We start from the raw sequence: 230,686 nt of genomic DNA, 5'->3' as shown, positions 1-230,686 counted from the left end.
CGGATAGCGCAACGCGCCATCCGTCCTGCCGGCCGCCTTCTGCGCAAATGAACGTGAGCAACAAACTGTACGAACGGGCGCGCCAAGCGCGCAACGGAAGTGTCTCGCGCTGCACAGCCTCTCCGCACATGCTTGAATAGCGTACTCGCCGTCGCTACGTTTGCGCATGTCCGATCCCACACCACCACGTCCCAGCCTCGCGACCCTGTTACGTCAACCGGATCGGTCGGCCACACACACCGATGCTGCGGCCACGTCCGAGCCCGGCACCGTAGCGGATGTACCCGCGCATGGCGCATCAACGCTCCAGACCGAACCCGATACGGCCGACACCACACCGGACATGCTGGAGGCAATCACCGATGCGGCGACGCACACGCTAGAGACAGCTCCCAACGCCGCGCCGAGCTTCTTGAGACGCCCGGTGTTGCGCTCCAGACCCTGGCAATGGATCGCCCTAGTCGGGTTGAGCGCCCTCTTGGCGATGCAGACTCTGATCGCCGACCGCCAACAACTGAGTGCGGACGCGCACTGGCGGCCATGGGTCACCGGAATCTGCAAAGTGCTGCACTGCAGCGTGCCGGCGTGGCGCGAGCCGCGCGCATTCACCATGCTCAGCCGCGAGGTACGGCCGCTGCCTGGCAGCGACGGCATCCTGCTGGTACACGCCACGTTTCGCAACGATGCACGCTGGGCGCAAGCCTGGCCGCTGCTTCAGCTATCGCTGGCCGACGCCGATGGACGCACCATCGGCAGCCGCGTGTTGCGCCCGATGGACTACCTGGGCAGCACCCGTCCAGACAACGACACACTAGAGCCTGGACAAAGCGCACAAATCGCCTTCCAGGTCCGCGAACCAACGGCGGAAACAGCAGCATTCAGCTTCGATTTCTACTAAAACCGCACTGATACCGCCTGTCGCCATGACAGCGACGCGGGCCACGCGCTAGACTCATCTCTCCGCGCCACTCAGACTCCCGGCGCGGTCGTCTTACCGGGATCCATCGAACTTGAACGCCGCCACCACACGTCTTGACTCCAGTCGCGGCGCACCGAAGCCACCGCTACGCGAACACGTGGCGCAATCCGTGCGCCGCTACCTGCGCGACCTCGACGGTTGCGACGCCGACGACGTATACGAGATCGTGCTGCGCGAGATGGAGATTCCGTTGTTCGTGGAAGTGCTCAACTACTGCGAAGGCAACCAGAGCCGCGCTGCGGCGCTGCTGGGCATTCATCGCGCCACGCTGCGGAAGAAACTGAAGGAATACGGGCTGGCCTGAAGAATACGGCGCACGCAACATGCGCGCCGAAGGCACGCCCTCCTCGCCCGATGCGATGCCCGCCGTGGCGCCCAAACACCACACCAATTCCAGGGGCAATCGCTTTTTGCCACAGCGCTTTCAGGGAACGTCTTGGCAATTCACCAGGCCGATGCACTCTCGATCACAGGCATATCGATGGGGTGTAAAGTCGATTCGTAGAGTGATACTTTCGCGATTGCATGACGGCTTGGATCGGCGCAAGCCAGCCGCATCGCCTGACCGGTCACTATGACCGACGCACCATCCATCGATTGGACAACGCACGCTCAGCGCCTGCGCTGTGTACTTGACAATGAAATGCACACAAATGAACAAGACCATGTTGCTTTGCCTACTGGCTCTTGCACTTCCTGCATTCGCGAAACATGCCAAAACTGCAGATGACTACATCTATCTTTCCACCGGAGATTTCGCCAAGGCCAAGCCGCTTCTAGCGCGCAGCGACATCAAAGGCGCTCAGGTTATTTATCCCTGGCGCATGCTGGAAAAGTCGAAGGGCGTCTACGATTTTACGGCGATCGAACATGACCTGGCCTATCTGCAATCGGTGCACAAACCGCTCTTCGTGCAATTGCAGGACCGCTTTTTCTCGGCCGACGCGCGCCGCATCCCCGAGTATCTGTTGAAAGATCCCATCTACGGCGGAGGTCTGGCGAAACAAGGCGATAGCACCAGCGGCGAAGGCTGGGTGTCCATGCAATGGAATTCCCATGTGCGTGAACGCTATCAGGCGCTGCTCAAGGCACTGGCCGAACGCTTCGACGGCCGCATCCGTGGCATCAACTTGCCCGAATCGGCGATTGATCTGGACAAGCCCAAAGACTCCGCTGGAGGTTTCAGCTGCGACGGCTACTTTCAAGCCACCCTGGAAAACGCTGCATATGCGCGGGCGGTTTTCAAGCACAGCGCTGTCGTCCAATACATCAACTTCTGGCCCTGCGAATGGAACAACGACCATCGCTACATGCAGCGCGCCTTCGATTTCGCTGTAGCACATCACATCGGCATCGGCGGACCAGACGTGCTGCCCAACAAGAATGCCCAGATGCATAACGCCTATCCGTTCTTCCACGCATACAAGGGACGGCTGGATTTGGTCGCGATGGCCGTTCAGGAACCCGATCTCGACTATCGCGATCCGCGTACCGGTCAAGTCGTGGGCAAGGTTGAGCAGTCCACTTTCGCGACGGACTACCTCGGAGCGCACATCATCTTTTGGTCGCTGTCCTCACCATGGCTTCAATCCCATTGATCCGTGTCAGCGCCGGACTCGACATCAACGACCCGTCGCTGACTTCAGCCGCGGATGGAGGGGGTTTCATGGCCGTGAGAGACTTGATGAATCCTGAGCAATGCAGACCCGATGGCGGTGACACCGAGGCAGGATCCACTGCGCCGAGCGCAACCGGTCCTGGCAGCGACCAATGATCGCGTAGATCCACGCCATCGCGCGGCGCCAAGGTCCATGCCGGCGACGGCGCAGCCTACAATATCGCTCCCTCGCTTCGATGTGTGCCTTGCCCTCATGTCTTCCGATTTCCTGCCCGTGCGCCGGGCGCTGCTGTCCGTTTCCGACAAGACCGGCCTGATCGACCTGGCCCGTGCACTGGCCGCGCGCAAGGTGGAACTGCTGTCCACCGGCGGCACCGCCAAGGCGCTGCGCGAGGCCGGGCTGACAGTGCAGGACGTCTCCGAACTGACCGGCTTCCCGGAAATGATGGACGGACGGGTCAAGACCCTGCACCCACGGGTACACGGCGGCCTGCTGGGCCGCGCCGGCACCGACGATGCGGTGATGGCCGAACATGGCATCGCGCCGATCGACCTGCTGGTGCTGAATCTGTATCCATTCGAGCAAGTCACCGCCGATGCGGCCTGCACCCTCGACGTAGCGGTGGAAAACATCGACATCGGCGGCCCGGCAATGCTGCGCTCGGCGGCAAAGAATTTCGCCCGCGTGGCGGTGGCCACCGATCCGGCGCAATACGCCGACCTGCTGGCCGAGCTGGATGCCAACGCCGGCGCGCTGTCGGCGGCCAAGCGCTTCGCCCTGGCGGTAGCCGCGTTCAACCGCGTGGCCCAGTACGACGCGGCGATCAGCAATTATCTGTCGGCGGTGGTCGAACACACCGAGGCCGGCGTGTGCCGCAGCGCGTTTCCCGCGCAGAGCAACAGCAGCTTCGTCAAGGTAATGGACCTGCGCTACGGGGAGAACCCGCACCAGCAAGCCGCGTTCTATCGCGACCTGTCCCCGGCCCCTGGCTCGCTGGCGACGTTCGAGCAACTGCAAGGCAAGGAGCTGAGCTACAACAACATCGCCGACAGCGACGCGGCCTGGGAGTGCGTGCGCCAGTTCGACGCGCCGGCCTGCGTTATCGTCAAGCACGCCAACCCCTGCGGCGTGGCGGTGGGCACGGGCTGCGGCGACACCTACGAACTGGCCTATGCGACCGATCCGACCAGCGCCTTCGGCGGCATCCTTGCCTTCAATCGCACGCTGGATGCGGCCACCGCCAAGCTCATCCTGGATCGCCAATTCGTCGAGGTGCTGATCGCCCCGGACTACGAAGACGCCGCGCTGCAATACGCCAAGAAGAAGGCCAACGTGCGCGTGCTGCGCATCCCGCTGGCACCGGCCTGCCATGGCTTCATCGACACCAAGCGCATCGGCTCGGGCCTGCTGATGCAGACCGCCGACGACCACGTGGTGACCCGCGACGCGCTCAAGGTGGTCACCCGACTGGCGCCGAGCGAGGCGCAGTTCGCCGACCTGCTGTTCGCGTGGCAGGTCGCCAAGTACGTCAAGTCCAACGCCATCGTCTACGCCAGGGATCACCGCACCATCGGCGTGGGCGCCGGGCAGATGAGTCGGGTGTACTCGGCGCGCATCGCCAGCATCAAGGCCACCGACGCAGGCCTGACCGTGGAAGGCGCGGTGATGGCCTCCGACGCGTTCTTCCCGTTTCGCGATGGCATCGACGCCGCCGCCGCGGCCGGCATCAAGGCGGTGATCCAGCCTGGCGGTTCGATGCGCGACGCCGAGGTCATCGCCGCGGCCGACGAACACGGCATCGCCATGGTGTTCACCGGCGTGCGGCATTTCCGGCATTGAGTCGTGCTGATCCTGACACGGTCGCTGCGGCGGAATTTCGCAACGTCCGCCCGTTGATCGCGCATGGAAGCTGTTTCGTTTGTCCGGTCAGAGCCATTGCAGGAACTGACCATGACAACAAATCGCACGCTGCGTTGTACTGACCATCGTGGCAACCGCACTGAAACGACCGAGCAGATCCACAGACGCAAAATCTGGCTCGGTTTTATCAAATGGCGGCTCTGTTTGGCCTTCCTCCTGATTCGTATGGATAACTCGACCCCATGAAACTCCTCGTAATCGGTGCCGGCGGCCGCGAACATGCCTTGGCCTGGAAACTGGCCCAATCCTCCCGTGTCAGCGAGGTGCTGGTGGCACCCGGTAACGCCGGCACCGCCAGCGAAGCCAAATGCCGCAACGTGGCGGTCAAGGTCACCGACCTCGACGGGCTGCTGACGCTGGCGCAGACCGAAGGCGTGGCGCTGACCGTGGTCGGCCCGGAAGTACCGCTGGTGCTGGGCGTGGTGGACCGCTTCCGCGCCGCCGGCCTGCGCATCTTCGGCCCCACCGCCGCGGCCGCACAGTTGGAAGGTAGCAAAGCCTACGCCAAGGATTTCCTCCACCGCCACGGCATTCCGACCGCGTTCTACGCCGTGCACACCGAAGTGGATGCCGCGCTAGCCTACGTGTACGAGAAAGGTGCGCCGATCGTCATCAAGGCCGATGGCCTGGCCGCCGGCAAGGGCGTGATCGTGGCCATGACCCTGGCCGAAGCCGAGGCCGCCGTGCGCGACATGCTCTCCGGCAACGCCTTCGGCGAGGCCGGCGCGCGCGTGGTGATCGAGGAATTCCTCGACGGCGAGGAGGCCAGCTTCATCTCCATGGTCGACGGCGTCAGCGCGCTGCCGATGGCCACCAGCCAGGACCACAAGCGCGTCGGCGACGGCGACACCGGCCCCAACACCGGCGGCATGGGCGCCTACTCGCCAGCCCCGGTGGTCACCGCCGAAGTGCATGCGCGGGTGATGCGCGAGGTGGTGGAACCGACCGTGCGCGGCATGCAGGCCGACGGCGTGCCATTCACCGGCTTCCTCTACGCAGGGCTGATGATCGACACCAGTGGCGCGCCGAAGGTGATCGAATTCAACGTGCGCTTCGGCGACCCGGAAACGCAACCGGTGATGCTGCGCCTGCAATCGGACCTGGTCGATCTGGTCGAGGCAGCGCTGGATGGGCGTCTGCATGCGACCCAAGCGCAGTGGGACCCGCGCCCATCGCTGGGGGTGGTGCTGGCCGCGGCACCGTATCCGGACACGCCCGTCACCGGCGAGCCGATCACCGGCCTGGAGGCGGTGCCCGCCGATGCCAAAGTGTTCCATGCTGGCACCGCGCTGGATGCGCAGGGGCGCGTGGTCAGCGCCGGCGGCCGCGTGCTGTGCGTCGCCGCGCTGGGCGATAGCGTGGCCGATGCGCAGCGCCGCGCCTATGCCGGCGTGGCCCGGATCCACTGGGCCAGCGCTTTCCACCGCCACGACATCGGCTGGCGCGCCATCGCGCGCGAACGCGGCGCCTAGCGGCCGTGTAGGCAGCTCAGAAATTTGACCGCGAACTCATGCCCGTCTTCCCGCTGTTCACTGCCGTGTAGGCAGCTCAGAAAAATGCGCTGGAGCAGCGGCTGAGAGCAATCGAGTTCACTGCCGTGTAGGCAGCTCAAAAAATCAGGCGCTGGATCGCCACGCCAATGCCTCCCATTCACTGCCGCACCCGGTGACGGTGATCGCGTCGCGCCAACCACGGGTGCGCTATCTTGTTGCGGTGCACACAGCCTCGCTCGAATCCCACCTCAGCCGCCTCTGGGCACATGAAAAGGCCAGCTACGGCCTGCGCGTGTTCATCGCGCTGGCCGCGGCGATGGGTCTGTGCTGGCATCGCCAGCAGTTGGATGCGCTGCCGGCGATTTTCCTCGGCACCATCGCCAGCGCCATCGCCGAAACCGACGACAACTGGCTGGGGCGGATCAAGTCGGTGCTGCTGTCGCTACTGTGCTTCGCCGCGGCCGCCGCCGGCGTGGTGGTGCTATTCCCGTATCCGCTGGCGTTCGCTGCCGGTCTGGCGCTGTCCACCTTCGCCCTGACCCTACTCGGCGCGCTCGGCGAGCGCTATGCGTCCATCGCCCAGGGCACGGTGGCGCTGGCGATTTACGCGATGATCGGCATCGAGCATGGCAACCCGAGCGGCCATCTCGGTGCCAGCGCCTGGCATGGCGTGGCGCTGTTGCTGCTCGGCGCCAGCTGGTACAGCGTGCTGTCAGTGCTATGGACGGTGCTGTTCGCCAACCGCCCGGTGCGCGAACGGCTATCGCGGCTGTTCGTCGAACTCGGCCGCTACCTGGAGCTCAAAGCCGCGCTGTTCGAGCCGATCCGGCAAAGCGACCTGCATGCGCGGCGGCTCGCACTGGCCGAACAGAACGCGCAAGTGGTGGCGGCGTTGAACGCAGCCAAGACCGCGATCATGAGCCGCTTCGGCCGTTCCGGCCGGCCCGGCGTGCAGTCCGGCCTGTACTTCCGCCTGTACTACATGGCGCAGGACTTCCACGAGCGCGCCAGCTCCTCGCACTATCCATACGAGGCGCTGACCGACGCCTTCTTCCACAGCGACGTACTGTACCGCTGCCAGCGCCTGCTGGCGTTGCAGGGCAAGGCCTGTGCGGCGCTGGGCGAGGCGATCCGACTAAGCAAGCCGTTCGACTACGGCGAACAGACCCAGCAGGCCACCACCGATCTGCGCCAATCGCTGGATTTTCTGCATGCCCACGCCGATCCACAGCAGGCGCGCCTGCTCGGCTCGCTGGAGTTACTGGTGACCAATCTGCAAAGCATCGAGCGGCGCCTAGCCGAGGCCGCGCGATTGGACGCCAACAGCGACACCCTGGATACTCGCCTGCGCGACGCTTCGCCGCATACCCTGCGCGAGATGTTGGTACGCATCGGCCAACAACTCACCCCCGGCTCGGTGCTATTCCGACACGGGTTGCGCATGGCAATCGCGCTGACAATCGGCTACGCGATCATCCAGGCCATGCATACCCGCAATGGCTACTGGGTGCTGCTGACCACCGCTTTCGTCTGCCGGCCCAACTACGGCGCCACCCGACTGCGCCTGGCCGAGCGCATCGCTGGCACACTGATCGGGCTGGGCGCGGCCTGGGCGCTGATGCAACTTTTTCCCAGCACCGAAGTACAGTTGCTGTTCGCCCTGGTGGCCACGCTACTGTTCTTCGTCACCCGCACCGACCGCTACATGCTCGCCACCGCGGCGATCACGGTGATGGCGCTGTTCTGCTTCAACCTGATCGGCGACGGCTTCGTGCTGATCTGGCCGCGCCTGCTCGATACGCTGATCGGCTGCGCAATCGCCGCCGCCGCCGCGTTCCTGATCCTGCCGGACTGGCAGGGCCGCCGCCTCAATCAGGTGATGGCGACGGTGCTGACCAGTTGCGCACGCTACCTGGCGCAGGTGCTGGAGCAATATCGCAGCGGCATGCGCGACGACCTGCCGTACCGCATCGCCCGGCGCGACATGCACAACGCCGACGCGGCCCTGTCGGTGGCGTTATCCAACATGCTGCGCGAACCAGGCCGCTACCGCCGTAACCTGGACGCGGGTTTCCGCTTCCTGGCACTGTCCAACACCCTGCTCGGTTATCTGTCGGCGCTGGGCGCGCACCGCGCCGCACTGGCAGGCGAAGCCGATCCGGACATCGACCGTGCCGGCGCCTACCTACAGGAGACACTGGGTGGGTTGGCCGACGCGCTGAGTCAGCGACGTGACCTGCCCATGGCCGACACCACGGCCGAGATCGCGCTGGCCGATGCGCTGGAACGCGAGGATGGCATCGACGACAGCAAGCGCCGACTGGTGCGCAACCAACTCGCACTGACCCTGCGCTTATTGCCCAAACTACGCGAAGCGGCGCGGGCGGTTACTGATATGGCGACGTCGGCATCAGCATCCGCGCTTACCGTGCCAAACGCAGGCTGACATGCGTTGCCAGCTCGATCAACCTCGCCAGGGGATTGCTTCGCCGCACGCGACAAGCTCGTCCTGCACGAACTGATGCTCCCCAGCAACCTTGATCCGCATCGAAGCTGCTAGGCTGCCCGCGTCCGCAAAGGAGTCTGCATGTCTGCTCACAACCAGTTCGCCCTGCTGCGGCAACGCCGCTTTCTGCCGTTCTTCGTGGTCCAGGCGCTCGGCGCGTTCAACGACAACGTGTACCGACAAGCGATCATCGGCCTGCTGTTTTATCTCGGTGTCACCCCGCAACAGCGCACGCTGTACACCAACTTGGCGCCCGCGCTGTTCATCCTGCCGTTCTTCCTGTTTTCCTCGCTCGCCGGGCAGATCGCCGAGAGGCTTGAGAAATCGCGTCTGGTCGTCATCACCACCACGATGGAGATCGCGATCATGTCGCTGGCGGCGGTCGGCTTCCTGACCGAGCACATGACGCTGCTGCTGCTGGCGCTATTCTGCAGCGGCCTGCAAGCCACGCTGTTCGGTCCGGTGAAGTATTCGATCCTGCCATCGGTGCTCAAACCGGAGGAACTGACCGGCGGCAACGGCCTGGTCGAGATGGGCACGTCGCTGGCGATTCTGTGCGGCATGATCGTGGGCGGGTTGATCTTCCAGATCGCCGGCAACCACGGTCCAGTCGCCGCCGCCACCGCGGTGATCGCACTGGCGCTCACCGGTAACTTGGTCGCACGCCGCATGCCCAAGGTCGATGCCGGCGCACCGCAACTGAAAATCCATTGGAACCCACTGCCGCAGTCGCTGGCGATCATGCGCCTGACCCGTAGACAACTGGCGGTGCGCAACGCCGTGCTGGGCGTGTCGTGGTTCTGGTTCCTCGGCACCGTGCTCACCGCGCAGTTGCCAACCTATGCCGAGGTCAACCTCGGTGGCACGCAGGAACTTTACATCTTCGCGCTGGCGCTGTTCTCGATCGGCACCTGCACCGGCGCACTGCTGTGCGAAAAACTGTCCGGACACACCGTGGAAATCGGCCTGGTGCCGCTGGGCGCGTTTGGTATCAGTGGCTTCATGCTCGACTTGTACTTCGCCCGGCCTGGCGCAGCGTTGCACACCGGCCTGGAGATCGGCGGGTTCGTCCACCAATCTGGAAGCTGGCGGCTCATGCTCGATCTGATCGGCATCGGTCTGTGCAGTGGCCTGTTCGTGGTGCCGCTGTTTGCGCTGATCCAGAGCCGCACGCCGAAGGCGGAAATATCGCGGGTCATCGCCGGACTCAATATCCAGAACGCGCTGTTCATTGTCCTCGCCGCAACGATCGGCATCGCATTACAGTTGCCGCACCTGAGCTTGTTCGGCCTGCGCGTCCCGATGCCTGAGCTGAACATCCCGCAGGTCTTCCTGGCGCTGGCCATCGCCAATGCGCTGGTCGCGCTGTGGATCTTCAGCATCGTCCCAGAATTCCTGATGCGCTTCCTCAGCTGGGTGATGGTGCAGGCGCTGTACCGGCTGCGCGTGCACGGTATCGAGCGACACGTACCCGACGAGGGCGCGGCGCTGATCGTATGCAACCACGTCAGCTACATGGACGCGCTGGTGCTGGCCGCCTCACTCCCACGACCGGTGCGCTTCGTCATGTACTACCGCATCTTCAATCTGCCCGTGATGCGTTGGATTTTTCGCACCGCCAAGGCGATTCCGATCGCTGGCGCGCGCGAGGATCCGATGCTGCTGGAGCGTGCTTTCGACGCTATCGATGCGGCACTGGCCGAGGGCGAGCTGGTGTGCATCTTCCCCGAGGGCACGCTGACCAAGGACGGGCAAATCGGCGCGTTCAAGTCCGGGGTGGAGAAAATCCTCGCCCGCCGCGCGGTGCCGGTCGTGCCGATGGCCCTGCGCAACATGTGGAGCAGCATGTGGAGCAGGCGCGATTCGCGGCTGGGGCGCATGCGTGTACCGCGACGCTTCCGCGCTCCGATCGAGGTGATCGCCGACACACCGATTGCCGGCACCCAGGCCAGCGCCGAGGTGCTGGAAGCACAGGTGCGACGACTGCGCGGCGAAGCCGCATAAACGCCGTCAAACCAGAATAGATGGCTTCGGGTCGATGCGTACAGGCAAGCACGCTGGATGCAACTCCGCTCTGTCCGCATAAGCACCATGGCGTCCATGCATCAAGGATCGAGAACAGTGAGCCGAGCACGGCCGCCGCCCGTGCATAACAGGCCTGGACTTTTAATTTTGCTCGCGCCCCATGCATGCAACCGGGGCGCATCGGCTCAGCCGACCCAGCCGGCGATCACCAACATTGCCAGCAGCAGCAACCACAACAGCAAGACCCGCCACATCTGGCTCATCGCATCGCGCAATTCGGGCAGCGGTCGCAACGCAGGTACCAGCATGCCCGCGTCGCTGTAGTCGTGCGCCTCGGCATCGAGTTCGCCTCGCACGCTGGCGCAAGCCACTGGCCCGATGAAACTGCTGTCCAGACGCCAACGGCCACCACCGAGCGCACGCCAGACGCCGAACACCGCCTCGAAATTGCCGACCAACGCCAACGAAAATGTCATCAGATGGGCCACCGGCCATTCCAGCGCCCCCAGCAGCAGGCGCGCACCGGCAGCGGTGGCAGGCGGTAGCCGCGCCGCATACGGGCCGGCCACCGACAGCGCGAGCAGACGGTAACCCAGCGCACCGAATGGCCCGAGCAGCAAAAACCAAAACAGCACCGCGAACCAACGCCGCAGCGCCGCGACCGCCACCGTCTGCACCAGGCCCGCCGGGTCCTCGCGCAGCGGCCCACCATCGGCCCGCAATTGCGCCACCGCCAAGCGTCGCGTCGCTGCGTCGTCGGCCTCGATCACCGCTTCCACATCGCGGTCCAGGTCACGCGGCCCCCAACTGAAGACCAACACTGCGATCCCGAACAACAAAGCGAACAAGCCAAGATACGGCACCGCCAACAGCCACTGCACCAAGCCCACCAGCAGCAAAACCGGCAGCAACGCCAGCAGCATGCCATCGCGGCCGCGCCACACACTGCCATCGCCGGCATGCGCGTCTAACCATGACAGCCAGTCGCCGAAGGCGTCGAAGCGACGCAAGGACGCCACCATGCCAGGCGCGACATGGCTCAGCACCAGCGTAACGATCACAGCGACGAGGGTCGTAAACATGCAGGTCCTCCGGGACCGTTCTGAAACGGATGCGCTTGACCGGCAGAGCCGCGGCTAGCCGCGCCGGTGCCAGTCCTCGATCAACGCACGCGCAATGGAGATGCGCGGCGGCAGGCGGAGTCCATGGCCATCGTCGGCGCTGTCGCCCTGTGCCGTTGCACGCTCCAGGGCAGCGCCGATGTCCTCGCGGTCGAACCAGCGCGCGTCTTCCAGTTCACCATCCACCTGCGGCACATCCGGCATCGCCAGCGCGGTGAAACCGAGCATCAGCGCGCCAGGAAAGGGCCATGGCTGCGCGGCATAATAACGGCAACTGCCCGGCTGCACCCGCACCCGGGTTTCCTCGGCCACTTCGCGGACCACGGTCTGTTCCAGCGACTCGCCTGGTTCGACGAAACCGGCGATCAGCGAGTAGCGTCGCGCCGGCCAACTGGCCTGGCGCCCGAGCAGCAGGCGCTGGCCATCGCTGACCGCGACGATCACCGCCGGGTCCACGCGTGGGTAATGTTCGATGCCGCACTGGGTGCACTGGCCGAGAAAACCACCGCGCAGAAACTTGATCACGCCACCGCACACGCCGCAGAAGCGGGTCCGCGATTGCCAATGAAGCATGGCGCGGGCATAGGCGAACACGCCAGCGACAGCCACTGGCCACTCGGCAGCGGCACGGCGCAAGTCCAGGCGCTGCGCCGGTGCGAGATCGTGCGGCAGCACATCGGCGATCAGCGCGAACCACGCCTGCCCATCGTCCAGGCCGAGAAACACCGCACGCTCCAGCGCATCGCCCAACATCGCGCTGGCATAGACGCACAGACACCCTTGGACGTCGGCATATGCATGGCCATCGGCATCCAAGACCAACACCCGCGCCTGTTCCCAGGCACGACGCAGCGCGGCCGGATCGTTGCGTAGAGCATCGGCACGGTCGAGCGTGCTTGTGGCGAAAGCGAAAGAAACGGGCATCGGCATCGGTTCGGGCATGCGCCGCAGGGTGCAGGCAAACCGGGCGTACCGCAAGCCGCAGCGTGTCTATACGCTGAAACTGCTACCGCACCCGCAGGTGGTCTTGGCGTTGGGATTGCGGATCACGAACTGCGCACCGTGTAAACCTTCGCTGTAGTCAACTTCGGCACCCATCAGGTACTGCAGGCTGAGTGGATCGACCAGCAGGGTGACCGCGTCGGTCTGCACCGCCAGATCGTCCTCGGCACGGTTTTCGTCGAACTCGAAGCCGTACTGGAAGCCGGAGCAGCCCCCCCCCTGGATGTACACGCGCAACGCCAGCGCGTCGTTGCCTTCCTCGCGGATCAACTCGCGGACCTTGGCCGCGGCGGCCGAGGTGAAGTTCAGCGGCCGCTCCAGCGACTGGTAGTCGGGCGTCGGCGCAGCGCCGGGAAGGGAGACGAGGGTACTCATGCAAGCAGCATGGGGACGGACGGGCGCCGAATCAAGCCTGGTCCACCGTCAGCGCAGGCGGCGGCGACTCGCGGTCGCCCAAGGCGATGGCGTTGGGCACCTGCGGCGGCGCCAGCGCGGCGATGCTGCCGGCATGGATCAAACGCCCGGTGAGTTGCGCGCCGGCGTTCATCTCCACCACTTGGTAATGCACATTCCCCTGCACCCGCGCCTTCGGCGCCAGTTCCACCCGCTCGGTGGCGTGTACGTCGCCGATCAGTTGGCCATTGATGACCACCACCGGGGCACGCACCTCGCCTTCGATGGTGCCGTGTTCGGACAGGGTCAGCATCGCCGGCACGCCCTCCTCGGCCATCACCTTGCCGAGAATGCGCCCTTCCACGTAGAGCCCACCGCTGAATACCAAGTCGCCACGGATCACCACCTGGGCGCCGATCAGGGTGTCCACCACGGTCTGACCGCTGCGGCCGCTCTTGTTTCCGAACATCGCTCTACTCCCCTTTGCCGTTGCTGTTGCCGGCCAATGCCCAATCGAAGGTCTGGTTGACCGGTGCCCCACCACCGCTCAACCAGACGCGCACCCGCTGCGGGGTGAATCCCTTGGGCAGTATTACGCTGCCATCCAACTGTTGGAAATATCGGAACGAATAGTCCTGTCCCGGCATGCCTGTCTTCTGATGCAATTCGTCCCAGCCCACGCTGGCGAGCTTGCCACCGCGCACCCCTTCCACGGTCAGGCGCATCTGTCCCTGGCTGATCGCGCCACGGTTGAGATTTTGGGTCAGCACCACGTTGTAGCGCCAGGTGCCGCCAACCTCGGCCGAGAACTCCACCGAGTGCACGCTCAAGCCCTTGCGCTGACTGGTGGCACCGACCAAACGCTCGTAGAACGCGACATCCGCGCGCAAGCTGGCGATCTCCTCCTCGCGCTCGGCAAGCGAACTCTGCACTTCATTGTTGGCGGCGCGGCTGATCTGGTCGGAACGGGCCAGGGTGGCCTGATGCTGATGCAGCGCCTGGATCTGCTGCTGTTGTGCCAGCAGTTTGTGTTCGGCTTCACGCAATTGCGCGCTGACCGCGCCCAGCCGCGGCGCTGCCTGACGGCTGGCGAACCACCAGGTCAGACCCATCGACAGCAGCCATAGCACAGCGAACAACAGCCAGACTGCACGGCCACGACGTAGCGCGACGCCATTGGGCACGATCTGGAAACGGGGAACGGGTCGGTTCATGCATGCAACGGCGCCACCGGAGCGGCGCCGACGTCGATTCTGGGTAGTCGGCCTGCTTGGTTTTTCAAATTGTAATCCAGACCCATGATCGACGGCGGATTGCCGCCGGTATCGCCCACGCCAGCTGACCATCGCCACGGGCGTGGCCGCTAGAATTGACCGAACCGCCGAGTCTGCAGACACGCCAGTCCTGGTCCGGGCTCGGCAGCACCAGCGCACTGGCGTTGGCCGAGTTCCTCGCCGACAATCCAGCGGCCCTACTTGGATTCGGCCTGGGACCGCGCCCCATGACCCTGATACCCGCGTCGGGATCCTCCTGAGCGCCACCCTCTATCGCCGCTACTGGCCGCAAGCATGTCAGGCACACTGCGGACGTGGCGCTTGCTATAACGTCACATGCACCGCTTCATCAGGCGCCAGCAGGCAACGTCATCGCTGAGCCAGCTGAGACCGTTTCCCTGCCATTGCTCACTTCAACGCATAATGGGGCGCGCACCAGGAACAAGACGCGATGGCGACCAGAGACACCACTCCATTTCCAGATCACGAGCAACCGCGCACGCACGATGTCCGTGCCGAGACCCCGCCGCCCCACTATTGGCAGCGCTGGGCCGCCGATACCGTGGCCGAACCGCCCACGGCGGACCTAGCGCCTGGACCGCTCGCCAGCGACGGCACTGCCGACAGCCTGAGCGGAACGGCAGCCAGCACGCCCGAAGCCGACGCCGTCGGGGCTGATGCCGCACATGACACCTCGCCACAGCGACAAGACAACGCCTACCGCATCCTGATCGTCGAGGACGACCGCTCGCAGGCTCTATTTGCGCAGAGCGTCCTCCACGGTGCAGGCATGGACGCAAAGGTGCAGTTGCAGGCAGAAGAGGTGCAGCAGACGATCGCCGAGTACCAACCAGATCTGATCCTGATGGACCTGCACATGCCCGGACTCGACGGCATGCGTCTGACCACGCTGATCCGTCAACAACCGCAACATCAGCTACTGCCGATTGTGTTCTTGTCCGGCGATGCAAATCCGGAATTACCGTATGAAGTACTCGACAGTGGGGCCGACGATTTCCTAACCAAACCGATCCGGCCGCGACATCTGATCGCCGCCGTGTCCAACCGTATCCGCCGCGCGCGTCAGCAAGCCCAGCAAACCCAACAGAGTCAGCAGGGCAGCGCCGAACAGATACCGTTGAACAATCCCGAGACCGGCTTGCCGACCAGCGCGTACCTGCTGCATTTGCTTGAAACAGCGTTACACGCACGCCGCCCCGGCAGCCTGTTTTTCATCGAGATCGCCAGCGCGCTTGGCTTGCGCGAGCGCTACGGCTACGCCGCGTTCGAACGTCTGGTCACCCAAGCCGGACAACGCCTGGCCGGGGCCAACGCACCGCTGCCACTGGCGCGGCTTAACGACAACAGCTTCCTGCTGCTGACCGAGGACAGCGACGCCGACGCACAACTGCAGCGCGCACAGGCGCTGCGCGACACCCTGACAGGCCACGGCTTCCCGTTGCGCGATGACGAAACGTTGCATCTGCGCTGCGCGGTCGGATATGCCGATCTGATGCAGGGCTTCGAGGACGCCGGCGCCACACTCGAAGCGGTGGAGCGCACTGCACTGCAGGCACGCCTGCATCCGCAAAGCGTGGTCGCATACGTCCCCCCCCGCACGGAAGAGGACCTGGCCCGCATCGCGATGCTGGAAGGCCAGCTAGAACCCGCCTACCAGCCGATCGTCGCCGTCGCCGGCGGCGACATCGCGCAATACCAGGTGCTGCTGCGCGTGCGCCAACGCGACGGCACCCTGATCTCCGCCGGCAAACTATTGCCGGCGGCCGAAGCCGGTGGACTCATCGCCGATCTCGACCAGCAGGTGTTGGACCACGCACTTGGCCTACTGCAGCTTTACCAGAACGCCACGCCGCCGCTGCGCCTATTCGTCTCGCAGTCGAGCCGCACCCTGGCCCGCAGCGCCTTCACCGACTGGCTGATCGACGCCATCGCGCAACGTGGCGTCACCGGCACCTCGCTGGTGATCGACCTGCGTCTGGACGATGCACTGATTCACACTGCGACACTGCAGCAGTTCTGCGCACGCCTGATGCCGCTGGGCGTGCAGTTCTGTATCAGCCAGTTCGAACCCGGCGCCGAAGCCGAAGCACTGATCGCACAGTTGCCACTGGGGTATCTGCGACTATCCGCGCGCTTCGCCAATGCTCACGGCAACCCTCAATTGCGCGACCAACTACGCACCGCGATCGACTTGGCGCACCGCGCCGGTCTGCTCATCATCGGCCAACAAATCGAGCAGGCACAGGCGGCCGCGGCCATGTGGATGGGCGGGGTCGACTTCATCCAGGGCAATCTGGTGCAATCGGCAGGCGACCAATTGAACTTCGACTTCCAAAACGCGGTGCTGTAGCCCATGTCCGCACAAAAACGCCAGCCCCTACCATGGCTGGCTGTGCTGGGCACAGGCAGCGCCATCGGTAGTGCGATCCTAGCGCTGCCACCGATGGCGCTGCCGGCACCATGGCCTTGGCTGGCGCCAGCGTGCATGATCGCCGCGGCCATACTGGCCGCGACCGCCGGCTGGCGCGCACAGCAACAAATCCGCGAGCTCGACGCGGCCCTGACCCGCGCCGACCTAGCCGAATCCGAACGTAACGCGCTACAGCGCGATGTACACCTGCGCGAACGACTGGAGCGCGAGCTGGTCCAGGCCAAGCAGGCGGCCGAGGCCGCCGTGCTCGCCAAGGGCGAGTTCCTGGCTACGATGAGCCACGAAATCCGCACGCCACTCAACGGCATCATCCCGATGCTGGAACTGATCGCACACAGTCCACTCGACCTGGACCAGCGCGAGATGCTGCGTGCAGCCAACACCTCCTCGCTGCAATTGCTGCGTATCGTCGACGACATCCTCGACTACTCCAAGCTTGAAGCGAACCGGCTGGAGTTGGAGACCACCGCCTTCAATCTGCGCGAACTGCTCGACGACGTATTGCAACTGATGCAGCGCGCCGCGGAGGCCAAGGGCCTGCGCATGGCACTGCAACTGGACCGGGCAGTGCGCTTGCCGGTACGCGGCGATCCGGTGCGACTACGCCAGGTGCTGAGCAATCTACTGGGCAACGCGATCAAATTCACCGCACGCGGGGGCATCGACCTGCATGTGCGTCGTCTCGGCGAGAGTCCGGCGCAACACGTGCTGCGCTTCGAAGTGCGCGATACCGGTATCGGCATCAGCGCCGAGCGCCAGGAACGGCTATTCCAAGCCTTCACCCAAGCCGACGCATCCACGACCCGCCTTTACGGCGGCACCGGCTTGGGCCTGGCGATCTGCAAGCGCATCGTCGAGCTGATGGGCGGACGCATCGGCCTGGAATCCAAGCTCGATCATGGCGCTATCTTCTGGTTCGAGATTCCACTGCTCAAGGTGATCGGCGACCTATCGCAGGGCAACGGTCAGATGCCGTGCCTGCATGCCCTGCTGGTCAGCGCGGACCCGCGCTTGTACCAACGACTGAATCGGCTGCTGCCGAACTGGGGAGTACAGGTCAGCAAGGTCGATTGCACCCAGGAAGCGCTGGAGCGGCTACGCAATGGCAACAGCGCACGTTCGACCTACGACCTGGTGATCGGCGATCTTGACGGCATGCGCCACAGCGCCCGCGCGCTGCAGCGCGCGGTAGCGCGGCTGCCGGCGCCGCAGACCACACGCCTGATCTGGCTTTACGGCGACATGGAGATCCCCGAGGAAATCCGCGCGCACGGCGCACTGCTGTCGCGGCAGGCGGCCGACCTGGATCTGCGCAGCATGCTCGCCCTGGACCCACCTGCGACGGCCGTGAACGCGGGGATGCCGAAAGAATACACCGCCGTCGATACACTGCCTGCCACGGACACCAAAACGGAGATCGAAAGCGAGCGTGCCAAGGGCCGCGGTACACCGGACAACACGCCTCGCACGGACGCCATGACCAGCAAATCGAACCTACAGACCACGCCCAGCCAATACCGTCTGCTGCTGGTTGAAGACAACCCCGTCAATATGATGGTGGCGCAACGGTTGCTCGAGGCCCTGGGGTATCGTGCCGACACTGTCGAAAACGGGGCAGCGGCGTTGACACAATTGGCTCAACAGGCTTACGACCTGGTGTTGATGGATTGCCAGATGCCGGTACTGGATGGTTACGCCGCCACCCGCCAATGGCGTCAGTCCGAAGCCAATGCGACGCAGGCGCGTCTGCCGATCGTGGCGATGACCGCCAATGCCATGGCCGGCGACCGCCAGCGCTGCTTGGATGCCGGCATGGACGATTACCTATCCAAGCCAATCGACCAAACTCGGCTAAAAGCCTGCCTGCAACGCTGGCTGCCGACCCGTCCTTCCATGAGCGCGCAGGCGCACGTACCTGCAACAATGGTCCCTGGCATGGGCGCAACCATGGCCGATTCGAGTGCTGTTCACAACGCCAGCAGCAGCACGCAGCTGCCTCCCACGAAACAGCCGACCGCCACCATCGCGGCCACGCCGACGCCAGCATCGGCAGCTACGGAGAGCACCAAGCCCCTGGCATTGGCGCAGCAAGTGCTGGAGATCGAGGTGCTGGACGAACTACGCGACGTCGTTGGCAACGCCAACACTGCGCAGATCGTCGACACCTTTCTGGGCGATGCGCCACAGTTGATCCAGCGCATGGAACAAGCCGTCGCAACCACCCAGGACGCACTGCTGCGCGATGCCGCACATACCCTGAAATCATCGGCCGCCAACGTCGGTGCCCAGGCCCTGTCGGCGGCAGCCCGACGCATCGAAGCCGGCGTGCGGGCCGGGACGCTGGAGCATCCCACCGTCGAGGTCAGCCAGGTCATCGCCGAGTTCGCACAAGCGCGATTGGCCTTGAAGGGCTACCTCACCACTTTGCGCAACGCTTAAGCCATCGCACTCTGACATCGTGGGTGCTTCGTCGCAGCGGGGTAGGCGGACCGTTGTGCAACAGATCAACGCCTCTGGGCCATGCCGATCCACCACAGATCAGGGATGTGACGAAAAAAGAAGCGCAGCGTGCTTCCTCGGAACATCGGCCGCCGCACAGGCGCAAGGCCGCGCCATGTGGCGGTCAGCGACGCGACTCAGTCCTCGAGCTTGGTCAGCAGGTAGTTCGGCTCGCCGATGCGTGCGATCAGATCCAACTGGGTTTCCAGCCAGTCGATGTGCTCTTCCTCAGACTCAAGGATGTCGGCGAGCAACTGACGGCTGACATAGTCCTGGATCGACTCGGCGTAGGCGATGCCCTCGCGCAAGGTGGCGGTGCCGTCCTGCTCCAGAGCCAGATCGCATTCGAGAATTTCCTTCGGGTTTTCGCCGATGCGCAACTTACCCAACGCCTGGAAATTGGGCAGCCCCTCAAGGAACAGGATACGGTCCGCTAACTTGTCGGCGTGCTTCATCTCGTCGATGGATTCCTTGTACTCGTGCTCGGCCAGTTCCTTCAGGCCCCAGTTCTTCAGCATCTTGGCATGCAAAAAATACTGATTGATTGCGGTCAGTTCGTTGTAGAGGACCTTGTTGAGGAACTCGATGACCTTGCTGTCACCCTTCATCGCATCGCTCGCGGAAGATGGAAAGTGCAGACTCTAGCGAATCGAGCGCCACCGTGAGGGAACGCGAATCGTGATCATCCAGCCACATGACGGCGCAGGACTCAGGCAGCGCGGGCTAGACCGACCAGCACCGGGAGCGGCAGTTCACGCGTGAGCGAACGTTCCAGCAGGTCGGCGGCCATCTCCAGACAGGAGCCGCAGGTGGCACCGCAGCCCGTGCGCATGGTCAATTCGGACACGTTGCAACAGCCAGCCTCGGCGGCTTCGCGGATCTGGCGATCGGTGACCCCGTTGCAGATGCAGACGTACACGGCAAGATTGGCTGTGGACGGCGCGGACTACGCCCGGGATCATTCAACCTGAAGTGAGAATGGTTGTCAATTCCACCCGTTAATCGTGATTCACCCGTGCCGCCCATGGCCCGCCACGCTTGCGCGGCCGCTTACGCGGGCGCTCGTGACCAGCGGTGTTACCCGGTAACCAGGCCTCCTGCGCCAGCGCCGGCATGGCGCGGATGCCACTGCCGGCGATGTTCTGGGCCAAGGGCGCCAGATGCCGCAATGCACGCGCGTACACACCACGTTTGAAAAGCACCACATGCTCGACCGGATACCAGAAATCGACCCAGCGCCAGTGGTCGAACTCCGGTGTCTCGGTCAACTCCAGATTCAGCTGGCTCTCGTCGCATTGCATGCGTAGCAGGAACCAGACCTGTTTCTGGCCGATACAGACCTGGCGCTCATTGCGGCGAATGGCCCGGCTGGGCAAACGATAGCGCAGCCAACCGGGCGTGGCGCCGAGCACTTCCACATGCTCGGGCAACAACCCGGTTTCTTCGCGCAACTCGCGGTACATGGCCTCGACCGGGGTTTCGTCGGTGTTCATGCCACCTTGCGGGAACTGCCAGCCGTCCCGGCGCACCCGGCGTGCCCAGAACACCTGACCATCCGGCCGCATCAGCACGATGCCTACGTTCGGTCGATAGCCGTCCGGATCGATCACGATGCGGACTCCTGAAAAATCTACTGGCTCCGACTCTGCCATGGTGGCGGTCAAGCCACAAGCGGGGCAGAAATCCGTTGACAGTCTCCCCATTCTCTATAAGAATTGACGGTTCACCGAGGCTATGTAGCTCAGCCGGTTAGAGCACAGCACTCATAATGCTGGGGTCGGTGGTTCGAGTCCACCCATAGCCACCATGGTATCCACGCTGAAGGCGTGCAATAATTTTGCTTCGCATTGCCCCGTCGCCAAGCGGTAAGGCACCTGACTCTGACTCAGGCATTCGGTGGTTCGAATCCATCCGGGGCAGCCAAATAAAAAAGAAAGCCGATCGAGAGATCGGCTTTTTATTTGACCAGCGTTTAGTTTGCGACGGGCCCGTTGCGCCTGAGCTCCACACCGCGCACAAGATGCGAGCCCAACACCTTCCACCACGCAGCACCCTTGAACTCCAGGGGACTTTTCAGCACACATTGATACACAGTCGGCGCCTCGCCTCGAACCAGCATGAACGAACCACACGCGGCACTGCGTCAAACGCGCACAACCCAAAACCGCTGCGATCACGCGCATCCATACCCCGCAATCGTCATCGCTCAGCAAAGCGCAGAGCAAAGCCCCAACACGACAAAAGCCCGGCCGGAGCCGGGCTTTTGTACACCCCAGTGGAATCCGCAGGATTCCACGCCAGGGGCGATGGTATCAGCGCTTGGAGAACTGGGTGGCGCGACGCGCCTTGTGCAGACCGACCTTCTTACGCTCGACCTCGCGGGCGTCGCGGGTCATAAAGCCAGCCTTGCGCAACTCGGACTTCAGCGTTTCATCGTACTCGACCAGCGCACGGGCAATCCCCAGGCGGATCGCACCGGCTTGGCCGGTGGTGCCGCCACCAGAGGCGGTGACAACAATGTCGAAGCTCTCGGTGTTCTTGGTCAACTCCAATGGCTGACGCACGATCATGCGCGCAGTCTCGCGGCCGAAGAACTCGTCCAGCGGACGACCGTTGACAGAGATATTGCCAGTGCCCTTGCGCAGGAACACGCGAGCGGTGGAGGACTTGCGGCGGCCAGTGCCGTAGTTTTGCGTGATAGCCATGATTTAGATATCCAGAACCTGCGGCTGCTGAGCGGCGTGCGGATGTTGCGCACCGGAATAAACCTTGAGCTTGCGGTACATCGCGCGGCCCAGCGGCCCCTTGGGCAACATGCCCTTGACCGCGATCTCGATCACACGCTCCGGATGGCGCTCCAACGCCTGCTCCAGGCTCTCGGTCTTCAAATTGCCGATGTAGCCGGTGAAGCGGTGATACTTCTTGTCCTTTAGCTTGTTACCGGTGACGACGATCTTCTCGGCGTTGATCACCACCAGGTAATCGCCAGTATCGACGTGCGGGGTGTAGACCGGCTTGTGCTTGCCGCGCAGACGGCGAGCCAGCTCGGTGGAAAGCCGACCCAGCGTTTTGCCGGCGGCGTCGACGAGATACCAGTCGCGCTGGACGGTCTCGGACTTAGCAGTTAAGGTGCTCATTGAAAGACTCGGTTGGTCGGGCGGATTCCTGCGGCGAGCTGCCGGAACTTTGCCACGCGTTGTGATATTGCAAAAATACAAGAGGCGGAATTCTACGCGCGACTTGGGTTGCGTGCAAGTTCTTCCCAGCGCTAGCGGCCGAATGACCCGTCATGCTTGGCAGTGCGCCAGCCCGAAGGCGAGAATCGACTCTTCCACTGCTTCAGGGCCTCCCGCATGACGGACAGCCGCCAGCATTCTCCACTCGATCGCATCCTGGTCGAGGCCCAGCGCGCGCTGGAGACCGTGTTCGGTGATCCGCCAGCGCAACGGCCCTACCCCGGGGCCAGCGCCGACGTGGTGCTGGCCCCGGACGAGCGCCGGCACGCGGCCGGGCTGATGCGTATCAACCATGTCGGCGAAGTCTGCGCACAGGGGCTTTACTTCGGTCAAGCCGCGGTCGCCCGCGACCCGGCCACGCGTGCGCAGCTGCTGGAGGCGGCACAGGAAGAGACCGATCATCTAGCCTGGTGCGCGAAGCGGCTACGCGAACTGGACAGCCGCCCGAGCCTGTTCAATCCGCTCTGGTATGCAGGCAGCTACGCGATCGGCACGCTGGCCGGACTGCGTGGCGATGGCTGGAACCTGGGCTTCGTCGTGGAGACCGAACGCCAGGTCGAGGCGCATCTGGACGAACACCTACAGACGCTGCCACCAGCCGACCTGCGCAGCCGCGACATTCTGACAGTGATGAAAGTGGACGAGGCACGCCATGCCGAGCATGCCGAGCACGCCGGCGCGCGCCACCTGCCCGTACCGATCCCCACCATGATGGCCGCCGCGTCGCGGCTGATGAAGGCGGTCGCCTATCGACTGTGACCATGACCGCCAGCGGCGGCAAGCAGTAGCGCCAGCTGGTATTGCCAGCAGATTCGGGTTAAAGTGAACAAATGCTGACCGATTTCGCGCAAATGCACGACATGCTCCCGATGGGCAATCCGCTGCGTCGCTTGTCATCTGCCGCATTTTCCGTGTCTAGCGCCTTCGGCGTGGGCTCCACCCGCCGACCACCATGCCCGCAGCCACGCTCCACTCGCACTCACTGCTGATCCGCCGGCTCTCCCGCCTGCTGTTCGCCAGCCTGTTCGCGCTTTGCAGTGGCGTGCTGCTCTATCAGTTGCTCGGCGACTATGCCCACGCCAGCGCGATCCTGCGCGACCACTCGGTGGCCACTGTCCCGGTCATCGCCGATGGCGCCTTCGGCATGCAGGCCCGGCCGTTGGTGCGCTATCGCTTTCATTATTTATTCCAGAGCAGGGGACGGCTGCACAACGGCGCGTTCGAAGCCAGCGGCGCTGAAGCGGCACCGTTGCTGCTGGACGGCGCCACCGTGGAGATCGCCTATGCCAACGCCGATCCATCGCAGTTCGGGCGGCTCGACCAGCTGCAGCACGCCGGCAATCTGGGCGGCATGCTCACCCGCGTCATCATCGCGCTGTCGATCACCGCGCTGCTGGCGGTGGTCGCGCACCGCTTGCTGATCGGCCGCCTACTCGCCCGGTGGCAACGGATGCCCATCGCTTGAAACCGGCACTCGGCAAAGCACCCACTTCAGGCCGATTACGCTAGTCGCCCCGCGCCCACCGGATGCAAGCCCAACGCACCGCCGCCAGGGCACTGTCGCCGAATGCCCCACGCAGCCGCGGCCACGCCTCGCCTGCCACAGAGCCCGACCCCAGTAGATCGCGCAGCAATCCCCAGACCGGAGCCGCCAAGCGCCCCGGCCTCACGGCACCCGGCCAGCAGCAAAGCGAAACCGCCGCCATCCTTCGCGCAGAGGGCTGCGCCGATGCCCCACACACCCTGGCAAGCGGCAGGAAAAATTGGCGCGCCGTCTCTGATCGTAGACAAATACAGGGGCGACAGCACGCTTTCGCGGCACCTCGGAGCCCTGTCGGCAACCCGCAGCGCGCAAATGCGCTCTTGCATAACCCCGATACCGAGACTTATTCGACCAAATTGCGGCCGTGGAACAACTCCTCGATCTCGCGCTTGAGCAGCGCTTCGATACGCATGCGCTCCTTGAAAGATAGATTCTTGGCTTTCTCCTCGAACAGGTACTGATCCAAGTCGAAGTCCTTCAGGTGCATCTTGGTATGGAACATGTTTTCCTGATACACGTTGACGTCGAACATTTCGTAGCGCGACTTGATGTTCTTCGCCAGAAAATTCTGGATCGAATTGATCTTGTGATCAATGTAGTGCTTCTTGCCCTTCACGTCGCGGGTGAAGCCGCGCACACGGTAATCCATGATCACGATGTCCGATTCCAGACTCTCGATCAGATAGTTGAGCGCCTTCAACGGCGAAATCACCCCGCAGGTCGCGACATCGATGTCAGCACGGAACGTGGCGATACCGTGCTGTGAATAGGTTTCGGGGTAGGTATGGACAGTGATGTGGCTCTTGTCCATATGCGCAACCACGGCATCGGAAATGATTTCCTTGCCCGCCGCCTTCTTGTCGATGACCGGCTCCTCGGAAATCAGCATCGTCACCGACGCGCCCTGCGGATCGTAATCCTGGCGTGCAATATTGAGAATGTTGGCGCCGATGATCTCGGCCACATCGGTAAGAATCTGGGTCAGACGATCGGCGTCGTACTGCTCGTCGATATATTCGATATAACGCTGACGCTCATCTTCAGAAATCGCATAACAGACGTCGTATATGTTGAAGCTCAACGCCTTAGTGAGGTTGTTGAAACCTTGTAACCTCAGGCGAGGCAACGGCTTGACCACGGTGTGGGTCCTTTAAATTTCACGGGGGATGCACAAGATTATGGGCTAAATGCACGCAATGCGAAATGTGTCGTACGCCCATGTTTGCCGGCGCGAACGCGTCCCGTTAAGCTTCACGAATCACGCCGTAGCTGAAACCCACATGAGTCCCGGAAACGCCACCATTGCAACACCAGTGCGTATCGCTCCAAGTCCTCTGACGTTGGACAACGCCACCATTGATCGCTTTTTAGCCCATAGCCACCGTCGCCGTTATCCGGCGCGGACCGACGTGTTCAGACCTGGCGACCCCGCCGGCACCCTGTACTACGTGGTCAGCGGCTCGGTTAGCATTATCGCCGAGGAAGATGACGACCGCGAACTGGTCCTTGGCTATTTCGGCAACGGCGAGTTCGTCGGCGAGATGGGCCTGTTCATCGAGTCGGACCAGCGCGAGGTGATCCTGCGCACGCGCACCCCATGCGAACTCGCCGAGATCAGCTACGAACGCTTACACCAGTTGTTCCTGGGTTCGCTGTCTGCCGATGCGCCGCGGGTGTTGTACGCAATCGGCGTACAGCTGTCCAAGCGTCTGCTCGACACCTCGCGCAAAGCCAGCCGCCTCGCGTTCCTGGATGTGAGCGACCGCATAGTGCGTACCCTGCACGATCTAGCCCAGGAGCCGGAGGCGATGAGCCACCCGCAAGGCATGCAGTTGCGGGTGTCACGGCAGGAGTTGGCGCGACTAGTCGGCTGCTCGCGCGAGATGGCCGGCCGGGTGCTGAAGAAGCTGCAGGTCGACGGCACGCTGCACGCCCGCGGCAAGACCGTGGTGCTGTACGGCGCGCGCTGATCGGCATGCCTCGTTCGCTGGACGCACCCAGACTCCCGCCGAAATACGACTGAACGAGACGTTCTACTAGCTTCGTTACGACCGGACTGCTGGCTGGCGCAGTTGCTTGAGAACACAATGTGCCTGGCCTTCGACCTGTTCTTTTGCCAGGTGCTGCTCGGCCTGGGGCTGGCCGCGGGCCACCATCAGGTCCCGCTTGGACAGTGCCGAAGTCGTCACCAACGGCGTCTCCGGGCTGTCACATCTGGCCCTAGGCCCATGTCGACAAACATCTGTTGCTACGCCAGGGATGGCCTGCGGCATCGCGACACCCAACCCACGGATCGCGTTAACTGGCACGTTGATCCGAGATCCGAGCCTTCAAGTACACCTGTGCCTGCCATGGCGGTGTCGATCATGTTGCGCGCGAGAACGCGCGCATTCACGGCGCGAAGTTCCTCATGCCCCGCGCGAGGCTTCAGCGCCAACATGCCGTGCTGGACGGCGACGGCAGTGAACCGGCGGATGCCCACTCCCTGCTCGCGCAAAACGTCCAGACCCCGGCCCAAGATCGATGTGGTCAACGCTGCGGAGAAACGCAATTCCGCCTGGGCATACTGGCAATTCGAAGGCAGCTTCGGTACCTACGACATCGACCACGGGCAGTGGATCGGGCCGATCCACCAAGCCCTGGTGGCGAGCGACAGCGCCTATTCCGCACGCGACCGTTGAGCAACACCGTCAAACGCTGGGCTGCCGTCTCGCGGCAATCACGCGCTAACCGCGTCGCCGGCGCGATCGCGGCATCCCCAGTTCAAAATCGGCGTGCCGGACGGCAAGGTGCGCCGAAACACCGCCACCGCCGAGGTCTTGGGATTGACCACCACCGGCGCGACGGCCGCTTGCAGCAGCGGCAAGTCGGCGATGCTGTCCGAATAGGCCTTGGCGATAGCGCCATAGCCGAGCTCGCGCAGCATGCGCAGCTTTTCCTGATTGTGGCAATGGCGGGTCGCGACGACCGCGCCCAGCCGCGGAGCGATCAGGCTGCCGATCACCGGCACATCCTGGTGCGCGACGAAGCCAAGAATCGCCCGCGCCAATTCCGGCGGCGCACCGGTGGCGACGACCACCCGGTCGCCGGCGGCACGGTGCCGGGCGAATACCTCCAGCGCTTGCGGCAGCAGTCGCTGCCGAATCTGCACCTGATGACGCAGGACGTACTGATCGATGATGACGTTGAACTCCCGCACGCGACGCAGGCCGAAACTGGCGATCCACACATAGCCGGAAATGCCAGTGCGGCGGGTCGGCAGCATCGCCACCAGCGGCCCCAACAAGAGCGTCGCCAACAAGGCGGCGATCAGGCGCAACGGACTGCGCCGGATCAACCAAGCGAACAGGTGACTGCCGGAGTCGCCGTCGTACAGCGTGTGATCGAAGTCGAACACCACCACCGGCGCGTCGGCGTGCGGGACTGGATACGGCGCACTCATGCAGAGAAGAACAACTGGCGCAGCGCTTCTCCAGGCTCCTCCGCACGCATGAATGCCTCCCCGACCAGGAAGGCATGCACGCCGGCAGCGCGCATCGTCGCCACGTCTGCTGCGCCAAGAATGCCACTCTCGGTGACCAACAGGCGATCGCGCGGCACCGCGTCCTTCATCGACAAGGTGGTCTGCAGCGACACTTCGAAGGTACGCAGATTGCGATTGTTGATGCCGATCAGTGGCGCTGGTACTTGCAGGGCGCGCTCCAGTTCGTCGATGTCATGCACTTCCACCAGCACATCCATCCCCAACTGTAATGCCAGCGACGACAGCTCGGCCAATTGCAGGTCGTCCAGCGCAGCGACGATCAGCAAAATACAATCGGCGCCGAGCGCGCGCGCCTCGTATACCTGGTATGGGTCGATGGTGAAATCCTTGCGCAGCACAGGCAGCGTGCACGCCTCGCGCGCCTGCTGCAGGTAGCGATCGTGACCCTGGAAGAAATCCTCGTCGGTCAGCACCGACAGGCAGGCAGCACCGCCGAATTGGTAGCTGACCGCGATATCGGCCGGATGGAAGTCGGGCCGGATCACGCCCTTGGATGGGCTGGCCTTCTTGACCTCGGCGATCACCGCTGGGTCGCCGTTGGCGATGGCGGCCTGTAGGGCGCGCGCGAACCCGCGCGTGGACGGCATGGCCTCCGCGCGCGCGGCCAGCTCGGCCAACGGTACGCGTGCGCTGCGTTCGACGATCTCTTCGGTCTTGCGCGCGAGGATGGTGCGGAGAATGTCGCTCATGCGTTGGGATCCTGTGGAGAGGAAGGATTATCGGCGATGCGGGACGTAAGCGGCAGTCAAGCCAGGACTCGCGGCTCGCAAGAGCGTAGAAGATCTCATGCCTACCGCAAGTGCGTGCGGCACGATTCCGGTACTGCAGCGAACGCAACTGCATGGGCGAAGAGGGCTCTCAGTGGGCCTCGGACCCCTGGTTCCTGGCCTGGACCAATTCCCGCGTGCACACCACATACGCCTCAAGCTTGGCACGTGCCCGGCCATCGGCAATGGCGGCACGAGCCAGGGCGATACCGGCGGCGATGTCGGCGGCCACACCGGCCACATACAACGCCGCACCGGCGTTGAAGGCGACGATGTCCAACGCCGGGCCGGGCACGTTGTCGAGCACGCCACGCAACATCGCCATCGATTCGGCGGCATCGGCCACCTTGAGGTTGCGGCTGGCCGACATGGCGATGCCGAAATCCTCCGGATGCAGTTCGTATTCGCGCACTTGACCATCGCGCAACTCGCCGACCAAAGTGCCGGCTCCCAGCGACAGTTCGTCCATGCCGTCGCGGCCCCACACCACCAACGCACGCTCGGCCCCCAGCTCGTGCAACACACGCGCCTGGATGCCGACCAGATCCGGATGAAACACCCCCATCAGGATGTTCGGCGCACCGGCCGGATTGGTCAGCGGTCCGAGGATGTTGAAGATGGTACGCACGCCCATCTCGCGGCGCACCGGCGCCACCACCTTCATCGCCGGATGATGCACCGGCGCATACATGAAACCGATGCCGGTGGCGTGCAGCGCCTGCGCCACCTGCTCCGGTTGCAGCTCGATCGCCGCGCCCAGCGCTTCCAGCGCATCGGCACTCCCGGACTTGGAAGAGACGCTGCGATTGCCGTGCTTGGCCACTTTGGCCCCGGCCGCGGCGGCGACGAACATCGCACAGGTGGAGATGTTGAAGGTATGCGAACCGTCGCCGCCGGTGCCGACAATGTCCACCATATGGCGGCGGTCGGCGACGTCTACTGTGCGCGAGAACTCGCGCATCACTTGCGCCGCACCGGCAATCTCGCCGACCGTCTCCTTCTTCACCCGCAGCCCGGTGAGGATGGCCGAGGTCATCGCCGCCGATACCTCGCCGCGCATGATCTGCCGCATCAGCCCGACCATCTCGTCATGGAAGATTTCGCGGTGCTCGATGGTGCGCTGCAGGGCTTGCTGTGGCGTGATGGTCATGGAGGAAAGATCTGTTGCTGTCCGAAGAGGGAGAAAAGCTGTCACTGGGGTCAGCCCGGGCGAGCGGGCCGCTCCAGGCGCAACCGACCTTGCGCGAGCACCTCGAAGTAATCGGCCGGTCCACCGGCGCGCAGCAGGGTGCCGACCGCGGCCGGATCGTAGAGCCCGTCCTGCAATGCGCTGCGCGCGATGTGCACGCCGACCACCTCGCCGAGTACCAGCCAGGTCTGGATCGGTTCACCGCGCGCGGTCTGCAGCGGCAGCAACTGGCTGAGCCGGCATTCGAAGCTCACCGGACTGGCGGCGACCCGCGGCGCGCCGACCAGCCGCGAGGGCGCGACGGCCAGCCCAGCCAGAGCGAACTCGTCAACCTCCGGCGCGACCGCCGCGGAACTGGCGTTCATCGCCTCGGCCAGTACGCGCGTGACCAGGTTCCAGGTGAATTCGCCGCTGGCCTCGATGTTGCGGACACTGTCCTTCCAGCCGATGCTGGCGAAACCGACAATCGGCGGGACGTAGTTGAAGGCGTTGAAAAAACTGTAAGGCGCCAGGTTGGCAACGCCGTCGGCACCACGCGAACCGATCCAACCGATTGGCCGTGGCCCGACGATGGCATTGAACGGATCGTGCGGCAGTCCATGACCATGAGCCGGTTCGTAGAAGTGGAAGGTCTCAGTACGATCGTGCATCGATAGGCATCCGGCGGTGACGGGAAGGAACGTGGTGCCGGCACGGCGACTCAACGTTCCAGGAAATTCTTCAACAAGGCGTGACCATGCTCGGTGAGGATGGACTCGGGATGGAACTGCACGCCCTCCACCGGGAACTGGCGATGCCGCAGGCCCATGATTTCTTCCATGCTGCCATCGGCGTGTTCGGTCCAGGCGGTGATTTCCAGGCACTGCGGCAGCGTGGTCTTTTCCACCACCAGCGAGTGGTAGCGGGTGGCCTCGTAGCCATCGGGCAAACCGGCGAACACGCCCAGGCCCTGGTGGCGGATGCGCGAGGTCTTGCCGTGCATGATGGTGCCGGCGCGCACCACCTGCCCGCCGTAGACCTGACCGATGCTCTGGTGACCCAGGCACACACCCAGGATCGGCGTGCGCTGGCCGAGCCGTTCGATCAATTGCAGCGACACCCCCGCCTCATTCGGCGTGCATGGACCGGGCGAGATGACGATGCGCTCGGGCGCCAGGCGCTCGATCTCGTCCACGCTGAGCGCATCGTTGCGCACCACCTTGACCTCGGCACCGAGCGCCTGCAGGTACTGCACGAGGTTGTAGGTGAAGCTGTCGTAGTTGTCGAGCATCAACAGCATCAGCTGGCCTTCTTTGTCTTAAGTAAATTCACGAATGCACTGCATGTAATCAGAAAATAGCGCGCGTCGGCTTGCGTGATGTTTGATTCACCTATCAAGGAATGCCGAATGCCGTCAGCTTCGCTCGTGTATCCGTAGAGCTGCGAAAATGCGCCGCTCAAAGCAGCATGCAGCGCTCCAGATCGCTCCAAATGTTTGAGTGCTTTACCAAGCGTTGCATTAGGTTCCCCAGAGACGATCCGAGCCGCGGCTTCGACAGCCGAAATGGATTCCTTGATCGAATTCCGATAGTCCGGGTTGTTTCGATCCGTCATCAACTGAAGGGCGGAAGCGATGTGTTCTTGAGACTCGGAAAATGAATCTGACAGCGCCTTGTTGACTTCATCGAGTTCGGGAGGATCAACGATTGGGACAAAGATGCCATTGAGGAGACGATATCCGGAGCACTCGGTTTCAAGCACGTAATTCAGTCCCTTGATGAACCAGGATGGATCTTTTATCAACCCAGCTTTGCTACTCAGGCCAACCATGAACTCGACGAAATCATAGACTTCATTCCATTCGCAACCAAAGAAATGCCCCTTCACTTCATCCAAATCAGTCAGATACCAACCATGAGGCATGTCACTTTCACTCGGGCGCGAGTCGATTGGCTTCTTGAAATGGAATTGCCAAATGAGTCTCGAAACACGTTTTTGGCTGTCATAGCCGTTTGTATCAAAGAAGTTCGTATAGAGAACATTCCAAAGCCCATTCCGAAGGACATCGTCCATCTTTCCGACCTGGGCCACGCTTCTCGACTCCTTAAAACCCAGTCGCTCACTGAATGTCCTGTCCATCAGAGACCCTTCGCCGCCTCGGCCACCGCGCGGAACAGCGCGCGGCCCTTGCTCATCGTCTCGTCCCATTCCGCTTGCGGATCGGAGTCGTAGACGATGCCGGCGCCGGCCTGCACGTGCAGGCGGCCATGCTTGATCACCGCCGTGCGGATGGCGATGGCGGTGTCGGCATCGCCATGCCAGCCGAGGTAGCCGATGCTGCCGGCGTAGACGTTGCGCTTGATCGGCTCCAGCTCGCGGATGACCTCCAGCGCACGGATCTTCGGCGCGCCGCTGACGGTGCCGGCGGGGAAGGTCGCGCGTAACACGTCGGCGTAGCTGAGTCCTGGCAACAGCGTGCCGGTGACTTCGCTGACGATGTGCATGACGTGACTGTAGCGCTCGATCACGAAGCGCTCGCCGACCGCCACGCTACCGGCCTGCGAGACGCGGCCAGCGTCGTTGCGGCCCAGGTCGATCAGCATCAGGTGCTCGGCGCGCTCCTTGGGATCGGCGAGCAGCTCCGCTTCCAGTGCGAGGTCTTCTTCCACGGTCTTGCCGCGCCGACGCGTGCCGGCGATCGGGCGCACGGTGACCTGCCCGGCTTCCAGGCGCACCAGAATTTCCGGCGAGGAACCCACCACCTGGGTGTCGCCGACATCGATGAAATACATGTAAGGCGACGGGTTCAACGCGCGCAATGCGCGGTACACGTCCAACGGACGCGTGTTGAACGGCACGCTCAGGCGCTGGCTCAGCACCACCTGGAAGATGTCGCCGGCACGGATGTAGTCCTTGGATTTTTCCACCGCGGCGATGAAGCCTTCGCGGGTAAAGCCGGAGACGAAATCGCGCTCGTCGAGGACGTCGCGCGCCAGCGGCGCGGGATAACCGGCGCCGGGCTGGCGCAGCGTGGCGGTAAGCGCGTCGAGCCGCGCCTGCGCCATCTCCCAAGCGTCGGCAACGGACGGATCGACGTGTACGATCAGGTACAGGCGGCCCTTGAGGTTGTCGAAGACCGCGACCTCTTCGGACAGCATGAGCAGGATATCCGGCGTGTCCAATTCGTCGTGGGCATCGCCGCCAGCCAGACGCGGTTCGATATAGCCGATGCACTCGAAACCGAACCACCCCACCAGGCCGCCGGTGAAACCCGGCACGCCCTCGATCCTGGGCACCGTGTGCTGCACGCGCAGTGCCTCGACCTCGGCGAGCGGATCGGCGACCTCGCGCCGCTCGACCAGATTGCCGTGGTCGCGCACCTCCAGCGTGTGGCCACGAAAGGTGTACACGCGGCGCACCGGCAGGCCGATGATCGAATAACGGCCAAAGCGCTCGCCACCCTCGACCGATTCGAACAGATAGGTATGCGGGGCGTCGGCGAGCTTGAGATAGACCGACAACGGCGTGTCCAGATCGGACAACACTTCGCGAACGACAGGGATACGGGTGTGGCCTTCAGCGGCGTAGTGCTGGAACTGCTCGCGGGTGATCAAAACGGCTTTCCTTCCGGGGCGCGGTGACGGGACGGACGACGGCTGCAGGCCACCATCGCCACGCACGGCGAGCCGAAGTGAAGGAACGCGGGGTCGTCAAGCTGGACATGGCAGTTACTTTACCGCAACTGCGGCGAGTGGCAACGGTTGCAGACGGCACGGTCGATTGTGCGACGGCGGGCACGTGGCAATGGCTGTTTAGAGTGGCCAACAAAACGTCGCGAGTCGCTGTCGGGGGGGCGCGGACAGCGCGCAGGAACCGCCGTGTACAAAGGGGGTACATGCGGATTCCGAGCACTGCCCACGCCCGCCCGGCGGCGACATAGTCGTTTTGTTAGCCACTCTTAGGCGCAGCGGCTCAGGCGGATCATGGCCGACGGAACCGCGTCTGCGGTACGGGCGCGGACATCGGCGCGGCGCGCAACGACCACCGCGCCACCTGAAAATCAAAGACCAATGCGCTGCTGCCATGCGCCGCCTGCGCGGACCATGCCGCGTGCTTCGCCGACACGGCATAAGGCGGATTGGGAATCGATAGGACAGCACGCCGCACGCTGTCATACCTGCGTCACCGATGATCCGGAACATGGAAGGCCATAGCAGGGACGACGGATGGAGGCAGGATCAGCCTCCAAATATTTCTAGAGGAACCGCACCGGCAACCGTGCGGTTCCTGCTTTTTGCACGTCGCTGCTTTTCATGCGCAGCAGGTCAGCAGCGCTCACCCGGCCGCGAACCTGCTCAGTGCCTCGCCCTGCAAGCGATACACGGTCCATTCGTCCTGCGCCTGCGCGCCGGCTGCTTCATAGAAGTCGATCGCCGGGCGGTTCCAATCCAGCACCGACCACTCGAAACGACCGCAGCCTTCGGCCACCGCCTGCCGCGCCAGATGCCGCAACAACGCCCTGCCGGCACCGAAACCGCGATGCGCGGGATCCACGTACAGGTCTTCCAGATACAGGCCGTTGCGCCCGAGCCAGGTGGAATAATTGTAGAAATACACCGCGTAACCGGCCGGCTGCGCATCGACTTCGCAGATCAACGCATACGCACGCGAGTGCGGACCGAACAGACTGGCGCGCAGGCTGGCTTCGTCGGTTTGCACCGCGTCCTCGGCGCGCTCGTAGCGGGCCAAGTCGCGGATCATGCGCAAAATCAACGCGGCATCTGCGGCCAGCGCCGGGCGGATCTGCACAAGCGCCATCTCAGCGCGCCGCCACCGCCGCGCGCATCCGCGCGATGACCTCGGCGTAGTCCGGCGCGTTGAAGATGGCCGAGCCTGCAACGAACGTGTCGGCGCCGGCGGCCGCAACCGCGGCGATATTCTCCGGCTTGACCCCACCATCGATCTCCAGCCGGATCGGCTTGCCACTGGCGTCGATGCAGGTGCGGATCGCGCGCAGCTTGTCCAGCGCCGAGGGAATGAACGTCTGCCCGCCGAAACCCGGGTTGACCGACATCACCAACACCAGATCCAGATCGTCCAGCACCCAGTCGAGGATCTCCAATGGGGTCGCGGGGTTGAGCGCCAGCCCGACTTGGCAGCCATGCGACTTGATCAGTTGGATACTGCGGTGGACGTGGCGGCTGGCCTCTGGATGAAAGCTGATGAGACTGGCACCGGCCTCGGCGAAATCGGGAATCAGCCGATCCACCGGCTCGACCATCAAATGCACGTCGATCGCTGCGGTCACCCCGTGCTTGCGCAGCGCCTTGCACACCATCGGACCAATGGTCAGATTCGGCACGTAATGGTTATCCATGACATCGAAATGGATCCAGTCGGCGCCGGCACGCAGCACCGCATCCACTTCCTCGCCAAGACGGGCGAAATCGGCGGACAGGATGGATGGGGCAATGATGCAATCGGACATGGCAGGATCTCAGCGTTTGCGCAGTAGGCGAATCCGGTCGTAAGCCGTGTTGAGCTGGCTGGCCTTTTTCTCGGCGCTGGCGCGCAACTCTGGACTGGCGTTGGCAACCTTGTCGGGATGGTATTGGGACATCAGGCGGCGATAAGCAAGTTCGATTTCCGCGTCGGTCGCATCGCGTGTGAGGCCCAGTTCGCGATACGGATCTTCGCGCTGAGACAGTTTGAACCAGTCCGCGTCGAAAGCATGTCCGATCAGCAAGCCAATAAATGCGCCAAGCACGGGCGTGGGCCGCAGCAGCAAGGCCCCGGCAATGGCGCCGAGCAGTTTTCCGTACCAGGGCTTGGACAAAGGGCGGGCTCGGTGGACAGGACGGTATATTTTACGGCACAGCGGGTCTTTCCAGCCTTACACTACGCGGCCCGCCGTCCGCCGCGGGCCCGCCGGGTCCCGAGACGGTGGCCATTGCGAAGTCCGTAGGAGCGTCTGTGTCCACCACGCTGTTGCAATCCGATCTGCCTGGCCTGCCGTTGCGTCACCGCGGCAAAGTCCGCGACGTGTTCGATCTGCCGCGCGACCGCCTGCCTGCCAACGCCCCGACCGGCGACTACCTGCTGATGGTCGCCACCGACCGCTTGTCCGCCTTCGACGTGGTGCTGCCCGACCCGATTCCCGGCAAGGGCGAGATGCTATGCCAGGTCTCCAACTTCTGGTTCAAGAAGACCGAGCACCTGATGCCCAACCACCTCACCGGCATTGATGTCGCCGCAGTACTGCCCGAGGGCGTGGACACCGCGCTGTACGCCAAACGCGCGGTGGTGACCCGCAAGCTCAAGCCGGTGCCGGTGGAAGCCATCGCCCGCGGCTATCTGATCGGCAGCGGCTGGAAGGACTACCAGCGCACCGGCAAGGTCAGCGGGATCGAACTGCCCGATGGCCTGCGCCAGGCCGAGAAACTGGCCGAACCGATCTTCACCCCCTCGACCAAGGCCGCCGTCGGCGATCACGACGAAAACATCGATTTCGACGCGATGGTCAAGACCGTGGGCGCCGAACTGGCCGAGCGCGTGCGCGACGCCACCTTGCGCATCTACCGCTTCGCCGCCGACTTCGCCGCCGAGCGCGGCATCTTGCTGGCGGACACCAAGTTCGAATTCGGCACCGACCTCGATGGCCGCCTGTACATCATGGACGAGATGCTGACCCCGGATTCCTCACGTTACTGGCCGGCCGACGAATACGAAATTGGTACCAGCCCGCCCAGCTACGACAAGCAGTTCGTGCGCGACTATCTGGAAACGTTGGACTGGGGCAAGACCGTGCCCGGCCCGCGCCTGCCGCAGGACGTGATCGAGCGTACCCGAAGCAAATACGCCGAGGCACTGCAGCGGCTGGCGGGCATTTCGGTCGATTGAACGGCGTCGCCCTACGCCGGCGCGTGGACGACGTCGCGCATGCGGACGCGGCAGCGCTACGCATACTCCACCGCATGAGCGGATCGGCCCGGAACCGGCGATGATCTCGCCAAGGCTTGCACTTCTTCGTTCCTGACCATGGCAACCACCGGATCGGCACTAGCTCCAACACGCTTCTCCGGGCAACGCGCGGATCTGCGACACGTCGCGAACGGCCACACCTTCCCATCGGTCGCAGGCGCCCACGCCACAGCGCACTGTCTGCGCATCACGGCGTCGATGACGCTATGCTGATCCGGTTACTCGGAGGAAAGATGGAGACCACCGTCTACGCGCGCCCGATCGACCGATATTTCGCCCACTATTCCGACGCTCACCGCAATGCCGCCAACCAGCGTATCCACGTGATCGCAGTGCCGGGCATTCTATGGGCGGTCGTGGCGCTGCTGTGGTGCATACCGGTCGGCGCTAGCTGGTTCCAAAGCGGAGTGTGGGCGGCACTGAGCATGTTCGTCGCTTGGATGTACTACAACCGGCTGTCACGACCGCTGGGCTACGGCATGCTCGCCGTCTTCTTTTTTTACGGCTGCCTGTGCCGGCTGCTGGAAGCGCATCTGGGGCTGCAAGGATTGCGCTGGATGGCGCTGGCGGTGCTCATGCTGGCCTCGATCGCGCAATGCATCGGGCACACATTGGAAGGCCGCCGGCCCAATTTCTGCACCGATGCGATGGCGCTGCTGATCGGCCCAGCCTGGGTGCTGGCCAAGCTGTACCGACACATGCACTGGCGCTACTGACGCACGACAGCTCCGGGCGTCACGCCGAGCATGGCTGCATCCGGGGCGAACGCGCGCGGCGCGTAGCCGAAATCGCGCCGCGCCGGCGCCAAATCGAAGACCAGATCCTCGCGCATGCGCTGCAAGGCCGCGCGATTCATGCCACGCAAGCGACCGCACGCATGCGCCAACGCCAACAGCAGCGCGAAGACGGCATGCGGCAACAACAGCAACCGTGCCGGCGGCTGCAACACGGCCAGCACGCGATGCACCATGTCGCGATAACGGAGTGTCTCGCCGCCGCCCAGCGCATAGCTTTGGCCATGTGTGACCGCAAACGACAGTACCGCCAGCGCCGCCTCGGCCAGATCCTGCACATGCACCGGCTGCCGCAGGCCACAGGCGCTGCGCGACAGCACGAACCAACCGCTGCGCCGCGCCAGCGCCGCAATCGCGCTCAAGGTCCGGTCGCGACCAGCGCCGTAGACCAAAGTCGGTCGTAACACCGTCACGGCGGCGCCGCGCGCCGCGGCCAGCGCAAACAGTGTCGCTTCGGCCTCGCGCAAACGGCGGGCGACATCGCGTTCGGTGTCATCCAGCGAATCGCGCTTGACCTCCAGGCTGGTGGAGCCAAACGCAACCACACGCGGCACATGCACCGGCACGCGTTGATACCAATCCGCGAACGCATCCAGCGGCCCACAACTGAAGACGACATCCACTGGCAACGGCGGCATCGACAGCGTCCCCAGCTCGCCCAAGTGCCAATGCAGGCCGGGCCGTGCAGGCTGGATGGTCCGCGAGTAGGCATGCACCTGCCAGCCGGCGGCGAGCAACCCATGCAACAGCGGTTCGCCGATTTGACCACTACCGCCGAACACCAGTGCGATACGCGGCGAGGTGGGAGGATGTTGCATGGGGACGGCGGAGGCTGGCGCATCGGTCATCGCCACAGCATAACCAGCGCACGCCACTACGCCCAATTTCCTGCGGCACAACGCTCGCAGACGCATCGCGCGCTGCGAGTCGGAGCGCCGATGCGCGTGCATGCGAGCCACTCCAACCTCGGTCAGCGCCACAACCTGCCTGTTACACTCGGTCCTCTGCACGCGAATCGCGCATTCCCTGCATGATGCCCATCCTCATCATCCTGTTGGCCCTGCCGTTCCTGATAGCGGCCAGCGTGGTCGCCTTGCGCCATCGAACACGCGCTGTGCTGGCCTGGGTCGCGGCGATCGCGCCACTGGCCGGGCTGGTGCTGTTGGGCACGTTGACCACGACTGTCCTGCAAGGCGACATCGTCCGCAGCGATCACGCCTGGCTGCCGCAGATCGGGCTGCAGTTTTCGCTGCGCCTGGATGGCCTGGCCTGGATGTTCGCCGGGCTGGTGCTGGCCATCGGCACACTGGTGGTGATGTATGCGCACTACTACCTGAGCGCGCGCGAGAACGCGGCGCGCTTCTATGCCTCCCTGCTGTTATTCATGGGCGCGATGCTGGGCATGGTGCTGGCCGGCAATCTGCTGCTGCTGATGGTGTTTTGGGAACTGACCAGCATCAGTTCGTTCCTGTTGATCGGCTTCTGGTCGCATCGGAAGGACGCGCGCGACGGCGCGTGGATGGCCCTGGTGATCACCGGCGGCGGTGGCCTGGCCTTGCTCGGCGGCGTGCTGCTGCTCGGTCGCATCGTCGGCAGTTATCAGCTTGACGCCGTACTCGCCGCCGGCGAGACGATCCGCGCCAGCGCACTTTATCCGTGGGCACTGGGGTTGATCCTGCTCGGCATCTTCAGCAAGAGCGCGCAGTTCCCGTTGCATTTCTGGCTGCCTCAGGCGATGGCGGCGCCAACGCCGGTGTCGGCATATCTGCATTCGGCGACGATGGTCAAGGCAGGCGTCTTCCTGCTGGCGCGGCTGCATCCGGCGCTGGCCGGCAGCCCATTGTTCTTCTACACGGTCAGCGGCATCGGCGCGATCACCCTGCTCACCGGCGCCTGGCTGGCGATCTTCCAGCACGATCTGAAAGGCCTGCTGGCGTATTCGACCATCTCGCACTTGGGCTTGATCACCATGCTGTTCGGGTTGTCCACACCGATGGCGGTGGTCGCTGGCGTCTTCCACATGCTCAATCACGCCGTATTCAAAGCCTCGTTGTTCATGGCCGCTGGCATCATCGACCACGAAACACACACACGCGACATGCGCCGGCTCGGCGCGATGCGCCGCTGGATGCCGATCACCAGCACGCTAGCGATCATCGCCGCAATGGCAATGGCCGGTATCCCGCTGCTCAACGGTTTTCTGTCCAAGGAAATGTTCTTCGCCGAGGCGCTGGACACCAACGGACCGGCAGCGATGCGCGTGTTCATCGCCAGCGCGGCCCTGCTGGCCGGGGTGTTCGGCGTGGCCTACAGCTTGCGCTTCGTCTACGAGACGTTCTTCGGCGAAGGGCCGCGTGACCTGCGGACGATGCCGCACGAGCCGCCGCGTTGGATGAAGATTCCAGTGGCGATCCTGGTGTTGGTCTGCGTAGCGGTCGGCACCGTGCCGGCGCTGACAGTGGCGCCGGTGTTGCGCAGCGCCGCCAGCGCGATCCTCGGCGACGCCCTACCCGACTACAGCCTGGCGCTGTGGCACGGCTGGAACGCGCCGCTGGCGATGAGCCTCGCAGGCGTGATCGGCGGGGTGACGCTGTACTTCGGCCTGCGCCGACTGACGGCGTTATACACCGAGGTGCGCCGCTCGCTGGGCAAACGCCTGTTCCACTGGCATATGCAGACATTGTCAACCTTGGCCGCGCGCGCCACCCGGCTACTCGTCAATGGCCGCCTGCAGCGTAGCCTGCGCTGTTTGCTGTTGGCCGCCGTGATGGTCGCGGCGGCGCCGTTCGTCGCGACGCCGCCACCATGGCCGTCGTGGACAGCACCGCAGCCGATGCCGCCGCTGGGCTGGGCGCTGTGGTGGTTGATCGTCGGCAGCGCATTGGCCACGCTGCGCCTGTATCGCCAGCGCCTGCTGGCCGTGGTGGTGGTCGGTGGCAGCGGATTGGGCGTGAGCCTGGTCTTCGTGTTCCTATCGGCACCGGATCTGGCACTGACCCAATTGCTGGTGGAAATGGTCACCCTGGTGTTGATGCTGCTGGGGCTTCACTACTTGCCCAATGTGTCGCCGCCGGAACCACGGCGCTGGCCGCAGTTGCGCGATGCGACACTGGCGATCGCCGCCGGTGTCGGCATGGCCCTGCTGGCGTATGCGGTGATGACCCGCCCGACGTCGAGCATGGCCGGCGAACTGCTGCAACGCGCGCTGCCGCAGGCGTATGGACGCAATGTGGTCAACGTGATCCTGGTGGACTTCCGTGGCTTGGATACCTTCGGCGAAATCAGCGTGTTCGCGATCGCCGCGCTGGTGGTGCATGCGCTGTTGCGAGGTGTGCGGATGGCGCCCGAAACGATCATGCCCGGCCCACCGATCACGCTACCGGTGCCGGCCGATCTGACCCAATTGCTGTTCCCGCTCACCCTCACCGTGTCGATCTTTTTGTTTCTGCGCGGACACAACGCACCCGGTGGTGGCTTTATCGCCGGGCTGGTGCTGGCGGTACCGCTGCTGATGCAGTACGTGATCCAGGGCGCCGCTTCGGTGGAATCGCGCTTCGGCTTGGACTACATCCGCTGCATCGCGCTGGGCCTGTTGCTGGCAGCACTCAGCGGCATGGGCGCGCTGTTGTTCGGCGCGCCATTGCTGACCAGCGGCCACCTCGACTTGCCGCTGCCACTGATCGGCGAGGTGTCGTTGACCAGCGCGCTGGGTTTCGACACCGGTGTGTTTCTGGCGGTGTTCGGCAGCACCATGCTGATCCTGTCGATGTTGGGCACGATCATGCCATCGCGCATGCGCGAGGCACATCGCGGGCGCATCGACCCGACACGACGCTCGGCCATCACCGGGGAAATGCACTGATGGAGCTGGCCTTGGCGAGCGCGATCGGCGTGCTGACGGCGGTGGGAGTGTATCTGCTGCTGCGCGCGCGCAGCTTCGATGTCATCCTGGGCATGAACGTACTGTCCTACGCCACCAACCTGCTGATCTTCGCTGGCGGACGGCTGACGCGAGGCAGGCCGCCGGTGCTGCGCGACGGCATCGCGCCGACCCTGGCCGAACATGCCGATCCGCTGCCGCAGGCGCTGGTGTTGACCGCGATCGTGATCGCCTTCGCGATGACGGCGCTGAGCATCGTGCTGGCGCTGCGCAACCGTGGCGACAACCACAGCGATCATGTCGATGCGCGCGCGGATCAGGACGAGGAGAATGCGCCATGAGCCATGTGCTGATCCTGCCGATTCTGATTCCATTGCTCGGTGCCGGGTTGTCGTTGTTCCTGGAGCGGCGTCGCGCTGGCCGCAGGTTGCAACGCCTGCTGGCGTGGGCCGCGCTGGTGGCGCTGGCCGCAGCGGTGACCACGCTGTGCGCGCAGGTCGGCGACGGTCAGGTCCACGCCTATCTGCTGGGCGACTGGCCGGCGCGGCTGGGCATCGTGCTGATGGCCGACCGCCTGTCGGCGTGGATGCTGGCGACCACCACCTTGCTCGCCGCCGCTTGCCTGCTGCACGCCTGCGCGGGTTGGGATCGACGTGCGCCGCATTTCCATGCGCTGTTCCAGTTCCAGTTGGTCGGCCTCAACGGCGCATTCCTGACCGGCGATATCTTCAATCTGTTCGTGTTCTTCGAGGTGATGTTGATCGCCTCCTACGGCCTGCTGCTCAGTGGCGGTCGTGGCCTGCGCCTGCGCGCTGGGTTCCATTACGTGGTGTTCAACGTCACGTCCTCCACCGTGTTCCTGATCGCGCTGGGGTTGCTGTACGCACTGCTCGGCTCGCTGAACATGGCCGAGTTATCGCAGCGCATGTCGCAGGCACCGGCGCAGAACGTGGCGTTGATCAAAGCCGCAATCGGCCTGTTGTTGCTGGTGTTCTGCGCCAAGGCCGCATTGCTACCGTTGTATCTGTGGTTGCCGGAAACCTATGCGCGGGCGCCGGCAGCCGTCGCGGCGCTGTGCGTGATCATGACCAAGGTTGGCCTGTATGCGATGTTGCGGGTCAGTACGCTGATGCTCGGCAGCCAGGCGCCGATGCTGCATGGTTACGGCGGCGACTGGCTGCTGTGGCTGGGCCTGGCCACGCTGCTGCTGGGTGCGCTCGGCGTGCTGGCGGCGGTGCGCCTGCGGGTGTTGATCGGCTACCTGGTGATCGTGTCGGCGGCGACGCTGTTTGTCGCCTTCGCGTTGCAGCGACCCGGCATGCTCAGCGCGGGCCTGTACTACCTGGCGCACAGTAGCTTCGTGGCCGCGGCACTGTTCATGATCGCCGAGCTGATCCGGCGGCGTGGCGGCCATGCAGGCGACCGCAAGAGCCGCATCGCCACGCTGCCGGAGAAAACGCTGTCAGGGCTGCTATTCCTGATCGCGGCGATCTCGGTGGCCGGGCTGCCGCCACTGTCCGGTTTCCTGGCCAAGGTCGCACTGCTCGGCGCCACGCCAGCGGCGCTCACTGCCCCGGTATGGACCACGGTGTTGCTTAGCAGCCTGATGGTCATCACGGGCCTGAGCCGCAGCGGTGTGCGACTGTTCTGGCACGTGCCCAGCCACCAGAACACGGTCGATCACGGCACTGCGCAGTTGCCAGCGCTCATCCCCGTCCCGCGCATGGCGCTGGGGCGGCGGCTGGAAATCGCCGCCACCTTGCTGCTACTCGGCTACGGCATGACCATGACGTTGGCAGCCGAACCGCTGCTGCGCTACACCGACGCCATCGCCGCGCAGGTGTTGCGTCCATCCGCTTACGTCACCCAGTTGCGCGCCACGGCACCAGTTCTGCGGGAGCCCTGAGATGGTCCGTTCCTCCTGGTCGCGCAGGCTGTTCCCGTCCTGGCCGCTGAGTCTCACCGTCACCACGTTTTGGCTACTGATGAGCGACAGCGTCAGCCCCAGTCAACTCTTGCTCGGCGGCGGACTCGGCGTGGCGGTGCCGCTGTTCGCCGCGCGCCTGGACCGCGAGTTCGCTCGCATCGGCACGCTGCGTCCGGTGCCGAAGATGCTGTGCGTGGCGGCCTGGGACATCGTGCGTTCCAACGTGATGGTCGCGCTGCAAGTGCTAGGACCACAGACACGGATCCGCCCCGGCTTCGTCTGGGTGCCACTGGATATCGCCAACATCCACGGCATCGCCGCACTGACCAGCATGATTACCCTGACCCCGGGCACGGTTTCGGCGGCGTTGTCGGACGACCGCAAATACCTGCTGGTGCATGTGCTGCACCTGGACAATGCCGAGCGTCTGATCCGACAAATCAAGACCCGCTACGAGGCGCCATTGATGGAGATCTTCCCATGACCCACGACATGTTCATCGACACCACCATCGTCGTGTGCATGCACATGGTGGCCCTGGCAATGCTGCTGGCGCTGTGGCGGCTGCTGCGCGGCCCGACCCTGCCCGACCGTATCCTGGCACTGGATATGCTATCGATCACCGCGATCGCCGAAGTGATGCTATTGGGCATGTACCTGGATTCGCCGGTGTATTTCGAAGCAGCGTTGATCATTGCCATGCTCGGCTTCGGCAGTACCGTGGTGCTGAGCAAATACGTACTGCGTCGGGACATCGTCGAATGAACGCCTTGCTGCACATCGCGCTGGCGTTGCTGCTGATCGTCGGCTGCTTTTTCATCCTGATCGGTGCGCTGGGGCTGGTGAGACTGTCGGACTTCTTCAAGCGCCTACACGCGTCGACCACGGCCAGCACACTGGGCGTGGGCTGCATCCTGCTGGCCTCGGTGGGCTATCACCTGTTCCTGGGGCAAGACCCGCAGCCACGCGAGTTGTTGATCACCGCGTTCTTGTTCATCACCGCACCGATCAGCGCGCACATGATGGCCAAGGCTGCGCTGTCGCTGATGCTGGCAGAACGCCCAGCGACGCCCGGCAGTGGCGACGCCGATCAGAAACGGCTGCCGATGTCGACCCGAACGAAACAACAGCCACCGTTGCCCTAGCCTGCTGCTGACGATTGCACCCGACCCGATGCCGCCTTGACGCCGATCCGCACCGCGGCTTGAACAAGCCGGCGCGTTACCAGCAACCCCAGGCACCAGGCGATATCCGCCACCGGCTTTGCACCAGCGTACCGCAACACGATGGCAGGCAATCGATCATGCGCGAAGTGCAGACATCGGCACGGATGAAGCAATTGTCGCCATACGTCCGTCCGAATCGGTGTAAAACGGGGCCCGAATGCCGCGTCGCTGCTGGCAGGTTTTTTTCGTCGGCACGACTGCGACACAACGTCATTGCGCCATCCAGCCAGGTCACCCCCATCACCACAGGAGCTGCACATGCCCCACCCCGATCCGACGCCGCCGCAACGCCCCTGGCTGGCGCTGGCTGGCATCGCCACGATCGCCGTTGCACTCGCCGCCGCCTTCGCCTGGAGCGCAGGCTGGCTCGGCGGACCGCAACGGCTAACCGCCCAGCACATGACCGATGCCCTCGAAGCCGGTGGTCCACCGCATCCCGGCTTCCGCCGCGCACACAACAAGGGGGTCTGCGTCAGCGGCCACTTCGAGAGCAATGGCCAAGGTCAGGCCTTGTCCGAAGCGAGGGTGTTCGCCCAAGCCTCGGTACCGGTACTGGGCCGCCTGTCGATTGGCGGCAGCGACCCGCACGGGGCCGATGGCCAAGCGCGAGTGCGCAGCATGGCCCTGCAGTTGCGCAGCGACGACGGCCAGGAATGGCGCATGGCGATGAACAACTTTCCGTTCTTCGTGGTCGCCACGCCGGAAGGCTTCATGGCGCAGATCCAGGCGTCACAGCCCGACCCGGCAACCGGCAAACCGGATCCCGCGAAGATGGCCGCGTTCCTGCAACGCTATCCGGAAGCGCACATGTTCCAAGCATGGGCCATGAGCGCACCATGGTCGAACAGTTGGGCCAATACCGAGTACAACAGCGTCAACGCCTTCCGCTTCACCGCGGCCGATGGCAGCAGCCGCTACGTGCGCTGGTCGATGCGCCCGCATACTCCGTTCGTGCCCTTGTCGGCGGCGCAGCGCGCGCTGGTCGATGCGAATTTTCTCGGCGAGGATCTGCAGACGCGGCTGGCGCACGGCCCGCTGCGCTGGGACTTGGTGATAACCGTGGCCGCACCCGGCGATCCAATCGAAGATCCGTCGCGCTCCTGGCCACCGACGCGGCAGAATGTGGTTGCCGGCACGCTGGTGCTCGACCATGCCGAACCGCAAGCCACCGGCCCATGCCGCGATCTCAACTACGACCCACTGATCCTGCCGCACGGCATCGCTGGCTCCGGCGACCCGATTCTGGCTGCGCGATCGGCGGTCTACGCACAGTCGTTCAACCGCCGCGAGCGCGAGATCGCTCGCGGCCAGGCACCGGATGCCATCGGCCAAAAAGGAACTGCACAATGAACCCTAGCAACCGATCCGGACACTTCAACCTTACCGCGCGCGTGCTGCACTGGCTGATGGCGGCGATGATTCTGACCATGCTGTTCGTCGGCGTCGGCATGGTTGCCTCGGTGTCGCAGCGACCCTGGCTGCTCGACCTGCACCGCCCGCTGGGCATCGCCATCGGGCTGCTGGCGCTGGTACGCCTGAGCAACCGTCTGCGGCACCGCCCACCGCCGCTACCAGCCGACCTGCCGCGCTGGCAAAAGATCGCCGCACATGCCTCGCACGGCTTGCTGTATGCGCTGATGCTGGCGATGCCGCTGTTGGGCTGGGCGATGCTCTCGGCTGGCGGCTATCCGATCGTGCTATGGGCGGGCGTACACCTGCCAGCGATCGTCTCGCACAACCCGGCGCTGTACGCGGGGCTGCGTTGCGCGCATGGCTGGCTGGGTTATCTACTGTTCGCCACGGTGTTGGGCCATCTGTGCGCGGCGCTGTTCCATGCCTGGATACGCCGGGACGACGTGTTCGCAAGCATGGCACGCGGCACAACAGCGGCTAGGCCAACGGCAACACCCGAGCGGACATAGTCGCACAACGCACGGTAACGCCTACGATGACGCAAGCTGGCGATTGTCGTTCACGCTCCGCTCGGTCACAGCCGAGGCGACTCGATTGCGACCGCTACGCTTGCCACAGTAAAGCGCTGCGTCGGCGCAGCGCAGCAGTTCCTCGCCGGTACTGCCATGCTCCGGATAAGCCGCCACGCCGATCGACACCGTGATCGAGGGCAGCATTTGCCCATGATGCTGTACCTGCATCTGCTCGACCGCCGCGCGAATCTGTTCGGCGCGTCGTTGCGCAACGTCTGCGGCGGCCCCCGGGAGAATCACCGTGAACTCCTCGCCACCGTAACGGCAGGCGATATCTTCCGGTCGCACCAGCCCCCCCAGCAACTGGCCGAAGGCAGCCAACAACGCGTCGCCGCCAGCATGACCAAAGCGGTCGTTGAGCGCCTTGAAATGGTCCAAATCCAACATCATCAGTGCCAACGGCAGATCCCGACGCGCACAGCGCGATAGTTCGCGCAGCAGCGACTCCTCCAGATAGCGCCGGTTATACAGCCCGGTCAGCGGATCACGAATCGACTGCGTGCGCAGGCGATGGCGCAAATGCAGATTATGCAGCGCCATCGCCAGTTGCTCGGCCACCACCTCGACCAGGTTCAGCCGCTCCAGCACGGCAAGGTTGGGGCTGGACAGATGGATCATCCCCAGCCGTTCGCCCTGTACGATCATCGGCACACAAGCGCCGTAAAGCGCTTGCGCGGGGTCGCAGATGACATCGGAGGTTTGTGCACACAGCGACGTTGCGCCGGGCTGCATCACCTGGGTAGCGCGTCGGCATAGACTCTCGCAACGTTCCAGCGACAGCGATGGCGCACATGCCGCGTCCATGCCCCAATGGGCGACACACACCACCTGCTCGCCAGCAGCATCGGTGCAGTACACGCTGCACCCGGCCGCACCGAGCAGGCGCTCGAGCGCCTGCCGTGCGACCTCGACCGCTTCATCTTGCTGCACGCAACTCTGTAGCCCGCGACTGCAGCGGTTGAGCGTGCGCAGATCCTGTTCGGTGCGCTGCATTTGCTGCACAGTGCCCACGAGCAGCGCGTTGGCATGATGACCCAGACGCTCGGCCTGAGTCCGACGACCGATTTCGCGGCGCAGCAGCATATACAAGCAGAGCGTGAGCACGCACACGCCGGGGATGCCACCAAAGGCCAAGAGACGTAGCATGCCGGCGCTATCAGCAGTGGCAAGCATGCGTGTCGCGAGCAGGTCGCGCTCGCTGTGCAGCATTGCATCCGTATTGCGGCGCGTGGCCTGCGACAGCGTGCCGGCCTGGCGAACGCGCGCCATCTCCGGCCGCATCGTCGCGTCATTGACCTGAAGGCGCGCAATCGCATGCTCACTGATTTGCATGCGTTCGCGGATCTGGGCCTGAACCAAACGCAGTCGCGACAATTGCGCGGGATTGTCCTGCAGCCGAGTGGAGAGTTGTTGCAGACGCGACGGCAGGGACTGCTCGCAACGGTGGAAATCGACCAGATCCTCGTTGTCATCCAGCAGCAGGAAACCGCGCAACGCGGCGTCGCAATCGCTGAGGTTGAATTGCAGGACATTGATCCCGGCAACGACCTGGTTGCTGCGCTCCACCGAAGCGGCATCGGCGAGAAAGCGCTGACTCCCCAACAACAGCGCGGCACTGATCCCGATCAACAACAGCAACGCCAGCGGCACGCCATAGCGATTGATCGTCGCGCAGGACATGACGTCGACGCGCGGAGAGAGAGAAGGCCCGTCGTCCTCCGGACCAAGACCAAAATGCGGGATCATGCGCAAACCGCCAGATGAGTTCCAAGAGCAAACCCAGATCGAATCATATCGCCTCCTTGTGAAGCGCCAGCCGCGCCGCTTCGATACAGTTGCCGACGCCAATTGCCGATCGCCTCGAACAAACAATTGCCCCCGGTGGCACACAAGAAACCGGGCGTGGCTGTCATGTCGCGGGCCATGGCACCTTCGCCGGCAAGGCGCAGAACCCGACGCTCGCGGTGGTTGTGTGAATCTGCCTCGCTAGGACCAAGCGTCCAGTGCCAATTTTGGATCGCGCGCGCGGCCCCGCGATACACCTGACGGATCGCACCGACCCACCACTCGCGCCACAGCAAGCCCGGCAAGCCCGGACTGACAAAGGGAGTGACCATGGCCACACGCACCAGCAACTGCTGACGCTGAATGCGCAGAGCCATTTCCAGTCCGCTGAACTCGGACGTTTCGATGTCAATGACCGGCAGATCAGGCGACCGCGCATGCAGCACACGACACGCGACCTCGCCGTCGGCCACTCTGGCGGCGACGTCGATATCCGCCTCCAGGTCCAGTCGTAGGGTTCCCAATGCGCCACGCACCATTGCCTGGTCCTCCGCTAACACCGAATCGAACACGGACCGCCGGTCCCTGTGTGGGCATTGTAGGGCCGTAACGACTTCAGCGCTCAGCCAAGCGCAGCATTCCGATCAACGGCCACGCTGCTGTGAACCGGAGCTGAAATGCGCCCTGGGCATTGGCCTGGTCGGCGCCCCGTCTCCCGGCGCTGCGCGCCGCACGGCTGCCGATCACCACCTCCCTGGGCACGCTCCAGCGACCCGGCGCGGGGTCCAAGATCGTGCTCGCGGCCTGGCCCAATAGGCGATACGTCATCTTTTGGTCATGAAAACACGGTAGAGCAGCCCCCCTCCCAGGGAGTAGCCTGCGCAGCCATTTGTTTCAATTTCCGTTACCGCCATGTCGTCGCGCCTGTGCCTGTTGCTTGTCCTCTGCGCCAGCGTGTGCCTGGGCGCCTGCTCCTCCACCTCGCTGAGCGACCGTCTGGTCGCACCGGGTGGCGTATCGCCGCTGATGGACGAGGAACGCATCCAAAGCCTGCTGGCGACCCTCCCCAATCGCAGCGGACACGTGGTGGTGCCGGGCGGCATCCCGATCTTCTGGCGCGCGATCGACCCAGGCGATTACCGCATGCGCTACCGCTACGAACACGCCAGTCGCAACGCCAACGGCCACGAACACGCCGACTTCGCGATGGACGTGGCGACACCGGTGCCCGGGACACACTTAGCGCCGCGCGGCACCGTGGTGCTGTTGCACGGCTGGATGATGGACGGCGACTCGCTGCTGCCATGGTCGCTAGACTTGGCTCAAGCTGGCTACCGCAGCATCAGCATCGACCTGCGCAACCACGGCCGTTCCGGCGGCGGGCCGGCCGGCTACGGCACCCGGGAATCCGATGACGTGGTCGCGGTGATCCACGCCCTGCGCGCGCGCGGCGAAGTGCAGGGGCCTGTCTACCTGTTCGGGGTGTCCTACGGCGCGGCCACCGCATTGTTCGCCGCGCAAAAGCTCGGCAAGGCGGTCGAGGGTGTGGTGGCGCTGGAGTCCTTCGCCAACGCAGGCCGCGGTATCCGCGACATGATCCCGCACATGCTCGCCAGTCACCCGCGCGGCTGGATGGCCAGCGCCGCGATGGATCTGGCGCGGTGGCGCTATGGCGATCAAAACCTGGACGCGGTGATCGCCAGCGCCAATCAACGTCTGGCGCTGAATCTGGACCAAGTCGACGTCACCGCCGCAGCACGCATCGCGACCGCCTGCGTGCTGCTGCTGCATGGCAGTGCCGACCAACATATCCCGGTTGCGCACGGCCGATTGCTGGCACTGGACGCGCCGCGTGCGCACTACCTGGAGATGCCCGGCGAGAATCACCTGAGCCTGCCGATGCGGCTGGATCTGCTGGCGCCCACGATAGAAGACTGGTTCGCCGAATTACCAGCGCCACGCCACGACGGCGACTGTCCGCAGCCGCTGCCACCACGCGTGGATGCAACCCAGGAGTTCACCGTCACCCCGACCGTGAACACCAACCGAAGTTGAGTGCCGAATCGCCTCCCGCGATCATCCATATCGACCCTCTATGCCGCTCCGCGGCGCCGCCCGATCCCCGAGCGCCACACGCTCTCGCCAGCGAACAGCAGCAGCCCGATCCAGATCGCAGCAAAGCCCAGCGCCCGGTCAGCATCGAAGGGCTCACCGAAAAACCAAACACCCAGCAGCAACTGCAAACTTGGCGAGATGTACTGAAGCAATCCGATCAGCGACAACGGAATGCGCCGCACCCCATAGGCGAAACCGATCAGCGGCGCCGCCGTGACCGCACCGCCGCATATCAACAACACGTCGTCGCGCCAGCCCCAGGCGCCCAAAAACCCGCCGCCGTGACCGGCCTCGCCCCAGAGCACGAAGCCCAGGGCCGGCAGGAACAGATACACGCTTTCCACGCCCAATCCAGCCACCGCATCCACGTGCGCCAGCTTGCGCAGCAGGCTGTACAGTCCGAACGAGCAGGCCAGACCCAGCGCGACCCAAGGCGGCGTGCCTGCATCGACAGTGAGCCAAGCCACACCGAGCGCAGCACAGGCCACCGCCAACCATTGCAGCCGACGCAGGCGTTCATGCAACACCAATACCCCGAGCAACACGTTGACCAGCGGACTGATGAAATAACCAAGGCTGCTCTCGATCACATGCCCTGCATTGATCGCCCAAATGTACAGGCCCCAGTTGAAGGCGATCGCCAAGCTGCTGAACGCAAGCGTGACCAGCGCACGCGGTTGCGCGGCGATGCGCCGCCACCACTGCAGGCGTGCGCTGTACAGCAGCCAGGCCACCACCAACATGGCGCTCCACACAACGCGGTGGGCGATGATATGCGCAGACGGCACCGCCTTGAGCAAATGCCAATACAGCGGCGCCACGCCCCACAGCGCGAAGGTCGCAGCAGTCATCCATAAACCGCGCCGCAAGTCGTGCTCGGCAACGCTCATCGCCATGTCCTCGCCACCGAGATCACCGCCGCACCGGCCAGAACTTGCACAACAGACCAACAGCCGCGGAAAGCCGCGCGCGCGCAGGAGCAACCGAAGCGAACAGAGATGACATACGCAAACGACATGAACGAAGAAGATGGCCTCGAATTCTAGGGCTTGTGACGACGCACGTTGAAGCCAGATGCGTTGGTCATCCGCCGTGCCTAGCGCGATACTGCTGGTGCCGTCCTTGCCATGGCCAAGTCAACCCGCGCGACGCATGCAGCGTGGCACTGACGGCCAGCCCGACGGTACGCCATATTGGCGCGCGCCAAACTTACGTGACTGGCCTTGTCTCAACGCACTCCAGATAACTTCGCAGTCAAATATTCGAAGTACATCGCCCATTCCAGGCCAGTGACACAAAAGCGCCGGACAAGGCTGGCGACGATGCCAGACCGACGCCTTCCCCAAGCCCTCGCCGGGCCTGACGACCCAACGGCTTCTTGTTAATAATCTATTCAGCATCATGGGCGTATCTCAGCCCTATATCCTTCATTTCGGAACTACCATGGCCAGCATCGATACTTCACTGCCGTCGGTAGGTAGCGCACCAAACCCATTCGCCACCGCTACAACGAACCCGTTCGGTAACACGGTCCAGGCAAGCAATGACACTGCGGCCGTGCAGCAAGCCGTCTCGCTGTCATCGGATGCGTCGGTGATCCTCAGCCTCGGCACTTCTTCGCCTGCCGAACAGGGCCTCACCTACACTGCGGCCGGTCTGTTCAATACCATCGTCAGTGCTGGTTCGGCCGACGGCACCTCGCCCGACCTGAACCAAAATCAGGCAAACCAGTCTTACTCCCAGGGCATTCTGGATGGCATCGGGAACCCTCCGTCGACACCCGGCATCTATAACGCATCAGGCGTGTTCACTGGCCAGAACACGTTGACCCCGGCATTGTCGTCCGCGCTTAAAGAAAATCCCAACCTGACGGGTACCGTCGTCGGCGATCTGCTCAACCAGGGCATCGTGGGTGGCCTGATTTCCACCACTGCCTGAGCCGGCCGGCGCAGCGCTTCGGCGAGGGCCCTCCTTCGGTCCTCGCTGGGGGTCGACTACTGCTTGGCCAAGCAGCAGGGAGCAGGGAGGCGAGCGAACGAAGATGGCCAGAGGCGATGGCTTTCTAGCCTAGTGGGACGGATCCACCGCACTCGTCCGAATCATAGGCCAATGGCACTCCATGCCATTCCGAGGCATCTATCTCGCTGCCGCCCTCTCCAACTGACGCATCGTTGGCTGCCTGTGCGGCACCTCCCATGAACAGAGCGGCGGACAGCAGCAACATGCGCATCGGGTTCACGATCACGACCTGACGACGAGTGGGCAGCACAGTGTAGAACGTGACGGCGCCGGCAGACAGAGCGCGGTGAGATCATTACCTGCGCAGCGCGCATGGCGCCACTCAACCTGCCAGACGATCCAACCAACACCCCAGCCCCTGCGCATTGAGTTCGATGTCCATGTGCAGCACGCGCTCCACTCCGGCATCGTCCAGCGAGCAACCGTGCATGCGTGCACGCTCCAGGTACAACGCGGTCAATGCGGCAACCAGACAACGATGACGATCAGGACGGCCGTCGCAGCCACGGGCAATCGCGACCATCGCATCGAGTTGCTCGAACAGCTCCGCCGCCAGCGGCGCCGCGCCTTCCACAGGGCCGTAGTGCGTCAGATACAGGGTCTGCGGCACGTGATCGAGGATGCGCTGGATCGAGGCGCGCATTGCTTCCGGCTCAAACTGTACCGGCGAGGACGTCGGAATCGCGAACGCACCGCGCGCGCTGTCCAATTCACGGTAGGACAGCCCGAAGGTATCGCCAGTGAACCAGCTGCGGCTACGCGCATCCCACACACACAGATGATGGCGGGCATGGCCGGGCGTATCGATACACAACAATTCGCGCGCGCCCAACCGCAACCGATGACCATCCTCGGCAACGACCACGCGCTCGACCGGCACCGGCACGATGCTGCCATAACTGCGCGCCATCTCCTCCTCGCCGTACACCGCCGTGGCGCCCGCGATCAGCCGCGCCGGATCGATCATGTGCGACGCGCCGCGCGGATGCACCAACAGGCGCGCATTCGGCAGTCGCTGCAGCAGCGCACCGGCGCCACCGGCATGATCCAGATGGACATGCGTGAGGATCAGCCAGTCCACCTCGTCCGGCGCCAGGCCAGCGCACTCCAGCGCGTGCAGCAACACCGGCACGGCATGACTGGTACCGCAATCGACGAAAGCTCCGCGCCCCTCCTCCACCATCAGATAGGCAGCATCGAACTGCGCGCGCTGGAAACCGGTATCGACGAGATGAATGCTGGGATCGCGTGGCATGGCGTAAGACAGTGGCTGTGCGAAAGGCCCATTCTAGGCCGCATGGATGGCATTGACAGCCCAAGCCGACGCAGCAGAAACACCCGTTTTAAGGCGAGGCTTCAACCCCGATCCGACTTCCGCATCGGGGCCGACTCCGCTGCCAGACAGACGTTGCGATCAGCCCGCTTCACGCAAACGCTGCAACGCATGCATGGCCGTTTCGGCGGGTGCCACCAGGACGACCGGGATCGCCTGCAGCGCATCGACCTGCGTGACCTGCTTGAGTGCGGCGATGGTCTGCCCAGCATCGCGCGGCGAAGCGAAGCCTGTACTCTGCAACAACAACGTACCCTCGCCATCGAGCAATTTGAAATAGAACTGGCCGTCGCCTTCGCGGTACTGCTTGAAACTCGGTAGCACCTGTTTAGTGGCCGTCGCGTTCGATACGGCGTCGCGCTGCGATAAATCGCGCAATCCCACCGCATGCCGCAATTCGACCAGGAACGGCGTGGCGTAACGCACGCGCAAGCGCTGCGCGTTGTCGCGCAAGGTCGCTTCGATCGCCTCCGGACGCGCCATCAACGCGTCATAGCGCTCGCGCATCGGCGCGATCTCGACATCGATGCGCTCGAACAGCTGCTGCTTGGCCTCGCCCCAACCGATGCCGTCGGCGAAGGCTTGCGCGAACGCGGCAGTCTCCTCGACATTGGCGAAGGCTTGGTACAGCTGGAACAACGCCGAACCCTCCGTGTCCTTCGGCACACCGGGCGCGCGCGAATCGGTCACGATGGCGAACACGCGCTTCTTCAGTTCTTCGCGCGGCGCGAACAACGGGATGGTGTTGTCGTAGCTCTTGCTCATCTTGCGACCGTCCAGTCCCGGCAGCGTCGCCACCTGTTCGTCGATCAGCGCATCGGGCAAAGTGAAATAGTCGCGACCATAAACATGGTTGAAGCGCTGGGCAAAATCGCGCGCCATCTCGATGTGCTGGATCTGGTCGCGACCCACCGGCACTTGCTGTGCCTTGAACAGCAGAATGTCGGCGGCCATCAGCACCGGATACATGAACAAGCCCGCCGTCACGCCAGCATCCTCGTCTTCGCCATCGGCGCGGTTCTTGTCGACCGCGGCCTTGTAGGCATGCGCACGGTTGAGGATGCCCTTGCTGGCGACGCACGTCAGGAACCAGGTCAGCTCATTGGTCTCCGGCACGTCCGACTGGCGATAGAACCATACCTGGGCCGGATCCAGGCCGGCGGCCAGCCAGGTGGCGGCGATCTCCAGCGTCGAGCGTTGGGTACGCATCGGGTCCTGCGCCTTGATCAGGCTGTGCAGGTCGGCCAGAAAAAAGAAACTCTCGATGCCGGGACGCCGGCTGGCCTGCAGCGCAGGACGGATCGCGCCGACGTAGTTGCCCAAATGCGGCGTGCCGGAGGTGGTAATGCCGGTGAGAACGCGGGTGGTCATGCGGAATGGAAGCCGAGGGAAACCCGACGAGTTTAACCGCAGCGCGCGCGCGTTCCGGGGCGTGGTCGATTCAATCGCGGTGCCAACGCGACAGTGCATCGCGTCTAGCCATAGTCGTGCTTGCCACGCAAGGGGCCAGGCCCATAACAAAAAACGGGCCGGTAAGCCGGCCCGTTTTCATCGTCGAGTCCGCCGCTCAGTTCTTCTTGGCAGCCGCGTCTTCGACTTTCTCGCCAGCCTTCTGCACATCCTTGCCGGCACCGGCAACGGTGTTACAAGCGGACAGCAGGCCCGCCGAGAAGATCGCCAACAGCATCCACGCAAACGTACGCTTCATAAAATTCACTCCTTACTTGGTCATGGAACGCGGCACTGTCACCGCGCGGAATCGTGTACCGGTCGTGCGCAACAGTCTGCCGCCGCGCATGACCGAGACACTCAGCACTTGCCCGCGCTGCAATCCTGGGCCTTGTCCTCCACCTTCTCGCCGGCCTTCTGCATATCCTTGCCGGCACCAGCGACAGTGTTGCAGCCGCTCAGCAGGCCAGCGCAGAACAGGGTCAGCATCATCAGGGTAGTCAGTCGCTTCATCGGGAATTCCTCTTGCAATCGAAGATGGTCTGGGCCATGACGATGGGCGCCGCCGCGCTACCGCCTGCGAGCGAATGTGCCGTCACGACTGTGGATTTCAGGTGAATGAACCCAAACGCCATTCAGTTTCGGCCTCCAGGACTGCATCAATCGCGCATCGAGGGCGATTTGCCAAACAGGCTCTCGATCAAGTCCACCGGCAGTTCAGACGTCAGGTTGCGGTGATCCAACACTGAGGGGATTACCCAACCACCAACGACTGCTGGGGCCGAGCGGGAACATACCGCCAGCGCAAGCCGAGGCGGCTTACTATCGGCAACAGCCCGCGCTGCGCGAAGCAGCGTGACTCAAACCAAACAGCCTCCGGGAAAGCCAGGGCGGTTTAAACCTCGAAATTTGGAATTATTCAGCCCCCTAAAGAGGGCCGCCCTAAATGGCAGGGCGGCCCTTATAAAATCAATCCCGATTGACGTTGCGCGGCCTTGATAAAATATAAAATATTAATGCAAAGTATGAAAAAAAGAAAACAAGAACTATCCAAATAAATTTAACACGCCCCACAGACTTTCGCGAAAAACATACATATAACAAAGGCAGAACCCAAAGAATAAAGACCCATAAATTATTTATCCCTGACACTACCTACTCTCCGAGCAACTGAGCGTTGTACCATCCCAGAAACATTCTGCACCAGCCCAGTTCATCGCCTGACTAAAATCACCCTGGGCCCCAAAGCCCTGAGCCAGATGAATAAAATTTGTTCGGTCATAACCAGGATCACCTGTGAAATTATACCTTGCGATGGAACTTCCATTGCTGACCATTGCCTTGTTTTCTGCAATTATATTGCCGTGAGAATCACGAGCGGTCCCCGGAACAGCAGCGTAGCTATGGGCCTGAAAATCAACCCGATAAGTGCGCTGACTACCGTCGGGAAATTCAACGATGTAAGTCGCATTAAAATTACTGAAATTTATGAGACTTGAGTTAAAAGCGTTTTCTAGTTGAGCTATTGCCCCGACAAGGCCAGGACCAAATCCGGGGTTTGCTTCAGATAGCGACGGCGCACTGAAAGCCTGACTTGTCAAGCGATTAATCACGTTCTAGTTCGCCTGCACCGACACTACGGTATCATAAGCGTTAATATAGCCATTATCACTGGAAGAGCTTTGCGCTTGAGCGGTTGAAATAAGTGAATCCAAAAAGATGGAGACATAGCGACTCATAAAATAGTCTTGGGAAGACGATACAGATAGAGTGCCATGAAGGTAAGCAGTGTAACCAAGTGATCGACCATTATTGATGTAAACCTGATGATAATCATTGAAGACTCTCTGATAATCCTGATTGACCGCATTATACTGAACCGCAGGCGTGCGAGTATAAGGCTTAACATCATTAACATCAATATACGAACAAGCGTTATAGAGTGCATTATTAGAAAAATCCGCAACATAAGTACTACCGGCACTACATTTAGCAACGACTTGAAACAACTGCTTTTCACTGCACCCCTCGCAGCTTTTGGCAACAACTTGCGCATCAGCAATAGACGAAAAAAAATAAAGGGCTCAAAAAACACACTGAAATGATTACGCTTTTCATAAAACTCCAATGGTTTATTTTCAGAAATTCAACCATAGCCAGAAGAAATACTTTCCTGATTAGCCCGCTACTTCAGCGGGGAAGAGCGGCACATCGCACAAGTGACGTTCGGGCCATGACGTGATCCGTGCTGCGGCCACCAGCAGTCGCAGCACCAGGGCGGCCAGATCGAAGCGACGGTTGAACCGCCATTACGTCTCGGCCAGATGCTACGACGGGGCTGAAGTATTCGTCCATGAAAAACCCTACTCACCCAATAGCAGCAACGCATTGCAAGCTACACTGGACATGCCAGCATTTTGTAGACAACCAAGAGCGGTAATCTCCCCCTATTTTTAGCAATCGTCAAAAGTGGAGCTAAGCGGCCATCGCTAACTTCATCGCTGGGGTTCTGATGCAAGCATGCCGGCACAAGCCGGCTCGGCGCTGCTCAAGCGCCACGCGGGTTGAGCGGCCATCTATGGCCCCGCGTCCGCCATGCGCAAGATCGCGTAGACGGCTCCCCGGCTCAATCAGGGATCACCGCGTCGTGGGGTCGGGGTTTCCCTACTCAACGCTCATAGGTGTAGCCGAACACGTCGATGTACGCCCCCGCACCGCCCGAAGGCGTGCCGGTCAGCAGTGCCTCCTGTCTGTGCCCATGCGAGCGCCGCGCGCTTCGTGTCGAACACTCTGGTCGCGCGCCGACCGTCTACTTTGACGAACACGCGGTATCGGATTGCCAAGGGGTCGGATGGATGCCATGACCCCATTGTGTGCCTTTCCGTGTGCCCGTGTGCCTTTCGATACGGGTCACTGCGGGTCAGAACGGAATTCACGCCTCCAGTAACTCACTGATTACGCAAGAAATCGTGTCGCTACGGGGAGCTTTGGCGGTGGCCGAAAAAGGGGGGTATGGTGCCGCTTGTCCGAATCGAACGGACGACCTACTGATTACAAATCAGTTGCTCTACCGACTGAGCTAAAGCGGCAATGAAGAACCAACCACGTGCGAGAGGGCGCAGTATGCCCGGTTGGCGCGCGGTGGTGAGCTGCACGCGCTATTCTAGCGCAACGTGGCGCAATCCAACGGGCGTTGCCGCACACGACCCAGGTGCCAGCGCAGCATCGCCGCCTGCGCTGCGGAGTCGGCACGCAAGTCCAGCCACCAGTGCGTGCGGCCGCTGCCGGGAATCAGGTCGGCGTTGACGCCGGAGCGGGCCAGTTCGACGAGGCGCCGTTCGGCGCCTTCGCGGCTGCGGTACTGGCCCAGGGCGATGGCGTTGCCGGTCTCGCCCTGGCGAATCGGGTAGTAATCGCGAATACCCGCGGCGGCGATGCGCTCGGCGGCGACCCTGAGGCCGTCCTCGCCACCGATGACCGGCAGCAACACACGGAACGTGGTGGTACCGCTGTCGGTGGACTCACGCAGGTGCGGATGCGCCTGCGTCGCCGGCACCGCGGCAAGTGCGGCCTCGGCGGCGGCGCGGTCCGCATAGGGCCCCAGGCTCAGACAGACAGGTGCGGCGGGCGCAGGCGTCGCAACCGCTTGTTCCGTAGCGGCAGCGGCCGAAGGCGACGGAACCGCAGCGGCGCCGGCAGCGACCGTCTTCTCGGTGCCAGCGAACACCGCAGGCGCCGACGGCACCGGCAGCGTGGCGTCTCCAGCCGTTGTGACACTCGCCGCCGGGGATTCGGAACGCTGTGCAGGTGCCGCAGCGAATGGCGGCTGCACCAATTGCAATGTCGCCACCCCGACCGGCAATGCCGGCAACGGAGTGGTCCGCGGAGCCGGCGGTTGCATCCCCCACCACAACGCGACCCCAAGATTGAGGATGGTCAGGACGACGAGCAGTGCGCGAACGAGCATGGGCAGATTCTACCGAGCGTCCCTGGTTACAGCATGCGCCTGCACCCACAGCGCCAGTCCCTCAAGGACCAGCGAAGGACGCAGCTCCGCCGTCGGCAGCGCGTGCAACAGGGTCGATACGCCCCCGCCATGCAACAGTAGCCTTGGCCACCGCCCCAGCAACGCATCGGCATATTGCAGGCTACGCTCGATCAGCGCCAGCGCGGCGCCATCGCACCCCGACGCCAATGCATCGGCGGTGTCGGCGGCGAATTCGTGATATGCGCCGCCGTCGGCCGGCAGTTGCGCGGCGCGGTGTTGCAGGGCTTGACGCATCGTGGTCGGAGACGGTGCAATGCGGCCGCCACGGTGCAGGCCATCGCGATCGAGCAGGTCGATGGTCAACGCGGTACCGACACCAACCACCAGCACGTCGCCTTGGCCATGCGCGGCGAGCAACGCCAGAAAACGATCCACACCCAAAGAACGCGGCTGCGCATAGGCAATGCGCACGCCGGCGCAGACTGCCGCCGTCCGCACTACCTGCACCTGTGCAAAGCGGGCCTCCAGCGCCTCCAACACCACGGCCGTCAGGGCGGGTGCCGCGACACTGGCGACATACGCGGTCGCGCCGCGTGGCAAGGCCGCCACCGCCGCCATCTCCATCGCCTCGGCCCCGTGCGGCCAGGCCTGCACCGTCCCTACCTGGCCGTGCTCCAACGCGGCGAATTTGAAACGCGAATTGCCCAGGTCGAACAACCAATCGCTCATACCGGCCTCACGCTGACATCGCCGGCATGCAGCGGCCGTTCGCCATCGGCGAACGCCACCCGCAACGCGCCATCCTCGGCCAACCCAAGCGCCACTCCCTCGCGCGCCACACCACCATCGTCGATACGCACCGCGCGCCCGGCCAACAGGTCCAGCGCGGCATAGCGCGGCAGGAACGGCGCCAGCCCCTGCGCATCAAACAGCGCCAGCGCTGGCAGCAGATGCGACACCACGACCGCAGCGATGGCGTTGCGCGATACCGTCGCGGCGGCCAGCGTGGTCAGATCGGTCCAGGGTTGATCGATCGCCGCAGCGCTGGCCGCAGGCATGCGCACATTCAAGCCCAGACCGATCACCGCGCGCGCCGGCCCGGCGAATTCCCCCCCCCCTTCCACCAGCAGACCACCCAGCTTGCAGCCGTCGGCGAGCAGGTCGTTCGGCCATTTCAACCCGACCTTGGCGAAACCGGCGGCATGCAGTGCCTCGGCCACGGCCACACCAGCGGCCAGACTCAAGCCGCCCAGCCGCCCCAGCCCCCCCTGGAAACCACGGGCCACGGACAAGTACAGATGCGCCGCCAGCGGCGAAGCCCAGACCCGGCCACGGCGGCCACGGCCACCGGTCTGGCGTTCGGCCAGCAGCACCTCGCAGCCATGTGCCGGGATCGGCCGCGCCAGCAGGGTCGTGTTGCTGGACACCAGGGTCCAGGCGACCTCCAGGCTGGCCAGCTCTTCGTGTGCCGCCGGGACCAGCCCGGCGCGGATGGCCTGGACATCGAGCAACTCCAATGGCCGCGCCAGGCCATAGCCTTCGCCGGCGCGACCATCGATCTCCACGCCAGCTGCGCGCAGTGCCTGGATCCGCTTCCACACTGCAGCCCGGGTCAACCCACACGAGCGGGCCAGGGCATCGCCGGAAAGACGGCCTTGGCTGAGCCGGGTCAGTAGTTCGCGCTCGTCCAACGCAGGTTCCATCGCCTCGTTTCAATCCTGGCACCCGTCAGGGCGCGACCTAGGAGCGGAAAAGTATGCGGGAACGCTCAGCGCGGTTCCATGCAGCAGGTGAAAATCGCGTTAGAATCGACGGTCACCGCCGCCCGCACCGGATGCCGACGATGCGCCGTCTACTGCCCTGTCTGATCTTGCTGCCGTTTCTGCTCGTTGTCGCTCACGCGTCCAATGCGATGGCCGACAAGCAACACAGCGACTGCGCCTACAACGACGCGACCGATATGGACGAGGCGCAGATACGCCCGGCAACCGCGCCGCGCGCGCACGCCGCTACCGACAAGCCCAGCGCATCCGATGGCGGTGGCGGCGACCTAATGCCGCATCTGCGCATGCCCAAGTGGCACAGCTTCCTGCCGGGGATGTTCCGCTGATCTCACGCTGGCTGCGTGCGCGATGGCCGGCGCGTGCAGCCATAGACGAGACGCTATGGAGGGAAGTCCGGCATCGTTGTGCATGGGTGGCGTCGCTGGATACCCCGCGCGAACAGCGCCTGCGCGGGCTCGCCACCGAATTCCTGCATCGCAAAACCATCTCGCCGCTAGGTGGCCTGCAATTGGATGCACCCCAATGCAGCGTGCTCGCTGCGTTGTGCTGTCTGCCACTGCTGGAGTTCGGTGCGAGCGGCCTGCACGGCTGGTCGCAGTTGCTGGTGTATCCGAATGCGTTCCGGGTGCAACGCAGCCACATCGATGCCGCAGGCGTGCTACACGAATGGGAAGACGAATTGATCGGCGAATCCTGGGATAACGGACCACTGATCCTGTCTTGGGCAGACGTACAGGCCGACCTGGACGATCCGCGTGCCGGCTACTGCGTGGCGGTGCACGAGATGGCCCACAAGCTCGATGCGCTCGACGGCGTACTGGATGGCACGCCCCTGTTGCCGCGCACATGGCAGCGACAGTGGGCAGCGGATTTTCAACGCAACTACGACGCCTTCTGCAAACGTGTGGACCGCGGTCGCGCGAGCGAAATCGACGCCTACGCCGCCGAGGCGCCGGAAGAATTCTTTGCCGTGGTCAGCGAATACCACTTCTCCGCACCGCAACGGTTGCAGCGCGCGATGCCGGATGTGGCCGCACACCTGCAACGGTTCTATGGCCCATCCCCGTTCGCCACCGACTAACTAAGAGCAGCTAACAAAACGTCGCGAGTCGTTGTCGGGTGGGCGCGGACAGCGCGCAGGAACCGTAGCGTACAGGTGATGCATGAGGATTCCGAGCAGTGCCCGCGCTCGTCCGGCGGCGACGCCGTCGTTTTGTTAGCGACTCTAAGCGGACGGCCTGCATCGATCAAACCAGCGCCAGATCCCGTGCATGCGCCTGCGGGAACACCGTCTGCAGTTGTGTCAGCGACAGCCCCCACATGCGCCCAAGCAGTCCGGCGAACAGATCACGATAATTGGTCAACACCGGATAGTCGCGATCCTGGAACAAACTGTCCTTGCTCACCGCCACCTGTTCGCCAGCGATGCGACCGCCATTGATCGCACCGCCCATCACCCAATAGGTGGTGCCGTGGCCATGATCGGTCCCCTTGTTGCCGTTCTCGCGGAAAGTACGGCCGAACTCTGACAGCACCACCACCACGGTGTTGCGCCATTCCGGGCCGAGCGTATCGGCGTAGGCGGTCAAACCTTCGGACAGGTTGGTCAGGTTGTCGGCCAGCGCGCCATCGGTACTGCCCTGGTTGACATGCGTGTCCCAACCGCCGACGTCGACGAAGCCGAGCCGGTAGCGCTCGCGCATCAGCGTGGCGATACGGCGGGTCTCCTCGGCGAAGGTACGCGCACTGGCGGCACCGCGGTTGGCTTGCTGCATCTCGTCGCGCAGTGCCTGCGAAACCTGCTGACGCAGCACCAGGCCATCGTGCGCGGCGCTGGCCAGCGGTGTGCCGTGGTACATCCCGGCCAGGATGTCGGCCTGACGCTGGTCGAAAGCAGGCGTCGGATTACGCTTGAGCGAGAGATTGGGAATATCGCGACCGCCCTGGAAACTCAGGGGGAGGGAATCGGTGAAGGCGATCGACGGCATGCCGGTGGCCACCTGCGACAGACGCGCCAGAAATCCGGTCCGGTAGTCGCTGCGCCGTCCCGCCGGTTGCCCGGCCTCGATGCTGTCCTGGGTTTCGAAATGGCTGCGCGACAGATCGTCGGTGCCGGCAAACGGCACGAATGCCAAGTGCTTATCGTTCCACAGCGGCAGCAAGGTGTCGCGCAAGCGTGGATTCAAGCCCCATTGCGTATCCAATGCAATGGCGCTTTGCAGGTTGGCAGGGTCTGGACGCGCGATCACCAGGCTCGGTCGCGAAGCGTAGTAGAAGTCGCTGGCATACGGCACAAGCAGGTTGTTGCTGTCGTAGCCGCCACGCAGGAACACGACCAGTAGACGTGGCGAGGGTGCTGGCGCAGCGAACAGACGCCCGGCGAACGGCAAGTTGGCCGCGACGGAAGCAGACGCGAGCAGGAAATGGCGGCGATGCATGACGAATCTCCGGACAACGTTAGTCGCAAGTCAACGGTAATTGAAATCGGGTGAAGCCAGCAGGTACTCATTCCATTCCTGTGGGGAACGCGCCTGTGCCAATGCCTGGCGCGTGGCAGTGCTCAATTGCGGCTCGATCGCCTGGTAGTACAGCGGCGAACTCAGTTGCGGAAAGCCACCCCCCTGCTGTCCATCGCGAGTGAACAACTGGGTGTTGCCGTTACCGATCGCACGTGCGATCTCGAAGCGCTGCGCCAGCTGCCCCGAACTGTTCCATGCACTGGACTGCAATGGCCAGCCATCGGGAGTAACGCGTCCGAAACTCGGCTCGCCCATCTGATTCAACCATCCCAGCAACGGCTGCGGATTGACGATGATCTGCCCGTCGTAGGCCAGGCGCAGCGCGGACACCAGGAAGCGATATGGATCTTTGAATTTGTGTGGCGATCCGGCCGTCATCTCTGGCGCGGTGAACATGACCTGCAGCACCGCTGCGATATCACCATCGCGATGTTGGAAGGTCCGCGCCATTTTCTGTACCAGCGCCGGCGGCGGATCGTCGGCGACGAAGGATTCAGCCAAGCGTCGCGACACGAACTGCGCACACGCAGGCTGACGCACAATTAGTTGTACCGCACGTTCGACCTCATCGAAACCACCACCGACGATGCGTTGACCGAGCAGCGTTTTATCGCCTGGCTGGTGTCGCGCCGGATTGAATTCGAATGCACCGCGGCGCAGGTACTGCGACTGTAGCGGCGGCGGCAGCTTCGGCGGTGCAGCACGGTCGGGGGGAACGATGCCGACGCCGGTAAGGATCAGTGCCAGTTGCTGCACATCATGCTGGGTGTAGCCACCGTTCACGCCCAGCGTATGCAGCTCCATCAACTCGCGGGCATAATTCTCGTTGACCCGGCCTTTGGCGTTCTGGGCGTTATCCAGATATTCCAGCATCGCTGGGCTCTGTAACGTTGCCAGCAGCAGATCGGAGAACTTGCCCAATGCATGCGGACGGATTGCGTTGTCGGCATAGTCGGCCACCGTCCAGCGCAACCGGCCCTTGTTGGCGAACACACTGAAATGGTTGAGCCAAAACCACACCATCTGTTCGCGCAATTGGTCAGTCGCATACACCGCGCGCAGCACTTGCGCCTGCCGCGTCTGCATCAGCAGCAAATCGGCGTGATGCTGATTCGCCTTCTTCGCCGCGACCTTGGCATCGCCGTCGGGCATCGCCTTAATCGCCTCCTGGGCGGCGGCCTGCTGCCGAAGCAACTCCTGCACCGGCGTGTGCAATGCCTCGTAGCCGTCCAGTTCCGCGCGCACCGGCGCAGGCAACGTCGCATCGCCATCGGGCGCCTGCAATTGCGCGCGCAGGAAGCGCTTGCGTCCATCGCGCTGGAACTGTGCCACGCTGGGGCCGTCCAAGCCGTTGGTCATCGATTGCAGCCAGCGCGCATCGTCGCGCTCAAGTAACTTTTGGCTGGCGGCGATGGCACCCACCGTAAACAGCACCAGCATCAGCGACAGCACCAATCGCTGGGTCTTGCGCAATACACGTCGACCATGCACGCGCAAGCGCGATGCGACAGGACGATGCCGAAACTCGGGCATGTGGATGCTCCTAGTCGGGAAAACGGGTTGAAAGTCGGCGCAGTATCCGCGCCTGCAAGGTTGCCGGGTTAAGTCGCTGTCGGAAATTTCGCATTCATTTCCACGGGATTCACCTAGACAGGACCCAAGGTCTGCGCGGCTACAAACCAGGCGGCAAGGTCGCCAGAAAACTGGCGCCGCCCAATTCCTCGGAGCGACTCACCTGCAGCTCGCCACGATAACCCTTGACCAGATCCTGGACGATCGCTAGGCCAATACCGTGGCCATGCACGCGTTCATCGCCACGCACACCGCGTTGCAGGATATGTGCCACTTCTTCCGGAGCGATACCGGGACCATCGTCTTCCACCGCAATCACCAGGCCGGCACGGCGGCTGCCGGCGGCTGGCGCCGGGCGCACAGTCAATAACACCCGTCGGCGCGCCCACTTGAACGCGTTCTCCAGCAGATTGCCAAGCAATTCCTGCAAGTCGCCAGGTTCGCCATGGAACCGTGCGCTCGGCTCGATGTCGAACTCGCACAGCACGCCCTTGGCGGCGTAGACCTTTTCCAACCCACGCACGATTTCCTCGGCACTGGGCTCGATCGGCAATGGCGCTGAGAACAGTTTGTGGCCGCTGGAAGCAGCACGGGCGAGCTGATAGGAAACCAGGTTATTCATTCGCCGCAGTTGCGCATCCAGTTCCTCGCGTAGTTCCTCCCCTCGCGCACCACTGTCGAGTTGTGTGCGCAGCACCGCCAGCGGGGTCTTCAGGCTATGTGCCAGATCGGCCAGGGTGTTGCGCTGGCGATCCAGATTCTCGCGCTCGCTCTCGATGAAGGCATTGATGCTGTCGGTCAGCGGCTCCAGTTCGCGCGGGTGGCGATCGCCCATGCGTACTGCCTCACCGCGCTGCACTTTGGTCAGTTCGTTGATCACCCGCCGCAGCGGCCGCAAGCTCCACTGCAAGATAAAGGCTTGCAACACCAGCAGGATCAAGCCGGCACCACCGAGGTTGAACCACACTCGACCGCGGAACACACGCAACTGCGCACCCAGCGCGCGCGTGTCCTCCATAATGTAGATGGTGACCGGCGTTTCCTTGTCGCGACGCACGTAAGCCAGGCCGATACCGTAGCGATACACCTCACCTACGCTGCCGTCGATCTGGGTCATCTGCCAGGGGCCGTCGAAGGTTTCCTGGCGCGGTTCGAGCATGCCGCCACGCGGCGGCAGCGGGCCTTCGCTGGACATCGAAATCCAGCGCTCGTTGGGCATTACGATCTGCGCATACAGGCCACTACCGGGACGATCAAAGTGCGGATCGGGCGGCGGCTTGTCGTTATTGATGTACAGCGACCCGTCGCGGGCCACGTCGATGTTGTTGGCGTAGGCGGTGGCGTAGTTTTTCAGGCGCTCGCGCAGATTGCTCAATGCAGTGTCGGCAAAGGCCTGATCCAGCGCGTAGCCGGCGGCCGCCAGGAACGCCACCAGACTGAGGCTGGCGGCGAGCAACTGGCGCGCCTGCAACGAACGTGGGCGCCAGCGCTTGTACCAACTGGATCGTGCCGCCACGCGGTCGCTTCCCTGGCTTGCTCGCAGGCGGCTGCAATCAGCCTTCGGTGCGCGGAATCGCGAACCGATAACCGCGACCGCGCACGGTCTCGATCGGCTTCAGTTCGCCGTCCGGATCCAGCTTCTTGCGCAAGCGCCCGATGAACACCTCCAACACGTTGGAGTCGCGATCGAAATCCTGCTGGTAGATGTGCTCGGTCAAATCGGCCTTGGAGACCAGTTCGCCGGCGTGCATCATCAAGTACTCGAGCACCTTGTACTCGTAGCTGGTCAGATCGACATTACTGCCGCTGACGCTGACCGTTTGCGCCGCCAGATCCAGCGCGACCGGGCCGCATTCCAGGGTCGGCTTGCTCCAGCCGGCGGCACGGCGTAGCAGCGCATTGACCCGCGCCAGCAACTCTTCGACGTGGAACGGCTTGACCAGATAATCGTCCGCGCCCTGCTTGAGCCCTTCGACCTTGTCCTGCCAGCTGGAACGCGCGGTGAGGATCAACACCGGGAACTTCTTGCCTTCATCGCGCAAGGCCTTGATCAGCTCCATGCCCGACATCTTCGGCAAACCGAGGTCGATGATGCCCACATCAAAGGGCACCTCGCGGCCCATGTACAGGCCTTCCTCGCCATCCTGCGCCGCATCCACCGCAAAGCCTTCGCGCTTCAGGCGAGCGGCCAGGGTCTCTCGCAACGGAGCTTCGTCTTCGACCAGAAGGATACGCATGAACTCTCCCTAGTGACTGACAGATGGCCGATGGCCGGAACGGGGTGTAAACAGGCTGAACAGACTATCCACACTCACGGGTGATCGTCGTGTGGTGGTTGGTCCGGCTCGCTGGGTCTGGTTGCCTGCGGCGGCGCGCGAGCGGGCTGCGGGTCGTCCATATAGCGCACACGTCCTCGTCCATCCATGTACTTGACCCGGTTGATGTCGTGGCCATCGAACGGCACACGCTCCGCCCCCAGGATCTGTATCTGTCCGCCAGTGGACCGTTGCACCCGACGCACCGCATCGGACAACGAACTGGCTGCCGATTCGCGCCCCCGCGCCGGATCCGGCTCCGAGGGAATGACCGCCCCTGGAGTGGACTGCTGCGGCCCCCGGTCGTGACCGGCCGCAGACGACGCGAGCGCAAGCGCAATCACGGCGGCGAAACGGCAATGGCGTAGAACGGAGAAGATCACGACGGGCATCCTAACGGACTGATCGGGGGCGTTCAAAATTTGTGAAATCTGGCACCTTTCAGGAAAGCGATGGTGTCGTCAAATCTGAGGCAAATTCTTGATTTTTCGGGGTGAATCCGGTCTGAACTTTCCCATCACGCCTCCAACCGGTTCAGTGAAATGAATTCCCGTCGTCACGACTGGAGAGCACCGTCACGCCACCAGTGCCCCTCTGTGCAGGGGTTTGCGGGCACAGCGCACGGGATCGCCGGAGACCGCAGCAACCTGAACGCAGCAACGGAATAGAGGGGGAAAGAGCGCACAGGTCGCGCGTGCCAGTGGCGTGCGGAACACAGCAACGACAGCCCGTGGATACACCATCAGCCCACCAGGCCCCGAACAAACGGTGGGTTTAGCGCCTGCGATCAGGCCGCCACGCAGCGCACACCTTCGGTGACCTGCAACGCCTGCTCCAGCAGCGCCCAGTCCGCACCAGACCGATGTGCGCCCTCGCTAAGTACCTGGCGGAAGGCACGGCCACCAGGCTGTCCATGGAACAGTCCGAGCAGGTGCCGGGCGATGTGCTTGAGCGCCAGCCCCTCGGCCAAACGCACTTCCACGTAGGGGCGCAGTGCACGCAGCAATTCCGCGCGTGGTCGTAGCGCCGCGCCGGTCAGGGCGGCGTCCAGCCGATGCAACACGTAAGGGTCGTGATAGGCCGCCCGCCCCAGCATGACCCCATCGACCACCACGAACTGCGCCTGCGCCGTTTCCACATTGGCCAGACCGCCGTTCAGCACTACCTGCAATTGCGGACGTTCGCGCTTGAGCCGATAGACCCAGTCGTAGCGCAACGGCGGCACCTCGCGGTTTTCCTTGGGCGACAGGCCCTGCAGCCAGGCGTTGCGCGCATGTACGACGAACTGGCGGCATCCCGCCGCCGCCACATGATCGACAAACGCCAGGAATGCAGCCTCGTCGTTGTCCTGATCCACCCCCAGCCGACACTTCACCGTCACCGGCACGTCCACCGCCGCTGCCATTGCCGCCACGCACTCGGCCACCAAGCCCGGCTCACGCATCAGGCAGGCACCGAAGCGCCCGGCCTGGACCCGGTCGGACGGGCAGCCGCAATTCAAATTGATCTCGTCGTAGCCCCAGTCCTGACCGATCCGCGCGGCCTGCGCCAGCAACGCAGGATCGCTGCCACCCAACTGCAACGCCAGCGGGTGTTCGGCGGCATCGTAATCCAGCAGCCGTGCGCGATCGCCCAGCACCACCGCATTGGCATGCACCATCTCGGTGTAAAGCCGCGCCGACGGCGCCAGCAGCCGGTGGAATACCCGACAGTGGCGGTCGGTCCAATCCATCATCGGGGCAACCGACAGGCGCAGCGATGCGGCATAGCGCGCGGGCAGGTCAAGGGTGGGGGACGGGAGCGTGATCGGCACGGCGGGGCGGTGTTGTCGGCGGCACGCCGCAACGCTGAATCATTGACTTTGGGATCAATAGCTTACACCTTCGCCATGAACGCCGGCGGGGGCGAGCGCGCATTCCCGCCGGAGATTGCCGCAGCCGGATCGACTGCGGCTTTCGCCGCTCCCACGGCTACTTGCGCAGGTAGAGCGTCTTGTTTCCAAAATCGATGACCGCCCCCGCGTTTACCAGGAAATCCGCTCCCAGCATCCCGCCCAGCGCCTCCCCAGTTGGGCGAGGCTGGCTCATATACGCATACTGATCCTCGATCCAGGCATCCTGCATGGGCTTGGACGACCAGTCGCCGATCCGCACAACAACCGGATGCTTGGTCAGATAAGCGTAATTTTGCGCCCCCTTGGGGCCCGACATTAGCTTGCTCTCCTCGGACTTTTCCACACCGGCCTGACTCGCGAATTCCGGGTCGATGTCGACTTCCCCGACCGTGCTGACGGTCATCGACCGCTCCACCGAGCCAAGCGCCGCTCTGACGGTATAACGCTCTTGCTCCTTGTCGAACTGCATGGGCACGGCCACATATCCCTTGGCCAACAAGCTTGCACGCAGGGTCGACGTCTGCATGGCATCGGGACTCACCAACACACGCTTGCCGGGATAATCCAGCACCACGCGATTTGCGGCGATCCATTTGATCCCCAGCATTCCCACGCCGTTTTTAGGCTCTGGCGTCTCGAAAACAGACACCGGCACGTTCACAGCGTTGGCCTTGCCCATCGTGAGCAGGTTCAATCTACCGCCGTCGAGTCCGAGCGGACTGAGCTTGCCCGGCTCTTGGATTCCGTAAGTACCCCGATGTTGCAGATCTCTAACTCCCACCTCTTTAGCGACGTGATGGACCAACTGCATGTAGAACGACGCATTCGAATGCACCATCATCTGGTAAGGATGCCCGTTCAACTGCACGTTGACGACCGGCCGCGTTGCCCCACCGAGTTTGCGGTACACGAATGGCACCGTCGCGGACTTGTCCGCGGCTGGATCAGCCGTCGTGGCACCTGCGGTGATGACCGCAATGAGAAGGGACACACACACGCCGGAGCGAAGGAAAAGCGCATTAAGCATGAAAGGTTACCTGGGTTGGAAAGACGCACCCGCGCGGCGCAACCACAGGTGGTAGGTGCCGCCCGAGACAGCCCCCATCCGTGCGCCCGCCCATCGCGGCACTGCCAACATATCCCATGGAATACATGGCTGCCCTGTGCCAATCGACCTATAGTCTCAGGCCTTTTCACGGCTATTCCATGCGCATAACAGTGCAACGGACTGCCAGATTACAGAGACATCGCGTTTGACCCAGGGGGGGGGGGGTTCCTCTCCCAACTCTCAACCAATTCTTCAACCTTGAACAAACACATATGCCGGCAACCGCGGCGCAATGGCGCGCGAGCGGGTCGGTGGTGCGTGCGTTGCCGGACCGACGTTCACCACCACGGCAGGCACCACGGCGATGGCGCTTGACCGCCGGCCAAATTCGGCCTATGGTGCGCTCGCCGAAGGTATCCATCGCTTCATTCGGATGAAGGGATGGATTTAAACGGGAATCCGGTGAAAGCGGGCGCCGCAAGCGCCCGCCCATTCCGGAGCTGCCCCGCAGCGGTGAATGGAAACGACCTCCGTCAATGGCACTGGGCCGGCGCATGCAGGCCTGGGAAGCGACGGACAGTAGGCGCGCAGCCGGTACGGTACGCACGTCCATCAGCCCGAATACCGGCCCCGGCCGGAGGACAGTGCGTCCTCTGATTCGACCTGGCACCTCCGCGGGGAGGCGGCTGGAACCGTGACGTGGCCCCGCGCCGCGCCGCGTCTTCCGCCTTTCCGCACGGTACCGGTTCGCCCGCGGGGGCGAAGGTCGCTGGTGTGGCGAGCGTTTCGTGTAAGCGGACGCGCGACGCGCGGTTCCTTCGTTCCTCAATGCCAATGAATGCAATGAGGAAACGCAACATGACGATCGTGACCAATCTCGGCTTCCCGCGCATCGGTGCGCGGCGCGAGCTCAAACGCGCGCTGGAACGCTACTGGCGCCGCGAAACCGACAGCGCGCAACTGCAGGACACCGCGCGCGAACTGCGCCAGCGTCACTGGCAACTGCAACGCGATGTCGGAGTGGACGTACCACCCAGCAACGACTTCAGCCTGTACGACACGATGCTGGACACCGCATTCTTGTTCGATGCGATCCCGCAGCGCTATCGCGCGCTCGCAGACGCCGACCCGCTGGCCGGCTACTTCGCGATGGCGCGCGGCACACAGGAAAACGGCCTGGATCTGCACGCGCTGGAAATGACCAAGTGGTTCGACACCAACTACCACTATCTGGTGCCGGAGCTGGCGCGCAATCAGCATTTCCGTCTGCGCGGCGACAAGCCGCTGGGCGACTTCCTGGAAGCCAAGGCACAGGGCATCCTCACCCGGCCGGTGCTGATCGGGCCGGTGACGTTCCTGGCGCTGTCCAAGACAGTGGACGGTAGCGACCGCTGGGCGCTGTTGGATAGCCTGCTGCCGGTCTATGCCGAACTGCTGCAGAAGCTGCAAGCGGCCGGCGCGGAATGGGTGCAGATCGACGAGCCCGCCCTGGTGCTGGACCTGGACGAGGCTACACACGATGCCTACCGCCGTGCTTATGCGTTCCTGGCGGGGAAGCCGCGACCAAAGCTGCTGTTGACGACCTATTTCGGCGAGCTCGGCGACAACCTCGACTTGGCAATAGGGCTGCCGGTGGACGGCATCCACGTGGATCTGGTGCGCGGCGTGGCGCAGTTGGATGCCGTGCTGAAGGCGCTGCCGGCTGACCGCATCCTGTCCGCCGGATTGGTCAACGGCCGTAATGTGTGGCGCACTCCGCTGGACAACGCGCTGACCCTGGCACGCTATGCCGCCGGCCATCTCGGGCGCGAACGACTGTGGCTGGCACCATCGTGCTCGCTGCTGCATGTCCCTGTGGATCTGCAGCAAGAAACCCGCCTGGATCCGGATCTGTTCACCTGGATGGCGTTCGCCAAACAAAAACTGCAGGAACTGCGCACGCTGGCCGATGCGCTGGACGACCTGCCGCAGGCACAGACGGCGCTCGCCGCCGCGCGCGATGCCCTGGCAGCGCGGCGCGCCTCCACGCGCGTACACCGCCCCGACGTGGCACAGCGCCTGGCCGCGCTGAACGAGGATGCCGGACACCGTCAAACGCCGTATCCAAAACGCAAGCAGGCGCAGCAGGCCGCACTGCAACTTCCGGCCTATCCGACCACCACCATCGGCTCGTTCCCACAGACCGAGCAGGTGCGTCAGGCGCGTGCGCAGCACAAGGCGGGCAAGCTCAGCGATGCCGAGTACGATGCTTTCATCGCCGCGGAGACCGAGCGTTGCGTCCGCATCCAGGAACAACTCGGTTTAGACGTGCTGGTGCATGGCGAGTTCGAGCGCAACGACATGGTCGAATACTTCGGCGAACAACTCGACGGCTTCGCCTTCACCCAATATGGCTGGGTACAGAGCTACGGTTCGCGCTGCGTGAAACCACCGGTCATCTACGGCGACGTGCAACGTCCTGCGCCAATGACGGTGCGCTGGTCGCAGTATGCGCAGTCACTGACCAATCGGCCGATGAAGGGCATGCTGACCGGCCCGGTGACGATGCTGCAGTGGTCGTTCGTGCGCGACGACCAGGAACGCGCACAAACCTGCAGGCAGATCGCACTGGCGTTACGCGATGAGGTTCGCGACCTGGAAGCCGCCGGCATCGGCGTGATTCAGATCGACGAACCCGCGTTCCGCGAGGGCCTGCCGCTACGCAGTGCGGACTGGCAGGCGTATCTGGACTGGGCAGTGCAGTGCTTCCGCATCAGCGCGGCCGGCGTGCGCGATACGACCCAAATCCACACCCACATGTGCTACTCCGAATTCAACGACATCATCGAATCGGTGGCAGCGTTGGATGCCGATGTGATCTCGATCGAGACCTCGCGCTCGCGCATGGAGTTGCTCGATGCGTTCGTGCGCTACAGCTATCCGAATTCGATTGGCCCGGGCGTCTACGACATCCATTCCCCGCGCGTCCCCAGCACGCGAGAAATGGTGGAACTGCTGGACAAAGCCCGCGCGGTATTGGACCCGCAGCACATCTGGGTCAACCCCGACTGCGGCCTAAAGACCCGCGGCTGGCCGGAGACGCGCAGTGCGCTCAAGGCGATGGTGGAGGCGGCGCAGCAATTGCGCACGCAACACGCCCAGGCAGCGTGAGGTGACGATGCCCGGCGCAGCACTGCGCCGGGCATCATCGAACAGCCCCCTGTCTGCAGACAGAACGATGACGACGCTACATCTTTTGCCCGTCACAATCGGCCTGTTATAACGAGGCCGAATCACGGAGCGATGAACATATAGCGTGCCCGGAGCCGTGCCGACGGTGGTGACATGCCGTATTTCCTGCATCCACATGTGATTCTCCCCCTCACCTGGAGAGAACATCATGCTAGTAAAACGTCCAAAACTATCCGCTGCTTGCATCCTGTGTCTCGTCATTCCCGCCACCGCGCTGCAGGCGGCCGAACTGGTCCCGAAACAATTGGCCGGCCCGCCGGAAGAGTTCGCGCAGATGCGCGCGCCAGCGCCGGCAGAAACCGCAATCCTATCCAGAAGCGCGCTACTGCCAGTGGAATTCTCCGCTGCGCATAGCGGCAGCCCCGCGCAGTGGCATGCCACGCTGCCGGTGGAGAACGGCCAATTACACTTTCTCGTCCTCTCCGACGGACACGATTGGCAGCCCCGCCTGATCGCGCCAACGGCGACCAGCGCGACCAACGCCGTGCTGACTCCCAGCGCGCAGACGAGTCGCCTGGGCACTGGCAACGCCACTGTGCAAACACGCGATTACCACGTGGACAGCGCAGCCAATGGCGACTGGACTTTGACCCTGCAAGCGGACAGCAACACCGCGCAACGCGGCTACGTGCTGCTGGAAGGTGACGCACGCACCCAACTGGCCTCTTATCCGAGCGACCGCCGGCAACTGCAACGCGGTCAGCGCATCGGCATAACGGCTTTGCTCAGCGGCATCGACGCACAAGGCGCCATCGCGCTCGGCAACAGCACCAGCGCAGGACGCATCGACAACGCGCAACTGCGGGTGATCGCGCCCGATGGCACGGTCAGTCAGTGGCCGATGGCCGACGACGGCCGCCATGGCGATGGTGCCGCCAGCGACGGCTTGTATGCGGGTGATTTCCCGGCAACGGCAAGCGGCACCTACATCGCGCAGGTGGTGGTACACGGCCACGACGCCAGCGGCCAGGCCTTCGTCCGCACCAGCGAGCATGTACTGCCGGTGCTGGACACGACCCTGCGCATCGCGACCGATGCGGTGGTCGCCAGCGCGCAGCCTGGCACACGGCTAACGCTGCCGATTGCGGTGCGGACCGGAGGCGCTCAAACGCCGACGCACTATCGCGTGCTCGGCGAACTGTGGGGCACCGGCCGCAACGGCAAGGCGGTGCCGGTCGCCTGGCTCGGTGGCATGATCGCACCGCAGGACGGACGCTTGCCATTGAGCGTGGACGAACGCTGGATCGTGCGTGCCGACGCGCGCGCGCCATTCACCCTGCGCAATCTGCGTGTCGAGGATCCGGACAATTTCGTGCCTCTGGCCACGCATGACACGCTGGCGCTGACACTGCCGGCATTGCGCAGCGACAGCATCGCCCGCGGTGGTGCGATCGACGAGAGCATGCGCATGGGCGAACGCCCGGCGACCCTGCGCACAATGGCTAGTACGGAACCGCAGGGAACCGGGCAGAAGTTGGTGCTAGTACACGGCTACTGCTCGGACGGCAAGGTATGGCCGCTGGAGCAGTTCACTAATGCGGCGCTGTTTTTGGACATCAACCAGAATCGCAGCAACGACCAATTCGCGCAGCTCCTTGGGCAGTTCGGTAGCCAATGGCATTCCTTCGGCACCATCGCGCATAGCCAGGGCGGCATGGCCGCGCTGCATCTGTACGCCTATTACTGGAGCGGTCTGGACAACGCCAGCGGCGGCCTGCTGATGCAATCTGTGGGCACGCCTTACCAAGGCACGAATTTGGCCGGCATCCTGGCCGCAGGAGGCAAGTACTTCGGCCAAGGTTGCGGTTCCAACAGGGACATGACATACGATGGCGCCAAGGCATGGCTGGCCGGCATTCCCAATTCGGCACGTGCGAAAGTGAACTACTACACAACCTCGTTCACCAAGAAGCGGTGGTACGACAGCTACTGCGACAAGAGCACGGAAATGGTACTGAGCGATCCGAATGACGGCGTCGTCGAAAAAGTCAACGGACAGTTGCCCGGTGGCGTCAACATGGGCCACACCACCGGCGAATGCCATACCACCGGCATGAACTATCCAGCACAGTCACTGGACGCCAGCCGCAACGCGACGATGAACACCAACGCGGCACGCTGACCGTCGGACGGAATCGGAGTGCGCCATACCGGCGCATTCCGATTCCCCGGTTCAGTGCCCGGCACACCACCACCGGGCGCTGACCATTGATCAGGATGCGGCTGTTCGACATAGCGGCGCACCATGCCTCGCTGCGTTCGGGCTCGATCAGCGCCAACCACCGTGCTTGCCACTCGACGCGAACATGATGTGTTCTACGTCGCCAAGACATACTGAAAATCGGTCTTTACGCCTGCCCAGCACGACGCGCAGCCACTTTGGCCAACGCCGACCAATCCAAGTCGCCATCGCCATGCGCGATCGCCTCGATGAACTGATCGCGCAATACCGCGGCCAACGGCATCGGCACATGTCCAGTCTCGCCCGCACTCAAGGCCAAACGCACGTCCTTCAACCCCAACGTGGCCTTGAAGCCAGCCGGACTGTAACGCTGCTGCGCAATCATGTCGCCATAGATCTGGTAAGCCGGCGCGGCGAACACGCTGCCGCTCAACATGCCCAGGAATTCGGCCGCCTCCACGCCATGCCCGCGCACCAGCGCCGCCGCTTCGGCCATGGTGCCGATCGCGCTGGCCAGACACAGGTTGGCGGCCAGCTTGACCACGTTGGCCTGCTCCGGCGCCGCACCGAAGTACCAGGTCTTGCGTCCAACCACGTCCAGCAGCGGCTGCACCCGCGCCAGCGCGTCGGCATCGCCGGCAGCGAGTAAATTGAGCTGGCCGGCCGCGGCGACCTCAGGACGCCCCAGCACCGGCACCGCCAGGTACGCGACACCGCGCTCGGCATGCAGCGCGCTAAGTTCGCGCGCCAGCGCAACCGAAATCGTGGCCATGTTGACGTGGACGCTGCCGGCGGTCAGTGCATCCAGTGCGCCGCGTTCGAGCAGCGTCTCGCGCACCGCCGCATCGTCGGCCAACATCGAGAACAACACCGGCCCGCACACGGCTTCGGCCGGTCGCGCGACCAGTTGCGCGCCAGCCTCGACCAACGGCTGCGCCGCGCCCGCGCTGCGGTTCCAGACAGTCAACGGATGCCCGGCGCGCAACAGATTGTGCGCAATCGGCCGGCCCATCGTTCCCAGGCCGAGAAACCCAATATTCATTGCATGCTCCTTGAAAGAATCCAGAGGCTGACCACGACTGGCATGGCGCAGCCCAAGCGCATCATGCATCGAACAGGCTGCGCGCCGCATAAGGCGCGCAGCGCATGTACTGCGGTGCCGGACGCAAGGTGGCGCCCAGCGCCGCAGCGGCATGCCAGGGCCAGCGCGGGTCGTAGAGAATGCCGCGGGCCAACGCGATCGCATCGGCGCGGCCTTCGGCCAGGATGGCTTCGGCCTGCTGCGGTTCGGTAATCAGACCCACCGCGATCACCGGCATGTCCACAGCGCGATGCAACGTCTCGGCCAACGGCACTTGGTAGCCGGGCGCGACCGGAATCCGCTGGCGACGGTCCAGTCCGCCACTGGACACATGCAAATAATCGCAGCCCTGCGCCTGCAACGCCTGCGCCAGTACCATGCTTTGAGCGACGTCCCAGCCGCCTTCGACCCAATCGGTGGCCGAGATGCGCACGCCCACCGCAATCGTGGACGATACCGCGGCACGCACCGCTGCATGCACACGCAGCAATAGGCGCATGCGGTTGTCCAAACTGCCGCCGTAGGCGTCTTCGCGCAGATTACTCAGCGGCGAGAGGAACTGGTGCAGCAGGTAGCCATGCGCGGCATGCAACTCGATCAGCGCGAAACCGAGCCGCTCGGCGCGCCGCGCCGCAGCAACGAACGCGGCGACGATCGCCTCGATACCCGTCAGGTCCAGCGCCTGCGGCGGCGCGTCATCGGCAGCGAAGGGCTGCGGCGATGGCGCCACGGTCTGCCAGCCATTCGGCTCGGTCGGCGCGATCGCAGCGCCGCCGTCCCAGGGCCTGTGCGTGGAGGCCTTCCGCCCGGCGTGAGCGAGCTGGATCCCCAGCGGCATCGGCGACCAACGCCGCACGGACGTCAACACCTCGCGTAACGCCGCCTCGGTGGCGTCGTCCCACAGCCCCAGATCGGCCGGCGTGATGCGCCCGCACGGCTCCACCGCCGTGGCCTCCAGGATCAGCAATCCGGCACCGGACTGCGCCAGTTGCCCCAGATGTTGAAGATGCCAGTCATTGGCACGGCCGGCATCGGCGGCGTACTGGCACATCGGCGCGATCACGATGCGATTGGACAGCGACAACGGCCCCAGTGCGAGGGGCGAAAACAACAGGCTCACGATGGCATTCCGCAAAAGGCGCCCGCACGATCCGGGCAAACAGCTATTGCACGCCTACAACGGCGACCGATCAACCACTGCCGATGGATCAGTTCGTGCTTGGATTCGCAACACATCGGGCTACGCCAAGCCAGCAGCCGGATACAGGAACGCCAGCGCCTGCGCGCACGGCTGGTTCACCTTCAGATCCAGCAGATCGTCAGCGCGGGTACGGCCCAGATTGATCGCGGCAATCGGTACGCCCGCCTTGGCCGCAGCCTGCACGAAGCGGAAGCCGGAATAGACCATCAACGACGAACCCACCACCAACATGGCGTCGGCCTGCTGTAGGTGCGCGAATGCGCTGGTCACACGCTCGCGCGGGACATTTTCGCCAAAGAACACCACGTCCGGCTTGAGCACGCCGCCGCAGTGCGGACACGCCGGCACCACGAACGCGGCGAAATCCACGCCATCCAGATCGGCATCGCCATCGGGCGCCTGCCCGGCCTGCAGCGTCGCCCAATGCGGATTGTGCTGCAGCAACTGCTGCTGGAACGTTTCGCGCGGCATGCGCCGCTCGCACTGCATGCAACGCACCACATCAAGACGGCCGTGCAGGTCGATGACCGCGCGGCTGCCGGCGGCCTGGTGCAAGCCATCCACGTTCTGAGTCAGCAGCAGCGCGACCTGCCCGCGCGCCTCCAGGTGCGCCAATGCGGCGTGCGTCGCGTTGGGCTGGGCATAGCCGAAGCGCGGCCAGCCGATCAGGCTACGCGCCCAATAGCGCTGCCGCGTCGCCAGCTCGCCCATGAACGCCTGATAGGTGACCGGTGGCGTGCGCTTCCACTCCCCGGCGACGTCGCGGTAATCGGGAATGCCAGAATCGGTGCTGCAGCCGGCGCCAGTGAGTACGAACAGGCGACGGTGGCGCACAACGAACGCCTCCAGCGCGGTGGTCACCGCATGCGCGGGGTCGGACGGATCCTGCAGCAACTGGGGCATGGTGCAGCTCCCGGGAATGGTATGGGGCGCTGCAAGGCGTCAGCCGAGCCGATCGACGACGCTACGCCCTTCCCTATCTTGAGCATGCGACGCGCAAACGCAAGTCCCCTCCCCATCGCCGCAGACGCGCGCGATGCAGCGTTGCGCTGCGGCGCCAGACGATCCCACCCCGTCACTGGGCCTGCGCAACCGCACCGGGGCCAGCGGCGGCGTGCCGACGTGAGGCTGTCGGTGCATCGCGCTGAACAGCGATCCGACGCGAGCATTGACAAACGTTGACGCCGGCATGAGCGCACCTTCAATGCGACATCGTGCCAGACCAGTTGCAGGATGCGCTGCGGTCCGGACACCTACTGAAACGGTGGCGACACTTCACAGCAGCAGCGCTGCTTGCACGACCGACCAGGCCGTTAACGACCAGCGACAGCGCGCACGCGCGGCAGACTCACCCCAGGTGTGTGCGCACCGCTTCGTCGATCTTGGCTGGCGGCACGAAGCCGGGCACACGCGCCACTTCCTCGCCGTGGCGGAACAGCATCAGCGTCGGGGTCTGGCGCAAACCCTGAGCACGGAAGAAATCTTCGCCCACGTCTTCCATTTTCACCTTGAGCAAGGTCAGGCCTTGCGCGCTGTCGCTCTCGGCGAAGCGCTCCAGCGATTTGTCCAGCATGCGACAGCCGGGACAATTGTCCTTGTTGAAATCGGCCAACACGCGCGGGTGCGCGGCGAGCGCATCGGCGAATTGCTCTGGGCTGGAAACGGTGATGGTGGTGAGCATGCAACGGAACCTCGTATGGCGCGTGACGCACGGCGCGGCAACGGCCAGCGCTAGAGCGGAAAGAGAAAATTTGCGGAATCAACCGCTGCCATGCAGCGGCAACGCCGCAGCACTGACCTGACTGGCCGCCGCGGGCGCGGCGGCGCGCGCGGCGCGCAACGCCAGCACCTGCGCGCACCAGGCATCGATCGCCGCCACATCGCGCTCGCCATGCGGCATCTGCTCGATCTCCAGCAGCGGATAGGCACTGTCGAAGAACCGCGCAATGCGCTTGACCGCACCGCAATAGTATTCCAACCCCCACTGCGTCTCGCCGGTGCCGAACACCGCAACCTCGGCATGCCGACCAACCGCTTCGACCAATTCGGCGATGTAGCGCTTCATCTCAGATGGGGTGCGCCCGGCGTTGTCGGTCCAACTGCCGAGCAAATGCAGATCGAAACCGGTGGCGCAGGACGGATCGCCGAGTACGCCGTGCAAGGTTTGCAGATCGGTGTGGATCCAGGTCACTTGGTGACCAGCGGCCTCGCACTGCGCATGCACGCGGCGGGCGACGTCGCGAGTATTGCCGCTGAGCGAAGCGTAGGCGAGCAGGATCTGCATGATGATAGGCGTGCAACAAACAACGCGCGTGGTGTGGCGGACCACGCGCAGTCCGCTTACAGGTCGTCGAAACCGTTGTCCGAGTTGGTCTTCTTGTAACTGGCGTTGCGCATCTCGAAAAAGTCGGTCTTGGTCTCGGTGAAGTTGTCGGCGTAGGCCTTGATCCAAGGCATCACGTTGTCGCTGGCGCCGGTGTACAGCTTCTCGATGCCGAGCATGCCGGACATCTTGTTGGCACGGTACTTCACGTACTGGATCATCTCGTCCACGTCGATGCCCTCGATACCGTCGAGCACTTCCGAGGACCACTCGGTCTCCAAGCGGATCGCATGTTCGAAGGCCTGGTGCACGTAGTCGGTCAGTTCGTTGGTCTGCAACTCGGCGTTCTCACCGATGATGGCGCGGATCAGCTCGCTGATGAACTTGGTGTGGGCCAGTTCGTCGCGGTTGATGAAGCTGATGATCTTGCCGGTGCCGGTCATGCGGTTCTGCCGCACCAGGTTGTAGAAGTAGGCGAAGCCGGAATAGAAGTTGATGCCCTCCAGAATCGAGGACTGGATCAGCGAGCGCAGCAGGGTCTCGGCGGTCTTCTCGCGCATGAAGTCGTCGTAGGCCTGCATGATCGGCTGGTTGCGCGCGACGATGGTCGGATGCGTGCGCGCGATTTCGAACACGCGGTTCTGGTCGGCCAGGCCGGCAATCGACGCCAACACGTAGGAGTAGCTCTCGTTGTGGATCACCTCCTGCTGGCCGATGATCGCGGCATTGGCGTGCGCGGCCGGGTCGGTGATGTATTCGGCGACGTTGTAGATGAAGCGCGTCTGCGGCGAATCCAGCGTGGCCAACAAGCCGATGATCGAGTCGTAGGCGTTTTTCTCGCGCGCCGACAGTTCGCCGTACTGCTTGGCATCGCCCTTCATGTCCACTTCGTCGGGGATCCAGAAGTTGGTCGACAGTTCCTTGTACGCCCGATAGAAGGACGGGTACGGGATATCGTTCCAGTTGAGGATGCCGCTGGTGGTGCCGTTGATGATGCCGGTGGACCGGTTGGGGTGCAGCGGTTCGAGAATCTTGATGCGATCGAGCGCGATGGCCATGAGATTTACTTCGGAAATCGGGTGAACGGCGCCGACATGCGGCGCGACGGAAACACTCCACGCGCACCGGGACATCCCTGGCACGCACGGCGCTGGGCGCTAGGCGCCGGCGATCAGCTGGAGCACCACTCGCATTCGCTGATGTCGATGTCGTTGGAACGCACGTAGTAAGTGGTCTTCAGGCCTTCCTTCCACGCGGTCATGTGCAAGTCCAGCAGCGTGCCGGCGCGAATGCCGCTGGGCACGTAGAAGTTGAAGCTGATCGATTGATCGACGTGGCGCTGACGGCGGGCGTTCTGGCGCACGCTGGCGAACTGGTCGACCTTGTAGGCACCCTTTTCGTAGTACGGATAGGTGTCCACGGTCAGCCCCGGCGCCACCACCGGGCGACGGAAGTCCTTCTTCTCTTCGTAGTAGAACGCGCTGTAGATCGGGTCGATCGAGGCGGTGGAGCCGGCGATCTGCGCGGTGCTCATGTTCGGCGCCACCGCCACCATCCAGGCGTTGCGCACGCCATGCACGCTCACCTGCGCGGCCAGTTCCTGCCACTGCGCACTGTCGTAGCCGCGCTTGCTGAAGTACTCGCCGTTCTGCCAGTCGCTGCCCTTGAACACCTTGTAGGCGCCCTTTTCCTGGGCCAGCGCCAAGCTCGCCTGGATGGTCAGGTAATTGATGCGCTCGTACAGCGTGTCGCTGTAATCCTCGGCCTGACGGGAGTTCCACTCGATGCCCTTCTGCGCCAGCAAGTGGTGCCAGCCGAAGGTGCCCAGCCCAATCGCGCGGTACTTTTGGTTGGTGATGGTGGCCTGCGGCACCGGCAGGTCGTTGAGGTCGATGACGTTGTCGAGCATGCGCACCTGGACGCGGATCAGCCTCTCCAGAATGTCCGGCGACAGCAGATCCGGCTGTGCGGTGACCGCGCGCCCCAGATTCACCGAGGACAGGTTGCACACGACGAAGTCGCCGGCCTGCTTGGTAGTCACGATCTGATCGCCGCTGATCATCTCCTGGATGACCCGGGTCGGGCTCATGTTTTGCAGAATCTCGGTACACAGGTTGCTGGAATAGACCATGCCCTGGTGTTTGTTCGGGTTCATCCGATTGACTTCATCGCGATAGAACATGAACGGGTTGCCGGTCTCCAACTGACTGACCATGATCCGCTTGAACATGTCGATGGCCTTGACCACCTTGCGACCGATGCGTTCGTCGGCCACCACTTCCTCGTATTTGGCGCGGAAACTGCCTTCGCCGCGCTTTTCGTCGAAGAAATCCTGCAGGTACCAGCCCTTGACCTCCTTCACCTCGTACGGGTCGAACAGATACCACTCGCCGCGGCGCTCGACCGCTTCCATGAAGATATCCGGCACGCACACCGCGGTGAACACGTCGTGCGCGCGCAGGCGCTGATCGCCGTTGTTCAGGCGCAGATCCAGGAACGCCTCGATGTCGCGGTGCCAGATGTCCAGGTACACGGCGATGGCGCCCTTACGCTGGCCGAGCTGGTCCACCGACACAGCGGTGTTGTTGAGTTGCTTGATCCACGGCACCACGCCGCCGCTAGAGTTCTTGACCCCACGGATCGCCGAGCCGGAAGAGCGCACGTAGCCCAGGTAGGCGCCGACGCCACCACCGTGCTTGGACACGCGCGCCACGTCGGTGTTGGAGTCGTAGATGCCTTGCAGGCTGTCGTCGACGGTGTCGATGAAGCAGCTCGACAGCTGCCCGCCGATCTTGCCGGCGTTGGACAGGGTCGGGGTGGCGACGGTCATGTACAGGTTGGACAGCGCCCAGTACGCCTCGCCAACCAACTGCATGCGCCGCTCACGCGGCTTTTCATCCTGCATCAGGTACAACGCGATGGTCAGCCAGCGCTCCTGCGGCAGTTCGTAGACCTTACGCGAGTTGTCGGTGGCCAGATAGCGCGTCGCCAGCAGGTACAGGCCGTTGTAGGCGAACAACTTGTCGCGTTCGGGATCGATCATCCGGCCGGCCTCGGCCAGCTCTTCCTTGGAATAATTCTTGAGGATGTTGATCGAATACACGCCGCGATCGGCCAGACTTTCCTGCAAGCCGACGTAGGAGCCGTACTTCTCGCCAGCATCGTAGAAACGGTTCTTGCTGGCGCGCTTGTACAGGCGATCCAGGTACAGACGCGCGGCAAAGTACTCCCACTCCGGCGTGGCGATGTCCACACGCGATTCGGCTTCGCGAATCAGGTAGTCGACCATCTCGTCGGCGGACAGGCTTTCCTTCTTCTCGATGAAAGCGAACGCCTTGCGCTCGTAGTCGCTCACATCCAGCTGCGGGAACTCGGCGTGGATCCGATCCAAAGTGCGCTGCAGGCGCGAACGGTCGAAGGCCATGCGGCGGTTGCCGCCGTCCTTGACGATCCAGGTGACGGCGCGCTGATCGTTGCTCGGCTCGCTGCTGGCCGTGGTGGGCTGCGCGATGGCGGCGGCGGTCGTGGAATCGACGGTGTCGTCGATGGAAGCGGCAGCCGGCAGGCTGTGGGTCTGACTCATGAACGTGTCTCCAAGCGTGATGCACACAGCCACCCGCCCCCCCCTCAGGCAGCGGTCCGACCGAATCGGCGGAGGGATACGGTGTCGCGGAGAAGCAGCAGCGCAGGCGGCGCCTGCGAGCGGTCATCTGCTACACCAACCATCTCCCCCCGGAGACACTAAAGTCGGCGCCACGCGGTGTGCTTCACGCGGCTGTCGGCAGGTCTTCGGGCTGATAGGCCGCGCGGCGACTGGGCAGTTCCGAACCCGTCGCTCGCCAAGGCGGGAGCCTCAGGCAGTGAAGGATCGTTCCCAATGACCGCTGCGGCACAGCACCGACGTTGGCGCTCACACGCCACGCCGGCTTCCCTTTTGATCCCGTGGCGAGGTGCCGCAGGAACCGACAACCCCAAGATAGTGGGGTGCAATAGTGACGTCAACGCTAAATGTAGGTGCAATCACGAAAAGCTAAGCCTGCCAATGGCTTGCCTGCGTCACCCGCCTCCATCACCAGGATCGAGGCCGTGATGACCTTGTGAAACAACCAAGGAACGGAGCCAAAACGGGGATGCGGCGGGCTGTCCGCACAACGCAAGCGGGCGGCCGATGGCCGCCCGCTGCAAGGGACAAACGTCTGCCCGGCGCTACCGCCACGGGCAGAGGACATCGCAGTGCCGGATACCGCCGCCGTGCGACGGGTCGGGACACCCCTGACTCAATCGACCACGATCAGATTCACATCGATGTTGCCGCGGGTGGCATTAGAGTACGGGCATACCTGATGCGCCTTATCTACCAGCGATTGCAGCGCCGCACGCTCCATGCCCGGCACCGCGATGCGCAGTTCCACGGCGATGCCGAAGCCACCGGGGATCTGGCCGATGCCGACCTTGCCTTCGATGGTCGGTTCGGCCGGCAGCTTGAGCTTGTCCTGACCGGCGACGAACTTCATCGCGCCGAGGAAGCAGGCCGAATAGCCGGCCGCGAACAGTTGCTCCGGGTTGGTGCCGTCGCCGCCGGCGCCGCCGAGTTCGCGCGGGGTCGACAGCTTGACGTCCAACGTCTTGTCGGGGGTCACAGCGCGGCCGTCGCGGCCCCCGGTGGCAGTGGCGGTGGCGGTGTAAGCGATGGTGGTCGGTGAAGCCATGGTGATACTCCTTACGAAGGACGACGCCGTAGCGTCAGGGATGGAGAGAGTCGAACACCGAGTAGGACGCAGCAAAATCGGCGAATTGAACGCAGGCGACGCTCAAGACGCGACCAATAATTTGCCGCGCACGTCCTCCAGTTCGTGTTTCAAACGGGTCAGTTGCTCCAGATCGCAGGCGACCGCGCACAACACACGCTCCGGCAACACCTGCGCCCGCTCGCGCAGGGCGTGACCGCGTTCGGTCAGTGCGACCACCACCCGACGCTCGTCCTCGGCGGCACGGCGGCGGGTCAGCAGGCCGAGCGTCTCCAGGCGCTTGAGCAATGGGGTCAGCGTGGCCGAATCCAGGAACAGGCGCTCGCCGATGTCCGAGACACTGCGCTGGTCCTGTTCCCACAGCACCAGCATCGCCAGATATTGGGGATAAGTCAGGCCCAGCGCGCGCAACAACCCCCGGTAGAGCTTGTGCATCGCCAAGTTGGCCGAATACAGCGCGAAGCACAACTGGTTGTCCAGCCGGAGCAGGTCGGTGGCGGCAGTGGAGGGGAGCGGGTTCATGTGCCACATGATAAATAGCACGCTATTTAATAGCAAGCGATATTTATGCGATGCAATCCTCACTAATGCAATGCCGCGACGGGCAGATCCACGCGACTGCGTCGTGTGGGCGGCGCAGCTACCAGGCCATGGACGGTCAGTCGCCCGCCGCCGCAGGGCGCCGCCGGGCCGGCGCACGACACCCACTGCATCCGCGCCACCTGCCAGACAGCGGCATCTCTATGGGAAAACGCAGGTCCATGCTGCCCGCTGTTACCAGGCGGCGCGGATGCGCCGCACTCAGCCGCGGTGCGCGGCCGCCAGGTACTCGGCGCTCTGCATTTCGATCAAGCGCGAGGCGGTGCGTTCGAACGCGCCGGCCAGGCGCTCACCGGTGTACAGCAGCGGCGGCGGGTCCTGCGCCGTGCAGACCAGATTGACATGCCGGTCGTACAACTCGTCGATCAGGTTGACGAAGCGCCTTGCCGCGTCTTCGTTCCCGCGACCGAAGTGGGGAATGCCGCCGAGCAGGAGAGTGGTGAACTCGCGTGCGATTTCGATGTAATCATTCGGACTACGCGGCCCCTCGCACAACGCGGCGAAATCGAACCAGACGATACTCTTGCCACGTGCACGCACCGGGATCTTGCGCGCTTCGATCTCGATGTTGCCGCGGCGCGCCTCGGCGTTGCCGGTCAGCTCGCTCCAGCGTTGTTCCAGCCATGCGTCGGCCTCCTCGACCAACGACGTGCGGTATACCGGCGAGCGCGTCAACGCGCGCATGCGGTAGTCCTCGGCGCCTTCGGCGTACAACTCCACGCAGTACTTTTGCAGCAGCGCGATGACTGGCAGGAAGCTCGCGCGCTGCAGGCCGTTGAGGTAGAGATTCTGCGGCGCGGTGTTCGAGGTGGTCACCAGGGTGACGCCCTCGGCGAACAAGCGCTCCAGCAATCGTCCAAGCAGCATCGCATCGCCGATGTCGGTCACGAAGAATTCGTCCAGCACCAGCACCCGCAAGCGGGTGCGCCACTCCTGCGCGATCCTGGCCAAAGGATCGCTATGCCCGGCCTGCTCGCGCAAGCGCTCGTGCACACCGCGCATGAAGCGGTGGAAGTGCGTGCGGTACTTGCGCTCGATCGGCAGGCCATCGTAGAACAGATCGACTAGGAAGGTCTTGCCCCGCCCCACTCCACCCCAAAAGTACAAGCCACGGACCGGCTCGGACTTCTTCCAGAACGCCGCCATGCGATCCAGCCAGCCGGATTGCTCGCTGTCCACGATCACCCTGTGGAGACGGTCCAGTTCGGCCAACGCGGCATGCTGCGCCGGATCGTCGCGCCAGTCACCGCGCGCCACACCATCGGCGTAGCGCTGCGACGGTATTGCCGCCGAACTCACGCCTGTGCCGCCGGCAACCAGCCCTTGACCGCGTGCTGCAAGGCACCGCGCAGATCGATCAGCTTACGATGGAAGAAATGACTGGTATCAGGCATGCGTACCAGTTGCGGTGGCGACGGCAACGTCTCCAGCCAAGCGTATACCGCCTGTGAATCGACGATTTCGTCGGCATCGCCCTGAATCACCAACCACTGCGGCGGCGGCGCCACGCGATCAAAATCCCAGCGCCCGACCGGCGGTGCGATCGAGATCAGCACCTGCGGCTGCAGCGCGGCGCTGGCGCGCAGCGACACATAGGCACCGAAACTGAAACCGGCCAGCCACAATGCATCGTGCGGACGCTGCGCGCGCACCCAGGCGGCCACGGCGGCCAGATCCTGCTGCTCGCCCACGCCGTGATCGAAGCTGCCGGCGGAAGCACCGACGCTGCGAAAGTTGAAGCGCACCACGCACACGCCGAGTTCGCGCAACGCGCGTGCGACCATCGTCACCACCTTGTTGTGCATGCTGCCGCCCTCGGTGGACAGCGGGTGGCAGACGATCGCGGTGACTGGCAACGCGACGACATCGGCATCGGGGAGGTCCACGGCCGCCTCGATCGGACCGGCCGGGCCGTGCAGGGTCAACGCAGCAGAGGCGGTGGGAAAAGCGGGAGATGTCATCCCAACATCATACCGGGACGATGTGCAGACTACATGCGAACGTGATGCATGCAGCGTTCTTTTTCGAACCGGATCCTGCACGTGGCGTGCGGTTGTCCTGACTGGAGGATGCGGCGTGCTGGCGCCGCTCCGGCCTCAGCGACGCCAGGCAGGAAACGGATCGTCCAGCCCCTGCCACGCCACCGGACCCTGCCGCAATTCGGCATCGTCGAGCAGACAGGCATCGAGTTCGGCGCGCACCCGCACCTCGTCCAGGCCAACCCCGATCACGGCCAACTCCTGACGACGATCGCCCCACAACGGATGCCACATGGCGCGCAACGCGGCGTATTCGCGCGCATCGCCAACCTCCTCGGCCTGCGGCGGCGGGGCGTTCCAACACGCGGTTTGTTGCCGCTGCCAACCCAGCTCGGTGTACGGCAGCGGCGACGGCGGCAGCACCAACGGAGTTTCCAGCAAGCCCTGGTCCACGCGCTCGCGCGCGGCGTACCAAAAGCCAGCGGCCTGGGTCTGGATCGCCGGACCGACGATCGACAATTCGCCGACCCAATCCATGCGGCTAGCCAGCCAGAAAAAACCCTTGCTCCGGATCACATCGCGCAAGCCACGCTGGGTCAGGTGCGCAAAGCGCAGCGGATGGAACGGACGCCGTGCGCGATACACGAAGCTGCCGATATCGAACTGCTCGGTTTCCGGCGTATGTTCGCCGCGCAACGCCTGCATCCAGCCCGGCGCCAGTTGCGCACGCACGAAATCGAAACGACCGGTCTCCAGCACCAAGTCCAGCGGCACATCGCCGCGACTGGCCTCGACGATGCGCGCATCGCGGTTGAGTGCGCGCAGCACCGCCCGGGTGCGGTCGAGCATGACCGTATCGGCCAGATCGCTCTTGCTGATCACGATGACATCGGCGAACTCAATCTGCTCCACCAGTAAATTGACCAGACCGCGATCGTCGTCGTCGCCGGCCTGCAGACCGCGATCGGTCAGACGCTCGGCCGATGCGAAATCGCGCAGGAAACTCACACCATCGACAACGGTGAGCATGGTGTCCAGCCGCGCGACGTCGGCCAGACCGTGCCCATCGGCATCGCGCATGGCAAAGGTCGCCGCCACCGGCATCGGCTCGGAAATACCAGTCGACTCGATCAGCAGGTAGTCGTAACGGCCACTGTCTGCCAGACGCTGCACCTCCTGACGCAAATCGTCACGCAGAGTGCAGCAGATGCAACCGTTACTGAACTCGACCAGCGTTTCCTCGGTGCGGCTGAGCGCGGCGCCACCCTCGCGCACCAGCGCCGCATCGATGTTGATCTCGCTCATGTCGTTGACGATCACCGCCACCCGACGCCCCTCGCGGTTGCGCAGCACGTTGTTGAGCAGCGTGGTCTTGCCAGCGCCAAGGAAACCGGACAACACGGTGACGGGAAGACGGCGGTCGGAGACGGCGGAGATGGACATGGCGGACATCGGCGTGAGACGCGCTCAGGTGCGCTTGAGAATGTTAGTCTATAACGCAATAAGTGCCCGAACCGTTGCCAGTGAAATCCTTGCCGCAACCCTTCCTCGATGCATCCGCAATGCTGCTGTCCGGGTTGTGCCTGCTGCATTGCCTGGCATTACCGTTGCTGGCCACAGCCCTGCCGCTGCTCGGCACCTGGGCGCAGGCCGAGTGGGTGCATTTGTTGTTCGTCGCCATCGCCGCGCCGCTGGCCGGGCTGGCGCTGTGGCGCGCACACCAACATGAGCCGCTGCCCTGGCCGCTGTGGGCCCTGGCCTTACTGGGGCTGGCTGGCTTGCTAACCGGTGCGCTCGATCTTGCCGGCAAAGACAACGAAACCCGCATCACCGTTGCCGGCAGTCTGGCCCTGGCCAGCGCCCACCTGTGGAACTGGCGCCGGCACCGGCGGCATTGCAGTTCCTGAGCAAAACGCACACGACGCACACGCCGATGCAAACCAATTGCTGTTGTACGTACTCGCAGCGACCACCACGCACGCGCACAGTCGCAAGGGCATCAGCCCTAGAATTTGGCGCCGTTGATCGACATCGGCAGGATGATCGATGGGGCTAAGGCACCCAGGTCTTATCGACCCGATGGAACTGGCTACCGTAGACCTGAGGCTGTTTCAGATTGATCTGCACACGATCCACCAGAAGCGAATACGCCTTATGATCGATGCCATCAGGGAGATGCGACGGGTTCAGTCGTTTGAGCATCTTTTACTGTAACGCGGGATCGGCATCTGCGTGCTGAAGCAGCAGCCAGGCCGATTGCACGCCCTCCTGGCCGACTTCGGCGGCGGTAGGGAAGTGCGCTGAAAGCACGGCGCGCAGGCAAGTCAAATTGGCCGCGTCCACCTTCTGCATCTTGGCGAACGCCTGCGAGTCGAGGGCATCGCCATCCGCCTGCCAGGCATTACGGGCTTGCTGGTCACAATCAGCCATGGATTCCAGTTCGTCCCGGAGCGCTGGCTGGTCGGCGCTGCCGCTGCATAGCCGGTCACATGAGTGGCTGCCGGCGTTTCGTGCTGATCTTTACCATGCCGCGGCATCGGGGCAAGCCGTCCTGATAATGACGAAAGGATAAGCGCCGCAGGAATAATGAGGTTGCGCATCCATGTGACCCTCAAGCAATCAGGGTGTAAACGCATGCGACACCCGGCGGCGGCGCGCGCCGCCCGGCACAAGGCCAAGGTCACTTCAGATTGGACAACATCCAATCCACCGTGGCGTGGATCTGCGCTTCGGTCAGCCCCGGGTTGCCGCCCTTGGGCGGCATGATCCCGCCATCGGGACCGTTGTAGCCCTCGATCGCGTGCTTGTAGAGCGTCGGCTTACCCTGTGCGATGCGCGCATCCCAATGCGCGTGGTCCAGCGTCGGCGCCTTGCCCACGCCATTCGTGTGGCAGGCGGTGCACAGGTTGTTGAAGATCGTCTTGCCATCGGTGGTGCCACCGTAAGCCGCCTGCGCCGAGGCCTTGGCCAGGGCCGCCGCCTGCGCGGCGGCCTGCGCCGCGGCGCCGGTGCTGCCGGCGTAGACCGCGCCGACCGGCGCGATGCGCTCCTCGGTGCGCTTGAGCGCCACTGGCGACACTTCCGGCGGAATCGCCCGCTGCAAGTAGAACGCCAACGCCATCAACCCCAGGGTGATCAGCATCAGCAGGCCGATCACCAGCGAGAAGCGCTTGAGAAATTCGAGGTCGTAATTCCGCACATCACACCCCTTTGGCACGTGGTGATCGGACCGCCACTACGCGGTCGAGTATAGCCAGCGTTTGCTCCGCACGACACGCCGGCAACGCCGACGAGCGCAAACCAAACGTGCTGCATCGCAACAGTCCACTGTCGCCGACAGGGACGGCTCAGGCGCTGGCGAGCGCGCGCAAGCAGAAACGGTCCCCTCCACCAGCCGCTCGCTATCGCGCAGACCATTGCGACTGGGCGCGCCGCGGAACCCGCCTGCGGCAATGAGCCGCCGCGCCGCCAACAGAATGCGCTGACAGTTGCCGGCAAGGCATTCTTCCATCCGCGCACAGCCGTAGGACACAGCGTGATTTTATGTCCAATTTGTGAATTCGCACTCACTTCCTTATCGCCCCCGGCTACGCTAGGCATGCCTTCAACGTCGCCGGTGCCGCTCGGATTCTCGGTACCGCCGCCCCCCCATCATCCCCGGAGCCTGCCGCATGTTGATGCCGTCACTGAACTTCGACCTGGGGGAGGAGATCGACCTGCTGCGCGACAGCGTCGCCGCCTTCGCCGCACGCGAGATCGCACCGCTGGCCGCGCAAGCCGACCGCGACAACACCTTCCCCGTGTCGCTGTGGCGCAAGCTCGGCGAACAAGGCCTGCTCGGCCTCACCGTCGAGGAGGAATACGGCGGCAGTGCGATGAGCTATCTAGCGCACGTGGTGGCGATGGAGGAGATTTCACGCGCCTGCGGTGCCATCGGCCTGTCCTACGGCGCGCATTCGAATCTGTGCGTGAACCAGGTGCGTAAGAACGGCAACGCCGCGCAGAAGACGCACTACCTGCCCAAACTCTGCAGCGGCGAACATGTCGGTGCGTTGGCGATGAGCGAACCCGGCGCAGGCTCCGATGTGGTCTCGATGAAACTGCGCGCCGAGGCGCGCGGCGACCGCTACGTGCTCAACGGCAACAAGATGTGGATCACCAACGGTCCCGACGCCGACGTGCTGGTGGTCTACGCCAAGACCGATCCGGCAGGCGGCGCGCGCGGCATCACCGCGTTCGTGGTCGAGAAGACCATGCCAGGTTTCTCCACCGCGCAAAAGCTGGACAAGCTCGGCATGCGCGGCTCCAACACCTGCGAGCTGGTGTTCCAGGACTGCGAAGTGCCTGCGGAGAATGTGCTCGGCGAGGTCGGCGGCGGCGTGCGCGTGCTGATGTCGGGCCTGGACTACGAACGCGTGGTGCTATCCGGTGGTCCACTGGGGCTGATGGCAGCGGCGCTGGACGTGGTGCTTCCCTACGTACACGAACGCCACCAGTTCGGCGAAGCGATCGGCAACTTCCAACTGATGCAGGGCAAACTGGCCGACATGTACGTGGGCCTGAATGCCTGCCGCGCCTATGTGTACGCCGTGGCTCGCTCCTGCGACGCCGGCCGCACCACCCGCCAGGACGCCGCTGGCGCAATTCTGTATGCCGCCGAGAAAGCAACCTGGCTCACCGGCCAAGCGATCCAGGTACTGGGCGGCAATGGTTACATCAACGACTACCCGACCGGACGCCTGTGGCGCGATGCCAAACTTTACGAAATCGGCGCCGGCACCTCGGAGATCCGCCGCATACTGATTGGCCGTGAGCTGTTCGAGCAAACCAAGTAACGCCGACGGTTCCTGTAGGACAGGTTTTTCCTCCACTCTCTTCCACGGTCTCTGCGATGCCTGCGATCCAGACCCAATTGCAACCCGGCAGCGACAGCTTCGCCGCCAATGCCGCCGCGCTAGGCGCGCTTGTGGACGACCTGCAGCGTACCCAGGCACGAATCGCGCAGGGCGGCAGCGAGGCCGCACGCGCCAAGCATCAAGCGCGCGGAAAACTGCTGGCACGCGAACGCATCGACGCCCTGCTCGATCCCGGTAGCGCGTTCCTGGAGATCGCAGCGTTGGCCGCACTGGGCCTGTACGACGATGAAGTGCCATGCGCCGGCGTGGTCGCTGGCATCGGCCAGGTCTGCGGCGTGGAATGCGTGATCGTGGCCAACGACGCCACGGTCAAGGGCGGCACCTACTACCCGATGACGGTCAAAAAACATCTGCGCGCGCAGGAGATCGCGCAGCAGAACCGGCTACCTTGCCTGTATCTGGTCGATTCCGGCGGCGCGTTCCTACCGTTGCAAGACGAGGTATTTCCCGACCGCGACCACTTCGGCCGCATCTTCTACAACCAGGCCAACCTGTCGGCGCAAGGCATCGCCCAGATCGCCTGCGTGATGGGCTCGTGCACTGCCGGTGGCGCCTACGTGCCGGCGATGAGCGACGAGACGGTGATCGTGCGCGAGCAAGGCACGATTTTCCTTGGCGGACCGCCGCTGGTGAAAGCCGCCACGGGCGAAGATGTCAGCACAGAAGAACTGGGCGGTGCCGATATCCACACGCGTATTTCCGGCGTGGCCGACCATCTCGCCGATAACGATGTGCAGGCACTGGCACGCGTGCGTGCGATCGTGGCCCAACTCAACTGGCGCAAGCCAACTCCGGCACTGGCACTGCGCGCACCGGAGCCGCCGCTGTATCCGGCCGAAGAACTGTACGGGGTGATTCCAGCCGATCCACGCAAGCCATTCGATGTGCGCGAGGTGATCGCGCGAATCGTGGACGGCTCGCGCCTGGACGAGTTCAAGGCACGCTACGGCACCACCCTGGTTACCGGCTTTGCACACCTGCATGGATATCCGGTGGGGATTGTCGCCAACAATGGCATCCTGTTTTCAGAATCGGCCCTCAAGGGCGCGCACTTCATTGCGTTGTGCGCACAACGCGGCATTCCGCTGGTATTCCTGCAAAACATTACTGGCTTCATGGTTGGGCGCAAATACGAGCATGGCGGCATTGCAAAGGATGGCGCCAAGCTGGTGATGGCGGTGGCTTGTGCCAAGGTGCCCAAGTTCACCGTGGTGATCGGCGGCTCGTTCGGCGCCGGCAATTACGGCATGTGCGGGCGAGCGTACTCGCCCAATTTCCTGTGGATGTGGCCGAACGCGCGGATCGGGGTGATGGGTGGCGAACAAGCCGCAAGCGTGCTGGCGACCGTGCGCCGCGATGGCATCGAAGCCAAGGGCGGGCAGTGGTCGGCCGAAGAGGAGCGCGCGTTCAAGACGCCGATCCGCGAGCAGTTCGAGCATCAATGCCATCCCTACTACGCCAGCGCGCGACTGTGGGACGACGGCATCATCGACCCGGCGCAGACGCGGCGGGTGTTGGGCTTGGGGTTGTCGGCGGCATTGAATGCGCCGGTGGAACCGAGTCGGTTCGGAGTATTTCGGATGTGAGCAGGCGAGGGCGCTTGACTTGCCTTTCAACGTGGCTGAAAGCGGTCGCATACCAGGCCATGTCTGCAAGAGCCAGCCATGCTGTTGCTTGTGCTGTTGCTTGTGCTGTTGCTTGTGCTGTTGCTTGTGCTGTTGCTTGTGCTGTTGCTTGTGCTGTTGCTTGTGCTGTTGCTTGTGCTGTTGCTTGTGCTGTTGCTTGTGCTGTTGCTTGTGCTGTTGCTTGTGCTGTTGCTTGTGCTGTTGCTTGTGCTGTTGCTGTTTTGCTTTTGACTGACCGGGCCCCCTCGGCGCGGCAGCCACGATGGGTGAATACCCGAAGGGCGACGCGCACGATGCGCGTCGTTTTTCGCCGGCACATGAATGTGCCGTCGAAAAATGCCCATCGTGACTGCGAACCTGGAGCGCGTAGCGCGGAAGGAGCGCTGCGGGGTGTGCTTTCTTTTGGTGACTTTTCTTTGCACAAGCAAAGAAAAGTCACCCGCGTGAGCGGAAGCTTTTGCTTTGAAGCTTCAGGGCAGAGCGAGAGCCAAGGCCAAAACAAAAGCCAAAGCTTTCGCCTGGCGGCGAATGTTGCCGACGAACTCTGCTCGCTGGCAATCCCCATATGCACGCAGACACTTGCGCATATGCCAACGCTATGAACACACATATTGATCACCAACACACCATCGCCACACGCAGGCTATCGACTCCGTCCCCCCACCGCCTCCTTCTTGCCCCAGGCACCTGACCATGGCAACGCCCAACCTGACGACGTTCGACAAGATCCTGATCGCCAATCGCGGCGAAATCGCCTGCCGGGTGATCGCCACGTGTCGCCGATTCGGCATCGCCACCGTGGCGGTATATTCCGATGCGGATCGCAACGCTCGCCATGTCCGCATGGCCGACGACGCCGTGTACATCGGCGCCGCACCTCCACGCGAAAGCTACCTGCACAGCGAGCGCATCCTCGATGCCGCACAGCACTGCGGGGCGCAAGCGATCCACCCCGGTTACGGCTTCCTCTCCGAGAACGCGACCTTCGCCGAGCACTGCGCCAGACGCGGCATCGTCTTCATCGGTCCACCACCGGCAGCGATCCGCGCGATGGGCAATAAGAGCGCCGCCAAGGCGCTGATGCAGGCCGCCGCCGTGCCGCTGACACCGGGCTACCACGGCGAACGCCAGGAGATGGAATTCCTGCGTACCCAGGCCGATGCCATCGGCTATCCGGTACTGATCAAGGCCAGCGCCGGTGGCGGCGGCAAAGGCATGCGCCGAGTCGACCACAACGCGGACTTCGCCACGGCACTCGTCGCGTGCCAGCGCGAAGCACAAGCAGCGTTCGGCAATGCGCATGTGCTCGTGGAGAAATACGTGCTACGCCCGCGCCACATCGAAATCCAGGTATTCGGCGACCAGCATGGTGAATTCGTGTACCTGTTCGAGCGCGACTGCTCGGTGCAGCGCCGTCACCAAAAAGTGCTGGAAGAAGCGCCGGCACCGGGCATGCGCGAAGAACAACGTGCGGCGATGGGACAGGCCGCGGTGGAGGCCGCGCGTGCGGTCGGCTACGTCGGCGCCGGCACGGTGGAGTTCATCGTCGCGCCCGACGGCGCGTTCTACTTCATGGAAATGAACACCCGACTGCAAGTGGAACATCCGGTCACCGAATACATCACCGGTACCGATCTGGTCGAGTGGCAACTGCGCGTGGCGGCTGGCCAACCGCTGCCACAGCGCCAGCACGAACTGACGATCCACGGCCACGCGCTGGAAGCACGGCTGTACGCGGAAGACCCGGCGCGCGGCTTCCTGCCCTCCATCGGCACATTACGACACCTGCGCCTGCCCGCCGCCGACGCGCACACACGTGTCGATGCAGGGGTCGAGCAAGGCGATGTGATCGGTCCTCACTACGACCCGATGATCGCCAAGTTGATCGTCTGGGATACGACCCGCGCAGGCGCGCTAAGGCGTATGCAGACGGCACTGAGCGCCTGCCAGGTGGTCGGCGTCGCGACCAATGCCGCGTTCCTGCAACGCCTAGTCGCGACCAGGGCATTCGCACAGGCGGACCTAGACACGGCGCTGATCGAGCGCGAGCACGCCGCGTTGTTCGACACGGCGACACCGACCGCAGACGCGATCTGGTACCTGGCCGCGCTGGCCTGGTTACTGCACGAGCGCGCGCAAGTCGCTCACCCCGACGATCCGTATTCGCCCTGGGATCTGCGCGATGGCTGGCGTCTGGGCGCATCCGCACCACGCCAACTGACGCTACAGCATGGCGAAATGCGTCGCTGCCTGCGCCTGAGCACCCAGGCCAACGGCTGGCGCGTGCACGACAGCGATACCAATACCGAACTGGACGTCGCCGGACAGTGGCACGATGACCGCCTGACCGCGCACCTGGGCACGCAGCGCATGCAGGCCGACGTCGTGTTCGTTGGCAACCAATTGCATCTGTTCGTGGCCGGCCAGGGCTATCTGTTCGAACGTCACGACCCCATCGCCGAAGCGGACCAGCCGGCCATCGACAGCGGAGGACTGACCGCGCCGATGCCGGGCCGCGTGATCGCACTGCTGGTTGCGCCCGGCACGCAGGTGACCCGTGGCACGCCCTTGCTGGTGTTGGAAGCGATGAAAATGGAGCACACCCTGCAAGCACCCACCGACGGCACGGTCCACGGCTACCGCGTCCGCGAAGGCGAGCTGGTCGCCGATGGCGTCGCGCTGCTGGAATTCGAAGCAGCCTGATCCATCGCGCCGCGCCGCCACAGTCGCCAGCGCGGCGGCGACGCGTCACACTCGGTATTCGTCCCTCGCCCTGCCGCTGCCATGAAGCTCACCGCTCACGTTCTCGACGGCCACACGCTCGACGTACGTCCAGCGCCGCGCGAGCGGCCATGGATGGACCTCACCGCCGAACGCTACGCCTACCGCTGTCTACCGCTGGACATCGCCAACACACACGGTTGGGAACTGCTGTGCCAGACCGCGTTCGAGGCCGATTGGAACGGCGGCAACGCACTCGACGACCTGCGCGTGCATCCGTCAGCGGACACGCAGGCACCGGCGGTCAGCCACTTCGGCTATGGCGTGCTCACCTTCCACGTGCCATGCCTGTTCCGCACCGAGTCAGGCGTGGACCTGTACGTGACCGCGCCAATCAACCGGCCCAAGGACGGTATCGCCGGCCTCACCGGCCTGATCGAAACCGACTGGAGTCCCTACACCTTCACCATGAACTGGCAGTTCACCCGGCCCGGACGCGTGCGCTTCGACGCTGGCGAACCGTTCTGCCACTTTTTCCCGGTACAGCGCCAGCTACTGACGCAGACGCAGCCACGCTGGCAACCGTTGTCGCAGACGCCGGAACTGGAGCGCGAACACCAAACGTGGATGCATAGCCGTGGCCAGTTTTTGCAAGATTTGGCGCAGCCGGATTCGGCGGCCAGCCGCGAAGGCTGGCAACGCAGCTATTTTCGCGGCCCCGCGCCTGGGCAATGTCCCGCCGGGGTCGAGCACCGGGTAAAACTGCGACTGGCGCCGTTCACTCGCGAAGAAGACAGCCATGACGACTGAGCCGTCGCGAACGGCATCGCAGTGACACGCTATGCCGTTGCGGTGTGCGCAAACCACGCGCCATCGAATGCCTGTGCCAACCCACCGCAAGTTGCACCAGACACGCCGGAGCTGCGCTGCGTCGCTAGGGCGCGCGTGCACCGAGGCGATCCTCCCGCGACACGCCTCAACGCTTGCCCACCGGCAGCATCACATTCATCAGCATCGGATCGTCAGGATCGGCGGTGACACTGAAGTGCAGTTGCCGGCACATCGCCAGCATGGTGCGGTTCTCGCGCAGGACCTGGCCCTCGATGACCTGGAGGCCGAGCCAACCGGCGTATTCGATCATGATCCGCATCAATTGCCAGCCAATGCCATGACCCTTGAGATCGGAGCGAATCAGAATGGCGTATTCACCGTGGCCGTAGTCGGCATCGGCATGCAGACGCACCGCACCGAGCATCTCGCCCGTGCTGGGTTCGATCGCCACCAACGCGATCGAGCGCGCGTAGTCGAGCTGGGTCAGGCGCGCGATGAATTCGTGGCTGAAATGCTTGAACGCCTGGAAGAAGCGCAAGCGTAGATCCTCCTCGCTCACACGCGCGAAGAAGCGCCGGAACAGCGCGTCGTCCTCCGCACGTACCGGGCGTACGAAAGCCTCGGCGCCATCGTTGAGGACGATGCGCCGCTCCCATTCCTTGGGATAGGGCAGGATCGCAAAGCGCGGGTGGCCACGCCCCTTGTGCAACCGCCGCGACGGCGCCACCGCCACGCGCGCATCGACGGCGATCACGCCGTCGCGGTCGGCCAGCAACGGATTAATGTCCACTTCGCGGATCTCCGGCAGGTCCACGGCCAGTTGCGCGAGCTTGACCAACACCATCGCCACTGCGCGCTCGTCGGCGGCGGGTACGTCGCGGTAGGCCTTGAGGATGCGGCTGACACGGGTGCGGCCGATCAATTCGTGGGCTAGGCGCAAGTCCAGTGGTGGCAATGCCAGCGCCTTGTCGTCGATCACTTCCACCGCAGTACCGCCGCGACCGAAGACGATCACCGGACCGAAGACCGGGTCGTCGGCGATCCCGACGATCAGTTCGCGCGCCTTCGGTCGCAACAGCGACGGTTGTACCAACACCCCATCGATGCGCGCATCCGGACGTGCGGCGCGTGCTCTGGCCAGGATGCCTTCGGCAGCATCACGCACCGCCTCCACGCTGACCAGATTGAGGCGCACGCCATCCACATCGGACTTGTGCGGAATATCGGCCGAATGAATCTTCACTGCGACCGCGATGCCCTGCGCGAGCATCGGCCCGGCCAACTCCGCAGCAGCGTCGGCGCTCGCGGCCTGCACCACCGGCGCGGTGGGAATGCCGTAAGCCGCCAGTAGCTGCGTCGTCGCCAGCGGGTCCAGCCACGCCTGCCCAGCGGCCAACGCGGCATCGACGATGGCACGCGCAGCGGCAACATCGAAGACGACATCGTCGGGCAGACTGGGCGGCGTTTCCATCAACGCCGCCTGCGCCTCGCGGTAGCGCACCAGATGCATGAACCCGCGCACCGCATCGGCCTCGGTGGCGTAGGTGGGAATACGCGCGGCGGTGGCGCTTGCCTCGTTGCCGAGCCAGACCGCGAACACCGGCTTGGCGCGATGGTGATGCGGACGCTGATCGAGGGTGCGGGTCAGCGCCTGCGCCACCTCCGCAGAAGAAGTGAACGCCGTCGGCACGTTGACCACCAACACCGCATCGTTCTCCACATCGTCCAACAACGCGGCAATGGCGGCGGCATAACGTTCGCCGTCGGCATCCACCAGAATGTCCACCGGATTGGCATGCGGCTCCTCCTGCGGCAACGCCTGATGTAGCCGCTGCTGGGTCTGCGGCGACAGGGCCGCCAGCGTGCCACCAAGCTCAACCAGCGTATCCATTGCCAGACGACCGACACCACCGCCATTGCTGAGGATGGCCAGGCGCCGGCCAGGAAAGGTGCTCAACCGACCCAGGGTCTGCGCGGCGGCGAACAGTTCGTCCAGTGCGCGCACCCGTAGCAACCCGGCGCGGGCGAAGGCAGCGGCGTAGACCGCATCGGCGCTGGCCAACGCCTGCACATGGGTGTCGGCATCGGGATCGATGCGCAGCAGGCGGCCGGACTTCACCACCACCACCGGCTTGGCGCGCGCCGCGGCACGGGCGGCGGACATGAACTTGCGTGCGTCGCGGATATGCTCGACGTACAGCAGGATTGCGCGGGTGCGTTCGTCGGTGGCGAAATAATCGAGCAGGTCGGCGAAATCCACGTCCAGCGTATCGCCCAGCGACACCACCGCGGAAAAGCCGACCGCGCGCGCCACGCCCCATTCCACCAGCGCTGCGGCGATGGCGCTGGATTCGGACACCAACGCCAGATCGCCCGGCTGCGGACAGTGTGCGGCGATGCTGGCGTTGAGCCGCGCGTGCGGCGCGATCACGCCCAGGCAGTGTGGGCCGAGGACACGCAGCCCCTTGACGCGCGCCACATGCTCCACCCGCGCCGCCGCCGACCCCGGCCCGCTGCCGAGCCCGGCGGTCAGGATGATCGCCGAGGCCACGCCACGGCGTGCCGCGATCGCGACGATGCGCGGCACCATCCGCGCCGGCGCCGTGATGACCACCAGATCCGGCACCCATGACAGATCGGCAAGATGGCGTACCGTGGGCACACCATCGATCTCGCGATAACGTGGACTGACCCAGCCGATCTGGCCGGGAAAGCCAGCCGCGCGCAAACCGCGTACCACGGCGCGACCTGCCGAGCGCTCGCGCGGACTGCCACCCACGACGGCGACTGCGGCGGGACGGAACACGGACTGCAAATGATAGGTACTCATGGTGGCAGCAGACCTGCGAGCGGATACCCCCACGGTACACGGCTGACGCCGGCGTGGGCAGCATCGGCATGGACAGGGTTGATGCACCTGCCTGCGCGCATATGCGGACGTCTTGGCTACTCTTAGCCGGATCCGCCGCTGCTCGCATCAACAGTCGCATAATAGGACGATGGAGACGACGCATGCATAGCAGCGGCCTGGAACTGGCGTTGGTGTTGCTGCTGGCTGCCGTGATCGCGGTGCCGGTATTCAAGCGCCTGGGCCTGGGAGCAGTGCTGGCCTATCTGGCTGCGGGCGTGGTGCTGGGCCCGGACTGGCTGGGTTTCGTGCAGGATACCCAGCGCATCTTCAACGCGGCCGAGATCGGAGTGGTCATGCTGCTGTTCCTGATCGGCCTGGAACTGTCGCCGGCGCGGTTGAAGGTGATGCGGCATGCGGTGTTCGGCGCCGGCACCGCACAAGTGGCACTGAGCGCCTTGCCGCTGGGCGTGCTGCTGCTGTGCCTGGGCATGAACTGGAAAGGAGCACTCGTGGTGGGCATGGCGCTGGCTCTGTCCTCCACTGCGGTAGGCCTGCAGTTGCTGGCAGAGCGCAAGGCACTCAATAGCGACTACGGTCGGCTCGGCTTCGCCATCCTGCTGTTCCAGGACCTGATCGCGATCCCGCTGCTGGCCGCGGTGCCGTTGCTGGGCGGTGCCAAGAACGACACGCTGACCTGGACCGAAGTGGGGCAAGCGCTAGGCGCACTGGCGCTGGTGGTGCTGTGCGGTCGCTTCGTGCTGCGCCATCTGTTCCGCGTGGTGGCGCGCACGCGCATGCCCGAGGTCTTCACCGCCAGCGCGCTGCTGGTGGTCCTGGGCAATGCCTGGTTCCTGCAGAAGGCCGGGCTGAGCCCGAGCCTGGGCGCATTTCTGGCCGGGGTGCTGCTTGCCGATTCGGAGTTCCGGCACGAGCTGGAGGCGCAGATCGAGCCCTTCAAGGGGCTGCTATTAGGCGTGTTCTTCATCGCCGTGGGCATGGGCATCAACCTGCATCGCATCGCCGCCGAGCCGTGGCTGATCGTCAGCGGAGTGGCGACCCTGCTGCTGGTGAAGTTCGGCCTGCTGGCCGGCATCGGCCGCATGCTGCGCTTGCCGTGGCGCAACGCGCTGCTGCTTGGCAGCCTGCTGTGGCTGGGTGGAGAGTTCGCCTTCGTGGTGTTGATCGAAGCCCAGCGCGTCGGCTTGCTCGACGACGCCAGCCATGATCGCCTGGTCGCGATCGTCGGCGTCTCGATGGGGCTGACGCCACTGTTGCTGATCGGCATGCAGCGGCTGCTTGATGGCGGCGCGGACGCCAAGACCAGACGCACATCGCCAGTGCCGGCAACCCACTACGACACTGTGGAGGCGCAACCGGCACAGGTACTGATCGCCGGCATGGGCCGTTTCGGCCAGGTCGTGGCGCGGCTGCTGACCGCGCAGCGCATCCCGTTCGTGGCGCTGGAACACAACCCTGACACCGTGGAAGACTTGCGCCGGTTCGGCAACAAACTCTACTACGGCGACCCCAGCCGACCGGATCTGCTGCGTGCGGCCGGCAGCGACAGCATCCGCCTGTTCGTGGTGGCGATGGACGACCCGGAAACCAACATCAAGACCATCCGACTGATCCGCCGCCTGTACCCAAGCGCCAGGGTGTTGGCACGCGCGCGCAACCGCCAGCACGCCTGGCGGCTGATGGACCTGGGTGCCGAACCGTTCCGCGAAGTGTTTGCCTCCAGCCTGGAACTGAGCGAACAGGTCCTAGTCGGCCTCGGCCTGGACCAGGCAACTGCACGTGACCGCATCGCCCGCTTCCGCGAACACGACGAACAATTGCTGCGCGCCCAACACCTGGTCTACGACGACGACACGGCCGTGGTGCAAACCGCGCGCGCCGCGCGTGCGGACCTGATGCAGTTGTTCGAGGCGGACGTGCAAGACACACACACAGCACGCGCAGACGATACAACGTCGATCACGCCGCCAACACGCACCTGATCCTGGCGCAGCAACGACGCCGTGCGTGGCTCGGCAAGCGCAAGCGCCGCGATCCCAGTGCTTCCGCTCCCACGGCGGCGACGCGTCTGCCGACAAAAAAGGCGCACGACTCGGACGCACCAACAGAGTGCGCGTTACTTACCACAGGTCGTGACCGACGCCGTGTTGCATTCGCACTGAAGACGCTTGCCTGCTGCGCAGAAGCACGCAGCCGCTCCACCCTCAGCGCTTGGACGGTTTGCTTGAGGGACGTTTTGCGGCCTTGGCCTGCACGCGCTTGGCCGCTTTCCCGACCGGCACGGCGGACGCCAGCGCCGGCTTGTCCGGCCTGCGGGCCACGCCTGACGCAGACGCGGCTCGCGCACCCTGCGGCGTCGACGTCAGCGAGGACGTCTCGCTGGCGGGAGGGTCGGGCGGGCGCCGCGGCGGCGGCCGGCGACCGGCGACCGGCGGTCAGGGCGCGCCAACTATGCCCGCCATTGAGCGCCAACAGCGCATCGGCTGTCGCCGGACCGGCGCTACCGGCAGGATATTGCGCCACTTCGTCGGCCGAAGTCTGCCACGTATCGAGAATCGGCTGGACGATGCGCCAGGCCGCCTCAACCATGGTCGCATCCTGGAACAAGCCGGCCTCGCCATGCATGCAATCCTGCAGCAGCCGCTCGTAACCAACCGTATATTCCTTGGGAAACCAATCGCGATAGCGGAAATCCATCCGCACCGGTGCCAGGCTGATCCGCGCGCCCGGACGCTTGACGTCGAACTGCAAGGAGATGCCCTCATCGGGCTGGATGTGCAGCACCAGCCAGTCCGGGCCGTAACCGCCGATCTCGGCGCTGCGCAGCGGCGCCAACGGCGCCGGCTTGAAGCGGATGGCGATCTCGGTCGTGCGCTCGCGCAAGCGCTTGCCAGTGCGCAGATAGAACGGTACTCCGGCCCAACGCCAGGTATCGACCTGCAACTTCATCGCCACGTAGGTTTCGGTGTTGGAATCCGGCGACACCGTATCCTCCTCACGGTAACCCGGCACCGCGTTGCGCCCGATCGCACCGGCCGCGTACTGGCCCCGGACCACGTCCACCGGCGTCAACGGCCGCACCGCCTCGATCACTTCGGCACGACGACGCAACATCGCCGCCGGAGTGAACGCCGCCGGCGGTTCCATCGCGATCATCGCCAGCAGTTGGAACAGATGGTTGGGCACCATGTCGCGCAGGCAACCCGTGGGATCGTAGAAGCCACCGCGACCCTCCACACCGATGGTCTCGGCGGCGGTGATCTGCACGTGATCGATACGATCGCGGTTCCATACCGGCTCGAACAGACCGTTGGCAAAGCGGAACGCGAGGATGTTCTGCACCGTCTCCTTGCCCAGGAAGTGGTCGATGCGGAATACCTGGTCCTCATCCAATACCCGGCCGACGATGGCGTTGAGTTCCTGCGCACTGCGCAAATCGTGGCCGAACGGTTTCTCCACGATCACCCGGCGCCAGCCCTCGCCAGCCACCTGACGCACCAGCCCGGCCGCGCCCAGGTGTTCGATCACCGGCGCGAAGAAGCGCGCTGCGGTGGCCAGGTAGAACAACACGTTGCCGCCGCTGCGCTGCTGGGCACCGATCGTCTCCAGCAACTCGCCCAGCGCACGGTAGGTGCCGGCGTCGGCAAAATCCCCTCGCAGGTAGTACAGGCGGCTGCGCAACCAACTCCACGCCTGCTCGTGCGCGGCATCGGCCTTGAACTCGACATCGCGCTCAGCCATCAAGGCACGCAGGGCGTCGCCGAGCATGCGCCGCCAGCCCGCTTCACCGACCTGTCCATGATCCACGCCGATCACCGCGAACTGTTCGGGCAGCGCACCGCTGCGACGCAGGTTGTACAACGCCGGCAGCACCAGACGCCGGGTCAGGTCGCCGCGTGCGCCGAACACCACGATCAGGCATGGTGGGGTGATTGGATTGGCATCGCGCATGATGGAGTGTCCTGTTTGCCGATCGGATCATGCAGGCACAACACGGGGTGGAGCAACACCGCGTCGCATTGCCCTGCGCAGGCTGCTGATCGGGCAGCACATGCGCCGGGTCACCGCAGCACAGAGCATGGCAACGGCGGTGTTGGCGCCGCATCGCAGGAAGGAACGCCTCAGCGCGTTTCGCGCAGGAACCGGGCCATCGAGGACACGCCCGGCAACGCAGGCTGAAATTGACCGGCAACATCGACGAAGCCGCGCATCACCGCGATTTCGCGCGCAGTGCGGTTCAAGGTGTCGCGCAGATCCGGATCGGCGCCGGCGCGCAACAGGCGCTGCACCAACAGCGGCAACCCATGCAAGGCCGCCAAATGCAGCGGGCCGAAACCGTGCGCGTCCTGCACATCGAGGCTCACCTCCTCATCGAGCAGTCGCTCCACACCTGCCAACACCACCAGTTCTTCGCAAGCGGTGCCAGGTTCGGCGCGCGAACCCAGCAGCGACAACAGCGGCGTCACCCCGTCAGCGGAACCGCGATCGGCTTCGGCACCGGCCAGCAGCAGGGTATCCAGCAGCGCCAGCAAGCGCGACTTGTCGCGTGCGCTGAAGGCGTACAGCGTCGCGCAGTGTAAAGGCGTACGTTGCTGTGCGTCGCTGGCATGCACATCGGCTCCGGCGGCCAGCAGGCGCGCGGCGATATCCGGCAGACCCAGCGCACAAGCCAGCATCAGCACGGTGACGCCACCAGGCAGGCGATGCTCGATCTGCGCACCGGCTTGCAGCAATGCAGAGACGATGCCGACCTGACGCATGCTCACCGCCGCGGACAACGGGGTGACGCCGCTGGCCGCAGCATGGTGCAGATTGGCACCGCGCGCCAGCAGCAGATCCAACGCTGCGGCATGGCCACCGCCGGCAGCGCGCAGCAGTGCGGTACAACCCTGCGCGTCCACGGCGTCCACCGGCAGGCCCAGGTCGATCAGGCGGCGGATCGCATCGGCATCGCCTACCATCGCCGCTGCGGGCACATCGGCTTCGCGCAGCGGACGCAGCGGCAACGGCCAGATTCGCCAGTCCAGCCAAACGGCCAAATCGCGTCGGCCACTGGCCAAGGCCACGCCCAGGGGAGTCTGGCCGTCGGCGGCTCGCGCCTCCGGCGAAGCGCCCTGTTGGATCAGCAGTTTCAGCGAGGCCTCCCGGCCCAGCGCTGCTGCCAGATGCAGCGCGGTCATGCCATGACTATCGCGCGCCTCACGGTCGGCACCGCGCTCAAGCAAGTGCAACTGCAAGCGCAACCAACCCAGGCGCACTGCCAGCGATAACGGCGGATCACCGGCAGGCGACGGCGCGAACGGATCGGCGCCGCGTTCGAGCAACTCCAACGCAAACTGCTCCAGCGCGCGCGAAGCATGGTCATGCTGGGCGCAAGCAGCGAGCAGGCGTGTCAAGCCACCTCGGCCAGCCGGCGACACTCCATTGCGCAGCAGCACCTGCAGGCTAGGCAAGGCTTCCACACCGCGCGCAAGCAGCGCGAACATCGGCGTGTCACCGTCAGCATCGAGCACCTCCGGCGCAGCACCATGCGCCAGCAGCCAATCCACCGCGCGCGGTTTCAGCGCCACATCTTTATCGTGCAGCAGGGTGCCCAACTCCTCCACCGCACACAGCCGCGCGAGCGCGGCCAGCCCGTCACCTGGCTGGCCCAGTTGCAGGCCTTCGCGCAGCAGTTCCAGCGGCGCTCGGTCGGGCAAACCGGCACTGCCGATCTCGCCCTGACCATCGCTGACCGCGGCCGGCAATGGATAGTCAGGGTCCAGCGCAGAGACGATCGCCCAGCGTCCCGCCTCGGCGGCCACGTCCACCGCACGACGACCCGCGTGGTCGGGCTGTGCAGCCGATACGCCTAGCTCCCGCAGGCGTCGGATCAAGTCCGGCGACACCTGATCGGCGGTGCAAGCCAACAACAGCGCGTTGCGGCCGTCACCATCGACCGCGTGCACATCGGGCTTGTGCGGCAGCAGCCGTTCCAGCACCGCGACGCGACCATGACGTGCGGCTTCCAGCCACGGGGTACGGCCCAGCGCATCGCGCGCTTCCAGGTTGGCGCCGGCGCCGAGCAGCGCCTGGACGATTTCCACATGCCCGGCCTGCGCCGCCTCGTGCAGTGCACTGCGGCGCTGCTGGTGGTCACGTGCGTCCACCCGCGCCTTGTGTTTAAGCAACAGTTGCACACCGGCCGGATCGTCCTCCTCGGTTCCGGCTGCGGCCAGCAACACCGGGCTGGCGTCGGGTGGCTCGGGCTTGGCCCCACGCTCGAGCAGGAATTTGCCCATCCTCCAGTTGCCGACCTGACAGGCCACCGCCAGCGGGGTCAGACCATCGCGATTGGGCACATCCAGTTCGGCGGCAGCATCGCGCAACAGCGCGGCCACGCCCGGATCGGAACTGCGTGCAGCGTGATGCAACGGAGTATTGCCATCGCTATCGCTGGCACGCGGATCGGCGCCGTTGGCGAGCAAGGTCATCACCGCCTCGGGGCGACCGTGCCAACTGTCGCGGGTGGCGGCCAACAGCGGGGTCATGCCCAGGTGCGGACGGTTGACGTCCACTCCACGCACGATCAAGTCGCGCAACAGGCGCAGGTCAGGCAACACCGCGGCCAGCACCGGCAAACTACGCTGGTCGCGCCAGTCCGCGGCCGGCAGCGCATGCGGATCGCCCCCGGCCTGCAACAACTGCAACGCCCGATCCACCCGGCCGCTGCGCGCCGCATCGTACAGCGCCACGTGCAATTGCTCCTGCGGCGGCGCGGGTTCGTCCATGCGCGGCACGGCGGCACTGAATTCGGCGAACAGGTCGGCCGAGGACGGCACTGGCGACAGCACCTGTGGCGGCGCCACCCGCTGCAAAGCAGCATGCAGCAGTGGCGACAGCATCGCGTAGGCCAACGCCAGCGGCCAGCGTGTGGTGGTCGCCAGTAAGCCAGGCCACGCCATCAGTACGCCGAGGCCGGCCAATGCCAACACCAACCCGGCCACCCCCAGACCGCGCCAAGCCTGCACATCTTGCTGCACCAACGCATGCCAGCGAGGCCGCAGAGAGCCGTCAGCGCATTCGCAGCCGTGCCATAGCGGCCAGATGCGCCATAGTCCGAGCAGGACCGCACTGGCAGCCAAGCTCAGCGCCAATGCCGCAGTCAAGCTGCCGCTATCGCGCAATGCGGCCAGTGGCCAGGCCACCAGCAAGGCAACCACGGCCAGACCACCGGCCCATAGCACCAGCAATGGCGTCACGGTCGCGGCCAACGCCTTCAGGCTGGTCGGGCGCGAACGGCTGCCGCGATGCCAGGACACCGCCAGTGCGAAGGCCGGTTGCGCCAGCCATCCGCCCAGCAAGGCTGCGAACGGGCCAACCCCGGCAGCCAGAGCCAGCAGGGCTCCCAGCGCGGCGGCAAGCATCGGCGCGCGCGTGCGGAAAAAGGATTCAGTCATCGTGTCGATCGATCAGGCCGTCCGGACGCGGCGGCAATTGCAGATGGAAGCCGCAACCGGAGAGGTTCGCGCGCACTGCGACCGGATCGGCGCGGGCCAGCGTGCGCTCGGCGCTGAGTGCCACTTCGAGCACGAACGTTAGCGGGTGCAGCGTAGCCAGCAGTGTCGGCGGCAGACAACCGAAGTCGTCGCGCGCGGCGAGATAAAGGTAGGTGTCCGGTTTACGTTGGCTTTTATAGACGTAGGCTTGCATGCCCGTGGCGTGCGCCCGGCGTGGAAATGCCAGTGATTGTGGAGGAAATGTGCCAGCGGCGAAAGCGCACACCAGCACGGCACTGAACAGATTCCATGCGGGTGCCTATTCACCTTCGCCTGGACGGCGCACGGCAACGATGGCATCGGAAGCGCCGATATAGGCCATACTTGGACGCTTGACCTTCATTTCTGGATGATCGCGTGACCGAAGCGCACCAGTGGCCCCGGATGGCTCCCGTCGCCATCCGCGCGTACACCGCGACCACCGCGCTCGGCAGCGGAGTCCAGGCCCAGGCCAGCGCCTTGCGCGAGGGCCGCAGCGGTCTGCGCCGCAACGATTTCGGCACGCAGCCGCTGCCATGCTGGATCGGTCGGGTGGATGCGCTGGAACGCGCCGCGCTGCCGCCAGCGCTCGCCTATGCGGAAAGCCGCAATAACCGTCTAGCCTGGTTGGCCATGCAACAGGACGGCATGGCCGCAGTGGTGGCCGATGCCGCGCATCGGCACGGCGCCGAGCGCGTTGCAGTGGTGATGGGGACGTCCACCTCCAGCATCGGCGCAAGCGAGGAGGCCTACACCCGGCTCGAGTACGACGCGCAAGGTCCACGCTTTCCGGAGGACCTGAACCAGCCGATCGTGCATACCCCGCATTCGCTGGGCGATTTCGTGCGCCGCGCCACCGGCTTGCGCGGCCCATGCATCACCGTGGCCACCGCCTGCTCCTCCAGCGCCAAAGTGTTCGCCCAGGCCGCACGGCTGATAGCCAACGGCGTCGTCGATGCGGCCCTGGTCGGCGGCGTGGACACGCTGTGCGGCAGTGTGCTGTTCGGTTTCAACGCACTGCAATTGGTGTCGCCGGAGCCATGTCGACCATTCGACATGCGTCGGGTCGGCTTGTCGCTGGGCGAGGCCGGCGGCTACGCGTTGCTGGAACGCAACGACGCCATCGACGCGCCACCGGCCCTGGCCTTGTTGTGCGGCTACGGCGAATCCAGCGACGCGCACCACATGTCCACCCCGCATCCGCAAGGGTTGGGCGCGCGTCTGGCGATGCGCGGCGCACTCCAGCGCGCAGGCGTAGACCCGGCCGAGGTTGGCTATCTCAACCTGCATGGCACCGCGACCCAGGCCAACGATAGCGTCGAGGCGGCAGCGGTGGCAGCGGTGTTCCCAGCCACCCTGCACGCCAGTTCCACCAAGGCCTGGACCGGGCATACGCTGGGCGCCGCCGGCATCGTCGACTCGGTCTTCGCGCTACTCGCACTGCGCGATGGCCTGCTTCCCGGTACTCTCAACAGCGCCATGCCCGATCCCGTGTGCGGCCCGCAGATTCGCTTCGATACCGCCCACGCACAGGTCCGTTACGCGATGAACAACTCCTTCGGCTTCGGCGGCAACAACTGTTCGCTGCTGTTTGGTCGCCCATGAACACGCCCATGTTGAAAGCGGCGATCGAAGGTGTCGGCTTCTGGATGCCAGGCCTGCCCTCGTGGGCGGCGGCACAGGCATTCGCGCGCGGCGCCAAGGCACCGCTGGAAACGCCAGCGCGGCCATCGCCGCAACTACTGGCGCCGAACGAGCGACGGCGCGCACCGGACACCGTGGCAGTTTCGCTGGAGGTGGCCCTGGCCGCGTGCCAGGACGCCGGTCGCGACCCGGCCACGTTGCCGTCGGTATTCACCTCCACCCATGGCGACATGATCATCACCGATTACATGTGCGCCACCCTGGCCAGCGAACCGTTGTCGATCTCGCCAACCAAGTTCCACAACTCGGTGCATAACGCCGCCGCGGGTTACTGGACCATCGGCGCCGGCGCCACCACGGCGACCACCGCGCTCAGCGCGCACCACGGCAGCTTCGCCCAAGGCTTGCTGGAGGCACTGTCGCAATTGGCGGCTGGAGATGAAGCCGTCCTGCTGGTCGGCTACGACAGCCGCTCGGTCGGCGTACTCGGCCGCATCTCGCACAGCGCGGGTCTGCTCGGCGGTGCGCTGGTGCTCAGCACCGCGACCCGCTCCGATCTGCCGCGACTGCAGGCGCACCTGCGCGACGGCGTCGCCGTGCCCGGCGCCGGCGCGCTGGCACGGCATGCCGCAGCGAACGCAATGGCACCGATGCTGCCCCTGTTCGACGCGTTGGCCGTTGGCGCGACCGGCTGCATGCTCGACGCGGGCGGCGGTCGCTGCCTGCAAGTGGATCTGCCCGCATGAGTAGGGCACCATTGAACGACGCCGATGCCGCCATCCTGATCCCGGCGCTGAACGAAGCGCTGCGCATCCGCGAGGTGGTCAGCGACGCGCTGGCGCATTGCCCGCGCGTGATCGTGGTCGACGACGGCTCCGACGACGGCACCAGCGACTGCCTCGCCGGCCTGCCGGTGACGTTGATCCGCCATCCGCAGCGCCTCGGCAAGGGCGCAGCGCTGCGCAGCGGTTTCGCAGAGGCGCAACGTCAGGGCGCGCGCGCGGTGATGACCATGGACGGCGATGGCCAGCACAGCGCCAGCGACTTCCCTCGCCTACTGGCCGCCGCCAACCGCCATCCCGGCTGCGTGATCGTCGGCGCACGTCTGCGCAAACGCGCCAGCCAGCCGGCCATTCGCCGCCTCGGCAACGATTTCGGCGACTGGGGCATCGCCTGGGGCTGCGGCTTCCGCCTGGTCGACAGCCAGAGCGGGCAGCGTCTCTATCCGCATTCGGTCTACACCCTGCGCGATGTGCCCGGCGAAGGCTTCGTGTTCGAGGCACAGCTGTTGATCTCCGCCGCGCGTCAGGCCGGGGCGCGGGTGGTGGCGGTGCCGATCGAGACGCGCTACGCCCAGCAAACTCCCGGCACGTTCCGTAAGAGCCATTTCCGCTTGGTGCGCGATCTGTGGAAGATCACTTCGCACGTGGTCGTACAGGTGTGGCAATACGGCCACGTGGTGCGCGAATACCGCCGCGCCCGCGCCAACCCTGTGGTGATCGACGACGCGGATAGCGGCGGCGCCGCACTCTCCATGGCTTCCGGAAAGGAATCGACGACATGAACGAACGCTGCGCGGACGTGGTGATCGTCGGTGGCGGACTGGCCGGACTGACCCTGGCCTTGCAACTGCGCCAGCGCGTACCGGAGCTGCGCATCAGTGTGCTGGAACGGCACGCGCATCCGGTGCGCGAGGCAGCGTTCAAGGTCGGCGAGTCCTCGGTGGAAATCGGTGCGCACTACTTCGCCGAGGTACTGGGCCTGCGCGAACACCTCGATGCCGAGCAGATCCGCAAGTTCGGCTTCCGTTTCTTTTTCTCCGACCGACGCGAGGATCTGGACCGCTGCACCGAACTGGGCGTGAGCCAGTTGCTGCCGACGCCATCGTGGCAGATCGACCGCGGCCGCTTCGAGAACTTCCTTGGTACGCGCGCTCGCGCGCTGGGCGTGGAGTTCCTCGACGCCAGCACGGTGCGTGGGATCGACCTGGCCGACGACGATGGCAATCACTGCGTGCGCTACGCGCGTGATGGCGTCGAGGCCGCGCTGCATGCACGCTGGGTGGTCGACGCCAGCGGCCGCGCCGGCCTACTCAAACGCAAACTGGGTCTGGCGCAGGACAACGCACACCGCGCCAACGCCGTGTGGTGGCGGGTAGATGGACACATCGACCCCAATGTCTGGTCGCAGGACAACGCCTGGCTGCAGCGCTGCACGCCGCCGGACCGCTGGCGCTCGACCAATCACATGTGCGGCCCAGGCTACTGGTTCTGGATGATCCCGCTGTCTTCAGGCGCGCATTCGCTGGGTATCGTCTGCGATGCGACCCTGCATCCGCTGGAAACGATGAACAGCCACGACAAGGCCATGGCCTGGCTGCGCACGCATCAGCCGCAGATCGCGCGCACGCTGGAGCACAGCGCATACGCGGTGCAGGATTTCATGTTCCTGCGCGACTTTTCCTACGGCTGCAAACACGTATTTTCGGCCCAGCGTTGGGCGCTGACCGGCGAAGCCGGCGTGTTCCTGGACCCGTTCTACTCGCCGGGCAACGACTTCATCGCCATCTCCAACACCTACATCTGCGAACTCATCGCGCTGGAGCGCGACGGGCGCAACATCGCGCCCTATGCCACGCTTTATCAGCAACTGTATTTCTCTTTCTACGAGAACACCCTGACCCTATACCAAGACCAGTACCCGCTGTTCGGCGACGCGCAGGTCATGCCGGTCAAGGTGATCTGGGACTACACCTACTACTGGTCGCTGCTGGCACCGCTTTACTGCTCCGGTCGCACCACCAACGTGGCGGTGCTGGGCCAATTGCGCTCCGCGTTCGAGCAAGCACGTGCGCTCAATCTTGGCGTGCAGGCATTGCTACGCGATTGGGGCGCGGCCAACCGCGCGCAAGACGCCGTGGTGATCGACGGTCGCTTGCTCGACCAATACCTGATCGACTGGTTCCATGAGCTAAACCGCGCGTTGCACGATCGACTGGACGATGCGGCCTTCGTCGCGCGCCTTCACGATAATGTCGCGCACATGGCGACACTGGCCAGCGAGATTCTCGAGCGCGCACACGCGCGGCATCCTGCGCTTGCCGATCATGGACTGACGGTGTACAGCAGCGCACCCGGGCCGGCACCGATTCTGTCGGCTGCTTGGTACGCCGACGCCGCCTGAACAGGCGCAGCAGTTTGCTGCAACGCAAAAATAAAGAAATTTTATTTTCCAATAATGCGACGTTGAATTTATTGTGAATGCGTGAAAAATCACACCGCTCATGCAGTAGCGGGCCGTGACCTTGACATGCTCTGCGGAAAAATTAACAGATGGCGCGACTGTTCATCAGCCACTCATCTGGGGAGCCATCATGTCACACGCGTTGTCCGTGTTAACGCTCTCATTGGCAAGTCTTGCCGTGTCGTCCACCGCGATGGCACAGAAGGGTCCGGCAGTACCAGCGCAGCTACAACAATCCTGCGAAGCATTGGCCGCCAACCCCAACCTCAGCTATCCGGACACAACCTTCACCGGCGTCAGGACCGTTCCGGCAGGCGCCCTGAGCGTAGCGGGAAAACCCATCGACGCGCATTGCCAAATCACCGGCACGATGCACACCCGGGTCAGCCCGGTGGATGGTCAAACGTATGCGATCGGCTTCGAGATGCGGCTGCCCACCACATGGAACGGTCGTTTCTTCTACCAGGCCAACAACGGATTGGACGGCTACGTCAACACCGCGGTCGGCGACATCGGTGGCAGCGCACAGCAGGACAATCCCTTGCACATGGGCTTTGCCGTCATCGATTCCGATGCCGGGCACAACGGCGACAAGAACCGATTTTTCGGGCTGGATCCCCAGGCACGCCTGGACTATGGCTATCAGGCGGTGCAGGCGCTGACCCCGATGGCCAAGCACACCATCCAGACCGCCTACGGCAAGCCACCGGATGTGAGCTATTTCGGCGGCTGTTCCAACGGTGGCCGCCACGCGATGGTGGCCGCCGCGCGTGACGCGCAGGACTACGATGGCATCCTGGCTGGCGACCCTGGATTCCACCTGCCCAAGGCCGCGATCGCGGAAATGGCCGCGGCACAACAGCTGGCTACGCTGACCGACGGCAACGATATACAAAGCGGGCTCACCGGCGCCGAACGTGCATTCGTCGCCAGCCGCATCGTCGCCACCTGCGATGCGCTGGACGGCGTCAGCGATGGCATGGTGCAGAACGTCAGCGCCTGCCAAACCCTGTTCAGCCTGGCAAGCAATGTTCCCACCTGCGGCAACGCTGGGCGCACCGGGCAGTGCCTGACTCGAGCGCAGAAGCAGGTGCTCGCCGCCATCTACGCCGGCCCCCATGACAGCGCCGGCACCGCGCTGTACGCTCCCTTTCCCTACGATCCTGCCATCGGCAGCGGCGACTGGGGCGGCTGGCGACAATATAACTCCATGACCTTGGTGCCGAACTCGATGGCCTTCGTGTTCGCTAGCCCACCGGAAAACATGTCGGTGAACCAGAATCTGGGCCAGTACACGCTGCACTTCAATCTGGATCGCGACGCATCGAAGATCTTTGGCACGTCCGGTACTTACAACGCGTCGTCGTGGTCCTTCATGGTGCCACCGGATGAAACCCACTTGACGACGCTCAAGTCCCGCGGTGGCAAGCTGCTGGTTTATCACGGTACTGGCGACAGCATCTTCTCCTTCACCGATACAGCGGACTGGTACCAGCGCCTGACCACGGCCGACCCCAATGCCGCAAGCTTCGCGCGCCTGTTTGCGGTACCGGGTATGGTCCATTGCGGCGGTGGCCCGGCCACCGACCAATTCGACGCACTGACGCCACTGATCGCCTGGGTCGAACAAGGTCAGGCGCCGACGGCGATTACCGCGACCGCGCGCGGTCGCGGTAGCGTCTCTCCCAACGGCGAGGTGCCGGCCAATTGGAGCAGTCAACGCAGCAGACCGCTGTGCCCGTATCCGCAAGTTGCCCAGTACGTCGCGGGCGATGTGGAGTCGGCCAGCAGCTTCGTTTGCCGCTGATCGTACGCTGGGCAATCGGCACGCGACGAGCGCTGCCTGTCGCCCTACGCAGCGTCCGCTGGTTGTCTCAGCGGCCAGCGAACCCGGCGATGTCACCGCATGCCATGTCCCGCATTCGGCGTCACCTCCGCCATCGCATTTAACCCATGCCGCCGTTGACGCCGATAACCTGCCCGTTGATATAGCCAGCCAAGTCTGTACATAGAAAACCGACCAACGCGGCCACTTCCTCGGGCCGGCCGGCACGGCCGGCCGGAACCAATTGCTTGATCGCTTCCGGCGCGAACGCTGCGCCGGCCATCGCGCTCTCGATCACCCCAGGCGCAACCACATTGACGCTGATGCCGCGGCTGGCCATTTCCCGCGCCAGCGATTTACTGGCGCTGTGCAGCGCGCCCTTGGCCGCGGCATAGTTGGCCTGACCGCGGTTGCCGAGTACCGCCGACACCGACGACACGCTGACGATGCGCCCCCAGCGCGTACGCGCCATCGGCAACAACAGCGGCTGGGTGACGTGGAAGAACCCGTGCAAGGAGACATCGATAACCCGGTGCCATTGCGCCGCGCTCATCCCCGCCAGCGGCGCGTCGTCGTGAATTCCCGCGTTGTTGACCAGCACCTGGATCGGCCCGGCCTCCAGCAACGCCGCCAGCGCATCCGCGCAGGCCTGGGCATCGGTCACGTCGAACGCAATCGCTTCGGCACTGCCGCCGGCCGCAACGATCGCCTCCACAACTGCTACGGCCCGCGCGAGACCGGCATTGGCATGCACGATGACATGCAGGCCCTGCGCGGCAAGGGTGCGGCAGATCGGGCCGCCGAGATCGCCGCTGCCGCCGGTGACCAGCGCGCGACGCGAAACAGGAGATGAGGACATCGGAGCTCACTGGGTGAAATGCAGACAGGGCCGCCATCCTAGCGATTGACGGGCGCGTCCGTGTTGCAGCAGTGGCGCTTGTCCACCTTTTTAGGGATCGGCCGCAGCCGATCGTGCCCGGCGCAGCATCGCTACGCTCGCTCAGCGGTGCCCGGCATCACCGTGGCGCGGCCTTCGGCCAGCGGCTGCCCGGCGTGGACGATACGGAAAGCGTATTGCTGGCCGCTTTCCATCTGTAGCAGCAGCTCGGCCTCGCACTCGATCGCCTGCGGCAGATCGTGCAAATCGGTGACATGCAACTGCACACCCCGCAACGCGACCAACATGCCTGGCCGCACCGGCATGCCAGCGGCGCGACCGAGCAAGCCACCATGCACCGCCATCGCCTGCGCGCCGTATTCGCACAGATGCAGCGCGCGCAGCCGTTGGCCGCATCGCAATGGATGCTCGACACTGCGATGTGCCTGACTGCGTAGCACGATGCGCTGCGCATCCCAGGCCACCACCTGCTCCCACAGGCACATCAGGCCCTGATGCGGGACCAGCGCCGCGATTGCATCGCGTCCATCCAGGCCGTCAGTGTGAGTGTGCATGCCTGCTCTCCTGCGCCGCCTCGCTGGCGGTCTCCCGCGACACCAGCAGCGCCAGTACGAAATTGAACAATACGCCCAGCGCCACGGTGCTACCGATCGCGCGCAGTACCGGGATACTGGACGCGGCCAGCAACGCGAACACCAGCAGCGTCATCAGGCTGCACACGATCAAGGCATGCAGGGTGCGCAACTGATCGGCGCGGTCATCGCCGGCGTGATCGAAGAACAGCGCGTAATCCAGACCCAGGCCAGCCGCCAGGATCAACGCGATCAGGTGGAACAGATTCAGTTCGACGCCACAGCCGCGCAGAATCGCCAGGATCAGCAGCGTGGTCAGCGCCATCGGCAACAACACGCGCGCGATGCGGCGCGGCGTGCGCAGCGCGATCGCCACGGTCAGCACCAGCAATAGCGCAGCCACGCTCAACGCCCCCAGCACCCGCCCACGATAGGCGGCGACCAGCGATTCGGAAGCGTCTTTGAGGTCCAGCAACTGTGCGCCGCTGCCCTGCACCGCACTGGCCAGCCGCGCCGGATCGCGCAGGCCAGTCAGCGAGACCAACGCGGTCGCGTGGTCGGGACGCTCCAGCAACAAGCCACCGACGCTGGTCGCCAGCGGGGTGCCGCGCAAATCGCGCGTGGTCAGCGGTGGTGCGCTGCGCGCGCGCTGCAGGTCGGCCAGGAATGGGGCGAAGGCGTCGCGGCGGAATGGCGTCGCGGCGATCGCCGCGGCGATGAGCGCCTGCGCCTGGGTCGGATCGGGCAAGGCGGCCTGGCGACGGCGCTGCGTCGCCACGCTCGGCAGGTAACGGGCCGCCATGTCGTAGCCGGCCAGTTCGCCCTGCGCGACCAGTGCGTCCAGGCGCGGCCGCAGCCGCTCGGATGCCGCCAATGCCGCGTCCACGGACGCCGCCGGTAACGCCAGCACGTAGCGCACGTCGGGCGCCCCCAGCTCCTGGCGCAGATGCGCGTCGCGGGCCAAGTCCGCAGCCGGCACCGGCGTCAGCTTGGACAGATCGTTCTGCCAGAACGGCCCGGGCGCGAAGACGATGATCGCGACTGCGGCCAGCGCCAGCGGCAACAACGACCAACGCGGACGCGGCAATCGTGCGATGCCGCGCCATAGCCGTGCCAGCGCCGGCGAGTCGGCATGGTCGCGTGGCGATGGATCGATCAGCGCCGGCAACAACAGACGCGTGGTCAATGCCGCCACCAGCAGCCCGGCGATGGTGAACACCGCCAGTTGGCGCAGCCCGTCCACGCCGGAAAATAGGAAGGTGACGTAGGCGATACAGGTGGAGACCACGCCGGTGGCCAGGGTCGGCCACAGATGACGCGCGTTTTCGCGCGGGTCCAGGCCCGGACGCTGATGGCTGAACAAGTGGATCGGATAGTCCTGCACCACGCCGATCAGGGTGAAGCCGAACGCCACGGTGATGCCATGCACGCCATCGAACAGCAACGCCACCGCCCCCAACCCGGCCAGCCCGGCACTGGCCAACGGCAGCACGCCCAGCACCGGGATCTTCCAACTGCGGTAGGCGACCAACAGCAACACGATCAAGCCCACGGTATCCAGAGTACCGATCCACTGCGCCTCGGCCTGGGTGCGCCCGCCGATCTCCACAGAGAACGCACCGGGGCCGGTGAGGGTCAGACGACTGGTGCTCCCCGCGGCAACTTTGGCGAAAGCGCGGTGGATCGCGTCCACCGCCCGCTGCTGGCCAGTGGGATCGAAACCGGCCGCGTGGGTTTGCGCGACCAGCAGCGCTTCCTTGCCGGCGCGGTCGAACCACACGCCGTCGCGTGGCTGCGGAGCGCCGGCCGGCTGCAGCGACTCGGCCAGATGCAGCACTTCCATCGTCGGGTCGCGCGGCAGCAGCGGCTCGACCATGTCCGCCGCTGGCGAGCCCAAATCTTGCAGCCGCGCCTGCAGCGCGTCGGCCACGGTGGCCGCATCCAGAGGCTTGGCATCGAAGCTATCGCTGAGCAGATAGCGGTACGGCAGTAGGCGCTCGGGGACCGCGTCCAGACCGGCGTCGGCGCCATTGGCGACCAATTCGAACACTTCGCGCTGCGCGGCCAATTGCGCACGCAACGCCTGCGACTGCCGCGCCAATGTGGCAGGCTCTGCCCCCGACAGCGACATCAGCAATAGCCGCGAGCCAGGACCTTCGCCGAGTTCGTCCAGCAACAGTTTCTGCGCGGGAGTCCGGGCTTCGGGCATGAATTTGCGCAGATCTCCCGATAGCTGCAGCGCATTGCCCAGCCACACGCCGGCCACCGTCAGCAGCGCCAGCCACAATAGCGCCAGCCAGATCCGCATCTTCGAACCCAACGTGCGCGTCATCGCCGCACCCACGTCGTCGCCCCGCGCAAACGCGGCATTACGTCGCGTCGCCGTGGCACAGCGCGGTCAGCGCAGCGGTCTCGGCGATGTCGGCGGCGGCTTGGGCAGCGCCGGCCAACAGGGTACGTTGAACCTCACCGCTGGCCGGGGTCGTCTCGATGCAGCGCAACTCCGTGCCGCGACCGTACAAGCGCAGGCTGCGCACATGCGCGGCCAACGCCGGTTGCTTAGGTTGCAACTGCAGTTGCCAGTGTTCGCGCGTGCCGACGCTGCTCAGGGTGTACTGCTGCTGCAATTGCGCACGGTCGCCCGACAGCAACGCGCCGAAGCCGCTCTGCAGTCCGGCCAGTTCGGGGACCCGTGCCAGCGAGAACCGCTTGGGCGGTTTGCCGTCGCGCTCCAGCATGGCTTCGCCGCCGCGCAGGGTGGTGATCTCGTGGTAAGGCGCGGTGACCTCGCGCACCAGCGTCTGCGCGTCCGGACGGCGGTATTCGCCCTGCACCCGCAACGGCGCCTTCAGCAGTACCGAGCCGCGTAGCTCGACGAACGCGGTGCTGACAGGTACCGGCCGCACCAGTTGCTGCAGGATCCAATCCGGGTCCAGCGGCTCAGGCGACGCGGCGTATAGCCGTGCGGCGCTGCACAGCAGTATCAGCATCGATAACAAGGTGCGACGCATCGGCATGGGGCGTGTTCCAGAAATCGTAGAAATTGAACCAGTTGTAGGGCGCCGAGCGGGTGTAATGCTCCAGTCTGGCGGCGTAATCGCGCATGAGCGCGGCCAGCGCCGGCGCGCGTTGACGGCGCGGCAGGTCCAGGCACTCGCTGAAGGTCTCGAACACCAACTCGTAGCGGTTCCCGCCGCGGTACAGGCCAAAGGCCAACATCACCGGCACCTTCAGCGCGGCGGCGATCAGCCACGGCGAGGTCGGGAAACGCGCCTGCTCGCCGAGGAAGTCAACCGGCAGAGCGGGGTCCTCCGGCTGCGGGCGGTCGACCAGCAATGCAATCAGCGCCCCCTCGTCGGCTGCCTGCTTGATCGCCATGACGACCGCGGTACTGTCCATCCCGGCATCGATGATGTTGGCCGCCAATGACGGATTCAGCGCCGCCAGCAAATCAGTCAGCGCCGGATTGTGCGCCTTATCCAACACCACCTTGACCTGCACGTCCGGGCGCTTGGTCGCCAACACCCGCAGCGCGTCGAAGCTGCCCAGGTGCGAGCCGAAGATCAGTACACCGCGACCGCGGTCCATCTGCACACGTAGTTGGTCCAGACCATGGATCTGGATCCGGAAACGGTGTATGTGCCCGCACAGCATGAACACGCGATCGAGAATCGTGGAGGCGAAGGTATGAATGTGCCGGGCAACATCCAACAGCGTGGCCGGGCGACCGAAAACTCGGCTCAGGTAGCGCCGCGAATCGCGCCGTTCGGGGCGGCGCACCAGTAGGAAGTACAGGGTGATCGGATACAGCAGCAAACGCCCGATGGTGCGGCCGCCATAACGGGCGATGCTACGAATCAGCCACAGAGCAAAGCGGCCGCCGGCTTCCGGACGCTGTTTCCAGACGGCGCTCACGCCATTGCCTCGGCACTCAATTCGCCGCTGACCAGCAGGTCCTCGCCACGCAGCACACGGAAACGCCAGCGCGGCGCAATGCCCTCCAGCTCGACCCGTGCCGACTGGTCAGGCAGCAGCGGCTGCAGAAACTTCACTTGCGGCAGGCGCAACGGCGCGCGGGCACCGTGCGCGGCCTCGACGGCTTGCAGCACGTGATCCAGCACCACAACGCCAGGCACGACCGGACGACCGGGGAAATGACCCGGCAAACTGGGATGATCATGCGGTACGACAAAATACATACGGTCGACTCATATTCTGGGTTCGAGCATGGCGCGGACGGCCTGGTGCGCACGCTGGGTCAACATCTGCCGGGTCAGCGGGCCATTATCGCTCTGGACCCGGATCGGTGCGCCGATCCGCACCCGGATTATCCCGGGCCTGACCCGGAATAGGCTGCTGGGCGGCAAAACCTTGCCGGCCCCATCTAATGCCACCGGGATCACGTCCACGCCTGCATCAATGGCCGCCTGCAATAGCCCGGCTTTGAACTCGGCCAATTCCCCGCTGCGGCTACGGGTGCCCTCCGGGAACAGACACAGGTCTTCGTCACGGCGCAGCAATGCCGCAGCCTCACGGCGCACGACCGCCCCGGCGCGGCGGCTGTTACGGTCTAGGAACAACATGCCGGTATAGCGCGCATAACAATTCACGAACGGCACCTTGAGCATCTCGTCCTTGAGCAGGAAGCGCAACGGTACCGGCAAGGCCATGAACAACGCGCAGATGTCGATGATCGACTGGTGATTGCTGACGAACAGGTGATTGCGCGACCAGTCCACCCGCTCCCGGCCCTCCACCTGCAGGCGCACCCCGGCACCGAACAACAGCGCAGGCGCCCAGATCCGCGCGGCCATGCGCAGCGGCAGGCGCGGCCCGGTCATGGGCAACAGCAGTAGCACAACCACGATTCCCAACGCCGTGTACACCATGGTGAACAGCAGTTGCAACGCGTTGCACACGGCCCAAGCCGTGCGCGACAGCATCCTTGTTGGGGAGATATTCTTGGATTTTCCCTTGATAATTTGCACCTCCTGGCATCTCCCGTAATGCGCGCGTCAGCGCAACAGATCGCGCCAGAAAACCGGCCCCAACCGCGCCAACCGGTGCAGGAAGTCGAACAAGTTACGGTAGGGGCGCTGCGGAAACCAGCGTCCGCGCAACAGATACTCGCCGACGAAGAAACCACCGATGATCCCGTAGCCGAACAGATTGGCCACCAGCGCAGTGTGTGCGTCGCTGGTCGGCAATGGCGAGGCCCGACCCAGCTGGACCAGTACAACACCAGGCTGGACGCACAGCGCAAGCATCAAGCTCAGCAGGGTCAGCGCCAACAGCACAGGGTCCAGGCAAGGGTCAACCGACGCGTATAGCGCGGTTGCTCGGGGCTGATCGGCATGGCCGCCTGCCGATACAGTGCTTCGACAATGCGGGTAATCAACGGTGTGCGCCCGCGCTGCAGGCTGCGGCCAAAGAACCAGGCGACCCAGGCGGCGAACAACACCGGCGGTACGCTAAGCAACAATAACGCATGCGGCGAGCGCCACAGCGGCACCAGCGCCGCGACTGATACCAGCGCCAACAACACGCCCAACGCAGGCACCCAGCGCGCGGCGTCGGTTCGATCAGTGGGTCTTATTCGCTTCGACATGCGCCGACAGTGCACGCAGCGATGCGAAGTTGCGGCGGTTCTCGTCGTTATCCGAGCGCAACTGGAAGCCGTAGCGCTTGCTGATCGCCAACGCCAACTCCAGGGCGTCGATCGAGTCCAACCCCAGCCCGGTGTTGAACAGCGCCGCCTCCGGATCGATATCGTCAGGCTGCACGTCCTCCAGGTTCAGGCTCTCGACCAGAAGCTCGGCCAGTTCACGTTCGGCGGGGGTTTGCGAAGACATCCAGGTGCTTCCGGACTAATTAGGGAGGTGCGACAAGATGGTGCATCCAACGCAACGACGCAACCATGGGAGCGCGAGCGACACGCTATTATGCGGTTCGTTTCACTAGATCCGTTGGAGATTCTTTCAGGATGGAACCCCGCGCCTTTTCACAACCCCACACCACAGCGCCAGCGGCCATCGCCGCCACCCCTGACGTGTTAGTGATCGGGGGGGGACCGGCAGGCTGCACAGCGGCCATCTTGCTGGCACAACAGGGCTGGCAGGTGAGCGTGTTGGAAAAAGACCGCCATCCACGCTTCCACATCGGCGAATCGCTGCTGCCGATGAACATACCGATCCTGCGGCGGCTGGGCGTGCTGGAGCAGGTCCGCGCGATCGGTGTGCTCAAGCTCGGCGCGGATTTCCCGAACGATGCGGGCGGCTACAACACCTTTCGGTTCGCCCATGCGCTCGGCGCTCGGTCCGACTATGCCTTCCAGGTGCCGCGCGCCGATTTCGACCGGATACTGGCCGAGCGCGCCCGCGCCGTCGGCGCCACTGTGCACGAAGGCACCCGGGTCGAGGCGGTGCAACTGGACGGTGCCAGGCCAGTGGTACAGGCGCGCAGTGCCGAGGGCCTGTGCCACTACCGTCCGCGCTACCTGATCGACGCCAGCGGCCGCGATACCTTCCTGGGCAACACGCTCAAGCTCAAACGTGCCAATGCGCGGCACGCCTCGGCGGCGCTGTTCAGCCATTTCCGCGGTGTGATGCGGCGACCGGGCGAGGATGCCGGCAACATCAGCATCTACCGCCACGCCCACGGTTGGATGTGGCTCATCCCGCTGCCCGACGACGTGATGAGCGTCGGTGCAGTGTGCGACCCGTCGTACATGAAGACCCGCCAGGGCGACAGCGAAGGTTTGCTGATGCGAACCCTGGCGTTGAACCCGGACGTGGCCGCCCGCATGACCGGCGCGCAACGCGTGGCGCCGGTGCATGCCACCGGCAACTATGCTTACGAATGCACGCGGATGAGCGGGCCGCGCTGGCTGATGCTGGGCGACGCTTATGCGTTCGTCGATCCGATATTCTCCTCCGGCGTCTACTTGGCGATGCACAGCGCCGAGCGCGGCGCGGCAATGATCGATGCAGCGCTGCGCGACCCGACCAGCGAGGCACGGCTACAGCGACGCCTGGAAAAACAGCTGCGCGGCGGCCTGGATCAGCTCAAGTGGTTCATCTACCGCTTCACCTCGCCCACCATGCGTGAGCTATTCGCACAGCCACGCAACGTGCTGCAGGTAGAGCAGGCGGTGGTGGCAATGTTGGCCGGCGACGTCTTCGACAACCGCGCGGTGCTGCGTCGCCTGCGCGTGTTCCGCATCATCTACGCCATCTCCGCCCTGGCGATGTCGCCACGAGCCTGGCGCGCCTGGCGCCATCGCCGCCGCGAGGCGCGCGAACAGTTTCATGGCGACACGTTACATAGAGAACCATCATGAGCCCGCCATATCAGCAGTTCCAAGAGCACGCGCAACACCACCCGCAACTACAGGTGGAATACATCGCCGAAACCGACCCGAGCCAGGTGTTGGGCGAAGACAAGGTGTTGGCCGTGTTCGGCTTCGGCGACGCAGCGCCACACCACGACGATCCGCGCTACCTGCGCGTGCCGCTGCAGCCGTACGGCCCGCGCATGCTCGAAATCTGGCGCACGGACACACCGGTGCGCAGCGGCCGCGCTGGCGCCATTGCTTGGGCCAGCGATGGCCAGCTGCAGTTCGCCGCCATCGAGATCGACGAGCGCGCACTGGATCTGGACATCGAAAAAGCGGCAACGCAGGCCTACGCGCAGATCAGCGCTTTCGTTGCCGGCAGTGCCACGCCCTGCCTGCTGCGCATCTGGAACCACCTCGACGCGATCACCCTGGGCAGCGGCGATCGTGAGCGTTACCGCCGTTTCTGCGTCGGCCGCGCGCGTGGTCTAGGCGACTTCGACGCCAACCGGTTGCCAGCGGCGACCGCCGTCGGTCGCTGCGACGACGCCCCCGTGATGCAGATCTATTGGCTGGCAGCGGCGCGAGCCGGCACGCCGCTGGAAAATCCGCGCCAGGTCAGTGCCTATAATTACCCGCGACAGTACGGCCCGCAGCCACCGAGCTTCGCCCGCGCGATGCTGCCACCGGTCGGTAGCGATATGCCGCTGTTGCTGTCAGGCACCGCCAGCGTGGTCGGCCACGCTTCGATGCACCGCGGACAATTACTGGCGCAATTGGAAGAAACCTTCGCCAATTTCGACGCCTTGCTGGGCGCCGCACGCACCCACGTGCCGGACCTGCCGGCGCAGTTCGGAGACGGTACCCGGTTGAAGGTCTATGTCCGCGAAAAGGCCGACCTGCCGTTGGTCGCTGCGGCGCTCGATGCGCGCTTCGGCGAGCGGATCCCACGCCTGCTGCTGCATGCGGTGATCTGCCGCGACGAACTGGCGGTGGAGATCGACGGCGTGCATGGCTGAGCTGGACGCGGCGACGTGCCCGATGTCCATTCGCGGAAGTGCGGCATCGCTATCTCGCTGCACACCACGCTACCAGGGCGTCGAACCGTTGCTGACGAAACCCGCTCAACCCTCGCGCACGCCCGCCAGCAGCGCCAGCATGCGCTCGCGCGGCAGCTTGCCGGTCTCGTTGCGCGGCAACGCGTCGAGCAGGCGCAGGCGGCGCGGCAGGAACAATGGATCCAGTTCGCGGCGCAATGCGTCCAGGATCGCGTCTTCATCCAATGTCGGCGCGACCACCGCCGCCGCGATGCGGCCCACTGCCTGTCCAGGCTCCGGGTCCAGTTGCAACATCGCAGCGTCCACCACGCCAGGCAGCGCGAGCAAGCGGCGGGTCAGATCGGCCAGCGACGCACGCTTGCCCCCGATCTCCAGCAGATCGGCCTGGCGCCCGCGCACCTGAAAACGGCCTTGGGCATCCACCTCCATCAGGTCTGCCAGCAACACCGGCTGAGCCAGGTGCGGCGCATGAACCAGGGTGCCGTCCGGCTGCGGCAACACCCGCACGCCCGGTAGCGGCGTCCATGAAACCTCTTGCGCGGTACGCCGGCTGGCGAAGATGCACGTCTCGGTGGAGCCGAACATCTCGCGCACTTCGCCACCGAAACGCGCCTGCGCCGCCGCCGCCAATTCCTGTGCCAACGGCGCGGTCGCCGAGACGATGCCGGCCAACGGCGGCAGCTCGACACCGGATTCGACCAGGGCGCGCAGATGCACCGGCGTGGTCACCAGCAAACGCGGCACCGGCAACTGGGCCAACGCACTGGCCACGTCCTCGGGAAAGAACGGGCGAGCGGCATGCACCGCCAGCGGCGTCACCAGGGGCAGCAGCACCGACATTTCCATGCCGTACATGTGCTGCGGGGGCACCGTCGCCACCACCTGCGGTACCGCGTCGGCGGACCACAACCCCGCCAACGCCAACAGATCCTGGCGGGTGCTGGTCAGGAAGCTGCCCCATGTCTTGGGATTGGGTTTGGGCACGCCGGTGCTACCAGAGGTGAAGCCGATCGCGACCAGGGCATCATCGGCCAACTGCGGCATCGGGCCGTCCAGGGTCGGCAGCGGCTCCGGCAACTGCCAATAGCCGGGCGGTGCATCGACCATGAACAGATCGCCCAGGCAGTAACCATCGGGATGGGTGCGCTGCACCTCGGCGACCACCGCTGGAGCACGCGAGGACGGCAGCAGCGAGGTCTGCCCGCGCAGCGCCACTGCGCAGAACGCGACCATGAAGCGATAGCGGTCCTCGCACAGGTTCAGCGCATGCTGGCCGGACGGCAACGCCGCAGCCAGGCCGCGCACGTGGCCGAGGAAGGTGGCCAGATCGATGTGTTCGCCGTCGGCGAAGGCCAGCGGACGCTCCGCGTCGCCAACGGCGAGCGGATGCAGCAGGGACGAGGCGGAGACGGCGGACATGCGTAACGGAAGCTCGGACGGGCGATGACCCGCACGGCGCGGGGAGCCTCTAGCTTGGCCGGCACCGCACCACCTGGCAAGCAGGCTGTGCAGCACTGGCCGCCGCCGGTACGGCCGTCAGTGGTGATAGCCGGTGTCGGCGGTGATCTTGCCGCGGAACACCCGGTAAGACCAGGCGGTATAGCCCAAGATCACCGGCAGCAGCAGCGCCAGCCCGACCAGCACGAACCCCTGCGAGGACGGCGGCGAAGCCGCCTCCCAGATGGTCAACCCGGGCGGCACGATGTTCGGCCAGATGCCCAGCACCAGGCCGAAAAAGCCGAGCACGAAGAAGCACAGGGTCAGCACGAACGGGCGCGCATCGCGGCCCTGTGCCATCGCCGCACGCCACAGCGCCACCGCGTTGACCAGCACCAGCAGCGGCACCGGCGACAGCCACCAAAAGTTCCCATCGTGGAACCAGCGCGCCATGATCCGCGAATCCAGGAACGGCAGCCAAGCGCTGACCAGGCCCATGAACACCACCACCACTAGCACCAGCGGCCGGGTCAGGGTGCGGGCGATGTGCTGCATCGCGCCTTCGGTCTTCAAGATCAGCCAGCTGCCGCCGAGCAACGCGTAGCCGAACACCAGCGCCGCGCCGGTGAGCATCGAGAACGGGCTGAACCAGCCCAGCACCCCGCCCAGGTACTTGCCGTCCTGCAGCGGCATGCCCTCCACCAGCGCCCCCAGGATCACCCCCTGCCAGAACGCGGCGCACAGCGACCCCAGCGCGAACGCCCAGCCCCACAAGTACTTGGAACTGCGCGCTTTGAAGCGGAACTCGAAGGCCACGCCGCGAAACACCAGCGCGATCAACATCAGCAGCACCGGCAAGTACAGCGCCGACAGCACCACCGCATACGCCTTCGGAAACGCCGCCAGCAGACCGGCGCCGCCCAGCACCAGCCAGGTCTCGTTGCCATCCCAGATCGGCGCGGCGGTGTTCATCATCAGGTCGAGCTGGCCCTCGTCTTCGGCGAACGGCGCCAAGATGCCCAGGCCGAGCACGAAGCCGTCCAGCAGCACGTACATCAGCACACCGAAGCCGATCACACCAAACCAGATCACCGGCAACACGGTCGCCATGTCCATCAGCACGTCTCCTCGATGTCGTCGTCGACCACCGACAGCGGCCGCGCAGGAGTCTTGCCGCCGTCGTGCAGGCGCGGTGCCGGCTCGTGCGGCAACGGCCCGTGGCGCAGCATCCGCAGGATGTACCAACTGCCAAAACCGAACACCAGCGCATAGACGACCACATACACACCCAGCGAGATCCACACCATCGCCGGACTGATAATCGGGCTGACCGCATGGCGGGTATGCAGCAGACCGTAGATCACATAAGGCTGACGCCCGATCTCGGTGACGAACCAACCAGCGAGCAAGGCCACGAAACCGGCCGGCAACATCACGTTCCATGCCAGGTGCAACCCGCGCCGGCGCAGCAACGTGCCACGCCACCAGAAGAACAGCGACACGAATGCCAGCAGCAGCATCGCCATGCCCAGCCCGACCATCACCCGGAAAGCAAAGAACACCGGCTTCACCGGCGGCCGCTCGTCGGCCGGCACCGCGGTCAGTGGCGTGATTTCGCTATTCAAGGTGTGGGTAAGGATCACGCTGCCCAGGTGCGGAATCGTCAACGCGTAGTCATTGCGCTCTTCAGCCTCGTTAGGCACCGCGAACACCACTAACGGCACGCCCTGTCCCGGCGCCTCGCGGTGCCAGTGTGCCTCCATCGCGGCCACCTTAATCGGCTGGTGTTCGAGCGTGTTCAGGCCATGCGCGTCGCCGGCAGCGATTTGCAGCGGCAGCGCGATCGCGGCGAACGCCACCGCCAGCTTGAGCATGCACCCGGCCGCGTCCACATGCTCGCCGCGGCGCAGGTACCAGCCGCTGACCCCGCCAATCACGAAACAGGTGGTGATGAACGCGGCAAGCACCATGTGAGTGAGCCGATACGGGAACGACGGATTGAAGATCACCTCGCCCCAGTTGGCCGGATGGAATACGCCGTCGACGATGACATAACCGGCCGGCGTCTGCAGCCAACTGTTGGCCGACAGGATCCAGAACGTGGAGATCAGCGTGCCGATGGCTACCAGACAAGTGGAGAGGAAATGCAGCTTCTCCGGGACCTTGTGCCAACCGAACAGCATCACCCCCAGGAACGAGGCCTCCAGGAAGAACGCCGTCAGCACCTCGTAGTTGAGCAGCGGACCGATGATGTTGCCTGCGCGTTCGCTGAGCACCGCCCAGTTGGTGCCGAACTGGAAGCTCATCACGATACCGCTGACCACGCCCATGCCGAAGGACACGGCGAAGATCTTCAGCCAGAAGAAGTACAGATCGCGCCACACCGTGTCGCGAGTACGCAGCCAGCGCCACTCCAGGAACGCCAGCCAGCTCGACAGGCCGATGGTGAAGGCCGGGAACAGTATGTGGAAACTGATGACGAATCCGAACTGGATGCGCGAAAGCAAAAGAGCGTCCATTGAGGCTGCCCCTAAAGAAACTACAATAGCGTCTATTGTTGTCGCTGCGGCGTAAAATTGAATGTGAAAGAATGCCGCATCGCAGGGCGGAAAACGCCCAGATTCTGGATTCGGAAAAAGAAAAACGGGCACCGTTTTTTGTGATGCCATGAACATGGACGCGTCGGGACGCGCGCTTGTGCGAATCGTCAATTCCCCATTCCCAATCCCAGCATTCGCTCCAGACGGCTGTTACGCTTATCGTTTGCTTTTCGTCCGGAACATCCCGATGTGTCGCTTAGCCTTGAGCGCCGTTGTTTTGCTATCCCTGTCCTGCTTGCCGCCATTGGTTGCGGCTCAGAATGTGGCCCCGCTGACCATCGAACAAACGATGGCCGATCCGGACTGGATCGGGCCGCCGGTCGAGGACGCCTGGTGGGCCTGGGACGGGCGTCAAGTGCAATACAAACTCAAGCGCAACGGCAGCCCGGTGCGCGACACCTACCGCCAGGGGATCGACGGCAGCACCGCGCAGCGGATCGAGGATACGCAACGCAGCACGCTCGATGCGGCCAACCCGGTCTACGACGCAGCACGCCGACGCATGCTGTTTGTACGCAATGGCGATGTATTCCTGCGCGATCTACGCAGCGGCGCGCTGACCCAGTTGACCCGCAGCAATCAAGCGGCCGCAAGACCGCAGTTCAGCACCGACGGCGGCGCACTGTGGCGGGTCGGCAACGACTGGTACCGCTGGAATCCCGACAGCGGCATCGCGCAAGCGGCGCTACTCAAGGCCGAACGCGATCCCGACACCGCACCCAAGTTGGACACGCTACGTGCGCAGCAACTGCATACATTGGAAACCCTGGCGCGCGATCGCGCGCAGCGCGATTTGCTGCGGCAACAAGAGCAAGCCTGGCGGCGTGCCGACGGCAGCCGCGCGCCGGCACCGGTGTATCTGGGCGAGGACGTCGTCATCGACGACAGCGCGCTGTCGCCGGACGGTCGCCATCTACTGGTGGTGACCCACGCCAAGGGCGCCGACGAAGGTCGCGAGGGCAAGATGCCCAAGTACGTGACCGAATCGGGTTACGAAGAATTCCAAGAAGTGCGCACTCGCGTCGGTCGCAACCCACCGCTGGCGCAGAACCTCTGGTTGGTCGATATCGCCGCGGGCAGCGCGCGCAAACTCGACTTCGCCGTCCTGCCCGGCATCCACAACGACCCACTGGCCGCACTGCGCAAGGCCGCCAAGCAGGAACCGCTGCACGGGCCACGTGCGATACAGGTGGAGACCGACGGCGATGGCAGCGGCGCGACGATGCACTGGAGCGAGGATGGCCGCAACGTCGCGGTGATGTTGCGCGCGGTGGACAACAAGGACCGTTGGATTGCCAGCGTCGACCTGGATAAGGCCGTGCTGCAGCCGCGCCATCGCCTCACCGATCCTGCTTGGATCAACTGGAATTTCAACGATTTCGGCTGGATGCCGGACAACCAAACGCTGTGGCTGCTGTCCGAGCAATCCGGCGATGCGCACCTGTACACCCAACATGGCACCGATAAACCGCGCCAACGCACCGCCGGCAACTGGGAGGTGTCCGCGCCGGTGATGAGCGCCGATGGCCAGGGCTTCTTGTTCCTGTGCAACCGCAAATGGCCGGGCGACTACGAGGTGTGCAAGCTGGATCTGCGCGACGACAGCGTTGTCGAGCTGACCTCACTCGAAGGTGTCGAGGACTTCGCACTTTCGCCAGACGGCCAACACCTGCTGGTGCACTACTCCGGCGCCTATCTGCCGCCGCAATTGGCGGTGTTGCCCGCCAGTGGCGGCAGCGCACGCGTGCTTACCGATACCCGCAGCGCCGCATTCAAGGCACGTCCGTGGATCCAGCCGCAATTCGTGCAGATACCGTCCACCCATGGCGCCGGCACGGTCTGGGGCAAGTACTACGGCCCGCCACATCCAGAACCCGGCAAACGCTACCCGGTGGTGATGTTCGTGCATGGCGCCGGCTACCTGCAGAACGTCTCGGTACGCTACACCCCGTATTTTCGCGAGCAGATGTTCCACAACCTGCTGGTGCAAAAGGGCTACATCGTGCTCGACCTGGATTACCGCGCCAGCGCCGGCTATGGCCGCAACTGGCGCACCGCGATCTACCGCGACATGGGCCATCCGGAACTGGAGGACTATCTGGACGGCCTGGATTGGCTGGTCGCCACCAAGCAGGGCGACCGTCACCGTGCCGGCATTTACGGCGGCTCCTACGGCGGCTTCATAACCTATATGGCGCTGTTTCGCAGCCCCGGCACATTCAAGACAGGCGCCGCGCTACGTCCAGTGGCAGACTGGAGCCAGTACAACCACGAATACAGCGCCGACATCCTCAACACTCCCGATCTTGACCCACAGGCCTACCGCACCTCTTCGGCGATCGAGTACGCCAGCGGACTGCGCGATCACCTATTGATCGCCCACGGCATGATCGACGACAACGTGTTTTTCAAGGACTCGGTCGACATGACCCAGAAGCTGATCGAACTGCACAAGGACAATTGGGAGATCGCGCCATATCCGTTGGAACGACACGGCTTTACCCGCGCCGATTCCTGGCTGGACGAATACAAGCGGATCCTGAAATTGTTCGAGCAGGAACTCAAGTAGGCGATCACGCACCCTGCGCTGGGTGTCGGCACAATGCACCTGTCGCGGTCGCGGCGTGGCGCGGATGACCGCGCCGCCTCGTCTGCGACGATGCGCGATGACGACTGCCAGACCATGCGCCGTGTCTGCACATGACGCACACGCCCACGCCACTTGTGCCTGTTCAAGTAACCTCTATCTTCGCCGATGCGCGGCAGCACGCTACGCCATCCACCCAACCGAGGGATCGCCAATGTCGCCACCTCCGCTGCACCCCGCAGGTCACCAGATGATCGATGCGATGGGCAAGATCGCGCTCTTGCTTGGCGTGCTGTCGCTGCTGTCCGCGCTGGCGCAGGCACTGACGCTGATGGCGCTACCCGATGGCAACATCGAAACGATGCTGCAGCCGTTTGGACTGCCGTTGCCGCCGTGGCTGCACACGTGCATGACCCATGCGATCGCACTGTCCTGGCTGGCAGCGACGCTGGCGCTGGCGTTGTGCGCGACGTCATGGGCCTTGTTACAACGACACGAATGGGCACGGCGCGTATTCGTGGCATTCCTAGTGGTCACCGCCGTGGCCAATTTCGCGATGTTGCCGCTACTGTGGCAATTATTCGACATGCTGCAAGCATGGGCGCCGCAACACGGCTTCGATGCACACATGCAGCACCAGTTGCACTCCAGCCGCATCACCGTCCTGTTCAGCGCACTGCTCACCGCGCTTGTTTTCGCCGTCCTGCACGGCTGGCTGGTGTACCAGCTCTCGCGCCCGGCGCTGCGTAGCGCCTTCCGCCGCTGAGCGACACCACGCGCAGCAAGCCGACAGTGTTCACCCGGATGGCCCCGATCGCAGTGCCGGCTGAATGCGGTGCGTGCTCGACAACGGACCGCGCATCATCACGCACACGCCCAGGCGACAAGCTTCTAGAATAGGGGGATGCAAACCTTCGACCGTGTCCGCGACTATCTCACTGGGCTGCAAGACCGCATCTGTGCCACCGTCGAGGCGACCGACGGCCAGGCCCGTTTCGCCGAAGACGTGTGGCAGCGCGCCGAGGGCGGTGGCGGCCGCACCCGCATTCTGCGCGATGGCGCGGTGTTCGAGCAGGCCGGGGTTGGCTTCTCCGACGTGTCCGGCACGCGCCTGCCCCCCTCGGCCAGCGCCAACCGCCCAGAACTGGCCGGCGCTTCCTGGCGCGCGGTCGGGGTGTCGCTGGTGTTCCATCCACTCAGTCCGTATATCCCCACCACCCACACCAACGTGCGCTACTTCGAGGCCGAGCGCGAAGGCGCAACCGTGGCCTGGTGGTTCGGCGGCGGTTTCGACCTGACCCCTTACTACCCGTTCGACGAAGACGCACGCCACTGGCACCAGACCGCGCACGATTTGTGTGCGCCATTCGGCGCCGAGCGATACCCCGCACATAAACGCTGGTGCGATGAGTATTTCTACCTCAAACACCGCAATGAGACCCGAGGCGTCGGCGGTCTGTTCTTCGACGATCTGCATGCCGATTTCGAACGCGATTTCGCCTACCAACGTGCGGTGGGAGATGGTTTTTTGGATGCCTACCTGCCGATCGTGGCGCGCCGCCGCGCCCTGCCCTGGGGCGAGCGCGAGCGCGAGTTCCAGCTCTACCGGCGCGGGCGCTACGTGGAATTCAATCTGGTCTACGACCGCGGCACGCTGTTCGGCCTGCAGAGTGGCGGCCGCAGCGAGAGCATCTTGATGAGCCTGCCGCCACGAGTGCGCTGGGAATACGGCTTCCAGCCGGAACCCGGCAGCCCCGAAGCGCGTCTGGCCGAATATCTGGTGCCACGGGACTGGCTGGCCTGAGCACGTCACCGCGCGCCCAGGCACGCATGGCGCCCTCGGCGTGAAACACGCGCTTAAGGTGTTTGTCGCAAGCCAACGACCGCAGAAAAATGGCGGCCGCAGATCAGCGCATTTCAGGCCGAGTGGCTGCTCGATTTCATAGTTGGACGTACCGCTGTGCACGAACACAGCGATGCACTGCAGGCTGCACACGTCGTGACGGTGCGCAGACATAGTCGCTGAATGATGGGATCTATCAAACTCGAACAAAGCGGCGCGGCGTAATCCCCATCCCTTGACTTGCCAGCGTTTACGCGAGCATAAAGATATAGGTTCAAGCTTAAATAAAAAGGCCCCGCGGACCAGGGGTGGGTCAGCGGGGCCAGGGAACGCAGACTTGGGGAGGAGTCTCCGTTCCTAGATCTGCTCCAGGGGATGGGAGAAGATCCGCGACAGGCATTGCGCCTGTCGAGGCACATAAGACCATTTTTCACCTTTCTCATTCGTGAAAATTGCGGTTAAGAATTCGTCGTGTTTAGGACGGATTCATTCCAAAACATTCGCCCGACAAACAACAAAAATGCCGTACTCCCTGCGCAAAGGCGCTGACTGCAGGATGTCGTTGGGGGACCGCCGCATTGCGGGTCGCATAGCTCAATGCGCCTCGTCCCAGTTATCGCCCACGCCACTGTCCACCACTAACGGCACCTTCAACTCTGCCGCAGCGGCCATGCGCCAGGTCACCTCGGGTAACAGGATCTCGACGAAGTCGGCGTCGACTTCGAACACCAGTTCGTCGTGTACCTGGAGGATCATCAACGCACGCGCGCGGTGATCCTGCAACCACGTGTCCACACTGACCATGGCGCGCTTGATGATGTCCGCAGCGGTGCCCTGCATCGGCGCGTTGATCGCGGCGCGCTCGGCGCCAGCGCGCAAGCCCTGCTGCTTGGCGTTGATGTCGTTCAGGTACAGACGGCGACCGAACAGGGTCTCCACGTAGCCCTGGGTGCGCGCCTGCTCGCGCATGCGCTCCATGAAATCGCGCACCGCCGGGTAGCGGCTGAAGTACAACGCCACGTAGTCCTGCGCCTCGCCGCGGCCGATGCCGAGATTACGCGCCAGGCCGAACGCGCTCATGCCGTACATCAAGCCGAAATTGATCGCCTTGGCGGCGCGGCGCTCGTTGGCGCTGACCTGCTCCAAGGTGCGCCCGAAGACCTCGGCGGCGGTGGCGCGATGCACGTCCACGCCTTGACTGAAAGCGCGCAACAGGCCCGGATCCTCGGACAGGTGCGCCATGATCCGCAGTTCGATTTGCGAATAGTCGCACGCGATCAGCTTGCGGCCGGGAGGGGCGACGAAGGCGCGACGGATGCGGCGGCCATCCTCGGTGCGGATCGGGATGTTCTGCAGGTTCGGATCGGAAGAGGACAGCCGCCCGGTCGCGGCACCGGCTTGATGATAGCTGGTGTGTACGCGCCCGGTCTCAGGGTTGACCATCTCCGGCAGCTTGTCGGTGTAAGTGCTGCGCAGCTTGGCCAGGCCGCGGTATTCCAGGATCACCCGCGGCAGTTCATGCTGGTCGGCGATAGCCTCCAGTGCTTCTTCATTGGTGCTGGGCTGGCCTTTGGGAGTTTTCAACAGGGCGGGCAGCTTCAGTTCGTCGAACAACACCGCCTGTAACTGTTTTGGCGAATCCAGATTGAAACTCCGCCCGGCTAACGCGACCGCCTTTTGCTGGGCGGCCAGCATCCGCTGGCTCAGCACCTGGCTCTGCTTGCGCAGCTCGGCGATATCCACGCACACACCGTTGGCCTCAATGCGGGTCAGCACCGGCACCAGCGGCATTTCGATCTCGCGGTACACCCGCGCCAGCGCCGGCTCGGCATCCAATTGCGCTGACAACGCCCGGTGCAAGCGCAGCGTGATATCGGCGTCTTCGGCGGCATAGCCGGTGGCATCGTCGATGGCCACCTGCGAGAACGCGATCTGCTTGGCCCCCTTTCCGGCCACGTCCTCGTACTTGACCGTGTCGTAGCCCAGGTAGCGCTTGGCCAGCGAGTCCATGTCGTGGCGGCTGGCGGTGGAGTTGAGCACGAAACTCTCCAGCATGGTGTCGTCGGCATACCCGTGCACCTGCACGCCGTGGCGGCGCAGCACATGCAGGTCGTACTTGCCGTGCTGGCCGACCTTGCGCTTGGCCGGATCTTCCAACAGCGGTGCGAGCGCCGCCAGCGCCTGCACGCGGTCCAACTGCACTGGCGCACCAGGATAGTCGTGACCCAGCGGCAGGTAATCGGCATGACCGGGTTCGATGGCGAAGCTAAGTCCGACTAGATTGGCGCGCATCGCGTCCAAGGCGTCGGTCTCGGTGTCGAAGGCGAAGCCGTCGGCGGCGCGCAAGCGCGCCAGCAACGCATCGAACTGTTCGGCAGTGGTGACCGCGGCGTAGTGGCCCTTCGCGGCCAACGCCGGGTCCAGCGCACCATCGGGCGCGGCGGCGGCACGAGCATAGCCAGCCGCGGTACCGCGCAGGCTGGGACTGGCCTCACTGGCGACATACGGAGCCGCCACGCCACCGTCCAGGTCGCGCAACGCCTGGGTGAAGCCGTAGCGCTGGTACAAGCCGCGCAACTGCTCCGGCTCCGGCTCGCGCAGGCCCAGCGTGCGCGGGCCGCCGGACAGCACCACGTCGGTCTTGATCGTGACTAGATCGCGGTTGAGCGGCAGTCGCCCCAGCGCCGCGCGCAGGTTGTCGCCGATCTTGCCCTTGATCGCGTCGGCGTTGGCGATTACCCCGTCCAGCGACCCGTAATCGGCCAGCCATTTGGCCGCGGTCTTGGGTCCGCACTTCTCCACCCCGGGGACGTTGTCGATGGTGTCGCCCATCAGCGCCAGCAGATCGACAATCTGGTGCGGCAACACACCGAATTTTTCCATCACCGCCGCATCCGAATCCATGCGGCTGCCGCTCATGGTGTTGACCAACTGCACGCCGGGACGCACCAACTGGGCGAAATCCTTGTCGCCGGTGGAGATGGTCACATCCATGCCATCGCCAACGCCTTGCAGGGCCAAGGTCCCGATCACATCGTCGGCCTCCACTCCGCTCTCGCGCAAAATGGTGATGCCGAGTGCGTGCACGATCTGGCACATCGGCTCGACCTGCGCGCGCAGCTCGTCGGGCATCGGCGGACGGTTGGCCTTGTACTGCGGGTACAGCGCGTCGCGGAAGGTCTTGCCCGGGGCATCCACCACGAAGGCGACGTACTCGGGACGCTCCTTCAAGGTGGCGCGCAACATGTTGACCACGCCGAACAGTGCGCCGGTGGGTTCACCGGCGGCATTGGTCAAGGGCGGGAGCGCGTGAAACGCGCGATACAGGTAGCTGGACCCGTCGATCAGGACTAATCGGCTCATCGGCCAATTCTACGCTGCCGCCCTGCGCGCACCGAATACGGTCGCACAGCGCATAATCGGCCACCATCCCCCTGCCCGTGGAGAACGTTGCGATGAAAGCCCTGATCCTGATCCCGCTATTGCTACTGGCGGGCTGCGCCTCCACCGGCACTGGCCCGGACGGCGCGCCGATGGACATGCGCGGCGCGCAAGTGACCCAACGCAAAATGGAGAACGGCGACACCGTGGACGAATACCGCATCGCCGGCCAGTTGCGCATGGTCAAGGTGACCCCGGCGCGCGGCCCGGCCTACTACCTGTACGACCGCAACGGCGACAGCCACATGGACGGCAACAAGGACAACGTCTCGCCGGTGTACTGGAAGCTCTACAGCTGGTGACGCGCGCTGCGACGGCGAGACATTGGCGGGAAGTTTGCCGGGCCGGTCAGGGATCGAGCCGGCAATAGGCGCCCGGTGTGTAGCCGAAGCTCTCGCGCATCGCTTGGCGGAACTCAGCGAAGGTGAAGTCGGTATCCACCCGCATCAGCACACCGGCATAGGCGCCGCCGTTCTTGCCACCGCTGCCGGTGCCCCACTGCACCTGCCAGGTCGCGTACCTGTTACCGCCGTGAACCTGCGCGGCCTGCAGGTCCACGCGCAGGCCCTTGACCAGTTCCATGCCCTTGATCACGCCTTCGCTGTTGGCGTAGTTGGCAGGGATTCGAATCACGGTAGCGTCGTTGACATCGTCGCGACGGATGCCGACATAGTTGGCGATCTTCGCCGCCAAGTAATCGTCGAGCACATGGTCGCGGATCTTGCTGCTGGCACTGCTGAACGTGCCGGTGTTGTTGTTGGTGTAGGTGGTCATGGGGAAAGTCCTCTGGTGTTGGGTGGATGCCCGAATGGGCGCCAGCGCAGGGCCGGTCAGAGTTGGCGCAGGCGGTCGATGAACGCGTCGTGGCCCTCGATGGGCTGGTCGGTGGCGATCAGCGGCCTGTGCTGCCAGGTCAAGCTGCCCACGCGGGCGAGGGTTGCCTCGGCATCGGGGAGGTCGTTGGCTTCCATGCCGCCCGCGCTCGCGGTCAACCGCGCATGGCGGATCAGCACCCGATCGGGTGCCAGGTAGACCACTTGGCTGGACGCCGCCGTGGTCACTTCGGCCAGCGCGGTCTCGGTCTGCTCCACCAGCGCCGGCAACCGGTGCGATGCCAGCAATTCGTTGCGGGTAGTGGCGCAGATGCACGACCAACCGGCGAACACACCGTCCTCGGTGAGCAGGGGGGCCAGTTGCGGCAGCGAAGCCAGCGAAAAGCAGGTATCGACGATCAGCGCCGGCGTGCGGATGCCGATATCGACAAGATCCGCGATGAAGCGCTGGAACACGGCGACATTGCGGCAGCCGTTGAACTGGGTCGGTGCGCCCTGATCGTCGACATCGCCGTGGCCGCCGCCGATCCACAACGTGTCGTAATGCAGCTGCACTTCACCTTGATCGGTGCGCGGCAAGGCTGCGACGATCTGGGCGCGATCGGGAAACGTATCAGCAGGGTGCTCGATCGCATGCACGCCCTGGGGGAAGTGATGGGCCAGATGTGGCGGATGAAACGCGAGAATGGACATAGGCAGGCTCCGTTGGCTGGAAGGACGCCGTCCCAGCGGCGCAATGCAGGCGCGCGCACCGCTACGGCATCGGCGTCCAGCATCGGCGGTGTCGACAGTGCGGCCCATCGGCAAATCGCTGACATCGGCCTGCCACACGGAGGATGTGGGCGGACAGCGCCGCGATGCGCTTGCCTCACCCTGCGCGCACGCGGCAATGCACGTCCGCGCAGGGGACGTGGCAGGTCATCCGTGCGGTGGTCCTCGATGTGCATGTACGGCGCGCTGCGTCACGCGCATTGCAGCGCTCTCGCCCGCTCTTGATCGACTGGGCGGCACGCCTGACGCTGCGCTTGCACGGTCCGGCTCCGGACTGCCCCTGCCTGATGCGGCCCAGCGCGGGAATGCGCGTGCTGCCGCAATACGACGGACGCGCACCCGGCCGTACATCGCGCTGTCGAGGCGCGTCGGCCGCCTGCAACCGATGCACGGGCATGTCCTCGACGGACGCCTGCCGCGGGCGACCACTTGGCGCGGAGCGAGCCGGCGCGCCCCGCGCCCCGCGCCCGCCTCGACGTCAGCGAATCACCAGCACCGGTAATTTGCTGTTCGCCAACACTTCCGCCGTTTGACTGCCAAGCAGTATCCGACTCATACCGCGACGGCCATGCGAGGTCATCACGATCAAGTCGCTGGCACAGTCGATGGCCATGTCGATGATCCCCTCGGCCGCATAACGGTCGAGCAGGTGACGGCCATGCGCGGTCACGCCGGCAGCCGCGGCGGCGGCGAGCGCCGGCGCCAGGATCGACTGCGCGCTGGCCTCGCGGTCGCGACGGTATCCGGGACTGGCCTCATAGCCCACGCCCCAGCCCATGGCATCGTACATGCCCATGGCCCACGGTTCGGAGACCGTGAGGATGTCCACCTGCGCACCGAGCTTGGCGGCCAGCGCCAGCCCATGCTGCAAGCCTTTGGCGGACAACTCAGAACCATCGATGGCAATCAGGATGCGCTGGTACATGGTGTGCTCCGGTGGCGCCGTATGCGGCGACAGCAGCAGCATTGCACACCCGCTGTGGACTGCACGCCTTGAGCCAGATCAAATTCAGTCACGAGCGGGTTCAACCGACGCATCGGCTTGCCGGCCATGCGCGCACCAGCCGACAGGCCGTGTATTCCTATGCCGCCCGCCCGATCGAGGCAACTGCAACGATGCGCAATGACACCCGTCACCGATCACGCCGCTGTCGTTGAAACGCATCGGGGCAAACCGCAACGGCTGGACCGATGCGCCTGGCCCCTCCTTGCATGACTCAGCAGTGCCTGGCCACAAAGTAAGTCGCGCCGACGCTGGTCACAGATGCTAACGTCCTGCACCGCATTCCCCCATCCAGGAGCAGTTTATGCCCGCGCCCTTCCGTCCTGCCTTTCGTTGCCTCGACCTGGCGTTGTCGCTGGGCATCGCCCTGGCTGTGAGCGGCACCGCGCATGCGCAGGCTGCCCGTACCGCCGACGTGCCCGCACCGCGGGACACCCCCTACCCCGGCACCATCACGCTGCAGGTGGACGCTGGCGACGTACGCCAGGGCATCTACCGGGTCCACGAGACCATCCCGGTCGGCGCTGGGCGGCTGACCCTGCAATATCCGCAATGGATTCCCGGCGACCATTCGCCGAGCGGGCCGGTGGCGATGCTGGCCGGCCTCACTCTGACCGCCAACGGCAAGCCGCTGCCATGGCGTCGCGACACATTCGACGTCTACAGCTTTCATGTGGATGTGCCGGAGGGCGTGCGCGCGATCGAAGCCAGTTTCCAGTACCTGTCGCCCCGCGACGACGGCTTCGAAATGACCGACAAAATGCTGCAACTGGAATGGAACAAGGTCGCGCTATACCCGGCTGGCCACGACACGCGCCAGATCACGGTGGCGCCGAGCGTGATCCTGCCGGCCGGATGGGAGTTCGGCACGGCGCTGGAGACCGCCAGTCACAGCGGCGCCACGACTATCTTCAAACCGGTGGACTTCACCACATTGGTCGACTCGCCGATCTACGCCGGACGCTACTTCAAGCGCGTGGATCTGACGCCCCCCGGTAGCGCGCCGGTTCACCTAGACATGGTCGCCGATGCGCCCAGGTTCCTGGAAATCAGCCCGGAACAGCGACAGGCACACCGCAACCTGCCGGTGCAGGCGATCAAGCTGTTCGGCTCCCACCACTACGACCATTACGACTTCCTGTTCTCGCTGTCCGACGTGCTCGGCGGCAACGGACTGGAGCACCACCAGTCCAGCGAAAACGGGCTGGGCGCCGACTATTTCAGCGCCTGGGCCGACAACGCAGCCGACCGCGACCTACTGCCACACGAGTACACCCACTCGTGGAACGGCAAGTTCCGGCGTCCGGCCGACCTGTGGACACCGACCTTCAACGTGCCGATGGGCGACTCGCTACTGTGGGTCTACGAAGGCCAGACCCAATACTGGGGCTACGTGCTGGCCGCGCGCGCCGGCATGTGGACACCGCAACAGTTCCGCGACGCGCTGGCGATGACTGCGGCCAACTACGATCGCAACCGTGCCGGATTCCGTTGGCGCTCCCTGCAAGACACTACCAACGACCCCACCGCCGCGCATCGCGCGCCGCTGCCCTACCGCAGCTGGCAGATGAGCGAGGACTACTACAGCGGCGGGCAGATGGTCTGGCTGGCAGTGGACGCCAAACTGCGCGCGCTCAGCGGTGGACGCAAGTCGCTGGACGACGTGGCCAAAGCATTTTTCGGCGTCGACGACGGCAGCCATGCGGTCAAGACCTACAGCTTCGACGACGTCGTCGCCGCGCTCGATGGCGTCGCCCACTTCGACTGGACCACTTACCTCCAGCGCCGCGTGTACGCGGTCGATCCACCGCTATTGGAAGGCTTACAAGCCAGTGGCTGGAAACTGGTGTACACCGACCAACCCAGCGAATTCGAGAAGCAATACGACGGCAGCCACCCATCGGCGCGACACCGCTACAACTTCGCTTGGTCGATCGGCCTTGTAATGAACGATGACGCCAGCATCAACGACGTGCTGTGGGATGGCCCGGCGTTCAAGGCCGGGATCAGCACCGGCGCCACGCTGCTGGCGGTCAACGGCCAGGATTACTCGCGCGATACGCTCAAGCAAGCCATCGCCGAGGCCAAGGGCGGCACCGCACCGATCGTGCTGACACTGAAATACCAAGGCAACCTGCGCGACTTCGCGGTGCACTACCACGACGGCTTGCAGTATCCACACTTGGTGCGAGTGAATGGCACGCCGGATTACCTGAGCCAGATCATCGCCGCGCGGCACTGACCATGAATCGCCCAAGGCATTCTGCATCGCCCACAAGCGCCCCCGCTGAACACCGCGACGGGCCGCCCGGCTAACGGCTCCGTCAGCGCACCGTCAAATTCGCGTAGGCCATCACCAGCCACTTGGCGCCGGCCTCGTCAAACTGCACTTGCACGCGCGCGTGCGCGCCGCTGCCTTCGTAGTCGATGACCACGCCACCACCGAACTTGGGGTGCTGCACATTGGCGCCGAGCTTGATCGCCGGCGCCTCGATCCGAGGATGCCCCGGGTTGCGCGGCGCACCTAACGAAGCGCTGCGCGAGACCTGCACCTTCGGTCGCACCTCGTGCAATAGCTCGCGCGGGATCTCGCGGAGGAAGCGCGACGGAACGTTGTAATTGTCCTGGCCGTGGATACGCCGCGATTCGGCGTAGCTGAGTACCAATGTGTGGCGAGCACGGGTGATACCGACATAGGCCAGGCGCCGCTCTTCCTCCAGGCGCCCGCTTTCCTCCAACGAGCGCGCACTGGGGAATAGGCCGTCTTCCATGCCGACCAGGAACACCAGCGGGAATTCCAGGCCCTTGGCCGAATGCAGCGTCATCAGTTGCACGCCGTCCTCGTCGGCCCGGGCTTGACCTTCGCCGGCTTCCAATGCGGCATAGGCCAGGAACGCGACCAATTCGCTCATCGCCTGGCGCGCTTCGTCAGCATCATCCTCGGCGTCGACACGGACGAAGCGCGAAGCCACCGAAACCAGTTCGTCGAGGTTGTCGGTGCGCGACTCCGAATCCAGTCCGCTGCGGCTTTCCTTGCTCCAGTGATCGCGCAGCGCCGAGCGCGCCAGCACATGATCGATCTGCTCGGGCAGCGACAGGTCGGCCACTTCCAAGACCAGTTGTTCGATCAGGCCGAGGAACTGGCCCAGCGCATTGCGCGCGCGCGCGGCCAGTTCGCCACCCTGCTGCGCGGCGTGTTGCGCGGCAGTCCATAGCGACAGCGATTGCACACGCGCCAGCCGTCGCACTTCGTCCAGGGTCCGGTCGCCGATGCCGCGCGCCGGCGTATTCACCGCACGCTCGAACGCCGCATCGTCGGCGCGGTTGGCGACCAGGCGCAGATAGGCCAGCGTATCTTTGATTTCGGCACGCTCGAAGAAGCGCATGCCGCCGTACACGCGGTACGGCACCTGCTCGGCGAGCAACGCCTCTTCGAACGCACGCGACTGCGCGTTGCTGCGATAGAGCACGGCGGCTTCGCTGTAGCTGCCGCCATCGCGCACCCATTGGCGCGCGCGCTCGAGCACGTAGCGCGCTTCGTCGACTTCGTTGTACGCCGCATACAGATCGATCGGCTCGCCATCGCCCGAATCGGTCCACAATTGCTTACCGATGCGATCGGGGTTGTGCGCGATCACCGCGTTGGCGGCGTTGAGAATGTTGGCGCTGGAACGGTAGTTCTGCTCCAAGCGGATGGTCTGCGCGCCAGGGAAATCCTTGAGGAAACGCTGCACGTTCTCAACCTTGGCGCCGCGCCATCCGTAAATGGCTTGGTCGTCGTCGCCGACCACGAATACACGGCCGCTGTCGCCGGCGAGCACGCGCACGAACGCGTACTGGATGGCATTGGTGTCCTGAAATTCATCGACCAGGATCTCAGCGAAGCGAGCACGGTAATACGCCAGCAACGCTGGCGTGTCGCGCAGCAGCTCGTGCGCACGCAGCAGCAACTCGGCGAAGTCGACCAGCCCGGCGCGGTCGCAGCGCTCCTGGTACAGCGCATAGGCGTTGCGCAGGGTGTTGATCCAGACATCGTGCGGCTCGGGCTGGATGTGCTGCGCGCGGCGGCCTTCGTCCTTCTGCTGGTTGATCCACCACGCGATTTGCTTGGGCGGGAACTTGCCCTCGTCCAGCTCCAGTTGCTGCACTACGCGTTTGACCAGCCGCAGTTGGTCGTCGGCATCCAGAACCTGGAAGCTCTCCGGCAACCGCGCGTCCTGCCAGTGCAAGCGCAACAGGCGGTGGGCCAGGCCGTGGAAGGTGCCGATCCACATGCCGCGGCTGCCGTTGCGCAACTGCAGGTCGGCGCGATGGCGCATCTCGCCGGCCGCCTTGTTGGTGAAGGTAACCGCGAACATGCCATGCACCGGCACACCATGCACCTCGTGCAGCCAGGCGATGCGATGGGTGAGCACGCGCGTCTTGCCGGATCCGGCACCGGCCAGGACCAGATAATGACCGGGCGGTGCGGAGACGGCCTCGCGCTGGGCGGGGTTCAGATCGTCGAGTAAATGAGAGACATCCACCCAGGCATTTTAGCCGGTGCGGCAGCGCATGGGCGGCGATGCACGTCGCACGGTTGGCGACAGCATTCCGCACGGCAGCCTGCTGCTCCCGTGGCCGGAGCAAGCAGGACAGCGTCAGGAAATCCGCGCGAGCGGCAGTTCCAGGCTCAGCAACGCCTGCGCGGTCGCCTGCGCCTGCATCCGCAGTTCGGGAATCGCCAGACTTTCCCACAGGCTGCCGATGCGCAAGCTGCCCAGTACGCGGATCCGTGGATCGGCGCGACCGTTAGCATCGAGCAACGCGCCATCGGCGCCGGTCGCCAGGCCGATCCCATGCGGCCCCTGCTGCGCATGGCCGCTGCCCAATAGCTGGTGTAGCAGCGGATTGCGAATGGTCTGCACACGCAACTCCACGCCGGTGGCATTGATCACGCAATGCGCCTGCAATTGCAACGGAACACCATCGGCGCCCATTCCGTTGACCTGCACGCAGGTATCGACCGCAGACACGCTCTCCAGCCGCGCGCGGTGCACGCGCAACTGGCCGCTACGGTGTATCTCCTGCAACTGCGCGTATACCGGCTCGGCGACGCGATGCCGGTGCACGTCCCAGTAACGCACCGTATGCCGCAGGAAACGGCGTTGCTCGGTCGCCGACAGCGATTGCCACAGCGCCTGGCCGAACGGCCGCACCCGATCCATCACGCTCTGCCAGGGGTGTCCGTGCGCCTGCGCGGCGGCGGCGTAACCGCGCAACGCGCGCAGCCGCTGGCGCAACGAGAGCGCCAGCAACGCTTGCGGATCGAATTCGGCCGGCGTGCCGTGCGCAGCATGCGGCAGCGGCAGCAACGCATGTCGCGAAACCACGTGTACCAGACCACGATGGGCGTTGCTCAGCAGCGTCAGCACGCTGTCGGCCATGCTCAGGCCGGAACCGACGATGCACACCGTCGCCTCGCGGGGGATCTCGCATAACTGCGGGTAGTTCCAGGCTTCCACCCGCATCGACTCGGACAGACTGGCGGCACCGCGTGCCGGCAACGGACGCAGGCTGTTGCCCAGCGCCAGCACCGTGGCACCGGCGCGCAGTTGACGAGCATCGTGCAAGTGCAGCATGTGTCCGCCGGCCGCATCCGGTTGCATGGCCAGCACCCGCGCCTGACGCCACTGCAAGCGCGCCGGGCGCGTCGCCTGCGCCTGCGTTAGACGCGTGCGCAGATAGACGGCGTAATGGCGACGCTGCACGTAAGCTTGCGCCAACGCATCGCGCGTCAGTTCCGGATACAGCGCTTGGTGCTGCAACCAATCGAGAAAATCCTCGGGCGCATTGGCGAAGGCACTCATCCGCCCGACCGGCACGTTCAGTAGATGCTCCGCGCGAGGCGTCGCATAGGCCACGCCCTGCGCCAGCGCTGGCTGCGACTCGATCAGTTGCAAGCGCAGCGGGCCGTCGGCCTGGTGCAGCAGATGCAATGCAGCCAGAACACCAGCCGCGCCGCCGCCGATGATGGCAACATCGCAATCATCGTCAATCGGTTTGCTGGGCAGAAGCTCGCTCATATTCGGCAATTGTAAGCGAAGGCCTCGCATGCCAGGCCGATGGCAAAAAACCCAGGGGGCAACGAACGCTCGCGCATGGCCCCGACATCATGCGCGCATCGGCGGCACGTTTCACATCAGCGCATCGGCCAGACGCGCGATCCCCTCGCGACTGCGCCGCCACGCCGGCCGCTTGCGCCATGTCTCCAGCGACAGCACCCGCGCATCGGCCAGGTATTCCGCTTCCACCACCCGCAGCTGCTGCAACACCTCGGCGCTATAGCAGAGCATGCCAATCTCCGCGTTCAGTGCGAACGAGCGAATGTCCAGATTGATCGAGCCGACCAGGACAATGCTCTCGTCAACGCTCAAGTGCTTGGCATGCAGAAAGTGCGGCCGATACAACGCGATCTTGACCCCGCTGCGCAGCAGTTCGTCGTAGCACGCCTCCTGTGCCCAGGCGCTGAGCGGTTGATTGTTGCTCTCGGACAGGATCAGTTGTACCTCCACGCCAGACAGCGCGGCGATGCGCAGCGCGCTGAGCGTGACTTCGTCCGGCACGAAGTACGGCGTCACCATCACGATCCGGCGCCGCGCCTGATGGATCAGCGCATTGACCGTATCGCGCGCGTTTTCGAACGGATAGGCCGGCCCACTCGGCAGCAGTTGCGCCGGGACGCCGTTACCGCGCGCCGTGGCGGGGCTCACCACACTCAGGCGCTGCCCGGTCTCGATGAACCAATCGCTGGCGAACACCGCTTCCAGGTGCCCGACCACCGGCCCCTGCACCCGCGCCACCAGTTCGCGGTTGGGATGGCCGGGCACGAAGTCCGGCGCGGCCAGATTCTGCGAACCGATATAGCCGACACGGTTGTCGATCACCGCGATCTTGCGGTGATTGCGCAGATCCATGCGCCCACTGCGGCGCCAGCGCAGGCCGCCCGGCAACAGCGCCTGTACCTCGACCCCCGCCGCATGCAGGCGGATGCGGTAGCGGCGCAGGGCGCGGCGGCCGCCACGCGCATCCAGCAACAGGCGGCAGCGCACACCGCGTGCGGCGGCGCGCAGCAGGGCCGCGACCACCGCATCGCCGACCGCATCGTCGAACATCAGGTAGTACAGCAGATGCACGCGCTCGACCGCCGTCTCGATGTCCTCGATCAGCGCCTGCAACGATGGCGCGTAACGGTCGAGCAATTCCACGGTGTTGCCGTGGGTGGGCATGAAATCGCCCTGACGCTCTATCAACGGCACCACTTCGGCGACCACGGTATCGGCTGGCGGCGTCCAGCGCAGCGCGGTCAGCGGCCCCTGCTGCTCGCGAATCACCTGCGAGGCCAGCACTTGGCGGCGGACGCGTTCGCGCGACAGCCAAGGATGACCCAACAGCAGGTACAACGGCAGCCCCAACAGCGGCACGAACCCCACCAGCAGCAACCAGCTGCGCGCCGCGCCGGGAGTGGTGCGGGTGGGAATCCACAACAACGCCACCAGCCGGATCAGCCAGTCCAACGCCAACAGCCACGTGCCTTCCAACCAGACCGGCAACATCGCAATGCTCGCAACCCAGGTCGCCAGATTCTGCGGACTATGCGGGCAAACGCAAGTCTCGCCGCCAGACCCTGTCGGCCCTGCGTCGGACCCAAACGCACACAACCCGCCAGGTGGCGGGTTGTGTGTCGATCAACAATGGCGATTCTGCGACCAGCCGATTACTTGATCTTGCCTTCCTTGTACAGGACGTGCTTGCGCACGACCGGATCGTACTTGAGGAATTCCATCTTCCCCGGGGTGTTCTTTTTGTTCTTGTCCGTGGTGTAGAAGTGACCGGTACCGGCCGAGGAAATCATACGGACCTTATCGCGCTTGCCTGCCATGATGGGTTACTCCTCAAACCTTTTCGCCGCGCGCACGCAGCTCAGCCAGAACGGTGTCGATGCCGTTCTTATCGATGGTGCGCAGCGCGTGCGCGGAAACCTTCAGCTTGACCCAGCGGTTCTCGCTGGCGACCCAAAAACGGCGCTCGTGCAAATTGGGCAGGAAGCGACGACGGGTCTTGTTGTTGGCGTGGGAGACGTTGTTACCCGTCTGCACACGCTTGCCGGACACTTGGCATACGCGGGACATTACGCACCTCGATCGTGTTGGAAGTCCGGCCATGGACAGCCGGGCTCTTGCGGAAGGATCCGCAGGTTGGGTCGCCCATAGCCTGGGAGACGGCGGCCCCGGTCGCCTTGCGGCCACCACGCGACGTGGGAAATCAAACGGTTACGCTGGAAAAGGCCGGCCGGAGATCGCGCTTCCGACCGCCGGCCCGGCCAAAACCGGGCACAGCGAGCCGCGTATTATGCAGGGGATCAATGACTTGCGCAAATTGCTCGCACAGAGGATGGATCGATCCGCTGCGGGCCAATGGTGCCCAGACCTTGGCGGCGCCCGGTCTGGGCACCATCGCTAGCGACCGGGCCGCGGCCTGACGACCGAATCGCCCCATGCCGCCGGCGCATTTCTCCGCGCCTGATCGCTGCGAGCAGGTAGCCGATGCCCATCTCGACGTCGTTCGCGACGCAGGCTGCACCAGCGTTCAGTGCGACGCGCGGTCGCGGCGCCAACCACGGTGCCTGATATCCAGATACAGACTGTAGAAGGCGGTGAAGGCGGGGAACAGATTCTGTAGAACGCCGACCGAATCCTGCTTGGCCGAGAACAGGAAATAACTCAGCGTCATCAAGCTGCCGATCACGCTCATGTACCAGAACATGCGCGGGATCACCGGCTTGCCGGCGCGCTTGGACGCGATGAACTGCAACAGCCAGCGACCGCCGAACATCAGCGCGCCGATGTAGCCGATCAACTTCCAGCCGGTGACGTGCACACCGGTCCAATACAGCGACTGGATCGGCTGGTCGAGCAGGTGCGGTGGCATCTCAGCGCTCCTGCACGGCGGTGCGGCGGCTGCGTGCGATCAACCAGGCCACGCCGCGCAGGTCGCGGATGCCGACCAGGGCGCGGTTGAGATTGTTGTATTTGGACACGCCGGCGGTGCGGGGGCGGTGGTTCACCGGCACGCTCGAGGTTTGCCAGCCGGCGCGCTGCATCAGCGCCGGCAAATAGCGGTGCATATGGTCGAAGTACGGCAGATCCAGGAACGCCTCGCGTTCGAACAATTTGATGCCGCAGCCGGTGTCCGGGGTGGCGTCGCGCAACATGCGCGCACGAATCGCATTGGCCCACGTCGATGCCCAGCGTTTACTGCTCGAATCCTGTCGCGATACCCGCCAACCGGCGAACAACTTGACCTGCGGCGAGGCTGCAGCGTGTGCGGCCAGCAGCTTGGGAATATCGGCCGGGTCGTTCTGGCCGTCGCCGTCGAGGGTGGCGATCCACCGCCCGTGCGCGGCCTTGACCCCATTGCGGACCGCGGTGCTCTGCCCGCTCTGGCTGACATGGTGCAGCACGCGCAGTTCCGGCGTCGTGGCCTTCAACCCTTCCAGCACCGCCAGGGTGTCGTCGCGCGAATGATCGTCCACGTAGACGATTTCGAAATCGATCGCGCCGCGCAACGCGGCGAGGATTTCGTCGACCAGCGACGAGACGTTGTCGCGCTCGTTGAACACCGGGACGACAACGGAAAGGGAAAGCTGGTTCATGAGGACGGCAAGGTTCGGCAAGGAATGCGAAGAATGGAACGCATACTCCGTCGGTCACGCCCCGGCGCGCGGGCCGGGCCATGGACGCGACTCAAGCGGCAGCGCCGAAATAGTCCCGGCACCACTGCACCACCTGCGGCAAGCCGGTTTCGATCGGAGTGGTCGGATCGAAGCCGAAGGCCGCATGCGCGCGCGCAGTATCGGCCATCGTCTCGATCATGTCGCCAGGTTGCATCGGTCGATACAGTTTCTCGGCGGTGCGGCCAGCGGCGGTCTCGATCACGCCAATGAAGCGCTCCAATTCCACCGGCCGGTGGTTGCCGAGGTTGAACACGCGATGCGGTAGCGCATCGATGCAAGGGTGATCGAGCGCGCCGAGCACGCCGGCGACGATGTCGGCGATGAAAGTGAAATCGCGGCGCATGCGGCCATGGTTGAACACCTCGATCGGACGCCCGGCCAATACCGCGCGACTGAACAGCAGCGGCGCCATGTCCGGCCGCCCCCACGGGCCATAGACGGTGAAGAAGCGCAATCCGGTCGCGCGTAGTCCATACAATTGCGCGTAGGTGTGCCCCATCAGTTCGTTGGCGGCCTTGGTCGCCGCGTACAGCGAACGTGGTTGATCGATACGCTGGTCCTCGGAGAACGGCGCAGCGGCCGAATCGCCGTACACCGAACTGCTGGAGGCATAGACCAAGTGCTGGACCCTGCGGTGCCGACAAAGTTCCAGCATATTGACGAAGCCGACCAGATTGCTGTCGACGTAAGCTTGGGGGTTTTGCAGCGAATAGCGCACACCGGCCTGTGCGGCCAGATGCACCACGCGCTCGGGCCGCGTCTCGTCGAACAGGGCGGATAAGCCCTCGCGGTCGGTCAGGTCGAGCGTGCGGATGTCCACCTGCGGGCACAGCGCGGCGACGCGATCGCGCTTGAGCTGCGGATCGTAGTAATCGTTATAGTTGTCCAGACCGACGACCGTCTCGCCACGCGCCGCGAGCGCACGGCAGGTGTAAGCGCCGACGAAGCCGGCTGCGCCTGTCACCAGCACCGTCATCGCGATCTCCAGCAACGCGCGCAGGTCAGGCAGCCGCACGAGGACGGCGCACAACCAGCGGTCAGGGCAGAGGCGCAATGCATGGGACGAATCCGCGCTGGACTCAGGACGTTTTACCGCGCAGCCGCTCCAGCACACCGTCGAGCGTGTCCAGATCGGTGTAGTGAATGACCAGCTTGCCCTTGCCGCCAGCGCCATGCGCAATGGCGACCTTGGTCCCGAGCGATTCGGACAACTCGGTCTCCAACGAAGCGATATCGGCCTGCGGCGCGTTGCGGCCCGGCTTGGGCTTCCGGTTGCTCGGCACCTTCCCGGCGGCGAACTGCTGCGCACGGTGCTCGACCTCGCGCACCGACCAGCCCTGGTCGGCGGCGTCGGACGCCAGCCGGCTGGCCAGTTCCGGCGACAGCGTCAACAACGCGCGCGCATGGCCCATTTCCAGCCGCCGCGCCTCCAGCAGCATGCGGATCGTCGGTGGCAATTCCAACAGGCGCAGCAAGTTGGACACCGAGGCACGCGAGCGGCCCACTGCTTCGGCAGCCTCGGCATGGGTCAGGGAAAATTCGTCGATCAGACGCTGCAACGCCAGTGCCTCTTCCAACGGGTTGAGGTCCTCGCGCTGGATGTTCTCGATCAGCGCCATGGCGATGACGGTGCGGTCGTCGAGTTCGCGCACCACCACCGGCACGTCGCTCAGGCCGGCCAACTGCGAGGCGCGCCAGCGACGTTCGCCGGCGACGATCTCGAAGGTTCCCGGCACCAGCTCGCGCACCACGATCGGCTGGATCACGCCCTGCGCCTTGATCGACTCGGCCAGTTCCTGCAGCTTGGCCTGATCCATCTCCTGGCGCGGTTGGTATTTGCCCGGCTGCAATTGCCCCACCGGCAACCGGCGCAGGCTATCGCCCGGCTGCAGTGTGTCGACAGTGGGCGTCGACGCGGCCGTCGACCCCAGCAGCGCCTCCAGGCCGCGACCAAGACCGCGTTTTTTCGCTCCGAGGGCGGGGGGCTTGGCGCTCATCAGAACGTCTCCATCACCGGCATTGGCCGATTACGTTGGTTGCGGCGGCGCACGACCTCGCCGGCCAGCCCCAGGTAGGCAACCCCGCCGCGCGAGGTGCGGTCGTAGCCGACGATGCTCTGGCCGTGGCTGGGCGCCTCGGCCAGGCGCACGTTGCGTGGCACGATGGTGCGGAACACTTTGTCGCCGAAATGGTTGGTCAGCTCCGCCGATACCGCGTTGGCAAGGTTGTTGCGCACATCGAACATGGTGCGCAATACGCCTTCGATTTCCAATCCCGGGTTGAGCTCGACGCGCAGCGCTTCGATGGTTTCCAGCAGTGCGGTCAGCCCCTCCAGCGCGTAGTACTCGCACTGCATCGGCACGATCACCGAATCGGCCGCGGTCAGCGCGTTCAAGGTCAACAGCGACAACGCCGGCGGGCAGTCGATGAGGATGAAATCGTACTCGGCGCGCAGCGGGGTCAGCGCCGTCTTCAGTCGCTGCTCGCGCGCCGTCTGGTCCATGAGTTGAATCTCGGCCGCGGTGAGATCGATGTTGCCCGGCAGCAGGTCGAAGCCTTCCGGCGCGGTCACCCGGATCTGCACGGCGGTACGTTCGCCGAGCAAGACGTCGCAGGTGGAGGCGTCCAGTTCGCGCTTATCGATGCCGCTGCCCATCGTCGCGTTGCCCTGCGCGTCCAGGTCCACCAGCAGCACGCGTTGCGTCTGGCGCACAAGCGCGGCGGCCAGATTGACCGCGGTGGTGGTCTTGCCGACGCCGCCCTTTTGGTTGGCGATGGCGATGATGCGGGCCATGCGGGAGCCTCGTCGGCGATGGGTGTGACCGGGCATTATGCGGGCACATTCCCCAGGGCGGAAATCCGGGCTGGACGTAAACACCACTCAATCGCGTTCGACCACCACCAGATGGCGGTCCTCACCCAGGCCCGGGACTTGCAGCCTGTGCACCGTCGGCACCGTCCAGCCTGACGGCAGCGCGGCGATTTCCGCATCCGGACGCACCCCCTTCATCGCCAGCAGGCGCCCACCGGGGCGCAGCAGATGCCCGCCGACGGCGACAATGCCGGCCAGGGTATCCAGCGCGCGCGCGGTCAACAGGTCATAGCCACCCGGCTCGTCCAGCGCCTCGGCGCGCGTCTCGGCCACCCGTGCATTGTCCAGACGCAACTGGCGCACGGCCTCGCGCAGAAAGCGCGCCTTCTTGCCGTTGCTCTCGACCAGGGTCACGTGCAAGTGCGGCCGCGCGATCGCCAGCGGCAGGCCCGGCAGACCCGGACCGGTGCCCAGGTCGGCGAGCACGCCCTCGCCGACGAAGGGCTGCATCGCCAGGGAGTCGAGCAGATGACGGGTCACCATTTCATGCGGATCGCGGATGGCGGTGAGGTTGTAGGTGCGGTTCCAGCGCGCCAGCAGCGCCAGGTAAGCCAGCAGTGGCGGCGCCAGCACGACGGCGTCCAGTGCCTGCGCGCGCAGGCCTTGCTCGAGCACAGCGCGGACGGAATCGGGAAGGGAAGCATCGGTCATCGCTGGATTATCGCAGCTGCTGCCAAGCGTGCCGCCATGCGACCGCCATCATCATGGGCGAGAATAAGAAATTGCTCTCTTGCAATCGCGACCATCAACATGGCGAACTCCACAAACACCCCCGTCACCGGCACAGCAGCCGACCCTGGTCGCCGCCGTGTGCTGACGGGATTGGGGCTGCTGGCGGCGACGCCACTGCTGAGTCCATTCGCCCGCGCTCGCGGCAGCGACGATCCGTTCACCCTGGGCGTGGCGGCCGGCGATCCGCTGCCCGATGGCCTGGTGCTGTGGACGCGGCTGGCACCGCAGCCGCTAGCCCCGGACGGCCAAGGCGGCCTGCACGATCCGGTACCGGTACGCTGGAGCATCGCCACCGATGCCGGCATGGCGCAGGTGGTCCAACGTGGCGTGGCGATCGCGCATCCGCGTTGGGGACATTCCGTGCACGTGGAAGTGAACGGGTTGCAACCGGGCCGACCCTACTGGTATCGATTCGAAGCGCTGGGCGCGCAGAGCCCGCTCGGCTGCGCGCGCACGACGCCGGCACCCGAACGCATGGACAGCGCACGCTTCGGCTTCGTGTCCTGCTCGCACTGGGAGCAGGGCTACTTCAGCGCCTACCGTCACCTGGCCGCCGAGCAGCCGGATCTGGTGTTCTTCCTCGGCGACTACATCTACGAGTACACCCACAAGGGCGCGACAGCGGCCAACGTGGTGCGTGCGCACGGCAGCGGCGACTGCCTGGATTTGGCCGGTTACCGCAACCGCTACGCGCTGTACCGCACCGATCCCGACCTACAAGCCCTGCACGCTGTCTCCGCCTGCGTGGCGACCTGGGACGACCACGAAGTACAGAACGACTACGCCAACCGCTGGTCGCAGGACCCGTCCATTTCCACGGCCAGCTTCCTGCGCCGCCGCGCCGCCGCCTATCAGGCCATGTACGAACACTTTCCGCTACGTGCACGGCATCGTCCGCATGGGCCGAACATGCGCCTGTACCGTGCGTTGGACTACGGCGCCTTGGCGCGCTTCTTCGTCCTCGACGGTCGTCAATACCGCAGCGAGCAGCCCTGTCCGATGTCAAACGGCTGGCGCGGCGGACACGTTGCCACAAGCGACTGCAAGGAGATCGACGACCCGGCGCGCAGCATGCTCGGCGCGGCGCAGGAGCGCTGGCTGTATGCCGGCTTCGCGCGTTCGCAGGCGCGCTGGAACGTGATCGCACAGGATCTGCTGGTCGCTCCGATCCTGCAACGCGAACGCGATAACAGCCAGCTCGGTCACTGGACCGATGGCTGGGACGGCTACCCGGCCACGCGTACACGCATGCTGCAGGCGGTCGCGCGCAGCGGCATGCGCAATCCGGTGTTTTGGGGCGGCGACATCCATTCCTATTGGGTCACCGACCTCAAAACCGACGCCAGCGACCCGCACTCGCCAACGCTGGCGACCGAATTCGTCGGTACCTCCGTCACCTCCGACGGCCCGCCATACGCATCGATCACGCAGATGCTGACGGACAACCCGCAAGTCCGCTATGCCGAGAGCCGTTACCGCGGTTACGTGTCGGTGTCACTGAGTCCGACGCAAATGGAGACGCGGCTACAGACGATCTCCGACCGCCGCGACCGCGAAGCCACGGTCTCCACGCTCAAGCGTTTCGTGGTCGAGGATGGCCGTGCCGGCGCGCTGGAAGCGTGACCCCAACGCGCGTCGCCGAGTGACCAACCTGCATCACCGGCTCGATGAATCGAGCCGGCGCCAGGCCAGTGCGGCGCGATAGCCCGATGCTGCCTGCCATTCGTGTACCTGCCAGCAAGCCGCACTGCCCAGGGCAGGGTCGCACCACGCCAAGTGCAGTCCGCCGGTGGCATCTTCGGCAAAACACAGCCGATGCAGGCCGAACGCCAGACCGTGACCGTGCGCCTTCAGCAGCGCCTCCTTGGCGCACCACAGACGAAAGAACAGCGCCTCGCGCGCTGGCGTCGCCAACGCGAGCAGCGCCGCCGCCTCGTCAGGATGAAAGAACCGTTGTGCCAGTTCGAGCAAACGCGGACGTGGAAGCTGGCGTTCGATGTCCACGCCCAGCCGCGCATTTGCGGCAACCGCCACCAACAGGTAATCGCCGCTGTGGCTCCAGCCAGTATCCACATGCGCCAGGGGCGCATGCAGGCCGGGCCGCCCGCGTGCGTCGCGGTACAGCGGCAACTGCGCCGACGTCACCCCCAGTTCGGCGGCCAGCAGGCACCGCGCTGTCGCCTCACCGGAGGTGCGTGGTGGGTGCGGCCGCAGCCATAGCGCCACCGGGCCGATGCGCCAGTCCGGCAACGCTGCCGACGTCGGCAGCGGAATCGGCGCGCTCACCTCGCCCCCACACGCTGCGCGCCGGCCCTGGCGTTATACGGTCGCTTCACGGCCACGCGCCTTAAATGCTCCATGCTCCACCGCTCCTGGTGCGGGCAGAACCGAGGAGTGTCACGCATGGGCATCATCATCTGGTTGATCGTTGGTGGCATCGTAGGCTGGTTGGCCAGCATCATCATGCGCCGCGACGCACAGCAGGGGATCATCATGAACATCGTGGTCGGCATCGTCGGCGCGTTGATCGCCGGTTGGCTGTTCGGCGGCGGGATCAACCAAGCGATCAATCTGTGGACGTTCCTGTATTCGTTGATTGGGGCGATCATCCTGCTCGCGGTCGTCAACCTGGTCACCCGCGGCCGCGCACGCTGACGCGGCGCAGCTATAGGTCGCGCAAACGCCCGGTTCGCCGGGCGTTTTGCGTTTTGCAGCGGCATGCAGGCCGCACGGCGAGCGAACGGATTGCCGCGCCGGTCGTCGCCATGACCGGAGGCGATCATGCCTGCGTCGGCTCCAGCGCGATCCAGGCCGGCGCATGATCGCTGGGACGCTCCCAGGTGCGTGGCGTGCGATCGATGCCGGCACCACGGGTGTGCTCCTTCAGCGTTTCGGACACCAAGGTCAAGTCGATGCGTAGGCCGAGATCGCGGCGGAAGCCGGCCTGACGATAATCCCACCAACTGAAAATGCCGCCGTCGGCATGGTGCAGACGGAAACCGTCATGCAAGCCCAGGTCGAACAACTTGCGCAACGCGTTACGTTCGGCGGTGGAGGTGAGAATGTGGTCATCGTTCCACACCAGCGGATCGTGTACGTCGCGCGAGTCTGGCGCAATGTTGAAGTCGCCCAGCACCACCAAGCGCGGATAGCGCTGCAGTTCGACGGCAAGCCAGGCATGCACGGCCTCCAACCAGCGCAATTTGTATGCGTATTTGTCGCTCCCCACATCCTGGCCATTGACCACGTACAAGTTGACGATGCGCAGATCGCCTACGGTCGCGGCGATGGCACGCTTCTGCTCGTCTTCCAGGCCCGGCACACCGATCTGTACATCGCTGAGCGGCGTGCGCGACAAAATCGCCACACCGTTGTAGGTCTTCTGCCCGGCGAATACGCTGCGGTAGCCGGCTTCGGCCAGCGCCGCGTCGGGAAACTTGTGGTCTTCCAGCTTGGTCTCCTGGATCCCCACCACGTCCGGCGCGAACGTGTCCAGCCACTGTTGCAAGTGCGGCAGGCGCACGTTGAGCGAGTTGACGTTCCAGGAGGCGATTTTCAAGGGAAATCCAAGACGAGGAGCCGGCCACTATTCTGACCGCAGCCGGCGCGACGGCCAAACGGGTGACCGCCGGGTCGTTCAGCGCCGCGCACAGCACTGCGCGAACAGCATAGGCGCAAGGCCCAACGCCTGCTGGCGCTGCGCTTCGTTCAATCCGTCGAGCAGTTCCTCGGCGCCGACCGCCTGCTCCGGCGGAGGGAATGGCCGCTCCGGCGCCTGCCGCGCAGCCAGTTCCCAGGCCGCGGCATACGGCGGGTCGGCCACCGCCAGCGCCGGCGATTGCAGCAGCTGCGCCAACGTCTCGATCGACTGCCGGTCGCCGTGCAATGCGCGGTCCTCCAGTTGCGTCACCACATCCTCGGCATCGCGTTCGTCGGTGGCCGACAGACGCGGGCGTTGCCCGTCTGGCGCAATGTCGCCGGCGTGGGCGACCAGCTGCGCCACCCGCTGGTTCAACAAATAGCGTTGCGCGTCGGGATCACCGCGCGTGGCCGCTGTGCGCAGCATCGCTTCGATCTGCGCGGCATCGACCTGGCCGACGCCACGACAGGCCGCGCGCCATTGCCCTTCGGCCGCGCGGCGCGCCGCAGCGTCCTCGGCAGTGGTGTCATCCACACCCGGCGGCAGCACCGCACTGGGTGCAGGCGCCTGTGCGCGTTGTCGGCAGTCCACCGCGAGCAACGCGGTGGCGTACAGGCGTTGCGCCTCGCTCGCACCTGCCGGCAACGCCAACTCAGGTAGCGCGGCGACGGACACAGGGGACGACAACAGCGCGGACGGCGGCGACGATGGTCGAGACAGTACGACCGCGACGGCCGCCACAGGCATTGCCGTTGGCAACCACAGGGAAGCTGCGAGCGCCACGACCGCGACCGCACCAGTGAGCCAGATCAGTGCAGGACGCGACAGCATCGGCCGGCTTAGTGCACCGCGGCGGCGTAGGCGGCGCGATCGAACGCCATCGGATGCGCCTGACGCAGGCGCTGCATAGCGTCGGCGGCGGCCTGCTCGCGCAGCTGCAGTTCGATCTGCCCGCGCACCGCCTCAAAACGCGCATCGGTCTTCGCATCGAGGTAGATCAGATGGTAGCCGTCGGGACCGCGCACCGGCGCGGACACCTGATTCACCGCGAGTTGGTGGATCGGCGCGACGAACGCATCGGCTAGGTAGCGGCCGAAGGTCGGCGACAATTGCCCGCCCTCAGCGGCCGTGGCGCCGTCGTCGGACTCGTGCATCGCTAGGGTAGCGAAATCGGCGCCGCCGTCGAGCTGGCGTTTGAGCGCCTCGGCACGTTGCAGCGCCTGTGCCTCGGTCAAGGACTGCCCACCGCGTGGCCCGCCCTGCGGATGCAGGGCGACGAACAGGTGGCGTAGATGGTATTCGGTGTAGTCGTCCGGATACGCCGCGAACTGCTGATGCAACATGGACTCGTCGATCTGCGCGGTGGCACCGAGCCGCGCCCGCGCGGCGTCGGCCAGGATCGCGTCGGCGGCACGGCGCAGGCGTGCGGCCACCACCGGATCGTCCTGCAAGTGCTGCTGCCTGGCCTGGTCCAGCAGGATGGCGCGGTCGGCGAAGCGGCGCACGACGGAGGGATCGTCGATGCTGGCGACGCCGCGAGTGCCCTCGCCAGCCAGGGCGTGGTACTCGCTGGCGGTGAACTGCTGCGCGCCCACGCGCAGCACCACCGGATCGACGGCAGCGGTGCCTACGTCGGCCGGCATGGCGAGGGCGACGAAGGCCGTCAGGGCGCAAACCGCCAGTACCGCGGACTTGGCGAAGAAAAGGGACATGCGCTTCTCCAGAAACTGGTGGTCGACGCGCGGCGCAGAAGCGCCGTAGTCGGGGTGAGGCGGTAGACCGGATGGCCGACCGCCGGGACATGCGAAGGACTCAGTCGTGCTTGCCGCGCGCCTTTAGATAGGCGATCGCTCCCTTCGGATCGTCGGTGGTGATCAGGTTGAAGTCCTCCTGGTTGACGATGAAGTTGAGATCGCCACGGTTGTCGGCGGTATCGCGACCACCGGAATAGGAGAAGTACAGGTCCGACAGCCGATAGCAACACGCACCACTTTTCTTATAGAACTGTCCGGCCAACGGGCTATCCGGAATCGCCTGGAACACACCGACGCGTGCGCCACGCTCGCGCACCCGGTCGGCCTCGTTCTGCAGCAGGCCACCAAGCTGCTTGACATTGATTTCCATCGCCTCTTTGTTGTCCCCAAGCCAGTCCGAGACCGCGTTGCTGACGTTGATCTTGGTGAGCATGTTGGTGGTGAACACCGGGATACCGACCATGCTGCTGCCGTCGGCGCGAAACGCCGAACGGGTTGGGTACAGGGTCGCATTGACCTTGCCCGCGACGAAGCTGGGCGAGGCCACCGAGAACGCGGCGTCGGCCGCGCGCGACACGGCGCGGACCGAGGCGGCGTCCTTGAAGTCGAACACGATCGGCGTCTTCAGGCGATGCCGCTTGAAGTAGGCGAAGAGGTCGTCCACGCGCGGCACATGGTAGCCGGTGGTGGTGCGGCGGTCGGGGGTCAACAGAAACAGACGGCTGACCACCGACCACGGGGTCACGGTGATCGAGGGGTTATAGCCCTGATTTTTCATCGGGTTGTACTTGATTTTGCCGGCGCGGCTGGTCCAGACGTTGGTGGTGCGGCCGAGGTTCCAGTCGTGCAGCAACACCGGCACGCCATCGCGGGTCATCTTGATATCCAACTCCACACCGTCCATGCACTGATCGTCGGCGAGCTGAAGTGCACCGCGCGAGTTTTCCGGCATGTCGGGGAAACTGCTGTACTTGCCCCAAAGACCGCGGTGGGCCAGCACAATGGTGTCGGCGCTGCTGTCGGCGAACAGGATGTTGCTCATCTTGGTGCCGACGTTGTCGTTGCAGTTGGCCAACACCATCTGCGGCAGGGCAGCCATGACCACCAGGGCACCGAACACACAGCAGGCACGCGTCATGGGCGAGGAAACCAATGGGATATTCATTAGGTTGGTCTGGCTCTGAGAGAAAGGAGAAATACTGGGACGAGCCCCCGTCAGGTCGACGCAGGCGGCAGCTCGTTTACTGCACTCCGCACATACGTCTCGCGCAAAAGCCTGAGCCAGTGTGATAGGCGGTGGCGTCAGGAGAAAATCTAATAACTCGCTATGGATTATTTATTTTCGGGATGCAAATTAAAGGATAAAGTACCGATTGCGGTTGTATCCTGCCGTGCTGTCAATCACAGAGATCGCCGACGCGGAATGTGAGGTGAGACGCGAGCAGGCGCTATATCGTGACACCAAGACGGTGCGCACGACGGCGCAGTGACGCCGCCGTGCACCGCGAGGCCGACCCCGCGACAGCAGCACGCATGCAGCATCCGGCAAGGCCGATGTCGCACCGCCTTCGCCACTATCGCCGCGTCAGCGTAAAAGAAACGAGAGCATGCGCGCGATCCGCGCGTACGGCGGTTTCAACAGGTCGGTGCCGGCACGGCGCGACTGCCACAAAATCGGCAAAGCTTTGCTGAAAGCATCGAAGCCGGCGCGGCCATGGTAGGCCCCCATGCCGCTCGCGCCGATGCCGCCGAACGGCAGCGCATTGGCGGCGAAGTGCAGCAAGCTGTCGTTGATGGTGACGCCACCCGCGACAGTGGCGTGCAGGATCGTTTCGATCTGGTCGCGGTCGTGGCTGAAGGGATACAACGCCAGCGGCCGGTCGCGGCCATTGATCTCGGCGATGGCCGCGTCCAGGGTAAGGTAGCCGCGCAACGGCAGGATCGGGCCAAAGATCTCTTCCTGCATCACCAGTGCGTCATCGCCGGGCTGCAGCACCACGGTGGGCACGATCAGGCGCTCGCGCTCGGCACGCACGGGGTCGATGCTGGCCAGTTCGATCACCTCCAGGCCGCGCGCACGCGCATCGTCCAGGTAGCCACGCAGGCGTCGGTACTGGCCTTCGTTGACGATGCGGGTGTAGTCCTCGGCGTTGGCGAAATCGCCGTAGCGCGCCAGCACCTGCGCGCGCAGCGCCTGCACCAGCGCCGCGATGCGGCCGGCATCGATCAGTACATAATCTGGAGCGATGCAGGTCTGCCCGGCGTTGAACCATTTGCCGCTGGCCAGGCGCGCAGCCGCCCGTCCCGGCGGATAGTCCGGGCAGACGATGGCCGGCGATTTACCGCCAAGTTCCAGGGTCAGCGGGGTCAAATTGGGCGCGGCCGCGGCCATCACTTTGCGCCCGACCGCGGTGGAGCCGGTAAACACCAGATGGTCCAACGGCAACGCGGCGAACGCAGCGCCCACCTCGGCGCCACCTAGCGCCACCGCCACCCGCTGCGGCGGGAACACTTCGGCCAGCAGCGATTGCAGAAATTGCGCGGTGCGCGGGGTGTGTTCGGATGGCTTCAGATAGACATGGTTGCCGGCGGCGATGGCGGTGGCCAACGGGATCAGCGCCAGATTGACCGGATAGTTCCACGGCGCGATCACGCCGACCACACCGACCGGCACCGGCCGCACTTCTGCGCGCGCCGGCCACAGCCGCCAGCCACCGCCGACCCGTTGCGGGCGCATCCAGCCCGTGAGATGGCGCAGCAGATGGTCGATTTCGCCGAGCACGATCATACCGTCGGCAATGAGCGACTCGTGGCGCGAGCGGTGGCCGAAATCGTCAGCGATGGCATCGGCCATTTCCGGCAAACGCCGTTTCAGCGTCGCGCGCAGCTTTAGCAGATCGTCGCGACGCTGGCTCCGCTCCGGCTTCGCCGCCTGCCAGGCCGCGCGCAGGCGTTGCACAGTGGCTGGCAAGGCGACCAGCGGCGTGTCGGCGGCATCGGCAACGGGTATCGGCATGGGCGCACTATACGATGCACTGCATGCGCGACAGCACGGCCTGCACCGCACACACAACGACGACGGCGCGAAGGCCGGCGTCGTGTGCAACCACCGCCGCGAAGACGCGCCTTGGATCCATCAGTGCGCCGATCCGCGCGAGGCGCCCAGACCGGTTTCGGCGCGAATCTGCTGCGCCTTGAACGCCGCGCGCTCCTTGTCCGCCTGCGCGCTGCGGTCCAGCAGCGAGAACAGCCAGATGCCCACGAAACCGATCGTCACCGAGAACAGCGCCGGCGAGGTATACGGGAACGGCGCCGAGCCCGTGGCATTTCCCAGCGTGTCCACCCATACCGATGGCGACAGCACAGTCAGCACCAGCGAGGAAATCAGGCCGAGGAAGCCACCGATCACCGCGCCACGGGTGGTGCAGTCTTTCCAGAGCAGCGACAACAACAGCACCGGGAAGTTGGCCGAGGCGGCGATGGCGAAAGCCAGCGAGACCATGAAGGCAACGTTCTGCTTCTCGAACACGATGCCCAACAACACCGCGATCACGCCCAGCACGATGGTGGTGATGCGCGACACCTTCAACTCCGAGCCAGGCGCGGGCTGCCCCTTCTTCAGCACCGTGGCATACAGGTCGTGGGACACCGCCGAAGCGCCGGACAGGGTCAGGCCGGCGACCACCGCCAGGATGGTGGCGAAGGCCACCGCGGAGATGAAGCCCATGAACACGTTACCGCCCACCGCATTGCCGACCAATACTGCCGCCATATTGGCGGCGCCCTTGCCGCCGTGGATGGTGCCGGTGGCGACATCGGCAAACTGCGGGTTGGTCAGCACAAGGGCGATAGCGCCAAAGCCGATGATGAAGATCAAGATGTAGAAATAGCCGATCCAGGTAGTGGCCCACAGCACCGACTTGCGCGCCTGTTTGGCATCGGGCACGGTGAAAAAGCGCATCAGGATATGCGGCAGGCCGGCGGTGCCGAACATCAGCGCCATGCCGAAGGAGATCGCCGAGATCGGATCCTTGACGAAGCCACCAGGGCCCATGATCGCCCGTCCGGCGCTGGCCGCTTCGTCCGGCGAAGCGCCGGCATGGGCGGCCACGGCGGTCTTCACTCGCACGCCCTCGGCAAACAGCGCTTCGAAGCTGAAGTGGAAGTGCAACATGATCGCCACCGCCATGAAGGTCACGCCGGTCAGCAGCATCACCGCCTTGATGATCTGCACCCAGGTGGTGGCGGTCATGCCGCCGAACAGCACGTAGACCATCATCAACACGCCGACCAGGCTGACCGCCACCCAGTAGTCCAGGCCGAACAGCAGCTTGATCAGCGCGCCGGCACCGACCATTTGCGCGATCAGGTAGAACAGCACTACCACCAGCGTACCGGCGGCGGCGAAGCCACGGATCGCGGTCGGCGCAAAACGGTAACCGGCTACGTCGGCGAAGGTGTACTTGCCGAGATTGCGCAGACGCTCGGCCATCAGGAAGGTCAGGATCGGCCAGCCCACTAGGAAGCCGATCGCGTAGATCAACCCGTCGTAACCATTGGCCATCACCGCTGCGGTGATACCCAGGAACGAGGCCGCCGACATGAAATCGCCGGCAATCGCCAAGCCGTTCTGAAAGCCGCTGATGCCACCGCCGGCAGTATAGAAATCCGCGGCGGAACGGGTCTTCTTAGACGCCCACTTGGTGATCCACAAGGTACAGGCGACGAAGAAGGCGAACATCACGATCGCCACCCAGTTGGTCGGCTGTTTGTCGGTCTGGCCGACATCGCCACCGGCCGCCAACGCCACACCTACTGGCAACAGCGTCGCCAGCAGCAAGACAGGGATTCGCATGACTATGTTCATGAGCGTGCGTCCTCGAGAATCTGCGCGGTCAGCCGGTCGTAGTGGCTATTGGCACGGCGCACGTAGATGGCGTTGATGACGATCGTGAACACCATGACCCCGATCGCGATCGGAATGCCGATGGTGGTGACGCCGCTACCGATCGGCTGCGCCAGAAACGCCTTGTCGAAGGCGATCAGGCCGATGAAACCGAAGTAGACCAGCAACATCAGGATGGTCAGCGTCCAGCCCAGCGCATTACGCTGACGCTTGAGCGCGTGGTACTTCGGATCGGCGTCGATCTTCGCAATCAACGCCTCGTTGGAAATGCTCATGTGGTGCCTCCCGGGAAGTGACCACGACAGGCGGATCAGGCGCTGTACGTGGGTTGGGTAAACCGCAAGTAATGGGTATCGCCTCTACAACCGTAGTCGATTTCGCGCTAGCCGCCCCTCCGTTCGGCACCGACAATCCTCCCGTCGCCGGTGCACTAGAGATTACCGTGAATGCGCGGCAAACGCCTGGTCCCGACCAGGGCGATTAGAGTGATGTCGTCGGCACTATGATTCTCAAGCGGTAGACAGCCTGGGGCCTTGTTGGCCGGTAGAGTCCATTGGGCCCACTAACGCGGTTGACGTGGAATACGTCAAAATGGCGTATTGACACGCCGCGCAGCATGCGGCATCCCCGTCCAATCGCAGAGGGAACCATGGCCGATCTCTATCCCGTCGATCCACACGTTGCCGCCCGCGCACGGGTCGACAAGACCCAATACCAGGCTCTGTATCGGCAATCGGTGGAACAGCCGGAGGCTTTCTGGGGCAAGGTGGCCGAGCGCCTGGACTGGTTCAAGGCGCCCACCCGGATCAAGGACGTGAACTTCGCCCTGGACGACTTCCGCATCCGTTGGTTCGACGACGGCGAGCTCAACGCCAGCGTCAATTGCCTGGATCGGCAACTGGCCAGCCGCGGCGACAAGACCGCCCTGTTGTTCGAACCCGACAGCCCGGACGTCCCGTCCTATCGGGTCAGCTACCGCGAACTGTACGAACGCGTCTGCCGGCTCGGCAACGCGCTGCGCAACCTCGGCGTGCAGAAAGGCGACCGCGTCACCATCTACCTGCCGATGATCCCCGACGCGGCGGTGGCCATGCTGGCCTGCGCGCGCATCGGCGCGATCCATTCGGTGGTGTTCGGCGGCTTCGCCCCCAACTCCATCGCCGACCGGGTGATCGACTGCGGCAGCAAGCTCATCATCACTGCCGATGAGGGCCTGCGCGGCGGCAAGAAGATCCCGCTCAAGGCCAACGTCGATGCGGCACTGAAGCTACCCGACACCACCAGCGTGGAGACCGTGCTGGTGGTGCGCCACACGGGCGGCGCGGTGAACATGCAGGCCCCGCGCGACCGCTGGTTCCACGACGTGGTCGACAACCAACCGGCCACCTGCGAACCCGAGCGCATGAACGCGGAAGACCCGCTGTTCATCCTCTACACCTCCGGCTCCACCGGCAAACCGAAGGGCGTGCTGCACACCACCGCCGGCTACCTGCTGTACGCGGCCTACACCCACGAGAGCGTGTTCGACCTGCGCGAGGACGACATCTACTGGTGCACCGCCGACGTCGGCTGGGTCACCGGCCACAGTTACATCGTCTACGGACCACTGGCCAACGGCGCCACCGCGCTGATGTTCGAGGGCGTGCCCAATTACCCGAGCGTGTCGCGTTTCTGGGAGGTCATCGACAAGCATCAAGTGACACTCTTCTACACCGCTCCGACTGCGATCCGCGCACTGATGCGCGAAGGCGATGCGCCGGTGAAAAAGACCTCGCGCAAGAGCCTGCGGCTGCTCGGCAGCGTCGGCGAACCGATCAATCCCGAAGCATGGCGCTGGTACTACGACGTAATCGGCGACGGTCGCTGCCCGATCGTGGATACCTGGTGGCAGACCGAAACCGGCGGCATCCTGATCACGCCACTGGCCGGCGCCACCGACCTCAAGCCCGGTTCGGCGACACTGCCGTTTTTCGGCGTTCAACCCGCCCTTGTCAACACCGACGGTCAGATCCTGGAAGGCGCCACCGAGGGCAACCTGGTGCTGCGCGATTCCTGGCCTGGACAGATGCGCACCGTCTATGGCGACCACCAGCGCTTCATCGACACCTACTTCCGCACCTATCCGGGCAACTATTTCACCGGCGATGGCTGCCGCCGCGATGCCGATGGCTACTACTGGATCACCGGCCGCGTGGACGATGTCATCAATGTCTCCGGCCACCGCATCGGCACCGCCGAGGTGGAAAGCGCGCTGGTCGCCCACCCCAAAGTGGCCGAAGCGGCGGTGGTCGGCTTCCCGCACGACATCAAGGGTCAGGGGATCTACGCCTATGTGACCCTGGTTGCAGACGAACGTCCCAGCGACGCACTGCACAAAGAACTGGTGGCCTGGGTACGCAAGGAAATCGGCCCGATCGCCACGCCCGACCACCTGCAATGGGCACCCGGCCTGCCGAAGACGCGCTCGGGCAAGATCATGCGGCGCATTCTGCGCAAGATCGCCGAGAACGCACCCGATCAGCTCGGCGACACCTCCACCCTGGCCGATCCCTCGGTGGTGGACTCGCTGGTCAACGAACGCCTGACGCGCTGAGCCGCACGCGACGCTCGGACGCGAGAAACGGGGTGCGTCGTACGGCGCCCCCGCTCCGGGGTTGATGCGTCGCCACTGCGTTCTCTTGCCGATTTTCACCGCCCATGCCTACCCTGCTGATCGCCGACGACCATCCGCTGTTTCGCGAGGCACTGCGCGGCGCGGTACAGCGGGTGATACCAGGCGTGCAACTGTACGAGGCCGATAGCGTCGAGGCGTTGTATGCACTAGCCGACCGCCATGCCGATGCAGACCTGCTGCTGATGGATCTCAACATGCCCGGCGCGCAGGGCTTCAGCGCGCTGGTGCAGATCCGCGTGCTGCATCCGCAATTGCCCGTGGTGGTAGTGTCCGCACGCGAAGAACCGACTGTGATGCGACGCGCGCTGGACCATGGCGCCTTCGGCTTCATTCCCAAATCGTCCGACTCGGACACCATCGGACTGGCCTTGCGCACGGTCCTCGACGGCGAGCGCTGGGCACCGCCGGAGGCACACGACGCACCGCCCACCGACCGCGCCGAGCGCGAGGTCGGGCAACGTCTGCGCGAACTGACCCCGCAACAAATCCGGGTGCTACAGATGCTCGGCGCTGGGCGTCTCAACAAGCAGATCGCCTACGACCTGAGCGTCTCCGAGGCCACAATCAAGGCGCATGTCACCGCGATCCTGCGCAAGCTCGGCGTCACCAATCGTACCCAGGCGGTGCTGCTCGCCGGCAAGTTATCCATCGACAACGACGCCATCGTGCTGCCGCAGGAAGAAGATTGACCGCGTTGGCGAAAAGCTAACACGCTGTCTGCAACGACGACAGCCGTCTGGTCGAAAGCACAGTGATAGAGGGTTACCTCGCAGCGCCTGGCCGGAAGACAGCATTCCGCTGCATGCACGCAGGCGACACCGGCCTGGCCAATGACCCGCCAATGTCGCCGGGTTCCAGAACCCCGTGGATCTGGCCAGCGCGAACCTGCCACCCCAGGGGCGCGCCACGGGCAAGGCAGCCATGGCGGCAGGTCCCCGGAACGGCCATCGTCACGCTCCATTGGAATCGCCTGTGCTTCGACACTAATAAATGGTGACCGCAAACAGCGTGTTTTGTTACTGCCTCGAAAGAATCGGCCGACTCCACGGGCATGACATTCCCTTCTCGCTCCATGGCTCGTCACACATCAGGGACACACAATTAGGCATTCGCCCATGTCCACGCCATACCCCGGCCACACATGATTAAGTGTGACCGTTGTTAATAAAAAGGACCGCGTACCCAATATGAGTTTCTGAATCAGCCGCTTACATGACACGTCACTTTGCGCTGAGAAGCAACAGGCTTGGATATCCATGCCGCACAACCACATTTGGCCTCACAGTAGAGGAACTCCTTGAATGAAAAAGCGTAAATCCACCGTCTTTCTCAGGACGCTAGTTTATGCCGCGCTCCTGTTTCCGTTTATGGCTTCCGCCGATAATGTAGCACTCGTGGACTTTTATCTCAGCAAGGAAGACAACACGAAGATTGATATGCCATTGACGATAGAGAGCGATGCGGGCGACGGCGCTTCGGTGCGTTGGAGCTATGTTTTTACACCATATAGCAAGGGAAAATCCGGCAAATCCACCACAGGCTATATTGGACTGCAACGCAACAAAGGAATGAAGCAAGTCGAATACGGAATCTACAATGCCAGCAATGCCACCGCGGGATCAGGAGCAACGACTGCCACACTAGATGGGACCGGCAAAAAGATTTCAATGAACTTCGATTGGAAGTCTAATAATCAATATGTTCTACGGATCGAAAAGGATCAGGATAAGCACAATGACGGTCTGCAGTGGTGGAAGGCATCTATCATCGATGCCTCCAGCAAATCCTCTATATATCTTGGCAGTATCGGCATCGATGAAAACATGAAAAACATCACGAGTTACATAACCGGAACGTCTTATTCGCTTGATGATAAGGCGAACTGCGAAACCACTCCCTACGCACGCGTAAGATTCGACCGACCCCAATCCGATGACGGCAAGGGCAAGGTCGAGACTGTCGATCCATGGACCATCTCTTTCAACGAATCTCCATGTGCATTGATGAAAAAGTCCGGTGCTATCAACGGTGTAAACGTAGGCGTTCGATCCGACACCGTCGAAAACAGCGCGGTGCAACAGATCGGACTAAGTCAGGGTCCGCAGAAATGGGGATGGTTCGATAACGAAGGAACCGTCGGCTCCATCTTCAAGACAGACGATAGCAAGGCCAGGTATTTCAAGTTGCTTACTCAGACTTACTCGGATTACCCGAGCGACGATTCGAACAATGAAGATTGGAAGTACCTAGGTACCACTGAGCCGTTCTACAATGGACCTGCATTCCATAATTGGAGCGAAAACGACCGTAGAGGCAAGCCCGGCGATCTCTATGCCTACTTCATCAGGCCGGGAACAACGTATTACTTCATTCGAAAGACACCCGAAAACCAGCAGCACGGGTACTTCCCGACCACGCCATCGGACAATGACGATTGGCATTACGTCGGCACCAATATCAATACATACACGCCAAATTAGTTCAGTACGTTGATGTTGATGAGCGCGGGGCGTTTTGACGCCCCGCGTCATTTTCCTCTGGACCTTCCCGGGGCAAACATGGAACCGGATGCACTGCCGCATGCATGGCAGCGAATCGCGCAATCGGCGGCGTCCAACCAAGTCAGCCTACGACCGACAGCAGCAAACAGATCGACGTACTGTCAGGCTCGTACTGCGGCGTGCATGGTGCACTTGAGTACGCGGACATGGAGATACAACACATCACTGCCCGTCATCGCGGCGGCGGCGATGATGCTTCCTTATAGCGATGGCTATGAAAATCAGCGGCAGGTTCGCGTGCATTCCAGGTATGTTGAATGCTGTTAACCGCTGTTAGACTGCGCGTCCCCTTGGGGAGTAGCCTGCTGTCCGACCTGCGCGGACAGCGCCCGTATCAACAGACTCGGCCGTTGCGCCGTGGTGCGGGCAGCCATCTCGGTTGGCGAGACCAGCGGCGAGTGCGCAAGGCGATGGCCGGGCGCGCGCCCTCGTCGCCGTCGCCAGTCCCGGTATGGTCCCCCATGTCGTTTTTTTCGATTCTGTTGCTCGGCATCGCCATGTCCACCGATGCCTTCGCCGCCGCCGTCGGTAAAGGCGCGGCCATGCAGCGCCCGTGCTGGCGCGATGCGCTACGCGCCGGCCTGATCTTCGGTTGCATCGAAGCACTCACTCCGGCGCTGGGCTGGCTGCTCGGCCAGGCCGCGTCCAAGTACGTGACCGCCTTCGATCACTGGATCGCCTTCGGCCTGCTCGGCGCGCTTGGCCTGCACATGATTGTCGCCGGGCTCAGGCCGCAGACAGAAGCGGCCACCGATCCAACGCCCAAGCGCCACGGCTTCTGGAATCTGGCCGTCACCGGGTTAGCCACCAGTATCGACGCGATGGCCGTCGGCGTCGGTCTGGCCTTCCTCAATGTCAACATCATCGAGGTCGCCACCGTCATCGGCCTGTGCACGCTGACCATGGTGACCCTGGGCATCATGCTCGGCCGCGTACTCGGAACGCTGGCCGGCAAGCGCGCCGAGATCGTCGGTGGCGTGCTGCTGATCGCGATCGGTTGCACCATCCTCTACGAACACCTGCACGGCGTAGGCTGAGCGCCATGGCCACCGGGCGCGACACGCTCACGCCGGCTTGGCGGTGAACTCCAGGTAGGTGGACAGGATGTACTTGTCGCCGCTGCGCGGCGGTATCCCGGCATGCAGGAACATCCAGTACGGCGGGAAAATCAGCAGGCGCCCGGCGCGCGGCGCGATCTCCAGGTCCAAGTCGAGGAAGCGGGTCTGTCCGCCCTCCTCCACATCGTTGAGATACCACAAAAACACCAGATAACGGCCGGTTTCCGCATCGCAGGCATCAAAATGCGGCTGAAAGCGCTCGCCAGCATCGGCGCGATAGCGCTTGATTCGCAGGTCGGCCAGGCGTGGACGCCACGGCACCGCGGCGGACAGGCCGAGATCAGCGTTGTAACACTCCAGTGCGGCACGTACCTGCTCAATGAAAAAGCCCTGGAAGGCCGGATCGGCAAGACGGGTGATATTGAGTTCGGTCCAGGCGCTGTCGTCCAGCCCAGCACGTTGGCCGGTGCCATTGCGGCTATGCTGCGCCGACGCATGTTCGAATTGCGCGATCAGTTGCGCGCAGAAATCGTGTGGCAGCGCCGCGTCGTAGACGCGGACGTAGTGGCGCAGGTCGGTCTGGTTCATCCGCATCGGCACCTAGCCCCTACAGCACAACGGCGTGCCTGGGAAGGCACGCCGTGTCGCACGATCCAGCACCGCTGCACACGCAAGCGGTGCTGGTTCCACTCAGAAGCGGTAGGTGGCGCGCATCCAGTAGTAACGGCCAAGCGTGTCGTAGGTGCTCACGTCAGTGTTCGCGTTCAACACGTTGTTCTGATACATCACCGGCGGCTGCTTGTTGGTCAGGTTGTCCACGCCCAAATCGAAACGCAGGTGAGCATCGGTCATGTCGTAGCCCACCTGCAGCGCGTGGTACAACTGGCTGCCATATTTCATCACTACGCCCGCGGTTGACGCATCGGCGGACATGTTCTGCGATGGATCGCCGCTGCCGATCTGCACCTTGCCGACCCAGCGCGTGGTCCAGCTTGCATCCCAGTTGCCCAGCTTCCAGCCGACCTGAGTACGCCCGCGCCAGTGCGCATAGTTGCCATAGGACGAGCTGTAACGGCCGGCCATGTGCACGATCGAATCGCCGGTGTCAATGTCGTAGCGATGCAGGTAGGTCGTATCCAGCGCCAGATTGAACTTACCGAACGCGGTCTCCGGCAGCACGTAGTTGGCACCGAAGTCGATCCCCTGGGTATTGAGCTTGCCGATGTTGACCACCGGCGTCTGGATGTAATTGATGTTGCCGGCGCTGACCGTGTTGGCCGCATAGCGGTGGATGTAGCTGCAATACGGGCTGTTATCGTCGTTGTAGCACAGATCGGCCACGGTCTGCGCGGAGATCGACTGGATCAGGTCGTCGAGCTTGACCTTCCACCAGTCGAGATTGAGCGACAGGCCCGGCACGTATTCGGGGCTGTAGACCAGGCCGTAGTCGAACGATGTGCCCTTCTCCGGCTTGAGCTGGTAACCGACGTAGCGCGAGCCGGACTTGATGCTATTGGCCTGCGACAGGCCCGAACCGGCCCAGCCTGCCGGCACCCCGGCACAGGCATTGGCGTGGCCGCTGCCGCTATAGCCGATGCATGGGTCGGTGAAGTTCGGCGAATCGGCGGTCGGCCCGAGGTAGATGTCGCCGATTGCCGGCGCGCGGAATACCTGCGCCGCCGTGCCGCGCAGCATCAGGTCGTGGATCGGCCGCCACTCGACCTGGAACGAGGCACTGTTGTTGCTCGAACGCACGCTACTGTAGTCGGAGAAGCGGTCGCTCAGGGTGAGGTTGACCGCGCCGACCGGCGAGGATTGCGCCAGCACCGGCACGAATACCTGCGCATAGGCCTCCTTGACGTCGAAGCTGCCGCTCAGCGGCGAGGAGCAGGCTTCGGAGGAAATCGCGCAGGTGTTGTCGCTATTGATCAGCGCGTTGCTGGACACGGTGTAATCCAGGCTTTGCTTGCGATACAGCGCACCGACCGCCAACTGCGCGCTGCCCGCGGGCAACTCCCACAGGTTGCCGTTGGCGCTGGCTTCCCACTGCCGCATGATCGTGGTGGTTTCAAAGCGCGGGATCGATTCGTGGCTACGCATCCACGCCACCGTGTTGGCATTGCCCTGGTCGAAGATGTTGACCTGGCCGGCATCGATCGCGGTCTGCAAGCTGGCGTAATCCACGTAACCGTGGTTCCAGCTGCGCTGGCGATAGTGGCCGTAATCGAAATTGACATTCCAGATCCAGCTGCTATCGCCGAAGCTGCCCTTCAGACCCAGCACGTCCTGGTCGGTGGCGGTGTCGTAGAAGCCCTGACGCTGGCCGAGCGTAGTGAAACGCGAGCGGAATTCGTAACCGTTGGGGCCGAACTCCACCCCGAATGGGTTGTAGGGATTGTTCGCGCCGATGGTGATGCCGTCGTTCTGCGCATCGAACGGCAGCGGCGCGATCGCGTAGTGCGACATGGTGTGGTTGTGGTAGGCGTTGACGTAGGCCTGCACGTTGTCGGTCACGTTGAAGCTGCCGAGCACGAAGCCACCCACGCGCTGCTGCGGGGTCAGCAGCAGGTTCTGCGCCTGGTAGTTATAGGAATCGGCAGACCCGTTGTAGCACTTGTAGCCGCCGTTGCCGTCGCTGGTCAGCGCACCTCTGGGAGAGCAGCCGTTGGCGGCCAGGGTGGCCGCTGGCAGCTTGTAATAGCCACTCGGGGTTCGGCTGGAGCCTCGCTTGAGGACGCTGCCGCTAGACAGGTACATCGCGTACTTGGAGAACGCGCGATCGGCCGTGGAGACGGATTTCTGCTTGTTGTAGTCCACGCCGGCCACCACGTTGCCGCGGTCCCAGGTCTTGCCGAAGGTGAAGCTGGCGCCATCGCGCGCGCCGTCGCCGCGGCTGGTCTGGCCGTAGTTGAGTGCGACTTCGCCGCCCTCGAAGTTCTTACGCAGGATGAAGTTCACCACGCCGCCAATGGCGTCGGAGCCATACATCGCCGAGGCGCCGACCTTGAGCACTTCGACGTGGTCGATCATGTTGGCCGGGATCGAGTTGACGTCGTTGTTGAGGACACGGTGACCGTCGACCAGCAGCAGCGTGCGCTGATCGCCAAGGCCGCGCAGCGACACGGTGGAGGCACCGTCGCCGCCGCCGTTATTGACCTGCGGATTGGTGGCGTCGCCGGCGATGCCCGGCAGCGCCTGCAGCAGGTCGCCCAGGGTCTGCTTGCCGCTTTGCTGGATCTGCTGGCGATCGACCACGGCGACCGGACTGGCGGTTTCCACATCCACGCGACGCACCAGCGAGCCGGTGACGGTGAGGCGGTCCAGCTCGACCGGCGCTCCGTTGTCGGCGGGTGCGGCGCTCTGCGCGTAGAGCGTGGCGGGCAGTGCGGTCAGAGTCAGGCAAACGGCATGCGCGAGTCTGTTCTTTACTAAGGACATCGGGGGAGACCTCATGTGATGGGCAACGACACGCCGACGCAGCAGGGCATGGCGCGACAGGGGAAATCGATGTTTCAGGCCAGCGGAGTACTGCGGGCCACTCAGGGAGCCGCCAGGCACTTGTTAGATTTTTATAAGAACGGTGTTATCTCAGTGTGACAGATTACGCCAAACGTTGACAAATTTATCCCGCCGACACCACCACAGCCGCCGCCGCCGCCGCCATCATCCGACGGGATAATTCCAACGCTGCAGAAGCGGCTGCAAGGTCGGCAACACCGGCTCGAACGCATCGCGGTAGGCACGCCAGCGATCCAGGCCCTTGCGATTGATACCCTCGACCACTTGCGCGTAGCTCGGCGTGCTGATGAAGCCCTTGGCACGGGCATGGCGCTGGAACTCCAGCAAACGCTCGGGCTGTTCGAGTTGCAGGAACTCTCCGAGCCGTTGCACTTGTGCCTGCGAATCTGCCACCAGGTCCTCGTAGCGCAACTCCAGCGCGCGTGGCCGTAGCAGGGCGGCGTGATACAGCCAGAATGCCATCGCCTCGGCATAGCCTTGCGCCAGGCGCTGCATGCTGGAGCACAGCAGCGCGAAGGCCGGCGAACGGAACGCCTGCATGTAGCAACTCAACAGCACATCGCAGGGATGACGCAGCGCCAGGATGACCGGCGCCTCGGGAAACAATCGATGGATCAGCGGCAGACGCAACAAATTGAGCGGATTCTTGTCCACCAGGCGCTGCCCCGGCGCCAGCCGCACCACCCCCGCTACCGATTGCCAATACTCGGCACGTAATGCAGCGCAATCGGCATCGTCGAGTTCACCCAGACCATCCGGCCAAGCCACACCGCGATGCTCCAGACGGTCGGCCAGTCCTTGCAGGAATGGCCGCTCGTCCATCGCGCACAACTGCGGATGTGCATCGAGCATCTGCTCCAGCAAGGTCGTGCCCGAACGCGGGAAGCCCACCACGAAGATCGGCGAGGCCGCCGCACCCGGCCCGATCACCGGCCTGACCGCCGCGTGGCGCGCCGGGTTCCAGCGGTATTGTGCGACCGGCAGCGGCGACGCATCCGCAACGGCCAGTTCCGGCACCAGCGCAGCCAGACTCTCGACCTGGCCAGCGTGCCCCTGCGCGCACGCCGCAAGCGCCTCCCGAGGCCGACCGAGGCGGTCGCAGACCCGCGCCAAGGCAAAGAACAGATTGCTCTGCTTGCGTGTGTCGATGGCACCGCCCTCCGACAGCAGGCCGCGCAGCAGCGCGTAAGCATCGTCCCAGCGTCCGTCGCGCATCGCCAGCACGGCCAATGCGTTGCTGGCGTCCTGGCGCACATCGGCATCGGCAATCAGATCCGGTGCGGGCAGTTGCGCGGCGGCCTCGCGCGCCTGCTGCAATCGGTTGGCGCGTTCGAGCACCAACACCAGCCGCGACCAGGCGCGTATCGACTCTGGCATCGGGCCACCGGTAAAGGCCTGCAACAGCGCGCAGGCGCTCTCTGTGTCTCCCTCCTGCGACAACAGCCAGGCCAGTTCCATTGTGGTGTCCGGCTCCAGCGGCGGCCATTGCCGCCAATCGGCGATCAGCGCCTGCACACGTTGGAAGTCCCCGCATTCGTGGCAGGCCATCGCCGCGTGTACGCGCAGCGGCGGCAGTTGCGGCGCCAGCGCATGCGCATCGAGTAGATGCTCGCGGGCCGTCGCGTAATCGCCACTGTCCATCGCCAGAAGGCCCAGGTTGTGGTGCGGCATCGGATCCTGCGGCACCAGTGCGCAGGCGCGCGCATAGGCCTGACGCGCCTGCGCGTGCTCGCCGCACTCGCGCAAGGCAGTGCCCAGATTGTTCCAATGCGCCACGTCCTGCGGTTGGCGCGTGGTCAATGTGCGATACAGCGCGGCAGCTTGCGCCGGCTGGCCCTGCATCTGCAGGCTCATCGCCAGCAGGCTGCTTACCACCGGATCGTCAGGCCGATGTTGCAGATAGCGGCGCGCGCCATCTTCCAACACTTGCGCGTGGCCGGCCTCCAGCGCTTGCAACAGGTCGGTAAGCGGCGGAAACGCGGTGTCGTCCAGGGAGGTCATGCGGGTATGGGTCGGGAAAGTCGCTTAGCCTGCCACCTTAGCCGCAGTACGACGCAATGCGCCACATCGGCCACGCCACCGATCGCCACACATTACGTAAATCGTTGTGACAAATGGCGCGACGGGCCCTAGATCGCATCGTGATAGGCACTGAGGAAGGCGCGTAGCGAAGCCGGCTTGACCGGCTTGGTCAACAGGCGATAACCACGTGCGCGCGCCTGCAGCTTCAATTCGTCACGGCCATCGGCGGTAAGCAGCGCACCCGCCACTGGGCCCGACATCGCCGCACGCAGGGCGTCCAGCGTATCCAGTCCGTCGAGGCGATCATGGAGGTGGTAGTCGACCAGCATCACATGCGGCGCATGTACGGCCTGCGCTAATGCAGCGTCCACCGTGTTGGCGCAGATCACCTCCACTTGCCAGCGACCCAGCAATGCACGCATGCCATCGAGGATCTCCTGGTCGTTGTCCACGCACAGCACGCGCAGCCCGGCCAATGAATCCACTGCAGCCACCACGCGATGCTGGCGCTGCTGCGGCGGCGGCGCCACACGCGGCACAGTGATGGAAAACATGCTGCCACTGCCGACATGACTACGCACGTCCAGCTCGTGGTCCAGTAGACGCGAGATGCGCTGGCAAATCGACAGGCCCAGACCCAGACCCTGCTCGCCCCAATCGAACGGCTGCTGATAGCGCTGGAATTCCTCGAAGATCTGCCGTAGATGGTGCTGTGGAATGCCAGGACCGGTGTCCCAAACCTGCAGCTCCAGCGCCGTGCCACGCCCGCGCATGCCAAGAACGATGCGGCCCTGGCGGGTATAACGCAATGCATTGGCGAGGAAGTTCTGCAGCACGCGGCGCAGTAGACGGCGGTCGCTACGCACCCAGCACGGCCGCGCATACACGCGCAAGCGCAGGCCCCGGCTGGCAGCCACCGGGGCGTATTGCGCGGCCAATTCGCGCAACAACGCGCTGGCATCGACATCCTCAATGGTCGGGCGCAAACCGCCCGCATCCAGCCGCGATACGTCGAGCAAACCATCCAGCAGTTCTTCGGCGGCACGCAACGAGGCATCCACGCGCTCGGCCAGATGGCGTTGTTCCTCGCTCTGGTGAGCAGCATCGCGCAAAGCCGAGGCGAACAACCGCGCAGCGTTGAGCGGCTGCAACACGTCATGGCTGATCGCGGCCAGGAAGCGGGTTTTGGACTGCTGCGCCAATTCAGCTTCGCGCGAGCGCACAGCCACGCGCTGCTCCAAGGTTTCGTTGGCCTCCAGCAGGGCCTGCTCAGCACGTTTATAGTCGGTGATGTCGTTGTAAGTGGTGATGTAGCCACCACCTGGCAACGGCTGACCGCGCATCTCGATCACCGTGCCGTCGTGGTGGATGCGCTCGAACACGTGCTTAGTCCCGGCACGCATATGCGCGATGCGACGACTGATCTGTTCCTCGACCTGGCCGGCGACCAATTGGCCGCGCTCGGCGTTGTAGCGGATCAGGTCCGCCACCGAACGGCCCACGTAGAGCATGCTGTCTGGATATCCGAATAGGCGTTGGTAGCGCCGATTCCACGCGACCAAGCGCATCGACGGATCGACCACGCTGACCCCGGCGCTGATGTTGTCCAGCGTGGTGGACAGGATCTCGCGGTTGAAGCGCAGTTCTTGACCAGCCTGGTCGAGGACCGCCACCACCTCGCCCAGATCCATACCCGAGCCGCGCAGCAGGCTGGTCAGCACCAGGCGCGCGGAGGCCGCGCCGATCGAAGCGGCAAGCAGGCGTTCGGTGAATTGCACCCAGGCACGGTCGGCCACTACGTTGGGCTGCGGTTCGCACCCAAGCAGTTGCGCTTGTTCGGCGAAGGCGCGGCGTGCATGACGTTCGCCGACCATGCGCTCGGCCAGCGTCTGCAGGTCGACCACATGCACTTGCCCGAGCCAGTCGTCGGCCACCGCCGGACGTTGCGCATACGGGTCCAGGAACGGTGCGGTGCGCAGTTGCTCGTCCAGACCCGGACGCCAGCGTGCCGACACCAGCATCAGCGTGCCGAGGTTGATCAACAGCGACCAGAATGTGCCGTGTGCCAACGGATCCCAGCCACGCAAACCGAACAGTTGCTGCGGCCGCAACCAAGCGATGCCGAACAGGCCATCGTGCAGCCAGGCCGAGCCCAGCCAGCCGGACTGGGTCAACGCCGGTAGCAGCAAGGTATAAACCCATGTGGCGAAACCCAACACCATGCCGGCCTCCACGCCCTTGCGGCTGGCCCCACGCCAGTACAGCCCGCCAATTACCCCGGGCGCGAACTGCGCCACTGCGACAAACGCCATCAATCCATACGAAGCCAGGGTGCTGTCGTTGCGACTGGTGCGGTAGTAGCCGTAGGAGATCAGCGCCAAAAGCAGGATCGCCATGCGGCGGATCCACAGCACCCGCGAGGCGACATCGGCGCCGACAGCCTGGTGCCCGCGACGACGCAGCAGGAGCGGCATCACCAGATCGTTACTGATCATCGTCGCCATTGCGATGCTGGACACGATGACCATGCCGGTCGCGGCCGAGAACCCGCCCACATAGGCGGCCAGCGCCAGCGCGGTGCGGTTGTGGGCAAGCGGCAGCGCCAACACGATGCTGTCGTCGGCCACGTCACTACCACCGAACAGGGCCACGCCGGCCGCCGCGATCGGCACCACCATCGCCGAGATCAGCACGAGGTACAGGCCGAACAACCAGCGCGCCTTGCGAATGTCGCCGACATCGCTGCATTCCAGCACCGCCACATGGAACTGGCGAGGCAGACACACCAATGCCAGGAAACTGAGCACGGTCTGCGAGATAAAGCCAACCGACGGCGTGTTCTGGAACAGCGTGCGCGCAGAATGCAACACTTGGCCAGCGTCGCGCGCGGACAACCACACGTAGGCGAATACGCCCACCGCCACGATCGCCAACAGCTTGACCATCGATTCCAGCGCGATCGCCAGCATCATGCCGTGGCGATGTTCAGTGGCGTCCACCTGCCGCGTACCGAACAAGGTGGCGAACAGCGCCATCAGCAACGCCACGTATAGTTCCGGATCCTCATAAAACGGCACGCCAGCGCTGGACTGACCGCTGAGTATCTGCAGGCTCATCGCCACTGCCTTGTACTGCAGGGCCAGGTACGGCACCACCCCGACCAACGCGATCGCCGCCACCAGCGCGGCCAGACGCCGCGAGCGGCCGTAGCGCGAGGAGATGAAGTCGGCGATGGACACCGTATTCTGGCTACGCGCAATCAACGCCAACCGCTCGATGATGCGCCAGCCGAACAGCAGCAGCAGCAGCGGCCCCAGATAGATCGGCAGATAGCCGATGCCGTGGCGCACCGCGCTGCCGACCGCGCCGTAGAACGTCCACGACGAGCAGTACACCGCCAGCGCCAAGCTGTACACCACCGGGCGTAGCCAGGGCCGTTTCGGGTACAGCGGTCGGCGGTCGCCCCACCACGCCACCGCGAACAGCAGCGCCGCGTAGCCCGCCGACACCAGCAACAGGATCCAACTCGAAACCAAAGGCGAGTCCCCGCGACGATGCGCGCAGTCTAGCCGCTATCGCTCGACCCGCGCACGGTCGGCACGGATGCGATGGCACTGGCGCCACGCCTCTACTCCCACGCAAGCGGGCCTCGAAGCGCCGCTGCTACGGAGCCCGAGCGGACACCGTAGCAGCGGCACAACCACGGCATCGGGCTAAGATGCGGGCGGTGAACGTCTACTCCCGCCACCACTGATGTCCTGCCCACCAGCCGAATCGCGGACCACGCATCTGCAGCAGCAAACACTGCGCCTGCAAACGCAATTGCAGCAGGCGCAAGCGCGTCAGGCGCAGGCCGACGCGGAAGTACAGGCGCAGTTGCCGGCGGTGGAGTTGGCGGTGGCCGCGATCCAACGGTGTTTCGCCACGCATGCCGCGCGCGCCAGGAATGCGGCAATGCAGCGCGCACGCCGGCGTGCCTGGGGTCCGGCACTGCTGCTGCGTCCGTTTCTGCCGGATATCCGCTGGCGTCTGGCCCTGCTCGGCGTGCTGCTGCTGATATTGCCGTGGATGAGCGCACGATGGTTCGGCGCGAACCAGGCGGCTCTGGAAGGATGGCGCCAGCTCGGCGCGCACGGCCACATCCTGCCACTGCTGGAATGCGCACTGCCCTCGTTGCTGCTGTACGCCGTGTTAGTGGTGGGTGGCGCGCAACTGCTGGCCTGGCACGACAGCTACGACGAACGCCTGCTGCTGCGGCGATTCGCACGCATGCCGCTGGCGCTGGCGCAGGTCGGCGACGTGGCGCAGCGCACGCCAACCGCGGCTTACCCGGTGACCCGCGCACCATGGCCGCAATCCAACCTATACGGCCACTGGCAGATCCCCGCCACGCACGGCGACGTGTCCGGCGCACGCCTGCTGGCCTTGCACGACGCCGCGATGGAACCGCGCCTGCATGCGCTGATCGTGCTGCCCGACGCCACCCATGCCGCCGCGCTGATTGCCTTCGACGCCGATCTGCAAGCCACTGCATCGGCCTCCCTGCACGCCATGGCCGTGGCCCTGGCGACCGACGCGGCGGCCGAGGCCGCGCCGATCGGCGCACTGCATGCATGCGTGCAAGCATGGGACGCGGCACGCAGCCAGCAGCGCGCCGTGCAACAACGCCTACAGAGCATGGACGCGGTGCAGCGCCACTGGACCGACGTCGCGCTGCCCGATGCCTGCCTGGACGAGATCCTGAAACTGGTCGATCTGTTCGTCTCCGGTCGTGCTCCGGCGCCGAAGGGCATCCTGCTGCACGGGCCGCCGGGCACCGGCAAGACCCTGATCGCACGCAAGCTGGCGCAGCATGCCGGCTGCCATGTCGAAGCACTGGGCGTGGCCGATCTGAAAGCCGCGCATGTCGGCAATACCGGACCCAAGGTGCAGGCGATCTGGCAGCGCTGCCGCGACAACGCGCCAGCGATCCTGTTTATCGACGAATGCGAGAGCGTGTTCGCGCGACGTGGCGGTGCCGACAGCGACAGTTTCGGCGCCGAACTGGTGCAGACCTTCCTCGCCGAATGGGATGGCTTCCACTCCGCGCCTGGACAGGTGCTGGTGATCGGCGCCAGCAACCGCCCGGCGCTGCTCGACGAGGCAGTGATGTCGCGCTTCACCGCCAGCATCGCCATCGGCCTGCCCGACGCGGCGGCGCGCACGCGCATTCTCGGTCACGAACTGCAACGCGCCGGCTTTGCGCTGACCCTGGATCCGCAGGTCATCGCCGACAGCACCGGCTTGTCCGGCCGTGATCTACATACCCTGGTCGCGCGGGTGGCGGCCGAATGCGTGGATGGCGCATTGGACAACGCGACGCTGCTGACCCAGCTGCGGGCGCTGCGCGGCAAGGGTTCCACCCAGGTCGCGGCATTGGACTGGGACGATATCGTGCTACCACAGGCCGCGCTTGAGGAGTTCGTTGCCCTGGGCAAGGAACTGCGTAACGCCGAGCAGCTCGCCGCACTGGGCGTGCCCGTGCCACGCGGCATTTTGATGTCCGGCCCGCCGGGCACCGGCAAGACCCAAGTCGCGCGAATCCTCGCCAACCAATCGGGCCTGGCCTTCATCGCCCTGACCAGCGCCGACCTCAAGGCCGGCTACCTGGGCCAGTCCGGCCAGCGCGTGCAGGCGGCATTCGCGCGGGCGCGGGCGCAAGCACCGTGCATCGTCTTCATCGACGAACTCGACATCCTCGCCCCCGCGCGTGGCGCCGAGAGCGACGATGCGCTGACCCGCGAGATCGTCGGCCAGTTGCTACAGGAATTGGACGGCGTCGCCAGTCACACCGGGGAAGTGTTTCTACTGGCCGCGAGCAACCATGCCGATGCGATCGATCCGGCGCTGCTGTCGCGCCTGGACCGGCACATCCCCATCGCGCTGCCCGACCGCGCCGCGCGCACCGCCATCGTCGGGCGCCTGTTGCGCGGCAAGCCGCTCGCGTTCGATGCGGACGCGGCGGCGGCCTGGGTCGCCGAGCGCAGCGAGGGCCATTCCGGCCGCGACCTGCACACCTGGATCAGCCGCGCGATGCGCTGCGCCGCGCGCCGCGCGCTACAGGAAAGCGACGATGCCGCCAGCACCCGGCTGCAATGGGACGACCTGGTCGCGACCGCCAACACCGCGCCGATGTAAGCCGCATAGCGTTCCGGTCGCGCGCGATCGTTCTCTCTCGCACGAGCTCACCCAGGCGGCAAACGCACCTCGACCACATAGTGGCGGCCAGCCTCGATCTCGACGATCCGTGGCTCTTCCAACAGCCGTCCATCCACGCGCACCTGCGGCGCGAGGCAGTCTGCGGCGCGCTGCATCCGCACCGCGAACAGCGCACCGCGAAACCGCCGCTGCACCTGCGCCTGCGGCCAATGCGACGGTAACTGCGGACGCACGCACAGCGCATCGCCGTCGCCCTTCAGCCCGAACAAGCCTTCGATCAGACAGCGGTACAACCATGCCGCCGTGCCGGTGTTGAACAGTTGACTGGAGCGGCCGGCGGTGCGCGGCAAGGAGCGCCAGGCGCCGCGATAGTAGTTGGGGACGAACACCGGCAGTTGCCCGCGCTGCAGATAATCGGCCAGCTCCGGGCCTGGAATCATCGCGCGCAGCACGCGCCAGGCACGGTCGGCGTCGCCGATCGCATACAACGCGTGCAAGTAGAACGCGGCGGCATGGTTGTAGACCGCGCCGTTCTCGGCCGAGCCAGGATACTTCTGGGTCAGCCGGCCCACGTCCTCGCGCATCGCCGTATAGGGCGGGTCCAGCATGACCGGCCCATAGGGCGTGTCCAACTGCGCGTCGATCGCCTGCAACAGGCGTTGGCGCTGTGCCGCATCGGCGGTGCCGGCGAGCAGCGCCCAGCTCTGCGGATTGAGATAGATGCGGCCTTCTTGGTCGTCCTTGATGCCGAAGCGCACGCCATCGTCGGTGATACCGCGCGCATACCAGTCGCCATCCCACAGCTCACGGTTCACCGCGGCATTGAGCTCGGCCGCACCCGCGCGCCACTGCACCGCCGACCCCGCGCGGCCATGTTGCGCGCAGATCCGCGCCCACAGTTGCAACGCATGCGCGGTGGCCACAGACAACCAGCCGGACACGCCACGGCCACGATAGCCCACCATGTTCATCGGATCGCACCAGTCGCCCTGCGCGATGTAGCTCAGACCGCGCGCATCGCGCGCGCCGAGCAGCCAGCGCATCGCCGCGTCGATGCGCTCGGCGACGCTGCGGCTGACACCATCGGCCGTGGTCACGTCCGCGCGCAGCAGGGCGCTATCGCCGGTCTCGTCCAGATAGGCCGACAGGAACACCGGCAACCACACGCAGTGGTCGGTATGCGGCACCTGATTGATGTACTTCAGTTCCGCGCCCTCGACCAGCAGGATGCCATCCGGCATCGCCCCGCTGCTTTCCTGCTGCGACAACGCATGCAGCAGCGCGGCGCGTGCCGTGTGCGGGCACAGATAGCTCATGCCCATGTGGTCCTGCAGATAGTTGCGGGTCTGCGGGTCGGTGCTCAGACGGTTGACGTCGCCGTGATAGAACACTTGTCGCGGCAGCCAGTGGTTGGCCAGGTTGTCCAAGTGCGGATCGGGCGTGGCGATGTGCAGACAGCCAACCGCCTCGGCCAGATAGGCGCGGTAGTCCGCCGCCGCCGTGGCGAACCCCTGCGCCGACAGGTAGCGCGCGCGCAAGTCGGCGATCTCCGCCGCGTCCGTGGCCGGGCCGAATAGAAAGCGCAGCGTCTGCGCCTGCTGCGGCACCAAGCGCATGCGGTACTGCAAGGCCGCGGTCGGCAATTCGTAGTGTGCCTCGCTGCCGCCTAGACGTGGCTGCATCACCGCACTCGGCGCATGCAGGCCACCTTCGCCCTCGAACGCCGACTGCCGCGCCTCCCAGGCATCCGGCGTCTGCTCGTGCAGTAAAAAAGTGCAGTCCTTGAAATCGCGATGGCGGAAATAATCCTCCACTTTTTGATAACCGGTGACGCTGCGACAAACGATGCCGCCCAGATCGGCGCGGTATTCGCCGCTCTGGTACATCCACGACATGTAACCGACCGGAAAGTACGCATACAGCGCGAGCCGGCGCGCACGCCCATCCAGATTGCGCACCTGGCACTGCCACAGCTCCACTGGATCGTCCACCGGCAACTGTAGGCGCAGCTCCACCTCGATGTCGGCATGACGCACGCACCAGACCACATCGGCTTGACCAGCCGAGAAACAGAACGCCTGCGGCATCGCCCTGACCGGCTCGTAGGGCACCGAATACAGCGCGCCAGTGTCCTCGTCCTTGAGGTAGAAGAAGCGTCCGGGATGGTGCGCGTAGTACGGCTGCTCCGGCTGCATGAAGGTCTTCGCCTCCAGGATCGGCGCATGCGCGTACTTGGTCGGCTCCGGCTGCATGAACTGCGCGGTGGCGTAACCACGACAAGTCACATGGATCATCATCCGCCGGTTCCACAGGAAGCCGCCGGCATTGGGTAGCGCGGTCGGGCTGTACAGCGCATAGCGCTCGCCGTCGGCGCTGGGTGCGAGCAGCGACGTCGTGTCTTGCCGCGGATCGTGCGCGATGTTCATCGGTCAACCTCCCCCGCCGCACGCTTGCGCGCCGCCAAATCGTCTTGAATGCGGCGTAGCGCGGCATCGTCCAGCGGATAGAAGCGCATCGTCCACGCCGCCAGCAACGCGATCGCGCCAGGAATCACCGTCAACAACAACGCGATGCCCCGTTGCGAGGCATCGCTCTGCACCTGATTGGCGACATAGCCCATCGCCGCCAGCATCCAGGCAATGCAGGCCGAGGCCAGCGCAGCGCCAAGCTTTTGCGAGAACGTCGCCGCCGAGAACGTCATCGCGGTGGCGCGACGCCCGGTCTTCCACTCGGTGTAGTCGGCGCTATCGGCATACATGGAGAACGCCAGCGGCGATTTCGGCCCCAACGCCAGGCCCACCAGCAGATTAATCGCGAACAGCGCCCAGATCGCCTTGCGCGGGACGAAGAACATCGCGCAACTGAGCACGCCGGCGCTGGTCATCAACCAAATCATCAAGCGACGCTTGTCGCACCAGCGGGTCAACAGCGGCGTGGCCGCCGCACCCAGCGCTAACGCCACCGAATAGCCGCCGAGGAACCAGCCGGCCAGATCCGGACGGCCGACGTAATACTTGAAGTAGTACACGCCGGCGCCGCCGCGCATGACGATGGTGACCATGATGATCAACGCCAACGCGAACAACACCCGCCACGGCCGATTGCGCAGCAGATCGGCGATATCCTGCAACACTGGCGCGCGCGACTGCGACAACGGCTGCAATCGTTCGCGGGTGCTCGCGAACACGATCGCGAATGACGCCGCGGCCACCGCGCCGTACAGCAGCATGGTGCATTGCCAGCCCCGCGCGTCGTCGCCGTTGCCGAACCAGCGCACCAGATCCAGCGTGGCATAGTTGACCAGGCAGGTGCCAACGAACGCCGCGATGAAGCGGATGCTGATGAGCGTGGTGCGTTGCTGACTATCGGCGGTCATCACACCCGACAGCGCCGAGTACGGAATGCTGAGCACGGTGTACATCAGCATCATCAGCCCGAAGGTGACATAGGCCCAGAGCAGACGACCACCGGTGTCCAACTCCGGCGTGGTATAGGCCAGCACCGCACTGCCCGCCATTGGCAACGCCGCGAACAGCAAATAGGGTCGGAACTTACCCCAGCGCGTGCGGGTACGGTCGGCGATCGCGCCCATCAACGGATCGCACACCGCATCCGCCAGCTTGGTCACCAACAGCATCGTGCCCACCGCGGCCGCCGGCAGGCCCATGGTATCGGTGTAGAAGATCAGCAGGAACGCAGAAATATTGGCCCAGTAAAGGTTGAACCCCATATCGCCGATGCCGTAGCCGAGTGTCTCGGACCAGCGCAGCGGAGCGTCGGTGCGTTGCGATGAGAAGGACATCGGCGATCCTGGATGGGTGGACATGCGATGATGCGGCGGCATCCGGCAGTTTCCGCCATGCGCGACAGCGGCACGACGCTACACCAGCTTACGCACCCCGCCAGCGCATGCGGCATAGCAAAGACATCGCCAGGTATAACGACACGTGATGGACTCGACATCGCCTCCACCACCAGCTGCCGCCGCCATCATCGTGATGGGCGTGGCGGGCAGCGGCAAGACCAGCGTCGCGCAGGCACTGGCCGCACACTATCGGATGACGTTCTTGGACGCTGACGACGTGCATAGCGCCGAAGCCAAGGCACAGATGGCCCGTGGCATTCCGCTCAGCGACGCGCAGCGTGCGCCTTGGGTCGCGGCGCTGGCGACGCGGCTGCGCCAGTCCAACGCTGTCGGCGACGGCATCGTGTTGGCTTTCTCCGGCTTGCGCCGCGCGCACCGTCAACAGCTACGCGACAGCGGGGTGCCGATGCGCTTCGTGTTTCTGCACGCCGCCATGCACGTGATCGCCGCGCGTCTGGCCGCACGCAGCGGCCACTTCATGCCGCCGACCATGTTGCAAAGCCAGATCGACGCACTGGAATCCCCCATTGACGAGACAGACGTGATCGCGGTGGACGTGGATGCTCCATTCGCCGAGGTTGTGGCTGAGGCTATCGCACGGCTGGATTCAACGGGCGTCATCGGCTAGACGACATCCCACATCCCGATATGTGAACGCAATCGGGTATAGAAGGCGATCACGACAGCGCCGTCGTGGTCTGCGCCTTAGCAGGGGATGCTGAAAAACGCCGGCAACGCGTGACCAGGCGGTGGCCTCGGCAACGAGCTGATGCCGGCCTGACGGCGAAAGCCACAGTCATCATCGGGATGACGGCCATGTTTGGTAAACTGGCGCTTCGCCCTTAAAAATAAACCGCCGCCAAGGCGATGGCGGCCTGGATGTCTCCAGCGTCGTGAAGCCGATCGGGAAGCGCCTATGAGTAACACACGCGAACAACTTGTCTTGCCTGGTGGTGGCGACCGCCTGCTGCTGCATTCGTGTTGCGCACCGTGCTCGGGCGAGTTGATGGAAGCGTTCGTCGAATCCGGTATCGATTACACGGTGTTCTTCTACAACCCCAATATTCATCCGGCCAAGGAATACGAACTGCGCAAGCAGGAGAACATCCGCTTCGCCGAGCAACACGGCGTGCCGTTCATCGACGCCGACTACGACACCGACAACTGGTTCGCCCGTGCCAAAGGCATGGAGAACGAGCCCGAGCGTGGCATCCGTTGCACCATGTGCTTTGACATGCGCTTCGAGCGCACGGCGTTGTATGCCCACGAACATGGGTTTCCGGTCATCACCAGTTCGCTGGGGATCTCGCGCTGGAAGAACATGCAGCAGATCACCGACAGTGGCATCCGCGCCGCCGCGCCTTACGATGGGCTGACCTACTGGGACTACAACTGGCGCAAGCACGGCGGTTCGGCGCGGATGATCGAAATCAGCAAACGCGAGCGCTTCTACCAGCAGGAATACTGCGGCTGCGTCTATTCCTTGCGCGACACCAATCGCCATCGCCGCGAACAAGGTCGCGAGCGGATTCGCCTGGGCTTGGTGTTCTATGGCGACAACGAGGCGGAATCGAAATAAGCGGCAATCCCGTGCCAATAGGCAGGCGCTGAACCAATCCGGTCGGCGCTGCCTTGACACTCCCGCGCGTGCCACATCGCGCCAGCCATGCGACTGGCGATGATCGTTCGCCTCCCCGTTTGCAGATGGCGGAAAACGGGAAGATGCAGCCTCAGTTTGCCGAGGACAGATGTTCGATGGCCGCGACACTGCCCAGGCGCTCGCCCAGGCGCTTGAGCAGCGCCAGGCGGTTGCCGCGTAGCGCCGGGGCCTCGGCGTTGACCATCACCCCATCGAAGAACGCATCCACTTGCGGCCGCAGCCGCGCCAGCACATTCAGCACGCTGACGTAATCGCGCTGACGCAGGGTGCCGTCGGTCTCGACGATTGCCGCTTCCACCGCCTCGGCCAGCGCGCGTTCGGCCGGCTCGCGTAGCAGCGCTGCATCGACTTGGGCGGGAATGGCGTCCTCGGCCTTGCGCAGGATGTTGCGAATACGTTTGTTCGCGGCGGCCAAGGCGTCGGCTTCCGGCAACGCGGCGAAGGTGCCGATGGCGTCGATGCGACGGTCGACGTCGTACAGCGAGGCCAACTTCAATTCGGCGACCGCGTTGAAATGCGTCGCCGGCACGCCTTTGTCGGCGTAGTAACCGCGTAGGCGGTCGAGGATGAAGTCGTAGACTTCCTGGGCAAGCTGCGCGTATTGGATCGAGTCGATCTCAGACGTCGGATGTTCATTGGGTAGCTTGTTGGGCAGCTCGGCTTTCCTCACCAGCTGCTCCCACGGTAAAAGCTTGGCAGCAGCGACCAGCGCTTCACTCAAATCCACATCAAACCCACTCTCGATCACCGTCCGCGCCAGACCCAGCGCATTGCGCCGCAGCGCGAACGGGTCCTTGTTGCCGGTGGGCTTCAACCCCGCAGCAAATCCACCAGCCAGCGTGTCCAGGCGTTCGGCGATGGCCAGCACCTTGCCCAGCGGCGACAGCGCGATATCGTCGCCGGCGAAACGCGGCTGGTAGGCTTCGTCGATGGCCAACGCAATGTCGCGCGGCTCGCCGGCGGCGCTGGCGTAATAACGGCCGGCAATGCCTTGCAGTTCGGGGAATTCGTTGACCATGCGCGATTGCAGGTCGTTCTTGCTCAGTTCGGCGGCGCGGCGCGCCTGCGCCGGATCGGCGCCGACCTGCGCGGCAATGGCCTCAGCCAATGCGGCCACGCGCCGCACCTTGTCGGCAAGGCTGCCGAGCTTGGCCTGATAGGTCACGCCGGCCAGACCCACACCCATCGCCTCCAGACCCTGCTTGAGGTCTTCGTCGAAGAAGAACTTGGCGTCGGCGAAGCGCGGGCGGATCACCCGCTCGTAGCCCTTGGCGACTTCGGCGACGTCGCGCGAGACGATATTGGCGATACCGATGAAATGCTCGGTGAGCTTGCCGTCGGCATCCAGCACCGGGAAGAACTTCTGGTTGCTCTCCATCGTTTCGATCAGCGCTTCCTGCGGCACCGCCAGGAACGCCGGCTCGAAACGGCACAGCACCGCCGACGGCCATTCCACCAGATTCACCACCTGCGCCAGATTGTCCTCGGCGATGCGCGCACGGCCGCCAGCCTGGCGCGCGGCCTGCTCGACCTCGGCGACGATGCGCGCGCGGCGCACGTCCGGGTCCACCAGCACCTGCGCCGCCTGCAATGCAGCCACGTAATCGCCCGGCTGCGCCAGCGTCACCGGCGCATCGTGCAGGAAGCGATGGCCACGGCTGTGCCGGTCGGCCTGCACGCCGAGCAAGTGCGCGGGCACCACCTCGTTGCCCAATAGCAGCACCAGCCACTGCACCGGCCGCGCGAAACCGTAGTCGTGATCGCCCCAGCGCATCGGCTTGGGAATGGGCATCGCCGCGATTGCTTCGCGCAGAATGTCCGGCAGCAGCGTCGCGGTGCGCGCGCCGGGGTGTACGGCGCGGTGCACGAAGCGCTCGCCCTTGGCGTCGCGGGTGCGCTCCAGCGCGGTCCAGGCGATCCCGGCCTTGGCGGCAAAGCCTTCCAGCGCCTTGGTCGGCTGGCCGTCGGCATCCAGGGCGATGTTGAGGTAAGGCCCAAGGACTTCCGCGCGCTGTTCCGGTTGTTCGGCAGCCACGCCCGGCAGCAGCACCGCCAGCCGGCGCGGAGTGGACAGCGGCTTGGCGTCGCCGCGTTCGACCGCGATGCCGCGCTTGTCCAGCCCGGCGATCACGCCGTCGAACAGCGCCTGCGCCAGGCCCGGCAATGCCTTGACCGGCAGTTCTTCGGTGCCCAGTTCGATCAGCAGGGGATGCATGCTCATATCACGTCCTTCCGAGGCGTCGGCAGTGCGCCGCGCCCAATCGATGTGTCGTTCGGCGTGCCGCGCGCATCGCGGTCATCGCCATGGATCGCCAGCCGCCATCGCCAAGCCAATGGCAGCGGAAAAAAAAGCGCGGCAGGCATACGCCCACGGGACTAGCGCTTCACGCCGGGGAAGCCGAGCTTCTCGCGCTGCGCGTAGTAGGCCTTGGCCACCGCCTGCGCCAGCGCGCGCACGCGCAGGATATAGCGCTGACGCTCGGTGACCGAGATCGCCCGGCGCGCATCCAGCAGGTTGAAGGCGTGGCTGGCTTTGGTGACTTGCTCATAGGCCGGCAATGGCAGTCCCACTTCGACCAGCGCCTGCGCTTCGCGTTCGCAGGCGTCGAAGCGGTGGAACAGTTCGGCCACGTTGGCGTGTTCGAAGTTGTACGCGCTCTGCTCCACCTCGTTCTGGTGGTAGACGTCGCCGTAGGTAACCGGTGTGCCGTCGGGGCCATAGGTCCAGATCAAGTCGTACACGTTGTCGCAATTTTGCAGATACATGCACAGCCGCTCGAGACCGTAGGTGATCTCGCCCAGCACGGGTTTGCACTCCAGCCCACCGGCCTGCTGGAAGTAGGTGAACTGGGTGACCTCCATACCATTGAGCCAGACTTCCCAGCCCAGGCCCCAGGCGCCGAGCGTGGGCGATTCCCAGTTGTCCTCGACAAAGCGCAAATCGTGCACCAGCGGGTCGATGCCCAGCGCGCGCAACGAGTCCAGGTACAACTGCTGGATGTTGTCCGGGTTGGGCTTCATCGCGACCTGGTACTGGTAGTAGCGCTGCAAGCGGTTCGGGTTCTCGCCATAGCGGCCATCGGTGGGACGGCGGCTCGGCTGCACGTAGGCCGCGTTCCATGGCTCCGGACCGAGCGCACGCAGAAACGTGGCCGGATGGAACGTGCCGGCGCCCACTTCCAGGTCCAACGGCTGGATCAGCACACAGCCGTGCTGCGCCCAGAACTGATTGAGAGTCTGGATCAGACCCTGGAACGTGATCGGAACGGACCGGGAAACGGACATCGTGCGGAGGAAGGCCGATTGAGGGGTGCGCTAGTATAGCGACCGACTCGCGGGCACTTCCGCGCATCGGAGCAAGACCTATGGATTCGCGATCCGCCGCGCCGCCGCTCGGCTTGCCCGCATCCAGCACGGTGTCGTTGCCGCCGGGACGGCTGAGCGTGGAACGTGTGACCACGGCCTTGCTCGCCGACGGCTTGGTCGCGCCAGAAGAACGCGGCCGCATGCAGTTCTCGGCGCAGAGCGCACGCACGGTCAGCGATGTGCATCCACTGGTGCTGCTATCCAACTTGAAACTGCCCGCGATCCACCCGCCGGGCAGCGAACTGAGCCTGGAACGCTTGACCGAATGGTTGGCGCAACGCTGCGGCCTGCGCTATCTGCGCATCGACCCGACCCGGGTGGACGTGGCCGCGGTCACCGCGGTGGTCTCGCACGCTTACGCGCGTCGCCACCGCATCCTGCCGCTGGCGCTGGAACCAGAGCGCCTGTTGGTGGCGACCAGCGAACCGCTGGCACTGGACTGGCTCGGCGATCTGCAACACCTGGCGCGTCGCCGTATCGAGATCGCGGTGGTCAATCCGCTGGACCTGCATCGCTACACGATGGAGTTCTTCGGCGTGACCCGCTCGGTGCGCGGGGCCAAGGACGGCCGTGGCGAACAGGGCAGCAGCCTGCCCAGCTTCGAACAACTGGTGGAACTGGGCCGTGGCGGCGATGTCAACGCCGATGACCACCACATCGTGCATATCGTCGATTGGCTATTGCAGTACGCCTACGAACAGCGCGCCAGCGACATCCACCTGGAGCCACGGCGCGAGGCCGGACGCATGCGCTTCCGCATCGACGGCGTGCTGCACAAGGTGCTGGAAGTGCCACCGGCGGTGATGAGCGCCATCGTCAGCCGGATCAAGGTGCTTGGACGCATGGACCTGGCCGAGCGCCGGCGCCCGCAGGACGGACGCATCAAGACCCGCTCGCCGGGCGGGCGCGAGACCGAAATGCGCCTGTCGACCATGCCCACCGCGTTCGGCGAGAAGTGCGTGATGCGCATCTTCGACCCGGATGCGGCGTTCAAGAGCGTGGACCAGCTCGGTTTCAGCCCCCAGGAAGCGGCCGGCTGGAACGCGTTGGTGGAGCGTCCGCACGGCATCGTGCTGGTCACCGGCCCGACCGGTTCGGGCAAGACCACCACGCTGTACTCCACGCTCAAGCGCCTGGCCACGGCGGACGTGAACGTGTGCAGCGTGGAGGATCCGATCGAGATGATCGCGACAGAGTTCAACCAGATGCAGGTGCAGCCCAACATCGACCTGGATTTCGCCAGTGGCGTGCGCACCCTGCTGCGGCAGGATCCGGACATCATCATGATCGGCGAGATTCGCGACCTGGAAACCGCGCAGATGGCGGTGCAGGCCTCGCTGACCGGGCACCTGGTGCTATCCACCCTGCACACCAACGACGCGCCCTCGGCGATCACCCGCCTACTCGACCTGGGCGTGCCGCACTACCTGGTCGCCTCCACCCTCAACGGCGTACTGGCGCAGCGTCTGGTGCGGACCCTGTGCAGCCACTGCAAGCGCCCGCACACGCTGGAAGCGCCCGCGTGGGACGCGCTGCGCGAGCCGGGCGAGGCGTTACCCGAGCAGATTCAGACCTATGCGCCGGTCGGCTGCCTGGAATGCCGCCGCACCGGCTATCTGGGCCGGGTCGGCCTGTACGAACTGCTGCCGATCGGGCCGCGTCTGCGCAGCCTGATCCGCGCCGACATGGACCTGGCCGGTTTCAGCCGTGCCGCACAGGCCGAGGGCGTGCGCACCCTGCGCCGCGCGGGCCTGGAAAAGGTGGCCGCCGGCCTGACCACCCTCGAAGAAGTGCTGTCGGTACTACCGCCGCGCGAGTGAGTCAGCAGTTCGAGGATTCCGAGCACCGCCCGGCCGGACCGGCGGCAGCGCCACCATGGTCTTGATCGCCGCTGTTACTGTGTGACGATAGGCGTGAGACCGCTGTCCTCGATGGCCTTCGCAGCGGCCTTGGACGCCATGTAATCCAACAGTGCCTGGGCCGCCTCCGGCTGCGTGCTGGACGTGGCGACGGCACCGGAATACAGGGTCATCTTCTGCGCCTGCTGGGGAATCAGGCCGACGATGGTGATGCCCGGCACCGGCTTCAGTTCGCTCAGTTGCTGGAAGCCGAGTTGCGCCTGGCCGCGCGCGACCACGACGCCCACCGGCTCGGCGGGAATCATCCGCGCCTTGGCGGCGAAGCCGTCGCCGAGCCGCATCTGCGGGAACAGTTCATGCGACAGGTAAACGCCGCTGGCACTGTCGGAATACGCCACCGACGTGCTGTCCAGCAGCGTCTTGCGGAAAGCGTCCATGCTGGAGATGTCGGGCTTGGCCGCGCCCTGTTTGACCGCCATGGCGATATAGGATTTGCCCAAATCCACCCGACTGGCCTTGCGCACCTGGCCCGTGGCGACCAGCTTGTCGAGCGCCGAACCGACCATCAACAGCACGTCCGCCGGCTCATGACGGGCGAGCCGGTTAGGAATGGCCTGCGGCGTGTCGCCCATTGACGGCGCCGCCTCGATGCGCAGCTTCACCCCGGTCGCCTGTTCGTAGCGCGGCGCGATCGCGCGCACCGCCCCCATGATGCCGCCGGAACTGAGCACAGTAAGCGTGGTTGGCTTGACCGGGGTGGCCGCAATACAGGCGCCGGAGGCGATCAACACCACGGCCAGCGTCAGCGATTTCAATAGTTTCATCATGCCGAAGATCCCTTCGATACGTCGCGGAACATGAGGCCGGAGTGTAAACAGCCCAGGGACACGCAGCGAAGTCCTGGGTTTACCCAAGTTATATGCTGATGCCGTCGGCGCCGGTCGCACTTGAAAAAATGGCCCCGCGGCCATCTAGAATCACTCCATGTCGTTGCCTTGTTCCGTATGTCCGCTACACCCTTCCTGATCCTCGAAACCGGCGAGCCTGTGCCGACGATGCGGCGCTACGGGCGTTTTCCGCATTGGATCCGCGTCGCTGCCGGTCTGGCCGAGCGCGAGATCGTGGTCGCCAATGTCGCTGCGGGCGCGGCGCTGCCCGATCGCCGCGATTTCGTCGGGGTCATCATCACCGGGTCGGCTGCGTTCATTACCGATCGCGCCGACTGGAGCGAGCGTTCCGCCGACTGGCTGCGCGAGGCTGCGCACGCGGGAATGCCGCTGCTGGGCATCTGTTACGGCCACCAGTTGCTGGCACACGCGCTGGGCGGGGAAGTCGCCTACAACCCGGCGGGGCGCGAATCGGGTACGGTGCAGATCGCGTTGCATCCCCCGGCCGCCGACGACCCGTTGTTCTGCGGCCTGCCGGAACATTTCGCTGCGCACGCCACCCATCTGCAGACGGTACTGCGCGCACCTGCCGGCGCCACCGTGCTGGCGCATTCGGCGCAGGACCAGTGCCAGGCGCTGCGCTGGGGCAAAGCGACCTGGGGCGTGCAATTTCATCCGGAATTCGCCACCCACCACATGCGTGGCTATGTACAGGCGCGCGCCGACTGTCTACGCCGGGCAGGACGCTGCGCCCGTACCATCGCCCGCGAGGTCAGCGCCGCGCCGCTGGCGCGCAAGCTGCTACGACGCTTCGTTCAGCACGCGCACAGTCAATATTGACGACGGCGTCCAGGCAAAACCACGATAATCTGCGTCTTCGCCGCGCTTTACGGCGTCCCCCACTTCGGATTGGCAATGATCGAGATTCGCAAGCTGCCGGCCTCGGCCGGCGCGCACTGGCTATTGAGCGGGATGTCCCTCCTGCGGCGGGCGCCATGGGCGCTGGGCCGGCTGGGCGCAATTTGGGGGTTGGCCCTGGTGATCGCCGTGTTCATGGGGGTGCTCAATCCGACCCTCGGCATGCTGGCGCAACTGCTGCTTGGCTTGGCCGGCCCACTGCTGTTCGGTGGGCTGGTATGGGCTGCACGGGAAGTGGACCAAGGCCGTCGTGCGCAACCGGCGCACCTGCTGCAAGGCCTGCACGCAGGCCGCGCGCCGAATTTGCTGGTGGCGCTATTGCCGCAATTGGTCGTCGTGCTGGCGTTGGGCATCCTCGCACTGGTGGTGGTGGGGCCGAGCGGATGGGAGCAAATGGCCACGGTGATGAACAAGCTCAACGAGCTCAGCCAGTCGAACGCGCAGCCAGACCCAGCGCAGGTGGAGCAACTGGTGGAAACCCTGCCGGCCATGCGCATCTTGGTGTGGTTGCTGCTGGTGGCGGTCGGTTTCGTGATGGTGATGCTGACGCTATTCCTGTTCGCGCCGCAGGTGATGTTCGATGGCCGCAACGGCCTGACCGCGATGCGCCACAGCCTGCGCGCCTGCCTGCACAACGTACCGGCGATGTTAGTGTTCTGCGTGCTGGCCTTCATCGCCACTTTTGCGCTGTACTTCGTGCTGGCATTGGTGATGTTGCTGCTGCAGGTCATCGTCGGCGCCATGGTCGCGACCCTGGTCACACAGGTGTTGCTCATGGCCTTGGTGATGCCGGCGTTGGCCGGCATGGTGTACACAGCGTGGAAACAGATGTTCGGGCACCCCGATCATCCCGCAACGGCAGTGCCGCAGCCGCCGTCCAACGTGTTTGTCGCTTGAGAGACGACGTCCTGGATCCTGGACAAGCCCGGCTGTTCGGGCGGCTGCCCGATCCAGTGGTGTCGGCGTTGCGACACTTGAGCAGAACCGCTCCGCTGAACTTCGTCAGTTAGGCTTAGTCGCGGATTTGCATTTCCGACGGCTGCTTGGTCACCGCGCTGGCGGCAATGATGCCCAACTCGTAGAGCAGGCACATCGGAATGGCCAGCATCAGTTGCGAAACCACGTCTGGCGGGGTCAGCACGGCGGCCAATACGAAGATGCCCACCACCGCGTAACCGCGGCCCTCGCGCAGTTGCGACGGTGTTACCCAACCGAGTAGGGCCAGGATCACCAGCGCGACCGGCAACTCGAAGCTGGCGCCGAAGGCGAAGAAGATCGCCAGGACGAAATCCAGATAAGACCCGGCGTCCGGGGTGAGCTGGATCACGTCCGGCTTGAACGTGGTCAAGAAGTGGAACACCGCCGGCAACACCAGGAAGTAGGCGAACGCGCAGCCGAGATAGAACAGCAGCACCGCCGATGCCAGTAGCGGCAACGCCAGACGCTTCTCGCGCTGGTACAGGCCGGGCGCGACGAAGGCCCAGGCCTGGTACAGCAGCCAGGGCGCGGCGATGAAAATGCCCAGGAAGAACGCCAACTTGAGTGGAGCGATGACCGCACCTGCCGGATGCGTGGCAATCACGCTCTGTCCAACCGGCAACTGCGCCAGCATCGGCGCGGCCAGCCAGGTGTAGATACGCTTGGAGAACGGCAGCAAGGCCACCACCACCACGCCCAGACCGATCAGCGCACGCATCAGACGCGCACGCAGTTCGATCAGGTGTTCGATCAGGCTGCTCTCGGCTTCGGGGTTCATCGCGGCGCTGTCGGGTCAGCGGAAGGAGGCTGGACCGGAGGCGACAACGGGGTGTCTGCGGTCTTTGGATGCGCCGTGAGGCCCTGCGCTCCGGACGATACCGGCGCAGCCGGTTGTGGCGGTGGCTCGACGGCAGACTTTGATACCGGTAGCGCTGTTTCCACGGTCTCGACCGTGGCAGCCGCCAAGGCAGTGTGCAGGGGGGGTTCCGCAATTCCGGTGGATGGGTCCGGGTTCGGCGTGGTCGGATCGATCTCGCGGCGCAACGCGTCGGTTTCGCGTTGCAATTGCTGGCCACTGTCGCGCAGCTGGGTCTCGGCCTGGCGCAGCGAGGCTTGCACGTCGCGCAGGCTGCGCTTGAGTTCCTCGGCTTCCAGTTCGCGTTCCAGCTCCTGCTTCACCGAGTCCCACTGCGCGCGGGCACGACGGACCCACAAGCCCGCAAAACGCGCCGCCTTGGGCAAGCGCTCCGGGCCGAGCACCACCAGCGCCACCACCGCGATCACCAGCAGTTCGCTGAATCCGATATCGAACAAGGCACGCCGTCCTGTCAGTGCGCGTCGCGGTCGTGCTCGGCCTGGGTCTGGCGCGCCGGTTCGCTGCTGCGCGAGGCGTCGGCAAGCTGGCCGGCCGGTTTATCGTCGTCCTCGCGCATGCCTTTCTTGAACTCCTTGACCGCGCTGCCCAGGTCCTTGATGCCACCGGTCAGCCGCTTGGTGCCGAATATCACCAGCACGATCACCAGCACGACCAGCCAGTGCCAGATGCTAAAACTGCCCATGATCCGCTCGCAAAGAAAGTCGTTGAGGAACGCTCAGGATAGCGCGCACCGGGGGTAGGCGCGTTATTTGGCGCACACGCTGCAATGCGCCTGAACAGAAGTCAGGCAGATGTCCCGGGCCGCGAGCGCCGCCGCCAAAATCAGTGGTTGCCGTTGAGTGGCTCGGTACGGACCTCACCGTCGGACACGGGCTGGAAGCCCTGCTTCTGCGGGACATGCGACGGCGCTTGCAACGGCGCCGTGCTGGCGTTGTCGGCGGGCAATCCGACCGCCGGTTCCACTGCCGCCTGTCTGGCCGGGGTCGGCGCAGGTGCCGCGGACGCCGGGACTGTGTCGCTATCGTCGCTGTCCTTGCTGTTGCGACGGGTTTGCCGCGCGGCATAGCTGACTTCTTCCAGCTTGTCGCGGAATGCCACGATATCGTTGGACGGTCGGCTGGCGGTGCGGCCCTCGAAGATCATCCGCGGGGTGCTGTTGCTGCCGTAGGCGTTGAGGTCGGCGGCATCGTCGATCTGCAAGGCGGCACCATCCAGAGCGACGCCAGCGAATAGCCCGCGCGCGCGCGACCACGACCAGATCTCGGCCTTGAGCTGGCCGTCGGTGGCCGCAGAGGCATTGCGCCCGACCGGGCCGGCGGCAACGCCGGCATCGGCGCCCAGGGTGAACTTGCCGTTGACGATGTTGTCCAGGCTGCGGTCGTTACGGAATACCAGCACCACATCGGAGGACTGCACGCCGATCTGGAACCCGACGCTGCCACCGGTCAGTTTGACGAACACCGGGTTGGACCAAGTGCCATCGGGACGCTTGACCGACATCAAACCGTGGCCACGACGCCCACCGAACACCATGCCGACCTTGAGCGTGTCCGGAATCACCACGATGGCACGGCCCTCGTCGAGCAACCTGTCGGGAATGGCTTGCTCCGGGATCTTCTGAATCTCGCTCAGCACGCGCAGGGCGTTGCGGGCGCGTTCGTCCTCTTCGGGACCGGCCATGGCGTGGCCGGCGAACAGTATGGTACTCAGCAACAGCGCGAGGCGCGGCAGGCGGGGCATCGGGGGGCTCCAAGATCGATCCGCAGCAAGATACTGCAAGTTCTTGAACTTACTCATCAGCCAATGAATCGGCTATGAGCGGTGCCGGTGTTCGCCGGCCGGTGCCACGCCAATCGTTGTCATAGACAACGCGCCAGACTGCGGCGCCAGGTCTCTGCCACAATGGAGTCATGTCAAATGCACCCGAGACCGCCGTCCTGGTGGTGAACCTAGGTACGCCCGAGGCGCCCACGGCGCCTGCGGTCGCCCGTTATCTGGCCGAATTTCTCGGCGACAAGCGCGTGGTGGCAATTCCGCGCCTGTTCTGGTGGCCGCTGCTGCACTGGGTCATCCTGCCACGGCGTTCGCCGAAATCGGCAGAGAAGTACGCACAGGTCTGGCTACCGGACGGATCGCCGCTGGCGGTGTACACGCGGCGTCTGGCCGAAGGCATGCAACGCGCATTGCCGGACCACAAGGTGGCCTGGGCGATGCGCTACGGCACACCTGCGCTGGCACCGACGCTGGACGCGCTACGCGACGCCGGTGTGCGCCGGATCGTGGTGTTGCCGCTGTATCCGCAGTATTCGACCACCACCACCGCCTCGATCGAGGACGTGGTGCAGGTCTGGCAGGCGCGCAATCCGCAGTTGCCGGTACGCCTGATCGAGGATTACCCGACCGATCCAACCTGGGTCGAAGCGGTGGCCGCCAGCGTGCGTGCGCACTGGGCGCAGCATGGCCGCGGCGAGATGCTGTTCTTTTCCTTCCACGGCCTGCCGCAACGGGTGGCCAACAACGGCGACCCGTATCCGCAACGCTGCGAGGCCAGCGCCCAGGCGATTGCCGCGGCGCTGGGCCTGGACGCCAGCCAGTGGCAACTCGGTTATCAGTCGCGCTTCGGCGCCGAACGCTGGCTGCGGCCCTATGCCGAACCGCGCCTGTGGGAACTCGCCGCGCAGGGTATCCAGCGCGTGGATGTGCTCTGTCCCGGGTTCGCCACCGACTGCCTGGAAACCCTGGAAGAAGTGGCGATGGGTTTCGTCGAGACCTGTGCCGAACGGGGCATGCAGGTACGCTACATCCCTTGTCTCAATGACTCGGCGGCCCACGCCCACGCCCTGGCGCAGCTCGCCATCCGCGCCGCATGAGTGCGCGCGCCATTACCTGTCCATCGCGGGTGGGCAGGCTCGCCGGCTTGCGCAGCGGCGATCCGCAGGGGCCGAAGGTGCTGGCCTTGCACGGCTGGTTGGACAATGCCGCCAGCTTCGTGCCGCTGAGCGCCCACCTGCCGCAGCTGGATCTGGTCATGCTGGACCTGCCCGGACACGGCCATAGCGCCGCGTTGCCGGAGGGGGGCGAGTACCTGTTGTTCAGCAGCCTGCACCCGGTATTGGACGCCGCCGATGCGCTGGGTTGGGAGCGTTTCGTGTTGATCGGCCATTCGATGGGCGCGGCGATCGCCAGCCTGCTGGCCGCGGCAATGCCGCAGCGGATCGACAAGCTGGTGGCGATCGAGATGCTCGGCGGTCTGGCCGAAAGCGAGGCCAACGCCGTGCAGCGCCTGCGCGATAGCGTCGCCAAAGGCCGCCAGCCGAATGCGACGCCGTTGCGCGTGTTTCCCGATCTGGCCGCACCCGTGCGTGCGCGCATGCGGGCCAACCAACTCAGCGAACCGGCGGCGCGGCTCCTGGTGGAACGTGGAGTGCGCGCGGTGGATGGCGGCTATGTCTGGCGCAGCGATCGCCGGCTGACCCAGCCCACCCCGATACGCCAGACCGAGTCGCAGGTGCAGGCCTTGCTGACCGGCATCCACTGCCCGGCGCTGGTGGTCTTCGCCGATCCCGCACAGGCGATTCTGCCCGAGGCGGTGCGCTTGCAGCGAGCGGCGCAGCTACGCGATGGCCGCGTGCATACGCTGCCCGGCACCCATCATCTGCACATGGAACAACCGGCGGCGGTGGCCGCGTTGCTGCACGCGTTCCTCTAAACCGGCGCCGTGCATGCCGAGAGCCATCGGCAGCCCCATGTCTGCATGCTGAACATTGAACTTGAAATTTGTGCGCAGAACTATTTCCCCTTAAGTTGCGCCCACGCCTGCCGTCAACAGCCGTAGACGCGATCCGTCCTGTGTTCGCGGTGCGATCCCGGCGTCCTGACATGCCGGCGTAGCGCCCCCAGGACCGTAACGCCTCGCTGGTGCGGGAATCGCAACAGGTTTGCGGCAGACGGGGAGAGGAGGCCTGCCGGGCGCTGCATGGAGCCCTGTCTCCGCAGCGCTGAGGCGAAGCGTGGGCATCCCCGCACGGGGACGCACCGTGCCACTGACGACCGACGCATCTGCCTTCAAACTGTGCATCGTAGGCGCTAACCCAGCAAGCGCCGCAACTGCGCCTTCAGGCAGCGCCCATGTGCGTGGAAGTAGGTGCGCTCGGCTTTCCAGTCCGGAAACCGTGCTTCCACTTCGCGCCAGAATGCCGGCGAGTGGTTGGCCTGCAGCAGATGGCACAACTCGTGGACCAGCACATACTCGAACGCCGACGAGCGGCCCAGCACCAGGGCCAGATCCAGCGCCATGGTGCCGTCCGGGGCCAGCGAGCCCCATTGCGAGGACATCACCTTCAACCGGATCCGCGCCGGCGTGCGCGGCAGCGACGGCAAATAAATCGGCAGCCAACGGCCGAGGTCGGCGCGCGCCTGCGCTTCGTAGAATTCCCGCAGCGTGCGTGCAATCACCGCGTCGCCAGCGCGTGCCGGCACCTGCAATTCCGCGCCCTGGGCATCGACTTGCAGGCGCGCGTAACGGCCCTCGCTCCAACGCAAGGGTAGGCGCTCGCCGCGCAACGGCAGCCAGCCGGGGACGCCGCGCTGCAGGCCGGGTGTGCTGTCCTCGTCGCGGTAGCGCGCCAGTTGTGTATCCAGCCATTGCCGGTGTTCGAGCAGAAAACGTTCGCCGGCGACCAAGCTGGCGCGCAGAGGCAAGGTCAGGCGCGCGCCACGTTCGTCCACGCTGAGTTTGATCCGCCGGGCGCGCGGATCGCGCACGCGCAGCACCTCGATCTCGCGCTCGTCCAATCGCAGGCGGACGAGGTCGCGTTCGACCGCCGCGTGCGGCGGGGCGAGCAAGCGACGGAGAAAAGTGGGCATGGAAACAGGATAACGCTCGGACTGCCACCAGATCGTGACAACGGCACGATCTGGTGCATTGGACGCCGCTTGATTTCAGCTCTCGGCCTTGCTCAGCTTCAACGCGTCTTCCAGCAGCAGGAACAGCCGCCGCACTTCGCCGCTCATCAGCGCGAAATGTGCATCCAGTTCGGCACGTACGCCATCCTGATCGGCATGTTCGAGCTGGTCGAGCGCCCCGTCGAGGAACTTCAGTTTGCGGATCACCAGATCGTCGCCGAGGACGAAGGACACGTGCTCGTCCAGCACCAGCGCCAGCTTGGTGACCTGTTTGCCGGCTTCCAGGTGTTTGTCGATCTCCTCGCAGCGCAGTTCCTGGTGCTGGCACTTGACCACCGCGCCGCCTTCGATGGGATCTTTCATCTCGCACTCTTCGCCTAGGCTTAATCCTTCGGGCAGCGGTTCGCCGGCGATCCAGCCGGTGAGAATCGCGCGCGGCGCCACCTCGGCGTTCAACGGCAGCGCCGGAAAGCTGCCGAGCAGGCCGCGGATCTCCGACATCACGGTCTCCCCGCTCTTGCGGCTGGAGGTGTCCACGGCGACGTAGCCGTGTTGCAGATCGAGCATGGCGTCGGTGCGCGAGGATTTGACGAAGGCGCGCGGCAGCAATTCGTGGATCAGATCGTCCTTCAGCCGCTTGCGTGCGCGGCCGCCGGGCCGGCGCCCTTCCTTCTCCTCAATCTCGGCGACCTTGCGCGCGAGCAGGTCGTTGACCACCGAACCGGGCAGGATCTTGTCCTCCCCGCCCACGGTGAGCCACAGAAAATCGGCGATGCGGTGCGACAGCGCTTCCTGCTCCTCGCGACCGAACGGGGAGATGAAACCACGAGAACTCATTTCCAGCGGGCCCACCGATTTGAGCCGGGCCTCCGGCAGGCGCGTGTCGATCTCGGATAAGTCCAGCGTCGTGGGGAAGCGGAACAGGGTCAGATTGCGAAAGAACATCGAGCATCCAGCAGAAGAAAACGGAACGATCCGGCGACGTTGCGCGGGGCGGTGGGCGACATTGTCGCATCGCGTCGTCCCCCGCACCGCATCGGATGGTTCAGCGACGCACGTTCAGGCCGGACTGTCGTCGACCCAGGCCGTTACCGGCGCGCCGCCGCCGAGCGCGGCGAAGTCGAACAGTACGCGGTCGGCCAATTGCGAGGGCTGCACGTTGCCCATGGCCCGCGCGATCTGTTCCACCCGTCCCGGATGCTCGCGATCCCACTGTTGCAGCATCAACCCGACCTGACGCCGTTGCAGGGTTTCCTGACTGCCGCACAATGTGCAGGGAATCAGCGGGAAATGCCGTGCTTGCGCATAGGCGGCGATATCGTGCTCGCGCACGTAGGCCAGCGGTCGGATCACCACATGCTGGCCGTCGTCGCTGCGCAGCAACGGCGCCATTGCCGCCAGTTTGGCGTGGAAGAACAAATTCATGAAAAAAGTCGCGACCATGTCGTCGCAGTGGTGGCCCAACGCAATCTTGCTGATGCCGTGTTCGGCGGCGTAGCGGTAGAGCGCGCCGCGCCGCAGCCGCGAGCAGAGCGAACACAGGGTTTTGCCCTCCGGCACCACCCGGGTGACCACCGAATAGGTGTCTTGCTCGATCACGTCCCAGGCCACGCCGCGCTTGCGCAGGTAGTCGGGCAGTACGTCGGCGGGAAAGCCCGGCTGTTTCTGATCCAGGTTCACCGCCACCAATTCGAACGGCACCGGCGCCTTGCGCTGTAGTTGCAGCAGGATATCCAACAAGGTGTAGCTGTCCTTGCCGCCGGACAAGCACACCATCACCTTGTCGCCGGCGGCGATCATGCCGAAGTCGGCGATCGCCTGGCCCACCTGCCGGCACAGGCGCTTACCCAGCGCCGAGGATGGGGAACGCGCGGGCGATGCCGGATCGGCAAGACGCTGCGGCAAGGGCAGGGGAGAAGACATGGCGGTGCATTGTAGTCGTCGCGCCGTCGTGGCTGCGATGCCGCCGAATGCGGTGCCGCGTCCGGACAGCGCGCGGTGCGCCGCGATGGCGCATCGCAGCAAGCGTTTCATCCGCAGGCTGGGTAAAGTTCGCGCGTCCCGGCTTGCGAACCGCACCCAATGTCTGCGTCGGTTTTCTTCGGCAGTGGCGCTTTTTCGGCGCCCTCCATGATAGCGCTAACATCGCGAAAGCCGTGGTGGCGCGTTTGTGACCGGGCCGCTGCCGCGCGGCGCGGACGCGCGCGCATGATCCATGCCCGACGTCTGGCCGTCGATGCCTGTACGCGACGCAACGGCGGCGTTGCATCTGCCTCCACGCCCGCACCTGCGCTGATCGACATGCCAACGGTCTGCACACCGATGCCGCGGTGCCGGCCATCGTTCTCCCACTCGACAGGAATCCATTTCTCATGAGCAACTCCGTTTATATCGGCGCCAAGGAATATTTTCCGGGCATCGGCCGCATTCCATTCGAAGGCAAAGCCTCGGACAACCCGCTGGCGTTCAAGGTCTACGACGCCGATAAGCAACTCGGCGGCAAATCCATGGCTGAGCACCTGCGTTTTGCCGTGGCGTATTGGCACAGTTTCTGCGGCAACGGCGCCGATCCGTTCGGTCCGGGCACGCGCGCCTATCCGTGGGATGCCGGTAGCGACGCACTGGCGCGGGCCGAGGCCAAGGCCGATGCGGCATTCGAATTTTTCACCAAACTCGGCGTGCCGTATTACTGCTTCCACGATGTGGATCTGGCCCCGGACGCTGAGGCCATCGGCCAGTACGAGAAGAACCTGCAGCACATGGTCGGTATTGCCAAGCAGCGCCAGGCCGACACCGGCATCAAGTTGCTGTGGGGCACGGCCAACCTGTTCTCGCATCCGCGCTATATGAACGGTGCGGCGACCAACCCGGATTTCGACGTGGTGGCGCGCGCGGCGGTGCAGGTCAAGGCGGCGTTGGAGGCGACGGTGGCCTTGGGCGGGGAGAACTACGTGTTCTGGGGCGGTCGCGAGGGCTATGCGTGCCTGCACAACACGCAGATGCGGCGCGAGCAGGAGCATTTGGCGCGCTTCCTCACTCTGGCGCGCGACTACGGACGCAGCATCGGCTTCAAGGGCAATTTCCTGATCGAGCCCAAGCCGATGGAGCCGATGAAGCACCAGTACGATTTCGACAGCGCCACGGTGGTGGGTTTTCTGCGCCAGCACGGGCTGGATCAGGATTTCAAGCTCAACATCGAGGCCAACCACGCCACGTTGTCCGGGCACAGTTTCGAGCACGATCTGCAGGTGGCCAGCGATGCGGGCCTGCTGGGCAGCATCGACGCCAACCGCGGCAATCCGCAGAACGGCTGGGACACCGACCAGTTCCCGGTGGACCTGTACGACACGGTCGGGGCGATGCTGGTGGTGCTGCGGCAGGGCGGCCTGGCGCCGGGTGGGTTGAACTTCGATGCGAAGGTGCGGCGCGAATCGTCCGATCCGCAGGATCTGTTCGTGGCGCACATCGGCGGGATGGACGCGTTCGCGCGCGGGCTGGAAGTGGCGCACGCGCTGCTGACGTCCTCGCCGCTGGAACAGTGGCGCAAGGCGCGCTACGCGAGTTTCGACAGCGGTGCGGGGGCGGCGTTCGCGGCGGGCAAGAGCACGCTGGCGGAGCTGGCCGCGCATGCGGGCAAGGTCGGCGAACCGACGCAGCGCAGTGGCCGCCAGGAAGCCTACGAGAACCTGATCAACCAGTATCTGCTGCGCTGATGCGGTGTGCGCCGCCGCTCTGCCACCGTCAGCGCTTGTTGGCGCGTGCGGTGGTCGGTGCGGCGACCGAATCGCGCTCGACCAGCTGATGGGCGAATACATGATCGTGATGGCCACCAGACTCGCATTCCTTACTGCGCAGACGGCGCAGCAGCAGATCGATTGCGGCGTCGGCCATTGCCGCGATCGGCTGGCGGACGGTGGTCAGTTCCGGCCACACAGTGGTCGCGGCAGAGGTGTCGTCGAAACCGACCACCGACAGATCGCGCGGCACTTCCAGCCCGCGCCGGTGCGCCACCGACACGGCGGCGGCGGCCATATCGTCGTTGCTGGCGACAATCGCCGTCGGTGGCGCGCGCCGCGCCAACAATTTTTCCGCCGCCTCCAATCCGGAGCGATACGTGAAATCGCCTTGTTGCAACAACGCCTTGTCCAGCCGCAGGCCGGCCACCCGCAGCGCCGCCTGGAACCCATCGAAGCGGCGCGCGCTGGCCGACAGATTGGGATGACCGGCGATGTAGCCGATCCGCGAGTGACCGTGCGCGATCAGATGCGCGGTGATGTCCTGGCTGGCGCGGAACTCGTCGATGTGCACGCTGGGCATGGCCTCGCTGAAACGCCCGGATGCGATCGCGACCATCGGCACCTTGGCCCGCAACAGTTCGCGCACCGCCGCTTCCGATTCGCACAATGGCGGCGGCAGGATCACCCCGGACACACCTTTGGCCAGCTTGCGCACGGCCTTGCGTTCGGCGTCCGCACCGAGATCCTCCCAGTAGTCGATGATCAATTGGATCGAGGTGCGCGAGGCGGCACGCAGGACACCCACCAGCAGATCGCCCAGGTAGGCACCGCTGGGATTGCTGTAGATCAGCGCGACCCGCGTGTTCTGCGCCGCGGCCAATGCGCTGGCCGCCAGATTCGGCGTGTAGCCGAGCTTGTCCACCGCCCGCATGACCTGCGTGCGGGTGCTGTCGCGCACATTACCTTGTCCATTGATGACCCGCGACACGGTCATCGGCGAGACCTTGGCGAGGGCGGCGACCTCGTCGATGGTCACTGCGTGGCTCTTGCGCCGGACCGCTTTCCTGACCTTCTCCACGATGGGCCTCTTGGTTGCTGTGCAAGCATTGGGCGCGGTCGGGGCTGTCCTGGGTCAACCCAGTGTCTTGGCATCCCGTGTCACGGGATGGATCCGGACACGCGCGATGTCCGCATGGTACCGGGAAGCGACCGACGCGAGGATGTGCGCCGCCTCCTGTGGCATCGGCAGTGGAACGCGCACGCATGAGCGGCGCCGCCGCGCCGCGTCGGCGATGGTATCGGCATTGGGGATGGCTGTGCCTGGCCTTGCTGCTGCCGATGAGCACGCTGAGGGCCGAGGACGGCTACGCCTTGTGGCTGCGCTACCCTGCACTGGCCCAGGCCCAGGCGGCACCCTGGCGTGCGTATGCCACGGAGCTGATCGCCAACGCCGATACGCCGTTGCAGCAGGCCGCACGCGCGGAACTGCAGCGTGGTTTGGCCGGAATGCTCGGTGCCGCGCCGCCGTTGGCCACCACGGTGCACCGCGCCGGTGCGCTTGTGCTCGGTACGGCGGCCTCGCCGGCAATCGCGCGGCTGCGGCTGGATACGCGCGGCCTGGGCGAAGAGGGATATCTGATCCACAGCGTGGTGATCGATGGTCGCCCCGCCACCGTGTTGGTTGGCGGCGGCGAGCGGGGCGTGTTGTATGCGGCCTTCGGCTTTCTGCGTCTATTACAGACCGGTCAGGCACCGACGCCGTTGCATCTGCGCGATGCGCCACGGGTGCAACTGCGCATGCTCGATCATTGGGACAATCTGGATGGTTTCGTCGAGCGCGGTTATGCCGGCGCCTCGCTCTGGAACTGGCACGCGCTTCCCGAACATGTGGACCCGCGCTACACCGATTACGCGCGCGCCAACGCTTCGGTGGGGATCAACGGCGCGGTATTGAACAACGTCAACGCCAACGCGATCAGCCTCACCGCGCCGTATCTGGACAAGGCCGCGGCGCTGGCCGCGGTGCTGCGCCGCTATGGAATCCGTCTCTATTTGAGCGCACGTTTCAGTGCCCCGATCGAGATCGGCGGGCTGACCACGGCCGATCCGCTGAATCCAGCGGTACGACGCTGGTGGCGCGCCGAGGCCGATGCGATCTATGCACGGATTCCCGATTTCGGCGGATTTCTGGTCAAGGCCAATTCCGAGGGGCAACCCGGACCGCAGGACTACGGGCGCAGCCATGCCGACGGCGCCAACATGTTGGCCGACGCATTGGCACCGCATGGTGGCGTGGTGATATGGCGCGCTTTCGTCTACGCGCACCCGCACGCGCACCCAGGCGACCGCGCCAAACAGGCCTATAACGAGTTCGTGCCGCTGGACGGCAAATTCCGCGACAACGTGCTGCTGCAGGTGAAAAACGGCCCGATCGACTTTCAGCCGCGCGAGCCCTTCCATCCTGTCTTCGGCGCGATGCCGCGCACGCCGCTGATGCTGGAATTCCAGATCACCAAGGAGTACTTGGGCTTCGCCACGCACCTGGCGTACCTGGGCACGCTTTACCAGGAAACCCTGCAAGCCGATACGCGACGCGGCAAGCGTGCGACGGTGGCGCGGATCGTGGAGGGTGCACTGGACCGGCATACGCGCAGCGGCATCGCCGGCGTGGCCAACATCGGCGCCGACCGCAACTGGTGCGGGTCGATCTTCGATCAAGCCAACTGGTACGCGTTCGGACGGCTGGCCTGGAATCCACAAGGCAATGCGCGTTCCATCGCCGAAGAATGGGTCCGCATGAGCTTCGGCAACGATCCGGCCCTGGTCGCGCCGGTGGTCGACATGATGATGGCCTCGCGCGAAGCGGTGGTGGACTACATGACGCCGCTCGGTCTGCATCACCTGATGGGCCGTGGTCACCACTACGGACCGGCGCCGTGGGATGCCGGCAGCGTACGCGCGGATTGGGACCCGGTGTACTACCACCGCGCCGATCGCAACGGCATCGGCTTCGACCGCAGCGCGACCGGCAGCGATGCGGTGGCGCAGTACGCGCCGCCGCTGGCGCGCCGCTTCAGCGATGTGCGCCGCGTACCGGAACGGTACCTGCTGTGGTTCCACCATGTGTCGTGGGATCACCGCATGCACTCCGGTCGGTCGCTGTGGGAGGAATTGATCGCCCACTACGACCACGGCGTGGCCGAGGTGGCGCGGATGCGTGCGACCTGGGCGGGGCTGGCGCCATACGTGGATGCGCAACGCTATCGTCAGGTCGCCGATTTCCTGGTGATCCAGCAACGCGAAGCGCAATGGTGGCGTGATGCCAGCATTGCCTACTGGCAACAGGTATCCGGGCGCGCGCTGCCGCCAGGTGTCGTCCCGCCGGCACATCCGCTGGCGTATTACCAATCGCTATCGTTTCCAAACGCGCCGGGGAATCCCAAATGACGCTGCACCGTGACGCTCTACAAACTGCGCGCTGCCTGCTGTTGGCGGCGCTATGCGCGCCTGCGTTCGCCCAGGCCGAGAAAACCGCGCAGACCTCGCAAGCCCCCTTGTTGCATGCATTGTTCCAGGACCACGCCGTGCTGCAGCGCGATGCGCCGATCCGGGTCTGGGGTGAAGCCACGGCCGGCGAAACCGTCACCGTGGAACTTGCGCAACAACACGTGCAGACGCGTGCCGACCGCCAGGGCCACTGGCAGGCGCAGTTGCCGGCGTTGCCGGCGGGCGGGCCGTATACCTTGCAGGCCAGCACCGCGCATGGCCGCACCCAGCGCGCCGACGATGTATTGATCGGCGACGTGTGGCTATGCTCGGGCCAATCGAACATGGAACTGCCGGTGCAGCGCACGCTGGATACGCGCAATGAGATCGCCGATGCCAAGCAGCCGACAATCCGCATGTTCAAGGTGCCGGCACAGTCCAGTGCGGTACCGCAAGCGCAATTCGGCGGCGCGAGCGCATGGCAGCCGACCACGCCGGAGACCGTCGGCGCGTTTTCCGCGGCCTGTTATTACTTCGCACGCGAGCTGCGCAAGCGCGTGGACGTGCCGATGGGGCTGATCAATGCGTCCTGGGGTGGTTCGCAGATACAGGCATGGATCGGCGATGCCGCGCTGCGCAAGGTGGACGGCAACGCGCCGGCGCTGGACGTGTTGGCACGCTATGCCAAGGATCCGCAGCAGGCCGCGCCGCGTTGGGGAAGCCTGTGGGAAACATGGTGGCGTGCGCATGGCATCGGCGCGCCGTGGCAGCCCGGCGACACCGGTACGGACTGGCGCGACGCACCGACCACGCTTGGCGCCTGGGACGACTGGGGCGTGCCGCAGTTGGTCAATTTCATCGGCATGGTCTGGTACCGCACGACGGTGACCCTGAGTGCCGCACAGGCGGCGCAGCAAGCCACATTGGTGCTGGGGCCGGTGGACGAACTCGACCAGACCTGGGTCAACGGCCAGGCGATCGGCAGCAGCTACGGCGCCGATGAGCCACGCCGTTATCCACTGCCGCGCGGCGTGCTGCACGCGGGCCAGAACACCGTGGTGCTCAACGTCTACAACAGCTATCGGCGCGGCGGCCTGCTCGGTGGACCGTTTGCGCAACTATTGGAAATGGGCGATGGCAGCCGCGTGGCGTTGGGGAAACAGTGGCAATACAGCATCGTGCCGCCGCGCCTTGGCACGCCTCCGCGCGCACCGTGGTCCTCGGCGGCGGGCCTGACCACGCTATACAACGGCATGATCGTGCCGCTGGGTCGGGTCGGGCTGCGTGGTGTGTTGTGGTACCAGGGCGAATCCAATACCAGCGATGCGGCGCACTATCCTGCGTTGCTGGATGCTTGGCAACGCGATTGGCGTCAGCGCTTCGGCGCGGCGCTGCCGTTGTTGGTGGTGCAACTGGCCAACTACGGTGCGCCGCCCGTGCGCCCAGGCGAAAGCGGCTGGGCGCAACTGCGCGAGGCGCAACGGCGTTTCGTCGCCGGCGATCCGCATGCCGGGCTGGCGGTGACGATCGACATCGGCAACCGTTACGACATCCATCCGGCGAACAAGCAGGAACTCGGGCGGCGGCTGGCACGCGCGGCGCGGCACCTGATCTATGGCGAGACACTGCCACCGTCGGGCCCCATCCCGCGCCGCGTGCAGCGCGAGGGACAGGCGCTACGCATCGATTTCGACGATGTCGATGGCGCCTTGGAGACCTACAGCAGCGATGCGCCGATCGGCTTCGAGCTGTGCGGCGCCGCCGCCGACAGTTGCCACTACGCGCAGGCCGAATTGCAAGCGCACAGCGTGCGTCTGCCGCTGCCCGCCGGCACCGTGCCGGTGCGCGTACGCTACTGCTGGGCCGATAGTCCGGTGTGTACCTTGTTCGACCATGCCGGGTTGCCGGCGGGTCCGTTCGAACTTCCCGTCCCGTCCGTGGCCAGTGCGGCCACGGCTCTTTCCGTGAGCGCCCCCCGATGACCCAGATCTCCGCACGTGCTTCTTCCCCTCAAGGTTCCGCCCACGACCGCGAGATCGTGGAGGCACGGGTCATCGTCACCTGTCCGGGGCGCAACTTCGTCACCCTCAAGATCGTCACCCGCAGCGGTGTCTACGGCCTGGGCGACGCCACCCTCAATGGCCGCGAACTAGCCGTGGCGTCCTACCTGCAGGATCACGTGGTGCCGAACCTGATCGGCCGCGATGCCGGCCGTATCGAGGACCTGTGGCAGTTTCTCTATCGCGGTGCGTATTGGCGGCGCGGGCCGGTGACCATGACCGCCATCGCCGCGGTGGACGTGGCGTTGTGGGACATTCTCGGCAAGATGGCCGGCATGCCGCTGTACCAGCTGCTGGGCGGGCGCTCGCGCGAGGGAGCGCTGGTCTACGGCCACGCCAATGGCCGCGACATCGCCGAGACCAGCGAAGAGGTCGGGCGATTCCGCGAACTCGGCTTCATCGCCATCCGCGCGCAATGCGGCGTGCCCGGGGTCAAAAAAGCGTATGGCATCTCCAGCGGCGGCAAACCCTACGAACCGGCCGAGAGCGAATTGCCGGCCGAGACGCTGTGGTCGACGCCGCGCTATCTGAGCCTGGTGCCGGCACTGTTCGAGCGGCTGCGCGCCGACCACGGCGAGGACGTCCAACTGTTGCACGACGCGCATCACCGCCTGACCCCGATCGAAGCGGCACGGTTGGCCCGCGATCTGGAGCCTTACCGGCTGTTTTGGCTAGAGGACGCCACACCTGCGGAAAACCAGCGCGCGTTCGAGTTGATCCGCCAGCATTCGGTGACGCCGCTGGCGGTGGGCGAAGTGTTCAATTCCATCTGGGACTGCAAGCACCTGATCGAACAACAATTGATCGACTACATCCGCACCACCCTCGTGCATGCCGGTGGCATCACCCATGTGCGCCGTCTTGCCGATTTCGCCGCGCTACATCAGGTGCGCACCGGCTTCCATGGCGCCACCGACCTATCGCCGGTGTGCATGGGCGCGGCGCTGCACTTCGATACTTGGGTGCCGAATTTCGGCATCCAGGAGTACATGTTCCATTCCGACGAGGCCAACGCTGTGTTTCCGCACGACTACAGCTTCCACGCCGGACGCCTGCATTGTGGCGAAACCCCAGGGCATGGCGTGGACATCGACGAAGCCTTGGCTGCGCGCTATCCCTACGCACCGAAACAGCTGCCGATTGCGCGACTGGAAGACGGTGCGATGTGGGACTGGTGAGCGGCACACGCCTGCTGCGCGCGCTGCGCGGGCCGCTGCTGTGCATCGGCGGCATGCTCGCCGCCCTGTCCGCGGCGGCGACCACGCCGACGGTCGCCTTCGACTGGTTCGCCTACCGCGGCGACGATGCGGTGTTCGACACGCCACTGCCGCCCGGCCACTACCGCAATCCGGTGCTGGCCGGGTTTTATCCGGACCCCAGCGTCACCCGTGTCGGCGCGCATTACTACCTGGTCAATTCCAGCTTCGCCTATTTCCCGGCGATTCCCGTGTTCGAGAGCCGCGATCTGGTGCATTGGCGGCAGATCAGCAACGTCGTCGAACGGCCCGAACAGCTGGATTTCGATGGCCTGGACGTCTCGCGCGGCATGTTCGCTGCAAGCATCGCCCAGCATCGGGGTCGCTTCTACGTGGTCGGTACCGCGGTGGACAGCGGCGGCAACTTCATCGCCACGGCCAACGATCCGGCCGGTCCATGGTCGCCGCTGCACTGGTTGCCGGACATCGATGGGATCGATCCATCGCTGTTCTTCGACGAGGACGGCAGCGCCTACCTGCTCAACAACGGCCCGCCCGTGGGAACACCGCGCTACGCCGGCCATCGTGCGATCTGGATGCAACGCTTCGACCTGACCCGCATGCAGCCGGTCGGGCCACGCCAGGTGCTGGTCGATGGCGGCGCCGATCCGGCCAGCAAACCGATCTGGATCGAAGGCCCGCATCTGTACAAGCACGATGGCTGGTATGTGCTGTCCTGTGCCGAAGGCGGTACCGCTGCGCAGCATTCGCAAGTGGCCTTGCGCAGCCGCACGCTGTGGGGACCTTACCAGCCTGCGCCGCACAACCCGATCCTGACCCAGCGCGACCTGCCGGCCGGGCGTGCGCATCCGGTCAGCAACGCCGGCCATGCCGACTTGGTCGAAGGGCCGGATGGGCGCTGGTGGGCCGTGTTCCTGGCCAGCCGGCCCTATGCGCAGAACCGCTACAACACCGGCCGCGAAACCTTCCTGTTGCCAGTGACATGGCAGGACGATTGGCCGTCGATCCTGCCCGCCGGGCAGCCGATTGCCTATGTCGTACCGGGCCTGGCAGCGTTGGATGACGCACATGCCGCCGACATCGCGCCACTGAGCGGCAACTTCGTCTGGCGCGACGATTTCGATGCCCCGCAGCGCAATCGGCGCTGGCTGCTGCTGCGCACGCCCAAGCGCGCATGGCTGGATCTACGCACACGTCCCGGTTGGCTGACCTTGCAGCCGGACACGCAAGGGCTGGAGGGCAGCGGCAATCCTGCTTTTCTTGCCTATCGCCAACAACACACGCGCTTCGACGCCAGCGTGGCACTACAACTGCCGACGCCGCCTAGCGTGGTCGCCGGTCTGGCCGCGTTCCAGAATGCCAATGCCTGGTACGTGCTCGGTGTGCATCGCCACGGCGGCAGCATCGAGGCGTTCGTCGAGAAACGCGACGGCAAGCACAGCCACGTGCTCGCACGCACCACGCTCCACGCCAAGGGCGTGCTGCGGTTGAAAATCGCCGGCGACGGCGGTCGCTACTCCTTCGCTATCGCCAGCGAGGGGCAGGATTGGCGCTGGCTACGCCGCAACGACGATGCCGCCATGCTCAGCACCGCGCTGGCTGGCGGTTTCGTCGGCACCATGCTCGGGCCCTACGCCCGCCGCGAACCCGATCGCCCCACGGAGCACTGACCATGCACAGCAACGACTCCCACCGCGCATTACGCACCGTCTTGGCGACCAGCGTGCTGCTGGCGCTCGCACCGGCAGCCAGCATCGCAGCACCGCCGCCCTACCTGGACAGCCAGCGCACTTTCGCCCAGCGCGCCGACGATCTGGTCGCACGGATGACACTGGAAGAAAAAGTCGCGCAGATGCAGAACGCAGCGCCAGCGATTCCGCGCCTGGGCGTGCCTGCCTACGACTGGTGGAACGAAGGCCTGCATGGCGTGGCCCGTGCCGGTGGCGCCACCGTGTTTCCGCAGGCGATCGGCCTGGCGGCGACATTCGACTTGCCGTTGATGCACGAGGTGTCCACCGCGATCAGCGACGAGGCGCGCGCCAAGCATCACGAGGCGCTGCGTCGTGGCGAACATGGGCGCTACCAGGGCCTGACGTTCTGGTCGCCGAACATCAACATCTTCCGCGATCCGCGCTGGGGACGCGGCCAGGAGACCTACGGCGAGGACCCGTTTCTCACCGCGCGCATGGGCGTGACCTTCGTGCAGGGCATGCAGGGCGAAGGCGCGGATGCGCCGAAGAACGCGCAGGGCGAGACCTACCGCAAGCTCGACGCCACCGCCAAACACTTCGCCGTACACAGCGGCCCGGAGTCCGAACGTCACCACTTCGACGCACGCCCCTCGCAACGCGATCTGTATGAAACCTACTTGCCCGCCTTCGAAGCGTTGGTCAAGGAAGGCAAGGTGGACGCGGTGATGGGCGCCTACAACCGCCTCTTCGGCGAATCGGCCAGCGCCAGCAAGTTCCTGTTGCGCGACGTGCTGCGCGAACGCTGGGGTTTCCACGGCTATGTCGTCTCCGACTGCTGGGCCATCGTGGACATCTGGAAGAACCACAAGATCGTCGCCACCCGCGAGCAGGCCGCCGCGCTGGCGGTCAAGAACGGCACGCAACTGGAATGCGGCCAGGAATACGCCACCCTGCCCGCGGCGGTGCAGCAAGGTCTGATCGGCGAAACCGACATCGACGCGGCGCTGCGCACGCTGATGACCGCGCGCATGCGGCTGGGCATGTTCGATCCGCCGGGACAACTGCGCTGGGCGCAGCTTCCCATCTCGGTCAACCAATCGCCCGAACACGACGCCCTGGCCCGACGCACCGCGCGCGAATCGCTGGTGCTGCTGAAGAACGATGGCCTGCTGCCGTTGTCGCGCGCCAAGCACAAACGCATCGCGGTGATCGGGCCCACCGCCGACGACACCATGGCATTGCTCGGCAACTACTACGGCACGCCCGCCACGCCAGTGACCATCTTGCAGGGCATTCGCGCTGCCGCACCCGATGCCGACGTGCTGTACGCACGCGGCGCCGACCTGGTGGAAGGACGCAGCGATCCGGCCGCCACACCGCTGATTGAAGCGCAATATCTGCGTCCCTCCAGCGATTCGGCCGAACGCGGCCTGCGCGGCGAATATTTCCGCAACCCCGATCTGTCCGGTACCCCGACCCTGGTGCGGGTGGACCCGCAGATCGGTTTCCGCTGGGACCGCGGCTCACCCACCGACACCCTGCTCGCGCGTGGCGAAGTCGGTCCGCAGCAGACGCTGCCGACGAACCATTTCAGCATCCGCTGGACCGGGAAGCTGGTGCCCCCGGTCAGCGGCACCTATCACCTGGAAACCGCCGCCGACGATGGCGTGCGCCTGTTCCTGGACGGCAAGCGCCTAATCGACCGCTGGACCCCCAGCGACCGCCTGCAAAGCGACGGCGTGGACGTGCAATTGCAAGCCGGCCATGTCTACGACCTACGCCTGGAGTACTACGAAGCCGAGCACGACGCCGCGGTGCGTCTGGCCTGGCGGGTGCCCGGGGCCAAACCGCCATTGCAGGAAGCGCTGGACACGGCACGCCGCGCCGACGTGGTGGTGTTCGTCGGCGGCCTCACCGGCGACGTGGAAGGCGAGGAGATGAAGGTCAACTATCCCGGCTTCGCTGGCGGCGACCGTACCGACCTGCGCCTGCCCAAGCCGCAGCGCGAGCTGCTACAAGCGCTATCGGCGACCGGCAAGCCGGTGGTGGCGGTGTTGACCACTGGCTCGGCGCTGGCCATCGACTGGGCGCAGGAACATGTGCCGGCGATCCTGCTGGCCTGGTATCCCGGCCAGCGCGGCGGCAGCGCCGTGGCCGACGTGCTGTTCGGCGATACCAACCCCGGTGGCCGGTTGCCGGTAACCTTCTACAAGGCCAGCGAGACCTTGCCCGCCTTCGACGACTATGCGATGCGTGGCCGCACCTACCGCTACTTCGCCGGCACCCCGCTGTATCCGTTCGGGCATGGCCTGTCGTACACCCAGTTCGCCTATTCCGACCTGCGCCTGGATCGTCGCAAGGTCGCGGCCGATGGTCAGCTGAGCGCCACGCTGAAGGTGACCAACACCGGCACCCGCGCCGGCGACGAGGTGGTGCAGCTGTATCTGCATCCGTTGGCGCCGACACGCGCGCGCGCGATCAAGGAACTGCGCGGCTTCCAACGCATCGCCCTGGCGCCGGGCGAGAGCCGCGACGTGCACTTCACTATTTCGCCGCAGACCGATCTACGCATTTACGACGAGGCGCAGAAACACTATGTCGTCGATCCGGGCGACTACGAACTGCAAGTCGGCGCTTCCAGCGCGGACGTGCGCGTGCGCGAACGCTTCAGCGTGCAACCCGCCTCCACGGCGGCGTCATCGTCACACCCGCATCCACACCGCTGACCGCCATCGCGCCCTGCGCCACCTGGATTTCCCGTGACCACTCCAATGCTCCCACGTCTCGGCAGCGCCACGCTTCACACGCTGCCGCTCGCCATCACACGCCCAAGCTACGCATTGGACCGCGTGCGCATCGGCATCGTCCATCTCGGCGCAGGCGCCTTCCACCGCGCGCATCAAGCCGTCTACCTCGACGACCTGCTGGCCAGCGAACCGGATTGGGCGATCAGCGCCGTCTCCCTGCACAACCCGCAGGTGCGCGATGCACTCTGTGCGCAGGACGGTCTGTACACACTTGCCCTGCTCGACGCACAACCCGAACTGCGCGTGATCGGCGCCATCCGCGAAGTGTTGTGCGCACAAGACCAGCAAGCTGCCGTCCTCGCACGCTTGACCGACCCGGCGGTACGCCTGGTCACGCTGACCGTCACCGAAAAAGGCTACTGCCTGACTGGCGAGCATCTCGACCTCGCGCATCCGGACATCGCGCACGACCTCGCCGCCCCACATGCGCCGCGCAGCGCCATCGGGTATCTCGTCGCCGGCCTGCGTCAACGCTGGCGTCTGCGCCTGGCGCCCTACACCGTGCTCAGCTGCGACAACCTGCACGACAACGGCGGCAAACTGCGCCGCGCTGTCTTGCGTTTCGCGCACCACATCGACCCGGCATTGGCTGCCTGGATCGAGGCCGAAGCCAGCTTCCCGCGCTCGATGGTGGACAGCATCACCCCAGCCAGCGATGCCGCCCTGCGCGAACGCATCGCCACTCAACTGGGCTACGACGACGCCTGGCCGATCCAGCGCGAACGCTACAGCCAGTGGGTGATCGAAGACCGCTTTTGCAACGGTCGCCCGGCCTTCGAACGGGTCGGGGTGACCCTGAGCGAAGACATCGGCGGTTTTGATCGCGCCAAACTGCGCCTGCTCAACGGTCCGCACTCGGCGCTGGCCTACCTCGGTACGTTGCTCGCCTTGGAAACCGTCGCCGATGCCATGTGCGACACGCCATTGGCCACCTTCATCGAAACGCTGATGCGCGAGGACATCACCCCCACGCTACCAGCACTGTCCGGCTTCGATCCGCAGCGTTATATCGACGCCATCCTGACGCGCTTCCGCAACCCCGCCATCGCGCACAAACTTGCGCAAATCGCCTGGGACGGATCGCAGAAACTGCCGGTGCGCCTGCTCGGCACCCTCGCCGATGCGCTAGCTGCAGGCCATCGCATCGACCGCCTGTGTCTACCGCTGGCGGCATGGATGCACTTCGTGCGGCACCAAGCGCATCGCGATGTGCCGCTGATCGATCCGCTGCAGGAAACGCTACGGGAAATAGGCCGTGCCGCCGGCAGCGATGACGTGCAGGACGTGGATGCTTTCCTCACCCTGGATACGGTGTTTGCACCGCTGTCGAAGGATCGACGCTTCGTTGATGCGCTACAACGTGCGTATGCGTCGTTAGGCGACGGAAGTGCAGCAGAAACGCGAGAAACTCTCGTGCTGATGTTGAACCACGCCGTTATTTCGGGGTGTCCGTGCTCGACCGACCTAGGCTCCGGCGAGACGAGTCCGCCAGGGCTTCTTCGATAAGTTCCGCTGAGCCAGCAGCGAAAAATCGCAGGAGAGTGGCTTCCCCTCGCTCCTGCGATCACATCAGCAAGTGAACGCTGCCGCGCCTGATTGTCGCGGCAGCGCCGCAGACTGCCGCGACGCAATGATGCCGCTAGCTTACTTCACAGCAGAACAAGCGCAGAGATTTCAGCCAACGTCCATATGCGGACGCATGCAGGTTTTCTGCAAAATTTTCCGGACCTTAGTGGCCGGAATTGTTGCTGCTACACGCCGGCGCCCGGTAGGTGTGGTAATCGGTCGGTACCCAGGATCCACCCGAACTGTTCGCCACCCACGCGTAGGTCCATGACTGGGCCTCGCCGCCGCCGCAGGTCGACACCGAAAAGGTCCCGCCTGGGACACCAGTGGACGGAAGCGGTACCGGCGGCGGCGCAGCGACATCAATGGCGGCTTTGCCCTGTGCCACGATCACGTCAGTGTATTTCACCGTCACCGTTCCCAGGTTGCGAGGATTGCCTGCCATCTTTCCAGTGGGATCGGCGTGCAGTAGCAGCCACTGCTGGATTTGCCGGACTTCCTTCGATCCCGGCAGGTACGTGGCTTCCACGACCCTGGTCGTTGTCGTGGTGATCTTTTCAGGTTCAGCCTGTGCATTGGCGACCACATTGCCAGCGAGCACTGCCAGTGTGAAGGGGACAAACTTCAAATCACGTGGAAATTTCATCTTGACGCTTTCCTTGAAGAAGTTGTGTCGCTCATTTCTATCCCGACACACAGATCCTATAAACACGCCCAACCACATGATGGTTCGTCTTGTAGACACTCTAAACCAACGGCAGCGTGTGCCGAAACACTCGCCATGCAAACGCCCGCCTGCAGCAGGCGGATGCCCGACGTGTTTTCAGACGCGCGGCAAGGGCAGGCCGCCGAATTCCTTGACCGTGCGCAGCACGAAACAGGAATTGACGTCGGCCACGCCAGCGGCGTCGTTGAGCAACTTGTCCAGCAGAAATGCGGAGAAATGCGCCAGATCACGGACGTAGACATGCAGCAGATAGTCCATGTCGCCGGTCAACGCATGGCAGGCAACCACTTCGTCCCAGCCCTGCACACTGTCGGCAAAGTGGGCGATGCCGCTTTGTCCGTGCTTTTCCAGCTGCACGCGGACGAAGGCCTGCAATCCCAGACCAATCGCCGACGGCGACAGACGCGCCACGTAGCCGGCGACGACACCCTCGGCCTCCAGCCGCTGCACCCGACGCAGACAGGCGGACGGCGACAGGTTCACCTGCGCGGCCAGTTCGGCATTGCTGGCACGTCCCTGACGCTGCAATAGCGTGAGCAGGCGCAGGTCGGTGCGGTCGAAGACGGCTGATTCGGTCATTTATTGCCCTGAAACATCGATTTTTGCAATGATGTTGCGTGAGGTGATGAAATCCAGACAACTGCGCAAACCCATTGCGCCGCTTCCAGCCTACCATCGTGGCATTCCCCTCCGGAGGGTCAGCCATGGACATCGCACCGCGTCGCGTCGAACACCAGCACACCGACAAGGGCTATGTGCCGGTGTACACCACTACGGTGGTCGCTCAACCCTGGGATCGCTACGATGCCGACGACCACGCCACCTGGGGCACGCTGTACCGGCGCCAGCGCGAATTGCTGGTCGGCCGCGCCTGCGACGCCTTCCTGCAAGCACAAGACACGATGGGCATGAGCCCGCAGGCGATCCCGAAGTTCGATCAGCTCAATACGGTGCTGGCCGCCACCACCGGCTGGACCCTGGTCGGAGTCGAGGGTTTACTGCCGGAACTGGATTTCTTCGACCACCTGGCCAACCGCCGTTTCCCGGTGACGTGGTGGATCCGCCGGCCCGGACAAATCGACTACATCGCCGAGCCAGACCTGTTCCACGATTTGTTCGGGCATGTGCCGCTGTTGATGAACCCGCGATTTGCCGACTACATGCAGGCCTATGGGCGCGGTGGAGTAAAAGCACATGCGATTGGCCCGCAAGCGCTGCAGCATCTCACCCGTTTGTACTGGTACACCGTGGAGTTCGGACTGATCGACACGCCTGCCGGCTTGCGCATCTACGGCGCTGGCATCGTGTCATCCAAGGGCGAGTCGCTGTATGCGTTGGAATCGGATGCACCCAACCGGATCGGCTTCGATCTACAGCGGATCATGCGCACGCGTTACCGCATCGATACCTATCAAAAAACCTACTTCGTCATCGACAGCTTCGCGCAACTCATGCAAGCAACCGCACCGGATTTCACTCCGATCTACACAGCGCTGGCCGACCAAACGCATCTGCCGGCCGGGCAAGTGCAGCCGGACGATCGTGTACTTCAGCGCGGCAGTGGCAAAGGCTGGGGCGACAGCGACGATGTGTAAGCGAATCCCGTGCCGATGTCCGCCGCAGGTTGCGGCACATCGGCACGGGATTCATGTGTGTCAATCGGTACCGTACTTGGCGTTGTAAGGACCGTACAGCAAGCCACCCGGATATCCTGCGGACAGCAGACGTTGGCTGGCCATGTTGCCGACCTGATGGCTTTGATCGGTGGCCTGATTGATCACCTGGTTGATCGCCGCCGATACCAGGATGCCAAGCACGCCGCCGCCGCCGACTGAAACTTTCTTATTTTCATCGCTGGAGGCCGTTGCCTTTCCCTCCCACAGCACCGTCCCGGTACGCAGATCCACCAGCTTGGCATTGGCCGCAACCGTCACCACGCTGTTGACCACCTGATAAACCGCACCGTATTTGTCGATGGTGATATACAGCGCCGCATCGGCGCCGAAGATCTGACGTAGCTTCTCCGGCGCCACCGCTTGCGCGTCATCGGCGATGGTGATGCCGTTTTGCTTGAATGTCTCATAGACCGGCGCCACCGGCATGACGTAATAACCAGCTTCGGCCAACGGCAGCGTGGTCACCGACAACACGCTCAGGCTGGCGTCGACATCCGGCGCATGGCTGACCGGCGGCAGGACCAGGATCGAGCGTGGTTTGCTGGCCTTGTATGCGCTGTAGTCGCGGGATTTCGGCTGCGTCGCGCACGCGCTCAACAACAGACCCAAGACGGCGACGCAGGCCACTTTTGCGATGTTCTTCATTGCGCGGTCCTCTCTTTGTGGCCGTTCTTCATTAGTAGATCGATGTAGGTGGTGGATTCCGGGTACTGCGCCTTCTCGGCCAGAAGATATTGTTGCGCCTTGGCGTCGTTGCCGGTCTCGGCATACAGCATGCCCAGATGCGCTTGCAGACCCGGCGGCGGCCTGCGATTGGCTGCCTTCATGACCTGCAGGTCTTTTTCCAGCGCCTGGATTTGTTGCTCCGGGCTACCGCCCTTGAAGTGGCTATAGACTTGGTCCTGATAGCTGCCCCATTGATAGAGCGATGCCGATTGGTGGGCACAACCGACCAGGGTCAAGAGGGCGCAGACACCCAGCCAATGCAATACACGCGAGTTCGTCTTGTTCATTTTTGATGGTCCGTTGTAGGTCACTTGACCGGCTTCCATGCGCCGGAATCGATAGCCGCGGTGAGGCGATTGACGGCTTCGCGGATCGCTAGATCCAGCACTTTGCCGTTGAGGGTGGAGTCGTAGCTGGAGGTGCCGCCGAAGCCGACGATCTCGCGGTTGGACAACGAATACTCGCCGCCGCCCTGGACCGAATACACCACTTCGGAGGTGGTGCTATCGACCACATTCAAGCTGACCTTCGCATAGGCCTGCTGCTGCTTGCCACGGCCCATGATCCCGAACAACTGTGTGTCGCCGATTTCCTTGCGACCAAACTCGGTGACATCGCCGGTGATCACGTAATCGGCGCCCTTGAGCTGCTGCGCCTGCCGTTTGATGTCCGCCTCCTGCTTGATCTCGCCCATGTTGTCGCGATCGAGCACGCGGAAACGATTGGTCTGCTGCAGATCGGTAATGAGGATGGTCTTGGCTTGGCTGCCGAGACGATCCGCACCATCGGAAAACAAGCCGCGCATGAACGAGGAACGATTGTCGAACTTACCCACGGCGATCGGCGCGCGCGCACCAGAATAAGGAATGTTGGCGGCGGCTACGGTTTGTGGCGCGACACTCTGGTGGCTTTCGGTCGCGCAACTTGTAATTGCCAACCCAAGCACCACGAGGCTGGCCCCCTTGATTACAACAACTTTCATCAATTACCCCTTGTTGGTACAGCTACGAAAAACCGTTGGAACGCAGACACTGTCCTGCCTGTCGGCGCGGTGTGCAGCGCACAGAGCTATGCGCAATACGGTCGGCCACATCGACAGTGGGTTTGATACATCCCCATGACCTATCGCTCGCTCGGGCACACCCGTTCAACATCACAGGCCCCCGGCGCGCACCGCGCACCAGAAACGAAGGAGAAAGGACGGGGAAACAGGGCGATTGATGTCATTCCATAACTCTCCTGCATGACGCAGAGAAACACCTCTCCATGTGGACCCGCAAGTACAGCGGGAGTTTGCACATTATGTCGCATCGGCCGACTCAAGAAAAGCGCACTGACAGCACACATGGTGCTCGCTCGCAATCGCAGCGGTAACTACCCACCAGGCATTGCGCACTGATCTACGTCGCGTACACCGAACGAAGCTAGGCCAGAAGTTCTCTTATTAGTACAGCGAACCGCTGCTAGCGGCCAGATTGCTTTCGCTGATCATCCTTGCTTGTGTATCGCCCCTTTAAGTAATAGTCCCTTATGCCGCACAGAAAACAGCGCTGTGGGGTGGGTATAGCCGACAGTGCTGGCATCATAAAGGCAAAGTGTGCGGTTGACATGGTGACTTCGCGAAAAAGCAGACAGTTTCACACCTACAATCGACACGGCATCACGCCAGTGCCGTTTCCGCCTTGCTCAACACACCTGTGACGAAGGCACGGACTTTCGCATCCTAGGGATTGTCGAAAAAGCATTGCTGGAAACGCACTCCGCCAACCGCTTGCTTGACCAGCTCCGGTTCCAGCGCACGCAGACCATCCAGATAGAACGTGGCCATGGCACGTTTGACCACCTCAAAAGGGCAGGCGTTGGCGCTGCTGCTGGCAGCGCTCCAACAGATAACTCATGCCACGCGCGCCACTGAAAGCTTTCTCGAGTATGCGCTTATGCACGCTCTTACCGCGTCATCATGGCGGCTGTCACGGGAGAACGGAATTGCTGCGCCGCGAGGCGATACAATGTCACGCCGCCGCATATGGCCGGGTAGCATTGGCAATGAATACGGCGCTGCAAACGTCTTGCAATTCGGCAACAGCAACACAAAGGTCGTGCGTTGTCTTGCACCATGTGGCAAATAGCCTGCAACCGTGCTCCTGCAACGACTACTCCAGTCCATAACCCTATGCTTGGCGAGGAACCACGATGTTGCATCGATTCCATGAGCAAATGATCGAAAGCAGGACGAAGCAGCTGGCTGCGCCATGCGGCTACAACCACCGCACTGCGCACAGCGATCGTTCCGGCAACCTCGGTTCCCACAGCCTGTGCGCGGCATTGCTGATCGTGATCGTCGGGTTTTTCACGGTACTTGGCCCAGCCACCGCGACTGAGCGAGCAGCCAGCGAAACCGCCGCCGAGCAGGCCGCACGACTGCCACTGTGGCCAGGCCCAGCCCCAGGCACATCATCCGCACCGCAGACGCTGCGCATCGTCGACCACAGCGCCAACCCGGCGCTGCCCGACCGCCTGATCAGCGGCCACTACCAACCCTACATGGTGGTGTACCGGCCGAAGAAACCCAACGGCAGCGCCCTGCTGGTCGCTCCCGGCGGTGGGTACGTGTGCATCGCACTGGACAAGGAAGCCACCGACTTGCTGCCGATCTTCGCCGAGCAGGCAGGCATCACTTTATTCGTGCTGCGCTATCGGCTACCGGACGCGGAGGCCGACGACAACGCTGCGGTACGCGACCAGCCACTGGCCGACGCACAACGTGCATTGCGCCTGATTCGCGCGCATGCTGCCGATTATGGCGTGGACCCGCACCGGATCGGCACGATGGGATTCTCCGCCGGTGGTCACGTCGCCGCCAGCCTCGGCACCCGCTATGCCGAGCGCGTGTATCCGTCAGGCGACGCGATCGACCAGGTGAGCGCGCGCCCAGACTTCCTACTGCTGATTTATCCGGTCATCGACATGGGCAGCGGCACCACGGCACACACAGGGTCGCGCCTGCGCCTGCTCGGCCGTCACCCTGACGCCACCACGATGGCGGCCTATTCGTTGCAGAACCGGGTGAACGCCGGCATGCCACCCACCTTCCAGGTACACGCGCAAGACGACCCGGTGGTCCCGGTGGAGAACAGCCTGTTGTTCTACCAGGCACTGCGCCAGGCCGGGGTACCGGCCGAGTTGCACGTGTTTGCACATGGCGGCCATGGCTTCGGCACGCGCTCCATCGCCGGCCTGCCGCTGGCGGCATGGCCGGGGTTGGCACTGACATGGATGCGCACGATACAAGACGATCCGCGCGAACGCGCGCCGATCCCGCCATCCGTCGGAAAGCATTGAAGACTGCACGCACGGCAACCTCGTCCCGTTTCGTCAACAGCCGGCCACTCGGCAACACCGCGCCGCCGTTGGCGCATGTGTGTCGATGGCGCGTGGGAGCAGCGGCTTTATTCGGATCGGATGCGTCAATGCGGATTGTGTCGAGACGGCACGACTATGTTGCAGGCAAAAACGCAGGTCAAAACCGGTGGCGATGTCACCAACCCGTTTCCGGGTCCAGTACCACCTGATTGCCGCCGCCGATGCGTGCGCGCTGCAGCAAGGCTTCGGCGTGTTGCATCAACGCGGTGGCGGTGACGGCGGGCGTGGCGAGCAGCGCGCCGACGCGGATGCTGAGCGGTGCGCTGACCATCCCGGTGTCCGCGCTCGCCATGATGTCGACCATGTCGCGCAGGGCCGGCGCCATCTGGCGCAGATGTGCGGCGTTGGCGTCGTAAAGCACCAGCCCAAAACGGTCCGCGCCGATGCGCATGACCACGTCCAACGGACGCAGCAAGCATTGCATCGCCTCGGCCACGTCCAATACCGCGCGGTCGGCCTCACGCGGGCCATGGCGACGGGCGAATTCGGCGAAGCCTTCCAGTTCCACCAGAATCAGCGCCAGGCCGAGTTGCAGGCGTGTACTCTCGGCCAGCGCTAACGCCAGATGTTCGTCGAAGCGACGGCGATCGCCCAGGCCGGTGAGCACATCGCGCAGCGCTTCGTCGTCACGGATGCGCTGTTGCAAAAATTCCTCCCGGCGTGCGTGCTCGCGCAGGTAACCACCCACCACACCGACCAGCACCGCCGCCCACAGCAACCATTGCAAACGCAGGTAGCCGGCTTGCGCCGGGCCATCCAGCAACAAACGACCAGCCGCCGCACTGATCGCGCACAGTGCCAAGGCGACCCCCACGCTCTGCCACAGGGTCAAGCCGAGCGGCAAGAAACCGGCCATGATGATCAAGGCGATGACTACAACCGCATACCGCAGTTCCTGCAGCGGATAGCCGACACTCGACAGCACCAACCCGGTACCGACGATCAGCAGCAACAAAGCGATACGAGCCGGGCCATGACTGCGCGCACAATGGATGGACAGCGCCACCCACAGCAAGAGCAACAAGCTCGCCATCCGCACCGCCACGGTATGCCCAATCAACCCGCCAACATCGCTGGGGCCGAAATACAGCGCCTCCCAACTCAACAACAGCAACACGAGCAACACGGCGAGCGAAGCGGCCAAGCGCTGGGCGAAACCCAGTGTCGCGCTGCTGTGGCGATGGTAGACCCGTTCCAAGGCAGGATCGAAACGCAACGCGGCAAAGCCCTTGCGCAACTGCGCGGCGTAGGCCGCATCGGGTGGTGTGTCGAATGACGCTTCGTCGTGGTGTTGCATGATATTCCCTGTCGGCGACAGTCTGAGACGAAGACGGTGACGATCACAACTTGCGACCGTGCCACGCTCAGCGCTTCAGCGCTGACGCTACGTATTGCAAGGTCGGCAGACATGAGCATGAGAAAGCACGGGTACGCCATTGTCCACTGCCAGCGGTGCCTCAGGAGCAAAGATCGCGCACATGCCGGAGGCAATGCCTACCCCTGGCGCGCACTACGCCGGTTACCGCGCAACCAGCTAAAATTGGCCGGTTATCTCTCCTGGGTTACGCACCTGATGTCCCCGATCACCCGCACCGCACTGGCTTGCGCCGTAATCGCCCTGTCCGCGTGCAAACCGCAAGCACCGGCCACCGACGCCAGCACGTCCGCCACTGCACCGGGCACTGCCGACGACAATCTCAACGCGGTGCTGTGGATGCAGCGCTCGGTCGAATATCGGGCGGCCGCCGAACAGACATACCGGGCTGCCACCGAGCGTCTGGATGCGGCGTTGCAGGACCCGACCTGGAATGCCCTGGTCCCGGAGGAACGCGGCAATGCGTCGGCTACACTGAAACCGGCCGTCGTGATGGATGTAGACGAAACGGTGCTGGACAACACGCCCTACCTGGCGCGGCTGATCCGCAGCGGCAAGGAGTACGGCGCAGCTAGCTGGGATCAGTGGGTGAGGGAAAAGAAAGCCAAAGCAGTCCCGGGCGCGGTCGATTTCGCCAAGGCGGCCACGGCCAAGGGCATCACCGTGCTGTACGTGACTAACCGCGGCGTACATCTGAACGACGCGACCTTGGTCAACCTGCGCAAGGCAGGCCTGCCGGTGGCCGACAACAGCGTGCTACTGGGGCTGGGCACCGTGGTCAAAGACTGCAAGCAGAGCGGCTCGGAGAAACACTGCCGACGCCAACTGGTCGGCCAGCAATACCGCGTATTGATGCAATTCGGCGATCAACTCGGCGACTTCGCCCAAGTGCTGGCCAACACCCCCGAGAACCGTGAACACCTGTTCCAGCAGTACCACACCTGGTTCGGCATGCGCTGGTGGATGCTGCCCAATCCCAGTTACGGCTCCTGGGAACCGGCGCTGTTCAACAACGACTTGGCCCAACCGCGCGCCGCGCGCCACCAGGCCAAACTCGACGCGCTGGAGGTGGCGCAATGAGCCGCGCGCCACTGGCGCTGGAGGCGCACGAACGGCTGATCTTCGCGCTGGACGTGCCGGGCCGCGCCGACGCCCTGGCATGGATCGAACGGCTTGGCGATGCGGTGACGTTCTACAAGATCGGCATGGAACTGCTGGCCTCGGGCGAGTACTTCGACGTACTCGACACCCTCGCCACGCGCGGCAAGCGCGTGTTCGTGGATCTGAAGTTTTTCGACATCCCGGCCACCGTCGGCGGAGTGATTCGACGCCTGTCGCAGTGGCCGGTGGATTACTGCACCATCCACGGCTGGCACCCGGCGATGATGCAGGCAGCGGCCGAGGCCAATGGCAGCGATATGCGCCTGCTGGCGGTCACCGTGCTGACCTCGATGGGCCGCGCCGATCTGGCGGCGATGGGCATCGACCGCGCGCCGGAGGACGTGGTGGTGGAGCGCGCACTGGCCGCGCAGGCCGCCGGTATCGACGGGGTAATCGCCTCCGGGCAGGAAGCGGCATCGATCCGCCGTGCGACCGGCCCTGGGTTCTCCATCGTCTGCCCGGGCATCCGCCCCGGCGGCCCGGTGGGCGACGACCAGCAGCGCACGGTCGGTGTGGCCCGGGCCTTCGCCGATGGCGCCGACGCGATCGTGGTCGGCCGGCCGATCCGCCAGGCCCCGGACCCACGTGCCGCAGCGGTGGCGATCCAACAGGAAATCGCGGCGACCTTGTCGGGAACCGCTTCGAAATAATTAATTAAATCAATTATTTAAATTGAAATAATTAAACCATTGCATTAACTTTGGCACGCCGGTAACATGCGCGGGGTCCGGCAGTGCCGGGAGATGTGCCACCACCGTTCTCCGGCTTCGGTCGGATTTGAAGAGGCCCGCGCCTGGTGCGCGTGGCCTCTTTTTTTTATGTCTGCGGCGACGGCGGCGCCCAGCGCGCTCAGCCCGGCGCGGCGGCGCAATAGCGATCGATGAAGGCCTGATGCGGCGGCATCGCATCGGCGCAATGGCCGATGGTTTGCGCGACGCTGAGCATGAAGCGCTCCAGATCCGCGACCGGCACCTGATCCACCAGGGGGTGGTACGCGCGCGGCAGGATACCCTGCCCGACCATCACCTGCACCCAACTGATCTCGGCGAACATTTCCTCGCCGTTGCGGTAGAAGCGGCCGCTGTCGCGGAACAAATCCAGCGTGGCCTGCAATTCCGCGGGGATCGACATGCCACGGCACTGCTGCCAGAACGCGCTGTCAGCGCGTTCGCTGGCATGGTAGTGCAGCACCAGGAAGTCGCGGATACGGTCGAACTCGAAGGCGATGCGCTCGTTGTAGCGCTGCACCAGCACCGGGCTGATGCCTTCGCGCGGAAACAACTCCAGCAGTTTGGAAATGCCCGATTGGATCAGATGGATGCTGGTCGATTCCAACGGTTCCATGAAGCCGCTGGCCAAGCCCAGTGCGATCACGTTGCGATTCCATGCCTGCTTGCGGCGGCCAGTGACGAAACGCAGCGGACGCGGTTCGGCCAGCGCCGGGCCGTCGAGATTGGCGAGCAATGTCGCCGCCGCTTCGTCGTCGCTGACATGTGCGCTGGAATACACGTAACCGTTGCCGGTGCGATGTTGCAACGGGATACGCCACTGCCAACCGGCCGCGCGCGCGGTCGCACGGGTGTACGGTGTCGGTGGCCCGATCTTGGCGCACGGCACCGCCAGCGCGCGGTCGCACGGCAAGCAATGGCTGAAATCGTGGTAACCGGTGTGCAGCGCCTGCTCGATCAACAGGCCACGGAAGCCGGAGCAATCGATGAACAGATCGCCAGCGATGACCTCGCCGGAGACCAGACGTACCGAAGCGACATCGCCCGATTCCGGATGCAGAAGCACCTGCTCGACAATGCCTTCGTACCGGATCACCCCGCGCTGTTCGGCGTAGCGACGCAGGAACTGCGCGTACAGCGCCGCGTCGAAGTGATAGGCATACGCGATATTGGCCAGCGGCGAGTTCGGCGGCACGTCGCTGGCCGCGGTCATGAACTTACCGCGCTTGGCGGCGACGGTGTTGAGCGTGTAATCGCCCAGCGGACTGGCCTTGCCCGCCAGCGCTTGCTTGAACCAATACTGCTGGAAAGGCAGCAGCCCGAGCCGATGGCCGATCTCGCTCCCGAAGCCATGCACATAAGCGATGCCAGGACGCAGCCAGTCGACGAACTCGATGCCGAGCTTGAAGCTGCCCTGGGTGTCGCGCACGAACTCGGCTTCGTTGATGCCGAGCAGCGTATTGAAGGCCTTGATGTGCGGCACGGTGGCCTCGCCGACACCGACGGTACCGATCTGCTCGGACTCGATCACAGTGATGCGGTTGTCCGCGCCCAACATACGCGCCAACGCGGCCGCAGCCATCCAGCCGGCGGTCCCGCCGCCAACGATCACCAGGTTGCGCAGAGGGGCGGCGATCATGCGTGCTTAGTCCTGGATGAAAAAGGAGCGACCGAAAACGCAGACGGGGCCACGCGGCCCCGTTCGATGCCCCCCACGCGCGCCGGTCGGGCACGCGCGTGGGTGAGCCGACAGATCAGAACTTGGCGCCGACCTCGAAGGTGACGGTACGCGGGACGTAGTTGATGTCACCGGTGCGGTTCAAGCCGACATAGCTTGTATCCAAGCGTCCACCCGTTCCGAAGTAATCACCCGTTCCGTTCGGACCGCCGTAGATATAGCTCGAGTAATTCTTGAAGTTGAAGGCATTGAGCAGATTAATACGCGCCGACAGCTTGACGTCGTTGTACACCGTGAACTCTTTGGTCGCCTGGAAATCCACCGTGCGGTAACCCCAGATCTTGCCACCCACCAGGAATCTACCACTGCCCGGCGGAACGAAGCCGATTTGCTGGCACTGCGCGCCATCGGCATCGACCTTGCCATAGCAGGCGATGGTGTTCACCGGATTCGGGGTGGCCAAAACCAACTTCGCACCGAACGTCACCCCCCACGGGCCGTCGATCGACCCAGAAGCGACGAAACGGTGACCGGCCACGGCATCGGACTTCACGAAGGGATAATCGTGGATGGTCGCCTTGTCGAACGCATACGGCTCGTCGATGTTGCGGTTCTGCCGCGCACTGGTATGGGTATAGGACAGCGTCAGGCCCCAGCCCGATTCCTTGGTGTAGGGCTTCTCCGCCGACAACAGCACCTGGCTGCTGCGCTGCTCCAAGCCGTTCATGCCCAGAATCGTGTTTTGATAACCCGGCACCGGCTCTCCCCAGGGCGCACTACCGGTCGCGTCGAAGAAGGCGCCATTGGGGTAACGGTTGATCAGCGACATGGCGAAACCGTCGTAGCTGAGCACGCGCTGGAAGGTCACATCGGTCAGCCAGTCGCCGACCTGGTTGCTGATCCCGAGGCTGTACTGGTCGCTGTACGGGGTCTTGAGCCTATTGTTGAACATGAATAGCTCGGCGCTGCCACTGACACCCGGAATCGTGTTCAACTGGTCCACGCCATTGAGATATTTCGGATCCCAAACAGCGCAGGCACGATCGGCCTTGTAGCAAGAACCCGTCGCCGAATTCTTGAAATACACCGCCACCGGCGACAATGCCGCCTTGCTGGTTTCCAGCGCCAACTGTTCGAACAAATTGCGATCGTAAGAACGACCGGCGCCACCGTGCAACACCGCACTCTGATCGCCGAAGAAGTCGTAGGAGAAGCCCAGGCGCGGCGCCCAGCCATCCTTGAAGTTTTTGCGGTTATGCCCGTTGCTGATGTAATCGGCCACGTTGATGCCACTGGGCAACAAGCGGTTGGCCCAGGGCTGGCCCGGATTGGCCGGATCGTCGGAATACAACGCATTGACGAACGCAGGCGAAGTGACGAAGTTGGTGTAGGCCGGGCTTTTCTCGTAGTCCCAACGCACACCGGCGTTGACCATCAGCTTGTCGGTCGCCGCCCAATCGTCCTGAAGATAGACGCCGTACTGCTTGGATGGCGACTCCACCGTGGCCTTCTGTCCGGGCGTGTTGTAGGGCGCAATGAAATCCACCCGATAGGGGATCGCCGCCACGCCATTGGCATCGACCGAATAACTGAACTGTGGATTGAGCGCAGCCGCATCCTGCGAGATCAGTTTGATGTCCTTGTAGCTGACACCCATCTTGATGGTGTGTTCACCGTGCCACTGGAAGCTGGTCAGGGTCAGGTCGTTCTGTAGGAACCAACCCTTCTGGCTCTTGCGTTGCACGTTCAAGCCACCGGCCGAGCCGGTTTCCAGAAACGTGTATTCGCCGATATTGGGATCGTTGTAGTTGAGGTATTTATAGACGATACCGTTGCCGATGCTCTTGGGATTGGGATTGTTCTGCGAATTTTCGGTGCCGACGATCAATTCGTTGAACCAGTTGTCGGCACTGTGTTGCCAGCGCAGATTGGCGCGCTTGTCCTTGTTGATTTTGTTGGTGCCGTGATCCAGCGCGCTGGTGCCACCGACGTTGCCGACCTGGCTTTCATTGCGGTACTGGCCGCTCAGTTCGATACGATCGCGATCGGTCGGTTCGAAATCGAGCTTGCCGAAATACAGATCCTCGGAGAACGGCATGTTGGCCGCGCCATACTGGCTGGAAATCGTCGATGGCAACAATCCGATATACGGCTGTGCGTTGGCATCGGCCTGCACGCTCTTGGGCACCACGTTTTCCTTGCCTTCGTAGGCCACGAAGAAGTGCATGCGATCCTGAATGATCGGACCGCCCAGCGCGAAACCATACTCCTTGGTCTGCGAATCGATCTTGCCGTTTGCTTCCTCGTCGGGACGCTTGTCGCGCAGATCCTGATCGGTATAACGGTAGAACGTCTCGCCATGGAACTCGTTGGTGCCGGACTTGGTCGCCGCGGTGATTGCCGCGCCGCTGATCTGGCCGTACTCGGCCTTGTAGTTGGAGGTGATGACCTTGTACTCGCCAATGGCCAACTGCGGGAACGGGTTGCCTTGGGTATCGCTCTGGCCGGCGATACCGCCACCCTTGACATAGCTCT

General features: G+C 64.6%; 192 protein-coding genes, 3 tRNA genes, 2 other RNA genes, 5 pseudogenes and 2 riboswitches (1 of these 204 running past the window's edge). Of the genes and pseudogenes, 77 read left to right on the top strand and 125 right to left on the bottom strand.

Translation table 11 applies throughout. The features are described from left to right. The first annotated feature begins 166 nt into the window (after window positions 1–166). From XaFJ1_RS01235 to XaFJ1_RS01200, 7 genes are all read left to right on the top strand, one after another. Entirely contained in the window at window positions 167–898 is a 732-nt protein-coding gene (locus XaFJ1_RS01235) for a DUF3426 domain-containing protein (RefSeq protein ID WP_045756677.1), read from the top strand. A 112-nt stretch (window positions 899–1,010) separates the two neighbouring features. Beyond that, the gene (fis, locus tag XaFJ1_RS01230) at window positions 1,011–1,283 is read left to right on the top strand and encodes a DNA-binding transcriptional regulator Fis (protein WP_012914868.1); all 273 of its coding nucleotides are present in this window, start codon (window positions 1,011–1,013) and stop codon (window positions 1,281–1,283) included. A 349-nt stretch (window positions 1,284–1,632) separates the two neighbouring features. Further along, on the top strand, window positions 1,633–2,577 hold the full coding sequence (locus tag XaFJ1_RS01225) for a hypothetical protein (RefSeq protein ID WP_012914867.1): 945 nt from the start codon (window positions 1,633–1,635) through the stop codon (window positions 2,575–2,577). A gap of 273 nt (window positions 2,578–2,850) precedes the next feature. Next, window positions 2,851–4,437 (top strand): bifunctional phosphoribosylaminoimidazolecarboxamide formyltransferase/IMP cyclohydrolase, encoded by a 1,587-nt coding sequence (gene purH, locus XaFJ1_RS01220; protein WP_012914866.1) that lies wholly within the window; start codon window positions 2,851–2,853, stop codon window positions 4,435–4,437. A gap of 263 nt (window positions 4,438–4,700) precedes the next feature. Further along, on the top strand, window positions 4,701–5,990 hold the full coding sequence (gene purD, locus XaFJ1_RS01210) for a phosphoribosylamine--glycine ligase (RefSeq protein ID WP_012914865.1): 1,290 nt from the start codon (window positions 4,701–4,703) through the stop codon (window positions 5,988–5,990). A 241-nt stretch (window positions 5,991–6,231) separates the two neighbouring features. Next, entirely contained in the window at window positions 6,232–8,457 is a 2,226-nt protein-coding gene (yccS, locus tag XaFJ1_RS01205) for a YccS family putative transporter (protein WP_012914864.1), read from the top strand. A 141-nt stretch (window positions 8,458–8,598) separates the two neighbouring features. Beyond that, window positions 8,599–10,521, top strand: a complete 1,923-nt coding sequence (locus XaFJ1_RS01200; RefSeq protein WP_012914863.1) for an MFS transporter — start codon at window positions 8,599–8,601, stop codon at window positions 10,519–10,521. Between the two features lie 206 nt (window positions 10,522–10,727). Here the strand turns inward: XaFJ1_RS01200 and XaFJ1_RS01195 are convergent, their stop codons facing one another. From XaFJ1_RS01195 to XaFJ1_RS01175, 5 genes are read right to left on the bottom strand one after another with little or no spacing between them, the layout of a single operon-like run. Continuing rightward, window positions 10,728–11,624 carry a membrane protein gene (locus XaFJ1_RS01195; RefSeq protein WP_012914862.1) on the bottom strand — a complete coding sequence of 299 codons (897 nt, stop codon included), beginning with the start codon at window positions 11,622–11,624 and terminating at the stop codon, window positions 10,728–10,730. A gap of 54 nt (window positions 11,625–11,678) precedes the next feature. Then, a complete protein-coding gene (gene nudC / locus XaFJ1_RS01190) occupies window positions 11,679–12,605 on the bottom strand; it encodes an NAD(+) diphosphatase (RefSeq protein ID WP_012914861.1) in 927 nt (308 codons plus the stop codon). A 48-nt stretch (window positions 12,606–12,653) separates the two neighbouring features. Next, the gene (gene erpA / locus XaFJ1_RS01185; protein WP_012914860.1) at window positions 12,654–13,040 is read right to left on the bottom strand and encodes an iron-sulfur cluster insertion protein ErpA; all 387 of its coding nucleotides are present in this window, start codon (window positions 13,038–13,040) and stop codon (window positions 12,654–12,656) included. Window positions 13,041–13,071: 31 nt separating this feature from the next. Then, window positions 13,072–13,527 (bottom strand): bactofilin family protein, encoded by a 456-nt coding sequence (locus XaFJ1_RS01180; protein ID WP_012914859.1) that lies wholly within the window; start codon window positions 13,525–13,527, stop codon window positions 13,072–13,074. A gap of 4 nt (window positions 13,528–13,531) precedes the next feature. Continuing rightward, the gene (locus XaFJ1_RS01175; RefSeq protein WP_012914858.1) at window positions 13,532–14,272 is read right to left on the bottom strand and encodes a DUF6776 family protein; all 741 of its coding nucleotides are present in this window, start codon (window positions 14,270–14,272) and stop codon (window positions 13,532–13,534) included. A 155-nt stretch (window positions 14,273–14,427) separates the two neighbouring features. On the opposite strand from XaFJ1_RS01175, the gene XaFJ1_RS01170 reads away from it, so the two are divergent. From XaFJ1_RS01170 to XaFJ1_RS01160, 3 genes are all read left to right on the top strand, one after another. Further along, window positions 14,428–14,592, top strand: a complete 165-nt coding sequence (locus XaFJ1_RS01170) for a hypothetical protein (protein WP_155393629.1) — start codon at window positions 14,428–14,430, stop codon at window positions 14,590–14,592. A gap of 191 nt (window positions 14,593–14,783) precedes the next feature. Continuing rightward, window positions 14,784–16,703: an EAL domain-containing protein gene (locus XaFJ1_RS01165; RefSeq protein ID WP_012914857.1), complete on the top strand. Its 1,920-nt coding sequence runs from the start codon at window positions 14,784–14,786 to the stop codon at window positions 16,701–16,703. A 3-nt stretch (window positions 16,704–16,706) separates the two neighbouring features. Continuing rightward, window positions 16,707–19,223: a hybrid sensor histidine kinase/response regulator gene (locus XaFJ1_RS01160; RefSeq protein ID WP_012914856.1), complete on the top strand. Its 2,517-nt coding sequence runs from the start codon at window positions 16,707–16,709 to the stop codon at window positions 19,221–19,223. Between the two features lie 197 nt (window positions 19,224–19,420). Here the strand turns inward: XaFJ1_RS01160 and bfr are convergent, their stop codons facing one another. The 3 genes from bfr to XaFJ1_RS01145 all read right to left on the bottom strand — a co-directional run bounded on the left by bfr (window position 19,421) and on the right by XaFJ1_RS01145 (window position 20,893). Next, window positions 19,421–19,891: a bacterioferritin gene (gene bfr / locus XaFJ1_RS01155; protein WP_012914855.1), complete on the bottom strand. Its 471-nt coding sequence runs from the start codon at window positions 19,889–19,891 to the stop codon at window positions 19,421–19,423. 101 nt (window positions 19,892–19,992) lie between these two features. Continuing rightward, window positions 19,993–20,202 carry a (2Fe-2S)-binding protein gene (locus XaFJ1_RS01150; protein ID WP_012914854.1) on the bottom strand — a complete coding sequence of 70 codons (210 nt, stop codon included), beginning with the start codon at window positions 20,200–20,202 and terminating at the stop codon, window positions 19,993–19,995. A 79-nt stretch (window positions 20,203–20,281) separates the two neighbouring features. Further along, entirely contained in the window at window positions 20,282–20,893 is a 612-nt protein-coding gene (locus tag XaFJ1_RS01145; protein ID WP_012914853.1) for an RNA pyrophosphohydrolase, read from the bottom strand. Window positions 20,894–21,013: 120 nt separating this feature from the next. On the opposite strand from XaFJ1_RS01145, the gene XaFJ1_RS01140 reads away from it, so the two are divergent. Together XaFJ1_RS01140 and XaFJ1_RS01135 are read left to right on the top strand one after the other, a co-directional pair. Next, window positions 21,014–21,090, top strand: a tRNA-Met gene (locus XaFJ1_RS01140). Window positions 21,091–21,131: 41 nt separating this feature from the next. Beyond that, window positions 21,132–21,206: transfer RNA gene (locus XaFJ1_RS01135), tRNA-Gln, on the top strand. A 389-nt stretch (window positions 21,207–21,595) separates the two neighbouring features. Here XaFJ1_RS01135 and rpsI read toward each other — a convergent pair. Then, window positions 21,596–21,988, bottom strand: coding sequence for a 30S ribosomal protein S9 (gene rpsI, locus XaFJ1_RS01130; protein WP_012914852.1), 393 nt, complete (start codon window positions 21,986–21,988; stop codon window positions 21,596–21,598). Window positions 21,989–21,991: 3 nt separating this feature from the next. Then, the gene (rplM, locus tag XaFJ1_RS01125; RefSeq protein ID WP_012914851.1) at window positions 21,992–22,420 is read right to left on the bottom strand and encodes a 50S ribosomal protein L13; all 429 of its coding nucleotides are present in this window, start codon (window positions 22,418–22,420) and stop codon (window positions 21,992–21,994) included. A gap of 216 nt (window positions 22,421–22,636) precedes the next feature. On the opposite strand from rplM, the gene coq7 reads away from it, so the two are divergent. Both coq7 and XaFJ1_RS01115 read left to right on the top strand, forming a co-directional pair. Beyond that, window positions 22,637–23,278, top strand: coding sequence for a 2-polyprenyl-3-methyl-6-methoxy-1,4-benzoquinone monooxygenase (gene coq7, locus XaFJ1_RS01120; RefSeq protein WP_012914850.1), 642 nt, complete (start codon window positions 22,637–22,639; stop codon window positions 23,276–23,278). A gap of 193 nt (window positions 23,279–23,471) precedes the next feature. After that, the gene (locus XaFJ1_RS01115) at window positions 23,472–23,984 is read left to right on the top strand and encodes a hypothetical protein (protein WP_012914849.1); all 513 of its coding nucleotides are present in this window, start codon (window positions 23,472–23,474) and stop codon (window positions 23,982–23,984) included. Window positions 23,985–24,405: 421 nt separating this feature from the next. Here XaFJ1_RS01115 and speD read toward each other — a convergent pair whose 3' ends face one another. Beyond that, window positions 24,406–25,200, bottom strand: coding sequence for an adenosylmethionine decarboxylase (speD, locus tag XaFJ1_RS01110; RefSeq protein ID WP_012914848.1), 795 nt, complete (start codon window positions 25,198–25,200; stop codon window positions 24,406–24,408). Between the two features lie 142 nt (window positions 25,201–25,342). Between speD and crp the strand changes: the two genes are divergently transcribed. Together crp and XaFJ1_RS01100 are read left to right on the top strand one after the other, a co-directional pair. After that, the gene (crp, locus tag XaFJ1_RS01105; RefSeq protein WP_012914847.1) at window positions 25,343–26,032 is read left to right on the top strand and encodes a cAMP-activated global transcriptional regulator CRP; all 690 of its coding nucleotides are present in this window, start codon (window positions 25,343–25,345) and stop codon (window positions 26,030–26,032) included. A 504-nt stretch (window positions 26,033–26,536) separates the two neighbouring features. Continuing rightward, entirely contained in the window at window positions 26,537–26,743 is a 207-nt protein-coding gene (locus tag XaFJ1_RS01100; RefSeq protein WP_012914846.1) for a hypothetical protein, read from the top strand. Window positions 26,744–26,781: 38 nt separating this feature from the next. Here XaFJ1_RS01100 and XaFJ1_RS01095 read toward each other — a convergent pair whose 3' ends face one another. The 11 genes from XaFJ1_RS01095 to XaFJ1_RS01045 form a co-directional block, all read right to left on the bottom strand. Beyond that, a complete protein-coding gene (locus tag XaFJ1_RS01095) occupies window positions 26,782–27,504 on the bottom strand; it encodes a haloacid dehalogenase-like hydrolase (RefSeq protein ID WP_012914845.1) in 723 nt (240 codons plus the stop codon). After that, window positions 27,501–28,295, bottom strand: coding sequence for an indole-3-glycerol phosphate synthase TrpC (gene trpC, locus XaFJ1_RS01090; RefSeq protein ID WP_012914844.1), 795 nt, complete (start codon window positions 28,293–28,295; stop codon window positions 27,501–27,503). The genes XaFJ1_RS01095 and trpC overlap by 4 nt, the downstream gene beginning before the upstream one ends. 169 nt (window positions 28,296–28,464) lie before the next feature. Then, the gene (gene trpD, locus XaFJ1_RS01085) at window positions 28,465–29,523 is read right to left on the bottom strand and encodes an anthranilate phosphoribosyltransferase (RefSeq protein WP_012914843.1); all 1,059 of its coding nucleotides are present in this window, start codon (window positions 29,521–29,523) and stop codon (window positions 28,465–28,467) included. Window positions 29,524–29,573: 50 nt separating this feature from the next. Then, entirely contained in the window at window positions 29,574–30,212 is a 639-nt protein-coding gene (locus XaFJ1_RS01080; protein WP_012914842.1) for a flavin reductase family protein, read from the bottom strand. Window positions 30,213–30,262: 50 nt separating this feature from the next. Then, window positions 30,263–30,841, bottom strand: coding sequence for an aminodeoxychorismate/anthranilate synthase component II (locus XaFJ1_RS01075; RefSeq protein ID WP_012914841.1), 579 nt, complete (start codon window positions 30,839–30,841; stop codon window positions 30,263–30,265). Beyond that, window positions 30,841–31,680, bottom strand: coding sequence for an AbiJ-NTD4 domain-containing protein (locus XaFJ1_RS01070; protein ID WP_049887160.1), 840 nt, complete (start codon window positions 31,678–31,680; stop codon window positions 30,841–30,843). The genes XaFJ1_RS01075 and XaFJ1_RS01070 overlap by 1 nt, the downstream gene beginning before the upstream one ends. Beyond that, entirely contained in the window at window positions 31,680–33,155 is a 1,476-nt protein-coding gene (gene trpE / locus XaFJ1_RS01065) for an anthranilate synthase component I (protein ID WP_012914840.1), read from the bottom strand. Before trpE ends, XaFJ1_RS01070 begins: the two co-directional genes overlap by 1 nt. A 205-nt stretch (window positions 33,156–33,360) precedes the next feature. After that, window positions 33,361–33,438: non-coding RNA, sX9 sRNA (locus XaFJ1_RS01060), on the bottom strand. A gap of 438 nt (window positions 33,439–33,876) precedes the next feature. After that, window positions 33,877–34,359, bottom strand: a complete 483-nt coding sequence (locus XaFJ1_RS01055) for a GNAT family N-acetyltransferase (RefSeq protein ID WP_012914838.1) — start codon at window positions 34,357–34,359, stop codon at window positions 33,877–33,879. 1 nt (window position 34,360) lies between these two features. Next, entirely contained in the window at window positions 34,361–35,029 is a 669-nt protein-coding gene (gene rpe / locus XaFJ1_RS01050; protein WP_012914837.1) for a ribulose-phosphate 3-epimerase, read from the bottom strand. Window positions 35,030–35,038: 9 nt separating this feature from the next. Next, the gene (locus tag XaFJ1_RS01045) at window positions 35,039–35,377 is read right to left on the bottom strand and encodes a J domain-containing protein (RefSeq protein WP_012914836.1); all 339 of its coding nucleotides are present in this window, start codon (window positions 35,375–35,377) and stop codon (window positions 35,039–35,041) included. Window positions 35,378–35,514: 137 nt separating this feature from the next. Here XaFJ1_RS01045 and XaFJ1_RS01040 point away from each other — a divergent pair, with 137 nt between their 5' ends. Both XaFJ1_RS01040 and XaFJ1_RS01035 read left to right on the top strand, forming a co-directional pair. Next, window positions 35,515–36,441 carry a phosphoribosylaminoimidazolesuccinocarboxamide synthase gene (locus tag XaFJ1_RS01040; protein WP_012914835.1) on the top strand — a complete coding sequence of 309 codons (927 nt, stop codon included), beginning with the start codon at window positions 35,515–35,517 and terminating at the stop codon, window positions 36,439–36,441. A 314-nt stretch (window positions 36,442–36,755) separates the two neighbouring features. After that, the gene (locus XaFJ1_RS01035) at window positions 36,756–37,238 is read left to right on the top strand and encodes an Mpo1 family 2-hydroxy fatty acid dioxygenase (protein ID WP_012914834.1); all 483 of its coding nucleotides are present in this window, start codon (window positions 36,756–36,758) and stop codon (window positions 37,236–37,238) included. On the opposite strand, the gene XaFJ1_RS01030 is transcribed toward XaFJ1_RS01035, so the two are convergent. After that, window positions 37,232–38,134, bottom strand: coding sequence for an SDR family oxidoreductase (locus tag XaFJ1_RS01030; protein WP_049887201.1), 903 nt, complete (start codon window positions 38,132–38,134; stop codon window positions 37,232–37,234). The genes XaFJ1_RS01035 and XaFJ1_RS01030 overlap by 7 nt on opposite strands. Before the next feature lie 215 nt (window positions 38,135–38,349). On the opposite strand from XaFJ1_RS01030, the gene XaFJ1_RS01025 reads away from it, so the two are divergent. The 8 genes from XaFJ1_RS01025 (at window position 38,350) to XaFJ1_RS00990 (ending at window position 46,271) form a co-directional block, all read left to right on the top strand. After that, on the top strand, window positions 38,350–41,178 hold the full coding sequence (locus tag XaFJ1_RS01025) for a monovalent cation/H+ antiporter subunit A (protein WP_045757154.1): 2,829 nt from the start codon (window positions 38,350–38,352) through the stop codon (window positions 41,176–41,178). Beyond that, on the top strand, window positions 41,178–41,537 hold the full coding sequence (locus XaFJ1_RS01020; protein ID WP_012914831.1) for a Na+/H+ antiporter subunit C: 360 nt from the start codon (window positions 41,178–41,180) through the stop codon (window positions 41,535–41,537). Before XaFJ1_RS01025 ends, XaFJ1_RS01020 begins: the two co-directional genes overlap by 1 nt. Next, entirely contained in the window at window positions 41,534–43,102 is a 1,569-nt protein-coding gene (locus XaFJ1_RS01015; RefSeq protein WP_012914830.1) for a monovalent cation/H+ antiporter subunit D, read from the top strand. The genes XaFJ1_RS01020 and XaFJ1_RS01015 overlap by 4 nt, the downstream gene beginning before the upstream one ends. A 1-nt stretch (window position 43,103) precedes the next feature. After that, window positions 43,104–43,607: a Na+/H+ antiporter subunit E gene (locus XaFJ1_RS01010; RefSeq protein WP_012914829.1), complete on the top strand. Its 504-nt coding sequence runs from the start codon at window positions 43,104–43,106 to the stop codon at window positions 43,605–43,607. Continuing rightward, window positions 43,604–43,888: a K+/H+ antiporter subunit F gene (locus XaFJ1_RS01005; protein WP_012914828.1), complete on the top strand. Its 285-nt coding sequence runs from the start codon at window positions 43,604–43,606 to the stop codon at window positions 43,886–43,888. Before XaFJ1_RS01010 ends, XaFJ1_RS01005 begins: the two co-directional genes overlap by 4 nt. After that, on the top strand, window positions 43,885–44,268 hold the full coding sequence (locus tag XaFJ1_RS01000) for a Na+/H+ antiporter subunit G (protein WP_012914827.1): 384 nt from the start codon (window positions 43,885–43,887) through the stop codon (window positions 44,266–44,268). Before XaFJ1_RS01005 ends, XaFJ1_RS01000 begins: the two co-directional genes overlap by 4 nt. Window positions 44,269–44,607: 339 nt before the next feature. Then, window positions 44,608–45,699 carry a catalase family peroxidase gene (locus XaFJ1_RS00995; RefSeq protein WP_012914826.1) on the top strand — a complete coding sequence of 364 codons (1,092 nt, stop codon included), beginning with the start codon at window positions 44,608–44,610 and terminating at the stop codon, window positions 45,697–45,699. Then, window positions 45,696–46,271, top strand: a complete 576-nt coding sequence (locus XaFJ1_RS00990; protein WP_012914825.1) for a cytochrome b — start codon at window positions 45,696–45,698, stop codon at window positions 46,269–46,271. The genes XaFJ1_RS00995 and XaFJ1_RS00990 overlap by 4 nt, the downstream gene beginning before the upstream one ends. A 21-nt stretch (window positions 46,272–46,292) precedes the next feature. Here XaFJ1_RS00990 and XaFJ1_RS00985 read toward each other — a convergent pair whose 3' ends face one another. Further along, entirely contained in the window at window positions 46,293–48,014 is a 1,722-nt protein-coding gene (locus XaFJ1_RS00985) for a diguanylate cyclase (protein WP_045756675.1), read from the bottom strand. 109 nt (window positions 48,015–48,123) lie between these two features. Beyond that, window positions 48,124–48,658 (bottom strand): annotated as a pseudogene (locus XaFJ1_RS00980) (DNA-binding response regulator). A 373-nt stretch (window positions 48,659–49,031) separates the two neighbouring features. Here XaFJ1_RS00980 and XaFJ1_RS00975 point away from each other — a divergent pair. Further along, window positions 49,032–50,174, top strand: a complete 1,143-nt coding sequence (locus XaFJ1_RS00975; protein ID WP_012914822.1) for an alpha/beta hydrolase family protein — start codon at window positions 49,032–49,034, stop codon at window positions 50,172–50,174. Window positions 50,175–50,212: 38 nt separating this feature from the next. On the opposite strand, the gene rarD is transcribed toward XaFJ1_RS00975, so the two are convergent. Continuing rightward, window positions 50,213–51,124, bottom strand: a complete 912-nt coding sequence (gene rarD / locus XaFJ1_RS00970) for an EamA family transporter RarD (protein ID WP_045757153.1) — start codon at window positions 51,122–51,124, stop codon at window positions 50,213–50,215. A gap of 553 nt (window positions 51,125–51,677) precedes the next feature. Here rarD and XaFJ1_RS00965 point away from each other — a divergent pair. After that, window positions 51,678–52,172 carry a hypothetical protein gene (locus tag XaFJ1_RS00965; RefSeq protein WP_012914820.1) on the top strand — a complete coding sequence of 165 codons (495 nt, stop codon included), beginning with the start codon at window positions 51,678–51,680 and terminating at the stop codon, window positions 52,170–52,172. Between the two features lie 403 nt (window positions 52,173–52,575). On the opposite strand, the gene XaFJ1_RS00960 is transcribed toward XaFJ1_RS00965, so the two are convergent. From XaFJ1_RS00960 to birA, 11 genes and pseudogenes are all read right to left on the bottom strand, one after another. Further along, window positions 52,576–53,508 carry an MBL fold metallo-hydrolase gene (locus XaFJ1_RS00960; protein ID WP_012914819.1) on the bottom strand — a complete coding sequence of 311 codons (933 nt, stop codon included), beginning with the start codon at window positions 53,506–53,508 and terminating at the stop codon, window positions 52,576–52,578. A 159-nt stretch (window positions 53,509–53,667) separates the two neighbouring features. Continuing rightward, window positions 53,668–54,957 carry a tryptophan--tRNA ligase gene (locus XaFJ1_RS00955; protein ID WP_012914818.1) on the bottom strand — a complete coding sequence of 430 codons (1,290 nt, stop codon included), beginning with the start codon at window positions 54,955–54,957 and terminating at the stop codon, window positions 53,668–53,670. Between the two features lie 196 nt (window positions 54,958–55,153). Further along, complete coding sequence (locus tag XaFJ1_RS00950; protein ID WP_407070999.1) at window positions 55,154–55,273, bottom strand: entericidin A/B family lipoprotein; 120 nt, start codon at window positions 55,271–55,273, stop codon at window positions 55,154–55,156. A 122-nt stretch (window positions 55,274–55,395) separates the two neighbouring features. After that, entirely contained in the window at window positions 55,396–55,548 is a 153-nt protein-coding gene (locus tag XaFJ1_RS00945) for an entericidin A/B family lipoprotein (protein ID WP_012914816.1), read from the bottom strand. 638 nt (window positions 55,549–56,186) lie between these two features. After that, complete coding sequence (locus tag XaFJ1_RS00940; RefSeq protein WP_155393627.1) at window positions 56,187–56,648, bottom strand: hypothetical protein; 462 nt, start codon at window positions 56,646–56,648, stop codon at window positions 56,187–56,189. 3 nt (window positions 56,649–56,651) lie between these two features. Further along, window positions 56,652–57,044, bottom strand: coding sequence for a hypothetical protein (locus XaFJ1_RS00935; protein ID WP_155393626.1), 393 nt, complete (start codon window positions 57,042–57,044; stop codon window positions 56,652–56,654). Window positions 57,045–57,212: 168 nt separating this feature from the next. Then, window positions 57,213–57,344, bottom strand: a pseudogene (locus tag XaFJ1_RS16020) (IS1595 family transposase); the annotation flags it as partial. A 704-nt stretch (window positions 57,345–58,048) separates the two neighbouring features. Beyond that, window positions 58,049–58,124 (bottom strand) — tRNA-Thr (locus tag XaFJ1_RS00930). A gap of 74 nt (window positions 58,125–58,198) precedes the next feature. After that, window positions 58,199–59,002 (bottom strand): hypothetical protein, encoded by an 804-nt coding sequence (locus XaFJ1_RS00925; protein WP_012914815.1) that lies wholly within the window; start codon window positions 59,000–59,002, stop codon window positions 58,199–58,201. A 9-nt stretch (window positions 59,003–59,011) separates the two neighbouring features. Next, on the bottom strand, window positions 59,012–59,752 hold the full coding sequence (locus tag XaFJ1_RS00920; protein WP_012914814.1) for a type III pantothenate kinase: 741 nt from the start codon (window positions 59,750–59,752) through the stop codon (window positions 59,012–59,014). Further along, entirely contained in the window at window positions 59,749–60,714 is a 966-nt protein-coding gene (gene birA / locus XaFJ1_RS00915; protein WP_045757152.1) for a bifunctional biotin--[acetyl-CoA-carboxylase] ligase/biotin operon repressor BirA, read from the bottom strand. Before birA ends, XaFJ1_RS00920 begins: the two co-directional genes overlap by 4 nt. A 152-nt stretch (window positions 60,715–60,866) precedes the next feature. Here birA and XaFJ1_RS00910 point away from each other — a divergent pair, with 152 nt between their 5' ends. Together XaFJ1_RS00910 and XaFJ1_RS00905 are read left to right on the top strand one after the other, a co-directional pair. Then, a complete protein-coding gene (locus XaFJ1_RS00910) occupies window positions 60,867–61,133 on the top strand; it encodes a hypothetical protein (protein WP_012914812.1) in 267 nt (88 codons plus the stop codon). Further along, complete coding sequence (locus XaFJ1_RS00905; RefSeq protein ID WP_045756671.1) at window positions 61,100–61,888, top strand: M90 family metallopeptidase; 789 nt, start codon at window positions 61,100–61,102, stop codon at window positions 61,886–61,888. Before XaFJ1_RS00910 ends, XaFJ1_RS00905 begins: the two co-directional genes overlap by 34 nt. A gap of 8 nt (window positions 61,889–61,896) precedes the next feature. On the opposite strand, the gene XaFJ1_RS00900 is transcribed toward XaFJ1_RS00905, so the two are convergent. The 8 genes from XaFJ1_RS00900 to XaFJ1_RS00865 form a co-directional block, all read right to left on the bottom strand. Beyond that, window positions 61,897–61,972: non-coding RNA, sX9 sRNA (locus XaFJ1_RS00900), on the bottom strand. Window positions 61,973–62,054: 82 nt separating this feature from the next. Further along, complete coding sequence (locus XaFJ1_RS00895) at window positions 62,055–63,245, bottom strand: DUF1501 domain-containing protein (RefSeq protein WP_012914810.1); 1,191 nt, start codon at window positions 63,243–63,245, stop codon at window positions 62,055–62,057. A gap of 30 nt (window positions 63,246–63,275) precedes the next feature. Then, window positions 63,276–64,859, bottom strand: a complete 1,584-nt coding sequence (locus tag XaFJ1_RS00890) for a DUF1800 domain-containing protein (protein ID WP_012914809.1) — start codon at window positions 64,857–64,859, stop codon at window positions 63,276–63,278. A 139-nt stretch (window positions 64,860–64,998) separates the two neighbouring features. Next, window positions 64,999–66,369: an ATP-binding protein gene (locus XaFJ1_RS00885; protein WP_187388431.1), complete on the bottom strand. Its 1,371-nt coding sequence runs from the start codon at window positions 66,367–66,369 to the stop codon at window positions 64,999–65,001. Between the two features lie 82 nt (window positions 66,370–66,451). Next, on the bottom strand, window positions 66,452–67,135 hold the full coding sequence (locus tag XaFJ1_RS00880) for a response regulator transcription factor (RefSeq protein ID WP_003469280.1): 684 nt from the start codon (window positions 67,133–67,135) through the stop codon (window positions 66,452–66,454). 74 nt (window positions 67,136–67,209) lie between these two features. Continuing rightward, a complete protein-coding gene (locus tag XaFJ1_RS00875) occupies window positions 67,210–67,593 on the bottom strand; it encodes a hypothetical protein (RefSeq protein ID WP_425476770.1) in 384 nt (127 codons plus the stop codon). A gap of 407 nt (window positions 67,594–68,000) precedes the next feature. Further along, window positions 68,001–69,020: a tRNA dihydrouridine(20/20a) synthase DusA gene (dusA, locus tag XaFJ1_RS00870; protein ID WP_045761191.1), complete on the bottom strand. Its 1,020-nt coding sequence runs from the start codon at window positions 69,018–69,020 to the stop codon at window positions 68,001–68,003. A gap of 163 nt (window positions 69,021–69,183) precedes the next feature. Beyond that, the gene (locus XaFJ1_RS00865) at window positions 69,184–70,134 is read right to left on the bottom strand and encodes a hypothetical protein (protein WP_045756650.1); all 951 of its coding nucleotides are present in this window, start codon (window positions 70,132–70,134) and stop codon (window positions 69,184–69,186) included. A 414-nt stretch (window positions 70,135–70,548) separates the two neighbouring features. Beyond that, a riboswitch (cobalamin riboswitch) is annotated at window positions 70,549–70,802 on the top strand. Between the two features lie 211 nt (window positions 70,803–71,013). Here XaFJ1_RS00865 and metE point away from each other — a divergent pair. Continuing rightward, window positions 71,014–73,305, top strand: a complete 2,292-nt coding sequence (gene metE / locus XaFJ1_RS00860; protein WP_012914732.1) for a 5-methyltetrahydropteroyltriglutamate--homocysteine S-methyltransferase — start codon at window positions 71,014–71,016, stop codon at window positions 73,303–73,305. 229 nt (window positions 73,306–73,534) lie between these two features. Then, a complete protein-coding gene (locus tag XaFJ1_RS00855; protein WP_012914731.1) occupies window positions 73,535–75,508 on the top strand; it encodes a choice-of-anchor X domain-containing protein in 1,974 nt (657 codons plus the stop codon). A gap of 226 nt (window positions 75,509–75,734) precedes the next feature. On the opposite strand, the gene XaFJ1_RS00850 is transcribed toward XaFJ1_RS00855, so the two are convergent. The 12 genes from XaFJ1_RS00850 to XaFJ1_RS00795 form a co-directional block, all read right to left on the bottom strand. Continuing rightward, window positions 75,735–76,610: an NAD(P)-dependent oxidoreductase gene (locus tag XaFJ1_RS00850; RefSeq protein ID WP_012914730.1), complete on the bottom strand. Its 876-nt coding sequence runs from the start codon at window positions 76,608–76,610 to the stop codon at window positions 75,735–75,737. A 61-nt stretch (window positions 76,611–76,671) separates the two neighbouring features. Beyond that, a complete protein-coding gene (locus XaFJ1_RS00845; protein WP_012914729.1) occupies window positions 76,672–77,769 on the bottom strand; it encodes an NADH:flavin oxidoreductase/NADH oxidase in 1,098 nt (365 codons plus the stop codon). 120 nt (window positions 77,770–77,889) lie between these two features. After that, window positions 77,890–78,753, bottom strand: coding sequence for an NAD-dependent protein deacetylase (locus tag XaFJ1_RS00840; protein ID WP_012914728.1), 864 nt, complete (start codon window positions 78,751–78,753; stop codon window positions 77,890–77,892). 445 nt (window positions 78,754–79,198) lie between these two features. Beyond that, window positions 79,199–79,531 (bottom strand): thioredoxin family protein, encoded by a 333-nt coding sequence (locus tag XaFJ1_RS00835; RefSeq protein WP_012914727.1) that lies wholly within the window; start codon window positions 79,529–79,531, stop codon window positions 79,199–79,201. A gap of 78 nt (window positions 79,532–79,609) precedes the next feature. Further along, window positions 79,610–80,134: a flavodoxin gene (locus tag XaFJ1_RS00830; protein WP_012914726.1), complete on the bottom strand. Its 525-nt coding sequence runs from the start codon at window positions 80,132–80,134 to the stop codon at window positions 79,610–79,612. A gap of 56 nt (window positions 80,135–80,190) precedes the next feature. After that, window positions 80,191–81,231 carry a ribonucleotide-diphosphate reductase subunit beta gene (locus XaFJ1_RS00825; protein ID WP_012914725.1) on the bottom strand — a complete coding sequence of 347 codons (1,041 nt, stop codon included), beginning with the start codon at window positions 81,229–81,231 and terminating at the stop codon, window positions 80,191–80,193. 113 nt (window positions 81,232–81,344) lie between these two features. Next, a complete protein-coding gene (locus XaFJ1_RS00820; RefSeq protein WP_012914724.1) occupies window positions 81,345–83,756 on the bottom strand; it encodes a ribonucleoside-diphosphate reductase subunit alpha in 2,412 nt (803 codons plus the stop codon). Window positions 83,757–83,936: 180 nt separating this feature from the next. Continuing rightward, a riboswitch (cobalamin riboswitch) is annotated at window positions 83,937–84,155 on the bottom strand. Between the two features lie 295 nt (window positions 84,156–84,450). Beyond that, window positions 84,451–84,882: an organic hydroperoxide resistance protein gene (locus tag XaFJ1_RS00815; protein WP_012914723.1), complete on the bottom strand. Its 432-nt coding sequence runs from the start codon at window positions 84,880–84,882 to the stop codon at window positions 84,451–84,453. 102 nt (window positions 84,883–84,984) lie between these two features. Further along, window positions 84,985–85,443 carry a MarR family winged helix-turn-helix transcriptional regulator gene (locus tag XaFJ1_RS00810; protein WP_045756649.1) on the bottom strand — a complete coding sequence of 153 codons (459 nt, stop codon included), beginning with the start codon at window positions 85,441–85,443 and terminating at the stop codon, window positions 84,985–84,987. Window positions 85,444–85,722: 279 nt separating this feature from the next. Continuing rightward, entirely contained in the window at window positions 85,723–86,820 is a 1,098-nt protein-coding gene (gene zapE, locus XaFJ1_RS00805; protein ID WP_012914721.1) for a cell division protein ZapE, read from the bottom strand. After that, window positions 86,817–87,482, bottom strand: a complete 666-nt coding sequence (locus XaFJ1_RS00800) for an alpha/beta hydrolase (protein ID WP_012914720.1) — start codon at window positions 87,480–87,482, stop codon at window positions 86,817–86,819. Before XaFJ1_RS00800 ends, zapE begins: the two co-directional genes overlap by 4 nt. A 135-nt stretch (window positions 87,483–87,617) precedes the next feature. Beyond that, window positions 87,618–88,943 (bottom strand): GTP-binding protein, encoded by a 1,326-nt coding sequence (locus XaFJ1_RS00795; RefSeq protein ID WP_045757137.1) that lies wholly within the window; start codon window positions 88,941–88,943, stop codon window positions 87,618–87,620. A gap of 119 nt (window positions 88,944–89,062) precedes the next feature. Between XaFJ1_RS00795 and XaFJ1_RS00790 the strand changes: the two genes are divergently transcribed. Continuing rightward, the gene (locus tag XaFJ1_RS00790; RefSeq protein ID WP_187388430.1) at window positions 89,063–89,407 is read left to right on the top strand and encodes a MerC family mercury resistance protein; all 345 of its coding nucleotides are present in this window, start codon (window positions 89,063–89,065) and stop codon (window positions 89,405–89,407) included. A 145-nt stretch (window positions 89,408–89,552) separates the two neighbouring features. Here XaFJ1_RS00790 and XaFJ1_RS00785 read toward each other — a convergent pair whose 3' ends face one another. From XaFJ1_RS00785 to XaFJ1_RS00775, 3 genes are all read right to left on the bottom strand, one after another. Then, complete coding sequence (locus tag XaFJ1_RS00785) at window positions 89,553–89,702, bottom strand: hypothetical protein (protein WP_012914717.1); 150 nt, start codon at window positions 89,700–89,702, stop codon at window positions 89,553–89,555. A 3-nt stretch (window positions 89,703–89,705) separates the two neighbouring features. Further along, window positions 89,706–89,930 (bottom strand): hypothetical protein, encoded by a 225-nt coding sequence (locus tag XaFJ1_RS00780; RefSeq protein ID WP_012914716.1) that lies wholly within the window; start codon window positions 89,928–89,930, stop codon window positions 89,706–89,708. Window positions 89,931–90,180: 250 nt separating this feature from the next. Further along, on the bottom strand, window positions 90,181–90,699 hold the full coding sequence (locus XaFJ1_RS00775; protein WP_012914715.1) for a c-type cytochrome: 519 nt from the start codon (window positions 90,697–90,699) through the stop codon (window positions 90,181–90,183). 472 nt (window positions 90,700–91,171) lie between these two features. Between XaFJ1_RS00775 and XaFJ1_RS00770 the strand changes: the two genes are divergently transcribed. The 6 genes from XaFJ1_RS00770 (at window position 91,172) to XaFJ1_RS00745 (ending at window position 97,572) form a co-directional block, all read left to right on the top strand. Beyond that, window positions 91,172–92,335 carry an isovaleryl-CoA dehydrogenase gene (locus XaFJ1_RS00770; protein WP_012914714.1) on the top strand — a complete coding sequence of 388 codons (1,164 nt, stop codon included), beginning with the start codon at window positions 91,172–91,174 and terminating at the stop codon, window positions 92,333–92,335. A 56-nt stretch (window positions 92,336–92,391) separates the two neighbouring features. Continuing rightward, window positions 92,392–94,002 carry a carboxyl transferase domain-containing protein gene (locus XaFJ1_RS00765; protein WP_012914713.1) on the top strand — a complete coding sequence of 537 codons (1,611 nt, stop codon included), beginning with the start codon at window positions 92,392–92,394 and terminating at the stop codon, window positions 94,000–94,002. A 78-nt stretch (window positions 94,003–94,080) separates the two neighbouring features. Further along, on the top strand, window positions 94,081–94,272 hold the full coding sequence (locus XaFJ1_RS00760; protein WP_161525127.1) for a hypothetical protein: 192 nt from the start codon (window positions 94,081–94,083) through the stop codon (window positions 94,270–94,272). Window positions 94,273–94,334: 62 nt separating this feature from the next. After that, entirely contained in the window at window positions 94,335–94,643 is a 309-nt protein-coding gene (locus tag XaFJ1_RS00755) for a hypothetical protein (protein WP_155393845.1), read from the top strand. A gap of 91 nt (window positions 94,644–94,734) precedes the next feature. Next, window positions 94,735–96,744: an acetyl/propionyl/methylcrotonyl-CoA carboxylase subunit alpha gene (locus tag XaFJ1_RS00750; protein WP_012914712.1), complete on the top strand. Its 2,010-nt coding sequence runs from the start codon at window positions 94,735–94,737 to the stop codon at window positions 96,742–96,744. Between the two features lie 81 nt (window positions 96,745–96,825). Next, window positions 96,826–97,572 (top strand): DUF6065 family protein, encoded by a 747-nt coding sequence (locus XaFJ1_RS00745; protein ID WP_012914711.1) that lies wholly within the window; start codon window positions 96,826–96,828, stop codon window positions 97,570–97,572. A 166-nt stretch (window positions 97,573–97,738) separates the two neighbouring features. Here the strand turns inward: XaFJ1_RS00745 and XaFJ1_RS00740 are convergent, their stop codons facing one another. Beyond that, window positions 97,739–100,423, bottom strand: coding sequence for a bifunctional acetate--CoA ligase family protein/GNAT family N-acetyltransferase (locus XaFJ1_RS00740; protein WP_012914710.1), 2,685 nt, complete (start codon window positions 100,421–100,423; stop codon window positions 97,739–97,741). Window positions 100,424–100,605: 182 nt separating this feature from the next. On the opposite strand from XaFJ1_RS00740, the gene XaFJ1_RS00735 reads away from it, so the two are divergent. Then, complete coding sequence (locus XaFJ1_RS00735; RefSeq protein WP_012914709.1) at window positions 100,606–102,444, top strand: monovalent cation:proton antiporter-2 (CPA2) family protein; 1,839 nt, start codon at window positions 100,606–100,608, stop codon at window positions 102,442–102,444. Between the two features lie 222 nt (window positions 102,445–102,666). On the opposite strand, the pseudogene zwf reads toward XaFJ1_RS00735, so the two are convergent. The 3 genes and pseudogenes from zwf to XaFJ1_RS00720 all read right to left on the bottom strand — a co-directional run bounded on the left by zwf (window position 102,667) and on the right by XaFJ1_RS00720 (window position 108,154). Next, window positions 102,667–104,413 (bottom strand): annotated as a pseudogene (gene zwf / locus XaFJ1_RS00730) (glucose-6-phosphate dehydrogenase). A gap of 170 nt (window positions 104,414–104,583) precedes the next feature. Next, window positions 104,584–107,901, bottom strand: coding sequence for an ankyrin repeat domain-containing protein (locus tag XaFJ1_RS00725; RefSeq protein WP_012914707.1), 3,318 nt, complete (start codon window positions 107,899–107,901; stop codon window positions 104,584–104,586). Then, entirely contained in the window at window positions 107,894–108,154 is a 261-nt protein-coding gene (locus tag XaFJ1_RS00720; RefSeq protein WP_012914706.1) for a YcgL domain-containing protein, read from the bottom strand. Before XaFJ1_RS00720 ends, XaFJ1_RS00725 begins: the two co-directional genes overlap by 8 nt. A 230-nt stretch (window positions 108,155–108,384) precedes the next feature. Between XaFJ1_RS00720 and XaFJ1_RS00715 the strand changes: the two genes are divergently transcribed. The 5 genes from XaFJ1_RS00715 (at window position 108,385) to XaFJ1_RS00695 (ending at window position 114,673) form a co-directional block, all read left to right on the top strand. Beyond that, window positions 108,385–109,584: a beta-ketoacyl-[acyl-carrier-protein] synthase family protein gene (locus tag XaFJ1_RS00715; RefSeq protein ID WP_012914705.1), complete on the top strand. Its 1,200-nt coding sequence runs from the start codon at window positions 108,385–108,387 to the stop codon at window positions 109,582–109,584. Window positions 109,585–109,592: 8 nt separating this feature from the next. Further along, window positions 109,593–110,369 (top strand): beta-ketoacyl synthase chain length factor, encoded by a 777-nt coding sequence (locus XaFJ1_RS00710; protein WP_012914704.1) that lies wholly within the window; start codon window positions 109,593–109,595, stop codon window positions 110,367–110,369. After that, window positions 110,366–111,187, top strand: a complete 822-nt coding sequence (locus XaFJ1_RS00705; RefSeq protein ID WP_012914703.1) for a glycosyltransferase family 2 protein — start codon at window positions 110,366–110,368, stop codon at window positions 111,185–111,187. Before XaFJ1_RS00710 ends, XaFJ1_RS00705 begins: the two co-directional genes overlap by 4 nt. Next, the gene (locus XaFJ1_RS00700) at window positions 111,184–112,806 is read left to right on the top strand and encodes an NAD(P)/FAD-dependent oxidoreductase (RefSeq protein ID WP_012914702.1); all 1,623 of its coding nucleotides are present in this window, start codon (window positions 111,184–111,186) and stop codon (window positions 112,804–112,806) included. The genes XaFJ1_RS00705 and XaFJ1_RS00700 overlap by 4 nt, the downstream gene beginning before the upstream one ends. A 238-nt stretch (window positions 112,807–113,044) precedes the next feature. Next, a complete protein-coding gene (locus tag XaFJ1_RS00695) occupies window positions 113,045–114,673 on the top strand; it encodes a tannase/feruloyl esterase family alpha/beta hydrolase (protein ID WP_230598196.1) in 1,629 nt (542 codons plus the stop codon). Window positions 114,674–114,812: 139 nt separating this feature from the next. Here XaFJ1_RS00695 and fabG read toward each other — a convergent pair whose 3' ends face one another. The 9 genes and pseudogenes from fabG to xanC all read right to left on the bottom strand — a co-directional run bounded on the left by fabG (window position 114,813) and on the right by xanC (window position 122,013). Then, entirely contained in the window at window positions 114,813–115,550 is a 738-nt protein-coding gene (fabG, locus tag XaFJ1_RS00690) for a 3-oxoacyl-ACP reductase FabG (protein WP_012914700.1), read from the bottom strand. 131 nt (window positions 115,551–115,681) lie between these two features. Further along, entirely contained in the window at window positions 115,682–116,122 is a 441-nt protein-coding gene (locus tag XaFJ1_RS00685) for a hotdog family protein (protein WP_045757136.1), read from the bottom strand. A gap of 4 nt (window positions 116,123–116,126) precedes the next feature. Next, on the bottom strand, window positions 116,127–118,493 hold the full coding sequence (locus XaFJ1_RS00680) for an MMPL family transporter (RefSeq protein WP_045756647.1): 2,367 nt from the start codon (window positions 118,491–118,493) through the stop codon (window positions 116,127–116,129). Window positions 118,494–118,530: 37 nt separating this feature from the next. Beyond that, window positions 118,531–119,178, bottom strand: coding sequence for a LolA-related protein (locus XaFJ1_RS00675; RefSeq protein WP_012914697.1), 648 nt, complete (start codon window positions 119,176–119,178; stop codon window positions 118,531–118,533). Further along, window positions 119,102–120,076: a lysophospholipid acyltransferase family protein gene (locus XaFJ1_RS00670; protein WP_012914696.1), complete on the bottom strand. Its 975-nt coding sequence runs from the start codon at window positions 120,074–120,076 to the stop codon at window positions 119,102–119,104. Before XaFJ1_RS00670 ends, XaFJ1_RS00675 begins: the two co-directional genes overlap by 77 nt. Further along, window positions 120,073–120,360, bottom strand: a complete 288-nt coding sequence (locus XaFJ1_RS00665; protein ID WP_012914695.1) for an ApeI family dehydratase — start codon at window positions 120,358–120,360, stop codon at window positions 120,073–120,075. Before XaFJ1_RS00665 ends, XaFJ1_RS00670 begins: the two co-directional genes overlap by 4 nt. 9 nt (window positions 120,361–120,369) lie before the next feature. Further along, complete coding sequence (locus XaFJ1_RS00660) at window positions 120,370–121,104, bottom strand: lysophospholipid acyltransferase family protein (RefSeq protein ID WP_045756646.1); 735 nt, start codon at window positions 121,102–121,104, stop codon at window positions 120,370–120,372. A gap of 72 nt (window positions 121,105–121,176) precedes the next feature. Continuing rightward, window positions 121,177–121,820 (bottom strand): annotated as a pseudogene (locus tag XaFJ1_RS00655) (COG4648 family protein). Next, window positions 121,744–122,013 (bottom strand): xanthomonadin biosynthesis acyl carrier protein XanC, encoded by a 270-nt coding sequence (gene xanC, locus XaFJ1_RS00650; RefSeq protein ID WP_012914691.1) that lies wholly within the window; start codon window positions 122,011–122,013, stop codon window positions 121,744–121,746. The pseudogene XaFJ1_RS00655 and the gene xanC overlap by 77 nt, the downstream one beginning before the upstream one ends. 131 nt (window positions 122,014–122,144) lie before the next feature. On the opposite strand from xanC, the gene XaFJ1_RS00645 reads away from it, so the two are divergent. Next, entirely contained in the window at window positions 122,145–123,500 is a 1,356-nt protein-coding gene (locus XaFJ1_RS00645) for an NAD(P)/FAD-dependent oxidoreductase (RefSeq protein WP_155393039.1), read from the top strand. Further along, window positions 123,497–124,513: a chorismate transformation FkbO/Hyg5 family protein gene (locus tag XaFJ1_RS00640; RefSeq protein WP_012914689.1), complete on the top strand. Its 1,017-nt coding sequence runs from the start codon at window positions 123,497–123,499 to the stop codon at window positions 124,511–124,513. Before XaFJ1_RS00645 ends, XaFJ1_RS00640 begins: the two co-directional genes overlap by 4 nt. A gap of 105 nt (window positions 124,514–124,618) precedes the next feature. Here XaFJ1_RS00640 and XaFJ1_RS00635 read toward each other — a convergent pair whose 3' ends face one another. From XaFJ1_RS00635 to XaFJ1_RS00625, 3 genes are all read right to left on the bottom strand, one after another. Continuing rightward, the gene (locus XaFJ1_RS00635; RefSeq protein WP_012914688.1) at window positions 124,619–125,971 is read right to left on the bottom strand and encodes an AMP-binding protein; all 1,353 of its coding nucleotides are present in this window, start codon (window positions 125,969–125,971) and stop codon (window positions 124,619–124,621) included. Between the two features lie 117 nt (window positions 125,972–126,088). After that, entirely contained in the window at window positions 126,089–127,105 is a 1,017-nt protein-coding gene (gene cydB / locus XaFJ1_RS00630) for a cytochrome d ubiquinol oxidase subunit II (protein ID WP_012914687.1), read from the bottom strand. Further along, window positions 127,105–128,508 carry a cytochrome ubiquinol oxidase subunit I gene (locus tag XaFJ1_RS00625; protein ID WP_012914686.1) on the bottom strand — a complete coding sequence of 468 codons (1,404 nt, stop codon included), beginning with the start codon at window positions 128,506–128,508 and terminating at the stop codon, window positions 127,105–127,107. Before XaFJ1_RS00625 ends, cydB begins: the two co-directional genes overlap by 1 nt. A gap of 268 nt (window positions 128,509–128,776) precedes the next feature. On the opposite strand from XaFJ1_RS00625, the gene XaFJ1_RS00620 reads away from it, so the two are divergent. From XaFJ1_RS00620 to hemF, 3 genes are all read left to right on the top strand, one after another. Continuing rightward, window positions 128,777–131,158: a S9 family peptidase gene (locus XaFJ1_RS00620; RefSeq protein ID WP_045756645.1), complete on the top strand. Its 2,382-nt coding sequence runs from the start codon at window positions 128,777–128,779 to the stop codon at window positions 131,156–131,158. Between the two features lie 232 nt (window positions 131,159–131,390). Continuing rightward, window positions 131,391–131,942, top strand: coding sequence for a hypothetical protein (locus XaFJ1_RS00615; protein WP_012914684.1), 552 nt, complete (start codon window positions 131,391–131,393; stop codon window positions 131,940–131,942). A 138-nt stretch (window positions 131,943–132,080) separates the two neighbouring features. Next, window positions 132,081–132,980, top strand: a complete 900-nt coding sequence (gene hemF / locus XaFJ1_RS00610; RefSeq protein ID WP_012914683.1) for an oxygen-dependent coproporphyrinogen oxidase — start codon at window positions 132,081–132,083, stop codon at window positions 132,978–132,980. Window positions 132,981–133,613: 633 nt separating this feature from the next. Here hemF and polA read toward each other — a convergent pair. Further along, a complete protein-coding gene (gene polA, locus XaFJ1_RS00605; protein WP_012914682.1) occupies window positions 133,614–136,382 on the bottom strand; it encodes a DNA polymerase I in 2,769 nt (922 codons plus the stop codon). A 92-nt stretch (window positions 136,383–136,474) separates the two neighbouring features. Here polA and XaFJ1_RS00600 point away from each other — a divergent pair, with 92 nt between their 5' ends. Then, the gene (locus XaFJ1_RS00600) at window positions 136,475–136,762 is read left to right on the top strand and encodes a DUF2782 domain-containing protein (protein ID WP_012914681.1); all 288 of its coding nucleotides are present in this window, start codon (window positions 136,475–136,477) and stop codon (window positions 136,760–136,762) included. A gap of 46 nt (window positions 136,763–136,808) precedes the next feature. Here XaFJ1_RS00600 and XaFJ1_RS00595 read toward each other — a convergent pair whose 3' ends face one another. The 3 genes from XaFJ1_RS00595 to XaFJ1_RS00585 form a co-directional block, all read right to left on the bottom strand. Beyond that, a complete protein-coding gene (locus XaFJ1_RS00595) occupies window positions 136,809–137,234 on the bottom strand; it encodes a hypothetical protein (RefSeq protein ID WP_012914680.1) in 426 nt (141 codons plus the stop codon). A gap of 56 nt (window positions 137,235–137,290) precedes the next feature. Beyond that, entirely contained in the window at window positions 137,291–137,986 is a 696-nt protein-coding gene (locus XaFJ1_RS00590) for a hypothetical protein (protein WP_012914679.1), read from the bottom strand. 556 nt (window positions 137,987–138,542) lie between these two features. After that, window positions 138,543–138,989: a universal stress protein gene (locus XaFJ1_RS00585; RefSeq protein WP_012914678.1), complete on the bottom strand. Its 447-nt coding sequence runs from the start codon at window positions 138,987–138,989 to the stop codon at window positions 138,543–138,545. 382 nt (window positions 138,990–139,371) lie between these two features. On the opposite strand from XaFJ1_RS00585, the gene XaFJ1_RS00580 reads away from it, so the two are divergent. Continuing rightward, a complete protein-coding gene (locus XaFJ1_RS00580; protein ID WP_012914677.1) occupies window positions 139,372–141,309 on the top strand; it encodes a M61 family metallopeptidase in 1,938 nt (645 codons plus the stop codon). An 82-nt stretch (window positions 141,310–141,391) separates the two neighbouring features. On the opposite strand, the gene uvrD is transcribed toward XaFJ1_RS00580, so the two are convergent. The 11 genes from uvrD to rsmG all read right to left on the bottom strand — a co-directional run bounded on the left by uvrD (window position 141,392) and on the right by rsmG (window position 152,365). Then, window positions 141,392–143,593 (bottom strand): DNA helicase II, encoded by a 2,202-nt coding sequence (uvrD, locus tag XaFJ1_RS00575; protein WP_012914676.1) that lies wholly within the window; start codon window positions 143,591–143,593, stop codon window positions 141,392–141,394. A gap of 114 nt (window positions 143,594–143,707) precedes the next feature. Beyond that, window positions 143,708–145,132: an FAD/NAD(P)-binding protein gene (locus tag XaFJ1_RS00570; protein WP_045756644.1), complete on the bottom strand. Its 1,425-nt coding sequence runs from the start codon at window positions 145,130–145,132 to the stop codon at window positions 143,708–143,710. 111 nt (window positions 145,133–145,243) lie between these two features. Beyond that, on the bottom strand, window positions 145,244–146,662 hold the full coding sequence (gene cls, locus XaFJ1_RS00565; protein ID WP_012914674.1) for a cardiolipin synthase: 1,419 nt from the start codon (window positions 146,660–146,662) through the stop codon (window positions 145,244–145,246). Window positions 146,663–146,823: 161 nt separating this feature from the next. Next, window positions 146,824–146,991, bottom strand: coding sequence for a 50S ribosomal protein L33 (gene rpmG, locus XaFJ1_RS00560; protein WP_169411268.1), 168 nt, complete (start codon window positions 146,989–146,991; stop codon window positions 146,824–146,826). A 10-nt stretch (window positions 146,992–147,001) separates the two neighbouring features. Further along, complete coding sequence (gene rpmB, locus XaFJ1_RS00555; protein WP_010342733.1) at window positions 147,002–147,238, bottom strand: 50S ribosomal protein L28; 237 nt, start codon at window positions 147,236–147,238, stop codon at window positions 147,002–147,004. Window positions 147,239–147,695: 457 nt separating this feature from the next. Then, a complete protein-coding gene (locus XaFJ1_RS00550; protein WP_012914673.1) occupies window positions 147,696–148,037 on the bottom strand; it encodes a lipid-A-disaccharide synthase N-terminal domain-containing protein in 342 nt (113 codons plus the stop codon). Window position 148,038: 1 nt separating this feature from the next. After that, complete coding sequence (locus XaFJ1_RS00545; RefSeq protein WP_012914672.1) at window positions 148,039–148,761, bottom strand: glycosyltransferase family 2 protein; 723 nt, start codon at window positions 148,759–148,761, stop codon at window positions 148,039–148,041. 91 nt (window positions 148,762–148,852) lie between these two features. Then, window positions 148,853–149,818 carry an SDR family NAD(P)-dependent oxidoreductase gene (locus XaFJ1_RS00540; protein ID WP_012914671.1) on the bottom strand — a complete coding sequence of 322 codons (966 nt, stop codon included), beginning with the start codon at window positions 149,816–149,818 and terminating at the stop codon, window positions 148,853–148,855. Window positions 149,819–149,921: 103 nt separating this feature from the next. Next, window positions 149,922–150,839 carry a ParB/RepB/Spo0J family partition protein gene (locus XaFJ1_RS00535; RefSeq protein WP_012914670.1) on the bottom strand — a complete coding sequence of 306 codons (918 nt, stop codon included), beginning with the start codon at window positions 150,837–150,839 and terminating at the stop codon, window positions 149,922–149,924. Further along, window positions 150,839–151,636, bottom strand: a complete 798-nt coding sequence (locus XaFJ1_RS00530; protein ID WP_012914669.1) for a ParA family protein — start codon at window positions 151,634–151,636, stop codon at window positions 150,839–150,841. The genes XaFJ1_RS00535 and XaFJ1_RS00530 overlap by 1 nt, the downstream gene beginning before the upstream one ends. Window positions 151,637–151,723: 87 nt before the next feature. Further along, entirely contained in the window at window positions 151,724–152,365 is a 642-nt protein-coding gene (gene rsmG, locus XaFJ1_RS00525; RefSeq protein ID WP_012914668.1) for a 16S rRNA (guanine(527)-N(7))-methyltransferase RsmG, read from the bottom strand. A 99-nt stretch (window positions 152,366–152,464) separates the two neighbouring features. Between rsmG and XaFJ1_RS00520 the strand changes: the two genes are divergently transcribed. Then, window positions 152,465–154,069, top strand: coding sequence for an alkaline phosphatase D family protein (locus XaFJ1_RS00520; protein WP_301272192.1), 1,605 nt, complete (start codon window positions 152,465–152,467; stop codon window positions 154,067–154,069). Window positions 154,070–154,102: 33 nt separating this feature from the next. On the opposite strand, the gene XaFJ1_RS00515 is transcribed toward XaFJ1_RS00520, so the two are convergent. After that, window positions 154,103–154,732: a 4'-phosphopantetheinyl transferase family protein gene (locus tag XaFJ1_RS00515; RefSeq protein WP_012914666.1), complete on the bottom strand. Its 630-nt coding sequence runs from the start codon at window positions 154,730–154,732 to the stop codon at window positions 154,103–154,105. A 117-nt stretch (window positions 154,733–154,849) separates the two neighbouring features. On the opposite strand from XaFJ1_RS00515, the gene XaFJ1_RS00510 reads away from it, so the two are divergent. Continuing rightward, window positions 154,850–155,101 (top strand): GlsB/YeaQ/YmgE family stress response membrane protein, encoded by a 252-nt coding sequence (locus tag XaFJ1_RS00510; protein WP_012914665.1) that lies wholly within the window; start codon window positions 154,850–154,852, stop codon window positions 155,099–155,101. Between the two features lie 124 nt (window positions 155,102–155,225). Here XaFJ1_RS00510 and xth read toward each other — a convergent pair whose 3' ends face one another. From xth to XaFJ1_RS00475, 7 genes are all read right to left on the bottom strand, one after another. After that, window positions 155,226–156,005, bottom strand: a complete 780-nt coding sequence (gene xth, locus XaFJ1_RS00505) for an exodeoxyribonuclease III (RefSeq protein ID WP_012914664.1) — start codon at window positions 156,003–156,005, stop codon at window positions 155,226–155,228. Between the two features lie 78 nt (window positions 156,006–156,083). Continuing rightward, entirely contained in the window at window positions 156,084–156,917 is an 834-nt protein-coding gene (locus XaFJ1_RS00500) for a hypothetical protein (protein WP_012914663.1), read from the bottom strand. An 8-nt stretch (window positions 156,918–156,925) separates the two neighbouring features. Further along, complete coding sequence (locus XaFJ1_RS00495; RefSeq protein WP_012914662.1) at window positions 156,926–157,798, bottom strand: peptidylprolyl isomerase; 873 nt, start codon at window positions 157,796–157,798, stop codon at window positions 156,926–156,928. A 100-nt stretch (window positions 157,799–157,898) separates the two neighbouring features. Next, window positions 157,899–158,915 carry a glycerophosphodiester phosphodiesterase family protein gene (locus XaFJ1_RS00490; protein ID WP_187388427.1) on the bottom strand — a complete coding sequence of 339 codons (1,017 nt, stop codon included), beginning with the start codon at window positions 158,913–158,915 and terminating at the stop codon, window positions 157,899–157,901. Between the two features lie 510 nt (window positions 158,916–159,425). Continuing rightward, window positions 159,426–160,856, bottom strand: a complete 1,431-nt coding sequence (locus XaFJ1_RS00485) for a coniferyl aldehyde dehydrogenase (protein WP_012914660.1) — start codon at window positions 160,854–160,856, stop codon at window positions 159,426–159,428. Window positions 160,857–160,976: 120 nt separating this feature from the next. Then, window positions 160,977–162,695 (bottom strand): cation acetate symporter, encoded by a 1,719-nt coding sequence (locus XaFJ1_RS00480; RefSeq protein WP_407070996.1) that lies wholly within the window; start codon window positions 162,693–162,695, stop codon window positions 160,977–160,979. Between the two features lie 8 nt (window positions 162,696–162,703). After that, entirely contained in the window at window positions 162,704–163,021 is a 318-nt protein-coding gene (locus XaFJ1_RS00475; RefSeq protein ID WP_012914658.1) for a DUF485 domain-containing protein, read from the bottom strand. Window positions 163,022–163,395: 374 nt separating this feature from the next. On the opposite strand from XaFJ1_RS00475, the gene acs reads away from it, so the two are divergent. From acs to mntP, 4 genes are all read left to right on the top strand, one after another. Then, the gene (gene acs, locus XaFJ1_RS00470; RefSeq protein ID WP_012914657.1) at window positions 163,396–165,339 is read left to right on the top strand and encodes an acetate--CoA ligase; all 1,944 of its coding nucleotides are present in this window, start codon (window positions 163,396–163,398) and stop codon (window positions 165,337–165,339) included. A gap of 104 nt (window positions 165,340–165,443) precedes the next feature. Beyond that, entirely contained in the window at window positions 165,444–166,109 is a 666-nt protein-coding gene (locus XaFJ1_RS00465) for a response regulator transcription factor (protein WP_012914656.1), read from the top strand. Window positions 166,110–166,721: 612 nt separating this feature from the next. Next, complete coding sequence (locus tag XaFJ1_RS00460; protein WP_012914655.1) at window positions 166,722–167,900, top strand: hypothetical protein; 1,179 nt, start codon at window positions 166,722–166,724, stop codon at window positions 167,898–167,900. A gap of 542 nt (window positions 167,901–168,442) precedes the next feature. Beyond that, a complete protein-coding gene (gene mntP / locus XaFJ1_RS00455) occupies window positions 168,443–169,018 on the top strand; it encodes a manganese efflux pump MntP (protein WP_012914654.1) in 576 nt (191 codons plus the stop codon). Window positions 169,019–169,045: 27 nt separating this feature from the next. Here the strand turns inward: mntP and XaFJ1_RS00450 are convergent, their stop codons facing one another. The 4 genes from XaFJ1_RS00450 to XaFJ1_RS00435 all read right to left on the bottom strand — a co-directional run bounded on the left by XaFJ1_RS00450 (window position 169,046) and on the right by XaFJ1_RS00435 (window position 178,116). Next, window positions 169,046–169,633: a 2OG-Fe(II) oxygenase gene (locus tag XaFJ1_RS00450; RefSeq protein ID WP_012914653.1), complete on the bottom strand. Its 588-nt coding sequence runs from the start codon at window positions 169,631–169,633 to the stop codon at window positions 169,046–169,048. A 96-nt stretch (window positions 169,634–169,729) separates the two neighbouring features. Next, complete coding sequence (locus XaFJ1_RS00445; RefSeq protein ID WP_012914652.1) at window positions 169,730–172,477, bottom strand: TonB-dependent receptor; 2,748 nt, start codon at window positions 172,475–172,477, stop codon at window positions 169,730–169,732. 225 nt (window positions 172,478–172,702) lie between these two features. Further along, entirely contained in the window at window positions 172,703–174,559 is a 1,857-nt protein-coding gene (locus XaFJ1_RS00440; protein ID WP_012914651.1) for a tetratricopeptide repeat-containing sulfotransferase family protein, read from the bottom strand. 128 nt (window positions 174,560–174,687) lie between these two features. Continuing rightward, window positions 174,688–178,116, bottom strand: a complete 3,429-nt coding sequence (locus XaFJ1_RS00435; protein ID WP_012914650.1) for a hybrid sensor histidine kinase/response regulator — start codon at window positions 178,114–178,116, stop codon at window positions 174,688–174,690. A 217-nt stretch (window positions 178,117–178,333) separates the two neighbouring features. On the opposite strand from XaFJ1_RS00435, the gene XaFJ1_RS00430 reads away from it, so the two are divergent. Continuing rightward, window positions 178,334–180,757 carry an AAA family ATPase gene (locus XaFJ1_RS00430; RefSeq protein ID WP_012914649.1) on the top strand — a complete coding sequence of 808 codons (2,424 nt, stop codon included), beginning with the start codon at window positions 178,334–178,336 and terminating at the stop codon, window positions 180,755–180,757. Between the two features lie 47 nt (window positions 180,758–180,804). On the opposite strand, the gene XaFJ1_RS00425 is transcribed toward XaFJ1_RS00430, so the two are convergent. Both XaFJ1_RS00425 and XaFJ1_RS00420 read right to left on the bottom strand, forming a co-directional pair. Further along, the gene (locus tag XaFJ1_RS00425; RefSeq protein WP_012914648.1) at window positions 180,805–183,204 is read right to left on the bottom strand and encodes a GH36-type glycosyl hydrolase domain-containing protein; all 2,400 of its coding nucleotides are present in this window, start codon (window positions 183,202–183,204) and stop codon (window positions 180,805–180,807) included. Then, on the bottom strand, window positions 183,201–184,580 hold the full coding sequence (locus XaFJ1_RS00420) for an MFS transporter (protein WP_012914647.1): 1,380 nt from the start codon (window positions 184,578–184,580) through the stop codon (window positions 183,201–183,203). The genes XaFJ1_RS00425 and XaFJ1_RS00420 overlap by 4 nt, the downstream gene beginning before the upstream one ends. Before the next feature lie 148 nt (window positions 184,581–184,728). Between XaFJ1_RS00420 and XaFJ1_RS00415 the strand changes: the two genes are divergently transcribed. After that, on the top strand, window positions 184,729–185,271 hold the full coding sequence (locus tag XaFJ1_RS00415; protein WP_012914646.1) for a gluconokinase: 543 nt from the start codon (window positions 184,729–184,731) through the stop codon (window positions 185,269–185,271). 288 nt (window positions 185,272–185,559) lie between these two features. Next, window positions 185,560–186,222 (top strand): epoxyqueuosine reductase QueH, encoded by a 663-nt coding sequence (locus XaFJ1_RS00410; protein WP_012914645.1) that lies wholly within the window; start codon window positions 185,560–185,562, stop codon window positions 186,220–186,222. Window positions 186,223–186,373: 151 nt separating this feature from the next. On the opposite strand, the gene glyS is transcribed toward XaFJ1_RS00410, so the two are convergent. After that, entirely contained in the window at window positions 186,374–188,518 is a 2,145-nt protein-coding gene (gene glyS, locus XaFJ1_RS00405) for a glycine--tRNA ligase subunit beta (RefSeq protein WP_425509570.1), read from the bottom strand. A gap of 161 nt (window positions 188,519–188,679) precedes the next feature. After that, window positions 188,680–189,588 carry a glycine--tRNA ligase subunit alpha gene (gene glyQ / locus XaFJ1_RS00400; protein WP_012914643.1) on the bottom strand — a complete coding sequence of 303 codons (909 nt, stop codon included), beginning with the start codon at window positions 189,586–189,588 and terminating at the stop codon, window positions 188,680–188,682. Between the two features lie 80 nt (window positions 189,589–189,668). Between glyQ and XaFJ1_RS00395 the strand changes: the two genes are divergently transcribed. Then, window positions 189,669–191,489 carry a GspE/PulE family protein gene (locus XaFJ1_RS00395; RefSeq protein WP_012914642.1) on the top strand — a complete coding sequence of 607 codons (1,821 nt, stop codon included), beginning with the start codon at window positions 189,669–189,671 and terminating at the stop codon, window positions 191,487–191,489. Between the two features lie 74 nt (window positions 191,490–191,563). On the opposite strand, the gene XaFJ1_RS00390 is transcribed toward XaFJ1_RS00395, so the two are convergent. After that, the gene (locus tag XaFJ1_RS00390) at window positions 191,564–192,355 is read right to left on the bottom strand and encodes a substrate-binding domain-containing protein (protein WP_012914641.1); all 792 of its coding nucleotides are present in this window, start codon (window positions 192,353–192,355) and stop codon (window positions 191,564–191,566) included. Window positions 192,356–192,532: 177 nt separating this feature from the next. Here XaFJ1_RS00390 and XaFJ1_RS00385 point away from each other — a divergent pair, with 177 nt between their 5' ends. Together XaFJ1_RS00385 and XaFJ1_RS00380 are read left to right on the top strand one after the other, a co-directional pair. Next, window positions 192,533–193,255 (top strand): glutamine amidotransferase, encoded by a 723-nt coding sequence (locus XaFJ1_RS00385; RefSeq protein ID WP_045756642.1) that lies wholly within the window; start codon window positions 192,533–192,535, stop codon window positions 193,253–193,255. Between the two features lie 75 nt (window positions 193,256–193,330). Beyond that, window positions 193,331–194,230 carry a BPSS1780 family membrane protein gene (locus XaFJ1_RS00380; protein ID WP_012914639.1) on the top strand — a complete coding sequence of 300 codons (900 nt, stop codon included), beginning with the start codon at window positions 193,331–193,333 and terminating at the stop codon, window positions 194,228–194,230. Window positions 194,231–194,345: 115 nt separating this feature from the next. Here the strand turns inward: XaFJ1_RS00380 and tatC are convergent, their stop codons facing one another. The 4 genes from tatC to XaFJ1_RS00360 form a co-directional block, all read right to left on the bottom strand. After that, complete coding sequence (tatC, locus tag XaFJ1_RS00375; RefSeq protein WP_012914638.1) at window positions 194,346–195,089, bottom strand: twin-arginine translocase subunit TatC; 744 nt, start codon at window positions 195,087–195,089, stop codon at window positions 194,346–194,348. After that, window positions 195,086–195,625, bottom strand: a complete 540-nt coding sequence (gene tatB, locus XaFJ1_RS00370; RefSeq protein WP_012914637.1) for a Sec-independent protein translocase protein TatB — start codon at window positions 195,623–195,625, stop codon at window positions 195,086–195,088. Before tatB ends, tatC begins: the two co-directional genes overlap by 4 nt. 14 nt (window positions 195,626–195,639) lie before the next feature. Next, complete coding sequence (gene tatA / locus XaFJ1_RS00365; RefSeq protein ID WP_012914636.1) at window positions 195,640–195,870, bottom strand: Sec-independent protein translocase subunit TatA; 231 nt, start codon at window positions 195,868–195,870, stop codon at window positions 195,640–195,642. A gap of 140 nt (window positions 195,871–196,010) precedes the next feature. Beyond that, complete coding sequence (locus XaFJ1_RS00360; RefSeq protein WP_012914635.1) at window positions 196,011–196,928, bottom strand: lipid-binding SYLF domain-containing protein; 918 nt, start codon at window positions 196,926–196,928, stop codon at window positions 196,011–196,013. Window positions 196,929–197,098: 170 nt separating this feature from the next. Here XaFJ1_RS00360 and hemH point away from each other — a divergent pair, with 170 nt between their 5' ends. Both hemH and XaFJ1_RS00350 read left to right on the top strand, forming a co-directional pair. Continuing rightward, a complete protein-coding gene (gene hemH, locus XaFJ1_RS00355) occupies window positions 197,099–198,058 on the top strand; it encodes a ferrochelatase (RefSeq protein ID WP_012914634.1) in 960 nt (319 codons plus the stop codon). Further along, a complete protein-coding gene (locus XaFJ1_RS00350) occupies window positions 198,055–198,897 on the top strand; it encodes an alpha/beta fold hydrolase (protein ID WP_012914633.1) in 843 nt (280 codons plus the stop codon). Before hemH ends, XaFJ1_RS00350 begins: the two co-directional genes overlap by 4 nt. Before the next feature lie 377 nt (window positions 198,898–199,274). Here XaFJ1_RS00350 and XaFJ1_RS00345 read toward each other — a convergent pair whose 3' ends face one another. From XaFJ1_RS00345 to ttcA, 3 genes are all read right to left on the bottom strand, one after another. Then, window positions 199,275–200,054 carry a YgjP family zinc-dependent metalloprotease gene (locus XaFJ1_RS00345; protein ID WP_045756641.1) on the bottom strand — a complete coding sequence of 260 codons (780 nt, stop codon included), beginning with the start codon at window positions 200,052–200,054 and terminating at the stop codon, window positions 199,275–199,277. 75 nt (window positions 200,055–200,129) lie between these two features. Next, window positions 200,130–201,038, bottom strand: coding sequence for a recombination-associated protein RdgC (locus tag XaFJ1_RS00340; protein ID WP_012914631.1), 909 nt, complete (start codon window positions 201,036–201,038; stop codon window positions 200,130–200,132). A gap of 114 nt (window positions 201,039–201,152) precedes the next feature. Continuing rightward, window positions 201,153–202,016, bottom strand: a complete 864-nt coding sequence (ttcA, locus tag XaFJ1_RS00335) for a tRNA 2-thiocytidine(32) synthetase TtcA (RefSeq protein WP_012914630.1) — start codon at window positions 202,014–202,016, stop codon at window positions 201,153–201,155. Between the two features lie 449 nt (window positions 202,017–202,465). Between ttcA and xylA the strand changes: the two genes are divergently transcribed. Then, complete coding sequence (gene xylA, locus XaFJ1_RS00330) at window positions 202,466–203,806, top strand: xylose isomerase (RefSeq protein ID WP_012914629.1); 1,341 nt, start codon at window positions 202,466–202,468, stop codon at window positions 203,804–203,806. A gap of 28 nt (window positions 203,807–203,834) precedes the next feature. Here the strand turns inward: xylA and XaFJ1_RS00325 are convergent, their stop codons facing one another. Then, window positions 203,835–204,911: a LacI family DNA-binding transcriptional regulator gene (locus XaFJ1_RS00325; protein ID WP_253328187.1), complete on the bottom strand. Its 1,077-nt coding sequence runs from the start codon at window positions 204,909–204,911 to the stop codon at window positions 203,835–203,837. 182 nt (window positions 204,912–205,093) lie between these two features. Between XaFJ1_RS00325 and XaFJ1_RS00320 the strand changes: the two genes are divergently transcribed. The 6 genes from XaFJ1_RS00320 to XaFJ1_RS00295 are packed head-to-tail and all read left to right on the top strand — an operon-like array spanning window position 205,094 to window position 216,597. Next, a complete protein-coding gene (locus XaFJ1_RS00320; RefSeq protein WP_045757130.1) occupies window positions 205,094–207,277 on the top strand; it encodes an alpha-glucuronidase family glycosyl hydrolase in 2,184 nt (727 codons plus the stop codon). Next, on the top strand, window positions 207,274–209,298 hold the full coding sequence (locus tag XaFJ1_RS00315) for a sialate O-acetylesterase (protein WP_012914626.1): 2,025 nt from the start codon (window positions 207,274–207,276) through the stop codon (window positions 209,296–209,298). The genes XaFJ1_RS00320 and XaFJ1_RS00315 overlap by 4 nt, the downstream gene beginning before the upstream one ends. Beyond that, window positions 209,295–210,554, top strand: coding sequence for a D-mannonate dehydratase ManD (manD, locus tag XaFJ1_RS00310; protein WP_012914625.1), 1,260 nt, complete (start codon window positions 209,295–209,297; stop codon window positions 210,552–210,554). The genes XaFJ1_RS00315 and manD overlap by 4 nt, the downstream gene beginning before the upstream one ends. Continuing rightward, window positions 210,542–212,263, top strand: coding sequence for a glycoside hydrolase family 43 protein (locus XaFJ1_RS00305; protein WP_045756639.1), 1,722 nt, complete (start codon window positions 210,542–210,544; stop codon window positions 212,261–212,263). Before manD ends, XaFJ1_RS00305 begins: the two co-directional genes overlap by 13 nt. Before the next feature lie 2 nt (window positions 212,264–212,265). Further along, entirely contained in the window at window positions 212,266–215,010 is a 2,745-nt protein-coding gene (locus XaFJ1_RS00300; protein WP_012914623.1) for a glycoside hydrolase family 3 C-terminal domain-containing protein, read from the top strand. A gap of 45 nt (window positions 215,011–215,055) precedes the next feature. Continuing rightward, the gene (locus XaFJ1_RS00295) at window positions 215,056–216,597 is read left to right on the top strand and encodes a mannitol dehydrogenase family protein (protein WP_012914622.1); all 1,542 of its coding nucleotides are present in this window, start codon (window positions 215,056–215,058) and stop codon (window positions 216,595–216,597) included. 223 nt (window positions 216,598–216,820) lie between these two features. On the opposite strand, the gene XaFJ1_RS00290 is transcribed toward XaFJ1_RS00295, so the two are convergent. Next, on the bottom strand, window positions 216,821–217,303 hold the full coding sequence (locus tag XaFJ1_RS00290; RefSeq protein ID WP_049887152.1) for a hypothetical protein: 483 nt from the start codon (window positions 217,301–217,303) through the stop codon (window positions 216,821–216,823). 177 nt (window positions 217,304–217,480) lie between these two features. Next, complete coding sequence (locus tag XaFJ1_RS00285; protein ID WP_012914620.1) at window positions 217,481–217,963, bottom strand: Lrp/AsnC family transcriptional regulator; 483 nt, start codon at window positions 217,961–217,963, stop codon at window positions 217,481–217,483. 125 nt (window positions 217,964–218,088) lie between these two features. On the opposite strand from XaFJ1_RS00285, the gene phhA reads away from it, so the two are divergent. After that, entirely contained in the window at window positions 218,089–218,979 is an 891-nt protein-coding gene (gene phhA, locus XaFJ1_RS00280) for a phenylalanine 4-monooxygenase (protein ID WP_012914619.1), read from the top strand. A 60-nt stretch (window positions 218,980–219,039) separates the two neighbouring features. Here the strand turns inward: phhA and XaFJ1_RS00275 are convergent, their stop codons facing one another. The 4 genes and pseudogenes from XaFJ1_RS00275 to XaFJ1_RS16450 form a co-directional block, all read right to left on the bottom strand. Next, window positions 219,040–219,705: a DUF799 domain-containing protein gene (locus XaFJ1_RS00275; RefSeq protein WP_012914618.1), complete on the bottom strand. Its 666-nt coding sequence runs from the start codon at window positions 219,703–219,705 to the stop codon at window positions 219,040–219,042. Then, window positions 219,702–220,073 carry a DUF4810 domain-containing protein gene (locus XaFJ1_RS00270; protein ID WP_045757127.1) on the bottom strand — a complete coding sequence of 124 codons (372 nt, stop codon included), beginning with the start codon at window positions 220,071–220,073 and terminating at the stop codon, window positions 219,702–219,704. Before XaFJ1_RS00270 ends, XaFJ1_RS00275 begins: the two co-directional genes overlap by 4 nt. A 20-nt stretch (window positions 220,074–220,093) precedes the next feature. Further along, on the bottom strand, window positions 220,094–220,768 hold the full coding sequence (locus tag XaFJ1_RS00265; protein WP_012914616.1) for a CsgG/HfaB family protein: 675 nt from the start codon (window positions 220,766–220,768) through the stop codon (window positions 220,094–220,096). Window positions 220,769–221,446: 678 nt separating this feature from the next. Further along, a pseudogene (locus tag XaFJ1_RS16450) lies at window positions 221,447–221,717 on the bottom strand (RpiB/LacA/LacB family sugar-phosphate isomerase); the annotation flags it as partial. A 286-nt stretch (window positions 221,718–222,003) separates the two neighbouring features. Between XaFJ1_RS16450 and XaFJ1_RS00255 the strand changes: the two are divergent. Beyond that, on the top strand, window positions 222,004–223,128 hold the full coding sequence (locus tag XaFJ1_RS00255) for an alpha/beta hydrolase (protein WP_080929656.1): 1,125 nt from the start codon (window positions 222,004–222,006) through the stop codon (window positions 223,126–223,128). Between the two features lie 196 nt (window positions 223,129–223,324). On the opposite strand, the gene XaFJ1_RS00250 is transcribed toward XaFJ1_RS00255, so the two are convergent. Continuing rightward, window positions 223,325–224,506 (bottom strand): GGDEF domain-containing protein, encoded by a 1,182-nt coding sequence (locus tag XaFJ1_RS00250; protein ID WP_012914614.1) that lies wholly within the window; start codon window positions 224,504–224,506, stop codon window positions 223,325–223,327. Between the two features lie 276 nt (window positions 224,507–224,782). On the opposite strand from XaFJ1_RS00250, the gene XaFJ1_RS00245 reads away from it, so the two are divergent. Both XaFJ1_RS00245 and pyrF read left to right on the top strand, forming a co-directional pair. Then, entirely contained in the window at window positions 224,783–225,664 is an 882-nt protein-coding gene (locus XaFJ1_RS00245) for a 5'-nucleotidase, lipoprotein e(P4) family (RefSeq protein ID WP_012914613.1), read from the top strand. Further along, window positions 225,661–226,395, top strand: coding sequence for an orotidine-5'-phosphate decarboxylase (pyrF, locus tag XaFJ1_RS00240; protein ID WP_012914612.1), 735 nt, complete (start codon window positions 225,661–225,663; stop codon window positions 226,393–226,395). The genes XaFJ1_RS00245 and pyrF overlap by 4 nt, the downstream gene beginning before the upstream one ends. A gap of 199 nt (window positions 226,396–226,594) precedes the next feature. Here the strand turns inward: pyrF and XaFJ1_RS00235 are convergent, their stop codons facing one another. Both XaFJ1_RS00235 and XaFJ1_RS00230 read right to left on the bottom strand, forming a co-directional pair. After that, complete coding sequence (locus tag XaFJ1_RS00235) at window positions 226,595–228,112, bottom strand: tryptophan halogenase family protein (protein ID WP_012914611.1); 1,518 nt, start codon at window positions 228,110–228,112, stop codon at window positions 226,595–226,597. Between the two features lie 115 nt (window positions 228,113–228,227). Further along, window positions 228,228–230,686: the 3' portion of a TonB-dependent receptor gene (locus XaFJ1_RS00230; protein ID WP_012914610.1), read on the bottom strand. 598 nt of this gene lie beyond the right edge of the window; the window shows 2,459 of its 3,057 coding nt (coding positions 599–3,057); its start codon lies beyond the right edge, outside the window; the stop codon is at window positions 228,228–228,230.

This window comes from Xanthomonas albilineans, from assembly GCF_009931595.1.
Lineage (GTDB): Bacteria > Pseudomonadota > Gammaproteobacteria > Xanthomonadales > Xanthomonadaceae > Xanthomonas_A > Xanthomonas_A albilineans.
This window is presented reverse-complemented; position numbering and strand designations above follow the sequence as displayed.

Excerpts from the sequence above, each read along its gene's own strand:
- XaFJ1_RS01235 (WP_045756677.1), top strand. The coding sequence starts at position 167 with ATGTCCGATCCCACACCACCACGTCCCAGCCTCGCGACCCTGTTACGT.
- XaFJ1_RS01225 (WP_012914867.1), top strand. The coding sequence starts at position 1,633 with ATGAACAAGACCATGTTGCTTTGCCTACTGGCTCTTGCACTTCCTGCA.
- purH (WP_012914866.1), top strand. The coding sequence starts at position 2,851 with ATGTCTTCCGATTTCCTGCCCGTGCGCCGGGCGCTGCTGTCCGTTTCC.
- purD (WP_012914865.1), top strand. The coding sequence starts at position 4,701 with ATGAAACTCCTCGTAATCGGTGCCGGCGGCCGCGAACATGCCTTGGCC.
- XaFJ1_RS01200 (WP_012914863.1), top strand. The coding sequence starts at position 8,599 with ATGTCTGCTCACAACCAGTTCGCCCTGCTGCGGCAACGCCGCTTTCTG.
- XaFJ1_RS01195 (WP_012914862.1), bottom strand. The coding sequence starts at position 11,624 with ATGTTTACGACCCTCGTCGCTGTGATCGTTACGCTGGTGCTGAGCCAT.
- nudC (WP_012914861.1), bottom strand. The coding sequence starts at position 12,605 with ATGCCCGAACCGATGCCGATGCCCGTTTCTTTCGCTTTCGCCACAAGC.
- erpA (WP_012914860.1), bottom strand. The coding sequence starts at position 13,040 with ATGAGTACCCTCGTCTCCCTTCCCGGCGCTGCGCCGACGCCCGACTAC.
- XaFJ1_RS01180 (WP_012914859.1), bottom strand. The coding sequence starts at position 13,527 with ATGTTCGGAAACAAGAGCGGCCGCAGCGGTCAGACCGTGGTGGACACC.
- XaFJ1_RS01175 (WP_012914858.1), bottom strand. The coding sequence starts at position 14,272 with ATGAACCGACCCGTTCCCCGTTTCCAGATCGTGCCCAATGGCGTCGCG.
- XaFJ1_RS01165 (WP_012914857.1), top strand. The coding sequence starts at position 14,784 with ATGGCGACCAGAGACACCACTCCATTTCCAGATCACGAGCAACCGCGC.
- XaFJ1_RS01160 (WP_012914856.1), top strand. The coding sequence starts at position 16,707 with ATGTCCGCACAAAAACGCCAGCCCCTACCATGGCTGGCTGTGCTGGGC.
- bfr (WP_012914855.1), bottom strand. The coding sequence starts at position 19,891 with ATGAAGGGTGACAGCAAGGTCATCGAGTTCCTCAACAAGGTCCTCTAC.
- rpsI (WP_012914852.1), bottom strand. The coding sequence starts at position 21,988 with ATGGCTATCACGCAAAACTACGGCACTGGCCGCCGCAAGTCCTCCACC.
- rplM (WP_012914851.1), bottom strand. The coding sequence starts at position 22,420 with ATGAGCACCTTAACTGCTAAGTCCGAGACCGTCCAGCGCGACTGGTAT.
- coq7 (WP_012914850.1), top strand. The coding sequence starts at position 22,637 with ATGACGGACAGCCGCCAGCATTCTCCACTCGATCGCATCCTGGTCGAG.
- XaFJ1_RS01115 (WP_012914849.1), top strand. The coding sequence starts at position 23,472 with ATGCCCGCAGCCACGCTCCACTCGCACTCACTGCTGATCCGCCGGCTC.
- crp (WP_012914847.1), top strand. The coding sequence starts at position 25,343 with ATGAGTCCCGGAAACGCCACCATTGCAACACCAGTGCGTATCGCTCCA.
- XaFJ1_RS01100 (WP_012914846.1), top strand. The coding sequence starts at position 26,537 with ATGCCCACTCCCTGCTCGCGCAAAACGTCCAGACCCCGGCCCAAGATC.
- XaFJ1_RS01095 (WP_012914845.1), bottom strand. The coding sequence starts at position 27,504 with ATGAGTGCGCCGTATCCAGTCCCGCACGCCGACGCGCCGGTGGTGGTG.
- trpC (WP_012914844.1), bottom strand. The coding sequence starts at position 28,295 with ATGAGCGACATTCTCCGCACCATCCTCGCGCGCAAGACCGAAGAGATC.
- trpD (WP_012914843.1), bottom strand. The coding sequence starts at position 29,523 with ATGACCATCACGCCACAGCAAGCCCTGCAGCGCACCATCGAGCACCGC.
- XaFJ1_RS01080 (WP_012914842.1), bottom strand. The coding sequence starts at position 30,212 with ATGCACGATCGTACTGAGACCTTCCACTTCTACGAACCGGCTCATGGT.
- XaFJ1_RS01075 (WP_012914841.1), bottom strand. The coding sequence starts at position 30,841 with ATGCTGTTGATGCTCGACAACTACGACAGCTTCACCTACAACCTCGTG.
- XaFJ1_RS01070 (WP_049887160.1), bottom strand. The coding sequence starts at position 31,680 with ATGGACAGGACATTCAGTGAGCGACTGGGTTTTAAGGAGTCGAGAAGC.
- XaFJ1_RS01055 (WP_012914838.1), bottom strand. The coding sequence starts at position 34,359 with ATGGCGCTTGTGCAGATCCGCCCGGCGCTGGCCGCAGATGCCGCGTTG.
- rpe (WP_012914837.1), bottom strand. The coding sequence starts at position 35,029 with ATGTCCGATTGCATCATTGCCCCATCCATCCTGTCCGCCGATTTCGCC.
- XaFJ1_RS01035 (WP_012914834.1), top strand. The coding sequence starts at position 36,756 with ATGGAGACCACCGTCTACGCGCGCCCGATCGACCGATATTTCGCCCAC.
- XaFJ1_RS01030 (WP_049887201.1), bottom strand. The coding sequence starts at position 38,134 with ATGCAACATCCTCCCACCTCGCCGCGTATCGCACTGGTGTTCGGCGGT.
- XaFJ1_RS01025 (WP_045757154.1), top strand. The coding sequence starts at position 38,350 with ATGCCCATCCTCATCATCCTGTTGGCCCTGCCGTTCCTGATAGCGGCC.
- XaFJ1_RS01020 (WP_012914831.1), top strand. The coding sequence starts at position 41,178 with ATGGAGCTGGCCTTGGCGAGCGCGATCGGCGTGCTGACGGCGGTGGGA.
- XaFJ1_RS01015 (WP_012914830.1), top strand. The coding sequence starts at position 41,534 with ATGAGCCATGTGCTGATCCTGCCGATTCTGATTCCATTGCTCGGTGCC.
- XaFJ1_RS01010 (WP_012914829.1), top strand. The coding sequence starts at position 43,104 with ATGGTCCGTTCCTCCTGGTCGCGCAGGCTGTTCCCGTCCTGGCCGCTG.
- XaFJ1_RS01005 (WP_012914828.1), top strand. The coding sequence starts at position 43,604 with ATGACCCACGACATGTTCATCGACACCACCATCGTCGTGTGCATGCAC.
- XaFJ1_RS01000 (WP_012914827.1), top strand. The coding sequence starts at position 43,885 with ATGAACGCCTTGCTGCACATCGCGCTGGCGTTGCTGCTGATCGTCGGC.
- XaFJ1_RS00995 (WP_012914826.1), top strand. The coding sequence starts at position 44,608 with ATGCCCCACCCCGATCCGACGCCGCCGCAACGCCCCTGGCTGGCGCTG.
- XaFJ1_RS00990 (WP_012914825.1), top strand. The coding sequence starts at position 45,696 with ATGAACCCTAGCAACCGATCCGGACACTTCAACCTTACCGCGCGCGTG.
- XaFJ1_RS00985 (WP_045756675.1), bottom strand. The coding sequence starts at position 48,014 with ATGTCCTGCGCGACGATCAATCGCTATGGCGTGCCGCTGGCGTTGCTG.
- XaFJ1_RS00975 (WP_012914822.1), top strand. The coding sequence starts at position 49,032 with ATGTCGTCGCGCCTGTGCCTGTTGCTTGTCCTCTGCGCCAGCGTGTGC.
- rarD (WP_045757153.1), bottom strand. The coding sequence starts at position 51,124 with ATGAGCGTTGCCGAGCACGACTTGCGGCGCGGTTTATGGATGACTGCT.
- XaFJ1_RS00965 (WP_012914820.1), top strand. The coding sequence starts at position 51,678 with ATGGCCAGCATCGATACTTCACTGCCGTCGGTAGGTAGCGCACCAAAC.
- XaFJ1_RS00960 (WP_012914819.1), bottom strand. The coding sequence starts at position 53,508 with ATGCCACGCGATCCCAGCATTCATCTCGTCGATACCGGTTTCCAGCGC.
- XaFJ1_RS00955 (WP_012914818.1), bottom strand. The coding sequence starts at position 54,957 with ATGACCACCCGCGTTCTCACCGGCATTACCACCTCCGGCACGCCGCAT.
- XaFJ1_RS00950 (WP_407070999.1), bottom strand. The coding sequence starts at position 55,273 with ATGCTGTTGGCGATCTTCTCGGCGGGCCTGCTGTCCGCTTGTAACACC.
- XaFJ1_RS00945 (WP_012914816.1), bottom strand. The coding sequence starts at position 55,548 with ATGAAGCGACTGACTACCCTGATGATGCTGACCCTGTTCTGCGCTGGC.
- XaFJ1_RS00925 (WP_012914815.1), bottom strand. The coding sequence starts at position 59,002 with ATGCTCGTTCGCGCACTGCTCGTCGTCCTGACCATCCTCAATCTTGGG.
- XaFJ1_RS00920 (WP_012914814.1), bottom strand. The coding sequence starts at position 59,752 with ATGAGCGATTGGTTGTTCGACCTGGGCAATTCGCGTTTCAAATTCGCC.
- XaFJ1_RS00910 (WP_012914812.1), top strand. The coding sequence starts at position 60,867 with ATGCGCCGTCTACTGCCCTGTCTGATCTTGCTGCCGTTTCTGCTCGTT.
- XaFJ1_RS00895 (WP_012914810.1), bottom strand. The coding sequence starts at position 63,245 with ATGCATCGCCGCCATTTCCTGCTCGCGTCTGCTTCCGTCGCGGCCAAC.
- XaFJ1_RS00890 (WP_012914809.1), bottom strand. The coding sequence starts at position 64,859 with ATGCCCGAGTTTCGGCATCGTCCTGTCGCATCGCGCTTGCGCGTGCAT.
- XaFJ1_RS00880 (WP_003469280.1), bottom strand. The coding sequence starts at position 67,135 with ATGCGTATCCTTCTGGTCGAAGACGAAGCTCCGTTGCGAGAGACCCTG.
- XaFJ1_RS00865 (WP_045756650.1), bottom strand. The coding sequence starts at position 70,134 with ATGCTTAATGCGCTTTTCCTTCGCTCCGGCGTGTGTGTGTCCCTTCTC.
- metE (WP_012914732.1), top strand. The coding sequence starts at position 71,014 with ATGACGATCGTGACCAATCTCGGCTTCCCGCGCATCGGTGCGCGGCGC.
- XaFJ1_RS00855 (WP_012914731.1), top strand. The coding sequence starts at position 73,535 with ATGCTAGTAAAACGTCCAAAACTATCCGCTGCTTGCATCCTGTGTCTC.
- XaFJ1_RS00850 (WP_012914730.1), bottom strand. The coding sequence starts at position 76,610 with ATGAATATTGGGTTTCTCGGCCTGGGAACGATGGGCCGGCCGATTGCG.
- XaFJ1_RS00840 (WP_012914728.1), bottom strand. The coding sequence starts at position 78,753 with ATGCCCCAGTTGCTGCAGGATCCGTCCGACCCCGCGCATGCGGTGACC.
- XaFJ1_RS00835 (WP_012914727.1), bottom strand. The coding sequence starts at position 79,531 with ATGCTCACCACCATCACCGTTTCCAGCCCAGAGCAATTCGCCGATGCG.
- XaFJ1_RS00830 (WP_012914726.1), bottom strand. The coding sequence starts at position 80,134 with ATGCAGATCCTGCTCGCCTACGCTTCGCTCAGCGGCAATACTCGCGAC.
- XaFJ1_RS00825 (WP_012914725.1), bottom strand. The coding sequence starts at position 81,231 with ATGGCCATCGCGCTCGATCGCATCAAGATTCTCGAACCGCTGCACCCC.
- XaFJ1_RS00820 (WP_012914724.1), bottom strand. The coding sequence starts at position 83,756 with ATGAGTCAGACCCACAGCCTGCCGGCTGCCGCTTCCATCGACGACACC.
- XaFJ1_RS00815 (WP_012914723.1), bottom strand. The coding sequence starts at position 84,882 with ATGGCTTCACCGACCACCATCGCTTACACCGCCACCGCCACTGCCACC.
- XaFJ1_RS00810 (WP_045756649.1), bottom strand. The coding sequence starts at position 85,443 with ATGAACCCGCTCCCCTCCACTGCCGCCACCGACCTGCTCCGGCTGGAC.
- XaFJ1_RS00800 (WP_012914720.1), bottom strand. The coding sequence starts at position 87,482 with ATGACATCTCCCGCTTTTCCCACCGCCTCTGCTGCGTTGACCCTGCAC.
- XaFJ1_RS00795 (WP_045757137.1), bottom strand. The coding sequence starts at position 88,943 with ATGTCCATCTCCGCCGTCTCCGACCGCCGTCTTCCCGTCACCGTGTTG.
- XaFJ1_RS00790 (WP_187388430.1), top strand. The coding sequence starts at position 89,063 with ATGCTGCTGTCCGGGTTGTGCCTGCTGCATTGCCTGGCATTACCGTTG.
- XaFJ1_RS00785 (WP_012914717.1), bottom strand. The coding sequence starts at position 89,702 with ATGCTCAAACGACTGAACCCGTCGCATCTCCCTGATGGCATCGATCAT.
- XaFJ1_RS00780 (WP_012914716.1), bottom strand. The coding sequence starts at position 89,930 with ATGGCTGATTGTGACCAGCAAGCCCGTAATGCCTGGCAGGCGGATGGC.
- XaFJ1_RS00770 (WP_012914714.1), top strand. The coding sequence starts at position 91,172 with ATGTTGATGCCGTCACTGAACTTCGACCTGGGGGAGGAGATCGACCTG.
- XaFJ1_RS00765 (WP_012914713.1), top strand. The coding sequence starts at position 92,392 with ATGCCTGCGATCCAGACCCAATTGCAACCCGGCAGCGACAGCTTCGCC.
- XaFJ1_RS00760 (WP_161525127.1), top strand. The coding sequence starts at position 94,081 with ATGCTGTTGCTTGTGCTGTTGCTTGTGCTGTTGCTTGTGCTGTTGCTT.
- XaFJ1_RS00755 (WP_155393845.1), top strand. The coding sequence starts at position 94,335 with ATGCGCGTCGTTTTTCGCCGGCACATGAATGTGCCGTCGAAAAATGCC.
- XaFJ1_RS00750 (WP_012914712.1), top strand. The coding sequence starts at position 94,735 with ATGGCAACGCCCAACCTGACGACGTTCGACAAGATCCTGATCGCCAAT.
- XaFJ1_RS00745 (WP_012914711.1), top strand. The coding sequence starts at position 96,826 with ATGAAGCTCACCGCTCACGTTCTCGACGGCCACACGCTCGACGTACGT.
- XaFJ1_RS00740 (WP_012914710.1), bottom strand. The coding sequence starts at position 100,423 with ATGAGTACCTATCATTTGCAGTCCGTGTTCCGTCCCGCCGCAGTCGCC.
- XaFJ1_RS00735 (WP_012914709.1), top strand. The coding sequence starts at position 100,606 with ATGCATAGCAGCGGCCTGGAACTGGCGTTGGTGTTGCTGCTGGCTGCC.
- XaFJ1_RS00725 (WP_012914707.1), bottom strand. The coding sequence starts at position 107,901 with ATGACTGAATCCTTTTTCCGCACGCGCGCGCCGATGCTTGCCGCCGCG.
- XaFJ1_RS00720 (WP_012914706.1), bottom strand. The coding sequence starts at position 108,154 with ATGCAAGCCTACGTCTATAAAAGCCAACGTAAACCGGACACCTACCTT.
- XaFJ1_RS00715 (WP_012914705.1), top strand. The coding sequence starts at position 108,385 with ATGGCTCCCGTCGCCATCCGCGCGTACACCGCGACCACCGCGCTCGGC.
- XaFJ1_RS00710 (WP_012914704.1), top strand. The coding sequence starts at position 109,593 with ATGTTGAAAGCGGCGATCGAAGGTGTCGGCTTCTGGATGCCAGGCCTG.
- XaFJ1_RS00705 (WP_012914703.1), top strand. The coding sequence starts at position 110,366 with ATGAGTAGGGCACCATTGAACGACGCCGATGCCGCCATCCTGATCCCG.
- XaFJ1_RS00700 (WP_012914702.1), top strand. The coding sequence starts at position 111,184 with ATGAACGAACGCTGCGCGGACGTGGTGATCGTCGGTGGCGGACTGGCC.
- fabG (WP_012914700.1), bottom strand. The coding sequence starts at position 115,550 with ATGTCCTCATCTCCTGTTTCGCGTCGCGCGCTGGTCACCGGCGGCAGC.
- XaFJ1_RS00680 (WP_045756647.1), bottom strand. The coding sequence starts at position 118,493 with ATGACGCGCACGTTGGGTTCGAAGATGCGGATCTGGCTGGCGCTATTG.
- XaFJ1_RS00675 (WP_012914697.1), bottom strand. The coding sequence starts at position 119,178 with ATGCCGATGCGTCGCACCTTGTTATCGATGCTGATACTGCTGTGCAGC.
- XaFJ1_RS00665 (WP_012914695.1), bottom strand. The coding sequence starts at position 120,360 with ATGTATTTTGTCGTACCGCATGATCATCCCAGTTTGCCGGGTCATTTC.
- XaFJ1_RS00660 (WP_045756646.1), bottom strand. The coding sequence starts at position 121,104 with ATGCTGTCGCGCACGGCTTGGGCCGTGTGCAACGCGTTGCAACTGCTG.
- xanC (WP_012914691.1), bottom strand. The coding sequence starts at position 122,013 with ATGTCTTCGCAAACCCCCGCCGAACGTGAACTGGCCGAGCTTCTGGTC.
- XaFJ1_RS00645 (WP_155393039.1), top strand. The coding sequence starts at position 122,145 with ATGGAACCCCGCGCCTTTTCACAACCCCACACCACAGCGCCAGCGGCC.
- XaFJ1_RS00640 (WP_012914689.1), top strand. The coding sequence starts at position 123,497 with ATGAGCCCGCCATATCAGCAGTTCCAAGAGCACGCGCAACACCACCCG.
- XaFJ1_RS00635 (WP_012914688.1), bottom strand. The coding sequence starts at position 125,971 with ATGTCCGCCGTCTCCGCCTCGTCCCTGCTGCATCCGCTCGCCGTTGGC.
- cydB (WP_012914687.1), bottom strand. The coding sequence starts at position 127,105 with ATGGACATGGCGACCGTGTTGCCGGTGATCTGGTTTGGTGTGATCGGC.
- XaFJ1_RS00625 (WP_012914686.1), bottom strand. The coding sequence starts at position 128,508 with ATGGACGCTCTTTTGCTTTCGCGCATCCAGTTCGGATTCGTCATCAGT.
- XaFJ1_RS00620 (WP_045756645.1), top strand. The coding sequence starts at position 128,777 with ATGTGTCGCTTAGCCTTGAGCGCCGTTGTTTTGCTATCCCTGTCCTGC.
- XaFJ1_RS00615 (WP_012914684.1), top strand. The coding sequence starts at position 131,391 with ATGTCGCCACCTCCGCTGCACCCCGCAGGTCACCAGATGATCGATGCG.
- hemF (WP_012914683.1), top strand. The coding sequence starts at position 132,081 with ATGCAAACCTTCGACCGTGTCCGCGACTATCTCACTGGGCTGCAAGAC.
- polA (WP_012914682.1), bottom strand. The coding sequence starts at position 136,382 with ATGAGCCGATTAGTCCTGATCGACGGGTCCAGCTACCTGTATCGCGCG.
- XaFJ1_RS00600 (WP_012914681.1), top strand. The coding sequence starts at position 136,475 with ATGAAAGCCCTGATCCTGATCCCGCTATTGCTACTGGCGGGCTGCGCC.
- XaFJ1_RS00595 (WP_012914680.1), bottom strand. The coding sequence starts at position 137,234 with ATGACCACCTACACCAACAACAACACCGGCACGTTCAGCAGTGCCAGC.
- XaFJ1_RS00590 (WP_012914679.1), bottom strand. The coding sequence starts at position 137,986 with ATGTCCATTCTCGCGTTTCATCCGCCACATCTGGCCCATCACTTCCCC.
- XaFJ1_RS00585 (WP_012914678.1), bottom strand. The coding sequence starts at position 138,989 with ATGTACCAGCGCATCCTGATTGCCATCGATGGTTCTGAGTTGTCCGCC.
- XaFJ1_RS00580 (WP_012914677.1), top strand. The coding sequence starts at position 139,372 with ATGCCCGCGCCCTTCCGTCCTGCCTTTCGTTGCCTCGACCTGGCGTTG.
- XaFJ1_RS00570 (WP_045756644.1), bottom strand. The coding sequence starts at position 145,132 with ATGAGCGAGCTTCTGCCCAGCAAACCGATTGACGATGATTGCGATGTT.
- cls (WP_012914674.1), bottom strand. The coding sequence starts at position 146,662 with ATGTTGCCGGTCTGGTTGGAAGGCACGTGGCTGTTGGCGTTGGACTGG.
- rpmB (WP_010342733.1), bottom strand. The coding sequence starts at position 147,238 with ATGTCCCGCGTATGCCAAGTGTCCGGCAAGCGTGTGCAGACGGGTAAC.
- XaFJ1_RS00550 (WP_012914673.1), bottom strand. The coding sequence starts at position 148,037 with ATGCCACCGCACCTGCTCGACCAGCCGATCCAGTCGCTGTATTGGACC.
- XaFJ1_RS00545 (WP_012914672.1), bottom strand. The coding sequence starts at position 148,761 with ATGAACCAGCTTTCCCTTTCCGTTGTCGTCCCGGTGTTCAACGAGCGC.
- XaFJ1_RS00540 (WP_012914671.1), bottom strand. The coding sequence starts at position 149,818 with ATGACGGTGCTGGTGACAGGCGCAGCCGGCTTCGTCGGCGCTTACACC.
- XaFJ1_RS00535 (WP_012914670.1), bottom strand. The coding sequence starts at position 150,839 with ATGAGCGCCAAGCCCCCCGCCCTCGGAGCGAAAAAACGCGGTCTTGGT.
- XaFJ1_RS00530 (WP_012914669.1), bottom strand. The coding sequence starts at position 151,636 with ATGGCCCGCATCATCGCCATCGCCAACCAAAAGGGCGGCGTCGGCAAG.
- rsmG (WP_012914668.1), bottom strand. The coding sequence starts at position 152,365 with ATGACCGATGCTTCCCTTCCCGATTCCGTCCGCGCTGTGCTCGAGCAA.
- XaFJ1_RS00520 (WP_301272192.1), top strand. The coding sequence starts at position 152,465 with ATGGCGAACTCCACAAACACCCCCGTCACCGGCACAGCAGCCGACCCT.
- XaFJ1_RS00510 (WP_012914665.1), top strand. The coding sequence starts at position 154,850 with ATGGGCATCATCATCTGGTTGATCGTTGGTGGCATCGTAGGCTGGTTG.
- XaFJ1_RS00500 (WP_012914663.1), bottom strand. The coding sequence starts at position 156,917 with ATGCTGTCGCGTCCTGCACTGATCTGGCTCACTGGTGCGGTCGCGGTC.
- XaFJ1_RS00495 (WP_012914662.1), bottom strand. The coding sequence starts at position 157,798 with ATGTCCCTTTTCTTCGCCAAGTCCGCGGTACTGGCGGTTTGCGCCCTG.
- XaFJ1_RS00485 (WP_012914660.1), bottom strand. The coding sequence starts at position 160,856 with ATGCCGATACCCGTTGCCGATGCCGCCGACACGCCGCTGGTCGCCTTG.
- XaFJ1_RS00480 (WP_407070996.1), bottom strand. The coding sequence starts at position 162,695 with ATGCGAATCCCTGTCTTGCTGCTGGCGACGCTGTTGCCAGTAGGTGTG.
- XaFJ1_RS00475 (WP_012914658.1), bottom strand. The coding sequence starts at position 163,021 with ATGAGCATTTCCAACGAGGCGTTGATTGCGAAGATCGACGCCGATCCG.
- acs (WP_012914657.1), top strand. The coding sequence starts at position 163,396 with ATGGCCGATCTCTATCCCGTCGATCCACACGTTGCCGCCCGCGCACGG.
- XaFJ1_RS00465 (WP_012914656.1), top strand. The coding sequence starts at position 165,444 with ATGCCTACCCTGCTGATCGCCGACGACCATCCGCTGTTTCGCGAGGCA.
- XaFJ1_RS00460 (WP_012914655.1), top strand. The coding sequence starts at position 166,722 with ATGAAAAAGCGTAAATCCACCGTCTTTCTCAGGACGCTAGTTTATGCC.
- mntP (WP_012914654.1), top strand. The coding sequence starts at position 168,443 with ATGTCGTTTTTTTCGATTCTGTTGCTCGGCATCGCCATGTCCACCGAT.
- XaFJ1_RS00450 (WP_012914653.1), bottom strand. The coding sequence starts at position 169,633 with ATGCGGATGAACCAGACCGACCTGCGCCACTACGTCCGCGTCTACGAC.
- XaFJ1_RS00445 (WP_012914652.1), bottom strand. The coding sequence starts at position 172,477 with ATGTCCTTAGTAAAGAACAGACTCGCGCATGCCGTTTGCCTGACTCTG.
- XaFJ1_RS00440 (WP_012914651.1), bottom strand. The coding sequence starts at position 174,559 with ATGACCTCCCTGGACGACACCGCGTTTCCGCCGCTTACCGACCTGTTG.
- XaFJ1_RS00430 (WP_012914649.1), top strand. The coding sequence starts at position 178,334 with ATGTCCTGCCCACCAGCCGAATCGCGGACCACGCATCTGCAGCAGCAA.
- XaFJ1_RS00425 (WP_012914648.1), bottom strand. The coding sequence starts at position 183,204 with ATGAACATCGCGCACGATCCGCGGCAAGACACGACGTCGCTGCTCGCA.
- XaFJ1_RS00420 (WP_012914647.1), bottom strand. The coding sequence starts at position 184,580 with ATGTCCTTCTCATCGCAACGCACCGACGCTCCGCTGCGCTGGTCCGAG.
- XaFJ1_RS00415 (WP_012914646.1), top strand. The coding sequence starts at position 184,729 with ATGGACTCGACATCGCCTCCACCACCAGCTGCCGCCGCCATCATCGTG.
- XaFJ1_RS00410 (WP_012914645.1), top strand. The coding sequence starts at position 185,560 with ATGAGTAACACACGCGAACAACTTGTCTTGCCTGGTGGTGGCGACCGC.
- glyS (WP_425509570.1), bottom strand. The coding sequence starts at position 188,518 with ATGCATCCCCTGCTGATCGAACTGGGCACCGAAGAACTGCCGGTCAAG.
- glyQ (WP_012914643.1), bottom strand. The coding sequence starts at position 189,588 with ATGTCCGTTTCCCGGTCCGTTCCGATCACGTTCCAGGGTCTGATCCAG.
- XaFJ1_RS00395 (WP_012914642.1), top strand. The coding sequence starts at position 189,669 with ATGGATTCGCGATCCGCCGCGCCGCCGCTCGGCTTGCCCGCATCCAGC.
- XaFJ1_RS00390 (WP_012914641.1), bottom strand. The coding sequence starts at position 192,355 with ATGATGAAACTATTGAAATCGCTGACGCTGGCCGTGGTGTTGATCGCC.
- XaFJ1_RS00385 (WP_045756642.1), top strand. The coding sequence starts at position 192,533 with ATGTCCGCTACACCCTTCCTGATCCTCGAAACCGGCGAGCCTGTGCCG.
- XaFJ1_RS00380 (WP_012914639.1), top strand. The coding sequence starts at position 193,331 with ATGATCGAGATTCGCAAGCTGCCGGCCTCGGCCGGCGCGCACTGGCTA.
- tatC (WP_012914638.1), bottom strand. The coding sequence starts at position 195,089 with ATGAACCCCGAAGCCGAGAGCAGCCTGATCGAACACCTGATCGAACTG.
- tatA (WP_012914636.1), bottom strand. The coding sequence starts at position 195,870 with ATGGGCAGTTTTAGCATCTGGCACTGGCTGGTCGTGCTGGTGATCGTG.
- XaFJ1_RS00360 (WP_012914635.1), bottom strand. The coding sequence starts at position 196,928 with ATGCCCCGCCTGCCGCGCCTCGCGCTGTTGCTGAGTACCATACTGTTC.
- hemH (WP_012914634.1), top strand. The coding sequence starts at position 197,099 with ATGTCAAATGCACCCGAGACCGCCGTCCTGGTGGTGAACCTAGGTACG.
- XaFJ1_RS00350 (WP_012914633.1), top strand. The coding sequence starts at position 198,055 with ATGAGTGCGCGCGCCATTACCTGTCCATCGCGGGTGGGCAGGCTCGCC.
- XaFJ1_RS00345 (WP_045756641.1), bottom strand. The coding sequence starts at position 200,054 with ATGCCCACTTTTCTCCGTCGCTTGCTCGCCCCGCCGCACGCGGCGGTC.
- XaFJ1_RS00340 (WP_012914631.1), bottom strand. The coding sequence starts at position 201,038 with ATGTTCTTTCGCAATCTGACCCTGTTCCGCTTCCCCACGACGCTGGAC.
- ttcA (WP_012914630.1), bottom strand. The coding sequence starts at position 202,016 with ATGTCTTCTCCCCTGCCCTTGCCGCAGCGTCTTGCCGATCCGGCATCG.
- xylA (WP_012914629.1), top strand. The coding sequence starts at position 202,466 with ATGAGCAACTCCGTTTATATCGGCGCCAAGGAATATTTTCCGGGCATC.
- XaFJ1_RS00320 (WP_045757130.1), top strand. The coding sequence starts at position 205,094 with ATGAGCGGCGCCGCCGCGCCGCGTCGGCGATGGTATCGGCATTGGGGA.
- XaFJ1_RS00315 (WP_012914626.1), top strand. The coding sequence starts at position 207,274 with ATGACGCTGCACCGTGACGCTCTACAAACTGCGCGCTGCCTGCTGTTG.
- manD (WP_012914625.1), top strand. The coding sequence starts at position 209,295 with ATGACCCAGATCTCCGCACGTGCTTCTTCCCCTCAAGGTTCCGCCCAC.
- XaFJ1_RS00300 (WP_012914623.1), top strand. The coding sequence starts at position 212,266 with ATGCACAGCAACGACTCCCACCGCGCATTACGCACCGTCTTGGCGACC.
- XaFJ1_RS00295 (WP_012914622.1), top strand. The coding sequence starts at position 215,056 with ATGCTCCCACGTCTCGGCAGCGCCACGCTTCACACGCTGCCGCTCGCC.
- XaFJ1_RS00290 (WP_049887152.1), bottom strand. The coding sequence starts at position 217,303 with ATGAAATTTCCACGTGATTTGAAGTTTGTCCCCTTCACACTGGCAGTG.
- XaFJ1_RS00285 (WP_012914620.1), bottom strand. The coding sequence starts at position 217,963 with ATGACCGAATCAGCCGTCTTCGACCGCACCGACCTGCGCCTGCTCACG.
- phhA (WP_012914619.1), top strand. The coding sequence starts at position 218,089 with ATGGACATCGCACCGCGTCGCGTCGAACACCAGCACACCGACAAGGGC.
- XaFJ1_RS00275 (WP_012914618.1), bottom strand. The coding sequence starts at position 219,705 with ATGAAGAACATCGCAAAAGTGGCCTGCGTCGCCGTCTTGGGTCTGTTG.
- XaFJ1_RS00270 (WP_045757127.1), bottom strand. The coding sequence starts at position 220,073 with ATGAACAAGACGAACTCGCGTGTATTGCATTGGCTGGGTGTCTGCGCC.
- XaFJ1_RS00265 (WP_012914616.1), bottom strand. The coding sequence starts at position 220,768 with ATGAAAGTTGTTGTAATCAAGGGGGCCAGCCTCGTGGTGCTTGGGTTG.
- XaFJ1_RS00255 (WP_080929656.1), top strand. The coding sequence starts at position 222,004 with ATGATCGAAAGCAGGACGAAGCAGCTGGCTGCGCCATGCGGCTACAAC.
- XaFJ1_RS00250 (WP_012914614.1), bottom strand. The coding sequence starts at position 224,506 with ATGCAACACCACGACGAAGCGTCATTCGACACACCACCCGATGCGGCC.
- XaFJ1_RS00245 (WP_012914613.1), top strand. The coding sequence starts at position 224,783 with ATGTCCCCGATCACCCGCACCGCACTGGCTTGCGCCGTAATCGCCCTG.
- pyrF (WP_012914612.1), top strand. The coding sequence starts at position 225,661 with ATGAGCCGCGCGCCACTGGCGCTGGAGGCGCACGAACGGCTGATCTTC.
- XaFJ1_RS00235 (WP_012914611.1), bottom strand. The coding sequence starts at position 228,112 with ATGATCGCCGCCCCTCTGCGCAACCTGGTGATCGTTGGCGGCGGGACC.